This is a genomic window from Oceanobacillus profundus, from assembly GCF_003515705.1.
Lineage (GTDB): Bacteria > Bacillota > Bacilli > Bacillales > Amphibacillaceae > Oceanobacillus > Oceanobacillus profundus.
Genome location: NZ_QWEH01000009.1, coordinates 1 through 167,441, shown reverse-complemented (window position 1 = coordinate 167,441; position 167,441 = coordinate 1). Strand labels below are relative to the sequence as shown.

The window sequence follows — 167,441 nt, the reverse complement described above, 5'->3', positions numbered from 1 at the left end:
AGTCTCAGACGAAGAATTAGAACATGCACTGTCACTAATCAACAATAGACCCAGAAAATGTTTGAATTGGAAAACTACTCACGAAGCGTTTCAAGAAGAACTGTTGCACTTAATTTGACAAACGGTCTTTTATAATGCAATATGCCGAGTGATTTATCCATAAAAAAATACCAACAGATAAAAATCCATTGGTATTTTTGAATTTAGAACAAAATGATTCCTTATTCCTTACTTCTTAACTTAGCTTTTTGTTTTAACTTTTCCAATCGGAGTGACTTCATAAGCGCAAACACCATCAACAGCAGAATAATCGAAAATGGAAAAGCAGCAATAATCATCATATTTTGTACTCCTTGCAGTCCACCACTGTATAATAGTGTAATTGCAGTTAATGAAAGTACAATTCCCCAAACGAATTTAATTCGATTTTTCGGATTTAACGATCCATTGGTAGAATGCATACTCAAAACAAATGTCGCTGAATCAGCAGAAGTTATAAAGAATACCCCTATTAGAAGGATTGTTAAAACAGATGCAATCGTGCTAAACGGCATTGTACTTAAGATACTAAATAACATTTCTTCTTCTGCAAGCGACGCAACATTAATAATTTCTTGTGCTTCAAGTAAAATTCCAGTTCCACCTAGCAATGAGAACCATATAAATCCAACTAAAGAAGGAACGATTAAAACTGCAATCGTAAATTCTCTAATTGTACGTCCTCTTGACACTCTTGCAATAAAAGTACCCACAAACGGAGACCAAGCTATCCACCATGCCCAATAGAACAATGTCCAATTCGTAATCCATTCCCTATCTACAGGACTACCTGGGGCACTACGAAAGCTCAGTTCAGGAAGGGTCTGTATATATGTTCCAATTGTGTTTGTGAAAAGGTCTAACGAATATAGCGTAGCACCGCCAAATATCGCGATAAATAAAAACAAAACTAAAGCTAACATCATATTAAAATTACTAAGTAGACGAATCCCTTTATCTAGGCCTGTCATAGCAGAAGTTAAGAATAGCATACTTACGATAATGATAATAATTACTTGAATAAAAAATGAAATTGGTAAGTTAGTTAAGTATGAGAGTCCGCCATTCATCTGTACTGCTCCAAGACCAAGGCTAGTTACAATACCTGTAACCGTTGCAACCAAAGCAAACGTATCGATTACCTTACCTGCTATTCCATCTGTTTTCATAATTGGTGAAAGAGTAGCACTGATTAAACCGGATTTTCCCTTTCTAAAGTTAAAGTATGCAATACAAAGTGCAATCACAGCATAAATACCCCAAGCATGTACACCATAATGAAAAAAAACAAACCGCATGGCTTCTCTTGCTGCTTCAGTTGTTCCTTCATCAACCGTAGGTGACTGAATTGCAAAATGTGAAAGTGGTTCTGCTGCACCAAAAAAGACTAAACCAATTCCCATACCAGCACTAAATAGCATTGCGAACCATGTCAAATAGCCATACTCGGGCTTCTCATCTGGTTTTCCAAGCTTAATATTCCCATAAGTACTTAAAATCAAATACAAGGATACAATCACAAAAAATGTCACGACTATTAAATAATACCAACCAAAAGTAGCCGAAATAAACCCCTTGATACTTTCCGTTATGCTTTCAAGTGTGTTTGGAAATATGACACCAGAAAAAATAATCACAGCCAGTATCCCGATTGCCCAGTAAAAAACAGGTTGTACTTTGTTTGTTGACTTCATTCATAAAAACTCCTTTTAGTACGCTTTACATCATCTAAGTATCGATACAATTTTCAAGATATGTATAATTCAATAGTTGATGTTGACATTGATAAAGTTACAGTATACCTAGAAAAAGTATTGATTACAATCTATAGGCCCTCTTAGATGACAAAGAAGCTACATAGGTATTTAAACCATGGATCTATTGACTATGAACGGTTTTATTGAATGTGGAATGATATTATCATTAAGTACTTTTAATCAGATTGTCTTTTTATTATTTCTAAATAGCACTATTTCATACTTTTTTTATGAATAGGTCCTAATCTATTACGTAGCAGTGAATTATTTAGTAAACCTTTTTTATTTTAATGATCCACAAATATATTGATGGCAAAAGGACGGTAGAAATTGGTATGATATAATTAGAATTAGTTACCTTTGAAGTTTTCGAATTTATTGGAGAATCGAAACAGATTACGAGCATGATAAAGTATAAAGTATTGAAAACGCTTTTAAAAATTAGTCATGATAAGGGGAGATATGTATGAGTGAAGTTTTATTTTCAATTACTGAAAATGGGGTTGCGACCATCACCTTAAATCGGCCGAAAGCAATCAATTCATTAAACTATCAGATGATCGTCTCGATAAAGAGCAAACTTATCCAGTGGGAAGATGATCCTGCAATTCGGATTGTTATCCTTCAAGGAGCAGGAGAGAAAGGATTTTGTGCAGGAGGAGATATTAAAACCTTATATCAATCGAAGGAAAGCGAAGCAGCATTCAAGCAGTCGATTCAGTTCTTTCAAGAGGAGTATAAAACAGATCAGCTTGTTGCCAACTTCCCAAAACCAATCCTTGCATGCCTTGATGGAATCGTAATGGGGGGCGGTATCGGGCTTTCTCAAGGAGCTAGCCACCGAATTGTAACAGAGCGGACAAAGTGGGCCATGCCAGAAATGAATATTGGTTTTTTTCCGGATGTCGGTGCAGCCTATTTTCTAAATAAGGCTCCTGGACAGATTGGACGGTACTTAGCCCTTACTGCAAAGGTGTTAAAAGCTTCTGATGTTATCTATGCAAATAGTGCTGATGCTTTTATTCCAAGTGAGAGCTTAAACTCATTGTTTGAACTAATTAATAAAACGGATTGGCATCAAGATGAGAACCCGGCTGCTGCACTTGATAAAATTATTCATAACTTCAAAAGAGAGCCAGAACATACAGGAAAACTTGCTTCCATACAGTTGGAGATTGATAAACATTTTGCTCATTCTACAGTAGAAGAAATTATTGAATCTTTAGAGACAGATAAAAGTGATTTTTCCTTACAAACAATGAAAACACTACAATCCAAATCACCCGTATCGCTGAAGGTTACCTTAAGGCAACTAATAGAAGGAGAAATGAAGTCTCTGCGAGATTGTCTAGATACAGATTTAACTTTAGCAGCGAATTTCCTTCGTTCAGAAGACTTTTACGAAGGGGTGCGGTCAGTAGTTATTGACAAAGATCAGAATCCGCAATACAACTACAAACAATTATCTGAGGTATCCTCATTGATGGTTGATTCCTTTTTTCAGCACTCATTCTGATTTATAACATACAATAAAAACCCGATTCTTAAGGTGAAAGGAATCGGGTTTTCTGCGTTCTAATTCTAATGCTGTTGTACATAACATATTTAGCTGAACAGTCACATCTACAAAGCCCTAAAGTTGGACTTCACGACCGTATATTGCCGCAACTGCAACACCCTAAAGAGTTTTTCAAAAACCTTACATTTGAAGAAATCATTGTGTTGCTTCCTTCTTATTGGATTGTTTTTTTACTTGTTCATAGAGTACCGCCATGTCTTGATCACCGTAACCTTCACGTTCAACTGTTCGATATAAAGCGAGCAACGATTTGCTAATTGGCAAGTCAAGCTGATTCTCGTCCGCTAGCTCCATTGCAAATTCGAGATCCTTTCGTAGCAGCTTTAAAGAAAACCCTGGGTTATAGTTTTCTTTAGCAATAAAGCTGTTATAATTTCGTTCATATATACGGCTCTGCCCATAGCTCACATTCAGCATGGAGAATAACTCATCCAAATCAAGTTTCTTTTTGTTTGCTAGTTGTAACGCTTCACTAACTCCAGCTGTGTAGAATCCAATTAGTAGATTATTAATCAATTTCACCGTCGTTCCACTATCGATTTGTTCATCAACATGGAATATATTTTCTCCAAGAACTTGAAACACTGGAAGCACTTGTTCATAAAGCTGCTTCGGTCCTCCAACCATGACAGTTAATGTTTGATTCACTGCGCCAATGACTCCCCCACTTACAGGCGCTGCCAAGAAATCAAGGCTGTTTTCTCTACAGACCTTTGCAATTACCACATTCAAATCAGGTGAAACTGTACTCGTGTCTATTAACGGCTGTTCTGGTTTGACATTATTAACTAACCCTTCTTCCCCTAAGAAGACTTCTTCCACTGCTTTTACCGATGGAAGACTTGTCAGGATGAGCTCGCTTTTCTCTGCGACTTGTGCAATGGATGCAGCAATTTCCCCACCTGCTTTCTTGAATGAACGTGCTGCTTCTTCATTTAAGTCGTACCCAACAACATGATAACCTGCATTGATTAACCCAGTTGACATTGGAAGCCCCATATTCCCTAAACCAATAAAACCGACTTTCTTCATGTTCACCCTCATTTCTTATACCCATTATTTGAGATAACTTCCATTGCTATCTTACGCTTCTTAGCAACTAAATTAGAATACATTGGCAAGGTAAAACTGTTTATTTCATCAAGAAAGGCTTGCTTTTTATCATCATTTGAAATGATCGAGGATATAATCACAACGGCATTCCTTTCAATTCCGAAATATCCCTCTTCACAAAGTACTTCTGCCATCGTTTCTTTTAAATCCTGATTTGACCTTGTTGCTTGAGCAGTTAACTGTACAGATTCCATCACATAAATTTCCTTAATAACATCTGCAAGCATTCTTTGAATCTCTTGGTCCTGTTTAAGGACTACATTATCACCATCAGAAAACGCTTTCATAATTATGTTTAATAGTTCTTTAGAATAGTGGATATATAGATTCTGAGAATGGATTTGTGTTTCATCCTGTTCGATTATCGATTTATCTTTATGATATAATTTTAGAAAAGACCTCACAATTGTAAGGCGATTAATTTCACTTGTTCCTTCAAATAATCGATTGATTCTTGCATCTCGGTATAAACGCTCAACCTCATATTCCTGCATGTATCCATAACCACCATGAATTTGTAACGCTTCATCAACAATAAAGTCTAAAGCCTCTGATGCATATACTTTATTAATCGAACAATCAACTGCATAATTAGAAAGCTTACCTAGTATATCATCTTCGTTGGAAGAATTTACATGTAGTTCATCCAATCGATTCGCGGCCACGTAGGCAGCACTTTCAGATGCAAAAATAGCTAAAGCCATGTTAGCCAGTTTCTCTTGAATCATCGTAAACCGGGTAAGCTCTTGTTTAAATTGTTTGCGTGCTTTCCCATAATTCACTGCCAGAGACAGTGCTTGTTTTGCCGTACCAACATTAGCAAAGGCAAGTTTTAAACGAGCTAGGTTTAAAATATTGAGTGCAATGTAATGTCCTTTCCCAATCTGACCGAGCACTTGATCAGTTGACAGCCTGACATTTTCCAGAATAAGAGTTGCTGTCGATGACCCTTTAATGCCCATTTTTTTCTCTTCTAAACCGATTGAAACACCAAACATTGATCGCTCTACAATAAATGCCGTAATACCACTTTCCGTTTTTGCGAAAACAACGAAGACACTAGCAATATGGGCATTCGTTATCCATTGCTTTTCCCCATTTAACACCCATTCCCCACTTTTTTCATCTATTACAGCACTTGTCTCGGATGCCAATGCATCTGATCCGGCATTTGGTTCTGTTAATGCATAAGCTCCTACCCATTCTCCCGATACAAGCTTTGGCAAATATCGTTCTTTTTGCTCTGGAGTACCAAAATAGACATATGGCAATGTTCCTACTCCTGTATGAATGTTAAAGGATACACTAAAAGACGCTCCATATCCCATTCGTTCTGCAACTAAACCTGCTGTCTTTTTACCGAGTTCCATTCCATCGTATAATTCGGGAACATCTGCACCCAGTAATCCAAGGTCACCCGCATCGCGAAACAGCTTTTTCGCAAGCTCGTAATCATACGCTTCAAGATTTTTTATAGATGGATTTACGTGTTCTTGAATGAATTTATCAATTGTCCTCGCAATTAGCTTTTCCTCTTCTTGAAAATCTAACGATATGACTGATTGCTCGTTCGGGAATAACGTATACTTATTAGTTGATTCAACCTTTTCCATATGCTTTCCTCCTTTATTAATGAGTATGTTTCAGTTGTGTTGAAAGCACTTACAAAAAATCAAAAAATGCACACTAACAATCCAAATGGAAGTTGTCAGCATGCATGATAAAATACAAGCAAAACTTGTTTTAAAAATAACAAGGCTTCATTATACACGTAACACCTCCTATCCTCGTAGGATTAAATGCCGTTTGATATAGGCAGGTCTCCTGGCTATATGATCATCACAATTCGAACCTTCCCATTTACAGCAATAAACAGTGGTATCCATCGAATTGCTCCCAATTACAGTTGCGGGACAGCGTCGGATTTTCACCGAACTTCCCTTTTAAGCAATAAAAGTAAATATTATTGCACCTATATCTTTAAAACTATTCAGTTATTTTAAAATTATAGCACTGTTCGTTCATATAAACAATACATTTTTTTGATTTGGGATTTCTCCAAATGCATTACTACAAATATGAAAATTTGAATTGATTGAGCCATAAACTCACTAATTACATATTTATAGTTGATCATCTGTCCTTTTATATTTCTTCGAACGATAATTTTTTCAATCGATGCATAGGATCTTCTAATTATTTCCACACTACAATATAACACAACTAAAGGAGGGTACACATGAATGAAGAATGGATTTTTGCTTGTTTTATTTCTCGCATTTAGTATCCTAACAGGCTTTGAACATCAAGATAAGCTTGAAATTACTGATACAGAGATAACTGTTATTCAATCAGAAGGTTTATTGCGTTATGATTTTAAAATCAAAAATAATGGTGAAATACCAATTGAAAGTGATTTTGATTATCCTGGACAGCATCCATTTGGAATTGAATTCGTCATACGGCCAAATGAGAAATTATCTGAAGTTATGGTAATGGAGAAACGTACAAACTATAATAAAATGTTGTCTTTAGGGAGTGGCCATTCCGGATATTTCGAACCGAATACTGAAATGTCTGTTCACTTAGAATATAAAATGAAGGACGATGTTAATCCTGAAAAGGTAAAAAAACTTGCATATGATTCGACATTACTTATTTTAGATGGCGTTGATATCGCAATTGAATTTCCATTACAAGAAATAAAGGAAAAACTCTCCAATTAAATAAATGATACCTCCCTCTCCTATGTCTAATAGTTGAGGAAGGTATCATTTATAGCTGTTCTATTAGAGTTGTTTTCTCAGTTTGTGTGGCAGAAAGCTCTATTTCTTTTTCATTCAAGGTCATTTCTAATTTTCGAATAACCGATACAACGCTTGCATGTTGGTCCCTTGCTTGTTGTAAAGAGTCTTGAATTCTCCCTTGAACCATCCAATCTACAATTAAACCATCAAAGAAAAAGTCCGCAAATTTCAACATTCCTGAAATATCAATTTGCAGGTTTGTCACTTCATCGATATCTAATAATTCTTTCTGAAAGTTTCGCATCCTTGTTTGTGCTTGGTGGATATGGTTTGTCGCTTTATCAATATGATCATGCTTAACCATACTAGAAATCATCCCTCCACCAAACATATCAAATGTCCCCCAACCTTCTGCACTTTCAAGGGAACTCATTGCATTATTTAATGCATCTTTTACATTATATCCTGCTTCAATCGCTTCATTTAACTCTGTGATGTATGCTCTTATATCACCTTCACGCTCATTTAATTCAAATAAGCGATTTCCGAATGCAGCATCTCTTTCCTTAATAATTTGTTCCTTCGTCGACAAAAGAAATTCGTAATCTTGATCTGCATCCACAACGCTTTGCAATTTATGATGCAATTCATTCATCGAATTACTAATTTCTTGCTTCGTTTTTTCAGCCTCTTCAAGCTGCAGCTGTACTGCAATAACTTCTTGCTTTTCCTGTCTCAGCTTTTCATGCTTTGATCCAAAAAGTGTTTGTATTAAATTTGTTATTCCAATTCGTTCCAGTTTCTGAACGTCTTTTTTCTCAGCAAACAGCTGCTCTTCTAACCTGCTAATCTCTTTTTCAACATCTATTAATTCTGTCTCATAATCAGCAAGCTGTTTTTCCCATTTCTGTTTCTTGCTCATTGCACTTCTAACTCGAATGAGCTGATCATTTATTTCTTCATACATAAAGAGGCCCCCTAGAATTGATATGCATCACTTCTATTTACGTAAAAGAAGCGCAATAGGTTTCATTTTATCAGATTTCAAATCGAAGTATTTACCAAGTCTTTCTTTGGCTATATTCTATTATTATACTTTTTTATTTTAATTCCATTCTATGTCAGCTTCAACCTTCTGTATCATTTTTTAAGAATGAGTACTTTTTAAATGTTAACAATGTAAAATCTAAAAAACCAGCATTCAATCATGGATGCATCAATACCATCCTGATTTGATAAAATATTCATTAATCTCTTCCTTTAACCATCCATGTGTTAAAGGTATATTCTCACATCCAATTTTTCATAAGAGTCATTTATTTCTTTTCAAACAATTACTGTTTGTAACAGACCTTCAGTATGGTTGCTGTTCATGCAAGGGGATGATTTTTTTCGCAAAAAAATAACCGTCCGTTAATCGGGCGGTTATTTATATATCGTTTATTCAACGATGGTAACTTTTACTGTACGAACTCCCCAATTATAAGCTTCCTTTTGAGTTGGTACGAAAACATCAATTTTCTTCCCTTTTATCGCACTGCCGATATCCCCAGCAATAGCATGCCCATAGCCTTCAACATCAACAATACTGCCTAATGGAATTACACTTGGATCAACTGCAATTACTTTTGCATTTGGATTTTTACTGAGATTAATTCCGGTTGATGTAACACCAGAACCTCCCGCACTTTTAACCGTATATGCAGTAGCAGTCACCGTAAAAGTTTTGCCATTAGAAGCGGATTCCTTCTTATCCGATTCCTTTTTTGGTTCTTTTTTCGACTCTTTCTTCTCTTCTTTAGCCAGCTGTACTACTTTACCTTCATCGACCGAATTATCTTGAGCTGAAGCAACTTGCGTTTTAGCAGGTTTTGCGACTTCCTGTTCCTTCGCTTTTGCCGCTTCCTTTGCTTTTTCTGCTTGTGCTAATTCAATTTCGCGCTGTTCTTTTTCCTTTGCGATTTGCTGTTTTACTTCACCTTCCAATGAAGCAAGTGTACTATCTTCGATTTGTAATTCATCTGCCAACGTGGCTAATTGGTTTTGCTTTAGTTCCAATGATGATTTTTGCTCTTTATTTTGCTCTAATTGCTGAGCAATCAATGATTGTGTTTCTTCTTGTTCTGCTTTTAGTTCATTTAATTGATCGAGTTTATCGAATACAGTTGCTTGTTTTTCCGCTACTAATTGGATATCAGCCTCTTGCTGCTCGATTAATGCTGCATCCGAGTTCGTAATTGTGTTAACTGCTGACACGCGTGAGATAAAATCACTAAAGCTTTGGGAACCGAAGATAACTTCTAAATAGCTGATCTTACCGCCTGACTGTTGTGTAGAGACGATTCGACCTTTTAAAATTTCATATCTTTCTTCAATCTTCTTTTCTAATTCTTTCATTTCTTCTTCTAAGATCGAAATTTCTTCTAATGTACCGTCAACCTTATTTTCTGTTTCACTCAACAATTTCTGATTTTCTTGTAAAGCTGTATCAACACGTTCTATTTCTTTTGATAATGTCTCTAATTCTATGATAACATCTGCGATTTCACTTTCAGCTTCTGTCAGATTTTCCTTAATGTTTGAGCGTTGCTCACGAATTGTTTCTAATTCGTTTGTACTGTCTGCAAAGGTCGGGATACTAAAAAACGAACTACTTAAACCAACAATCATCACTACTGCGATTAGTTTTGCTAAGGTTCTATTCAAATTGACTCCCCCGTTTTCCAATTCACGACTACGTCTCTATTTATAGACAAGATAATAGAATCTGATTGTCTGCAGCTATGTGAATTATGTATTTTATACTAATTTTTACCTGTTCTAGGCTTGTTGTAGTATACCATTATCAAATGTCATAGATATTATGATAATATTACAATTGTATTTCACAGAGGGGTATAAGTTTATTTCCCCTAATAATGTTAACTTATTAAATTACAACAATCTTACGGAAGTCAATTTTAATAGAATTGAATAATAATAATCACAGTTGTTTTATATCTCCATTAGAAATTATTGTCGATTATACTCTAAGCCAAAATAAAGCAACCTCCAAGGACACGTACTTGGAGGTTGCTTTATTTATCTATTAAACACAACATCTTTGAAAAATGATTATTTTGCTTTTGCTTGGATTCGCTTTTCATTTTCAGAAATAATATAGGCACAAGCCGCATCCCCAGTAATATTAAGGGACGTGCGCAGCATATCCAGTAAGCGGTCGATACCGATAATGAGAGCAATGCCTTCAACAGGCAGGCCAACCTGTTGCAATACCATGGCAAGCATGATTAATCCAACTCCTGGCACCCCGGCAGTTCCAACACTAGCCAAGGTTGCAGTTAAAATAATCATGATGATAGCAGTAAAATCCAAATCTATTGCATATACTTGGGCAATAAAAACTGCAGCTACTGCTTGCATAATTGCAGTTCCATCCATATTAATCGTTGCCCCTAATGGCTGTACGAAACTGCTGATTTCTTTACTTACTCCAAGATTTTCCTGTGCAGCTCTCATGGAAACTGGCAGAGTTGCATTTGAACTGGACGTACTAAACGCAACAGACATTGCTGGAAAAAATCCTTTATAAAAATTGATTGGATTTCCTTTTCCAACCAGCCAGATGGCTAAGCTATAAATGACTATTGCATGAATAAACAATCCTAATATAACCGTTCCCATATACGCTCCCATTGAACCAACAGCATCTAAACCAGCACCTCCAATTGCAGAGGCAATTAAAGCAAAGGCACCATATGGGGCCGCTTTCATAATAAGAGTTACTAGAAACATTAATATTTCATTTGCTTGTTCAAATAAACGATTGATGCCTTGAGTTTTCTCACCTAAGAAGGCAAGAGCAGTCCCAATGAAAATTGCAAATGCGATAATTTGCAGCATATCTCCTGCAGCCATTGAACTAATGGGATTATCAGGAATGATATTAATAATCGTGTCCATCACAGGGGGTGCGTCATTTGCTTCATAGCTAGCATTGCCTATATCAAATACACCTTCTGCACCTGGTTTTATTAAAAATGCTAATGCAAGGCCGATACAAATAGCAATTGCAGTAGTAACGAGGAAAAAAGAAATGGTTTGAATGCCTATTTTTCCTAGTTTAGCTGGCTCTCCAAGACCAGCGGTTCCAAGAACAATTGATACGAATACAATTGGTACAACAATCATCATAATTAAGTTAATAAAGATTTGACCTACAGGCGTTAACACATAGGTATCTATATTCGAAAATATACTTTCCGGTACAAATGTGAACCCTATCCCTACAACGACACCGAATACCAGAGCTATTAAAATCTTTTTCGTTAAGCTCATATAGCTCCACCCTTCTTAATTATAAGTTAAGAATCAAATGGTTCTTTTTAAATCAACTGTATGGCTAACGAATGCTTTATCTCAATTGACTATATTGTACTTTAGCTAAATTATATCTCCTCCTTTCACTTGTTTCTAATACAATTATTACTTAAGGACCATTACAATCAGTTCCATCTTCATTTTACAAACTTACTGTCTCATTACTTCTCATGAAAAGACCTCATTAGACTTCCCTGCTCAATCTAGATTACAAGCAGATAAACTAGCCCATACAGTTTTTTATTTTTATGCATGTTCTAATATTTTAAGAACCAACTTGCCAACAAAAGTCTGTGCACTTGTTGGGTTAGCCCTATTTAAAATACTTTGTATTTTACAAGTTATGCGTTCCAAAAACTCCCCTGTAAGTTTCTTCTGTTAACTTTCAGGGGAGCATTATTATACCTTTTCAAATTTATTCACCTGTATCTGCAAATCGTTTAATTCGCTCTTCTATTTCATCACGAACTCGCTGGAATACTTTCCATTTCTCCTCTTCGGTACCTTTTGCTTTTGCTGGGTCATCAAAGCCCCAATGCTCTCGTCTAACATGTGACGGGGTTACTGGGCATTTATCTGCCGCATCTCCGCAAAGCGTAACAGCCAATGTTGCATTGTTCAAGAATTCGGTATCAATTATTTCAGAGTTTTGTTTGGATATATCAATATCCACTTCTTTCATTGCTTTTACTGCATTCGGATTTAATCCATGTGCTTCAATTCCGGCACTTTTGACTTCCCAACCATCACCGAGATATTTCTTCGCCCATCCTTCTGCCATTTGGCTTCGGCAGGAATTTCCTGTACATAAAAAGTAGATTGTTTTATTAGACATCATCAAGCTCCATTTCTTTTATTATTTCACTAATTCATGTTAAAAAAGTAAAAGTGTAAAATATAAACCGAGTAAAGTTATGAACAGTATAGGCATTGTGAGGACAATACCGGTTTTAAAATAAGTTCCCCATGATATTTTCACGCCTTTTTTTGACAACACATGCAGCCAAAGTAAGGTGGCAAGTGAACCAATCGGTGTAATTTTCGGACCTAGATCCGATCCAATTACGTTCGCATATATTAATGCTTCCCGGATGACACCTGTTGTATTTGTTTCAGAAATTGCAATAGCATCAATCATAACAGTCGGCATATTATTCATAACGGATGATAGAACAGCTGCGATGAATCCCATTGCTATTGTTGTCACAAACAATCCCTGTTCTGCAGCTGCTTGAATAAGATCAGCCAATAGATTTGTTAGTCCGGCATTACGCAGACCAAAAACGACCACGTACATTCCAATTGAGAAAAAGACGATATTCCATGGTGCATCTTTTATAACAGCCGTTGTGTTGACCACTTTACTTTTTCTTGCCATTTGAATAAAGAAGATGGCGATGACTCCTGCAACTAACGAAACAGGGACCTGAATAAACTCGCTCGTAAAGTAACCAATAAGTAGGATTCCAAGTACATACCAGGATAAATTGAACATTTTCGCATCCTGAATTGCATCATTCGGCTCTTTTAATTTTGACAAATCATACGTTTTAGGGATACTTTTTCTAAAGTAGATTAATAACACAATAATCGTCGCAGCCAATGAGAACAGATTTGGAATAATCATCCGTGATGCATATTCCACAAAACCAATATTAAAAAAGTCTGCTGAAACGATATTAACTAGATTACTAATGATAAAAGGCAGTGAGGTTGTATCGGCAATAAACCCACTAGCCATTATAAAGGGAAAGACCATTTTTTCCGTGAAATTCAAATTTCGTACCATTGCAAGCACAATCGGAGTTAGAATTAATGCCGCTCCATCATTTGCAAAGAATGCTGCCACAACTGCACCAAGCAAACTAATATAAACAAACATTTTTATACCGTTTCCTTTTGCAATTCTCGCCATATGTAAGGAAGCCCATTCGAAGAACCCAATTTCATCTAATATTAAAGAAATAAGTATGATTGCTACAAATGTTAAGGTTGCATTCCATACAATACCCGTCACTTCAATTACATCTTCAAAATTAACGACACCAACAATAAGCGCGAATATTGCACCACCCATTGCTGACCAGCCAATTGATAACCCTTTAGGCTGCCAAATAACTAAAATTAGCGTACCTAAAAAGATTAAAATTGATAAAATAACCATCACTGACAAAACCTTACCCTCCAATTAACAACACGTCATTCGTGTACCATTTTCTTCTAAGACTTTTAATTTTTCGTCTTGATCTGGCAATTGTTTAAGAATCTCTGCAACGAATGAATAATACGCATTGTTCTTATTTACCGAGTAAAAGATCCATTGCCCCCTTCGTTCTTCCTTTACCAATCCAACATCCTTCAATTTACGTAAATGCTGACTAATCGCTGGCTGACTCATTTTAAAAATCTCCACAAATTCGCATACACAGCAATCATGAGAATCTAGTATTTTAACCATCGTTAGACGGGTTTTATCACCTAATAATTTTAAAATCATTGCTGCTTTTTCCATTTCAACAGCCGTTTTGAACATGGATTATCCCTCCTACTATTTTCACATATCATTATATAATTATTTGCTTATATATACAATGACTTTTTCGATTAGATTGATTTTTAGGTACTAAAACAAACATATAGATGGAATTGGAATTATTGAAGTTAATATGTACTATAAAGCACATTTACAATAAAAGCCCCGTCTCTCTCATGATTTGAGAAAAACTGGGCTTTGTTTTATGGAATCTCCCTGTTTTGTTTAACCTGCTTTAAAATTATATTGCTATGGGGAATACTTGGTATACTCACCATGCTGTAACTTAAATCCTGGTTTGGTACTTCATAATTCATCTGATTAACCAAATAATCAAGACTTACTTTCATTACCTCAATGGTGACCCACTCTCCAGCACAGCGATGCCCCATAAAATGGTCACCGCCACCTTGCGGAATAAAGTTAAAAGGACTTCCATCCCATTTAGCAAACCGATTTGGATCGAAAATATCAGGATTCTCCCAAATTTCAGGATCATGATTTGTACCATAAAGATCAAGCAATGTTAATGTACCTTCTTCAAATTTATAGTTGTTCCAAGTGAAATCTTTTTTTACCAACGCTGCTACAAATGGAAAAAATGGATAAAAACGACGGACTTCCTGTACGAACATCTGAGCATATCTTTCATCAGACGTTTTAAGCTTCTCCCTTTCTTTCGGATAATGGTGCAATGCCAGTACAGTGAAATTGATGAATATAGCAATTGCCACAATTGGTCTCAAGATATTAATGACTTCCACAGAAACCGTATCGGTATTCAAAAGATTTCCTTTTAAGTCCCGGTGCCAGCTAAATATATATAAAGCGGTATCCTCTTGTGGATTTAATTCCCCTCTGCGCACCTTATCAACCAATTCACTCAACCATTTTTCTACTTTATTTCGTGCATGTCTTCCTGACCAATGGTTTGGACCCACAGCAGCTGGTGACTCAAACATCGCTGCTAAGTCTTTTGTCACTTCCTTCACATCCTCTTCTTCCAAAGGAACACCTGCCCAATGGCAAGCTGTACTGCAAAGGATCTCTTTTACTTCCTCATAAAGAACAAGCTCATCCATCTGTTCCCATTTAACAAGCGCTTGATTCCATTGTTTTTGCGCAATTTCTCTTAATCTTTGGAGCCCCTCAGGAGACATAATGGACATAAACATTCCCTTCCGTTGTTTATGTTCACGACCATCCAAAGCCTGAACACCATTCTTCCCAAACAATGTTTGAACTACACGATTTGGTGCTGCATCTTCTCTTTTGAATTTCTCCGTATCATAGAAGACTTCCGCAGCGGCTCTTCCTCCCATGCAGATCGCTTTCTTTCCAAGCAATCGAGTTTCAAAAATTTCAGAACTAAAACTGTGTCGCCTGTTCAAAATATACATATATCCTTCTCTCATAAGGCTTAAGCTATGATCTATCCCTTCCTCACGAGGCATTTGATTTGTATCAGACATAGTGCCATCTCCATTCTGTGATATTCTCCTTTTTTTAACATTTCCCTATTTACGCTTTAAAAAACTTGAATCGCCAGGAAGGTTCACATGGAAATTTGGGAGAAATAATAAGAGTTGGGATATAACGACAGTGTTTCATGTTAAAGACGAACGATGCTCAAACTTAGTGAAGGAAAAATACGTAGACTCCTGCGGCAGGAAAGGCATAGGTGAAACACCGTAGTGCGATAGCAAAAAGGGGGCTCACCAGCTGCCATTGGATGCGCGGAGTATATTTCCTTAGCGAATTATTTTGCAACAATTATACTCGGTTTTTATTCCCTAAAAATACTTTTGTCCTAGCCTTTGTTCGTTAAAAGTTAACTTGATTCAAAGCTTGAATCCGTTAGAATAAAAGTCAACACTGTTCCCCATACGAAAACGATACCGTAAAATAGTCTTTGCAGTAATCCTGCTGGGAGTGGTACAAAGAATAGAAGAATAATTAGGACAAAAATTACAATGAGGGCAAATAAGCAAATATAAGTCCAACGTTTACCATTATTTAACATATTCGCATAAATCCATAGTCCAGGCAAAACAGTAATCATACCAATTTGCGCTGCGATTGAATGCCAGAAAAAATCGACATCAGCAGGTATAAATCCAGACACAATATTCCCCAAAGCTAGGATAATCATGAAAATGGTTGCCAATTTGGTTCTTACTTTTTTCTCTAAGTATTGCGCCAAGTACAAAACACCAACCGTCATTGTGATTCCATTTATGATAAATAACACATTCATCCATAAATGATATGGTGAACAAATTTCATGTGGTGCAATCGCGTACGTAAAATGTCCACAAGATGTAACGCCAAGATCACTCATTGCGTGCTGCATTAGACTATATGGAGCTGTTGATGTCATCATAAAAAATGGCTCTATAACAAAATAAAAGCAAGTAGCTAACCAGCTGATTATTCCGACTTTTCTAGGTATCGTTAACAATAGAATTCCCCCTTTTTCTTATCTTTCCATGGTAATAGATATCTTAGTTCCTAATTAATAGATCACACAAGAACGTTATATACTATATTTATGTATACTTTATTTATGATAATACTTACCCGTATCTCAAAGTTCAATTACATTTCTTAAAAAATTCAGGTCTGCCACAATAAGATTAAAAATCCCTTGCTTATAATACAAGGGATTTTTTAATTCTTTCATATTTTACACGATGCAGTATTCTTCCTTAATTCTCTCAATCTATTGAACGTTTTATCATTCATTGGCTGCCAATCACCAATTTACTTCCAGCCTCGTTCATATTGCTTTGGAGCTTCCAAATCATATCCAAGTTCATTGGCTGCTTCTCTGGCCCAATATGGATTTCTGAGTAAGGCCCTGCCAATGAACACAAGATCTGCACGCTCATTTTGTACAATCTCTTCAGCCTGAATGCCATTAGTAATTAAACCAACTGCCCCAGTAGCTATTTCTGAATTACGTCGAATTACTTCACTATGCTTCACTTGGTATCCAGGGTATGGTTTGATACGTGCTGGCACCACTCCGCCAGTACTGCAATCAATTAAGTCAACACCCTGTGCTTTCATCTCTGTTGTAAAATAGATGAAATCTCTCTCCGCATTTCCTTGTTCGTTGTATTCATCAGCAGAAATACGTACGAAAAGCGGACCATCCCATTCTTTTTTCACTGCCTCGATAACCTCACCTAGAAAACGATAGCGATTTTCCCTGCTTCCACCATAGTCATCCTTACGCTTATTTGTAAGTGGTGATAAAAATTGATTGATTAGATAACCATGTGCCGCGTGAATTTCGATCATATCAAAGCCTGCTTCTTTTGCACGTCTAGCTCCATGTTTAAAAGCTTCAATTGTCGCTTTGATAACTTCCACTGTCATTTCAACAGGTTTTATTGACTTCTCATCAAATGGCAAGGCAGTAGGTGCATATATAGGGTGCTTCAATTCAGCTTTTCTTCCGGCATGTGCCAATTGAATCGCTGATTTCGCACCATAGCTATGAATTTCTTTGTTTAAATTTTTCAATCCCAGAATATGCTTGTCATTCCATATTCCTAAATCCTGATCTGAAATTCGCCCTTCAGGTTGAACAGCTGTTGCTTCCACCATAATTAATCCAACTTGGCCAACAGCACGAGAAATATAGTGTGATAAATGAAAAGGAGTAACTAGTCCGTCCTTATCCACTGAAGAATACATACACATTGGAGACATAACGATACGATTTTTCAATGTAATTCCCTTAATATCAATTGGTGAAAAAAGTTTTGCCATTCTATTCTTCCTCCCTGTTCCAATATACTTCTATATCTTTATTATATAAAAAGACAACATTTAATCTAAACATGTGCATTTTGGCATATACACCATAAAAGGAAATTTAAACTTCAAACACCTTAATTTTTGCGTTGGGCATTAACACTTCTTCAGGTTTAAACGTTGCTAAGGCTTTTCCGTTTTTGACCTTGTTAACCCAATCATGATTAGCCAAGGCACCTTTACCTAAAGTGACTAAACCAGCTTCTCCATTCTCGATGATTTCGCTAGCTTTTTTTGGATCCTCTAAATGACCGTTGGCGATTACAGGAATTTTCCCGTATTTTTCGGCAAGAGAAACAAGCGATGGTCCGTTTGTATCGAACGCAGGCTTCCATGCTTCGTATTCGGTAACATGGATAAAATCAAGTCCTGCTTCTCCCAAGCTTCCAAATATGATTTCAGCATCTCGCTCTTTCCCGGACCACTTATGTGCATAATCATTAACTTTCGCTTGAGAAATCCGAATGCCAACAGTGAACTCCTCTCCAACCGCTTTCCGAATCGCCTTAGATACTTCTACCAATAAACGTACCCGATTTTCCGTCGAGCCTCCGTATTCATCTGTGCGCTGATTTGTATAATCAGTCAGAAATTCATCAAGCAAGTAGCCATTGGCTCCATGAATTTCAATCCCATCAAATCCAACTGATTTCGCACGCTTAGCAGTTTCAACAAACCCGCATATCACTTCTTCAATCTCTTCCTTTGTTGCTTCTCTTGGCATTGCGTATTTTCCAATTCCTTCATATATTTCACTTTTTTCTCCTTTGGGCTGAACGGCAGAAGGAGCAATTGAATCTTGACCAAAAGGATTTCCATGAACGAGAGCACCTGAATGCATAAGCTGTGCAATAATTTTCGAACCTGCTTGGTGAACTGCATCAACGACTTGCCTCCATGCTTGTTCTTGTTCATTATTCACCATACCTGGCTGATCCATATAACCTGGACTATGCTTATCATCGGTATAAATGCCTTCGGTGATGATTAGCCCAAATCCTCCCATAGCAAATGATGTATAATAAGATGCCATCTGATCTGTAGCCAAACCATTAGGTGTTGCACTAATGCGCGTCATTGGTGCAACACCTACCCGATTATATAATGTTGTATTACCTAATGTAACGATGTCAAATAACGATTCTGTATCTTGCATTATGAACACTCCTTTTTTGACTTCAAGATATATTTTTAACAAAAGCAATATGTTTATTTAAGGTCGTCTTCTTTAAGATCGAAACCATTATCACATATTGTGGGTACTATTTTATTGTAATTCACCATCTGAGTTTAGTAAAATAAATATTATCGAACGATTAGTTCACTAAAACCGAACTATAAAGGAGAGAGTTGTATATGGAGCTTCGTCACCTTATTACATTTAAAACAATTGTTGAAAGAGGGGGGTTCAAAAAGGCTGCTGAACACCTTGGATATGCTCAATCTTCTGTTACAACGCATATTCAGGAATTAGAAGAGGAGGTAGGCAAGCCTTTATTTGATCGGTTAGGCAAGAAAGTTATTATGACTCATTATGGTGAACGACTTCTTTCTTATGCAATTAAAATCATTGACTTACACGCTCAAGCTTTAAGTACGGACGAGGAACCAACTGGTGACCTTATAATTGGTATATCGGAGTCACTGACAATTGATCGTGTTCCACCCATTCTTTTAGAATATAAAAAGACTTACCCGAAAGTAAACCTTACACTAAAATCGGTCGAGAATAATATTGTTTCCTCACAACTTCAAAATGGAGATATCGATTTAGTATTGGTATTAGAAGAGGAAGATTGGTCTCTTTCTGAGATTCATTATGAAAAACTAATAAGAGAAAAAATGGTTTTGATTAGTCCCCCAGTGATAGAAGAAGACAATAGGACAGTTCTTTATACGGAGCGATCATGCAGTTACAAGTCTGTGTTTGATGCTTATTTAAGGTATAAAAAGATGGATGTTAAGGAAAGTTTAGATTTTCAAAGTATTGAGGCGATTAAACAATGTGTTCGAAGTGGATTAGGAATTTCTATGGTGCCATACTTTTCCGTGAAAGAAGAAATAGAAAGTAATAAACTAAGAGGAGAAATAGTAGCACCCGAACATCCAGCGATCGCTACATTTCTTGCTTATCATAAAGATAAATGGCTTTCACCGTCTATGAATAGTATGATTTCTATAATACGAAATCATGCTGAGAATTGGATTTGATGGGTTTAGTCACACTATCCTTAGTCCAATTAAAAAAGCTGGTCCCTAATTTTTCAGGAAACCAGCTTTTTTTTGTGTATTTTTATGCTACATCATAACCTTGATCCTCAACAGCTTCTTTCATATTATCCAATGAAATTTTAGTTTCATCATACGTAACCTCAACTTTACCAGAGCCCAAATCAACTTCTGCGGCAGTTACGCCGTCTAATTTATTTAGTGCTCCTTCCACTGACATTTTGCAATGACCACAAGTCATTCCTTTAACATCTAATGATTTTGTTTGCATCTAATTTCACCTCCTTTAAAGGATTCCTTTTATAATTTCACTCGTTTTAAGCGAAGTGCATTTGAAACAACACTCACTGAACTTAATGCCATTGCCGCACCAGCAACCCATGGTGCAAGTAATCCAACTGCTGCAACTGGGATTCCTGCTGTATTATAGCCGAAAGCCCAGAAAAGGTTTTGACGGATATTTTTAATCGTCGCATGGCTGATTTTGATCGCTTTTGGAATAAGCAGTAATTCACCACCGAGAATTGTTACGTCAGCAGCTTCAATTGCTACTTCTGTTCCTGTACCAATCGCAATTCCGATATCGGCAATTGCGAGTGCTGGAGCATCATTTACCCCGTCACCAACCATTGCGACCTTCTTACCCTGCAACTGAATTTCTTTCACCTTATCAGCTTTTTCCTCAGGCAAAACTTGAGCGATTACTTGGTCAATACCAACCTGTTTTGCAATGGCTTGTGCAGTTCGTTCGTTATCCCCAGTTAGCATGATAACTTCTAAGCCTTGCGCTTTTAATTCCTGAATAGCTTGAGGTGCTGTTTCTTTAATTGTATCTGCAACAGCAACAATTCCACGATACTCACCATTAATAGCAATCAGCATAGCGGTTTTACCTTCTACTTCGTAATTTACCAATTCTTGTTCCGCACCACCAACTTCGATTTGGTGGTCTTGCATTAATTTTCGATTTCCAACAAGAATGTTATTGCCTAATAGAGCAGCTTCGATACCATGTCCAGGTATAGCACTGAAATTATCTACTTCTACTAAATCAATTTCTTTTTCTGTTGCATATGCGACAATCGCTTCTGCAAGTGGATGCTCTGAACCTTTTTCCGCACTTGCGAGTAATTGTAATGTTTCCTCGTCACCTGTAAAGTTTGTTACTTCTGGTTTTCCTTTCGTAATGGTACCTGTTTTATCAAGAACAATTGCTTCTAACTGATGCGTTCTTTCTAGGTGTTCTCCACCTTTAAAAAGAATCCCACTCTCTGCAGCCTTCCCTGTACCAACCATAATAGAAGTTGGAGTTGCAAGCCCTAACGCACATGGACACGCAATAACTAGTACAGCAATTGCTGCGACTAAAGCAGGTTCAAACTGGCCAGGTTCAACAAGTACAATCCAAGCGGTAAATGTTAAAATGGCAATTACGACAACGATTGGTACAAAATAACCTGAAATGACATCGGCTAATCGTTGGATTGGTGCTTTGGAACCTTGTGCATCTTCCACTATTTTTACAATCGATGCAAGGGCAGTATCTTTCCCTACTTTTGTCGCTTCCATTTCAATCGAGCCATTTTTGTTGATTGTCGAGCCAATGACAGTTGCGTCCACGTCTTTTTCAATTGGTATGGATTCACCAGTAATCATTGATTCATCGACAGAGGTTCTTCCTTTTACAACGATACCGTCTACAGGTATTTTCTCTCCTGGTTTCACAACCAAACGATCTCCAACAATAACTTCCTCCACTGGGATCATCATTTCCTCATTATCTCTCATAACACGAGCTTCTTTTGCCTGTAAATTGAGCAATGAGGATAATGCATTCGTTGTCTGACTTTTCGCTCGTACTTCCAAATACTTACCAAATAAAATCAATGTGATTAATACAGCACTTGTTTCAAAGTATAGATGTGGCATATATGCTGGATTGCCAATCGTCTTCAATGCTTCGTATAAACTATAGAAATAAGCAGCACTTGTACCCAATGCTACAAGCACATCCATATTGGCTCCGCCATTTTTCAAGTTCTTATAGGCACCAACATAAAATTGCCAACCAATAATAAATTGAACAGGTGTTGCTAAAACAAATTGGAACCACGGATTCATGAATATATGTGGTATTGTCATATTAAATAAATGAACCAGCATGGTTACTAATAGCGGTGCAGATAATACGGCCGAAATAATTAATTTTGTCTTCATCATTTTAATTTCTTTTTCTTTATGTGTTTGCTTATCTGCTGATTCAGCTTTCGGTTTTGCATCATAACCTACATTTTTGATTTTTTCAATTAACGCCTTCGTATCAACTAATCCAGGGTTAAATTCTATCGATGCCGTTTCGGTTGTTAAGTTTACAGTTGCCTGCTTTACACCCTCTTGTTTATTCAATACCTTTTCAATCCGAGTAGAACACGCAGCACAGGTCATTCCAAAAACATCTAGTTCTGTTTTTTCCATTAAAACACCGTAGCCGACATTCTCAATTTTCTTCGTAATATCTTCCAAACTTGTTTTTTCTGAATCGTAGTCTACGGTTGCCTTTTCCGTTGTTAAATTGACTTGGGCTTCGACACCGTCCATCTTATTTAATACTTTTTCAACTCGAGTAGAACATGCAGCACAAGTCATTCCAGTTATTCCAAGCGTTGCATGATTTGTTTCACTCATCTTAGTCCCTCCTATTTCGAGAACTGCTTCAATACACTCATTAATTCCTCGATGGATTCTTTCCCTTCGCCTTGTTTAATCGCATCACTGACACAATGATTGATATGGCGTTCTGTGACAGAGAAACCTACTTGCTTTAGTGCCGATTGAATGGCACTGATTTGTACTAGAATATCGACACAATATCGATCCTCTTCCACCATTTTCTGTATTCCTCGCACTTGACCTTCTATACGTTTTAAACGATTAATGACTTTTTGAATTTCAGCTTGTGTTCTTGGTTTACTTGGGTGATCATGTAAGAATTTATCCAAATAAATCACTTCCTTTCCTTTTATAATTATACTATACCCCCTCATAGTATTATTGTCAATAAAAAATATAATATGTATGATATCATGGATATTTTTGTTTGCGATAATGAAAATAAAACCTTTCTTGCTAATGTTGTACAAGCTTCTTTTATATTGGATATTGTATCCCTGTTCTTCAATTGCCAAATCTACCTTTTCTTCATTAAATTCACATCAACTTTTCCACACCGTTCAGTTTTCCGACGCTATCCTCTATAGAGTTTTTCACACAATGTCCGCAAGACATGCCCTGTACGTTAAGTATGTGTTTTATTTGTCATTTCAATTACCACCTAATTTTTAATTCTCTTACACTCCATACCCTTGTTGGGTATGATAAAGTTTCAAAAATTAAAGTTCATTAGGTACGTGTAATATGATATTTTATATGAATAAAAACCATGTCATAATAACATGGTTTTTAACGGATTTATTAATGACTATGCCCATGATGGTGAAGATGTGTCGGTTCGTTTTTTATTTTACAAAGAATTGAATTGTCATGTTTATGTGCCGCTGTTTCCAGTTGTATTGTTATATGCATAATCCCTTTATGTTCTAAATCGTGTTCAATTTTGCGTAACATACGCTCACTTTCTGCAATCGTTAGCTCAGCATCGACAACAACATGGCAAGAAAGTGCATTTAGCCCACTCGTAATTGTCCAGATGTGTAGATCATGAATGCTTTGAATGCCTTTTACTTTTTCGATTGTTTGTATAACATCATTAACATTAACATTTTGTGGCGTTCCTTCCATTAGAACATGAATAGCTGCTTTCGTTACATAGTAGCCACTTCTTAATACAAGAAACGCGACAATAACACTCGCAAGTGGATCTGCCCAGCCCCAGCCAAAGAACATGATAAGCAGTGCAGCAACAATCGCACCTACAGAACCAAGCATATCGCTTAGTACATGTAAATAAGCTCCACGCATATTTAAATTTCCCTCTACATCCGCACCACGCATCATAATCCAAGCAACAAGAATATTAATAGCTAAGCCAATGATGCTGATAATCAACATCCCTGTTGTTGCGACTTCTGGTGGGTTCGCAAAACGTTCTATTGCTTCATAGAAAATAAACAAAGCAATTATAATTAACGTCACACCATTTAATACAGCAGCTAGGATCTCAAATCGTTTGTAGCCAAATGTCTTACTTTTACTCGCTACCTTTTCTCCTAATTTAAATGCAATTAATGCAATCGCTAATGAAATAGCGTCGCTCAGCATATGGCCAGCATCTGCTAGAAGAGCAAGACTATTTGTTAAGTATCCCCCTATCACTTCTACTATCATATAAGTTGTAATGATGAAAAGTGATATCAATAAAATCTTTTTATTTGCACCATGTGTATGGTCATGTCCATGTCCCATGTTAAAACCTCCTACACTTTATATTGTACTGATATATACGAAAAGCATTTCAAAAAGAGATTTATTATATTTTTACATACGTGTTATTATATTCCAAAGCAACCCACCATATGCTTATATTACTATATATGCATATAATGATATAAAAACATCATCTACTACCTATTTAAAATAGTAAATGTTAGTTATGACAAGCGTGGTCTATCATTTGCTTCAAGATTAACATAACATGCTCATCATCATGTGAATAATAAAGTGTCGTCCCCTCACGACGGAATTTCACAAGCCTTAAATTCTTCAGAAAACGTAATTGATGAGATACAGTCGATTGTCGGATATCCAACGTCTCTACAATTTCGTTAACAGAACACTCTTTATTAAAAAGTAAATTAAGAATTCGAATTCTTGTCGGATCACCTAATGCTTTAAATGTTTGTGATACGATAAATAGTGTTTCGCTATCTAAATCTTGAGTAAAGCCATTTTCATATTCAAAGTCCTCCAATTTCTTCCCTAACCTCCTTGTGTCATTCCGTATTATGATACCTGGATTAGAAGCTCACAATCATTATATGAACATATTAGCATATAACAATTTATGTTGCAATCATCATTACATAACTCAATAAAAATGCATTCTTGTTTAAGTGCATAACAAAGGCAAATTCTTTATCATTTCATCTTAATTAGATTAACACCGAACCTTCCTTTAATCAAAAACGATACAATTCCATCTTGTTAATTGAATTTCCACATTATACTTCCCTGCGGTAAAGATATTTAGTAATTGTTTCTGGACAATTTTTCTATGCAGTTTTGAAAATCAGTTTAATTGAAATAACTATGGGAATACATATAGTGAAAAGATTCTAAATCAGGAGGTTTTCAAAAGATGTCACATGAACAACATCAAGAACTAATCAAGAAGCTGCATGAGTGTGCCGTAGCATGTAACCATTGTTATGACGCTTGCTTAAAAGAGGAAGATATGAAGATGATGGCTGATTGTATACGGTTGGACAGAGAGTGTGCAGATATCTGCTCTTATTTAGAACACGCTTTATCAAGAAACACACCATTTGTTTCTGAACTAGCTTCAGTTTGCGCTAAAATTTGCGAGGCGTGTGGAAATGAATGCAAGAAGCATGATCATGAGCACTGTCAAGAATGTGCAGATGCTTGCTTTAAATGCGCAGAAGCATGTAAAACTGTTGCATAAAAAAGAGATTTATTAAAAAGTCGTTTTTACCATAAATGGTCAACGACTTTTTTTAGTTTATAAAGGTCATTGAATCAATTATCGATGAAGTTATATCTTCTAATATTTTATTGCCAAACGACGGAGAGTCTTACACTTTTTAAGAAAACTTTTCTAAACAGGTAATCATTAAGGGGCTCTCCTTCTCTTAAGGGAGATCGTTTGCTTTTAAGTACGATAATTCATACCTTTAATACAAGTAACTTGCCAAACTTCAGTTACAACTCTAGCTATGTCCCTCGCAATCCAATTTTCAACAGAATTACAGAGCATCTACGATAACTTCCACATAGGTTTCAACTTCTACTCCTTTTTGAGACTTTCACAATATTGTTGGTCTCCAGTAGTTAATCTAGTAGGTATTTACTGTAAAGTAAATATAAGATTTAAAAATTTAGTATTTTATTATTTTTTATGCTCCTATTGTATATTTAGAAATCCTCTGATAAACTTCTAAAATCAACTTCATTTGATCCTTATATATCTATGGAAATATGGTCCATACGTTTCTACCTGGCAGCCGTAAAATGCCGGACTATAAGGAAAGTTAGAATACCACATGTATATGTGCATTCTCTTCTTTCTTTATAGATTGAGAGGATGCACTTTTTTATTTTCGTTTATAAGGTCAGACTTCCGACGACAATAAGGATAGATGAAATTGAAACGTTTATCAGGAGGTTATCATGGATATTATATTTGGTTTATTCTCCCTTGTGGGATTACTATTTATAGCTTGGTTGCTAAGTAAAAATAAAAAGGCAATCAAATGGCGTACGATTCTAATAGGTGTAATATTAGAAGGAATATTCGTTTACTTTATGCTTAATGTTCCCCTTGGCCGTTGGCTCCTTACAAGTGCTGCTGGGGGCGTGCAACACGTTTTGAACTATAGCCAGGAGGGCATCGAATTTCTATTCGGTGGTTTTTTTGTAGAAGGAACAAATGTAGGATTTGTTTTTGCAATCCAGGTATTATCCGTCATTATTTTTATCTCTGCATTAGTCTCAGCACTGTATTATTTACGAATCATCCCATTCGTTGTACGTATACTCGGTTGGATTGTTGGTAAAGTATTTGGTACCACTCGTGTTGAATCGTTTAATACAGTTGCCAATACGATGTTAGGTGTTGTAGAATCCCCATTACTCATTAAGCCTTATCTGGCAAAACTAACACGTTCGGAGCTTTTCACCGTGATGGTTGGGGGAACAGCTTCAGCAAGTGGGGCAATTCTATTGTCTTATGCACAAATGGGGATTGATATTAAGTATTTACTTATATCCGTTTTCTCCGTACCTTTTGTTGCAATTGTAATGTCTAAAATCATGGAACCTGAAACAGAAGAATCTGCGACAAATGAAACTATCGAAATGGAAGATGCAGGACATACGAACATCTTTGAAGCCATTTCCGAAGGCGCCGTGAGCGGCGTAAAGCTTGCTGCTAATATTGGTGGCTTACTTATTGCGTTTATCAGTTTATTAGCTCTCGTAAACGGTTTGCTAGGGGTTATCGGAATGAATCTTGCTACCATATTTGGTTATATTTTCTTTCCATTTGCTTTACTAGTTGGGATTCCCTTTGAAGATGCTTTTCGTGCTGCATCCATTATTGGAACAAAGCTTGCAGCCAACGAATTAATTGCATTCCAGGAAGTACTCAAGCTTCAAGAGGTTCTAAAGCCAGAAACTGTTGCAATCTTAACAGTTGCATTATGTAATTTTGCAAACCTGTCTTCTATTGGACAATTAATTGTAGGTCTTGGTTCCTTGGCACCTTCAAAGAAAAAACAAATTGCATCGATGAGCTTTAAAGCAATTATCGCTGGGACGATGGCAAGCTTTATTACAGCGATTTTTGTAAGTATGTTTGTGTAAACAACCTACCTTTATTTTGTAGCAATTTTATTAGTAACTATGAGTAAATATCCACCAAAAAATTGGACGGATATTTACTCATATTATCGAAATCACGAACAACAAATGCTTATTTAAACGAGACAAACTTATACCCCATACCTCTAACAGTCTCAATGCGTTTTGGTTTCGATGGATACGCTTCAATTTTTTCACGAAGTTTTTTTATATGCGCATCGATAGTGCGATCCATCACGTCGCTCTCCATATTAGGATGGATCTGCCTCATAAGTTGCTCACGTGATAACACGACTTCAGGATTTTGCATAAAGTAATACAATAGACTAAATTCATATTTCGTTAATTTTATATCCATTCCGTCAAGTAAAACTTTCCCTTTTCTAGGCATAATACATAACCCATCACAGACTATTTTTTGACAGAATTGCTCCGTTCGACGTAATACAGCCTCAATTTGAGCGATAAGTTCATTTGGATCAAAAGGTTTTGTTAGATAGGCGTCTGCTCCTAATCTTAAACCAGAAATTTTATCGGCAATTCTTACTTTTGCTGATACCATTATAATCGAAACCTCATGATGCTTTTGCTCACGAACCCAAATGCAAAACTCTTCCCCACTGACCCTGGGCAACATTCGATCCAAAATGATTAAACAAGGAAGATGTTCTTGGTAGACTACTTTAGCTTCTTCTCCATCACATGCTGCCACAACCTCATATCCATATTTCTTTAAATAGGTGAGGATGAGAATTCGAATCAATTTATCATCTTCCACAACCATAATCTTTTGTTTCATCAGATCTACCTCTTTTCTTCTATTATACAATTGCAGAGGTCTATTGCATCATTTCAAACTGTTGTACCATGAAATCATAGTTCATTGCACCCATCATGACAAATTGAATGCGCCCATTCGAGTCAATCATATAGGTTGTTGGATAGGCCATAACCTCATATTCGTCTGAAACCAAGGCTTCGTTATCCAAAGGAATTGTCAGCGAAAGGTTCAATTCGTCTACAAACTTTTGAATGTTGTCTGGATTCGATTCTGTTTCGGATAAATTAACAGCTAATACTTGTACATCCTTATTATTTTGGAACTTTTGCATATCTGGCATTTCGGCACGGCATGGCGGACACCACGTTGCCCAGAAATTCAGCATAACACGTTGTCCTTTATAATCTGACAACTTCACTTTCTCACCATCCAATGTATACAACTCAAAATCCGGAGCGAGTTCTCCTTTTTGAATTCCTACTTCATTAGATTCTTCATCACTTACCTGCTGCACGCTTGTTTTATCCACTTCTTGAGTTGCTTTTTCATTTGAAACGAATACAAACTCATAAACTGCCCAACCGAACATCCCAATTACGATTAAAACAAGAATCGCCTTTTTCATTGCTTATTACCTCCTTCATCCTAACTTTTCGAACCATGTATCTTGTACTAATTTCAGTAAAAATTCAGTGATACGTGGCATTTGGCCAGTAAATAAGATTAATCCCATAATGATCATCACAACAGCGCCTGTTTTCATAATTACTTGACTATGTCGACTAATCCACTTCGTTGATCCGAGGAAAAACGTTAAGAGAAGGAATGGTAATGCGAATCCCAATATATACATCACCGTGTATATGATTCCTTGGCCTGGATTACTGGCTGCCAAGAATAAAATGGAACCGAAAATAGGCCCAATACACGGGGTCCAGCCAGCAGCAAAACCCATGCCCACAAAAAAAGTACCTAAATAGCCTACTGGTCTTTTCGTCGATTGAAAACGCCTTTCTTTCAATAACGCGGTAATGTTAATCCAACTACCAACGAAAAGACCCATAAAGATAATGAACACTCCAGCTAAACGTTGAATTAGAAGCCCAGTATCACCCGCTAACAACCCTTGTATAAACCGCCCCAAATATGACGCTCCAATTCCTAGACTAATAAATACAAGAGATACCCCTAATAAAAAGAAAACGGAATGACTTAATAATTTACTTCGTATTTTAATATCATGACTTCCCTGTAATTCCTTCACAGTGATCCCAGTAATATAGGATAAGTACGCAGGGAAAATCGGCAGCACACAAGGCGAAAAAAACGATAATGCCCCTGCTCCTAATGCTAAAAACATTCCTACTACTAACATCGTATCTGTCTCAATTCCCCCCACTTATAGCACCCTCTTTCTTTTTCCAAAAAATAATTTGCAGCAAGCATATTAGAAAAATCAAAGCGAAAAACCATGGTGCAATTGTGAAACCAAACACCATCATAATTGGCAACCTTACTGACAATGCAAAACTCCCTATCGTCCATAAAAGAATAATCAATAGATTCAACCAGTAAAGGGATATAAAATCACGTATAATCACAATTACAATCATCAATAAAGTAATTAATCCCATATATCCAATAGAATACATATTTCCATTCCATGTAATTTGGATAAATTCATACATAAACGAAGCAGATAAAAATATATGTATAAAGGCATTTAGAAATAGAAGTACATCAATTCTTCCAAGTTTCCATTGGAACACAATAGTTACCAGGCTAAATAGAACAGCTAAATAAAATGCATGTGAATTACTTGGATATGACAATATAGCGATCGGATCTACTATAAAGGTTGTAATATTCAATAGAATTTTTCCAATCCAAATAAAAATAACAAAATTTATTAATTGGCCCAAAACTTTATCCATATGGTTTTTCTTTTCTTCTTTAGTTAAATCAGTTATGAAGTAGTAAATGAGGAATCCCATACTAAAACTAATAACCATTATACCGATTGAAAAGTGGATAGAAGAAATTGTCATAGGCATCCCCCTCCTGATACAGATTGCTTGCTAACCATCATACGAGAAGTTTATGAAAATTTGATGAAAATAGAGATTAATTCTAACTATAGCAATAAAAACGGCTCCATTTTAGAGCCGTTTTTATTAAATTAAGTTAACCAAATATGCTCACTGTTGTTCTTCCGGTTTTTTCCCAGCAAATTGAATAACATGGGCAAGCCCATTATGGAGTTCTCCCTCATGACGGGCAACCTCTCCCATGAAAAAGTGAATGATTCGCCAATCAACAAAGGTTTCTAAAAACTCTTCTGGCTTATATAAGAAATCTTGTTCTTTCGGCCCACCACTTTTATAAGGAATCTGATATGGTGAATAAACTTCACTCAGAAAATAGCCTCCTGGCTTTACAGCTTTTTTTACACCTTGAAGTGTTCTTTGTCTGAGCTCTGTTGGAAAATGACCGAAGACACAAATAATTTCATTCCATTTTGATTCTCTCCAGCTGACATGGTTTAAATCTACTAATTCAGTCGTGACGGTTACCCCACGTTCTTCTGCAAGCTTATTTGTTTTCACAAGTCCTGATTCTGCATAATCCCATACCGTTACTTTCATTCCTTGCTCTGCTAAGTAGACCGCATTACGTCCTTCCCCTTCAGCAATAGCCAAAGCATCGCCAGAAATATAAATTTCCTTCTGAAGTTCTGTCAAGAAGACATTTGGCTCTTTTCCATACACATAATTCTCTGTCTGAAAACGTTTATTCCAGTGGTTCATCTTTACCACCCTTTCTGAGTAGTTTTAAACCATATTGAATATTAATTGCTAGAAACGAATATATCTATCCAAATTTTCACTGCAGTCGTTACGATTAGTATAGCTAAAATCAGCTGTAATAGTTTCGTATTTACTCTTTTTCCAGCCAAAACCCCAAGTGGTGATGCAATTAAGCTAGCAACCACCATGATAAATGATGGTAAGATTTCCACTTGCCCAGAGGATACTTTTCCAATGATAGCACCTATTGATGAAATAAGTGTTATGGCTAAGGAGGAAGCAATCGTAACTCTAGTAGGTATTTTTAAAACCGTGAGCATAATCGGTACTAACAGGAATGCCCCTCCTGCACCAACAATACCTGCTCCAATCCCAACAACTAATGCAAGTGATGCGGCGAGCCATTTATTAAACTTTATTTGCTCAAGAGGAATATCATCAAGTCCTTTTTTCGGGATTAACATCATGACAGCCGCAGTTATCGCTAAAATTCCATAGACTACATTGATCACACTTTCGGGCATGCGTGTAGAGCCCAATCCACCAACAAAACTGCCGATTAATATGCTAATCCCCATGTAACCAATTAATTTTTTATTTAAGAATCCACCTTTTCGATAGGCGAAGACCCCACCAAGTGTTGCAAAAAATACTTGAATTGCAGTTATGCCTGACACTTCATATGCTGTAAATTCAGCAATGCCGAGTGCAGCTGGGATATATAACAGCATTGGGAAATTAATAATGGCGCCACCTATTCCTATCATTCCTGAAATAAAGGATCCTATCAAGCCGATTAGGAAAATGGCAACGACAAAGCCTAGATCCATTTTTTCCTCCTTCTTAAAAGAGAATCGCAGCAGATGGGTCCCCTTTTTATTATCTTAAATTTCTTCGAAGAGCTTTCGTTGCATTCCGTTATTTTATCGAACCGAACAACGATTTGGCCCAATCTCCATTTCTTGTTGTTTCACTAAATCTCTCTCGATTTTACCCATATTTATTTCCCGAATCTCTTGATATGCATTTGGCTGAGGTGGTAGATTCTCGGTCACTAGTTTTTTAAATTCATTTTCGTCCTCAATATTTAATCCATGATTTGTTTCGTATAGCGTGCTTAATGTTTCAGATACACTACCATCCGCGTTTAATTCATCAATGATCATAAAGTGCGCTGGTAAAACGACTAGTTCCCCAGGTAATTCTCTGTATCTTGTGTATAGACTTTCTCTTAAATCTGCAACCCAGTCTTCTGCTAACCCCGCAAGGTCCGGTCTTCCAATAGAATCAATAAATAAAATATCTCCCGACAATAAATATTTCTCGTCTACAACAAAGGATGTTGATCCAATTGTGTGACCAGGAGAATATAACGCATGAATTGCTATGGCAGTACTACCAATCACTACTTCATTTCCATCGTTTAATGGTTGGTAATCAAATGTTACCTCTGTCGCATCTTTTGGTGGAAGCCAGTACGTTGCGTTTGCTTCTTCAGCAAGTTTTCTTCCTCCAGAAATATGATCGGCATGCAGGTGTGTATCCAATACATGGGTAATTTTTGCTCCAATACGAGCTGCAAATTCAAGATAGGCTTCCGTCATTCTTGCTGAATCGATTATAGCAGCCTCGCCGTTCGAAACTATCATGTAAGACAAGCATCCCTTACCAATTCGTACAAATTGATAAATTTCTCCCCTATCCTTTAAATCTCCAATTTTAACAGGTTCTAAATGTTCACTCCATGCTGTCATCCCACCTTCTAGGGAAGAAACAGAAAGTCCTGCATCTGAAAGCATCTCTGCAACTACTATAGATGAACGTCCTTTGGCACAAACAACAAGTATATCTTTATCAGAAGGGATTTTATCCAAAATTCCCTCAACACCGTCTAGTAAATCAAAGTAAGCAACATTTAGGTAATCAAAATGCTCTCCTTCAATTTTCCAATCTGCGAAATCACTTGCATTACGAACATCTAGAATAAATAGATCTTCTTTATTAAATACTTTTTTTGTTACTTCTTTCACAGTCATTGAATTTACTTTCATACCAATACCTCCTACGGTATATTTAAACTTAAAAAAATATGCTTACATCAGTATCTTTTGTAAAGTTCTATAAATGTTATAGATTCAAGAAAACTTGGTTTAACAACTTTTCTGCGTTATTTCAATGACACATTCCCTTTCGTTTCAATAATCACACCTGCTTTTTTTAGTAAATTCCCAACTTCGCAAGCTCGATCTGCTCCCACTATTGCTCGTTCTGCAGATTGAATTTGTGCTTTTGTTGCCTCATTAGATAAAACGATTTGTGGATTGTGCGTAATTGTAAATACATTATCAGTTATCGTTGCTTCAGAATTTATTGTATGTTCTACGATAGGTAATTTTCTATTTTCAAGTATGGAAGTAAGTGTTGCGATATAACAAGTTGTCGCTGAAGAGACTAGTAGCTCTTTCGGATCAGTCCCGTTTCCACTTCCTTTTAAATCCGTTGGGATAGCAATTTTTGTATCCAAATACGCTGCTTTAAGAATTCCATTTCCTGTTGTTCCACCATTCCAAACCGCATTCACATTTGTTTTTAATTCAGCCATCGTTACATTCCTCCATTAAAATTAATAAAAGGCAAACTATAAAATTTTCTCACCTAGAACTACGGAAATCGAAAAACTTCTGTTAAAGCAAGTTAAAATGTCAATGTTACATCAGCGTCTTTTGCAAACTCTAAAAATGTTACAGCACCGCCCACTTCAACTCCATCAATAAATGTCTCTTTTTCTAATCCCATAACATCCATTGTCATTTGACAGCCAATAAATGTAACGCCCATTTCTTTCGCCATTTTAATCAACTCTGGAATGGATGGAGCATTTGCTTTTGCAAATCCCTCTGCAAAGTGTTCTTTCCCTTCTGGCATAGGGAGTTGCTGATGTGCTTCTTTGTGAATTAAGTTTAATCCTTCAAATGTAAAGAAGATGGCTACTTTTTGATCTGTTGCAGCCGCTGCAGTTGCAATATTAAACACTTTGTATGCATCAAATAATCCACCGTTACTTGCAATAATTGCTACTTTTTTATTCAATGTTTTTTCCTCCTAGTTTTTTAATGCTTTCTTAATATTATTTGGATCAAATCCTACAATCCATTGACCATTAACCTCCGTTTGCGGTACTCCCATTTGCCCTGTTGTATTAACCAACATTTGCATCATATCGGGGTTTGTTTCAACATTCACTTCCTGAAAAGAGATATTTTGCTCCGCTAAAAAATTTTTTAACATGACACAGTACGGACATTGGGTTGTTGTATATACTATTACTTTATTCATATTTAAACCTCTCCTTAATCCATTAAAAATAGTATTTAGTTCTCTTAAATCCATTTATAATAATCTATTTATACCATTATGGGTATTGGAATTACCAACATCATTCCACATCTGCTTCCCATGCGAGCATTCCACCTTGCATGTTTATGGCATGATAACCTTGGCTTTCAAGAAATTCGGTAGCACTGCCACTTCTGGCTCCAGAACGACAAACCATAATGTATTCCTTTGACTTGTCTAGTTCATGGATTCGAGACTCCACTGCTCCAATTGGGATGTTCACGGCATTTGGTATTTTCCCTTCAGCTACTTCATCTACTTCACGCACATCAATAATATTTAATGCATTTCTTTCTTTTATTAACGATTCAACTTCCTTTGCTGTAATTTCTTTCATCATAATTTCTCCTTTTCATGAAATCCAATTGTTCATACCACCTTTTACATTTGTTACTTTTGTAAAACCTAATTTTTTTAGTTCCTTTCCGGCCTTTAAACTTCTCATTCCACTTTGACAAATGACAATAACTTCTCTTTCCTTCGAAAGCTCTTTATCCGCTTTTCGAGAAAGTTGGTGAAGTGGTATATTTTTAAATCCGCTGATGTGATTTCTTTTAAATTCTCCTGGTGTTCGGACATCGATATACTGCTTTTCTTTCTTATTTAGTTCCCTTTTTAAATCAGTTGCTGCTATATGATTCATACCTTTTGCAGGTAGAACTCGCTGCAAGATAAAAAACAAGAAAGCTGCAATAATAATATACATTACAAAGTCCATACCTTCTATCTCTCCCTTCCACCCAATATATACCTACATGGGTATTTATTAATGTAAAAAATTACCTTTTTCTTATCCAAAACTTTAACACATCATTTTCCTCTTCATGTTTCAGAAGTTCATGTCCGCCTGATTTAGCCCATGCTGGAATATCGTTTCTAGCTCCCTTATCAGTCGTATGAACCTCTAATACTTGACCTTCTTCTAGTTCGCTTATAGCGACTTTTGTTTTTACAATTGGCATTGGACAAGACAGTCCCTTTGCATCTAATACTTTATCTACATTCATTTTAAATCCTCCAATCAATTATTTTACCTCTACCCCTATGGGTATATTATAAGATAAAAAAAAGAATGTCAACTCCTAAATATTATCTGCTCTTTACAAGCAAGTTGACAGCTTCTTTTATTAACTCATCCGTATTCTCTCCATTTTCTTCAGCTTCAAGAACACATTCAACTAAATTCGAACTTACAATTACACCTACTGTTCTATCTACTGCCGAACGGACGGCTGACAACTGTGTAATAACTTCTTTACAATCTTTGTTGTCTTCCATCATTTTTAAAATTCCTCGAAGTTGCCCTTCCATACGCTTTACTCTATTTTTGATTTGATCATTGTATTCCATCGGTATGCTCCTTTTTTGTTATTCGATACATAGCAGGCAAGCACTATATTATACCCTTCCAGGTATAATGTCAATAGTGACACCTTTATCTGAATACAGTGCCGATGATACCTCCGCCATAATATATGAGCATGCCTCGACGTTTTTCTTCATATATCGTCACCATTTGTTGGTATACATAGATGTACTTGATAAAATCCATGTTCACCTAAAGCAAAAACGAAACCCGAAAAATAATTAATCTACGCAGTTATTGTCAAATTTTTGTCTTTGCTTGTCCCACTTTGTATTATTTTTGGTAGATTCTACTTCCGATTATTCAGATTCAAAGGTATTAAAAAATGCAAACATGGGAGGTAAAGATCATTGAACAGTCTAAAACATTTGTCAGATGAACTATTAGAGGAATCCTTGAGAAAGGCAATCAAACTAAAGTTGGATCAAGATTTTTGCACAACATTAAAAAATGAAATAAAGGAACGGGCAGAAAGGGGAGAAAAATTTACGCATACTAAAGACGCGAAAAATATTTATAAAAAGTAACCTGGACAGTCTAAGTTTCATCGCCCTGTAGCCCTGTAACCTACAAGATGCTGAAATCGGAAGTAGAATCCTATTGGCCTTAAGTTTAGGCTGAAAAAAGGTAGCGTTTCGCGCTTGATTGTGCGCAACGCTACCACAAATGATAAGCTGCATTAGTTTATAGATACAACAAGCATACTTTGATTCTTTTATGCTTACCCTAGTCTTTTATTATGAACTAGTCTATCTTTAACAACTGGGCATTAATTGCACAAATAATGGTACTTAATGACATCACCACTGCTCCAATTGCTGGAGTTATCACAATCCCTATACTATACAAAACACCTGCTGCCAGTGGAATTGCAACAATATTATATCCAGCAGCCCAACCTAAGTTTTGCATCATTTTTCGACTACTCGCTTTTGACAATTTAAAGATATTTAAAATATCTACTGGATTACTATTCACTAATATTACATCAGCAGTTTCAATTGCAACATCTGTCCCCGCACCGATAGCTATCCCTAAATTTGCTTCTGCCAAGGCAGGGGCATCATTAATACCATCACCAATCATCGCTACTATTTTGCCGCCTTGTTTTAAATCTTTAACATTGCTTGATTTATCATGTGGTAATACTTCTGCAATGACTTTTGCCATTCTAAGCTGTTCACCGACATAATTTGCTACCTTACTATTATCACCAGTCATCATGATCGTTTCGATACCACGATTATTTAATTCCTTGATTACTTTAAATGAAGATTCTCGAATAATGTCAGCTAAAGCAATCATCCCTTGCAGCACATTATCTTTTAGAACGAAAACAACAGTTTTCCCTTGTGCTGCAAGTTTTTCATAGGTCTTCTCATCAAATGAGATGTTATTTGATCTCATTGCACCTGGACTGATAACAGCTATTTCTTCATCCTTTATTTTCGCAACAAGACCTTTACCAGTTAGATTTTGATAATCTTTTACCTCATATACTTCTAAATTACGTTCTTTTCCTTCTTTTACGATTCCTTTTGCTATTGGATGATCCGACTGTACTTCAACGGAGTATGCTAACCTCAATAAATCTTCTTTAGTTATTCCTTCACTTGGATGTACGTCAGTTACTCCAAAATTACCTTCTGTTAGCGTACCAGTTTTATCAAATACAATTCGGTCTACTTTCCAAGCACTTTCAAATTGTGTACGGTTACGTATTAACAACCCTTTCCTAGCAGCAATGGAAGTTGATCTTGAAGTAACTAATGGTCCTGCTAAACCTAGTGCATGCGGGCAAGCGATTATCAAGACGGTAACCATTCTCTCTAATGCGAATTCAAAATCACCTGTCGTTATCCAATAAGCTAACGTAATAATCCCTACAACTACAGCAACATAGAATAACCATTTCGCAGCAACATCGGCAAATCCTTGCGCTTTTGATTTGGTCTTTTCAGCATCACTGACTAATTGAATTACTTGAGATAGATATGTTTCACTACCTGTTTTATTTACTTGAATTTTTAATATACCTTCACCATTCACTGCTCCACCAATTGCTTCCATCCCAGGATGCTTTTCAACAGGAACTGATTCACCTGTTAGCATCGATTCATCAACAGTGGATTCTCCTTCGAAAATCTCTCCGTCAAGGGGGATTTTCTCTCCAGATTTAACTAAAATTTGATCGCCTGGTACGAGTTCTTCAACAGAAACTTCTACAATATTTCCAGACTCATTAATTTTATGTGCTTCCTTTGGCATAAGTTTGATTAACTCTTCTAATGCTTTTGAAGCGCCCATAATGGATCTCATTTCGATCCAATGTCCTACGAGCATGATGACAACTAACGTCGCTAATTCAAAGAAAAAATCGCTTCCTTTTATAAAAAAGGCTGTCAATGTACTATAAACATATGCCGTTACAATAGCTAAAGAAATGAGCATCATCATACCAGGCGCCTTCGTTTTTAATTCATCCCAAGCACCTAATAAAAAAGGTTTACCACCATAGAAAAAAACAATCGTGGATAGCAGGAATAATAACAATGTATGGCCAGTAAAGTTAACTTCATATCCAAAAAGCATTTGAATCATTTCTGATAAGTAAGAAATTGGTATTGTCAGCACTAAAGATACCCAGAAGCGTTTCTTAAAATCTTCAATCATATGTTCATGATGTCCTGAATGACCACCCCCATGTTCTCCGTGATGGTTGTGTTCGTTATCATTATGGTTCTCATGCCCTTCATGTAAATGGTGTTCATGATCAGCATGTACATGTTGATTATGATCCATATTTCCACCATTATAGTGATCATGTTTGACATGATTTTGTGTCTCATGACCTTTATCATATCTGCCATAATGATGGTGTGAATGACTTTGTTCGTGGTGTCCTTCTTGGTCATCATCGCGTTTGTTCTTTCCGTTACTTTGCTTTTCCATTGTTTTCACTCCTTATTCACCCTAGTTTAAGGAGACTTTAGATATCTTATTCTATCTCCTTGCAATACTATACTTTACCCCCCTTAGGTATGATATAAACCTGTATAAACCTGTTGATTTATTAAGTTTCTATGCAAATTCTGTGCACTTTTCGAGAATCTGTTTATTTGCGTAACTTTGGGAAATATATAGTTCGTTTTTAAAAATTACTTATATATGGGTTTCAAGAAAAGAATTTCAAGGAATTTTAAACACTTGAAGTTGTACAAGCCTTCAGTTTTTAATACCACTCCGTATTTGACCTCACTTTCATCCCACATCTAAAGACAGTGGGCTTTCTCGTTCGGAAAATCTGAAAAAAATTGCTCAATGCACGTAATCTACTCATTGAGCAACTTTTGTAGTATCATTTATGAACCCATTTGTACCCAACACCCCAAACAGTTTTAAAATACACATCGATTGGAAAACCAGCCTGACGAATTTTTTCTCTTACATTTCTAACATGTGAGTCCACAGTTCTTCCTTCTGTTTCAGAAGTAAATCCCCAAATCAAGTCAATTAGCTGGTCCCTAGTGAAAACACGATTCGGATTTTTCATTAAGTGGCCAACCATAAAAAATTCTTTTGGTGTTAATTTTATAGGGTTATTTTTATAGGTCAGTTCAAACCGGTCTTCATTCCATATAAGACCCTGTACGTTAATATGACTAGATGGCTTTATTCTTCGTAACAATGCGTCCATTCTTGCTAATAATTCCTCTTCATTAATAGGTTTCGTAATATAATCATCTGCACCGAGTTTCAATCCTTTCACAATATCCTCCTTTTGATCTCGTGCAGTCACCATAATAATTGGCACCCCTGAAAAACGTCTTAACTCTTTACAAAGCTTCCACCCATTCATTTCCGGCATCATAATATCAAGCAGAATGATGTCAAATGTTTCTACTCTTATAGCTGATAGAGCTTCTTTTGCCCCATACGCTTTATAACATAAATAATGATGTGGCTTTAAGTACAATGCTAATAAATCTACCATTCTTTTTTCATCATCAATTAGTAAGACCTTATTCAACTATGTCACCTCTTTGCAGCGATATCATAAAGCTAGTGCCAACACCTTGTTTACTTTTCACCTCAATGTTACCACCATGGGATTCCACAATTTCTTTTGCAATGGCTAATCCCAATCCTGTTCCACCACTACGTCTAGATCTAGATTTCTCCACACGGTATAAACGCTCAAATATATAAGGTAAGTCTTCTTCTGGAATCCCTTCTCCTTCATCTGAAATAATCGTTATAATCTCATATTGATTTTGAGATATATTTACTGAAATTCGGTTTCCTTGTGAACTATGTTTTTTTGCATTGTCCAATATATTCAAGAGCACCTGTTGGATTCTATCTGGGTCAACATATGCGATAATCTGGCTTGGACAATTGACTGATAATATAAGGCATTTTTCCTCGAATGCAGGTCGTATGCGTTCTGTAACCGTATGAATTAGTGGTTCAAAATTTATATTCCTTCTTTTGATTATGAATTTATTCTGATCCATTTTTGCCAGATCAAATAAGCTTTTAACTAGTACCGTTAACTGTTCAGTTTCTTCCCGAATAATTTCAATATACTCTTTCTTTTCTTCAACCGACGCATCATCACGACTAATTATATCAGCATAACCTTTTATGTAAGTTAAGGGAGTTCGTAGTTCATGGGAGATACTAGCCAAGAATTCATTTCTATATTTTTTTAAGTGTTCTAGATCGTTTGAAAGTCTTGTAATTGAATTAGCCAGGTCTCCTAGTTCGTCGCTGCGATCCGTATGTAACTCCACCCTGTGCCTACCTCTGCTCAACTGTTCGGTTGCTTCTTTCATTTTAATTAATGGGTTTGTAATCAGCCTCGAAAGTATAAAAACCGTTACGACTGTCAGAAGGAGTGTTAGCAGTCCAATAATTAAGAATTGATGGCTTAAATGATCAACAATTTTTCTGATATGATCTGTATCAGAAAACATAAATACATGTCCTTGGTGTTCCCTATTTATCGTAATAGGACTGTCCGTTGCAATATATTTTTTCTCTGTCCACCCTTCTACTAATATGCTTCCCTCTAAGGGTATTTGATTTAGATCCGTATGTTGAATAACATCTAGCATTTCCCCGTCAATTGGATCCGATTCAGTGATTACATTACCAGATGCATCTGTTATTACCACAGCAAAGTTGGATTCGGATTCCATGATAGCAACGTGTTCTAATGTCGATTGATTATAATTTTCTTCTAAAACATCGCGATGTGTATTTCCACGAGACAAAAGATTATCCATCACTTCTTCAATCCGTTCATTTACCAGGTTCGTATACAAAATGAAATACAGGAAAATTTCAACAATCAAGATAAAAACAAAAAACAATAATCCAATTTTTAAGGATAGTTTATTTAACATTCAAGACTCCTTTATTACATATGGGTTAATGCATCTAGTATACCAATTAGGAAAAGAAAAGCTCCTTCGATTTTTTGGGATATGGCAAATACATCAACCACATTTTATTTAACTGATTTCTGTATAAGCACTGTCTATCTTTAAATGATAATGATGGTCTATGTATTTTATTTAAAAAGTGTCCATTTTTTGTGCAGATCGTAATTATCCCGACAAAATCAATACTTTAGACCTATTTCAAACGCTCAGTTTCTTATTTATCTCTTTCGCCTCTTGCAAATCTTCCTTTTAAGATTATTTTAGATTTAATTTCTCCACAAAAATAGTTTCTGATTAAATATATCTTAAACCTAACTAAGCTATTATGATACATACCATTGGCCAAATGGAACGATAACGATGCATCAAGTTCATTTTTTATTATTAAAATAAGTATATAGAAAATTAGTCAAGAAAGTTTGCAGAATGAAATTCTCATTTTATTATATCTGTGCCTTTTAGCTTATTCTTCTCTCTAGCTGTGAATCTGCAAATAAAATGCAAATTTACAGGGTAGATTAAATAGTAACTAGAATATTGGAGGGATATTTAAAATGAAAAGAAATAAACTTATAATCGGTATTGTTTCTATGATTGCCGTACTGTTATTGTCAGCATGTGCAAATGAAACAGAAGAAAACACAGGTACAGAAACAGAATCAAATACGGAGGAGAAAAATGATATGGAATCGGAGTCTGATTCACATGAAGGTATGGATCATTCTGAAATGAATATGTCCAGTACAGGAGAAGTCCCTGAGGGTTTAGAAGAAGCTGAAAATCCAACATATGAAGTTGGAAGTCAAGCAATGATAGAGACAGATCATATGGAAGGTATGAAAGGTGCTGAAGCGACTATTGTGGGTGCATATGATACAACAGTCTATACTGTTTCGTATACCCCAACAACTGGCGGAGAGGAAGTTACTGACCATAAATGGGTCATTCATGAAGAGTTAGAAAATCCAGACGATGCTCCATTAGAAGAAGGTACTGAAGTAACAATGAATGCCGACCATATGAAAGGTATGGATGGGGCAGTAGCTAAAATTGACTCTGCTGAAGAAACTACGGTATATATGGTTGATTTCGTTCCGACCACAGGTGGAGAAGAAGTAACGAACCATAAATGGGTAACAGAAAGTGAATTATCACCTGTAGAATGAGTTCTTATAAGTACATTAGAAAAACAGGACACAAAAATGGTTGCAATCATCATAAATCAATGATTGCAACCATTTTTTGTTGGAGTATATTTTTTGTTTGGTTTTTATTAAGGAAGTTAAATTTACCTATAATCAACAAAAATTAATCGGAGATACTATAGAAAATAAAATGATATTAAACGATAGAGGATCAATAAGGATACCAGTAGAGATTAGAAATCTATTATTTTTCAATAAAAGGAGATATATTTAACTTTTACTTGACTAGCAGTAATCAATGCATTCTTTCAAGGGAAAACGAACAGAACAAGAAAAAGCTGCGGGGAACACTGCACTCTCAATAATTCTCCTATCAAAAATAACCCAAAAGTTAGATTTTCTGCTCTAACTTTCGGGGACGGTCGCTTCCAATGGAGAGCTTCCCTGTCTTTAATCCTTCACTTTCATAAGTCGTAAACCATTTAACGTTACTAGGATGGTCGCGCCCATATCTGAAAGGATGGCAATCCAAAGCGTTAACCAGCCAGGCACAACCAATAATAAGGCAATAAACTTAATCGCAATTGCAAAAGTAATGTTAGCTTTAATTATATTTAGCGCTTTTCGGCTGAGTTTTACAGTGAATGGAAGCTTTCTTAAGTCGTCTCCCATAAGAGCAACATCTGCCGTTTCTAGAGCTGTGTCAGTACCAGCTCCTCCCATTGCAATACCAACGGTTGATGCTGCCAATGCAGGTGCGTCATTAACACCATCTCCTACCATAGCCACCTTACCAAACTCTGACCTCAATTGTTTCATATAATCCAATTTATCCTGCGGCAACAATTCTGACTGAATATCAGATACGCCTACGTGTGCACCAATTGCATCCGCAGTACCTTTATTATCGCCAGTCAACATAATTGTCTTTTTGATGCCTAACTGATTTAACTTTTGAATCACTTCTTTACTTATTTCACGTACTTCATCAGCAACTGCAATAATGCCAAGAATATTTTGTTCCGTCCCAATAATCATGACCGTTTTCCCTTGATTCTGAAGATAATTAACCTTGTCTTCGAATGCTTGAGTAAAATCAGAAACAAATAACTCGCTGAAAAGTTGTGGACTTCCTATATAATAAGTCGTTCCATTTACAGAGCCTTCAATACCTCGACCTGTAATCGAAGAAAAGTCTTCTACCATTATTTCTGAGTAAGGGATATTTTCTTGGTCTGCTTTTTTCATAATTGCTGAAGCAAGCGGATGTTGCGAACGGTTTTCCAATGCTGTAATAATAGAAAGCAGTTCCTTTTCTTCAATTTGTTGATACAGCACTTCAAAATCTGTTACAATTGGAACTCCTTTTGTTAGAGTTCCTGTTTTATCAAATGCAATTGCCTTTAAGGTACCCATTTCTTCTAAATATACTCCACCTTTTACAAGAACACCTTTCTTGGCAGCATTTCCAATCGCTGAGACAATAGAAATCGGAGTCGATATAACAAGTGCACATGGACAACCAACAACAAGAACGGCTAATCCTTGATATACCCATGTTTCCCAGCTACCATTAGAGAGTAGAGGCGGTACTATCGCAACTAATGCTGCGACGATCATGATGATCGGGGTGTAATATTTCGCAAATTTATCGATAAAAGCTTGTGCTGGTGCCCGTTCTCCTTGCGCTTCCTCTACCAGATGAATAATTTTAGCAATGGTTGTATCTTCAACAAGCTTTGTAATTTTTACTTCAAGTATTCCTTCTTCATTTAATGTACCTGCAAATACGTTATCATCAACTGATTTTTCAACAGGAACTGATTCACCTGTAATAGCTGCTTGATTGACAGCAGAATAGCCATTTACGACTATACCGTCCATTGCAATTTTCTGTCCAGGCTTTACAAGCATAATATCCCCTACAACAATATCATCTACATGAACTTTTAATTCTTGCCCATTACGTCTAACGAAAGCCTCTTTGGGAGCGATATCCATTAAGGAATGAATCGACTGTCTTGCTCTTTCCATTGAAAATCGCTCCAGTGCTTCACTGATTGCAAAGAGAATAACAACAACAGCAACCTCTGCCCATTCGCCAATAATAGCTCCGCCAATAACAGCTACTGTCATAAGGGTCTTCATGTTAAATTCAAAGCGAATTAAGTTTTGTAAACCGACTCTAAAAAGGGATAAACCTCCAATCAGCATCGATGCTAAAAATAATAATGTCGTCACAATGTTTCCTTCACCATTCATATATAGAGATAGGTATCCAAAAACAAGAAACAATACCGACGTAAGTAATGTACTATGCTTTTTATAAAAGGGGATTTTCTCTTCTTTGTTCTCCCTTTCAACCGCATGTGAAGTATGTGTTCCAAGCTTTTCAGGAACTACTTTAAGATTTTCAAAAGCACCTGCTTTTTCCAGCTCTTCGACAGTTGTATTTCCAAAAACATTAATTTTGGAAGCTCCAAAATTGACTTTCGCATCCTCTACGCCTGGAAGCTGTTTTACATTCTTTTCGAACTTTCCTGCACAATTCGCACAGGAGAACCCCTCAACGCGATAAACATGTTTATGTTCCGTTACGGATTTTACTGGATCATTCAACTTTAATAGCCTCCTTCTGATGCTGAAAGGCTATTTCTATAAGTTGTTTAACATGTTCGTCGTCTAATGAATAAAAGACTAGCTTTCCTTTTTTTCGATATGTTGCGAGGCCTAAGTTTTTTAGTAATCTTAAATGATGGGATGCCGTGGCCATTGAAGAACCTATAATATTTGCCACATCACAAACACATAACTCACCTTCTAACGATAAAGCATAAGCAATCTTGATTCTAGTATCATCAGCCAAAGCCTTGAAAATTTTAGCTACTTCCATCGGATTTTGTTCCGTAAGATGCTGTTTAGCTCTTGACACTTTATCTTCGTTAATACACGTAACTTCACAAATATCTTTCACCATGATATCTTACCCCCTTGTTCAAACATATATTTGAATATAGATTCACTATTAATATATGCAACTTTATTCAAATAGTCAAATGATTATTTGAATAATAAACATAAGAATACAGTTTGTTTATTTTATAAGAATGAAACTTAACGGATGGTCTTAGTATTATTTACTTGGGGAATGGTACTTTATATGTGTTCTCAAGTATTGTTAATTGATTAATAATTGTTTAGATACATAACACCTTTTCGTATTAAATTCTCAAATATAATCAGAATTTGCTCTGCATGATATGTGTTTTAATTTTAAAGCAAGCAGAATCACTGCTTCCTTGTTTCTAATACCTTAAAGATCTTTCAATTTGGCAATATCTTCATCTGTACGATTTCCGTGAATCTCAAGATTTGCAAGTTCTTCCTCTATTTGAAGATACTCATCCCCCGTGAGCTCTAATTCAAGATGAGTCATTTCAGGGACTGATGAAGATCCATGCCAATGCTAAATAAATATGATTCCGTAACTCCGAGAAACGGTAAATATAATGAATCTATGTTAAGAAGTAAACTATTATTTGAAGAACATTTTTTTAATCTATAGAATAACCAAACTTCTTGAAAAGGCAAAAAACCACCAACATTATGTATTGGTGGAGACGGTGGGACATGCTCTTCCATGCTTTCGTCATGGCACTGACTATATCTTAAACCTAATTTTTAAGGTTTCTCGGCGTATTATACGAAATGTAAATTTACCACGCTTGGTAGAATTTCGTATCCTAGTACTACCATATTGGCAGCCTATAAGTCGATAGATGGCTGTTGGATTGCTCCACATACCACTCGGTATTGCCTTATTGCATCAAATACAACTTAGGTTTCACCGATAAAGCCGAGTTATCACTTTTGTGTTACCACAAAAGGCGACTAAATTACTAATCGAACCCACGTCCAGAGATATCGGCACTCAGGCTTCTACACGCGTAGTTGATATATTATCATTCGCTAATCCTGCAGCCTATCAACAGGCTTTCAGATAGCTAGTCTGATTCAGTTCACCTGGAGATCCTCAGACGGAGGATACCAGCATAGCCCGCTTCAGTTGAGACCCTTCAATCTGCACCACGGGCGAGTGACAGGAAGGATCCTTTAGTGCTACTTACGCAGCTGCTAAAGAGTAATTGTTTTCTTTGCCAGTTATATTTAGGCGAATAACGGTTTACGAGTCGTAACCTCGACGTGCGACCTGAGCTCAAACTACCCCTGTCGAATCCGTAACGTCCCCATTTAAGAGAAACGCTCTAGGATAATTGAGCATTATTAAATTGTGATACATTGTCTATTATAGCAGAATCTGAGCAAATTTCAAGGGCTGGTAGAATTTACAGGCTCTACTACGATTTATCTCATATGATCTTTTATTGCACGGTCTACATCACGTTTCATTTGCTTCTGCTTCAAATCTTCACGCTTGTCGTATTTCTTTTTCCCTTTTCCTAATCCGATTAAAATCTTAGCATAGCCATTTTTAATATAGATTTTTAAGGGAACAAGCGCATAGCCTTGTTGCTGTGTCAGACCAATTAATTTATCGATTTCTTTCCGATGCAAAAGTAATTTACGTGTCCGTGTCGGATCGTGATTGAATCGATTTCCTTGCTCATATTCTGCAATATGAAGGTTAATCAATTTGACCTCACCGCGATCAATTCTTGCGTGGGAATCTTTTATATTTACTCGGCCATTACGTAGTGATTTGATTTCTGTGCCTTGTAATACAATTCCTGCTTCATACGTATCTTCAATAAAATAATCATGGGATGCTTTTCGATTTTGCGCGATTGTTTTTCCTTGTCCTTTTGGCATACGAGTGTTCCTCCTACTACTTACATAGAACTTTATTTTATCAGAAATCTGCTGCGATTCCAATAAGAACACCTAACTATAACGAAACAAGCCCAAACATTAAGCCATCAGAACTAAACTCACCGCCATAATTGCCATCCCAGTCATCACACCATAAATGGATAGATGCGCCTCATCATATCGTTTCGCTGCAGGCAACAATTCATCTAAGGAAATAAACACCATAATTCCTGCTACCATGGAAAAAATAATTCCAAATAGAATATCACTTAAGAAAGGCATTAATATCAGAATTGCTACAAGTGCTCCGATTGGCTCTGCAAGTCCTGATAAAAAGGAAAGCTTAAAAGCTTTTTTCCGATCACCAGTTGCGTAATAAATTGGTACAGATACAGCAATTCCCTCTGGTATATTGTGAATGGCAACAGCTACTGCAATAGCAATCCCAATCGTTGGGTCCTGTAGTGTAGAAACAAATGTTGCAATTCCCTCTGGAAAGTTATGAATAGCTAAAGCCAACGCTGTAAACATTCCCATCTTCATTAAGGCTGGATCATTCAGAGCTGCCCCTGGTTTTTCCATATCTTCTACCTTTTTTACTTCATGGGGGTTGCTATGGTTAGGTATAAATTTATCAATTAGACCGATGAAAAGCATCCCAGCGAAAAATCCAATAATCGTAAACCAATATCCTTCTGTTTCGCCCAAGGATGCTGTTAAGGCGTCCTTTGCTTTAAAAAATATCTCAACCATCGATACATAAATCATAACCCCGGCTGATAATCCTAAAGCAAATGATAGAAATTTTGTATTTGTCGTTTTAGCAAAGAAAGCAAGTACACTTCCTACTCCAGTTGCAAGTCCCGCGAATAATGTTAACAGGAAAGCAAGAAGTACATCATTCATCCAAAATCCTCCAAACTTCAATTAGAAAAACTTAGCACTTGCTATCACATTGAGGCAAATGCATGCGTTGTAATTTTATGCAGAAAAATAATATTGCATTCATATAAAATTGCGACAGTTTTATAAGTAGTGTACAAAACGACCTGTAAGGTGTCAATAACATATTTTTGTAAGCCTACTTCTGCTTTGTCCAATTCAGAAGAAGAAATGAGCCTAACTTGTAAAGGCTCATTTCTTCTTTTTCTTCTTCTTTGGTTTTGTTTTACTTGATTGGAGCACCTTTTTGGGTGGTCTTGATTTTCTATTTTGCTTCTTATGAGAGCCTGCTCCTGCCAATTCAAAATCAACTGTATGCTCATCTGTATTGACACTGACCACTTTTACTTCAACCTCATCGCCAATCCGATATATGTTTGCAGTTCGTTCTCCAATTAATGCATGACTGCGCTCATCAAAATGGTAATAATCGTCCGTTAGATAGCTAACATGAACAAGACCTTCAATGGTGTTTTCAAGCTCGACAAACATTCCAAAATTCATAACCGAACTAATGACACCAGTGAATTCCTCACCAATTTTGTCCTTCATGAACTCTGCTTTTTTCAAGTCATCTGTATCACGCTCTGCATCAACCGCTCTTCGTTCTCGTTCAGATGTATGTCGCGCAATTTCAGGTAGGTTTTCCTTCCAGTGCTTCTGAGTATCCTTGTCCATCTGCTGATTAATCAAATACGTGCGGATTAAACGATGGACAATCAAATCTGGATACCTCCGAATTGGAGATGTGAAATGGGTGTAAAATTCAGTCGCTAGTCCAAAGTGGCCGATTCCTTGTGGATCATATTTTGCTTGTTTCATGGAACGAAGCATTAATTTGGAAACAATCATTTCCTCTGGCTCACCTTCGATGGACTCCAGCACCTTCTGTAATGCTTGTGGGTGCACTTCATTTGCAGTTCCCTTAACAGAAATGCCAAGCCCTGCGAGAAATTCAAAAAACTTCTCCAATTTCCCTTCATCTGGATCCTCATGGATTCGGTGAATAAATGGAACATCCAACCAATGGAAATGTTCCGCAACAGTTTCATTTGCAGCCAGCATAAATTCTTCAATTAAACGTTCTGCTACAGAGCGTTCACGAATAGCTACATCAGTCGGTTTTCCACTTTCATCAACAAGTACCTTTGCTTCTTTAAAGTCGAAATCAATTGCACCGCGTCCCATACGTTTCGAACGTAATATTGATGCTAGCTTTTCCATGTCTTCAAACATCGGTACAAGAGACTCATATTTAGCACGAAGCTCTGGATTTTTGTCTACTAAGATTTGATTCACATCATAATACGTCATTCGCTCCGTTGTATTAATCACACTTTGGAAAATTTCATGGTTAACTACTTGTCCACTAGCGTTAATTTCCATCTCACAACCAAGCGTAAGTCTGTCTACTTGCGGATTCAATGAACATATCCCATTCGATAGTCGGTGTGGAATCATTGGAATAACTCGATCAACCAAATAGACACTTGTACCACGTTCATATGCTTCCGTATCCATTGCCGAATCTTCTTTTATATAATAGCTTACATCTGCAATGTATACGCCAAGCTTGTAGTTACCATTCTCCAATTGCTTAACAGTTACTGCATCATCCAAGTCTTTCGCATCTGCACCATCAATGGTCACAATCATTTCATCACGCAAATCTCGTCTGCCCTCTAATTCTTCAGGTGCAATGGTGTCTGGCGTATTCGTTGCTTGCTCTAATACTTCTTCTGGAAAATCAATTGCAATCCCATGTTTATATATAATGGAAATGATATCAATCCCAGGATCATTCTTGTGCCCTAGAATATGAATAATTTCCCCTTCTGCACTCATTCTTCCTTCTGGATATTTCGTTATACGCGCAATAACCTTATGCCCACTAACTGCTCCGTGTGAACTGCTCTTTGGTATAAAAATATCATTAGGAATCCTTTTATCATCGGCAATAACAAAACCAAATGCACGATTGTCTTCAAAGGTTCCGACAACTTGAATAACCGCACGTTCCAATATTCGGATTACCTTTCCTTCAGGACGATTTCCCTCAGTACCTGTTTTTTCCAAACGCACGAGGACTTTATCATTATTCATTGCTGAGCCAAGATCATTCGCATGGATATAGACATCCTTTGCGTCTTCATCCTCAGGAATTAAAAAAGCGAATCCCTTTGCATGCATTTGGATTTTCCCTTTAACGAGGTTCATTTTATCTGGCAGGCCGAAACGATTCTTACGTGTTCGAACGAGATCACCGTTCTCTTCGAGCGCATTTAGCGCTTTTACAAGCTCCTTAAAATCAACAGCGTCCTCAATCCCAAGTTCTTGCTCAATTTCCTCTACTGCTAATGGCTTCCTATCATTTTCTTTAAAAAATTCAAGTATTCTTTCTTTCATCTGCTCACCCTCTTTCCTTCTATTGTTCCACTTTTTAGTCCTATTTAATCATCGTTTCCAATCCAAGCTTTCTAGGAATTGATAGATATCCTCATGTAATTGTTCTTTCTCTTTGTCCAACGTAATAACATGCCCAGAATCTTCATACCATGTCAGCTCTTTGACATCTGATTCAACATTTTCATAAATGTATGTTGCACTTTCCGTATTAATCATCTTATCTTGTCTTGCCTGCACGACAAATACCGGTGTGTAAATGGTGTCAATATTATCTTTCACTTCTGAAATGGTTTTACCTAATCCTTCAAAAAGTTCCTTCGAATTCTCAACAAGTCTTTCCACTTCTTGTTCAATCGTAGCTTCATCTTTTCCTTCTAATTGCTTAAATTCCTTAGAAAAGGCTTTAAATCCTTGCGATAGCTGTGTTTCATTATCGAAGAACATCGGAGCACACATTGGTATCATTGCTTTTATGCTCGTTGAATAAGCAAGCTTCAACCCTAAGACACCACCAAGTGAAAGACCTGCTACAGCAATCTCTTCATAGCCAAGATCCTTTAAGTGCTGTAATGCTTGGTTAACATCCTCCCACCACTGGTCTGGATTGGATTTTATCAATTCCTCCGGCGGTAGACCATGCCCTCTATAAATTGGTGCGTGACTCGTATAGCCTTTCTTTTCTAAAAACCTGCCGAGCATCCTTACATCTGCGGTATGTCCTGTAAACCCGTGCAATAATAGAACAGCACGGGGTCCTGCTTCAAACGTAAATGGTTGTGGTAATTTGATTTTCATTTTTCTGCGACATCTCCTTGCACGGTCTTCTTATTACTTTTCCCTTTATGTATAACTATACAACATCTATAATTAAAAAACCCTTATCACTAACTCGTGACAAGGGGTTACTTTCTATTGTAATACATATGCACTTAGAAAAGCTAATAGAAAGAACAATACGCCAGTAACAATCGTTCCACGATGGAGAATTAAATCAATCCCACGTGCCTTTTGCTTACCGAATAATTGCTCTGCACCACCAGATATAGCTCCGGATAGTCCTGCGCTTTTTCCCGACTGTAATAGTACTAAAACGATCATCACAATTGCATCAATTACTAATAATATAGTCACAACACTTGCCATGTTTCACGACCTCCTCCTGCACCGACAATACCTACATGTTACTTTATCATATTTCTCTTAAAACTAGCAAGATAAATCGTGTTAAATTTGCTTTAAATTTAGACGAAATGATAAATTCCTTCTAATATAAATATAAATAGTAGAAAAACGTGGGGGGGATTTTGAATGGAACACACTTGTTGGCTATCAATGGAAGACAATACTGCTATTTATGTAAAGAAATGGTATACCACAGATACAACACCAAAAGCAGTGATTCAGTTAGCACATGGAATGGTGGAGCATATTGAACGATATCATGAATTTGCCAATTATTTAGTTGAGAAAGGATTTTTTGTGTATGGTAATGACCATAGAGGACATGGAAAAACAGGTGAAAAACAAGGATTACAAGGTTATTTTGCAGATCAGGACGGTTTTTCAAAAGCAACTAATGACCTTTATGAAATAACGAAGCATATTAAGCACGATCATCCAAACACGCCAATTTTTCTCTTTGGTCACAGTATGGGATCATTTTTAGCAAGAAACTATCTTCAAATCCATAGTCACCTAATTGATGGTGTCGTGTTATCTGGTACCGGGTATTTCTCGACTGTCACATCCACCCTAGGTAAAGCACTTTCAAAAACCTTACCACCTAAAGGACAATCTAACCTCATGAATTACCTTTCCTTTAGCAGCAATAATAAGAAAATCAAAGATAAAAAGAATGGGTTTGAATGGCTTTCGAGAGATGAAGCAATTGTTCAGGATTATGTAAACGATCCATTTTCAGGTTTTATTCCAACGGGAAGATTCTTCTATGATTTACTTTCCGGTATACTTTCCATGCAAAACAAGAAACAGAATCAATTGATACGCAAAAATCTTCCAATGCTAATCATTAGTGGTGATGCTGACCCTGTTGGCGATTATGCAAAAGGCGTTTGGAAAACTGCTAACATATACGAAAAGGCAGGGCTAGAAAACATTACAGTCATGCTCTATCCTGATGGGCGACATGAGATATTAAATGAAATTAATCGCATGGAAATATTTGCTGATATTAACAAATGGATTGTGCTACATCTGTAACAATCATTTACTTGCATGTGCATTTACATGAAGGTAAAATGTATATGGAGCGTTTTTGGGCAAATAAGACATCCACTCAGGAAACCTGGCCAAACGCCACGTTTTCTAATACTCTTTTAATTTGAAAGGATGGACTCTAGCATCATGAAGAAAGTAATGGGAATAGCTGCATCATCCGGCATTGCAATTGCAAAAGCTTATGAATTGAAAGCGCCGGATTTATCGTTTGAAAAGGTAACAATTGAAGATACAGAACAAGAGGTAGAACGACTAGACCAAGCTTTGGCAATTTCAAAACAAGAGTTAGAAAGAATTAAAGAGCATACAAGAAAAGAGATTGATGAAGAACATGCTGAGATCTTCTCTGCACATCTATTAGTTCTTAGTGATCCTGAGCTTGTCAATCCGATGAAGGACAAGATTACAACTGAAAAAGTAAATGCTGAAGCTGCATTAGATGAAGTTGCAACGATGTTCATTGATATGTTTAAAGCAATGGATAATGAATATATGCGCGAACGCGCTGCTGACATCGGGGACGTGACAAAACGCGTACTTGCACATCTATTAGGGGCAAGCTTCCCTGATCCAGCTCTAATAAACGAGCAAGTAATCGTCATTGCAAATGACCTTACACCATCAGACACTGCTCAATTAAATCGTGAGTTCGTGAAAGGGTTTGCTACCGATATCGGTGGTCGTACTTCTCACTCTGCGATTATGGCAAGATCACTTGAAATTCCTGCCGTGGTAGGTACAAAGGATATTACTTCTACTGTAGCAAAAGACGACATCATTATTGTAGACGGACTTGAAGGTAATGTTATTATTAACCCTACTGAAGAAGAAATAGAGACGTATCGCAATAAACAAGAAGCTTATGCAAAACAACAAGAAGTATGGGCGAAGCTTAAAGACGAGCCTACTTTCTCTAGCGACGGCGAACAAGTTGAGCTAGCAGGTAATATCGGTACGCCTGATGATGTACATGGAGTATTAAATAATGGTGGAGAAGGTGTCGGACTTTACCGAACAGAATTCCTGTACATGGGTAAATCTGAGCTACCGTCTGAGGACGAGCAGTACGAAGCATATAAATCTGTACTTGAGCAAATGGGTGATAAGCCCGTTGTTGTAAGAACATTGGATGTTGGTGGAGATAAAGAGCTCAGCTATTTAGACTTACCAAAAGAAATGAACCCATTTTTAGGGTACCGTGCAATTCGATTCTGCTTAGATAACGAGCAAGTTTTCCGTCCACAGTTACGTGCTCTACTGCGTGCAAGTGCGTTTGGAAACTTAAAAATTATGTTCCCGATGATTGCAACATTAGAAGAATTCCGTCAAGCAAAAGCAATTCTTCTTGATGAAAAAGAAGCTTTAGTAGCAGACGGTGTGAAGGTCTCCGATGATATCGAAGTTGGAATCATGGTAGAAATCCCTTCAACTGCTGTAATTGCTAAACAATTTGCCAAAGAAGTAGATTTCTTTAGTATTGGAACAAACGATTTAATTCAATATACAATGGCTGCAGACCGAATGAATGAACAGGTTTCTTACCTATATCAGCCATACCACCCTGCAATCCTTAACCTAGTAAACACGGTTATCGAAGCAGCGCACAAAGAAGGTAAATGGGTTGGTATGTGTGGAGAAATGGCTGGAGATTCCATTGCAATTCCAATTTTACTTGGGCTTGGATTGGACGAGTTCAGTATGAGTGCTACATCCATTTTACCTGCACGTACGCAAATTCGTAACCTTTCTAAAGAGAAAATGGTTTCCTATAAAGAAGAGATACTAGCTATGGGAACTGCTGAAGAAGTTGTAGAATTTATTAAAGAAAAAACAGAGTAAGATTTTGATGAAGTGCTCAGACTTTTAGTCTGAGCACTTTTTTAATTGATTACATTAGGATGGGAAAGCATTTTTGAGCTGTGGGATCGCTTTTTATGGTGAAGCAAGCACGTTTTCGGATTGGACAAGAGCTTTGTTTGGAAAAATGTCGAACCCATGTCTCAATTGATTATTATTTTTCAATAAAAGTCAGCTTTTCTTCAATCGGGGTCCTCTCTTTAACATGCGGTATTTTTTTCGGGTAGCCAATTTGCATTACTGCAGCAATTTTTGTTTTCATATAATCGAGTTCAATATCCTTCAAAAATTCCTTGTCGTGCATATAGGGAGTTATTGTCCAGAGCATGCCTACACCAAATTCCCATGCCGCAAGTTGTGTATTCTGAATAAATGCACATACTGCTGCATATTCTTCTTCATAACGAATGGGATCATCCTCTATTTCAAAATAAATAAGCGCATGATGTGGAATATTCAAAAGAAATTTTGTCATGGAGGCTATCAGTTTCGCCGTTTTCGGATCATTATCCTTTTTGATTATTCCTATCCGCTGGTAGCTTTGAATAATTGCCTTCACAAAATCCTGTTTTCCTTTTCCTTGATAGATTTTAACTCTCCATGGCTCCTTCATATAATGCGTAGGGGCATAAGTTCCATACATAAATATTTTTTTCAATAGTGCTTGATCAACTTCTTGCTGTTTAAATGTATGAATGGTTCTGCGTTCTTTAATTGTTTTTAAAATATCGATTGTAATCACCCTCTTATTCTTTTAGGTTAGCATAAAAAAACATAAAAGCGATATTAAAATTCATATCACTTTTATGCATCACATTTAGTCGAATCGCTGACCTGACATAACGGTCATAAAACGCGTGTAGAACTTTGGATAATCGAGTCCGAAAGCGATACGATGGGTTCGAATCTCCTCTTCTGCTTCCTCCTCCATATTACTGTATGGTCGAATGTCAGCTATGCTTTGACCTCGCTCTGTGCCTTCTCGTGCCTGAACAATCTGCACAGGTAAATGTTGAAATGTAAACATATCTTCTTGATTAATCGCCATTAATGTGAGGACATCGTGAAGGGGACTACCTTGTATATTAGGATCCCTCTCCTTGTAATAATCGTAGTAGTAATCCAATAACGTTTTTACCATTGGTAGCTCGCCTACCTGATCAATATAATCCACCATTTCTGGTGTAGCGATTGCTTGTTGGGTTACATTCAATGGAATAATTGTAACGTTATTATTTGTGTTTGATAATACCAACTGAGCAGCAACAGGATCACCATGAAAATTCGCCTCTGAAACAGCAGTTACATTTCCTGGCACCCAAAATGCGCCTCCCATTATATAATAGCTTTTTATCTTTCTCATTAAATCCGGATACAATAAAAACATTGTAGCAAGTGATGTCAAACGACCGATGTTAACAATGACTAATTCATCCTGATATTGTTCTATTATTTCAACAATATCGTGGAAATTTTCACTGACCCCGTCTTGGCCATCCGTCTCAGGTATAATTGGTCCGAGTCCATATTCTCCGTGAATTTCCGGAACATATTCAGGCAGTTCACCTGTCATTGGTATTTCAGCACCTACAATGATTTTGACATTTTCAATTTCCTCGGAGTCGAACAGGCTTCGTACATATTGGATATTTGCTAAAGCATTTTCCCTCGATATATTTCCATAGTCAGCAACCATCCCAACAATATCAATTTCATCATTCATGTATGCATAAAGTATAGCAATTGTATCGTCAATACCAATATCACCGAAAAGCAATACTTTTTTAGCCATGTAAGCCCCCCTCTCTGTATAATAATTACATTTAGTTAACTGTATTACAGGGGACACTTATCTATGCTTGGATTTTGTAAACATTTACAAGCGGGAATTAATTAAAAAGCTTATCACTTGTCAAGTTTCTAATCGAAACTTTCCGCAAAAAAATAAGAGACAGATTTCTCCGTCTCTTATCAATACTTTTTTATTTTTTCAAGTTATAGAATGCACTTAGACCAGCATATTCACCCATACCAGCCAATTCATCTTCAATGCGAAGTAATTGGTTGTATTTCGCTACACGGTCTGTACGTGACGGTGCACCTGTCTTAATTTGCCCTGCATTTGTAGCAACGGCAATATCAGCGATTGTAGCATCTTCTGTTTCACCAGAACGGTGAGAAATAACTGCTGTATATCCTGCACGTTTGGCCATTTCAATAGCTTCAAATGTTTCAGTTAGTGTACCAATTTGGTTCACTTTAATCAGGATTGAGTTACCGATACCTTTTTCAATTCCTTGAGAAAGCTTCTCCGTGTTTGTTACAAATAGGTCATCTCCAACTAATTGAACACGGTCACCGATACGATCTGTCAATAATTTGAAACCATCCCAGTCATTTTCATCAAGACCATCTTCAATGGAAACAATTGGGTATTTGTTAATCATTTCTTCATACCAGTCAACCATTTCTTCAGAGGAACGAACAACACCTTCACCTTTTAAGTTGTATTTTCCATCTTCATAGATTTCAGATGCAGCAACGTCCATCGCTAGCTTGATTTCTTCACCTGGTTTATAGCCAGCTGCTTCAATTGCTTCCATGATTGTTTGTAATGCTTCTTCGTTGGAACCAAGGTTTGGTGCGAAACCACCTTCATCACCAACTGCAGTATTCAAACCTTTTTCGCTTAGTACTTTTTTCAATGCATGGAAAATTTCTGCACCAGTACGTAATGCTTCTTTAAATGTAGGAGCTCCTACAGGCATAATCATAAATTCTTGAATATCTACGTTATTATCAGCATGCTCTCCACCATTTACAATGTTCATCATTGGAGTTGGTAGAACTTTTGCATTGAATCCACCTAGGTAGTTATATAAAGGAACTTCAAGGTAGCTTGCTGCTGCATGAGCTGCTGCCATCGAAACACCTAAGATTGCATTAGCACCCAATTTCCCTTTGTTTTCAGTACCATCAAGGTCAATCAATAAAGCATCGATAATGTTTTGACGTGTTACATCAAGACCAATTAGCTCTGGTGCAATAATGTCATTTACATTTTCAACTGCTTTCAAGACACCTTTTCCTAAGTAACGGTCTTTATCACCATCACGTAATTCAACTGCTTCATATTCCCCAGTCGATGCTCCACTTGGAACTAACGCAGAACCGAATGCTCCGGATTCTGTAAAAATTTCTACTTCAACCGTTGGGTTTCCACGTGAATCTAATACTTCTCTAGCGTATACGTCTGTAATGTATGGCATGTAAATCTCTCCTTTTTTTATGGGTTGTAAAAAAGTCCGGTGAAAATGACACGTCGAATTTCTTCGTTGGCGATAATGGAACTTCTACTAAGAACGTCCACGTCCTGTGGGCAACGTAGAAGTAAGCACATCCTGTGCAAGCCTGTTCCTCACGTATTAATTGCATACGTTCCGGTACGGGGAGCTACGCCGCCTCGAACTTCTCGGTCCTTTTCATCCTCTTTTTTTACTTTTAATTTTTATTTTTATTTAATAATTAATGATTCTCCAGTCATTTCTTCTGGTTTGGCAACATCAAGTAAATCCAATAATGTTGGTGATAGATCAGCTAACTTGCCACCATCACGTAATTGAATATTATCTTTTGTAACGATAACTGGTACTGGATTGGTAGTGTGCGCAGTCATTGGGTTACCTTCCAATGTAACAACCTCATCGGAGTTACCATGGTCGGCAGTAATAATTGCATGTCCACCAAGTTCCACGATTTTGTCAACAATTTTTCCTAAGCATTGATCAACTGCTTGAATAGCATCAATTGTTGGTTGTAGCTTACCTGAATGACCAACCATATCTGGATTGGCAAAGTTTAGAATGATGGCATTCTGTTCACCTTTATCTAGTTCTTCAAGAAGCGCATCCGTTACTTCATAGGCACTCATTTCAGGTTTTAAATCGTAAGTTGCAACTTTTGGCGAATCAATCAGAATGCGTTTCTCACCCGGAAATTCCTGTTCACGTCCCCCACTCATGAAAAAGGTTACATGCGGATATTTTTCCGTTTCAGCAATACGCAGTTGCTTTAGATTATTCTGAGCAAGTACTTCACCAACGGTATTATCCAAGTTAATCGGTTCATAGGCAACAAAACCATCTACTGTTTCACTGAAATTCGTTAGCATTACAAAATCCAAGTCTTTTGGAACATTCTCGCCTCGATCAAAATCACGAAAATCTGCATTTGCAAATGTACGTGAAATTTGAATTGCTCTGTCAGGGCGGAAGTTATAGAAAATAATTGAGTCATTATCCTGAATTCGTCCAACAGGCTCATCATTCTCATCGACAATAACGGAAGGTATAACGAATTCGTCATAAATTCCATTTTCATAATTATCCTGAATAACTTCCATTGCGTTTTTATACTTTGGACCTTTGCCATGAACCATTGCTTCGTAGGACTTTTGAACACGATCCCAGCGTTTATCACGGTCCATCGAATAGTACCTTCCAGAAACGGTTGCAATTTCACCAATTCCTAGCTCACGGATTTTATCCTCGGTTTCTACAATATATTCACCTGCAGTTTGTGGGCCGACGTCTCGACCATCTAGGAATGCATGTATATATACTTTTTCTAAACCATTATCCTTTGCTAGCTTTAACAATGCAAATAAATGACTGATATGGCTATGCACACCGCCATCAGATAACAATCCAAATAAGTGAAGCGCCTTATCGTTCGTTTTCGCATGGTGAATCGATCTTAGAAAAGCTTCGACCTTGAAAAAGTCACCTTCCTCAATGGACATATTCACTCGAGTCAAGCTTTGATAAACAACGCGACCAGCACCAATATTCAAATGCCCTACTTCAGAATTCCCCATTTGGCCATCAGGTAATCCTACGGCGTTTCCACTTGCGATCAATTGATTATGGGCGTATTTGTCCCAATATCGATCAAAGTTAGGTGTACTTGCTTGTTTTACTGCATTTCCCATTACTTCATCACGGATCGCAAATCCATCCAAAATGATTAATGCAGCTAATTTATTTTGAGTCATTTTGTACCTGCCTCCACAAGCTGTAGAAATGATTCAGCTTCTAGACTTGCCCCACCGACTAATGCACCATCAATATCGGAAGTTGCAAGTAATTCATCAATATTCGAAGGTTTTACACTACCACCATATTGAATAACAACTTTTTCTGCCGTATCTTCAGTTGTCACTTCTTTAATTACCTGGCGGATTTGCGCACATACTTCATTGGCATCTTCACTAGATGCCGTCTTTCCTGTTCCAATCGCCCAAATTGGCTCATAAGCTATAATTGTGTTAGCTACTTGCTCATCGGAAAGACCCTCAAGTGCTTTTTTAACTTGAGTTGCAACATGGTCCATTGTTTGATTCGCTTCACGTTGCTCTAACGTTTCACCAACACAAACGATTGGAGTAAGGTCATGCTTAAATGCCGCATGTGTCTTTTTGTTTACTGTTTCATCTGTCTCTGCAAAATATTCACGACGCTCTGAATGACCAAGTACAACATGTGTTACACCAAGGTCTTGCAACATTGCAGGACTTACTTCTCCAGTAAATGCACCATTTTCTTCAAAATGCATATTTTGTGCAGCTACACGAAGTTTTGTTCCATTTGTTTTTTCCACTAAGGAAGATAGATATGGAAACGGCGCACATACAATAGCTTCTACTTGATCACTATTGGGTACTTTTCCAACTACATCATCAACAAATGCTGTTGCTTCCGATAAAACTTTATTCATTTTCCAATTTCCAGCAATCACTTTTTTACGCATTTTATCACCCCACAAGTTAATTTGTATCACTGCCTGCTATTACTTATCATTTAAAGCAGCGACACCTGGTAAAATTTTACCCTCCATGAATTCCAAGGAAGCCCCTCCACCAGTGGATACATGATCCATTTCATCTGCAAAGTCGAATTTCTCCACAGCTGCAGCGGAATCTCCACCACCAATAATGGAGTAACCCGCGGTTTCAGCTAGAGCCTCTGCAACTGCTCTCGTTCCACCAGCAAATGGGTTTAGTTCGAACACACCCATTGGACCATTCCAAAGAATTAATTTTGATTCCGCGACAAGCTGACTGTATATCTCTCTTGTCTTTGGACCAATATCTAAAGCTTCCCAATCGGCAGGAATTTCATCAATGCCAACAATTTTTGTATTTGCTGATTCAGAGAAATCATCAGCTACTACTACATCAACAGGAAGCACAAAGTTAACTCCTTTTTCTTCAGCTTTCTTGATAAACTCAAGAGCAAGGTCAATTTTGTCTTCTTCTAATAAGGACTTACCGATTTCATGTCCTTGTGCTTTAATAAATGTATAAGCAAGTCCGCCACCAATGATTAGATTATCTACTTTATCTAATAGATTATCGATTACATTGATCTTATCCTTCACCTTTGCACCGCCAATAATTGCGGTGAACGGCCGTTCTGGCGTTTCAAGCGCTTTTCCTAGTACATCTATTTCTTTTTCCAATAGGTAACCAGCTGCTGCTGGAAGTTTTTCTGCAACTCCAGTTGTCGATGCATGCGCACGATGAGCTGCACCAAAAGCATCGTTTACATAGAGATCTGCCATATCAGTAAGTGCTTGCACTAGCTGGGGATCATTTTTCTCCTCTCCAGCTTCAAATCGAACATTTTCGATTAGGAGTACATTGCCAGGTTGTAAGGAAGCAATTGCTTCGTTCACTTCTTCACCGTAAACAGAATCTGTTTTCACTACTTGTTTTCCAATTAAATCACTTAAATGCTTGGCAACAGGGTCCAAACGTAAATCTTCCACTACTTTGCCTTTTGGTCGTCCAAGGTGACTTGCCAAAATAACAATAGCGCCTTGCTCTGTTAAATAGTTAATTGTCGGCAATGCCGCTCTAATTCTCGTATCATCCGTAATCTCTCCATCTTTCAATGGAACATTAAAATCGACACGGCAAAATACTTTTTTTCCTTTTACGTCAAGGTCTTGAAGTGTTTTTTTATTCATGAATAAACCCCTCCTTATTTCTGCCTATGTAATCTATTCATGGAGTAAGTAACCCCTGAACATAGACTTCCATGATTACATGATTCGTAATCATTATATACTAACAAGTACGTACGCGCTTGTTAAAGTATTTTTTAAAACTTGGCATTCGTTAAAGGGATTCTTATGAAAGTGTTCTTCACCTTCTCAGAAGTCCTTTTGCCAAGTAAGTTATGCGAAAAAACGGAGGAGGAATGGAATCCTCCTCCGTCTCACTTTTTCTTATAGTCCTTGTTTTTTCATGAATGCAGCTAAGTCTACACAACGTGAAGAATAGCCCATTTCATTATCGTACCATGATACAACTTTAACGAAGTTATCTTCCATAACCATTGTAGAAAGCCCATCAACAACTGAAGAGTGTGGGTTACCAATGATATCTGTAGATACTAATGGAGCCTCACTGTACTCAAGCACACCTTTTAATGGACCTTCAGCTGCTTCTCTTAATGCATTATTAATGTCTTCAGCAGTTACCGTTTTGTCTAGCTCTGCAACTAAGTCAACTAATGAACCGTCTGGAGTTGGAACACGAACAGCCATACCGTTTAGTTTACCCTTTAATTCAGGTAATACTAAGCTAACCGCTTTTGCAGCACCAGTAGTTGTAGGGATGATGTTTTCTGCTGCTGCACGTGCACGACGGTAATCTTTATGTGGCAAATCAAGGATTTGCTGATCGTTTGTGTATGAATGAATTGTTGTCATTAATCCACGTTTGATTCCGAATGTATCGTTTAATACTTTAGCAAATGGCGCTAAACAGTTTGTTGTACAAGATGCATTTGAAATGATGTGATGCTTCTCTGGATCGTATTGATCATCGTTTACACCCATAACAATTGTTAAATCTTCATTGTTTGCAGGTGCAGAAATGATTACTTTTTTCGCTCCAGCATCAATATGTTTCTGTGCATCTTCTGCATTTGTGAAACGTCCTGTAGATTCAATAACAACTTCTACACCTAAGTCTCCCCAACCTAATTGTGCAGGATCACGTTCAGATAGTACTTTAATTTCTCTACCGTCAACAACAATGTTGGAACCATTAACAGAGATTTCTTCTTTTAGTGAACCGTGTACAGAGTCATATTTTAATAGATGTGCAAGCATATTTGCATCTGTTAAATCATTTACTGCAACTACCTCTACCTCATCATTTAATAATGATTGACGAAATACGTTACGTCCAATTCTTCCAAATCCATTAATACCTACTTTAACTGCCATGTATTATTCCTCCTAGAATTCTTTTTTATTGATATATTTAAAGAGGAGAACCTCTCAATATCTGTTCTGCTGCTCCTTGATCTGTTACCAGCAAGTCACCTCTGCCTCGCTTGAAGTAAGACGCAATTGCTACTCCCTTCGATCTGCCTCCAGCCACTGTAATGACATTATCTACGTTGTCCAAATCCTCCAACTGTATTCCTACCGTTTTCACTTTATGGACAACATTACCTGTTTGGTCAAAATAGTAACCAAATGCTTCACTTGCAGCATTCTTTTCCTTTAATAAGGTGATGACATCATCTGGCGTTCTCCTGCGTTCTGCCATTTTCAATGCATCCCCCACCCCGTGAATAACAATGTCAGCACCTTTGATGCGCTGGATTACTTCCATAATAGATGGTTCATTGATAATGGTTTCGTAGGTCGTATCACTGATTGGATCCGGAACATATAATTGCCGGTATTCTCCACCGACCTTTTTTGCCATCTCCTCAACAATTCTGCTAGCTTGGTTTTCAGCCTTTTCACCAATACCACCACGAGCAGGAACAAACAGAAATTCACTTTCCTTATTCAAGGAAGTCATTGATTCAGCTACAGCTGCCATTGTAGTACCGCCAGTTACAGCAATCGTATTTTGTTTTCCAACAAGTTTCTTGAGCGAAGCGATACAAGCCTTTCCCATTTCTTTTTGGACCCATGTATTGTCATCACTATCACCAGGTACAACAACTACACGGTCTACTTGTAATATTTCCTTAATTTGTTCTTCTAAAACATGTAACCCAGTTAGATCGCCGATAAATTTTGTAAGCTGCTCTAGTATTACTTTTCCCTCATTTGTGATATACATTCCTCTAGCTGTTACCTCGACTAAACCTTGTTCATGAAGAAAGTCAATCTCGCCACGAACGTGTCTTTCCGTGAGGTTTGTGTTTTCTGTCAGACCTCTTCTGCCAATAGGCTGGAATAGATCTATACTATGTAACAATGCATATCGTTGTTGCATGACTTCTAAAAGATCAGGAACAAGCTTTTGCTGCAGACTAATTAAAGCTTTCATTTTAAAGGCTCTCCTTCTTTGGGTCATAAATTGTCCCGGAAGGATATATTATGTCCCAGTTACAATTTTTATTATACCATAATCAGAAAGTTATACAAATGAAAACACATAAATTTTACATTTATCTTTGAAAAGACTACACATTCTACATTTCCCAAAGGTTACAATTATAAACGAAAAAAAGTGGTTTCTTTGTTAAATGATCACCTATTTTAAGTGTAAAAAATACCGTGCCACTATGTGGACGGTATGTCTTTACTTCTATTGACTTGGAATAACTTTTTTATCGATTCATAATTTATTCCTTCACCATATAACTGCTTGCCACCCATTTCAATTACCGGAATTTCCAAATGATATTTTTCAAACCACTCATCATTTGTATTGATATCTCTTCTTTCCAATTCAAATGGATGCGTTTCCATAAAAAAAGATAATAATAATTCTGCTTCATCACATAAGGTACAAGCTTCCTTTGTGTATAAAATAACATGCCGCATATTAGTTCCTCCTGTTTTCCCTTCGCTTAATCGATGATGGGATTCGTAGCTGGTCACGGTATTTCATTACAGTCCGTCTCGCTACTTCAATTTGAAATTCGTTCATCAGTTTTCGTTTTATTGCTTCATCTGACAGTGGGCTTTGTTTATCCTCATGGAGGATCATCTCCTTCATTAGCTGTTTAATAGCAAATGAAGCAGTGGTGCCATTCTCGTTTTTAACTCCCCGTTGCAGAAAAAATTTTAATGGCAATACCCCATGTATTGTTTGCACATATTTCTGACTGATTGCTCTACTTATTGTTGAGATGTGAAGTCCCAGTTCTTCTGCAATCTCCCTTAAGGTAAGTGATTGGATCATATATGTCCCATGTTCGAAGAATAGATACTGCTTTTCCATGATTTTTCGAATGACAAGTTCGATTGTATTTCCTCGATAGCCAATTGCTTGCTGTAATTGTTCGATTTCTTTTTGCTTCTCTCTCAAATAATCAGTTGCTTCATGCATAGGATCATTTAAACGTTGGTAAGTCGGATTTAGTGTTATTTTTGGTGTAGACCATCGATAAAAAGACAGCTTCCATTCACCATTTTCTTTAAAGATTGAAGCTTCCGGAATAATATAGTCTGGTTCAGGTGGTTCTAGTAATTTCCCTGGCTTTGGATGACATAGTTTAATACTTTCAATGATAAAACCTGCTCTTTCTGCAGCTATTCCACCTATTTCACTTATGGCTTCCAAATCTGCATTCGCAATTAGTTCTAAATGATTTTCAAGTAACTCTTCTACAAAAGGTTCGAAGTTATTCGCCTGCTTTAACTGTAATAGAATACATTCCTGAAGATTTCTCGCCCCAATTCCCGCTGGTTCCAATGATTGGATTTTTTCCAATGCGTATGCCGCATTTTCAATTGTTGTATCGCATTTATCTGCCCACTCTCTCAAATCGATTTCAAGATAACCATCTTCATTGAGGGAATCTATCCCAAATTCAATAATTGGTTTTAAACTTTCCGGGTATGAAATAGTAAATAACTGCGATTTCAATTGATCATACAAAGACATTTCTGCTGTATTAATTTCTCCAATAGAAAACGTTTCTGGGGAAGCTGGGCGATATTGAACCCAATCCATATCGGAATTCACTTCTTCAATTAACGGATTTTCTTTTGCTATCTCTTTTATATACTCCAACAGCTCTCCACTTGAGAATTGCAGAATATTAATGGACTGTACAAGCGACTGATTCATTTTCCACTGTAAAGACTGATTTAAGTTAAGCTTTTGTTTCATGCATAACACCCCTTTGTTGATGCATCTATCTCTATTTTGCCACGAAAAGTTCGTAATGTCATCTCCATGATATACATCAAATCATGCAAAATTGGTAAAAATAGCTATATTGACAGCGTTATTTATGGGAAGTCTAAAAAACGTTATTTCGATTCAATGTCAAAAGGATGTTTTATATAATGAGTGGAACAAAAAAAAGGAAAGCTTAGCACATCTTATTCGCCGTTATTTTATGTTGGTTGTCGGCGCCGCCATTGCAGCAGTAGCTCTGGACCTCTTTCTTGTGCCAAATGCAATCATTGATGGAGGGGTTATCGGTATTTCTTTGCTACTGAATTACCTCACTGGAGTCAGCTTTGGCATATTGGTCTTAATAATCAATATTCCATTTCTTCTGTCTGGCTATCACAGACTAGGAAAAGGCTTTTTAATCGCTTCGCTATTTAGTATTGTCGTATTAGCAATTGCTGAAGGATTCTTGCACCATTTTCAGCCGATTACGGATGAACCACTACTAGCAACCGTATTTGGCGGCTTGATTTTGGGAGCGGGGGTAGGTATTGTTATCCGAAATGCCGGTGCATTAGATGGAACAGAAATACTTGGAATTATTATAAGCAAAAGTTTTCCCTTTTCCGTTGGCGAGTTTGTCATGTTCATTAACATTTTTATTTTTGTCTGGGCAGGATTTATCCTTGGCTGGGAGCAAGCAATGCTATCCATTCTTACCTATTATATTGCCTCGAAAACCATTGATATTGTAGGGCAAGGTATTCTCAACGAAACAAAAGCAGCACTGATTGTATCCGATGTATCAGGCGAAATTGCCAATCAAATTGAGAAGTCTCTAAAGCGCAAGGTAACGAAATTATACGGACAGCATAATCATCAGGAAACAGATACCCAAGTTCTCTACGTTATTATTACTCGACTTGAAGTTGCTAAACTAAAACAAATTGTATTTGACTCCGATTCAAGAGCCTTTACGACCATTATGGATACACAGGAGGTTCATGGTGGACGCTTTAAGACAACAGCGCATTAGCCGGCACTCTTAATAGAGGGTTGGTTCAGGTTGATTGGCCAGCCTGTTACACATTATATTTAATCTAAACAAAAAGAGAGCCGATCACTAGACACAAGCAACCCACTCTCTCTTTCAATCCTATAGCTCCTTATAAATTGAAATGTACACACTTCTCAATTTTAGCATATTAATCGAACCGTGATTTCCCTTCGTTAAGCGGCCCTTCGGTCAATCGCATTCAAACGCTTGTTATTTGTCGCGATAATGTAAATAGCAATTGTCCAAATAATGACAGCGATAATCGATCCGATGTTGAAAATACCTCTTTCAGCTGTCCACATAATTGAATAGCCGACGGAACCTAATAATAGTGCATAATAGATAAACGGAAGAAGTGTTTTACGAATGACATGCCCCTCTTTCCCTACAAGTCCAACAACTGCAGATGCCGCGACAACGTTATGCACACAGATCATGTTGCCAGCTGCACCACCAACCGCTTGAAGTGCAACCATCCATGATGGATCACCACCAATTCGCTCACCAACCCCGTATTGGAAAAGGGAGAACATCATATTACTTACCGTATTGCTTCCGGCTACAAATGCGCCAAGTCCTCCAACAAATGTTGCAAAGATTGGATACAACGTTCCCGCAAGACCTGCAACACCTTCCGCTAAAGCTATTGGCATCTCTGGATAACCCGCAGCTCCCCCGCCAGAGTTAAGAAACACTTGTACCATAGGCACTGTAAACACAAGAGCCGAACCTGCAGCTATAATTGTTTGACCAGAGTTTTTCCAAGCCCTGGCAAACTCCTTCCCCTTCATCCCATGCATATAAAAAGTGATTACTGCAACTACGATAAATATAAAACCTGGCGAAAATAGAATTTCCCAGCTGGAAGAAATATCAGTACCAAAAATATTTGGTACTCTTATCGTTGCCGATTTAAGCCAATCTCCAACGACAGTCATCCTTGAAATTAATAAGAATGCAGCTATTAAAACGTATGGGGCCCATGCACGCCACATGCTTATTTTACCTGCATATATTTCGCTCTGTTTCAGTTCAACACGCCCTGTCCACGTTGGATCCCAGCGGTCTTTTGCTTCGAAGTCCCAAATTTCATTTACTTTCGGCATCAGAAAGCCCTTTTGGGCCGCAGGTATGACAATCGCCAATCCAATTAGGCCACCAAGCATTGCAGGAAATTCGGGTCCCAATAGATTTGCAACGATTAAATATGGTATGGTCATTGCCAACGACGCAAATAATGCGAATTTCCAAACCTTTAATCCTTCACTGAATGATTTGTTTTTTCCGAAAAATCGTGTCATGATACCAACTAAAAATAATGGAATTAACAGACCTCCAATAGTATGGAGAATGGCTACTTGTACAGAAACATTGGACACAAAAGTGGAAACTTCACTGATTTGGCTAAGTGGTTCAATTCCTGTACCTACACCTACAATCATGGGTGTACCAACTGCTCCAAATGAAACCGGTGTACTTTGAATAACCAGACCAGAGACAACAGCCGCCATCGCCGGAAAACCAAGACCAACCAACAATGGAACCGCAACGGCTGCTGGTGTACCAAACCCTGCTGAACCTTCAATAAACGAACCGAAAAGCCATGCGATGATAATTACTTGAATACGGCGGTCAGGTGTAATATCCGTAAAACCACGACGAATCGTGTGGAGTCCCCCACTTTCCTGTAGCGTGTTCAGCAGTAATATTGCACCGAAAATAATGAATAAGAGAGTGACAGCAACGATAAGACCATGAACAGTTGCAGCGGCAACTTGCGGAAATGCTACATCCCAAACAAAAAGAGCCAGTAATACAGCGGTGATGTACGAAAGCGGCATCGCTTTACTTGCCGGCCATTTAAGCCCAACAAGAAAAACAGCAACAACAATAATTGGAAGGAACGCCAAAACAGCTAATATTCCACTCTCCAATTTAAATTCCCCCTTGAAAGGTTTTAATATATGAATAACAATATTAATGATTGGAAAATAATAATGTTCGATAAAGATGCCCTTATTACAATTACCAGCTATTTCTTGCTTCTGTTTCAGCAAATAGAATTTTCAATTATTTAAATCCCCTTATCCCACTCCTATTATTACCATTTTTTGCTCTTAATTAGAATCGGGCAATTACACAGTTTAATACCATCATTGAATGACACACTCCCCCCTCTTATCTTTGTTTTACAACCAAATCTTTTCACTAAAAATCGTACTTCCAATTACGTGTTAGATAAAATTAGGCTTGTTCTACAGAATTTCGAAGCTTTCCAATTCCAGCAATTTGACATACTATTTCATCACCCGACCGCATCATTTCCGCCCCAATTGGACTGCCTGTTAGAATTACATCACCTGGTTCTAGTGTCATCACATTGGATAAATAGGCAATCATTTTTCTCATTGAAATGATCATAAGCGATACTGCACTAGCCTGCTTTCTATCGCCATTCAAGTAGGACTCAACAGTGACTTGATCAGGGTCAAGTTCTGTTTCTATATAAGGACCCAGTGGAGTAAACGTGTCAAATGACTTTCCTACTGTCCAATATCCAGATTCATGGAAATACTGTGGTGCCGTCACATCATTGGCAACCGTATAACCAAAAATATGGTCTGTCACTTCTTCTTCTGAAATGTTACGTGTATGTTTACCAATAACAACGGCAAGTTCAGATTCGAATTTTACTTCATTTATTTTGTTTGGGATTTTAATCGGTTTTCCACTGCCAATAACGGATGAAACCGGCTTATAAAAAAACACAGGCAAGTTCGGCAGATCGGATGGCAGATCATCTGTCTTAGCAACATAATTAGCGCCGATTCCAATTATATGTCGTGGAACGAGCGGTTCCAAAATCGTAACTTCATCCACAGGATGCATTGAATCTGTATACTCCCATTCAGAAAAAATGTCCCCTTTAATTTCCTTAATGCCGCCATCTGTTATAATTCCTTGTAATATTGTTTCATCATTTTCTCTTCTAAATCTGGCAAACTTCATTGTTTCCTCTCCTTATTTCTGATTGATTGAAGGTGTTTACGCTTACTTTAATAGTGAATTGGCTGTTCGCTTATACAAGGATGCAATGCTTTATTAGGAGGAAAGCGGCTAAGTGATTTTAATTCCTCCTCTCACTAAAGGCTTAAACTTACCGATCTATTAAATTAGGATACTACTACTTTTGTAATTTCCCGCTTAATTTCTACACAACGGCCTGGTTGTGGAAATAACTTCCCAGGGTTCAATAAATCTTCCGGATTAAACACAGCGCGTATATTCGTTTGGGCAGTCATTTCTTCATCAGTGAATATAAAGCGCATTTCTGCTGATTTTTCAATACCAACACCGTGTTCACCAGTAATAGAACCTCCAACATCTGCACAAACCTTCAAACATTCCGAACCAGCCTTGGATGCACGTTCACTTTCTCCGGGTATGCTGGCATCAAACAATATCAGCGGATGCAGATTTCCGTCTCCCGCATGGAAAATATTCGCAATACGAAGCTCATACTTTTTACTGATTTCACTGATTTTAGCAAGAACTTCAGGCAATCGCGTTCTCGGAATAACCCCATCCTGAACAAGGTAATCCGGGGAGATTGCCCCCATTGCACCAAATCCCATTTTCCGGTTGGCCCACCAAAGTCCACGCTCTTCCTCATCTTTCGCCACTTTTATTTCGCGAACATTGTTATTTTTGCATACAGTAAGAATTTCGTCGATTTGGTCCTCAATCCCAGCATCAATCCCATCAACTTCGATAAGTAGAAATGCAGCAATATCCCTCGGGTGCCCAACCGGGTAGGCAGCTGATTCTACCCCTTCAATGGCTATGGAATCCATCATTTCAAGCGCAGCTGGAATGATACCTGCAGCTATAATATCTGAAACAGCCTGACTTGCATCACCAATATCATCATAATAGGCAAGAACGGTTTTCTTCCCTTCAGGATTTTTTAATATCTTCACTGTAATTTTAGTTACAATCCCTAGTGTTCCCTCTGAACCGGTCAAGAGACCGAGCAAATCATAGCCGGGACGATCCGGAATTCCTTCTTCTCCGAGCTCTATAACATCACCACTAGGAAGCACAAACTCAAGCCCTAGAATATGATTTGTCGTTACCCCATATTTCAAACAGTGAGCACCACCGGAATTTTCGTTAACATTCCCACCTATCGTGCATGCATATTGGCTCGAAGGATCTGGTGCATAATAATAACCTTTATCTGAAATCGATTGTGTCAGCTTTAAATTAATATAGCCCGGTTCTACAACCGCTTTTCTATTTTTCAAGTCAAGATGAAGCATTCTCTTCATTCGGACCAAACTAATAATCACTTCACCACCGAGTGGTGTCGCTCCACCACTTAATCCCGTACCGGCTCCTCGCGCAATATAAGGTATTCCTACTGTATTTAAGTATTTCACCACGTCAGAAACCTGTTTTGTACTTTTCACAAAAATAACTGCTTTTGGCATTCCTTTTGAGAGTGTGTAACCGTCACATTCATATGCTATCAGATCTTCTTTCAAATAAAGAACTTCACTATCACCTACAATTTGCATTAATTGCTGTATAACAGCATCATCTGGCTTCTGTTTTTGTCGCTTTTTTCCAAACATATAGCTCACATCCTTTCCAGCTAAGATTTCACAGGTATGTTTTCTTTAACTTGGGCTTTATCTTTTTCATAAGCCCAATCAAGCAATTGGACGGTATGGACAACCTTTTCACTTCTGCCATGCTTTTTCACACCCATAGCTATTTGGAGCATGCAACCTGGATTCCCCATGGAGATCATTTCAATATTTTCCGGGACATCATCAATCTTTCGGTCAAGCAGTTTACCTGCCATCTCTGGGTGTGTCAGGTTATAGATTCCAGCACTGCCACAGCAACGGTCTGCATTTGGCAGCTCAACCATTTCCACCCCTGGAATTTCATTTAATAGTTGACGAGGCTCAAAACGAACCCCCTGTCCATGAGCAAGATGACATGCATCATGGTACGTAATTTTTGTTTTCATTTCTGTGGTAGGACGTTTAAAATCATGATCATACAAAAACTTGGAAACATCTTCAACCTTCTCCGAAAACTCCTTTGCCAAAGGTTGCATGTTCGGATCATTTCTGAAAAGTTCATCATACTCTTGAAGTGCACAGCCACAGCCCGCTGCATTTACGAGTACTTTATCATAATCTTTGAAAGCCTCGATATTTTGTTTTGCTAGCATTTTTCCTGTTTCTCTTTCTCCAGCATGTACATGGAGTGCACCGCAGCATCCCTGTTGTTTCGGCAGACCGACTTCAAATCCATTATGCGTCAGAACTCGAATGGTCGCTTCATTAACATCGCTGAACATAACATCCATTATGCAGCCTGTCAGCATTCCAACCCGCTTTTTCGTCATTCCTTCAGCTGGAACGATTTCTGGATACCTGCCAAGCACTGGTTTTCCAACCTCTGGAAGAATCGATTCCATCTCTTGTAAGGGATTTGGCAATATATTTAATAAGCCAGTTTTCCTAGCTATCGTTTGTATCCCGCTCTTTTGATAGAATCGCATAAGGCCACCGAGCATATTCATCCGGTTTTGCTTTGGGAAGAGCTCTTTTAAAGCAGTATTACTAAGTTTTCCTTGAAGACCTGTCAGAGGCATCGCCTGACGAATTTGGCCACGAGCTTCTTCAATCAAACCACCGACCTGAACATCGGCGGGGCATGCCGTTTCGCACGCACGGCAATCCAGGCAATCAAATACAGGCTTGGAAAAAGCTTCATTTACATCAATTTTCCCTTCTGCAACAGCTTTAATTAAATAAACGCGTCCCCTTGGTGAATGCTGTTCTTCACCTGTTTCCTGATATGTCGGACAGGCTTCCAGACACATACCACAGTGTACACAGTCCGCCCATTTATCCTGATCTGGTAAATCGTCCCAAAGATAGTTTCCTAGCGTCGCTGTTTGACAGGCTGGACCATTTTCCAGGAGATTCACTAGATTAGCAGATTCTTTCTGACCTACACTCATTTATATACCTCCTACAAAACGCTGTCGGTTAAGAATTCTGTTCGGATCATTCGTATGTTTAATACCTTCCAGCAAAGCAAAGTATGGTGGTATTTCACCCCAAACACAAACCAACTTTCTTAACTTAAACGGTAAATGTGTACAAACTACATACCCATGTCTTCTTTCTACCTCTGATCTAAGTGCTTTAATGTAAGAAACAATATTTTCGGGAAGCCCCTCTATAAACACTCTTGAAATACCATGTCCTACCCCACCATGCGCTTCTGTTGTCACTTGATGTTCCTTTGAAAGCCGTTCAGACACCTCTAAAATAATGAGGACATCGAAATTATTGCTTCCAATTTTCAATGCAGCCTGTGTATTTGAATCATTATATTCTTCATCATTATGGCCATTGGGTCCGAAATGCCTGAATTTCTCCCACCATCGTCTTGCCTGTTCCTCATGCATCACACAATGTTTAGCATCAATCGGAACATGATTTTTCACCCATTTTTCCTGTTCTTGAACAGCTTTTTTCCGATCTTCAAAAGCAATGGCCAACGTATAATCTCTGTTACCGGTCATTTTTTCAGCAAAAGAAGGGTTCAAGATCTCCAATGAAACTGGTTCCATCATTGAGTCAAGGATCTGCATGGAAAATTCACGAATTGCTTGCTGACCACCCTGTGGGAATTGCAAAAGGGACAACCCTTCAAAACTTGGAAGCGGACGTAATTTTAATGTGATTTCACTAACGACACCAAGCGTTCCCATCGATCCGATGAAAAGCTTATTCATATCATAACCTGCTACGTTTTTGACTACTTTTCCACCTGTTCGGATTATTCTTCCATCGGAATAGACGATCCTCGTGCCGATAACTAAATCCCTTGCAGATCCATAAAGCAATCGCTTTGGTCCACTGTCATTTGCTGCTATAATGCCGCCAATTGTTGCCAGCTCCGGCCAAGGTGTGTCTATTGCGACTTGCTGCCCATGTTTAGCCAATTCTTCTGTTATTTCTCTTAAAGTCGTCCCAGGTTTCACAGTCAGTGTAAGGTCACCAACTGAATGCTCCACGATCCCTTTGTAGTTACCCAGTGACAATAAAATATCTGCCTGCTCCAGTTCGCCACCATAACCACGCTTCGTACCCCCAGAAATAATATTAACCGTTTTGGATTGTTGGTATGCAAAGGAAAGAACCTTCGATATATCTTCCTCAGAATAGGCTTCCATGATTTGATTTCCATCATTACCCAGCGAATGACATTTAGCATTGTGCTTTATTTGTTCGGCTGGCAAAACCCCTTCTATATCTGAATAAATCATATTGTTCAAACCCCCTTTTTAGTTGAACCTGCAAAAGTTTAAAAGCAGTTCTTTTTTAGCTCACTCTTTTTCAATTTCAATGATCATTCTCTATTAGGAAAGATATGATTCCATCATTCCTTTTATCACCATAGTAAACGCTTCCAATAGTTCGTTACACAGACTGTTCCTTCATGATTCTGAAATTCCTTTGCGTAATTGTTTATCCGATTCGAATAATATCATCAGGAAACATACGTAGTGAGTTGAGTAAAAAAGATCAGAAAAACACCGTAAGAACAAAGATAAATAGAGAGGACCTACTTCTAGTTATCGGCCCTCTCAACTCTATATCAACTTCTTACATGTGGTTTATCTTTTGCCTCCAGACGGCTGCGATGAAGAATTGGCTCCGTATAACCGCTTGGCTGCTCTTTCCCTTTGAAAACAAGGTCACATGCTGCATGGAAAGCAATTGATTCATCAAAGTTGGGTGCCATTGGATTGTATAATGGATCTCCTGCATTTTGCTTGTCAACAATTTGTGCCATGCGTTTCAACGTATCCAGCATTTGTTCTTTGGTACAAATACCATGGTGAAGCCAGTTTGACAACATTTGGCTTGAGATTCGCAATGTTGCACGGTCTTCCATAAGTGCTACATTATTAATGTCCGGGACTTTTGAACAGCCGACACCTTGTTCCACCCAGCGAACAACATAACCAAGCAATGTTTGTGCGCTGTTATCAAGCTCTTCCTGGATTTCTGCAGTTGACCAATTCTGTTTTCCTGCAATCGGAATTTGTAAAATATCCTCGCGGTAATTTTTCACTTCATTTTGCAGTTCTTCCTGCACTTTCCGGACATCAATAGCATGGTAATGAAGCGCATGCAATGTAGCTGCTGTTGGAGATGGAACCCAAGCCGTATTTCCACCTGCTTGTAGATGGCCTGATTTTTGCTTCAGCATCTCAGCCATTAGATCAGGCATTGCCCACATTCCCTTTCCAATTTGCGCTTTTCCTTTAAACCCAGTATCCAGACCAATACGTACATTATTTTTTTCATAGCTGTTCAGCCATGGCGAGACTTTCATTTCACCTTTTCGAATCATGGCTCCTGCTTCCATTGATGTATGAATCTCGTCACCTGTACGATCTAAAAACCCTGTGTTAATGAAAGCAATTCTCTCCCTTACCTCATAAATGCAATTTTTCAAGTTTAGGCTTGTACGTCGCTCTTCATCCATTACGCCAATTTTAAGTGTATGACGTTTCAAATCAAGCATATCTTCTATACGATTAAACAATTCATTCGCAAAAGCAACTTCCTTTGAACCGTGCATTTTAGGCTTAACAATATAGACGGAACCTTTTTGAGAATTTTGGTATTGGCCATTTCCTAATAGCCCATGTTTAGCCATCAAGCTTGTTAAGACACCATCCATTATTCCCTCAGGTACTTCCTGACCCGATTCATCAAGAATGGCGTTATTCGTCATCAAGTGCCCAACATTGCGGACAAACATAAGAACCCGCCCTGATAGCGTTATTTCTTCGCCGTTCAGGCCTGTATAGGTACGATCAGGATTTAAGCTACGTGTAATTTTCTTTTCGCCTTTAGAAAAAACAGAAGTTAAATCTCCTCTGTTCAAACCAAGCCAATTGCGGTACACGAGCGTTTTATCCTCAGCATCAACGGCTGCAACAGAATCTTCACAGTCCATAATAGTGGAGGTTGCAGACTCCAGGTATATATCTTTCACTCCCGCTGCATCCGTTTTTCCAATAGGATGATTGCGGTCGATTTGCATTTCAACATGCAAGCCGTTATTTTTTAATAGAATAGCTTTAGGTTCTTCCGCCGTACCTTGGTATCCAACAAATTTAAAACTATCCTTCAGTCCAGTTGTCTCACCGCTTTTCAGAGTCACGTCCAATCTCCCGCTAACAACAGCATAGGTTGTTGCTTCTTGATGCGAGGAAGTCTGTAGAGGGAAATTTTCATCAAGAAAGTTTTTCGCAAAAGCAATTACTTTTCCGCCTCGAACAGGGTTGTAGGATCCTTCTTTAGCAGCTCCACCTTCTTCACTTATTACATCAGTTCCGTATAATGCATCATAGAGGGAGCCCCAACGTGCGTTAGCTGCATTAATGGCATAGCGCGCATTGTCAATTGGCACTACGAGCTGCGGACCAGCTTGATGTGTAATAGCATCATCAATATTCGTGGTCGTAATCGTAAATTCTCCCACTTCAGGTTCCAAGTAGCCGATATTTTCTAAAAAAGATTTGTAACTATTAAATTCAAATGCATCGTTCTCTCTGTGCCACGCATCTATTTTCTTTTGTAATTCTTCACGCTCTATTAACAACGCTTTATTCTTCGGAGCCAAATCTGAGACAAGCTTCCCGAAATCGTCCCAAAACTTTTCATTGTCAAGACCTGTTTCCCGAAGTGCTTCCGAATTAACGAAATCATAAAGCACTTTTGCCACTTGAAGATTTCCTATTTTCACATAACCACACATCCAAATTCCCTCCTCTTACTCACTATATTACTATTTTAATAGGAACAGATTAGAAACAACAATATAAGTTTTGCATGAATGTTATTCCTTTTGGTTATAACTTGACGTATAATTAAGAAAAATCAATTATTGTCAGGGAGGTTGTTTATCATGGACATAAGGCAAATAGAATATTTTGCAGAAGTTGCGAAACAGCTGAACTTTACAAAAGCAGCATCCACTCTTCACATATCACAGCCCTCACTAAGCAAAACAATTAAAAGCCTTGAAGCCGAGCTTGGTGCCGCCCTATTTTATAGAAAGGCCAAACAATTGGAATTAACGGATGCTGGACAAGCATTCTTAATCAATGCGAAACATGTTATGGATGCTTTTGAAAACTTAACATCTGAACTAATTGATGTTATTAACTTAAAAAAAGGGGAAATAAAAATCGGAATTCCTCCAATTATCGGTGCTGCATTTTTTTCCACATTAATTAGCAAATACAAGGACACTTATCCCTCCATTGATTTACTATTGACGGAGGTCGGCAGCAATAAAATTAAACATGGCGTCCGTGAAGGTGAACTGGATATCGGTTTGATTTGCAATCTACCCATACAAACAGAAAACTTTGAAACAATCAAACTACTAAACGATCCGCTAATGCTCGTTGTACAAAAGGACAATCCATTAGCGGACAGAGAAGCAATCAACTTTTCCCATATCAAAAAGGAACACTTTATCATGTATCGGCATGATTTCTCTCTCCATGACAGGATTATAGAAGCTTGTGAAGAACATGGATTCTATCCTAATGTTGTATGTGAGAGCTCACAAAAGGACTTTATGATTGAGATGGTCGGAGCAAAATTAGGTGTTGCTCTATTACCGAGTAAAATATGTGCCCAAATAACCAATGATGAAATTAAAGCAATTCCTTTTAAAAAAACGGTTGTCAATTTAGACTTGGCCATGATTTGGAAAAAGGATAAATACATACCGTATGCAGTTCGTGAATTTATTGCCATGTCAGAATCGATTACTATCTAAACGAAAGCTATCATGTTGGGCACTGTTCTTAAGTACATTGTTCTACTATATTACACTCCAAAACACATGGACTTGGTTAATGATGAACACTTTAAGTTCAACTGCACACTAGCACCTTTTAGTGGGAAGGTTTACAATTGCCGTTCTTTGCCCTCAGCTCACGATGACTCTTTTTTATAATTCCTATATTGTCATCTCCAAAATCAAACGAACATACTATTTATAGAGAGAAGCATAGTTTGTTACCAAAATGGTGTGCAGGAGGGATTATTATTCCGCATTTACAAGTGGATTCTGAAACAATTTTGTTCTATGAGGAAAAAGGAGAGGGCCAGACCGTTATTTTTATCCACGGCGTAATGATGAGCAGTAAATTTTTTTATAAACAGCTAGCACAACTAAGCTCGGACTATCACACGATTGCTTTAGACCTTCGGGGGCATGGAAAATCATCAAAAGTAGAACGAGGTCATACCGTAGCACAGTATGCAAGGGATTTAAAAGCTTTCATGGAGAAATTAAGTTTAACAGATGTTATTTTAGTAGGCTGGTCAATGGGAGCTTTTGTTGTTTGGGATTATATCAATCAATTCGGAACAGACAATATAAAGGGCATTACCATTGTTGATCAATCGGCATCTGATTATACCTGGCCTGACTGGGAATTTGGCGCTTTTGATTTTCAAGCAATCAGCAATGTTGTGCAAGCCATTCAAGAAGATCAAGCGACATTTAACAGTAATTTCATCTATGGAATGTATAAAGAAAAACCAGACCCCGATGAATTCACTTGGATTTTACAGGAAATGAATAAGCTACCTGCATCCATTGCGAGTACAATTGTATTTAATCAGACAGCTGTCGATTATCGTGAGACGCTTTCCAATGTGACAGTCCCTTCATTAATTTGCTTTGGTACTGTCGGATTTTTTCCGATTGAAGCAGGAAACTATATTAAAGAAAGAACTCCAAATGCAACACTGATTCCATTTGAGGATAGCAGTCATTTGTTATTCCTTGAAGAAACGGAAAAATTTAACCATGAACTCGAAAAATTTATTCGCAGCTTATAATCTATGGAATAGCACAAAGGGAACAGCATCCTTCACGATGTGCTCCCTCTTTTTTTCAACATTACACTGTTGCTTTGTTCTTAAATTTTAAGGAAATCTCTTCTTCCACCAATTGGTTGATGTTATTTTAATTCTTCCACAATAGACTTCCCTTCACTTTGGTCTGACCATCTCCAGCTTTCATGCAGCCTAATCCGACCGTCAATTAGAATTTCAGGAACGGAAAAACACTCCCCACCTTTTATCATGCCTTTTTTATTTACATGATTATATCTAAACTGTAAGCTGCCATCTTCATTTACTATTCCAATCAGTGTTCCTTTTACAATTTCTCCACCACTATATGTTGCTGAAAGTATATTACCTTCTTGTTTATATTCAAAAAAAGTTTTGGAGGATACTTCTCCGTTCGCGGTATTTTCGACTGATACAAATTTACGGTCATCATAATTTATCACAAATAGTACTCCCATCAAATCCATCTAAACTTCAGAGAAAATTACTGTTCATTATTGCTTGTGATCATTACCTGATTTTCAATTTTTTTGTATTGTATACTTTTATCCATATTAATAGCTTTCCATGTTCTCACTAAACCATCAACAATCGGGGTAATCACCTCAGTATCACGATCATAGTATAGATGCGACAACGGATTCCAGCTTGTTAACACCCCTCCAGCATTCACCGCAACATCCTCGGTAACCGCTTGTTGATATGCTTCATTTACTCCTTTTAGCGGAAAAGCTAATACATCATCTTTATCATAGAAGTTCAACCACTCACCTTGAATAGTTGGATAAAACCGCGATATCATTGGGGAGGGAACGGTAATTGGAGATCCAAAATCAATGTAGCGCAATGACCATAACGCCATTGGACTCCCCATTGTATAAAATAGGGTTAGCGTTTCACATTGCTCTATTGGTGAATTACTTGTACACTTCACTGTTTCGATCCCCATGTTTTCTCGCTTAAATTGCAAATCATAAAAATAATTGCTTGCAATAATAGAACCCAGACTATGACTAATAATACACAAGGGCGCATTTGCTCCAGCCTTTTCCCTCAGTTTATTGATAGATGCTGCAACAAGGGAATGAACTTTATCATAATTCTGATTCCCTAAAGTTGTTGGCTGGTATGCTATTGCATCTGCTAAAAACTCAATTACAAACCGTCTTAATCTAGAATAATTTAAGTTCCTGTTTTCCTGTAACCTTTTCCATAATTCTGTTTGCTCCGATTCGAAAACAGATGACCAGAAAATCGGTTCAAATACTAATTCCTGCTCTGCATTGTTAATGGAAAGCTTTTTTGCAAAACCGTTAGAGATATGTGAAATAATTTCATCTGCAAAATCTTTCTTTGGAGTACCCGCTCCATGAATTACTGCAATAGCAATTTTTTGAGTCATCGGAAATCCTCCTCTGAAAACGTTATATTAATCGTACTTGAAATAAATCTTAACGTTAAGATGAAAATTACCTATTTATACGCTTTCCTCACACGTACATGCATGTGCATATCTTACTAGAAACAGAGAAAAAGAAGACCTTCTATGAGTCCAATGAACGAAAAGTCTTCTTTAAAAGTACTTATAAAAATCAATCAGCTGCAAACACTTTATTTTCCATTCGACCAATCTTTTCGATTTCTAATGTAACAATATCCCCATCTCTTAAAAATTGAGGTGGATCCATTGCAAAGCCAACCCCATCAGGTGTGCCAGTCATAATGATATCTCCAGGATTTAATGTAATTAAGTTCGAGATGAATTCAATAAGAAATGGAATGGTGAATATCAAATTACTTGTATTGGAGACCTGTCTCACTTCTCCATTTACATAGGACTTAATCATTAAGTTTGATGGATCACCGATTTCTTCTGCTGGAACTATCCAAGGTCCAATTGGGGTCGTGCGATCTAATGATTTTCCCTGCAGCCACTGAGGCGTCCTTTTCTGCAAGTCTCGAGCGCTGGTATCGTTTCCAATAGTATAACCAGCAATATAATCAAGTGCATCCTCCTGACTTATTTTTGAAGCTTCTTTTCCGATAACTACCGTGAGCTCTACCTCATAATCAAGCTTTTCCGTTGCGTCTGACTTTTCAATCGCATCTTCTGGTCCAATGAGAGCATTTGTAAACTTAGCAAATAAAACCGGGTTTTCTGGCAAATCGCCTTTCATTTCGGCAACATGCTCTGCATAGTTTCTACCTACACAAATAATCTTTGATGGATTTGGTACCGGTGGTCCAAGAATAACCTCTTCTCGTTGGAAAGATATTTTGCCAGTTGTATGCGACAATGCGTAATGAAAAGCTTCCTTTGCTTGATTGATAATGCCGTTTCCAATCGAATAGAATTGATTTGGATCTGCTGGAAAAATAGACTCCATCGCCACATTTTCCTTCTCACCTTTCGAAATAAGTAAATTACGATAAGCATCTTGTAAATCAATTACAATATCTTCATTTAAACCACCAATTCTCCATGAATGGTTCGAACCTTTTGGTTTATAACTAATTAACTTCAAATTTAGCACCTCTTCCAATTGCGTCATTATTTAGATAATATCACTTCTATCTTAAACACTCAAAAATTTGTATCGAAATGTTAAAAAGTTATGAAAAAAACTAGAAAGCGTTTTTCTCCCTTTCTAGTTTCGCTAGCTTTTAAAATGCTCCTGCCCCACCGCCACCAGTTGAAGAAGGGGACGATGAAGTACTCGCGCTTGTCGTACTATGCAGGACAGCCGTATACAGTATAAGGCTGCTTGGGCTAAATGAAGTTGTTGCATATACAGGATTATGAAGCAGTGGATAATCAGCATTCCATTTTATAGCCTGCTCAGCTTTTCCACATTTCTCTCCATATTTTTCACCCGCACCCAAGATGATTGCATATTCTAATCTTCTTTCTAATTTACCCGGCTCAGAGCCAACAGGATAACGATTTCGAATAAACAACCAATATCCTTTAAAAGTCGCATAATTTATTTCTTTAATCCCCTTTTTCCAATAATAATTTGGGATAATCAGCAAGGATACAAAGGTAATGAAATAGAATACGCTAGCTAAAATGACAGCCGGGGTAATGCTAAATCCAATTAGCGTCATCAGCAAAACGATAAAATAATATGCAATATTTACCCACTTATTACGATTAAACACTAACGTAACTACTGTTAATAAACCAACAATCAGAGGCAACACCCATTGCTCTGTCTGACTAATTGTATCAATCGTAACGAAATAGTTATATAGAACAAACGAAATAATCAGCAGTGGGATTGATAGAAAGGAATAGCCCTTCCATTTCCTGCGCAATCCTTGGTAATCCTCTCTTCCTTTCACCAAACCAGCCCACCTATTAAAATCCGCTTCAAATTGCTCTGCCTTTTTCTTTTTGACTTCATCCGTTTCTTCTTTATTATCAAGTAAATCTTCTAATAAAAAGTAATCTCCTAAATGATCACGTTTTGTAAATAGCCAGGATCGCAAAAACGAATCAGCCATGTCGCCCATTTCATTTCCACTAACCCATGTAAAGCGGAAAGTATGCTCACCTTTCTTTATAAGAGAAGGTACCTCTTTTAAACTGACAATTCCACGTTGCTTTAATGAGAATAATCCAGCAATAAAGCTGTCATACGGCAAATGTAAACTGTTTCGCAAATATTTTACAAACAATGGATCTGTTTGTTCGAGAATTTGTATGAATGCATCTTCGCTTTTATTTCCTCGGTAACGATAGGGGTGAACATAATAGACGAGAATCGTCGTTAGAATAACTACCCCAAATAATCCCCAAATAATTGGTTCAGCTTTACTCATGTTAGCATCGAGATGCTCCAATCGCTCAGTATAATCTTGTTCTTCTGATATAATTTCATCTAACATCGGAGAATCTTTTGTAAGCTCCATACCAGCTAACTGGCTAGACGGAAAGATAAATCGAAGCATTGATGTTTCACCAGCTTCTAGCATTGAATTTGTATACACTAAACCACTATCGGAACTATTCAAGCTTCCTGATTCATCTTCATGTAAAAAGTAATGCGTATCTTCCATCCTTTGATTTGGGGGGTGAATCATGATTTGTACATTATTTAAATCCGTTTCATTGGAATCGTCAAAAAATGCATATTTCAACTCAGCAACATCTGTATACTTGTTTACAGATCCTTCTATTGTATAGGTATACAGCACAGTCTTGGCCTCATTCATTGATTCTGTAAAAATCCGGTACGTATCATCATCTTCTTCAACTTTTAATGAATTTGATTCATTTGTGTTCTCAGGAAAATCGCCCTCTTCTACTATAAATGCCTGAAAATGCTGACTGTCCGACTGTATGGATCTTGTGACCCCTTCAAAGGAACCGTTAAATGTATACGTAAATTGTTCACGCACATCAATCGTCCCATCTTCCTGAATTTGGGCATCAATGATTACTTCGTCGATTGAAAAAGAACGCTCTCCATCTGAATAACCTGCTAAAACGAAAATAAAAAGTGCCAATATTCCTATATAAATGAATCGCTTCATATTACTTACCCTCCTTATCGTTCTTATTTTACTAATACGATTAAGGAAAAGTAAAGGTTTCAGACAAGGACGCTTCATCACAGTGTTTCAGTTCTTCATCTTTGGATCAAGCGCATCTCGCAGTCCATCACCAATTAAGTTAAACCCGAGCACAACGAGCATAATAGAAATACCAGGAGCGAGTAATGTCCACGGAGCAAGCTGGATAAAGTCACGAGCATCTGCAAGCATCTGTCCCCATTCTGGTACCGGCGGCTGAACTCCCAGACCAAGAAATCCAAGTGCAGCAGCCTCAAGAATTGCGGTTCCGAATCCCAATGTTGCTTGGACAATTATAGGTGCAACACTATTAGGCAGTATATGATGCAAAATAATTCGACCGTTTTTCATCCCCTGTGCTTTAGCGGCCATAATATATTCTTCTTCTCGTAAGCTAATAACACGTGAACGAACAAGTCTACCAAATATCGGGATATTAATGATCGCAATCGCTATTAATGCGTTTTGCAAGGAAGCACCAAGAATGGCCACGATCGCAATCGCTAGTAAGATACTTGGGAAAGCTAGTAGAATATCAAATATTCTTGATATAACCATATCGACCCAACGACCGAAATAACCAGCAATAATCCCGAGAAGTGTTCCAAAAAATAAAGCTCCGGTTACTGCGAAAAAACCAACTTGAAGTGATACCCTAGCTCCATATGCAATTCGGGTAAAAATATCTCTTCCTAAATGATCCGTACCAAGCCAGTGCTCCTCTGAAGGAGGATGTAATCGATTGACCAATTGCTGTTCTTCTACCGAGTAGGAAGTTACTAATGGCGCAGCCAATCCAAGTACGATAAAAAATAAGATAATGACAAAACCGATAATTGCAAAGCGATTTTTACGTAATTGCTTTGCTGTATCCTTCCATGGTGAGATTGCCTCTATCTCTTCTGAATCAATATGCTGTCCGACCTTTGCAGGATTTGGGATTTGCTGCTCTGAATATTTCTTTTTTTCTTCTATCCTCATCATCTGCAGCCCCCTTTAATATTTAATCCGCGGATCGATTTTTTTATATAAGATATCCACAGCTAAGTTGATTAATACGAATATAAATGCGATAACGAGTATCCCTGATTGGATAACTGGATAATCTCGATAGCTTATCGCTTCATATACATATCTGCCAATCCCTGGCCAACTAAAAATGGTTTCCGTCAAAATTGCTCCACCAAGTAATACTCCCGTTTGTAGACCAATTACTGTTAATACAGGAATGATTGCATTTTTTAGTGCATGCTTATAAATCACAAGAAATTGACCAGATCCTTTAGCACGTACCGTACGAATATAATCGGACTTCATCACTTCTAGCATACTTGAACGTGTCATCCTTGCAATAATAGCCATTGGTATTGTCCCAAGTGCAATGCTTGGTAAAATTAAGTGCTTCAAAATCGTTAAGGCACGGCTAAAATCCAAATGAATTAATGAGTCCAACACATAAAAATGCGTTATTGAGGCAATTGGGTCTCTGCTATCCTGTCTTCCATATGCAGGAAGCCAGCCAAGTTCTTGGGCGAATATCCATTGCTCCATTAAAGCAAGCCAAAAAATCGGCATCGATACGCCAATTAATGCAACCATCATAGCCAAAAAATCAAACCAAGAGTTCTGTTTCCACGCACTTATGATTCCTGCATTTACTCCAACGACAACAGCAAAAATCATCGCAAATAGGGTCAACTCAAAGGTGGCTGCTATGTATGGCCAAATTTCTTTTGAAATTTCAGCTTTCGATCGTAAAGAAGTCCCTAAATCGCCTTGTGTTAGATCCATTAAATAATGACCATATTGAACAAAATAAGGCTCATTTAATCCCATACTTTCCTCTAGCTCTGTGATTGCATTTGCAGTAGCTGTTTCCCCTAAAATTACTTGTGCTGGATTTCCCGGAATTAAATGAACAATCGAAAAGGTAATCAATGTCATACCGATCAATACGGGAATAAGCATTAATAAACGTCGTAGAATATAGGAAAACATTTTTTCACCCCTATTCTAATCATGTACAAATGATTGCTAAAAAAGAGGCAGCAGCATCATACTGCTACCTCTTTTTTTGAAAGTAAGTTATAGAATATCTAAGATTGTATATAACCTGAATAGCCACGGTCAGCTCCAGCGATTACGTGGTAGCGAGAATTCCTTCACCTCCATACGTCGCTGTCGCTAACCGGGCGCTTCCGCTTTGGTTTTAGTTACTTAATTCAACCTCTTTCAACGACTCACTTGTTGATGGATGTGGAACATAGTTCACTACTTTCGTCGTTGTTGCCATAACTGGTGTAGAGTGTACTAATGTAACCATTGGTGAGTCCTCAGAAATCAAAGCTTGTGCCTGTGCATAAAGATCCGCGCGTTCATCTTGATCAATAGCACGTTTGGCACTATCCAGCAGCTCATCTACTTCATCATTTTGGTAAAAGTTACGGTTGCTACTTCCAACATTGGATCCGTGCAACAAACTACTCAAGAAGTAATCCGGATCCCCATTGGTACCAGACCAACCAAGAATAAACAATTGATGTTCACCTTGTAATGTTTTTTCTAAATACGGTGCCCATTCTTCTCGTACAATTGTCGCATTTACGCCAACCTCTGCTAAGTTATTCTGAACAATTTGCGACACCGTTTCGGGATCTGGCATATACGGTCTCGCTACAGGCATCGTCCATAGTTCAATATCCAACCCATCCTCAAACCCTGCTTCAGCCAATAACTCTCTCGCCCGATCCGGGTCATACGCGTATTCCTCTACTTCGTCGTTATAACCTAAATATCCAGGTGGCAGAGGATTTTTAGCAGTTGTCGCATAGCCAGCATATAAAGCATCCGCGATTGCTTGCTTGTCAATTGCATGATTAATTGCTTGTCGAACCTCGACTTGATCAAATGGCTCCTTTTGCGTATTGAAGCCAACATAACCGAAGTTATTTTCTGAACGTGTCAACAGCTCTAAACCTTCATCAGCGTCTACACCAGCCGCATCATCTGGATTTAAGCCATCCATAATGTCAATCTCACCAGACTTTAATGCAATTAATCGTGCTGCATTATCAGGAATGACTTCGAAAATAACGCGATCCAGCTTCGGTAATCCATCCATTCGATAATCTTCAAATTTATCTAATACGATGGAGTCATCCTTGCTCCAACTGACAAATTTAAACGGTCCTGTACCTACCGGATTTTCATTAATCGCTGCCCCATGCTCCTCTAATGCGGCTGGAGAAGTAATCGCAAAATAGCTCATCCCCAGATTCTGTAAGAAAAATCCTAATGGTTGATTTAAAACAAATTCAATCTCATGATCATTGACCACATTAATTTCCTCAATCACATGCCCATCATCACCGGCAAATCCACCAAACATGGTTCCATACATCGAATAAACATAGCCGTCATCCGTAAATGCATATTCATGCTCTGGATCTGCCCAACGCTCAAAGTTAACTTTTACAGCTTCCGCATTAAAGTCTGTACCATCGTGGAAGGTAACTCCTTCTTCCAGGAAAAATGTGTAGGTTAAACCATCTTCGGAAACTTCCCAATCATGTGCTAAACCTGGCGTAAGATCAAAGGATTCTTTATCAAATTCTAATAAACCTTCTAATACTTGCTGTGTCACACGAGATGACTCCCCATCTGTGGTGCTTCCTGGATCAAGGCTTTCCGAATCACCACCACGAGCAAAAACTAACACCTGATCTCCAGCCGCTTCTGCATCAGTGGCTGGATCATCATCACTTGCTTCTTCATTTCCTGCATCACCGTCATTATCCGATGTATCCGTATTTGCACCACCATCTCCACTACATGCTGCAATGATCAAAAGAAATGCTAGTAGCAGAAACAAAAGTGCGCCGCCTTTTAATCTCATACCTATTCCCCCTCTTTGTTTAGTAGATATTGTAGTAAAGTGAAACTTCATTCGATGGGTGTTCCTTTCTACCCCATTGAATGTTAGATGAACAGAATCTGGAATTTACAGGCTGTTTATCCCCACCCTTCACGTTTTTAGTTTTCTCACGCTATGAAGTGGGGATATTACAGCCCGTTAATGCGTGATAGATTTTGCTGCTGTCCATCATAAAGGTGACAAGCAACAAAATGATTATCTTCAACAGGTATAAATGCCGGACGTACAGATTTACAAATATCCATCGCCATCGGACATCTCGTATGGAATGCACATCCTGCTGGTGGATCAGCTGGACTTGGGACGTCCCCTTTTAAAATAACCCGTTCTTTTTCTATATCAGGATCTGGGTCCGGAACTGCAGATAAGAGTGCTTGTGTATACGGATGCTTGGCATCATCATACAATTTGTCTTTACTTGTCAGTTCTACCATTCTTCCTAAATACATCACACCGACACGATCACTAATATGCTTTACTACACTTAAATCATGGGCGATAAAAATATACGTAAGATTAAATTCATCACGTAAAGCTTCCATTAGATTAAGAATTTGTGCTTGAACGGAAACATCCAACGCCGAGACAGGCTCATCGCAAATAATAAGTTTCGGATTATTCGCAAGTGCCCGTGCTATTCCAATTCGTTGCCGTTGCCCACCACTGAATTGATGCGGGTATCTTGATGCATGATAAGCACTTAAACCAACAACTTCAAGAAGCTCTTTTACACGGCTTGTCCGCTCCTTGGCATTTTTCACCCCATGAATCAATAACGGTTCACCGATTATCTTTTCTACGGTATGCCTTGGATTCAGAGATGCATACGGATCTTGAAAAATAATCTGCATATCTCGCCGTAACCTGCGCATTTCCTCTGCATTGATATGTGTAATATCCTGGTCTTCAAACTTTACTTCCCCAGCAGTTGGTTCGATTAAGCGAAGAATCGCTTTACCGGTTGTTGACTTTCCACAGCCCGATTCTCCAACAATGCCTAATATCTCCCCTTCAAAAACGGTGAAGCTAACATCGTCAACTGCCTTCACCTCACCAACCGTTCGACCAAGTACACCACCTTTAATCGGGAAATACTTCTTCAATCCATTAATCTCCAATAACGGCTTCTGTAATTGTTGACGCATCGTTTATCGACTCTCCTTCCTGTTTGTCATAAAGGAAGCAACGACTCCGCCTACCTTCACCTGTAACGTACAATTCAGGATTCTCCTTAAAGCAACGATCAAATGCAAACTCGCACCTAGGAGCAAAACGGCAGCCTACACGTCCTAGTTTTGGCTTTGGTACTGTTCCGGGAATGGAGTATAGCTTCTGCTCACGCTCATGAATTCTTGGTAAAGAACGGATTAGTCCTTGTGAATATGGGTGCTTTGAATCTTTTAGAATCTCACGTTTCGAACCTTCTTCAACAACTTGTCCAGCATACATCACTACGACTCGGTCACAAATATCTGCTACAACACCCAAATCATGCGTGATTAACAGTATGGCAGTATCTTTTTCCTCGTTTAACTTTCGCATTAAGTCTAATATTTGTGCTTGAATCGTTACATCGAGAGCTGTCGTTGGCTCATCTGCAATAAGAAGCTCTGGATCACAAGACATCGCCATGGCAATCATGACTCGTTGTCTCATTCCACCTGAAAGCTGATGGGGATAATCATCAATAATTGATTCAGCTCTTGGAATGCCGACTAGCTTTAACATAGAAATTGATTTTTCCCTTGCTTCTTTTTTACTTATTTTCTGATGAAATCGAAAGGCTTCTCTCATTTGATTTCCAATCGTAAACAGTGGATTTAGTGAGGTCATTGGTTCTTGAAATATCATGGATATTTCATTGCCTCGCAATTTCTTCATTCGTTTTTCGGAAGCAAATGCAAGGTTTTCTCCTTTATAATTAATTTCCCCACCCACTATTTTTCCAGGCGGGTTGGGAACAAGCTGCATAATGGATAATGATGTAACACTTTTTCCGCATCCTGATTCCCCTACAACCCCAACTACTTCCCCTTTATGTACATGTAAACTTACTTGATCAACTGCTGGTACTTCCCCGCTATCTGTGAAAAAGTGGGTGCTTAAGCTCTTTATCTCTAATACGGTATGAGACAATTGATACTCCCCTTTCAGCTCGACGTGGAATATATTTCTTTTATGTTTCTATAATATACTGAAAATTACCTAATATTGCAAGAAAAAAATAATATTTACTATTTATACTTTTTAAAACAAAATAAAAACATAATTATAATTCACATAAATTGTGAGTTGCTTTATACTAAATAGAATAAGTTCTCGTCTGGGAGTGTTAGATAGGTGATCGAAGTATATACAGATGGTGCAGCAAGTGGAAATCCTGGACTGAGTGGTGCGGGCATATATATCAAATCTGGCAAAAACGCTTACGAATATACCATTCCATTAGGATATCTATCAAATCACGAAGCTGAATTCTACGCAATTATTAAAGCGCTTGAGATTTGTCGGCAATCATTTCCGAATGAAATTATATCCTTTCGCTCTGATTCGAAGGTTGTCGTGGATGTAATCGAAAAAGATTTCACAAAGAATCAACTCTTTCTTCCTTTACTTGAATGCATTAGAGAAGAATCAAAGAATTTTCCGCACTTTTTTATCAAGTGGATTCCAGAAAAGAAAAATGGTCATGCAGATCGTTTGGCAAGAAAAGCGATCCATATGAATGATCAAGCTTAATTCAACTTTCTAATTAACTTACATTTCTTCATTTCGTAAAAAATAAATTCTTAACAGATACTAGTCTTAGCAAATTAGGGGGATACCGATGAATGATGTGTCGCTACGGGAACAAAGTATTGTACTCATTGGTTTTATGGGGGTAGGAAAAACTACAATTGGCAAAGCAGTTGCGAAGAAATTATATCGTGATTTTATCGATATTGATGAAGAAATTGAAAAGAAATATAATATGCCAACTTCAGAGATTTTTAATCTATATGGCGAGCGAATATTTCGGCAAACCGAAAAAGACATGATTATCGATTCCTGTAAACAAAAATTAAAAATTATCTCTGTCGGCGGTGGCGCATTCTTACAGGATGAAGTTCGTGAGGCATGCATGTCACATTGTATTATCTTTTTCTTAGATTTATCTTGGGATTCTTGGAAAGAACGTATTAGCCTGCTCATTGATAGCCGCCCTGTCCTGCAAGGGAAAAATATCGATCAAATCAAACAATTATTTTATAATAGACAACCGATTTATGAGGAACATCATTCAAGAGTCGTGACGGATAATTTACCAGTGGATGAAGTTGCAGATTACATTACAGAGTCCCTGAAAACCGCTTGGGATATCTATGAACCGAATTAAAAAACCAAAGGGCTAAAGAGAATAGTTAGATACCAAGCTAAAAACACAAAATAACCCTTCAAGGGTTATTTTGTGTTTCATCTTCATCCTAATAAGGTCGCAAACTAAGCAAGCCTCTCAGCAGCTTCCCGAATAGCCACCACTAAATCTTCACCATATTTTTCTTTTGAGTTTTTGCCTAGATAATCAGCAATATCCACATCGCCTAAATGAACCGCCCTAATGAAGGATCGAACTTTAATATCCTTAGGTTCAGTAAAAAGATTCTCCGTGATCATATATTCCAGTTCATCAGCAATTCTATTTAACTCAGTCATTTATTCGCCTACCTTCTAAAAACATTAAGGACTAATTCAGTAATTCAGTAAGCTATTTTTTCCAATACGATTACTCTTTATACTTTCTAATTTATTAAATAAATTAATTTTTTAAAGTTTCACGTTAAGTTCTAAATAACAAGCTGCCCCATCACTAAATTATTAATCTGTACCTACTGGATGCAGTCCAACTTCAATGAAATAGACACCAAACTGGACAGCATACGATCAATTTCGAAAAAACACAAGCCAAATGAATATTGTTCATGTGCATCCGAAGTGAAAGAAAGATACTATTAATTATCCTTAAGTATCGAGTAAACATATGTATCATGTGCAGTTCCATTTTGATACATATAATCCCTCAAAACACCTTCTTGCTGAAAACCAACCTTGCTTAACAAATTGTTAGATGCTTCGTTATGTACAAAAACAACAGCTCCTATACGAATAAGACCCAATTCATCAAACCCATATTGAATTACCTTGGATACTGCTTCGGAAGTAAAACCCTTTCTCCATTGTGTAGGATGTATTTCATAACCAATTTCAGCTCGTTTATGTTTAGGGGACCAAGCATTAAATCCAATGGTTCCAATTATTCCTCGATTACCTTTTATTTCGATTCCCCAGCGTATTCCCCTTTTCTCTTTGAAATTTTCAGCAAAAAAATCAACAAATGCCGCTGCTTGCGCTAAATTTTGCAATGTCTCTTGACCGTAATATCGAGTTACATTTTCATTAGAAAAACAAGCAAATAGGGCTTCTGCATCATCCTTGGAGATTTCTCTTAAACATAGTCTTTCAGTCTCTAATGTTGGAAACATCAATTTCTCTCCCCCTCTCGTTTTTACCTTTAACACAATGCATAATTATTAAAAGCCCGGCTTAATTTCTCTACACCCCTATACTAGTATAAAATTCCAAATTTAATTTTGAAATTTACCTGAATAGGTATAAATGATACTTCCCCATCTTCATGGTCAAAAATCAAATTACTGGACTCCTTCGTCTGCTAAAAAAACACTGACTCTTTTACATGTATAGAATCAGTGTTTCTTCGTTTTTAATTATTATTTACGCAGTATCTTCTCCATCGCTTTTCCTTTTGCTAATTCATCGATCAGCTTATCCAAATAGCGAATTTCCTGCATAAGCGGTTCTTCGATGTCTTCCACTCGGACACCGCAGATCACACCTTTAATCAAATTCCGGGAAGGATTCATATGAGGAGCTTCCGCAAAGAATGTCTCAATGTCTGTCTTTTTTTCCAGTTGTTCTTCTAACTCTTCCTGACTATAGCCTGTTAACCAATGTATGATTTCATCGACTTCTGATTTCGTACGTCCTTTTTTCTCAGCCTTGGTAATATAATGGGGATACACTCCTGAGAAACTCATTGTGTAAATCCGATGTTTGGTCATGATACATACTCCCTACTACTATTTTCTTTATTGTAGTACAAATAATAGTCGGGTTCAAATATGGAAAACATAAAAAAGTACCGTATATCCAAAACAGAAAATCGGTACTTTTTAACGTTATTCTAGCTTGTTATTCTTTATAAAAAAATATTTAATAAATCCCAACAGACGCTAATAAAATAGCCGCAACAATTGATATAATCGGGATAACAACAGCTACGACAAAAATGTCTTTGTAGCTATCTTTATGTGTCATGCCTGTAATCGTAAGCAAAGTCAATACAGCTCCATTGTGCGGCATGGCATCGAGTCCTCCAGATGATAAAGACGCAATTCGGTGAAAAGCCTCTGGATCAATACCTGTGCTTAACGCTAATTCATAATATCTTTCTCCCAATGCTTCTAGAGCAATTCCCATTCCTCCAGAAGCCGAACCTGTAGCACCAGCAAGTATATTAACAGCAACTGCTTCTGAAATAAGCGGATTTCCTTTAATCCCCATCAATAGTGCTGTAAGACGATCAAATCCTGGTACCGCCTGCACAACAGTACCAAATCCAACAGCTGCACTCGTGTTAATGATGGCGGTTACGGAACCAACTGCACCATTATTAATTGCTTTAACAAACCCTTTGAACTTGGTAATATTTAAAATCATCAACAGGATAATCCCAGACAATAGGGCAACTACAATATCCCACTCCAAAACATTCAACGTAACAACTACGGTTATTAATGGCAAAATCGATAATATAAAATGTGGGGTATCTCCCTCTACCTTCACAATCTTATTATCCTTTGGCTCTGTATAAAATTCCCCTTTTGCAGATAATTGTTTTTCTCTCCATCGCATATAGTAATAACCACCGACACCCATAATAATCGCAGCGACTATCCCCATAATTGGCGCTGCCATTGCGGTTGTACCAAAGTAAGGCGTTGGGATTAAGTTTTGAATTTGTGGTGTCCCAGGAATTGCTGTCATCGTAAATGTGAATGACCCTAATGCAACTGTGCCTGGTATTAGACGCCTGCTAATGTTTGCTTCACGGAACAGTGTTAGTGCAAGTGGATAAACAGCGAAAACAACGACAAACAAACTAACCCCACCATATGTTAAAACTGCACAGGATACAAGCACCCCTAGTATTGCTCGCTTAGTTCCGATAACTTTTGTTAATGCGATGGCGACCGACTTTGCCATCCCTGTGTCTTCCATCAGCTTTCCAAAAATTGCCCCAAGCATGAATACAGGGAACCATTGCTTTGCAAAGTTAACAAAGCCGCTCATATACGTATTTGTATATGCATCTAGCAAGTCCAGCCCACCAGTTAGTGCAACAACACCAGCAGCAATTGGCGCAATCCAAATGATTGACCACCCTAAATAAGCAAGTGCCATTAAGACAATAAGCCCTAAAATTATCCCAAACATGATACCCCTCCGTCTCTTTATTTATCTAACTTCAATAACCATTGCAATTCCCTGGCCGCCACCAATACAAAGTGAGGCAATACCATATCTCTGCCCTCTTCTTTTCAACTCTTTTACCACAGCGTAAAGCACTCTCGCACCACTTGCTCCAATCGGATGCCCTAATGCAATCGCTCCCCCGTTCACATTTACTTTCTCACGATCTAAACCTAAAGCTTTTTCGACAGCTAAATACTGGGCAGCAAATGCTTCATTTACTTCAATCAAATCGATATCTTCAAGTGTGAGCCCAGCCCTTTTTAAAGCTTGTTGAATCGCTGGAACTGGGCCGATTCCCATATATTCTGGCTCAACCCCAGCAATGCCGTAAGATACGATTCTTGCTAGCGGCTGCAATTGATGCTCTGTTACATAGTTTTCCCCCGCTACAATAACCGCTCCAGCTCCATCATTAATTCCACTCGCATTCCCACCAGTCACCGTTCCACCCTGTTTAAAGGACGGCTTTAAACCTGCAAGTTTCTCAACCGTTGTATCCTCTCGTATATGTTCATCTGTGTTTACGAAGGTTGTGCCATTTCGATGTTTTATTTCAACAGGCACAATTTCCTCATTAAGCTTTCCTTCGTTTCGTGCAGTCGCTGCACGCTTATGACTTAAATAAGCGAATTCATCTTGTTCCTCGCGCGTAATACCATACTTTTCTGCTAGATTTTCTGCCGTCATCCCCATTCCCGAACCGATATATTCATCTGTCAAGGCTGCCCAGAGCATGTCATCCACTTGTGGTGTCTTCAATTTCGTACCAAATCTGCTCCCTCTTAATGCATAAGGAGATAGACTCATATTTTCAATCCCTCCAGCTAGTGCCACTTCTGCCTCACCTAGCATAATCGATTGGGTTGCTGAAATAACTGACTGCAATCCTGAACCACATAAACGATTTACTGTTAGTGCGGGACTGGATATTGGAATACCAGTTTGCAGTGCAATATGCCTTGATAAATAGGGCGCGTTTTTTCCGGAATGGATGACATTCCCTAACACAGTCAAATTAATATCTTCTGCAGGGATGCCACTTCGGCGAATTGCTTCCTTACTAGCGATAACTCCTAGTTCCGTTGGATCTATCCCCTTCAAGCTCCCTCCAAATGTACCAAATGGTGTTCTTGCCCCCTCAACGATATAAACATTTGTCATTTTCCCACTCTCCTATTTTGTTATTACTGTGCCGTGTACCCGCCATCTAATACAATGGCTTGACCTGTAACCCCTTTGGCCTTATCACTTGATAAGAACAACGCATAATCCGCTATTTCCTGCACAGCTAACAAGCGTTTCTGTGGTACCAATGGATAAAGCACCTCTTCTAATACTTTTTCAACCGGGATATTACGATTTTTCGCTAAGTCCTCAAACTGTCCTCGAACAAGCGGCGTATCCACATAACCTGGGCACATAGCATTCACTGTAACTCCATTGGCAGCTCCTTCTAATGCCGCTACCTTCGTTAAACCTATAAGCCCGTGCTTAGCACTGTTATATGCTGCCTTGCCCGCAAAGCCAATTAGTCCGTTAATCGAAGCCATATTAATAATCCGTCCAAATCCTTGTTCTTTCATTAACGGAAAAACATGTTTCGTTGCCATAAATGGCGCAACTAGCATTACCTTCGTCATGAATTCAAACTTTTCAGTCGGGAAATCTTCAATGGATGCAACATGCTGTAAGCCAGCATTATTAATTAGCACATCCAATCTTCCATATTTTTCTACCGTCTCATCTAAAGCTTGTTGTAGTTCTTTTTCGTTCGTAACATCACATTTCAATCCAATACAATCATAACCATCTTTTCTTAAGTTTTCGGAAACCGCCTGAACCTTTTCAGTGTTAATGTCTGACAAAGCAACCTTGGCACCGTTTTTGGCAAACTCCTTACCCATCTCATATCCGATTCCACTTGCTGCTCCAGTTATAAATACCACTTTGTTGTCTACCATGAATAAATCCTCCTTTTTTAATACGTTCCTATTCGTAAATGCTCACTAATTTTTAGCTCTGCCTCTGTCGATTCCACAATTTCTTCAACTGTCCAGCCTTCTGCTATTTCTATAAGTACAAGACCACTTTCCTCAACATCCATAACCGCACGGTCTGTAATTACTCGGTTTACAACCTGCTTCCCAGTTAGTGGTAAGCTGCATTTCTTTAAAATTTTTGATGTCCCATGCTTATTGACATGATCCATAATAATAACGATTTTTTTTGCTCCGTGCACGATATCCATCGCACCCCCCATACCTTTAATCATTTTTCCTGGAATCATCCAATTTGCTAAATCACCTGTTTCAGATACTTCCATTCCACCGAGAATAGCCAAATCCAAATGTGCTCCACGAATCATCGCAAACGATTCCGCATTACTGAAATAAGAAGCCCCCTCTTGAGCAGTTACCGTTTCTTTACCAGCGTTAATTAAATCAGGATCAACTTCTTCTTTTAGTGGTGATTTCCCTATTCCAAGCAATCCATTTTCTGACTGAAGGACTACCTGTTTTCCACCCTGAATATAATTGGCAACCATTGTTGGCATCCCAATCCCTAGATTAACGTAGGAACCGCTTACAATTTCCCTTTCAGCTCTTCTTGCTATTCGCTCGCGCACCAATGCCTTATCCAATTGGTTTAACATCCGCCATTACCTCCTAAAATTGTGCTATGCTTCTTGTCTTATGGTTAATCGTTCAATTCGCTTCTCTTGTGCCCCTTCAATTAGAGCTTGTACATAGATTCCTGGTGTATGAACATGATCAGGATCAATTGTTCCGGGTTCAACTAATTGTTCTACTTCTGCAATTGTTACTTTTCCTGCCGCTGCCATCATCGGATTAAAATTTCGTGCCGTTTTGTTATAAACCAAGTTCCCCGCATGATCACCAACAGCAGCTCGAATCAAACTGAAATCTGCCTTTAAAGCTGTTTGCAGCAAATATTCTTTGTTATTAAATACACGTACTTCTTCTCCTTCTGCAATCAGAGTTCCCACTCCAGCAGGCGTATAGAATGCTGGGATTCCTGCTCCACCCGCACGAATTCTTTCTGCAAGTGTACCTTGTGGTGTCAACTCTACCTCCAGCTCACCTGCTAATACTTGTCTCTCAAATTCTTTATTTTCGCCAACATAGGAGCCAATCATCTTATCAATTTGTTTATTTTTTAGTAGTAAACCGAGGCCCCAATCATCCACCCCACAATTATTCGAGATCACGGTTAAATGCTTTACCTGTGAATCAACAAGAGCTAGAATAAGATTTTCAGGAATTCCAACAAGTCCAAAACCCCCAACCATAATCGTTGAACCATCTTGAATCTCTGCTACTGCTTCTGCAAAGGATGTATAAATTGTTTTCATCTATGCTACTCCCCTTTCCTTCCTTTACTTGCAAAAATCGTGCCAATAAAGATATCTCAAAAAATAGAAAGCTAGCAGTATAATTGAAGTCAACTAAAAACCTTCCTTCCAGTTTCGTGGAAAGAAGGTTCTTCATTATCATTTTTACGAATGTAAGCCCTTTCTTTCCGTGCTTTTCATACTTTCCAAAATTGCGGAATAGATTCCGTATTTGTGGAATTTTATAATTGATGTTTTTTCATTTTTTCATAAAAACTAGATTTTCCGACACCTAGTAAGCTAGCCGCTCTTAATTTATCTCCACCTGCCCTTTCAATCGCATTTTCGATTGCTTGCCTCTCTGCCCTAGCTAAAACTTCTTTTAAATTCATACTTTGCTTCGTTGTATAATGATTTGACTGCATTTGATCTGGCAAATCTTCTAGTTTAATAATTTCCGTGTTTGTAAGATGTACAGCGGATTCAATTACATTTTCCAGCTCTCTGACATTGCCCGGCCATTCATGATGCATGAAAAAATCCATTACTGCCGCTTCAAAGCTGATCACTCGTTTACCTGTACGTTTTGTAATTTTAGCTAGTAAAAATTTTGCAAGCACCCGAATATCCTCTACCCGTTCGCGTAGAGGAGGAATTTTTATCGGAATGACATTGATCCGGTAATAAAGATCCTCCCTGAAACGATTTTCCTTAATTAATGTTTCTAATGATTGGTTCGTTGCTGCAATAATTCGCACATCAATTTTTTGTGTTTTTTCCGAGCCGATTGCTTCAACTTCTCCCTCCTGTAGAACACGGAGAATTTTCACTTGGGCATCTAATGGCATATCCCCAATCTCATCCAAAAAAAGTGTGCCACCATCTGCCAATTGGAATTTCCCTAGCTTGCCTCCTTTTTTGGCACCTGTAAACGCACCGCCTTCATAACCAAACAATTCGGACTCAAGCAAATCTACTGGAATTGCTGCACAATTTACTTTTACAAACGGCTTCATACTTCGTTCGCTTAATTGATGAATACTATGAGCAAACAATTCTTTTCCTGTACCACTTTCTCCCATTAATAAAATAGAAACATCTCCAGAGGAAATCTTCATAACTTTTTCTTTAATTTTATTTATTTGTATGGAACTGCCAACAATATCTTGCAGGGAGTAAGTTGCTCCATTTTGATTGCCTAACTTCTTTTTATATTGTTCAATCTCCAATAATAGATCCTTAATATGCGAATTCATTTTCATCCATTCTTTTGTATCCCGATATAGTACCGTACCGACTGCACCGACTATTTTCCCTTTTGAACAAAGCGGAACTCGATTAGCAATCATATGATTCCCTCTAATGAATTGAATATCTGCAATTTCCTCCTTACCTGTTTGAGCGACAATATGCATTCTTGTATTTTCAATGACATCTTGTACATGTTTGCCGATAGCATCCTCTAATTTAACACCTATAAACTTACAATAATTATCATTAAGATACGTAACTAAACCTTGACCATCTACAACAACAAAGCAAAAATTCGACTTTTCGAAAATAGTTTCAATGATTTCTTCTTTATATTCATTATTTAACAGCATATTCTCTCTCCCAACACTAAACATTTGCTAATCAGTTATTGTTTTTAATTCGTTATATGCTTTCTATTATATACATACAAAAACAGAAGCACACTAATTTACATGCGCTTTCATAATGTCTTAGTCAATTAACTTTCATTCACTTGAATACCAAACATTTTAAATGCTGGCCCCCAATAAGTATATCCGTATCACATGTTATAAGCGTGAAATCTTTTCCATCATTAAATTTTTAAAATAACATATATTCTAATGTACTTCCTTTATAAAAATAGGAGGGGTTGGATGAAAAATGACTCTAATACCGACAGCCAGGATACATCCTTAGATAATAGTCTTCAACTCGCATTAATTGCTTCAGCACTTACTACGTTAGCTGATTTAATTGCCACCTTTGCAGCATTAGAAGCTATTGATGAAGCACGTATCCAAAATGAAGCAGATAAACAAGCTCAAGAATCATTAGAAGCAAGGTTTAAAACCATAGAGGATCAACTTAAAAATCTGGAAGGCGAAATACAAAGCTTAAAATCAGGCAGCTAACTATACCTATTAACCTATGAAAACAATCGTGCTTCTATTTCGAATCCATCCTCCTAGTGATTATATAGTACGAAAAACAAGGATAAATAAACCCCCATAACAGCATGAGGGCTTATTCCTTCTAAATGTTTCCTTCTAGAAATGTCGCTTACAACAATGACAGAATTTCTTCTTACATTTATGACAATCTGTCTGAAAATCACCAATGTAGTTATTTTTTGGATAACCATAATAATGGTGCTCTTCCTTCTTGTTGAACCAGTGTTGTTGACACCAATCTTCGTGCTTCCTTTTACATGGATCTTTCTTGTGGAAGTAATCGTATTGACACCAATCTTCGTGCTTCTTTTTACATGGATCGTAACAATACATAATTTATCTCTCCTTTCTCTTTCAATATACGCACTTAAGAAAAAAGGGATTAGACAAATCTAATAGTATATAACACATTTTTAGTTTTACAGTATCCATCATCAATAGATCTATTTGTTCAGGCATCAGAAACTCTATAGCACAAGGAAATTGGACTACTTTTTGATCATGTTCGTAAAAAGAAAAAAGGCAAAGGAATGAGAACCACTCAAACCTTTGCCTTCATTGACTTATATAGCGCGCCCAGAGGGATTCGAACCCCCGACAAACCTGGTACCGGAAACCAAGCGAACGTATTTCGGTAAGTTCCGACTGTGATACTGCGTACTATTGCGAATGCGTTGTCTATCTAATTGTATGGTTATGTCTATTAGTTGTTTGCGGATTCGTTAGCAAAAAAATTTGCAAGGTATTTAGAATAAAACCATTAATGCGCCATAAATAGAGACTGATACAACATTCAACCTAGCATAATTTAAACCGCATTTATTGCGGTTTTTTGTTTACATAAAAAATAACCCCTAAATGGAGTTACTCAAAATACTATGGCTTTCTATAACTAAAGCACCAGTTTGTTGAATAAAAAATTATTCAACTTCAATAACAAAATTATAAAAAGCATCGCCATTAGATACGTTTTCTTCCTGTTCATCCATCCACCATACGCCATAAGAATAGTAATAAATTCCTTCATGTAAAGGGGCTGTGAAACTATTATCTTTAACAATTACTTCAACTTCATCACTTTCACTTATCTGTAATACGTGGAACTCGTTTGGTTTCGGTTCATAGTTCATCACAAAATTTATTTTTTTTCCAGATTTTACTTTGATTGGTTCTCTCCCTTTCAAAAGTTCTTTTGGTCCAGCCGTATCGACACATATTGATTGACCATTTCCATCCCAGCAATAAGAACCCAATGTCGTTTCATATGATTTATTCCCTACTTCAACCACAGCTTCTGGAGGCTCTTCCCCTGTAATTCCATTATTCATATCTGAACAACCAAAAAGTGTAAACCCAACAATTAACCACGATGCAACTAACCATTTTTTCATTGGTTTTCCTCCACTTCTTTGTAAACACTCTAATTCATATTCAATTCTTCTGCTCTTTATTTTATAATTCCATAAAACGTGCTTTTCCTTCTTTTTGCATAGCACCCTTTACTTTAGTGAATTATTCCTATTTTTCTTCAAAGAATGTATGATTCCGTATAAATGAAAAGCAGTAATTACAATCACTGTGATCCAAATTATTGGACCACCTACAATATTGTCACTAAACAATATAAAAAATACAACTATCCAAAACCCAACCAATGATATTATTCTATTTACTACCTCAGATTTAAACATTGTATTTCTTCCCCTTTGTTAAATAATTCGATCCCTTAGCACAACAAGCGATAGGAGTTACAACTCCTTCTTTCGTTAAAGCACCAGATAGTTGATAAAGGATGAATCATTTCCCTTCTTTTAGCAATACACCTAATAGTGCAATCAGCCTCCTATTAGGTGTATTTCAGCAACGTATAAATAAAATTAATAGCCATCACTCACGCTTTTATAATATAGAACACAGGAAAGTTACTACTTATCTTTTTTATCTAGTCTAAATAATATAAATAAAAAAGATAAGACAAATATTAATGAAAACCATATTACTCGTGAGGTTGTAATCACTTCACCAAATTGTTCACCGTTGAAGTAATAGTATAAAAAATTTGCTGTGGTACTTCCACCAACTGTAATCATTGAAACTAGAACCGCAGAAACAATTGAGATAAATATCTTTTTAACAGTTATATTAATCACTACCTCTCATATAGCGTAATGACGCTTTGACATATAGCTTAATTACGAAATACTATGAGATAAGTTTCAATTTTTCTTCTTCAACTAAACTGACCCGTTACTTTATCAAGAGAAGCTAATCAAAATATTTATTTACTATGTAACCAAACTAACCTCTATCCAGTACATATTCTTTTACTAAATGAAAATACCTAACGTGGGCAACCGTATAAAAATCACTTATGATTACTGCCTCATTAAATTTAATGATTTGTTGACAACCTCCACAGTGAAGCTTACCAATTACAGTCATGCTATCCCTCCTGATTAATTTGATTCGACAAAAATATTAATTATCCTTTTTTAAAAATTAGCCCCCCTCTTTGCAACTCATTACGATTGTTACTGTGAGGAGTTTTTTAAAATGGAAAAAATAATGGAAGGTCATTTAGTTGGATTTTGGTCTGTGAATGATCTATGGAGAGATGATGATTATGATTTTACAGATGCTGGTATGAAGTTGCGGTTTAAGGATGAGTTAAGTGTTGCAGAGTGTGATCTGATTTGCGAAGAGAACTCTGGCCATGTTGTGGTTAAAAAGAAAAAGCCCTCGTAATGAGGGTTTCTGTAAAATTAGGTTACTTATTCTCTCTAATAACAGAAAGAAAATTGTCATTTACTAAGTATCGCAATATAGTCTTTCTCCTATGGAATGCTGAATCTATAAGTTGTATATGGGAATGTGCCATTACTTTAAAAAGCTCATCAATTAACTTAATGCTTTGTTGCAGCATTATATTCATCTTCGGCATTTTATTTTTTTCGCCGAAACAATCTTCGAAACTTTGAGCTAACGGCATTCTGGCAGTTATGTTACCATGTACAAAGTCACAAGCCTTTGAGTATTCACTTTCGATAACATTAAAATTAACGTTGGAAATATTTTTAGCATGAATAAACTGTTTTGTTAAATCAATTAACTCCTGTGTACTAATTGTGTTAGAAGAGTTATATCCATTAATAAATCTCAATGAATTTTCTATAATTGATCGAACATTTAAATAGTAGTAACGTATATTTTTGTTTATTAGGCATTCTATTAAATAAATGTAGTCTGATAAAAGGGCTTGAATTAAATAATTTGAAGTAGACTCCCTTAATAAATATTTTAAAAATACTATTCTTTAATAAAAAAGTTAATAGAGTTTTGTTCATTTTCACTAAGATTACTAAAGTATTTCCTATTAAAGCTTAATATTTCAGCTTTAACAGACTTTAACTCATTATATGTTGGGTCATTAATCATTTAGTATACCTTTTGTGGATAATCTGCTCATTTATATTATTTTCTACCATATCATTTCACCCTCTTCATCTCTTCATCTAACACTTTCGACGAAAAAGGACTATTTTCCTACTTTTTTTACAAAATAATATAAAATTCACCAATATTACCCATTTATCGTGGAAAAGAGTTTGATAATAAGATTATTTCAAAAGCACTTGAAACATTCGGCATCCAAAGATCACTGAGCATGAAAGGATGTCCTTATGATAACGCCGTGGCTGAAGCGATGTTTAAGGTGTTTAAAACAGAATTCGCTAACGGTGCTCATTTCTCTTCTCTTTAACAGCTCACACTTTAACTGGATGATTATGTTCACTGGTTTAACAACATACGAATTCACGGAACACTAGGCTATTTAACACCAGTGGAATTCAAGCAACAGACTTTATAATTTTTGTCCAGTTTAGTGTTGACATACCAGTTAAGTAAAAGCTAACGCTTGGGATGAGTACTCCTCTCACTCCTTTCATAATGTGTATCAAGTCCTTTTAATACATCCCATCTTCTGTCCATTCTTTCGTATGGGCCTGCTTTATCTCCATTTAAACATCTATCCATTACATCACTGGTCATCTGTTTTAGTTGCTCTGGCGTATATTCACTTACCTCATTCTTATCTCTGCTTTTAACAATGTATTTAGTTTCATCCAGCTGTCTGATATCAATATGGTGTACAGCGTACATATCTCTCTTCAAATTATTAAAATCCTCATACAACCTATCGATAACCGCGTCAGTTACATCTAAATAAACCATTCCCATTTTGAAATCATTAAACAGCTTTTGGTCGTACTTAAAAACTTTAATTGCTAATGACGTAGCAATAAATTGATTCACAGTATCCAAAATAATCACCTCAACATAAGATTATTAATCAAATTCTAAATGAATTTTAATAGTTTATCAATAAAAGCCGAATATTTGTTCTGATTTTGTGTTAAAATAAAAATAATCATTTTTTATAGAGGTGTTAATATGATAAATAATCGCGGAACTAAACAATGGACAGCCTCATGATGCCTTAACATATCGAGATGCTAAAACAGGTACAAAAGGAACTTGAATATAAAGAAAAACCTATCCTTGATGACAGAAAATTGAAGAGAATGCAATGAAACTGCAACTGGCTATACATGGTAATTTGACTGTAGAGGTTAAATATTTTAAGGGTCATGATTTTCATGAGGTAAGAGGGAAGTTATTGAGTGTAAATAATGATAGATTGATGTTTGATAATGAGGATCGTACGAGGGTTAGGTTTAGCGATGTGATGATGTGTTTGTAGAATAGTTTTAAAAGAACTTGGACTCGTATCGAACTATACAGTAGTTCATTAAACGACCAATCCGACGACGCGATACGTGTTTTGCCTTTGGTAATTTACTCAGTTCTTTCTTGATTTTTCGCGTGCCATAATTGCTTCGGCTTTCATTGAAAATCCTGGCAATCTCTTTGGAAATCTCTTTATCTTCCGTTTTAAGCACATGTTTGCCATACAAATTGGCATGATAGTAATACGTACTTTTTGGAATATGGAGGACGTCACACATTGCTGATACTGAATATTTGTGAGCATTATTTCGGATCACATCTATTTTCGTCCCATGATCAGCGCTGCTTGCTTTAAAATATCATTCTCCATCATTAAACGTTGATTTTCCTTACGCAGTCGAGCCAGTTCATTTTCCTCTTCAGAACGGTTATCTTTGGCGGCGAATGAACCTGTTTCCTTATGATTTTTAATCCAACGATCTAAAGCAGAAGGCGTAATATCATATTCCCTAGCAATGTCTGCACGAGATTTGCCATTTTCATAAAGCTTCACTAATTGCAGTTTAAATTCGGGTGTAAAAGTTCGACGTTGACGTGTCATAATAGATGCTCCCTTTAATTAATAGTCTAAGTTTACAAGCCCTTATTTTATCTGTCCAATTTAGTGTAGCCTATCCACTGAAGAATATTTTTATTCCAAAATTAAAGGACCTGTTCAAACCAACAAGTCCTTTAATTATAATTAGTTTTCCTTTGAAGAATAATGTAGAGGTGGAGGGATGAGCCAACCCTTTTCTTTAGTCAACTTTAATAATTTACCTCCAAATGCAACTTTACTCATATGAAATTGTCCAAACATCATTGCAATATCCTCACGAATAGATTGCCCTATTATTTGACTACAAGTAACTAAACTCGATGCTGTTATTGCAGATACTGAGGCTGCTACATCTGCATCCTGAAATCGTGCACCCGTAGGAATATCATTAAGCTCTACATGCGGTGGCTCAGGAGCTGCAGGTGGTAGAGCAACACCGTTTTGTTTTAATACTTCTTCAACTTGTTTTACCTCTTGTTGACATCCTTCTACAGACTCTTTAATTAATTTCTTTAAATCCTCATCTCCTACATGGTTTAAAAAAATTCGCTGGTCAAGTATCATTTTATTACCTGCTAAAACAAAGTTCCATAAACTAAATACTTCTCCGTAATGCATTGGCTCGTCTTGTGGATTTCCACTTAATATGCCCATTGATATCCTCCTTAGTAAATTCACTTATGTGCCACCTTTCTTTTACGCACACTAATTCTGTTGTATTATGTGTAATTTTTACAAAATAATACTGAATAAGGAGACTATAGCAAACGCCGCATGAAGAAAAACATAGTATAAATTAAATTTTACAGTAAATAATACTTAACGCGAAGGCTTTAAAGCCGTCCTAACCCTTAAATGCCCCCACAATCGTGAGGGCTTTTTTCTTATAAAAGTTCTTATTAGTAATATCTGTTACAACAATGACAGAATTTCTTCTTACAATTATTAAAGTGGTGGTGGCAATGACACCAATCATCGTGCTTCTTTTTACATGGATCAAAACAGTCATGCTTCTTTTTACATGGATCAAAAAAGTCATGCTTCTCTTTACATGGATCAAAAAAGTCATGCTTCTTTTTACATGGATCAAAACAGACATACTTCTTTTTACATGGATCAAAACAGACATACTTCTTTTTACATGGATCAAAAAAGCTCATAACTTCCACCTCCTTCATTATAAATTATGCAACTAAGAATTAAAGGGGGTGGACAAAGTTAATAGTAGAAAACACATTTTTACAATTACAAGAAATACTATTTTTTGTTAGAAAAATAATAGACTAATTTACTTAACTCTTAGTCTCTGACCTGGCTGGATTACGTCACTAGTCAGCCCATTCAAACTCTTTATGGCATTAACAGTAGTATTATACTGCTGTGCAATACCCCACAACGTCTCACCAGACTTCACAGTATGGTAAACTGCTCCGCCACCACTGACAATTAAAACTTGTCCAGGGTAAATATCGTCACCAGTTAATCCATTTAGATTTTTAAGCTGCTGCACAGTTAATCCATATGCTTGAGCAATGCTCCATAGCGTGTCACCAGATTTAACGGTGTACGTATTGCCTCCACCGCCAGATTTTCGACTTAGACCTAGTGCTTGCGCTATACCATTCGCGTGTCCTAAAGCAATGCGATCTAAATATGCATTAGATTTAAGTTTATTTGCGTCGGCCACAGTATCAATAAATCCATTTTCCGTTAGTACGGCTGGCATGTTCGATTCACGTAAAACATGGAAGTTAGCACGTTTTTTACCGCGATTTCTAAAATCGACTTGCTTCATAATTTCAGCGTGTAATTTATCACGATATGTCACTGTATTACTGGATACACTACCATTATAAATAAAGTCCTCGTATCCAGTACCGCCCCCAGCGTTAATATGAATTGATACGAAATAGTCAGCACCCCAACTGTTAGCACCGTTAGTACGTTGGGCGAGGCTTCTGGTGACATCAGTAGTACGACTCATACGAATTGTATGACCTTCAAAATCTCTATTAAGAATGTCCCGAGTTTTCAATGCAAGAGTTAATGTTACGTTTTTCTCTTGCAACCCATTACCAATTGCACCTGGATCTGTTCCACCATGACCTGGATCTAAATAAATTTTTGACATAATAAATTCCTCCTAATATTTTTGTATTAAAAAAGTGGCTTGCTCAGACCGTTTAACATTGCACGAGATTGCTGAAACATACTGTATACCTAAAGAAGTCAGTCATTTAAAATAATTTTAATATCACTATGGGTAAAATGATTCAAGAACTGACATTCGTTTATATATTAAAGAAAGGTGATGAAGAATTAAATTGAAAAAATATCTATTTTTTGCATTTATAACTTTAATATTATTCTTGGCAGCATGTAATGAAAGTGATACCCCAACTGTTGAAGAAACAGAAGGTAATAGAAGTTCAGCTGAAAAACAAGCCGAATGGAAGGAAGAACAAGACAGCGAACAGGAACCACAAGAAATAGAGGATGGCTTCTGGGAATTTGAAACTAATGTCGGTAAATTTTATATGCTTGGTATGTACCTGAATGATGAGATTAATGAAGAAACCGGTATGTACGAAGTAGACTTCGACGGTTTTAGGGTTGATCTTGCTATTGCACTAGTAGATATCGATGTGAATGAAGAATATCAATATATGTATGATGAGCAAGAAAGCATCCGAGCCATTCAGATAACAACAGATGTTGAGAATACTAATGACTTCGATGTTAGTTACAACGGTAATATAATAGTGATTACTAGTGATGGTGAACAATTAAATAGTGATTCCGGTATCCTATCCGAAAATCCAGTTGTTCAAAAGTATTACGGAAAAGTAAAAGAGACAGGAGCGTTCACCATCGTAATGGAGGAAGACGAGTCTGTACCTGAAAGCATCGAATTAATTATGGACGGACCTTATAAGGTAGAAGACGGCGCTGTTGATCCTATTAATGGAGCAATGGGAGAAGAACAACGTTTAGAATTTGAATTTATATCTAAAGAAGGACTGGAAGAATAAAACTTAAAATTGATGGTGTACAAACTTATGTACACCATCTCTTACAAAATAAAACAGAACAGAACATACATTCCATAAAGCCATCATGTGGAATCATTTATGGATGAAATTAACGACAAGAAACTTTCGCAACGAAGCAAGAAGCATATCTATAGGATATTATCTAGCGCCCTTTCAAAAGGAAAGCGATACGGTATTAAAGAAGATATTATGGAGGACATTGAAGCACCAAAAGTCGGTAAGCAAGAAATTGAATATTGGACAAATCATGAAGTTGAATTATTTATGCAGAATTTAAATAGTAAGAATCACGCATTACCCATACTCTTATCATTAGCAACAGGTATGCGCCGTGGTGAGGTTCTTGGTCTAAGATGGTCTAAAATCGACTTTGATAATAAAGTAATATCTGTAACCCATCAGTTGAAAAAGGATAATGAAGGAATTTGGGAACTATCACCCCAATTAAAAACATCATCTAGCTACCGCACAATGGACATTGATGACGAGACAATAAAGATACTCGAAACCATAAACGACAACAGGATAAAGATAAATTGAAATGTGGTCCAGATTATGAGGAAATGGACTTGGTATGTGCTACGTCAACCGGAGGTTTTATTAAACCAACATATCTTAGGACTGTTTTTAATCGTATCATCGAAAGAAGTAAAATTAAAAAAATTAGCTTTCACGGATTAAGACACACGCATGCTACCCTTTTATTGCAAGCTGGGGTGCATCCAAAAGTAGTGCAGGAAAGATTAGGACACAGATCCATACAGACAACATTGGATATTTATTCACATATCATTCCTGGCATACAAGAAATTGCAGCAACAAGTATCCAACGATCACTTTATGGAAAGAAAGAAAAGAAACCAGAAAATGTTGTTTCAATGACTAAAAAATAGAGATGAAAATATATTTCGAGACTCGAAGGTTTGCAATTGGTTTGCAAAAGGTATTTTTAAAAGAAAAAAGACAAGGGAAGAATATCACTCTAACCCTTGTCATCATTGACTTTACCAAGCGCGCCCAGAGGGATTCGAACCCCCGACAAACCTGGTACCGGAAACCAGTGCTCTATCCAACTGAGCTATGGGCGCATAGATTTTATAAATTTGACACATATTCTATTATAACCGGATTTTGATAGGGAAACAAGCCTTTTTTACAAATGAATGCTTACAAAGATACTTTCTACCTTGATTAAATAGAAAGCAAGTTATCGAAAATCGATAACCCGCTTTCAGGATAACCTTATTCTAACCCTTTAGTCCATTCAGCTACTTTATCTGGATTTGCTTCCACCCATTCAGCTGCTGCATCTTCTGGACTTGTACCTTCCTGAATTGCTACCATTACTTCTTCCATATCTTCTAATTCCCAGTAGAAATTATCGAGAACTTGATAGGCTTCCGGAAGATCTTCTTCTAACCCTTCACGTACCATTGTTTTCAAAACTTCCGCTTCTCCAAATGTACCTTCAGGGTCTTCTAAATATTTTAAATCATACGTTTGGAATTTCCAGTGCGGGGACCAGCCCGTAACAATAATCTCTTCTTCATTATTGTAAGCCTCACCTAAAGCCGTTGCCATCGCACCACCAGAAGAAGTTTGGACTTCCCAGCCATCAAGATTATCATAGTCTTCTACTGCTTGCTCTGCAGCAGCAACAACTCCAGCACCAGCATCGATACCTGTAATTGTCATACCTGCTTCATCTGTTAAATCTGCAATGGAATCAACATCCATATAAGATGGCACAACTAAACCAATTGCCGCTCCTTCAAGGTTTTCACCAAGATCAACAACTTGGTCGCCATACGTCTCAAATTGAGCAGAATGAGTACCTGGCATCCATGCTGAAACCATTCCATCTGCTTCACCGCTTGCAACAGCTTCCCACATTACTGCATTATCAAGTGGGGTTAAGCTAACGTCATATCCTAAATCCTCTAACACTTTACCAACAACATGCGTAGAAGCTATTTCTGTATCCCACTCTACGTATGCTAACTCAATCGCGTCCCCATCAACAATAGCATCCTCCGAACCATTACCAGACTCATCAGATCCACCACATGCAGCAAGTAACGCTAATAAAAGTACAGCAACTAGACTTAATAATTTCTTGTTACGTTTTAACATCGCTATTGATCTCCCCTTTTTTAAAATTTATATATGGAAACTTTTCACATTGAAAAGATGCCAACATGTATTAATCTTTTTTCTTATTCATATTTTGTGTAATTCGATCAATAATAATCGCTAAAATTACAATACCGATACCAGCAACAAATCCCGGTCCGACTTGCGCACGTTGTAAGGAGGAAAGAACCTCTCTTCCTAATCCTGGTGCTCCAATCATCGATGCAATAACAACCATCGATAAAGCAAGCATAACAGTCTGGTTAATCCCTGCCATAATTGTCGCTTTTGCCATAGGCAGTTCCACTTTAAACAATTTTTGCGCTCCAGTACTGCCAAATGCATCCGCAGCTTCCACTAAATCTTTCGAAACTTGACGAATACCTAGGTTTGTAAATCTCACCGTAGGAGGAGTTGCAAATATTAAAGATGCAAACACACCTGGTACCATTCCAATACCGAAAAATGCAACGGCTGGAATTAAATAAACAAATGCTGGCATAGTTTGCATGAAATCTAATATCGGTGTAAAAATTGCATTTGCCGTTTTACTTTTTGACATAAGAATACCGATTGGGACACCGATAATAACAGATAAAATACTAGCCAATAACACAAGTGTCACAGTGTTCATCAGGTTATCCCAATGTCCTTGATTATAAATCAACCAAAGACCAACAATAGAGAAGACAGCTAACCCAAACTTCTTACCAGAAATAAAGAATGCTAGAATAGCAATTACGATAATAAATATTATCGGCGGAATATTCATTAGCACGTCTTCTGACATGAATTCCATAAAGGTTCCAAAATGTTCCTTGATTGGATTAAATAAAAATGAAAATTTATCCGTTATAAAGTCCGTTACGGCAGTTGCTGCATCTGATAACGGTATTTCTGGTATAAAATCTAATGCATTATTAAGCATTTAAGTTCACCTCACTATCGCTTGCTAGTGCGGCTATTACAGCTCCGCGCACAATGATTCCTTCTAACTTCTCATCTTTCATGACTGCTACTGGTGTTTGAGAGTCATAAATGATATTGAAGATATCCTGCATCGCTGTGTCACGATTTACTTTCGGTATATCTGTTCGAATTATTTCTTTTAAATCCTTAATATCTTTTTTGCGGGCTTCTGAAGCATCTTCAGCTGTAACATAACCTTTTAAATTCCGTTTGCTGTCGATGACTAAAATACTTGATATTCCTTCTTCACGCATCCGCTCTAGTGCAACTCTAGGACCATGCTTTTCAATATTTACTGTTTCAGGACGCTTCATAATATGCTGTGCAGTCAAGATTTTAGAGATATCTACGTCTTCAACGAATTTTTCAACATAATCGTTAGCAGGGCTTACTAGTATTTCTTCAGGTGTACCAATCTGAACGATAACACCATCCTTCATTAAAGCAATCCGATCGCCAAGACGAAGCGCTTCATCTAGATCATGGGTAATAAAAATAATTGTCTTTTGCATCGTAGACTGTAAATCTATCAATTCATCCTGCATTTCTTTACGAATAAGTGGATCCAATGCAGAGAATGCTTCATCCATTAACAATACCTTCGGATCGTTAGCAAGTGCCCTTGCAAGACCAACCCGCTGCTGCATTCCGCCTGATAATTGACTAGGCTTTTGATGGATATAGTCTCCCAATCCAACCAATTCCAAAGCTTTTTTTGCTCTTTCTTCCCTTTCTTCTTTCGGCACATTTTGAATTTCAAGCCCATACTCCGTATTTTTCAAAATGGTTCGATGCGGAAATAGAGCAAACTGTTGGAAAACCATACTTAGCTTCTCTCTACGAACCCGGCGTAACGAAGACTTATCCATTTTCGATAAGTCTTCTCCATCAATTAAAATATTACCTTCAGTAGGTTCAATTAATCGGTTAAGCAAGCGAACTAAAGTAGATTTACCACTTCCGGATAATCCCATAATGACAAAAATTTCACCGGCCTCAACAGAAAACGAAGCCCGGTTTACCCCAACGGTACTTCCTGTTTCCTTTAAAATCTCTTCCTTTGTTAAACCTTCATCCAATAATTTTAATGCCTGTTTTTTGTTTTTACCAAAAACCTTCGATAAGTTTTTCGCCTCAATTACTGGCATGCCTCTCACCTCTCTTTTAGTCTTGCAGTGTGTACGAATGACATATGTTAATAGTCTTACTACTTTTCTACCAGACATAAGCCATTAGAAAATTGGCTAGACGCCAAAGCTTTCACTACGTAAAGTGTGCAATATCTTATTGAATTTCTAAAACATTATTTGTAATTCAAAAGAAAAATTTCTCAATAAAAGCAAAGCCACTTATACCCGAACAGCAATTAGTCACTTTACAACTATAAACCTTTCCGATTTTAACTACAAACTTTAAATTCGGTTGTTTTTGTATGTTTTATACGTACAGTTTAAATTGCACGAACTTCACCTCTGTTATTCGCTTATTTCCGTTTATTTGCTCCAAAATACTGCTTAACAGCATATTTTTAATACCTACCATTTTCATGTATGCTTTTATTGGGACAGTATAGGAGGATGCTATGGGCAAGCTTCAAACGAACGATATAATAGTGAATATCATGATTGAATTCTCAAAGACAATTGAATTGTTTGGACTAACAACTGTAGAAGCACGATTGTTTGCATATCTTTATTTATCAGAAGAGGATCTAACATTAGATGAGATGGCAGACGCATTAGGAAAAAGCAAAACATCTATTAGCACGAACATTCGAAGTCTGGCTGAATTAAACCTTGTTACACGCGTGTGGAAAAAAGGGGTAAGAAAAGATTTATATCAAGCAAATTCCCAACTTTTTAAAACATTTATGACTTCCTTTCAGAGGAAATGGATTGACATAGCACGTCGTCAAAAAATCTCCTTAGAGGAAATAAACAACCACTATAAAGATAAAAGCAGCAACGAGTTAACTTTAGAAGAGCAAACAATCCTAACAGAGCGATTGAATGAAATCATCATCTTTCATGCGCAGATCGAAACACTTTTTAAGAACATGAAACCAAATTAAGCAGCTGCAATTCCATTAGTTAGCTAGTTGTTATCCGTGATATAATAAGAGCCAAGTAAGAAATGAAGGTATAATTACTTACTTGGCTCTAATTCATATAGTCTTCCGCACATTGATGCTTAACTCAAGAAAAAGGTTTATAATGCAAAAATAAGGGAATCATGGAGTATAGATTTTTTAACAAATATATTTCTTTTTGTTTGACCTTTATTGACCATTAAGCTATTATGAAATTATATCCATAAAATGTACAATCAAATGGGTGTACGAAGTTACAGACTAAAGGAGGATTTAAAATGAATTTAGTACCTACAGTTATTGAACAAACCAACCGTGGAGAGCGCGCATATGATATTTACTCACGTTTACTTAAAGACCGCATTATTTTACTAGGCAGTGGAATCGATGACAATGTGGCCAACTCAATCGTAGCCCAATTGCTTTTCCTAGAAGCTGAAGATCCAGACAAAGATATTTCATTATACATCAACTCACCGGGTGGATCCATTACAGCTGGAATGGCTATTTACGATACAATGAATTTCATCAAGCCAGATGTATCTACAATTTGTATCGGTATGGCGGCATCAATGGGTGCATTCTTACTTACCGCCGGTGAAAAAGGAAAACGCTATGCATTACCAAATAGTGAAATTATGATTCACCAACCTTTAGGTGGAACTCAAGGGCAAGCAACAGATATTGAAATTCATGCGAAGCGTATTATTGAAATTAAGCGCAGAATGAACGAAATTATGGCTGAAAAAACTGGTCAACCACTAGAAGTTATCGAACGTGATACAGAACGTGATAACTTTATGACTGCTCAGGCATCCGTAGAATATGGTTTGATTGACAAAATTTTAGAGCGTAAAGAAGAAAAATAAACCCATCAATAACTCGAGCCTGCAGGAACATTATAATGTTCCTGCAGGCTCTTTACATAGCTTTTATAAAAACGTTATATCAAAAAACGTAATTTTAGACAGAGATGCATCACCTAATGAGTCAAATTTCCTCTTAAGGCTTTGCAACAAACGAAACAAGGTGATCAACGGCCATCTCTTCATCAGCCCCATCACCAATTAATACAATATCTTCACCCTTTGTAATCGCGAGACTCATCAACCCCATAATACTTTTGGCATTTACTTTCTTACCATCTTTCTCCAGAAATATATTTGCAGAATAGCGATTCGCTTCCTGTACAAATTGCGCTGCAGGTCTAGCCTGTAACCCTGTCTCTAATTCAACCTTAACCGACCTTTCAATCAAATCATCCATCCTCCTCATTTTTAGAAAACGCTATCATCTACATACACTACTGAAATTCTCTTTGATTTAGAAGCAGATAGGAAGGCTTTCATCTTTTCTATCTGCCTCTAAAGATTTTACTTTAATTAAACGGTAATCCTTTGAATTATCAGTATTATAACATGAATAGCAAAACGAATGTAGTAATTTACTTACTAATTCTTTAACATCGTTTCCCCACGCCGTATTTTGTCTGCGAAATCATCAATTTTTTTCAACCGGTGATTCACTCCAGATTTGGAGATTTTACCACTTGTTACCAATTCCCCTAACTCCTTTAAGGAAACATCCTCATGCTGTACACGAAGCTTGGCAATTTCCTGCAATTTTTCAGGCAGTTGATCTAAACCAACTGTTTTCTCGATTAGTTTTATATTTTCAATCTGCCTAAATGCTGCTCCTATGGTTTTATTTAAGTTTGCTGTTTCACAATTCACTAATCGATTGACAGAGTTCCGCATATCTCTTACGATTCGGACATCCTCAAATTTAAAAAGTGCATTATGCGCTCCAATGATGCTTAAAAACTCTGTTATTTTCTCAGCTTCCTTAATATATACAATATATCCATTCTTTCTTTCTAATGTGCGAGCACGTAAATCAAAAGCATTCAATAATTCACATAATGCATCATTATGCTCTTGATAGAAGTTAGAGATTTCAAGATGATAGGATGAGGTTTCTGGATTGTTAATCGAGCCACCTGCAAGAAATGCACCACGCAAATAAGATCTTCGACAGCATTCGCTTTCCAAATATTTCTTTGAAATTGTACGTACGACCTTATAAGGTTCATGGATAATATCTAAGTCTTCCAAAAAAGGTTCGACATCATTTTTCATTCGTACGATGTATACATTATTTTTTTTCAATTTCATTTTTTTACGAACCAGCAGTTCAACTGGCAGTGAGTAATTCTGCTTAATTAAAGTATATATTCTCCTTGCAATAGCTGCATTCTCTGTTTGTACATCAAGTGAATAACCATACCTTGATAATGAAACCGCTCCATTCATTCGAATTAAAGCCGCTAGCTCTGCAACTTGGCAACATTCTTCAACTTCTATCGTTGTCAATTCCTTTTTAATTTCCGAAGCAAAGGACATGATAGCCCCCCTTACCATTCCTCATATATATGAGTTATTCTTTTTGTAGTGGTGTTGTTCAAAAAGCACGGTTCTCCTTTTTGAACAAGTACTTATAAGATTGAATATAATAGCTTTGCAATTTTCGTATTATCATGCCTCACAGTAGCTTGTGAATGATCAATGATATCTCCTTCAATAATTTCAAGTCCCATATCGATCAATCGTTCCGTGTCATAAATAACTGGTACTGCATTTTCTTCTGCATAAACTGCCTGAATCGACTTTTCAATTGGTTCATTATGTACGACTATTGCATCAATACACCCTTCTCCAATATGATCGGTAATTGCTCGCACATGATCAGAAGCAGCATATCCAGTTGTTTCACCGAATTGAGTCATGACATTACAAACATATACAACTTTTGCTTTCGTAGTCTTGAGAGATTCTTTTACCTGGGGAATGATCAAGTTAGGCATAATACTTGTATATAGACTCCCTGGTGAGATGACGACTAAATCCGCCGCGTCAATCGCTCTAACTGCATTCGGGAGTGGCTTAATTGGTTGTGGGCTTAAAAAAACACGTTTGATTCGTTTATTCAAAAGCGGAATATTTGATTCCCCAGAGACTATTGTTCCATCCACCATTTCTGCATGTAATGACATGTTGTCATTAGATATTGGATAAATCTTTCCTTTCACATTTAAAACGCGTGATATTTCTTTTATCCCTGTATTAAAATTACCTGTCACAGATGTCATTGCTGCAAGCAGAAGATTGCCTAATGAATGACCAGACAGACCATTCCCCTCTGCGAATCGATGTTGAAATAGTTCGAGAAGCATTGGTTCTGCGTCTGATAATGCGGCAATTACATTTCGAATATCACCTGGTGCTGGCATTGCCATTTCATTTCTTAACCGGCCACTACTGCCCCCATCATCAGCAACTGTTACGAGTGCAGTAAGCTCTATTGGCAAATCTTTTAGTCCTCTTAACAATACTGGCATGCCTGTTCCACCACCAATAGCAACAACTCGAGGGAATTTTTGATTATTCATTTTAATGTCCCTTTCTTTTATCAATATCCCGGTGGCTGACATGCGTAATATAGCCGGTTGAGAGCTCTTTTGCAAAAAACTCAGCTAATGCTACAGAACGATGCTGCCCTCCAGTACAACCAATTGCTACAACAAGCTGGGATTTCCCCTCTTTTTTGTATTGCGGAAGCATGAATTTTAACAGGTCTAGTACTTTATCATTAAATTTCTGTGTGTCCGACCATTTGAACACATATGAAGCTACATCTTGGTTCAATCCTGTTAGTGGTTGCAGGTTAGCAACATAATGAGGATTTGGTAAAAACCGTACATCAAACACTAAGTCCGCATCAATTGGAAGACCATACTTAAACCCAAAAGATAGGAAATGAACAGAAAAAATTTCTTGCTTTTCTTCCGAGTAGACTTTTAGAATTTTCTCACGAAGATTTCTTGGCTTTAAATTCGTTGTATCTATAATCCGCTGTGCCCGGCCCCGAAGCTCATCCAAAATTTCACGTTCTTTTGTTATACCATTTAACGGAAGTCCTCCTGTGGCTAGTGGGTGTGATCGTCTCGTTTCCTTATATCGTGAAACAAGCGCTTCATCCTTTGCATCCAAAAATAGGATATGCTCATTTAGCCATTCCTCTTGTCCAAGAACATCTAATGCTTCAAATAACGAATCGAAAAATTCACGGCCTCTTAAATCCATTACTAATGCTACTTTACGAATATTGTTCGTGGAATCCTTCATGAGATCTAAAAACTTAGGCAACAATGCTGGTGGAAGGTTATCTACACAATAGTATCCTAAGTCTTCAAAACTTTGTATTGCTACTGTTTTACCAGCTCCAGACATACCTGTAATAATAACCATGTTTGTTTCCTGGTCGATATTCATTAAGTATCTCTCCTTCTTATACATAAAAGGATGTTTGGGTCTGCTAATTCCTTTTGTATTCCATCTATAACTAAGATATGCTGAGGCCAATATCTTACATTCATGATTAACTAACTATTATTTAAGTACTTACTTTCATTATACTATGAACGAAACCTTTCCAACAAGGATAGAAAAAAAGAGTATTTTTGACAAATATGGACAAACTTACACTCAAAAAAAAACACAGGTGATATACACCTGTGCAATAAACTAATTTATCTATTAAAAGGGGGTCAATTAGTTATTTATAGTGTACCCCATTTATGTTGCGAACGTATTACAACACCATTAAGAAGCAGTTACTAATAGTAAATTTTTTTACACATATATTATTTATTTGCTGTTTTCAACTTTTCTGCAAGGTCTTCAACATATTTAATCGCGGCTTCTGCTGCAATACTTCCATCACCAGTAGCTGTCACAATTTGTCGAAGTGTTTTTTCACGAATATCCCCCGCCGCAAAAATTCCCGGAAGCTTTGTTTCCATATTTTCATTCGTTGGAATATAGCCTTCACCATTTGTAATACCAAGTGATTTAAACGGCTCACTAAGTGGAACCATCCCAATATATACAAACACGCCGTCAGCCGCAAATTCCGATACTTCACCAGTGTTTTTATTTTCCAAGGTTACACTGCTTACTTTCCCTTCAGGACCATTAATTGTATTCACAACAGTATCCCAAATGAAATCAATTTTGTCATTATCGAATGCGCGTTCTTGAATAATTCTTTGAGCACGAAGCTCATCACGACGGTGTATAATCGTTACTTTATCAGCAAATCGAGTCAAGTAAATTCCTTCTTCAACTGCTGAGTCTCCTCCGCCAATTACGGCAAGATTTTTCTGTTTAAAGAAAGCCCCATCACATACAGCACAATAAGACACACCGCGTCCTCCAAGTTCTTCTTCACCTTGGATACCTAATTTCTTGTATTGTGCTCCAGTTGCAATAATAATAGCTCGCGTTTGAAACTCTTTGTTACTAGTGACAATTGTTTTATAATCGCCATGGTCAATGACCTCTTTAATATCGCCATAAGCATATTCAGCACCGAATTTTTTGGCGTGCTCAAACATCTTATTCGATAAATCTGGCCCTAAAATATGATCATAACCGGGATAGTTTTCCACATCTTCTGTGTTCGCCATTTGTCCACCAGGGATACCACGCTCTAGCATTAACGTATCTAAATTTGCACGAGAAGCATAAACGGCAGCAGTCATTCCCGCTGGTCCAGCTCCTGCGATAATCACATCATACATTCGTTCTTCGGACATTAAAATCGCCCCTTCAATTCATATATATTTTTATCATATTCAGTGTATAAAATCCTGCAACGTCCGTCTATCTTTCTGCTCAAGGAGTCACTACTTAACTCCATGGTCCGTCTTCTTTTGAAAGCGTGGGATGCTTTTTGCAGCCTTCTTCCCACAGTGCTAGTGCTTTACTTGGGTCTCCAGTTTGATATGCGGATACACTGTACCATTTATAATAAGACAGATGGTTTTTCACCTTTTCTTTCGTTAACGTACGAAAACGAGAGAAAGCTTCTTCATGATTTCCAGTTCTTGAAAATGTTACTGCGATTCGCAGCTTCTGCTGTTCATGAATGGGATATATATTTTTTAATACATGTATATGTTTTTCATAATTCTGTTTCTCATTCATTTCATAATAAAATAAAGCTAGATTAATGTGACTGTACAATGCATTCGGATCCTCATTTAGCATATCTAGCTCCAGCTGTACGGCTTCCTGTTGCTTACCAGTAAAAAACAATGCATGTGTATAATCATGCTGTGCCATTGTGTATTCTGGAAAAAGGATTTTCATCTCTTCAAGAAGAGGCATTGCTTTATCCCATTCCTTATTTTCCATATGATAAAACACTGTTTCCTGTAAAATTAACAGTTCATCTTCATCCTCAAAAAACCAGTCTTCATCTTCTTCATCGTCGTCGATATCAAGCACTTCAATTAAACTTTTTGCTTCCTCGCTAAAATCTCCATCTGGTTCTTTTTCCAAATAAGAGTTAGCATACTTTTTGGCATCATTTAAAAGTCCGAGATGTGCATAATTGTTCGCTATTAAATAATAACAATCAATATAGTCGCTGGATTGTAATACATTGGTAAGTAGTTGGTTCGCTGTATGATAAGCACCAGTTTCCGTATATATAATCGACATTTGACATTTATATAATGGTTCATTAGGATTTTGCTCAATCGCTTTATTCAGCCATTTTATCGCTACATCAAACTTTCTTTTTTGAAAAGCTTCTACACCTTTCGTAAAATAAAATTCACTTTCAGGGATAAAAGGGATGATCTTATTTGATTTCATTTCCTTATTCTTCTTCACGTGCATAGGTCTCCCCCTAAATTCGCAACATCCGACAAAATTATACCATAGATTGAGGGCTATTCCTATAAGATTGGAAGAAATCTGGAACTATATTCTCCGTTTTAAGAAAAATGTCGAATAAAACGTTGTTCTACTAACTAAAATGTCTAGGCATCAAGAAGAAAATCGCAAACTTTCTGTTAGTGACGTACGAAGCTGAGGGAAGTCCCGCTCCGGCTTTAGTGCTTTGTGAACGTGACTGTTAGCGTACCTTAAGTTATCCACAGCATTTAAATTTTATCATTTCCTGTAATAAAAAAAGCCAACCAAGGTTGACTTTTTAATGATTATTGTACTGCTGTCACAGCTTCCATGATCGCATCATCCAATTCTTTCGTATAGTCCGATTTTTGCTCTGCATTCCATGTAAAAGCTTTCGCCATATAGTCAATTACTGGTTGCTTGTGTAATTTAGCCCAATCGATATCAAAAAATAATGCCCCTGTACGTCTTACAAAAAAGTCTATCGGTTTGTAGGTCATTTCGTAATCCATTGCATAGATCAATTCCGCAAACACGATTGGATCGATACCCTCTTGCTCTGCCACTTCAATGTTGTTTTGATAGGTTTGAAAAAGAATATCTACATTGGATCCGTACCTCGCTATCAGCTTTTCAACTGCTTCCTTTTCAATTTCCAATTCCAATCCTTCCTCTAACTTATTCTTTTTAAATTGTTGGAATCCGCTTGATCCCCCTACATCTCCACCGGATATCGGAAGATGTTTCGTTTCACAAGCAGAGTAAAGCACATCATTTTCATTTTTAAATTGATCCGCAAGCAAATCCACAGCTTCTTTTGCCATTTTTCGATAACCTGTCAGTTTACCGCCCGCCATTGAAATTAATCCAGTTTCAGAAATAAATATTTCGTCCTTACGTGATATTTCACTTGGACTGTTCGCCCCTTCTTCTGCAATAAGCGGTCTGAGTCCTGCCCAGCTCGATTCAATTTGATCAGCCTTTATTTTCATAGATGGGAACATATATTCAATTGCATCTAGCAAATATTCCCGATCCGCTACTGTTACAAGCGGATGAGCAATTGTTCCACTGTATGTCGTATCAGTTGTACCAACATATGTCTTCTTATCACGTGGGATTGCAAAAATCATTCGACCGTCTGGAGCATCAAAATAAATAGCATTTTGCAGCGGAAAGTCCTGCTGCGAAAAGACGAGATGGACTCCTTTTGTTAAATGTAATGACTTTCCTTGCTTTGATCCATCCATTTCTCGAACTTCATCGACCCATGGACCCGCAGCACTAATTATTTTTTTAGCGAAAATTTTATACATTTTTCGATTTAATTGATCTTCCACTACAACTCCAACTACTTTTGATTGCTCATAAATAAAATCAGTGACCTTTGCATAGTTTACTGCCTGTGCTCCGTGTTCAACTGCCTTTTTCATTACTTCCATCGTCAGTCTTGCGTCATCTGTTTTATACTCCACATAATAGCCGGCCCCTTTTAATCCTTCCTTTTTTAAAAGAGGTTCTTTCTGTAATGCCTGCTCTTGGTTTAACATTTTTCTTCGTTCCGTTTTTTTAACACTTGCTAGAAAATCATACACTCTTAATCCTATATTACTTGTGAACGGACCAAGCGTACTCCCTTTATGGAATGGGAGAAGCATCCACTCTGGTGTTGTCACATGCGGGCCATTTTCATACACTATTGCACGCTCTTTCCCTACATCTGCAACCATTTTTATTTCAAACTGCTGCAAATAGCGCAATCCACCATGGACAAGTTTCGTTGATCGGCTTGAAGTTCCAGCAGCAAAGTCCTGCATTTCCACTAAACCGGTTTTCATTCCCCTAGTAACTGCATCGAGAGCAATTCCAGCGCCCGTAATACCACCACCAATTACAAGAACATCTAACGCTTCATTTTCTAATTTATTCAACGTAGCATCTCTTTTAAAACTTGAAAATAATGTCATGTTTACACGCTCCCTTAAAACTTCTGTTATTCTAGCTAGCTATACCCGTTTAACTCATCAATCATGTGATAAAGTGAAACTTCATTTAGTGGAATTCCTTCCACCCCTACTAAATGTTAGCACCATAATAGAGACCAGCAGGCCCTTGAACGGAATCATGAATTTACGAGCAGTTTATAACACCTACACAATCTTTTGTTCTGTCACGCATAGATGTGGGGTACTTCAGCCCGTTAATGTGTGAAAAAAATAAAAAAACCGCAAACATACTAATGCATCCATGCACTAGTCGTCTGCGGTTCTCCATTTCTCCGTCCAATACGTATTAACTTAATTACATCATAGCATATTCAAGCTGCCATGTACAGTAATTAGCTGTCTTTCTTAAAAAAAGTTAAAACGCTTTCTCGACAGCATCATAAACCTCTTTCAAACTTTTCCCCATTCCCGATTCCACAGCTCCCACATAGGATCCTTCTACCAATGGAGCTTCTGATAGTATTATCTCAATAGATTCTGCCATTTCAATCGCTATTTCAGCATTCATTTTTGCACTTCCGATATCATAAAAAAGCAATACACCCTTTCCATAATCAGCACGATGGATAGATTCCATAATCTTTTCAATGCTTGTTCCAATTTCATTTTCTTCTGTACCACCAGCAGTTTCAATTGGAACATCTGTGATCACTTGGGAAATAAGCTCCTTCAAGCCTTCAGCTATTTTGGAACTATGAGAGATTAACACAATACCAACACGTTCCATCTTAACCTTCCCCCTTGATTACTTCTGACAATGCTTCAAATATATAAAACGAAGATGCCGCACCAGGATCAATATGTCCAATCGATTTCTCTTTGAAATAAGACGCTCTTCCTTTCGTAGCCGTTATTTCTTTTGTTTGCTCCATTGCCTTTTTAGCGGTTTGAGCAACCTCGTCTGCTTGAACAATAGTCGTACCTTTAAAATAATCCACTACCGGAGACCATACATCAACCATTGTCTTTTCCCCTGTTGCTGCTTTACCACGCTGTATAATGCCAGCAAGTGCGTCTTCCATTCCCTTTGTAAATGCATCCTGACTAATTGGATCTATTCCTTTCACTCTCATTGAAAAGCGTAGGAAAGCAGTACCAAACAACGGTCCGGAAGCCCCGCCGACTTTTGACATTAACGTCATTGCTGTATCCTTTAATACATCAGAAACTGTATCATACTGTTTCGATTTCACTTGATTTACTACTTCTTGGAATCCTCGTGACATATTAATGCCATGGTCGCTATCTCCGATTGCTTGGTCTAAAGCTGTTAAATAATCTTTATTTTGCTGTATTTTTTCATTTGATTTTTCGAGCCACTGAATTGTATCCTCTACTTGAAGTTCCACCATATACCTCCTAATTACGAAATGCTGGTGCTTCTGATTTTGCATTTAGCAGTTCTTTTAATTCATCATCCAATTTCAATAACGTAACAGAGCAACCTGTCATCTCGAGTGCTGTCATATATTCACCAACAAAGGTTTTATAAATCTGTATACCCTTTTCAGTCAAAAGCTGGTTAACTTTTTTATTAATAATGTATAATTCCATTTCTGGAGTAGCTCCCAACCCATTAACCATAATTGCTACTTCCTCATTATTATTTAAATTCATATCCGCTAAAATCTTTTCTGTTAATTCCGAGGCGATTTCATCCGCTGTCGTTATCGGTTTTCTTTCAATTCCAGCTTCACCGTGAATTCCAATTCCAATTTCCATTTCATCTTCTGCAAGTTGGAAGCTCGGTTTACCCGCTGCCGGCACAGTACATGGTGTTAAAGCCATTCCAATCGAACGGATATTGCCTGCTGCTTTCTCAGCTACGGTTTTGACTTCTTCCAGTGTTGCACCATGCTCTGCCTTAGCGCCGACAATTTTATGAACTAAAACAGTTCCAGCAATCCCCCTTCTCCCTATAGTAAATGAACTATCTTCCACTGCCACATCATCATTGACAATGACCTTGTCCACTTGAATCCCATCAGCTTCAGCTAATTCCATTGCCATTTCAAAATTAAGTACATCTCCTGTGTAGTTCTTAATAATTAGGAATACACCGTTTCCACCATCAACAGCTTTTATAGCTTCATATATTTGATCCGGTGTAGGCGATGTAAATACTTCGCCAAGTACAGCAGCATCTAGCATTCCTTTTCCTACATAACCAGCATGGGCTGGTTCATGCCCACTGCCTCCTCCACTAACTAAACCTACTTTACCTTGTACTGGAGCTTCACTCCTCGTAATGGCAGTAGTTCCCGAAATTTGTTTTAATTCATTTGGATAAGCGGCAATCATCCCCTCTATCATGTCTTGCACTACCTGGTTCGGATCATTTATAATTTTTTTCATGTTTTCCTTACCTCCTCGTCCATGCATCTTAATTAATGGAGTATAAAGAGACCAGATTCCATGATAAGAACTGATCTCTTTATTCACTACCCTACCTATTATTTAAACGATCTCGTTGCTTCTACTGCCTTTTTCCAGCCAATGTACAGATCTTCTCTTCTTTCTTCATCCATGTTATTTTCAAACGTGCGATCATTTAACCATTGCTCTTTGATTTCATCCTTGTCTTTCCAGTATCCAACAGCCAGACCTGCAAGATAAGCCGCTCCTAAAGCCGTTGTTTCTTGGACAACAGGACGCTCTACAGAAACACCGAGCATATCACTTTGAAATTGCATTAAGAAATCATTTTTGACTGCCCCGCCATCAACCCGTAATGTTTTTAAATCAATATCAGAATCTGCAATCATAGCATCAAGCACATCCTTTGTTTGATATGCAAGTGATTCCAATGTTGCTCGAATAAAATGTTCTTTTGTCGTACCACGTGTAAGACCAAAAACTGCACCTCTCGCATCGCTGTCCCAATAAGGTGTGCCTAGTCCTACAAACGCTGGAACCATATAAACACCGTCTGTTGAGTCAACTCTTGTTGCAAATGCTTCACTATCCGGGCTTGATTCAATCAACTTCAGCCCGTCGCGAAGCCATTGAATAGCAGAACCAGCAACAAAAATACTACCTTCTAAGGCATACTCTACTTTACCATCAACACCCCAGGCTAAGGTTGTCAACAATCCATGCTCAGATTTTACAGCTTTTTCTCCAGTATTCATTAACATAAAACAACCAGTTCCATACGTATTTTTCGCCATTCCTTTATCAAAGCATGCCTGACCGAATAGCGCTGCCTGCTGATCACCAGCAATACCTGCAATTGGCACCTCCTGTCCAAAGAAATGATACCCAACCGTTGTAGCATAAACTTCTGATGACTCGTGGACTTCAGGAAGCATTGATTTAGGTACTGTCAAAATCTCCAGTAATTCATCATCCCATTTGAGATCATAAATATTGAATAATAATGTTCTGGATGCATTGGAGTAATCTGTAATATGCGCTTTACCACCTGAAAGCTTATACACTAGCCAACTATCAATTGTTCCAAATAATAGATTGCCAGCTTCTGCTTGTTCTCTTGCTCCTTCCACATTATCCAAAATCCATTTCACCTTAGTTCCAGAAAAATAAGGATCAATTAATAATCCTGTTTTATCTCGAATTAATTCCTCATGCCCTTGTTCTTTCAATTCTCTGCAGATAGCCTCTGTTTGACGTGATTGCCACACAATCGCCTTATAGATAGGTTTACCTGTCGTTTTGTCCCATACCACCGCTGTTTCCCGTTGGTTCGTAATCCCAATACCTGCAACTTGTTCTGGATTGATATCGGCTTTTCGCAATACATCAGCTATACATGCAAGCACTGATGTCCAAATCTCATTTGCATCATGTTCAACCCAGCCAGGCTTTGGAAAGAACTGCTCAAATTCCCTTTGAGCAGTTTCCACAATTTCTCCTTTTTGATTAAATAGAATCGCCCGCGAACTTGTTGTACCTTGATCTAATGATAAAATAAATTCTCCAGTCATTTTATATCCCCCTATACTATTTTTTTATTTAATTCATCTTCAGCTGAGTCATTTTTCTTCAATTCTATATTAGTTGCCCCAATTATAAGTATGACAACAAAACCACTCATTATCCAGAATAGTGCTGAAAAATTTCCAAGAAATATCGCTTGATAAAATACTGCACCATACACACCGCCAAGAATTGGTCCTGCTACAGGAATCCATGCATATCCCCAGTCTGAACTACCTTTTCCAGGTATCGGAAGAAGTGCATGTGCAATTCTCGGTCCAAGGTCACGAGCTGGATTAATCGCATAACCAGTTGCTCCACCTAAAGACATCCCAATCGCGACAATCAATGCTCCAACAATCAATGGATTTAATCCTTCCGTAAATTCATTGGCACCGATAAACATAAGACCAAGTAATAAAACAAACGTACCAATCATCTCACTTAGTAAATTGGAAAAAGGACTTCTGACTGCTGGATCTGTTGCAAATACAGCTAGCTTTGCACCTTGGTCTTTTGTTTCTCTCCAATGTGGCAGGTAATTCAGAAATACGATTACTCCGCCAATAAAGGCGCCAATCATTTGAGCGCTTACATACATCGGAACCTTTGCCCAAGGAAATTCCCCAGCAGCAGCAAAGCCAATCGTCACTGCAGGATTTATATGTGCACCTGTAAAGTTTCCAACTGCATATACCCCCATTGCAACAGCTAGCCCCCAACCAATAGTGATGAGTACCCACCCAGTTCCTTCAGCTTTTGATTTTTTTAAAACAACTCCTCCTACAACTCCGCCACCAAAGATAATCAGGATCATGGTACCAATCAGTTCAGCGACAAACTCAGACATAAGAACACCCCTTTTTATGTTTTTAATCTCATAGACAGGTTAATTCAGCGCACTAAAAAAACCCACACTTCAATAAACATACTTTTCTTTTAGAAAGGTACGATTGAAATGTAGGTCTCCTAGTCTCCACCACATCATTAACTTGTCTTCTTATATTAACCGATATTGGAAGCGTTGTCAACAGGGTTATTTATTTTTATAACAGTTAAGCTTAACTGTTATAAAAATAAATAAGCTCATACCATTCGTTAATTCAACATTACTAGTTGAAATAAACTGTTAACTAATCTGCAATTATGGTTTGTGCGTGTAGAATGATGACTCCCGCGGGAACAACACTGTTTGAAGATCCCGGAAAGTGGTTTACTCGAGGAGGGCTGACGCCGTGCCCCGAGGTGTGCAACCGCACGAAGCGCTCCCGGACGGTAAGATTTATTCATACCACAATAGGTAGTCCGTAGGTTATATCTTGTATAATGGTTCTAATAAAAACCAGCTTTATTTTTTAAAATGTCAAGCGAACATTTTAACTATGACCTCAAATCGATTTATAAACACTGCTATTTGTACCAGAGGCTTGTTTTCGAAGTTGATACCGCAATTGCCCCCGCATCGAAAGCCGCTTGGACTTCCTCTTTTGTTGTAATCAAGCCTCCAGCAATAACTGGTAGCTTTGTTTGTTCATATATCTGATGAATGACACTTGGCATCAATCCTGGTAATACTTCAATACAATCTGGCTGAAACCGGCTGATAAGCTTTAAGTTTTGATCCAGAGCCAAACTATCCAACAAAAACATGCGCTGAATCGCTAACAGCTTCTGTTTCTTTGCAAGCTGAATAATATTGCCCCTCGTCGATAGAACACCATCTGGCTTCACTTCTCGAATTAAGAACTCCATGCCATACTCATCCGATTTTAAGCCTTGTATCAAATCAAAATGAACCAATACCTGTTTATTTGCTCGCTTTGCGTAAGCAACAAGGCTCTTTAATTGAGCAAGTCGCGACTCGAGAATAACGATGAAATCTTGGTTCGTTTCTAGCGCTTTATCAAAATCTTTCATTTTTCGAACTGCGGGTAATATTCCCGTTGGTACATTCAAATTGTCACCTGCTTTACCATTCATCTTGATTTCGGTTTTCCAATTCTTCTTTGGTATAAATTAACCGCATCGGATTTCCACCAACAAACGCTCCAGCAGGAACATCCTTATGCACAAGTGTCCCTGCCGAAATGATTGCATGATCACCAATCGCGACCCCTGGAAGAATCGTCGAATTGGCGCCGATCATTACTTCATCACCAATTTTCACGTCACCAATTCGATATTCTTTTATTAGATATTCATGTGCTAAAATCGTTGTATTATAGCCAATGATACTATTACGACCAACTGAAATTCTCTCTGGAAACATAATATCAGGCATAACCATTAACGCGAAGGAGGTCTGTTTCCCAACCTCCATTTTTAAAAACGTACGATAAAGCCAATTCTTCATGCTTAAAAATGGCGTGTATCTTGCAAGCTGAATAATAATGAAATTTTTAACAACCTTCCAAAATGGAACTGTCTTGTAGATTTGCCATAATGAATTTGAACTTTCTACTTTAAATCGTTCCGTTTTACGCATCGCTTACACTCCTACAATTTTTAGCAAATCGGTCATCTCGTCTAGCATATAGGTTGGTTCATATGTTATAAGCCTTTCTTTACCCTTAGCAGACCAAGCCACACCTGCTGTCATAACTCCCGCATTTTTTCCCGATTCAATATCATGATGATTATCTCCTACCATCAATGTTGTGTTTGCACTAGCTCCTAATGCTTCCATTGCTTTAAGCACTGGTTCTGGATGTGGCTTCGGGTTTGTAACATCGTCGAAAGTAATTACCGTTTTAAAAAAGCGATCTAAACCAGTCAATTTTAATCCCATATGCACGCCTTTGGACATTTTCGTCGATACAACACCAAGTTGGATCTTCTGCTTGTGTAATTGCTCTATTGTCTCCAACACTTGTGGAAATGCTGTTACATAATTATCATGTTCGGCCAAATTATGCTTTCTATAGGTTGTCAGCATACTGTCTGCTTTTATTGGATCGATCATTTGGAACGTTTCAATTAAAGGTGGACCGTTAAATTCCAGTATCTCCTCATGCGTAAATGTTAAATTATATTGCTCAAAAGTATGTAGGAAGGATGCATTAATTAACGCATTTGTATCAATTAATGTACCATCCAGATCAAAGAGTATTGTATGAATGTTCATGTGGTGTTTCCTTTCTATTCTTACTTTCTTTACTGTTCCAAATATAAGCGACAATCATTGTAAGAACAATTGCAGTTGTTAAGCGTATAACTAGGAGTGGCCAAACGGGTATGCCAAGAGGGATAAATACAAGCGTGTCCTCTACAACCGCATGACAAGAAACAAGGAAAATGAGCGCCAAATACATATCTTTTTTTGATACTCCATCCTCTTTTACTGCTTGAATCATTAACCCAGCACCAAAAGCTAATCCAACTGTAAGACCAGCAATCATTGTCATGGATGTGTTTTTGTTCATCCCTAGCAATTTCATAAATGGAGCAAGCATGTTAGACATTGCTGTAAGCAAGCCTTTCTCACGCATCACTTGGATAATAATCATTAATGGAATCACAATCAATGCTAACTGAAGTATAGCTAATAGTGCTGTTTGCATTCCATGCAACGCAATTTCAACCCAACCATTCAATACAACCTCAGATGATGAGACAAACCCATATTGCGCTAATTCTGCTCCACCATTCCATACAAGATTAATAACAAATGCTGAAGCGAGTGCAAGACCTAGTCGCAGCCCTACTATTAACCACCAATTAACACCGACCTTCGTCGCCACAGCAGATTCGACAAATAAATTATGAGAAAAGGAAAGCATCATAGCCATTATAAATACTTCTTTTACTGTAAAATCAAATGAAATAATCGCTGCTATCCCAGCATATAAATTTAATGTGTTTCCAAGCACTAAAGGAACTGCAGCTTCTCCTGGGAGACCAATCATTCCCATTGCCGGGGTTAATAATTGGATAACCCACGGCAAAACAGGTGTAAACTGCAGAATTGTAACTATTAATGTAATTGGAAATATCACCTTTCCCAGGGTCCACGTTGTTTTCAAGCCTTGTTGTAAACCCCGGTTTAACATTCCGGTCATTCCGTAACCCTCTCTTTCAAAATGGTGGAACTGTGTTATTTTTTCTTCTTTTTACGCGGCTTTTTCTTATGGGTATTCTTTTTGTCTGCAATTGGAACATCAAGATATCGAACCGTTGTTGTCTTGCGACGATAAATAATTAAAATAATCGATGCAACGATAATTACGATCGATATTGCCTGAGCTGTACGAAGTTCCCCGAAAACATATAAACTGTCTGTTCGCAGTCCTTCGATAAAGAACCTGCCGATCGAATAAAGAATTGCATAACTCAAGAAAATTTCACCACGTAATGGATTATATTTTCGCATTAAAATTAGAATCGTAAACACAACTATATTCCAAAATGATTCATATAGAAATGTCGGATGATACATAACTCCATTAATCGTCATCTGATTCATAATAAAGTCAGGTAAGTATTGGTGAAAGCTTTCATATGTAGCTTGGGAAATTGGTCCTCCATGTGCTTCCTGATTCATAAAGTTTCCCCAGCGGCCAATTGCCTGAGCAAGAATTAAGCTTGGAGCGATAATATCAGCTAACTGCCAAAAAGATATATTCCTTACTCTTGAGAATACAATTGCTGTTAACACGCCACCAATAATCGCACCATGGATAGCAATGCCACCTTCCCAAATGGCAAACACCTTCCACCATGGACCATTTACATAGTTCTCCCACTCAAATGTAACATAGTAGATTCTTGCAAAAATAATTGCGATTGGGACGGCAAACACGATGAAATCAATTATTAAATCCTTCTGTAATCCAAGACGGTTTGCTTCTTTGGTTGCCAAATAAACTCCTAATATTGCACCAAAAGCGATAATAATTCCATACCAATAGATCGTAAATGGGCCTAATTCAAGAAATACCCTATCTAAGGGAACTGCTGTCAAAATCAACTCAATTCACTCCTATTCACCGAGATTTTTTTCGTTTTCAATCATCATCGTTAACCGCTCTGAAAATTCCTCAGCAGCATTTACGCCCATCCGCTTCAAACGAAAATTCATTGCTGCTACCTCGATAATTACAGCAAGATTTCGTCCTGGTCGAACAGGTATTGTTGCCTTCGGTAAATGGACATCCATGATTTTCATTGTATCCTCATCGAGACCGAGACGATCATATTGCTTCTTTTCATCCCAGTTTTCTAGGTTAATTACCATCGAGATCCTTTTATTGCTACGTACAGAACCAGCTCCGAAAAGGGTCATCACATTAATAATCCCTAATCCACGAATCTCAAGTAAGTGCTCAATAAGTGGTGGTGCGTTTCCAACTAAGCTCTCATAGTCTTCCTGGTGAATTTCTACATTATCATCTGCTACAAGACGATGTCCCCGCTTAATAAGCTCTAATGCGGTTTCACTTTTCCCTACCCCACTCTGTCCAATAATGAGAACACCGACACCATAAATATCGATTAACACACCATGGATTGCTGTTGAAGGGGCAAATTTTTCTTCTAAATAATTCGTAAGTCTGCTTATAACTCGAGTTGTTTTTCGCGGCGAGTGTAAAATCGGCACGCCTGCTTTATTTGCTTCTTCCATTAACACTTGCGGGACAGTCATCCCTCTTGTAACAACAATTCCAGGAGTAATATCCGTGCATAGATTTTCTGCTCGGCTCCTTTTCTCATCATCCGATAATTCCAGAAAATACGTCATTTCAGTTTTTCCTATCAATTGTAGACGTTCCTTCGGATAGTATCTGAAATAACCTGTCATCTCTATACCAGGTCGAGATATATCACTTGTAATAATCTCTCTATTAATTCCATCCTCACCTGCTACAAGTGTTAGGTTAAAGTTGTCTAATAAGTCACTTGTACGAACAATCGCTGCCATAATCTAATGCTCCTCCAATCATTTGGACGCTAACTGATATACATTTTAGCATATGAAACGAAAAAAACGTAGGCTGAGACCTACGTTTTTATCTATTTAACGAATCTTTTACTAAACTATTTAATAGCATATTTAGCAATGAAATAATAATTGATGCTATCATTGCTGTTCCGAATCCTTCAATTACAAAAGAAGCCCCCATTAATGACTGCGTGATCATTAAGGTAATTGCATTTATGACAACCAAGAACAATCCAAATGTAATGATCGTGATTGGCAATGTTAAAATGATTAATAACGGCTTTATGAACACATTTAATATAGATAAAATGAAACTTGCAATTAACGCTGTTCCAAAACCATCTAATTGAAACGATTGAAATAACTCGGCAACAGCAATTAAAGCAACAGCATTAAGTATAAGAGATATAATCCAGCGTTTAAACATTAATAAATCTCCACATCTTTCGGTACAATCATCATAGCAACAAGATATGCCACTGCAAATGTCATAAAGCTTGGAATTAGTAACAATATAAAGGCTAACCTCAGAATTGTTGCATCAACATTAAAGTAGTCACCAATTCCACCAAGTACACCGCCAACCATGCGATTAGAAGTGGAGCGATATAATTTCTTCATAAATTATCATCCTTCCATATATAATCTTTACCCATTCCCATTCACCATCTAACATATATACGGTGCAGAAAGGAAAAAGGTTTCTTTTCTGCAGTTTAAACGCAATATTACCATTTATTTGTTGTTCATTTTGAAAACACCCTGCTATATATATATGCAAGGGTGTTTGTCTTCACGTTATTATTATTTACTTCGTTCCATCACTTTAAACGAAACCATCATTTCATATGTGCTGTAAATCTCTAATTAGTGAAATCCCAGCGATAAAAATGCTCTTTACTAAATCTTTTTTTAATATCTTCTTGTACTTCACTTTCTAAACTATCTACATGTTTAAACTGACCAAGAACTCCTGCTGCTTGCGAATCATGGCAAAAAATAGCTTCCATTTTTTTATCAAAGTAATTCGTAATATCATTGATTATATCGGGATTTCCAAGTACGTCCATATAGTTATTCGAGATTGCCTGAGCCCAGACTTCTGGTCGTTCAGACGGATCCATTAACTGTACAGCTTCAATTGCTGCAGCACCTAGTGCGTTATGATCTGGATGTACTGCATAATCAGGATAATGGGTAATCACGAGTGTTGGCTTGAGTTCCTCAAGAAGCTGTTTTAAATGTAATGCTACTTCTCTTCTATCCTCAAATTCCAGAGTTTTATCACGGTAACCAAGCATTTTGACTTCCATATCCAATACGCGGCAAGCATTAAGCAGCTCAACTTTTCGTATTTCGGGCAATGTTTCGCGATTCGCAAATGGTGGATTGCCCATGTTCCTTCCCATTTCTCCTAATGTACCACAGAGATAGGTTACTGGTACTCCCTGTTCTCGAAATTTTAAAATCGTTCCAGCCGCTCCAAACGATTCATCATCTGGATGCGGATAAATGACTACCACATGCTTTTCCATATTTATTCACCTGATTCCAATTATTATTTTTCATGCGTTAGTGTTGTTGATACTTGATCAAAAGATATAGGCTGCGAACTAACTTCTCTCCATTTTTCTTCAAGAGTGTGCAATAATCGCCGCCCGGGATCGCTTCGGGCGGATGCGCACCTTAGGGCACGGCCTCAGCCTCTCCGGAAGAAAACCACTCCCTACGAGTCTTCAGACACGTGCTGTTCCCGCAGGAGTCACCGCCCTCCGCTCACCCGGACTGGTCTGAGCAACGTTACTGTTTGATGAACTATTTTAGCAATAGACAGTGAGCCAAATCTAGTGGAGGAAATACACGTAGGTTCCTCTGGCCACGGAAAGCGAAGTGTATTTCCGGAGCGGGTTTACGCTCTTACCATAATTGCCCATTACATCGCAGTTTCCTTCAACTACGAAGTTTAATAGCTAAAAGGCGTTTCACTGATTTGTAAGGAAACCATTAATCTACCTTCACGATCATGGCCGGCAAGTAATAGTTTCGTATCTTCATGCATGGCCCAATCAGTTAAACCTTCTGCATAAATCCAACCCGTATCCATTTTTAACCCGGCACGATACACACTTCCATCTCCAACAATCTTCGCTTGCTCAAATGTTACTTGCGCATTACGCATATATACACCTACATTATAGGCTGCTTTATTTATATGGTTTGCATACGCTCCATTCGTTGTCTCCAAATGAACATAAACTTTTTTATTTATAAACTGAGTTAGAATATGCTGTACATTATCAATCTCTATCGGCTTCATTATACAATCCTCCAATTCTCTATTACTACTGTACCGAAACCTTGATAACGCGTCAAATAGGGAGCCTGAAAGTCCGGATTTCAAGTAAAAAAATCACCCTATAGGGTAGACATTTTTTATGTATCTACTCTATTGGGTGCAGTTTTTTATTTCGTGCTTATTTTTTCTTTTTCCTCAAGCATGGCTTCCATTCGATTTCGATCACGTTCAAGGACCGTCTTCAAATATTTCCCTGTATAGGATATGTCCGCTTTGTCAGCAATTTCCTCTGGAGTCCCAGTTGCAATAACCTGGCCTCCGCGTGCTCCTCCCTCTGGACCAAGGTCAATTATATGGTCGGCAGTTTTTATGACATCCAGGTTATGCTCGATAATTAAAACAGAATCGCCATTTTCCACTAACCGTTGTAATACTACTAGGAGCCGCTTAATATCATCAGCATGTAACCCTGTTGTCGGTTCGTCCAGAATGTACATTGACTTTCCGTTTGAACGTTTATGAAGCTCACTTGCCAATTTGACTCGTTGCGCCTCTCCGCCTGACAGTGTTGTTGCCGGTTGTCCTAATGTAACATACCCTAAACCAACATCATAAATTGTTTCGAGCTTCCGCTTAATTTTTGGTATCGGGGCAAAAAATTCCACTGCTTCTTCGACCCGCATTTCAAGCACATCTGCTATACTTTTTCCTTTATATTTCACTTCCAACGTTTCACGGTTATATCGCTTTCCATGACACACCTCACATGGGACATAGACATCAGGAAGGAAGTGCATCTCAATTTTAATAATTCCATCACCGCGACATGCCTCACAGCGCCCGCCCTTCACATTAAAACTAAAACGGCCTTTTTTATAACCGCGAACCTTTGCCTCATTCGTTTGCGCATAAACATCCCGGATATCATCAAATACACCCGTATATGTTGCCGGATTTGAACGTGGCGTCCGTCCAATTGGCGATTGATCAATATCGATCACTTTATCAATATGCTCGATTCCTTTTATTTTACGATGTTTTCCAGGCTTATGTTTTGCTGCTTTATAAAGTGACTTTGATAGTGACTTATAGATAATTTCGTTAACAAGTGTACTTTTCCCCGATCCAGATACTCCTGTAACAACCGTCATTAATCCAATTGGTACACTGGCAGAAACATTCTTTAAGTTATTTTCTGTTGCTCCGATCACTTCAATCTTCCGCTTATCGGCTTTTCGACGTTCCATTGGTAATGGAATAAAATCTTTTCCGGATAAGTACCTGCCAGTTAGAGAATCTGGGTTTTTCATGACATTTTCTGGTGTGTTGCTTGCAACAATTTCACCACCATGCTCACCAGCACCCGGGCCAATATCAATCAGCCAATCTGCTGCAAGCATTGTATCCTCATCATGCTCAACAACTATCAGTGTATTATCCAAATCTCGCATTCTTTGCAACGTTTCAATTAAGCGATCATTATCTCGTTGATGCAGCCCAATCGATGGTTCGTCCAGGACATAGAGCACACCAGTAAGTGCTGAGCCAATCTGTGTTGCAAGTCGAATTCGTTGTGCTTCTCCACCAGAAAGTGTTCCAGCAGTACGAGAAAGAGTTAAATAATCCAAACCAACATTATTTAAAAACTCCAGTCTGTTATCAATCTCTTTTAAAATCATTTTTGCTATTTGCTGTTCCTTTTCAGTAAGGTCAATTTTTTTAAAGAATTTCATCGCTTCTACAATAGAAAACTTCGTAACTTCACTCACATGTAAACCATTAATCAAAACAGCTAACGCTTCTTGCTTAAGTCGGTGTCCTTTACATGTTGGACAGTTTTTTTGAGTCATGTATTTTTCGAGTGTTTCTCGAATAAAGTCAGAAGAAGTTTCTTTATAACGGCGCGCTACATTTTTCAACACTCCTTCAAAAAGAATATCCGTATCACGAATATTACCAAACTCATTTTTATAATAAAAATGGATTTTTTCTTTTCCACTACCATTTAAAATCTTATCCATTTTATCTTCTGGAATATCTTTAACCGGTATATCCATGTCAATATCGTAATGCGTACATACACTCTTCAATAGCTGCGGATAGTACTGTGAACTAATTGGCTCCCATGGTGCAATTGCGTTTTCATTTAACGTTTTATCCCAATCAGGTATGACTAAATCCAGATCAACCTCTAATTTTGTTCCTAATCCGTCACAGCTTGTACATGCACCAAACGGACTGTTAAAAGAAAACAGACGCGGCTCTAATTCTCCAATAGAAAAACCGCATATCGGGCATGCATGAAGCTCACTGAAAACAAGCTCCTCCCCATCGATAATATCAACAATAATTCTTCCTTCACCTAATCGAAGTGCAGCTTCAATGGAATCACTTAATCGTCCAGCTATACCTTCTTTTACCACAACCCGATCAATAACGACCTCAATCGAATGCTTTTTGTTTTTTTCAAGTTTGATTTCGTCTGTTACTTCTCGCATCTCTTTATCAACGCGAATTCGGACGTAACCTTCCTGCTTTAGCTTCTCTAATAATTTAACATGCTCCCCTTTTCGTCCAGAAACGACTGGAGCAAGGATTTGCAGCTTTGTTCGTTCTGGATATTCCAAAATCCGATCGACCATTTGCTGGACGGTTTGGGAACTAATTTCAATCCCATGCTTTGGACAGGTTGGTCTTCCAATTCTTGCATATAACAACCGCAAATAATCATATATTTCTGTGACCGTTCCTACGGTTGACCTTGGATTATTGCTCGTTGTTTTCTGATCAATGGAAATAGCTGGCGATAGTCCTTCAATCGAATCCACATCCGGTTTGTCCATCTGACCAAGAAATTGTCTAGCATATGCAGAAAGTGATTCCACATATCGTCTCTGTCCTTCTGCATAAATGGTGTCAAATGCTAAGGAAGACTTACCCGAACCAGATAAACCCGTTAAGACAACGAGCTTATTTTTGGGGATTTCGATATCAACGTTTTTTAAATTATGTGCACGAGCACCTTGAATTTTAATAGTTTTATTAAGCATGAACTGCTCATCCTTCCGCTTTAAGTTCAAAAATCACATCACGAAGCTCGGCTGCTTTTTCGAAATCGAGTGCCTTGGCAGCTTCTCTCATTTCTTTTTCCATTTGCTCGAGTACCTTCGATTTCTCTTTCTTCGTTAATTTCGTTAAGCCTTTTGTCGTTGATTCGTATTTTTCTTGGTCTTCTGCGGCAATTGTCGCTTTGATGACATCACGCACTTCTTTACGAATCGTTTTCGGTACGATGTTATGTTCTTTATTATATGCAATTTGTATGGTCCGCCTACGATTCGTTTCATCCATTGCAACTTGCATCGAATTTGTTATTTTGTCAGCATACATGATTACATGACCATTTTCATTACGTGCAGCCCTGCCCATTGTTTGAATTAGGGAGCGTTCTGATCTTAAGAAACCTTCTTTATCAGCATCAAGGATTGCCACAAGTGAAACCTCTGGAATATCCAACCCTTCACGTAATAAGTTGATCCCTATAAGTACATCATACTTTCCTACACGAAGATCTCGAATAACTTCAATACGTTCTAGCGTTTTAATCTCTGAATGTAAGTATGCCACTTTCATCCCAATCTCTTTCAGATAATCGGTAAGATCCTCTGACATTTTCTTTGTCAGTGTTGTTACGAGAACACGTTCGTTTCGCTCTGTACGTTTGTTAATCTCTTCGATTAAATCATCAATTTGACCTTCAATAGGCTTCACTTCAATTTCTGGGTCAAGCAAACCAGTTGGTCGAATAATTTGTTCCGTCATCACTGGATTATGCTCCAATTCATATGGACCAGGTGTTGCCGATACATAAACAAGTTGTTTTGTTTTCCCTTCAAACTCTTCAAATTTCAGTGGGCGGTTATCCAAAGCAGATGGAAGTCTGAATCCATGATCAACAAGGACTTGTTTTCTTGCTTGGTCACCATTATACATTCCCCGGATTTGCGGCAACGTTACGTGGGACTCATCGATGATGACAAGAAAGTCTTCTGGAAAGAAATCGAGCAATGTATATGGCGTTGCTCCGGCTTCACGTAATGTTAAATGACGCGAGTAATTTTCAATTCCAGAACAAAATCCCATTTCTCGCATCATTTCTAAATCATAATTTGTTCGTTGCTCTAAACGTTGTGCTTCAAGAAGTTTATTATTGTCACGCAACTCTTTTAGACGATCTTCTAATTCTTTTTCAATATTTTTAATCGCAATCTTCATTTTTTCTTCACCAGTTACGAAGTGGGAAGCCGGGAAGATTGCTACATGCTCTCGATCACCGATAATTTCACCCGTGAGCGCATCAACCTCACGAATCCGGTCAATTTCATCTCCGAAAAATTCTACTCGAATACAATGCTCTTCTCTGGAAGCTGGGATAATCTCAACCGAATCTCCTCGCACTCGGAATGTTCCACGTTGAAAGTCTATATCGTTACGTGCATATTGAATATCTACTAAATCACGAAGCAACTGGTCACGATCCTTCTCCATTCCCATTCGCAATGAAAGTACCTGGTTACGATATTCTTCCGGATTACCTAATCCATATATACAGGACACACTTGCAACAACTAGCACATCATTTCTTTCAAATAGAGCAGAGGTTGCAGAGTGACGTAATTTATCGATCTCATCATTAATACTTGCATCTTTTTCAATGAACGTATCTGTCGAGGGCACATATGCTTCTGGCTGGTAATAGTCATAATAGCTAACAAAATACTCGACCGCATTGTTTGGAAAAAACTCTTTAAATTCACTGTATAATTGTCCAGCTAATGTTTTATTATGTGCAATTACAAGTGTCGGGCGATTGATTTCTGTGACAACATTGGACATCGTAAATGTTTTTCCCGTTCCTGTTGCTCCAAGTAATGTTTGATGTCGTTGTCCGGAAAGAACCTTCTCCGTAATCTCATTAATTGCATTCGGCTGATCCCCAGCCGGTTTATAGCTCGATACAAGTTCAAATTTATCATCCACGGCTATTTCCTCCGATCCGTTCTATAACTCATTCTATCATATCTAATTATATATTTTAACACAAAAACGAACAAGTATTCGACTTTTTAGCTTTTTCATTAATAGTATACTACCCATTCATTGATCTAGAAAATCATTTGTCTTGTTTTTATTATGGCTTGAAAGGAAAACGCGATGTAATTTAAGTAGACTTGGTGCGATTGCTGCTGGATTTTCGTAATAAACGGAGACAAAATTTAAAGCCGATATTCCCTATACCACTATAACGTGGTCATAAGAAATTTCGGCTCTTTACATAAATACATTTTTCCTATGGTCTGCGTATCGAAATCTTCAAGCCTTTCCGTTACTTGAAAATTACGAGCTTATTCGAGACTTCTTTTGTCTGTATGGCGCAGAAGCAAACAACAGCCCAAGTTCATGGTGATCTCCTTCATAAAACGCACCTTGAACAAAACGATTTTCTCCTCGATCATCAAGTATTTCCAGCTTAAAGAACGCTCCAGTGGATTGTAATGCTTTATAAAATTGTTCCTCTGTTGCGACTCTTTTGCCATTTACTTTTACAATGGTCTCACCTATGAATATATCTAATCGTGCTGCAGGTGTTGCTGGAATAATTCCGACAATCGTTAAACCATCTTGCAATTGTCCAAAAAATGGTCGTCGCAATCGATCACCTACACGGTATTTGTAATTCAAAAATTCCTTCCCTATTATAGCGAGAATCACTGCGACAATAGATAAGAATGGCAGAAATATACTACCTGCAGCAATCGCTAATATTCCAATTCCCAATAATGTATTGAATTTGGATATCTTTTGAACTGCATGTACCGGAAAATGGCCTTTCGCCAAATAATCAAAACCTATTAGAAAAGGGATAAGAATTACACTGTAGGTTTCTTCACCAATCGAAAAATATGGCCACCAAGGGGCAAACGGTGCAATTAATCCATTTGGGATCATGGCAAAAAACGGAATCAAACTTAATTTCTTAATCCGATGTTGACCAACCCACGCTCCACGATCACTTAACGCAATGCTTGGGAATGTTGCATTTCGTTTCACGTTATGAATTAAAATTGATTCCACCAAAATCATGATTCCCAAAAGCAATGCAATACTTGTAAAATCTATAGCTGAAAGCAACAATTCTGTATCCGTAATAATTGTTTGATTTTCTAATACTAGTGGTAAAATAAACAGGATTACAAATGTAAGTCCAATGGTATAACTTGGCGATAGCAATGAAAAGCGCATTGTAATCGATAAAATAATCGTTACAATAGCTAATAACAAAATCATTTCATAACTGAACACCATCCCCGTACCAATTGTAATAACAGATATAACGAGTCCGCTTATGAGTGATGTTCCCAGCGTGTTTTTCCACTCTGAAAACACATCAAATATTTTAACTCCATAGTCCATTCTCTCTTGCTTAATCCGTCTATGCCCTGCGATAAATAATAATAAAATAGTCCAGTATACCAGTGGATTGATAAAAAACCTACCGATTCCTTTTAATAACTCAATCAGCCATGCTTCTGCCAAATCTTCTCACCTTCTTCTATGTATTACCTTTCTTTACCTATTCGATAAATATCGACCAATCTCCTGCTTTTCTTGTTAATTGGTAGAGAACAATAGAGTGCATTGCCAGTAAAGGGAACACACTATCCTGCTATGATTGTACTAACTACCTTTAATATGAAAATCCACGAGCAACACTCGTGGACTTTTCATGCACTGTTATTAATATAATGCTTTCAACGCTTCCTCCATTTGGTTATCATCGTCACGATCCCTTATCTTCTCAATAACCTGCGCTTCGATTAGTCCAGCTGTATCTTGATCAACTTCACCAGTATCGGTTAAATCATTATCAGACTGGAATGAGGAGACTGCTTCTTCTGTTTCTTCACTATAATAACCATCTGTTCGTCCTGTATCATAGCCTAATCCAGATAACATCACTTGCAGATTGGCAATTGCTTCATCGGTCTGATCAACCTTCAACGCATCTTCTTCTATTTGCACTGGATGTGTGTAATAATATTCAGGTTGTTTCACCTCAATTGTTGGCTCAACCCCTTTTTCATTAATCCACTCTCCATGTGGTGATAACCATTTAAATGTCGTTAATTTAATCGAGCTTCCATCTCCTAATGGCACTGCCTGTTGAACAGTTCCTTTTCCATAACTCGTTTCTCCAACGACATCATAGTCTAATTCTTTTAATGCAACAGCTAATATCTCAGAAGCTGACGCACTGCCCTCATTTATCAAAATGCTTATTGGGTAACCTTTTTTCTCCGTTAATTGTGAATGATAGCCTTCTCGTTCACCATCACCGTTTTCAATTTGAATATACGGAATATCTTTAGGGACAAAGAGTGATAGAATGTCCTCCGCTACATCAAGAAGACCTCCTGGATTTCCTCTAACATCTATAACTAGCCCTTCAATATTTTCCTTCTCCAAAGCTGCTAATTGTTCTTCGAATTCCTTAGCAGTATTCTCCGAGAAATTTGTTATTTCGATGATGCCAGTTAATTTTCCATCCACCATTTCTGAACTGCTATATACCGTTTCGACCGGAATCTCATCACGAACAATTGTAACCGGGAATGGATCGGAAACACCTGCACGCTGAATTTCTAATTCAACCTCTGAACCCTTTTCACCACGAATCTTAGCAACCGCTTCATTCAAGTTTAATCCTTCTAGACTTTCTCCATCTACGGTTAATACTTGATCATTCGGTCGCAAGCCCGCCTTTTCAGCTGGTGAATCCTTGATTGGCGCTACAATGGTAACAAGTCCGTTAACCATACTCACTTCTGCACCAATTCCCTCAAAAGAGGATTCAATTTGATCGGTAAATTGATTTACTGTTTCAATATCCATATAAGATGTATGCGGATCTTCTAAGGTGGAAAGCATTCCTTCGATCGCACCTTCAATTAACTGTGTATCTTCTACTTCTTCCAGGTAATTTTGTTTGATCAACGAATAGGCCTGGTTAATTTTATTTAAATCGGCAGAAGAATCTGGTGCTTCCGTATCCTCATTTGTAGAACCGTTATTCGTAATTTGATTCGCACCTTGTTCCATTCCTGAATCTTTAGATTGTGCAAACTCCACACCTGCATAAGCACCTGCGAATCCAAGAAATAAGGCAGCGACGAAAATCAATATAATTTGAGACTTTTTCAATTTCATTTTTCCACCTCTAATTTAAAATTGATGCTGTATATTAGTATATGGATCTGCCGAAAGATATACGAATAGTAATAGCATAACATTTTATTTTATGATTGACTATGGATTTAACCATCACCCAAATATGCAAACGTTCCATGGATAGTAAAAAAGCATACCTGACTTGGTATGCTTTTAAAAAGTTAATTAAGGTAATTCATTGGATTCACTGGATTTTTGTATCCGCCTGGGTGAACTTCAAAGTGAAGATGTACACCAGTAGATCCACCAGTTGTTCCCATAACACCAATCTGCTGTCCTTGACTAACCGTTTGTCCAGAGGAAACTGAGATACTATTTAAATGCGCATATACTGTTGTATATGTTTGACCATTAATAACATGAGTTATCATAACCGTGTTCCCAAAGCTCCCCAATGCTCCAGCAGTTGAAACAACACCATCTGCAGCTGCTACAATCCGAGCATCCGCTGAACTTCTCTTACCAAAATCAGTCCCGTTATGCGGTCTTATCTCGTTGTGAATCGGGTGCATTCGATTTGGATTAAATGAAGAAGTTACTGGACCGCTTGTCGGTCTGATAAACATTCCATTTCCACTAGGTGTCGGAGCTGGTGTGGAAGCAACTGTATTTGAACTTCCTGATGAACGTGAACTACTTTGTGAAGCTTTTTCTTGAGCAGCTTGTCGAGCTGCTTCCTCTTTAGCAAGCTGTTCCAATTTTCCTTTTTCTTGCTCATATTGTTGTTTTGCTAGTTTAATAGCTTTTTCTTGATCATTCAGGACTTGCTGCTCGTCTTCAATGCTCAATTTGTATTCTTCTAAATCTTGATGCTCTTCTTCAAGTTGTGCCATCAGCGTTTCTTTTTCTTGCATTTGATCTTTTAGTTGACCTTCTAACGCTACTAGCTCTTCTTTTTGGTTTTCAAGTGATTTTTTCTTATCTTCAACTGCTACTTTCTTCACTTCTACTTCTTCTTTATTCGCTTCTACTTCTTTTTTATTTTCCTGAAGTACTTTTTTATCTGCAGCCTGTGCTTCCATAATCGTTTTATCAGAATCCATAATTGTATTCACTGCCGATGTTCTGCTAATAAAGTCTCCAAAACTGCTTGCACCGAAAATAACTTCCATATATTTCATATCCCCACCATTTTGCTGAATGGTACGAAGACGTTCCTTCAATAGTGCGTCGCGTTTTTCGATTCGATCTTCTAATATCTTAATCTCTTCTTTTAATTCTTCAATTCTCTCTGTCAATTCATTAATTTTAGATGTTAATGTTTCGATTTCATTATTTGTTTCAGTTATCTCATTTTCTTTATTGCTAATATTATTTTGTGTAGAGGTTAACTCTTCATCAATTGAATTAATGTCCTGTTCGACAGTGCTCTGCTTTGATTTATTTTTATTTAATTTTTCTTCCGTATCTCTTTTATTACCTTCTAGATTATTTTTTTCATCATTCAATCCAGACTGTTCTTTGTCTAAATCGTTAATTTTCTTTTCTAAATCACCAACCGATTCTGCAGAAACATGAAACCCACTAGTTGGTATAGTCATTAAAATCAGCCCTGCGATAAGTATACTTGAAGCTACTTTTTTCACTCGTATTTCTCCTTCACCTAATATATTGCAAGTTCCTTCTTGCTTTTTCTGTTCACTCTTGTTGTCTAGGCATGCTTCATAGACGATGTTATGTTGCTTGTTATGTAAAAGCTCGCTCCGGCTGGATGTACCTCAAGAGCCGTTACGAGCAAGTCGGCTTAGACTTTTAGGAATTTACGTACACTCATGACACTTCCCCATACACCAATAATTGCACCAATTGCAAGTATCATTAATGATAGCTGCCAAGCAAATGGACTAAATGGTAGCATTTCTACAAAACTAAATGTAATTTGGTCATTGAAGTTGGTGTACAAGTAGTAGTAGCCTCCTAATATTACTGCGATCGGAACGATGGAGCCTAGAACTCCAAGTAGTAACCCTTCAACAAAGAATGGCCAGCGAATAAATCCGTTTGTCGCTCCTACAAGTTTCTGAATACTAATTTCTGTGCTTCGTGCCATGATCGTAATTTTAATGGTGTTAGAAATCAGGAAAATTGCTGTGAATACTAGAGCGATAATTAAAGCAAGTCCAATTGTCCTTGCATATTTATTAAACTCAAATAATTGTTCAACAACATCTCTACCGTAGTTTACTTGGTCAACATAATTGAACGAAGCAATTTCAGAAGCAATGCGATCTGTATCTTCAGGAACTAGCGCTCTTACGATATAAACATGGTTTAAAGGGTTGTCCTGTTCAAATAAATGCCAAGCTTCACCCTCTTCGCCCATACTTTGAATTAGTTTTTGGAGTTCATCATCATTGGAAGAGAATGATACTGTGTCCACACCTTCAATCTGTTCAATCTCCTCACCTAATTCGATAATCTCATCCTCTGTTGCTGTCAGATCTATCATCGTGTTAATTTGTACATCATCTTCAATACTCTTTGCCATCTCATTTAAGTTAAGTACTAATGCTAAGAAAACTGCCACTAAAATTAATGTTGTTGTAACGGCACCTACAGAAGCAATAGTCATCCAACCATTACGAAAAATATTTTTAAAGCCTTCACGTACATGCCGCATAAAAGTTCTAAATCTCATAGCCATATTCCCCTCTTTGCTCATCTCTAACGATCATACCGCCTTCGATAGCAATTACTCGTTTTTTAATTGTGTTTACAATTTCCTTGCTGTGAGTGGCCATGATAATTGTTGTTCCTCTAGCATTAATTTCTTCAAATGTTTTCATAATCCCCCATGATGTATCAGGGTCCAGGTTTCCAGTTGGCTCATCAGCAATTACAATCTTAGGATGATTAACAATAGCTCGAGCTATGGAAACACGCTGCTGCTCTCCCCCGGATAACTCACTCGGCAGGGAGCGGGCTTTATTCTTCAATCCCACTACTTCCAGTACTTCCATTACTTGCTTACGAATACTTTTTGGTGATTCCTCAATTACTTCAAGCGCAAATGCCACATTTTCATAAACGGACATTTTGGGTAAAAGCTTGAAATCTTGGAATACGACACCAATGTCCCGGCGTATGTAAGGAACTTTTCGCTCTTTAATGTCACCTAAATCTGTATCTCCAATAATAATCGAACCTTTAGTTGGTTTCTCTTCTCTATATATTAATTTAATAAATGTCGATTTTCCTGCACCGCTCGGGCCAACAATATATACGAACTCACCTTGCTCTATATCTACGTTGACACCATTTAATGCGGTGACACCATTGTCATATGTCTTATATACATCTTTCATTAATATCATCTAAATATCACCTTTTTTTTATAATTGTTGTTCCTAGTTGTCAATCTATGAATCTATATTTATTTCCGAATAAACCTCGAACATTTCCTACCTATTATAACATCTTTCTACAGCATTTTTAGACATAAAATTATTACAATTATATTTCAATGCGTAAATAATGTAATGTTTTTCTAAAAAACAAAAAAGCCCAATATAGGCGACTATTTCTACCTATATAGGGCTCGTTCTGTTTTAAAATAAAGTTATTGTTTTTCAGATAGCCAGCTCGTTAAAGCATCAAGATCCTCACCAGCTACATTAAGTGCTGGCATACTGCCTTTACCATTTTTCACAATATCAGCAATTTCATCTGCCGAGTATTTAGATCCTACTTGCGCTAACGATGGACCTGCACCACCAGAGAGGTCGGCACCATGACATGAAGCACAATTTGATTGGTAAACTTCTTCACCTGCGGAGGTTTCTACTGCACCATCGTTGGAATCATCCGTACCCGCATCATCTGATGCATTGTCATCACCAGCTCCACAGGCACCTAGTGCAAGCACTGCTAAAAACAAAACTGCTACTAACCATTTTTTCATTTTAAAAATCCCCTTTACACTTTATATAAAGATCACACCCCTATTATAACCCTTTTCATTTAGATTAAAACCGCTGTTACAACCGTTTACATCTCTAACTTCACTCATAACATTGCTAAATCAATAACTTTAGCGGTTTATGGCAAATTTATGAAACAATAGCAATATATTCTGCTCCACATCAAAAGGGGGCTCATTCTTATAGAATGAGCCCCCTTTTGATGTATTAGTTTATTTGTGATCTTAAGTAAGCATCAATGAAAATGCCAAGATCTCCATCCATTACAGCTTGTGTGTTCCCTGTTTCCATATTTGTTCGATGATCCTTTACCATGGAATAAGGATGAAAAACATAAGAACGAATTTGACTTCCCCAGCCAATCTCCTTCTGTTCTCCACGAATATCATCTAGCTCTTGTTGTTGACGTTCTATTTCTAATTGGTAAAGCTTTGATTTTAACATTTTCATTGCTGCTTCACGGTTTTTAATTTGAGAGCGCTCATTTTGACATGTAACAATTGTATTTGTCGGCAGGTGCGTTATACGAACAGCTGAGTCAGTTGTATTAACATGCTGCCCACCAGCTCCACTTGCTCGGTACGTATCAACCTTAATATCTTCTGATCGGATTTCAATATCTACATCATCTGTCATTTCTGGTGTCACATCACATGAAACGAATGAAGTATGACGGCGACCAGATGAATCAAATGGAGAGATACGTACAAGACGGTGGACACCTTTTTCTGCTTTCAAGTAACCATACGCATTATGACCTTTTATCAGCAGGGTTACACTTTTAACACCAGCTTCCTCACCGGGCTGATAATCCAATGTCTCAACCTTGAAGTCTTTATCCTCTGCAAAGCGTTGATACATTCGTAACAACATACTAGCCCAATCCTGTGATTCCGTACCACCAGCACCAGGGTGCAGCTCAAGAATTGCGTTATTTGCATCATAAGGTTCACTCAATAGCATTTGCAGCTCAAACTCATTGACATCCGAAATAAATCCTGCTAATTCTTCCTGCAGATCGTCAAATAACTCTTGATCATTCTCTTCTTTTACAAGCTCATAGGAAACCTCCATGTTTTCCCATCGCTCTTCAATTTCTTCAAAGCTATTCACATAACTCTTGAGGCCATTCGCTTCATTAATTGTTTTTTGGGCATTATCTTGATCATTCCAAAAATTAGGATCTGCCATTTGCATTTCTAATTCTGCTATCCGAGCTTTCTTAGCCTCTAAGTCAAAGAGACCCCCTAAAATCTTCAATTCGTGAAGCTATTTTGTCTAACTCGTGTTTAATTTCTACTAATTCCATACTTCCACCTCTTATTCAAAATTCATGTAAAGAGACTGGGACAAAAGTATTTTTATGAAGTGAAACCGAACATGATTGATGCAAATAACTCGCTCTGGAAATATACTCCGCTAAGTTTGTACATCGTTCGTCTTTAACATTAAGTACTTTAGTTATGTTCCAGCCTCTTTGTTAGCAGATATTATTTTCTGTCTGCATCAAAACAATTCCAAACCTTCTAACTGCTAATTCCCCAGATACAGTCTCCGCCAGTAAAATTCAGCTGTCTGTGCATAGAGAAGTATTATTACTGACCGTGACAGTTTTTATACTTTTTACCACTCCCGCATGGACATGGATCATTTCGACCAACGGTTTGTTTTTTCACAATCGGTTTACGTACTTTCTTTTTCTCATCCTGTCCACCAGCTACTGCTTGTGTGTTTTTCACTACTTCTTGACGTTGTAGGTTCTCTCGAATTTGAGCTTTCATAATATATTTTGAAACCTCTTCTTCGATACTCGCAACCATTGCTTCAAACATTGCGAAACCTTCCATCTGATATTCCCTTAATGGATCGTTTTGTCCATACGCACGTAAATGAATCCCTTGTCGGAGTTGATCCATTTGATCAATATGATCCATCCATTTCGAATCGACTGCTCGAAGAACAATAACCTTCTCGAATTCGCGGAACTGTTCAGGTGTAAGCTCCTCTTCTTTTTGATCGTAACGTTTGCGCACTTTTTCCATAATTAGTGCAGAAATTTCTTCAGCTTCTTTTTCCTTCAAATCTGCTTCGGAAAGATCTTCAGGATCCAGCAGATTACCATGCACATACTCAACAATGGCTTTTAGATCCCAATTTTCTTCATCATTATCCTGTGTATGGGTACCTACAACTCGATCAATCGATGATTGCAGCATGTTTTCAATAATTTCTCGAATGTTTGCATCTGCATCAATAACCTCGAAACGTTGTTTATAAATAATTTCACGTTGTTCACGAAGTACATCATCATAGGATAAAACTGTTTTACGAGCATCAAAGTTATTTCCTTCCACTCGTTTCTGAGCAGATTCAACAGCTTTGGATACCATTTTACTTTCGATTGGCTGCGTATCATCCATGCCAAGTCTTTCCATCATGTTTCTTAGGTTGTCTGAACCAAAACGGCGCATCAATTCATCTTCCATCGATAAGTAAAATTGCGTTATACCAGGATCTCCTTGACGTCCGGAACGTCCTCGAAGCTGGTTGTCAATTCGGCGTGATTCATGACGCTCTGTACCAACAACTGCGAGTCCTCCCAGATCTTTTACTCCTTCACCAAGCTTAATATCAGTACCACGACCGGCCATATTTGTCGCAATTGTAACAGAACCCTTTTGTCCGGCCGTTTCGATAATTTCAGCTTCCCGATAATGGTTTTTCGCATTTAGCACTTCATGCTTAATGCCAGCCTTTTTCAATAACTTGGAAATAAGCTCTGAAGTTTCTACCGCAACTGTACCAACTAGTACAGGCTGTCCAGCTGCATGTCTTTCCTTGATGTTCTCCACAACAGCGCGGAATTTCCCTTCCATTGATTTATAAATTAAATCTGCACGATCATCACGAGCAATTGGCATATTCGTAGGGATTGCAATAACATCCATATTATAGATATTTCTGAACTCTTCTTCTTCCGTTTTCGCAGTACCTGTCATACCCGATAGCTTATTGTACATCCGGAAGAAATTCTGGAATGTAATGGAAGCAAGTGTCATGCTTTCGTTTTGAATTTGCAGACCTTCCTTTGCTTCAATCGCCTGATGGAGACCGTCACTATACCGACGACCTTTCATTTTCCGTCCGGTAAACTGGTCAATAATAACGACTTCTCCATCTTCCACCATATAATCATCATCACGATGCATAGAGGCGTGTGCTTTCAATGCTTGGTTAATATGATGGGTTAAGGATACATTATTTAAATCAAATAAATTCTCAATGGAGAAATATTTTTCCGCCTTATTAATTCCCTCTTCAGTTAATTGAACACCTTTTGTTTTTTCATCGTACGTATAGTCTGTTTCCTTGGAGAGGGTAGCTACAAACCCATCTGCTTGTTGGTAAAGTGTAGCTGATTTCTTTGCAGACCCGGAAATAATTAGCGGCGTTCTCGCCTCATCAATTAAAATTGAGTCAACCTCATCAATAATAGAAAAATTCAAAGGACGCTGTACCATTTGATTTTTATATAGAACCATATTGTCCCGGAGATAATCGAAACCAAATTCATTATTCGTTCCATAAGTTATATCGCTTGCATAAGCTTCCCTTTTTTCTTCCTTCGATAAACCATTTCCATTTAAACCAACGGTCAATCCAAGAAAATTATAAAGTTTCCCCATCTCGGTTGCATCACGTTCCGCCAAATATTCATTGACAGTAATGATGTGAACACCTTTATCAGACAATGCATTTAAGTATGCTGGCATCGTGGAAGCGAGCGTTTTACCCTCACCTGTTTTCATTTCAGCAATATTACCTTCATGCAGGGCCACTGCCCCAATGAGCTGAGAAGCAAAAGGCCGCATACCAAGCACACGTTTAGAAGCCTCACGGACAACTGCATATGCCTCCACTAGTAAATCATCAAGTGTCTCCCCATTTGCAATCCGTTCTTTAAATACCTTCGTTTTATTTTGTAAATCTGTATCAGAGAGTTTTTCAATCTCTGCTTCCATTGCTTCTATTTGATCTACTTTTTTTTGTATTCGATTCAATTGCTTTTGATTACCGTCACCAAAAATCTTCGTTAAAAAACCAGCCATATGTTAAACGCTCCTTTAGAAAACTCGACATTCGTTAAAGGGATTCGTACGAAAGCGTTCTTTGCTTTCTTAGAAACCCTTATACTTTGGAGTGCTTTGCCTCCTAAGCGAATGTCTTAGTTGCACTTATGCAAATAGGAAAGTTTAATACTTTCCTATTTGACAAAAATCAATACTATAATCCACTACTTATCATAACACTTTCCAATAATGTATGACAACTGACTAGGCATTATATAGCCCTATATTCTAAAAAAGAAAGCAGACTGGGGATAGTCTGCTTTCTTTAAGGAAGGAAAAAATCGGGGAGAGTATTGCTCAGGATTCATTGCCTATTTTTCTTGACCTGAGAAAAACTCGGTAACTTTTCGGTTCGTAGCTGCAAGAATTTCAAGCAGCTGGGTAATTGTAGCTTCATGTTGTTGTACTTGTGTTACCAATGCAAGAAATCTTCGTTCATCCTCTTCATTCACACAAATACCTCCTAGTTCGTTTGATTCATTTATAACATCTATATGAGTCAAAAGACTAATCGCCATTTTTAAATTTCAGACTTGTATTCGACAAAAAACAGTGACAAAAAGAGAGTTTTAGCATAATAAATAAATTCTTTTCCCTTATTTTCAGACAAAAATTAACACTAAAATACAAAATCAGCATTTCGTTCTACATTTTTCGACATTGTATCATATAGGTTAGCTAAAAGCCTGCATAACCGGGATTATTTCAGAAATAAAAACGACCCCAAATTTGGAGTCGTCTTTATTTCTCTAACTTTATTTAAAATACATTTGGTTCAATTAATCCATACTTGCCATCTCTACGTCGATATACAACGTTTGTATCACCAGATTGGTCATTTGTAAAAACAAAGAACTCATGACCAAGCATATCCATTTGAAGAATTGCTTCTTCTGAATCCATTGGTTTTAAATTAAATCGTTTTGTTCTTACGATTTCGATTTCATCACTTTCTTCTTCAACAGCATTTGCACTTTTTTCCATTTCAGCAAAAGCATATTTAGGTGCACCATTCTGTCTGGTTTTTCGATTTATTTTAGTTTTATATTTACGAATCTGTCTTTCTAGTTTATCAACTACAAGATCTACAGCAGCGTATAAATCTATGTGTTGAACTTCACCGCGTAATAATAGATTTGTCATTGGGATTGTAACTTCAATTCGTTGTTCATCATTATAGACACTTAAATTTACATGTACATCGGACGTTGGAGCATCATCGAAGTATCTTTCTAGCTTGCTGATCTTTTTTTCAACGTATTCTTTAATTGCTCCAGTCACCTCGAGATTTTCACCACGAATGTTAAATTTCATAAAAGTGTCCTCCTTTATTCTTTATAGTTTTATTATACTACGTTACCACCAACTTTTCCTGTTTAAACCTTCCGGAAAATTTGCTGTTTTTTGTAAAATCATCTGTAAACCGCATGATATCAAGCATTAGGAGATTTACATTTTATTAATATAATTTACAAAAAAATATTAAAGTTAATATATAAATAAAAAATGACGTGTACATTGTACACGCCATCACCCATTATTTTTTGCTATCCATAAACATTCCGTCCATTGTTTGGACATTTTTATAAGGATTCGTATAGGACTGGTTTGATTTTTTCTGCATTTTGACCTGCTTCATTTCTTTTTTTAAATCCAAAAATAGCATCTGCATTTTCGATTGAATTTCCTCATTAACTTGCATAAGTTCTTTACCAAGTTGCTTTTCTGCTTCAGTATATGGTGGATTTAATGCTTTCATAGCAATTCCGCGTTGTGTAATTAATGCTGTCAACTGTTCAATTATCGACTCTCTCGTTTTACCTGTAATCTCCTGATTTAAGAGTTGTTTCATTTGCATTGTCAACTCATAAACTGGCTCCGCTCTGTTCATTATACCGGTTCGCCTTTGGCAAATTGCTGCTGACGATTTTTTAGAATAACTTGTTTCCATGTGTCACGGAATTCTGTTACAAATTCCAAAACTTCTTCCAACTTCTTCACGTCATTTTTAATATTTGCTTCTTTCAACTGAAATTGCATGAACTCGTACAGAGGCATGATTTGCTTTGATATTTCCATTTTCGGATCTAGTGTAATCATTAGTTCCTGAATAATGTTTTGTGCCTTCTGGATATTTTTATTTTTTGCTTCATAGTTGTTGTCATTCACGTCTTTCATTGCCTGTTTAATGAATTTCATGCATCCATTATAGAGCATTAAGGTTAGCTCTCCACCAGATGCCGTATTTACAGCGTTATTTTGATAGGCTTGATACGCTTTATTTGCTCCCATTAGCCGTTCACTCCTTCCTTAATGAGCTACATCGTTCCTCCGCCAAAAGCATTCATGAGCATTGCGGATTGATTATTCATCCTGGAAATCGCTTGCTCCATTGCTGAAAACTGTCTCCAGTATCGGTCTTCAATTCTTGTAAGTTTGTCTTCAAATGCAGAGATTCGACCATCGAGATCATCCATACGTCTACCGATTGTATACATTTCAGATGTATAGGAACCTTTACCAGCATGCTTTTCAATTCGGCCGATTGTATTTTCAAGAGAATCCTCAAGGCGATTTAATAGTCCACGACCTTCGCCTTCTACATTATTTAACAGTAGCTTTTGGACACTTTCCGGATCATTTGTAAGTGCGGTTCTCAAATCCCCTTCATTGATCTCGAGTTTACCACCATCTAAATAATCCTTCGTTGTTGACAGACCAATATCTGTTAATAGTTTAAATTGACTACCATTTTCAACCGTTTGATACCAACCTTGGCGTACATCAAATAAAGAAGATGTAATAATAGATTCTCCCTTAAGAAGTCCACTTTTTGCCTTTTCTTCCCAAAGTTCAATTTCATTTTCAGACATTTCTTCGCGCTGTGCATTTGTTAATGGTGGGAAATCCCGATATCTCTGCTCTTGCTGTGAAGAGTTTAACGATTCCACTAATTCATTATATTTTGTAACGAGTTTTGTTATATTCTCGACAGCAGTGTCCACGTCATTTGAAACTGTAAGTTTGGCGCTTTGAGGATTATCTACTGTTCCTGTTGTATCTTTGAATTCAAAGGTAATACCGTTTAATGTGTATCTGTTTTCTTTTGATTCCAACTCCAAGACACCATTATATGTGAATTTGGCGTTTGTACCGCCTTGTTCTTCTCCTAGATCCATTTTTAATACATTAGTAAAGAAGGAATCGTCATCAAATCCGATTTCCTTACCGCCATATTTATTAGAATCTGTATTATAATCCCCGGACCTCTTCGTTTCCAATACAACTTGCTGTGTCTGCTCATCATAAAAAGCACGTACATTTTTATCTGCACTTTCTATTTTTTTTAACACATCTTTTAATGTATCACCTTCATTAATTGTAAAGGTTCGCGCTTGCATTCCCTCAGCTACCTCAGTACCATCTTCTGTTGTATATGCTTCACCATACGTATAGAATGTTATTTCCTCATCAACATAATTAGATAGATCAACATCTTTCCCCACTTTACCAGTACCCACATTAATCGCATTCTTAGCCAACTGAGTTACTGCAATCTCATACGAACCATTGGTAGCAGACGAAGAACCTGTAGCAGTTACTGCATTTCCCATTGTAGAACTGATTGTTTTGGCATTAATCATACTACTATTTAATCTCATGTCGGTAATCATTTTTTCAATTTCAGCTACTTGCTTATTAATATCTCGAAAAGCATCTCGCTTCCATTCAAATTTTATTTTATCCTGTTCCATTTTATCCAAAGGCATTCGTTCAGCTTTCATCAGATCTTTAATAATCGTATCTGTATCAATACCACTGGCTAATCCACCAATTCGCATACTCTTGATCCTCTCCCTTAAATCTTCCTATCAATTAAAATCCCCATAAAATCTGCCATTTCTGCATACATATCAAGCATTTTTTTCGGCGGGATTTCTTTAATCACTTCATTCGTATTCGAGTCAACGACTGTAACGTAGTACTTATCCAATTTGTCATGCAGTTCAAATTTAAGGTTCCTTCTAATAGGCTCCATAAATTCATTTAGCTTTTGAACGACCATGTCAACTTCATTTTTATCTATCTTGTCTTCAACCTTATAATGCGTGTCTGCCCCTATTCCCTTACTCCCAATTTCTGTTATTAATTTCGTGTTGTATTCGTTATTTAGCAGAGATTGAGGTGCTGACATTACTTTATCTAACGCCATGTCAATGCACTCCTAAACTTTTTCTTTTTATATCGGTTACACCCTATACTTTCTAAAGCTTTAAATAAAAATACTTCATTATTCTTTTGTTTCTTTAAGCATCTCAAATAGGTCTAGAGATACACCTGCTGCTTCATTATTTTGCTGTTTGATGTCCAAGTATATTTCTTTACGATAAATATCAACAGATTGTGGTGCAGCTATACCAAGTTTAATTTGATCCCCTTCAATTGCTAGTACCTTAATCTCAATATCTTCGCCAATTTGAATTGCTTCATTTCGTTTTCTTGTTAAAACCAACATTTTTTTTACCCCTCTCTCTCAACTGACTGAGGTGTAATTGGTGCTTTTGAAGAATATGCTTCTGTATTTAAAATATATTGTTTCCCTTGTCCTAGACTTGTGTTGATAACAATCGGTGCCTTAAGGTTTAATGTACTTATATGAAAAGGTTGTTTCAACGTTACAATAGCTACAACTGCAACTTCCTTTTCCTCCTTGATTTGCAGGCTCTCGATAAGATTATCATCCAGTTCAATTGAATAATCTGGGTATATTTGATATGGATTTGAAACGATAAATGCTACTGTTGGCGTTTTAATAGACTGTAAAACCTGAAAAATTGGTGTGTCAGGCAAGTCCATTAATACAAACTCCTTTTCGTTAGGAAACCCAGGAATACCAGTTAAAAAATGAATTATTTTACGTTCATCTATTGCAATTTCCCCTAGATATTTTGTTTGTATATTCATTTCGAGTCGTCCTTTCCTATACATATAAATTAGTATAACTGATTTTTAGATACTGCCTTTGTTTCAAACTTGTTGTGACATTACCAGCCTCATAGGTAAATTCCGGACTTCGAGGTGTTGCATTTATAATTGGTTTCTTGATTTGAACATCGATATGTACTTCAGCTGGCTGATAGCTTGTTTTCACTGAAAAATGAGAAGGTATGAACTTAATTCCAAGAGACTTCATTGGATCTGAACTATTTTGAATCGCTTGATTAATTAATGGATCTCCACCATTTTCAATTTTCATCAACTCATCACCTTGTCGAGCACGTCTCGCAATCCCATGCATGAGTGAATTTTTTCCTTCTCTTGCAAAACGTTCATTTCGCTCGGTGATATGCATTAAGTTTAAGTCTGCCCATGCTTGGGTTTGATCAATACGAAGCTTCCCTGGAGTAGTTCGTATCGATAATTCTGCTTGTGGCTGTTGGATGTTTAGTTCTGCTTGCGGTTGAGAAATTTCTAGTTTTGCATCTGTATTTTGAATTTCAATTTGTGCCTGTTGTGATTGCATCCGTATTTGTGGAATTTGCATATGCAGCGCACTCCTTCTATCTAAGACCATATTTTACTGAAAATAGTTTAAACGCAACATAAACCCTGAACCCTATAACGGGCCAGGGCTTATGTTTTACGTCCGTACAGCTTAGCATCCAACGACACACAGGACATTGCGTACTGAGCCTGCAAGGACAATTATGCTTTTGTTATCATCTTAAGAAATCTACTAAAGACGGCTGGATAATTCTTGCTCCTGCTGATAACGCTGCACGGTGCAGGCTTTCTTGGGTAATTAATTCTGTAATTGCTTTTGCGTAATCAATGTCTTCATTTTGTGACATGGTCTGTGTTGCAATAACTTCCTGTTCGCTTAAACGATTTTCGACCAGCTCCAAGCGATTCATGCGTGCTCCAAGCTCTGCACGGGCATTGACGATGTTATTTATACCAATATCCAATTCAGCGATACTAGCATCAATAGCCTCATTATCTAAATCACTATCACCAGTCGCTTCAAGCTTTTCAATAAAAGTATCAATCGCATCAAAAATACTTGGTTCACCACCAAAAACTTCATTTCCGTCAACATTTGCTTTTAATGCTGTTCCACTGGAAACTTCAATTAATACAGGGGAATTGTCAAAATCAACTCCACCAGTTTCTTGATTTATTGGAGCTGTATCCGTTTTTGTACCATTAAAGATATATTTATCATTTACATTTGTATTTGCAATCTCAATCATATGTTCTTTTAATTGCTTTACTTCTTCACTGATATTAACAAGCTCTTCTTTATCGTATGTCCCGTTACTTGCCTGTACAGCGAGCTCTCGTATACGCTGCATTGCAGAAGTAGCTTTATCAAGTGCTGCATCGGTATTATCCATCCAATTATGCACTTCATTTGTATTCCGAATATATTGTTCTACTCTTACAAGCTCTGTGCGGTAGCCCATGCCTTTCATCGCAATAACTGGGTCATCAGAAGGACGGTTAATCTTTTTACCGGTGCTCAACTGGTACAAATACGTATCCATTTTCCCATAACTATTCGTTAAGTTACGGAGCATATTATTCGAAATCATTCCCTGTGTCACACGCATTCAAATCTCCTACCTTCCTACTAATCCCATACTATTTATAATTCGATCCAGCATTTCATCCATTGCTGTCATGCTTCTTGCAGCAGCACTATATGCATGTTGAAATTTAATCATATTCGACATTTCTTCATCCAACGAAACTGAGCTTACAGCCAGACGCTGGTTCTGCACTTGTCCTAACAGTGTGTTTGTATTTTCTGTCATTCTGTTTGCATGCTCAGCTGTTACGCCAAGGTCTCCAATCAAAGATTCATAGTACTTTTTAATACTCGCACCATCTAATGTAGCATCACTCTTGTTGAAAACATCTGCTAACATCGATGCGTTATCCCCATTACCAGAATCACCGGTTGTACTCGTTGCTATTTGACTTCCATCTTCAAGCAATACCGAAATTGCCCCAGCTGCACCAATATAAGCATCTTCTTCCGTGCCAAATTCAGTAAAGAATGCAGCTCCATTTTCATCACCAATTTTACCTGCCTGATGCTGTGCATTAAATGCAGTTGCAAACGCATATGCCATTTTATCCAGGTTGCGCAGCATCTCAGGATAATCCCCAACAACTTCACCAGATTCATCCACATAGCCAAATGCATCTACCAGACCTTTGAGTGAACCTTCTGTAGCCAAAATATCAACTTTTGTACCACCAATTGTAAGATTAGTAACAGCAAGTAATCCTTCTGCTGTTTCATAGTTAGGTTCGTCAAATGCTTGAGCAACTCCAGATACTCCGTCAATTAACGGCGTATCCATAATTGACGTTCCTGCTTCATTTACAAGATTAATCGTTGCAACACCATCACCTTGTTTATTCGGCGGAAGATGACTTTTATCGTATGAAACATCAATGCTTACGATTTCAGAAAGATTGTCTATTAACATATCTCTGCGGTCATATAAATCATTGGCACTATAGCCGTGTGTTTCCAAATGCTTAATCTGTTTATTTAACTCGTTGATTCCATCAATCAATGTGTTCGCATCTTTCACGGTTACATCAATCTGCTTTTGCAAATCCGTGCGTATATTGGTCAGCGACTCTGACATATAATTAAATGTATCTGCTACTGCATGGGCACGCTCGAGCACGACAGATCTTGCACCTGAATTTTCCGGGTTAACTGCAAGATCTTGTAAGGATTGCCAAAACTGATCCATTGTTTTAGATAGACCAGCATCGGAAGGTTCGTTTAATAAAGACTCCATACGGCTTAATGCCTCTGCTCTTGTTGACCAGTATCCCGAAGTACTATTTTCACCACGGAATTGATTATCTAAAAACTGATTGCGAATACGCTGAACCGATCCAGCTTCTACTCCAGTTCCCATTTGCCCTGGTATTTGCGGACGATTACGTGATGCAGCTGGGAAAGCTGATAGTGTTTCAAAATTAACGCGTTGTCTTGAGTAGCCTTCTGTATTTGCATTCGCTATATTATGACCCGTTGTATATAGTGCTGCTTGTTGTGTGGCAAGGGCTTGCCTTGCCATCTCCAAGCCATGAAATGTGCTCATTAGCTTTACTCCTTTATGCCTTCGAGTCAAAAACGGACCGATTCGATACATCGGTTTCATTTTTGACTCCGTAATTCATGCTTTTTAATGTTGGACTCATCAAATCAAGTGACACTTGGACAAACTGCATTGACTGACTAATTAAAACTTGGTTCAACTGCTCTTGCTGTTTTAGTTTCGTAATCAGTTCTGTAAGCTTTGTTGCTGCATTTTCAAGTTTGACTTGCTCCTTTTCAAGCGTGATGTGCTTTAAAATATTTGTAATCGTAGCATCCTCTGCTTGAATATGATTCAATGCACACCAGTTACTTACAGCTTGCTGCCTCTTATTCTCTGCTTGTTCCAATAGTCGTAATTGTTTTCGTTCTTCCACTAGAAGCTTTTGCAGATTTTCAATGGCGCCTTCCTTTACGATACGTGTCTTGTCTTCAGAAACAGCTAATAAATCTGTATGAATTTGAACTAACTTTTCCAATGACTCTCTTATTGTGTCTGCGGACAATCTCCAGTCCTCCTTACGCTATTATTTCGACCAGAATTGCAGCATCTTTTGCGCTGCTTTCTCCGGGTTCACTTTATATTCTCCAGAATCAACTGCCTGTTTAATTTCTTGAACGTAAGCTGCTCGTTTTTCATTCGTTTTTCCACTTTCTTGCAGCTGCTTTGCTTCGTTGGAAATTTCGATGCGATCTTTTTGCTTCGCCCCTTTTGTTAGTTCAGATTGTTTTTGTATTTGCTGCTTATAAGGATTAAAATTTGTTTGATTTGGACCATTTATCTTCATCCTGAACTTCACCCCGTTTTGTTCTAAATATTTATTTCAACGATCATCTTTTCTCTCTATTTATTTATCGGCAGCTTAGTCAACTTATTAAATACTTTTAGTTTGATTTATCGCCAGTACTGAAACAGCAAAATCATATTTATTTTTTATGCTTATCAATTGCATAATACGTATCAATATTAGATGAACTTTTTTTACGTGCTTCTTCCATAACCTTTTCTGTTTTTTCATATGCCGTTAAATCATTTTTTAATTCTTCCGTGCATGAAATGCATAGCTTTCCAGAAGTAATTTCATTTCCACATTTTTCACATGGATAAGCAAGCTTTGGAAAATCAGACGGGAGAAGTCGTTTTTCCTTTATAAATTTGATAATCAACGATTCTTCTACTCCAGTAGCTTCGATGATTTCAATTAATGTTGCCTCTCTGTTTTTTCTTTCTCTTAAAAAACGATAGACTGTTTGAAATGCTTCCTCTTCTTTTCTATAACAGTTCTGGCAAATATCACGCAACCCTTTTACAAAAACCGTATTACACCGGACACAATTAGCTAACTCAGCCATATTTATTCCCACTTTCCATAATTATAGCACACCTAAAAGCTATCCTCGAATCAGTGTAAATGCATACACAGTCGGACATCCATGCTGCTTTAATAATTGAGCTGCATGACGTAAAGTTGTACCTGTTGTATATATATCATCGACAAGTACGACAGCTTTGTTAATAGGTTGTTTTATAAAAAATGGGTTTTCTGAAGTAATTCGTTCGTGTCTCGTTTTCTTTGACTGCTTTTCTCCATGAATGCGCGAGAGGATGCCTGCGTGCTCAATTGGTAAGAACTCGCACAATTGGAGTGCTTGATTAAACCCCCGCTCCAAAATTCGTTCTCCACTTAATGGAATTGGGACTGCTAGGGACTCTTTTCCCAAAAAAGAAAACCTTTCTCGAAAAGCTTTGGAGACATAATCTCGGAATATTTCTCCTAGCACATAATCTCCCCGATACTTCCAGGTTGCAACAATTGCCTTCATTTTTTCATTGTAGGAAAATATGGAGTGATTAAATTCAATAGTGTTCATTTCTTCTTGCTGCTCCCACCACAGACAATCTGAACAAATTTTCTCTATCGACGGACGACTACACTTTTTACATTGCTTTCCTCCTAACAGCTTTAAACCTGCTGCACATTCATCACAAATAGGGCGAGGCAGAGACAACTGAAATAAATTAGCCCAGGTAATCTGCATAATTATCTCACTTTGACAAACTATACAATCCATTCTTAAAATCCTCCTCTCTTATTCATTTCTTTTATAGAAGTAATGGCTTCATGTATAGCTTCTGTCTTCCCTTGATGGAATAAGATTACTTCCCCCGTCGGATCATCCGGGCTCCTTCCTGCTCTTCCAGCAATTTGTACAAGTGCCGCTTCATCAAAGACATCATGCCCCGCATCCAATATAACAACATCGACAGAAGGGAATGTTACCCCACGTTCCAAAATGGTTGTCGTAATCAAAGCAACTATTTCCTTTTCTCTGAAAGCTTGAACTTTTATTCCCCTATCAGGATCTTGGGCATGGACAGATTGCAGCTGCTTAGCTGAATGTAGTAATCCAGTTTGCAGCAGGAGAATTTCAAATGGTTTTTGCAATTTTTCAGCAAGCATAATTGTTGGAGTGAATATCAATAGCTGTCTGCCTGGGTTTTTCCGGTTTTTCAACCAGTTTATAATTGTTTTTGGAATTGTTAAGTTTTGGAGATCACGTTTTAAACTAAAGCACATTTTAGCTTTGGGGACAGGTAAAGGTTTGCCGTGAAAGCGAAGTGGGACGAATATGTGTGGTAATTGTTTACGTTGGATTCGTTTGCGCTGTTTACTGCGTGGCGTTGCCGTTAAATAAACCGTAGTACTTTCGGACTTTTTGGCTCGATTTGCAGCATATGGCAAGGACGGGTCTGCGTGAAATGGAAACGCATCGATTTCATCAATGATTATGACGTCAAATGCTTCCTGATAACGAAGTAATTGATGTGTTGTAGTGACAATCAGCTGAGCTGTTCCAGCTTTATCTAAACTACCACCATACAATGCTTGGATCGTTACTGCTCGAAATGCCTGTTGCAGTCTGGGGTATAATTCTTTCACCACATCAGCTCGTGGTGTGGCTAAGCAAACGCGCTTCCCGCATATTAATGCCTCTGTAATGCCTGGAAATAGCATCTCTGTTTTACCAGCCCCACATACAGCCCAAATAAGCGTTTCCTTTTCATTTATACGGATAGCACTAACAATACGATCAGCAGCTTTTTGTTGCGCAGCTGTAAGACTTCCCTCCCATGTACAAGGACTTTCATGCCGCGGCCAAATCGGCTTTTCGCCTGTCCACAAATAAAGTTTTTCACATTCACTAACTCTCCCCATCTCAATACATTTACGACAGTAAACATGGGTAGATTCACATTGAGTACACGGAAACTTTCCAAAAAGAGAGGACTTTTCATTGCCACATCGCTCGCAATGAAGATGGAAGTTTTTTTCTTTGATGGGTTTTAGCGGAGTAAATTGTTTCGTTGCAAGTAACTGTTTGAAGGCTGTATCATCTAGAGGTATTTCTCTTCTTAATAATAATTTTCCAGCGAAATGCAAGTGGTATTCATCCTGTTTTATCGTAATTTTGTTTGCCATGAATTCACTCTCTTTCTCATGATTTCGTCATTCCCAGACTCACGGCTGGAAATGACGATTATTTTTTATATTGGTCAGCTGACTATTTCACATACCAACCAACACCGATAGCCCCTTCGCCTAGGTGGGTGCCAATAACAGGTCCAAAATAGCTAATTGTCGCTTCCATCGAAGGATACTTTTGTAAAAATGCATCTCGTAGTTCCAGTGCAGATGCTTCATCATTACCATGGATGAAAACAACAGAAAGGTCTTTTCCTTTATTGGCATCTTCCTCAAGCATCCCAATAATTCGGTTGATCGCCTTTTTACGTGTACGAATTTTTTCAAATGGTACGATAAGTTTTTCAGAGAAATGGAGGATTGGCTTTACTTGCAAGAGACTTCCAACCAATGCCTGGGCACCTGAAAGACGGCCACCACGTTGCAAGTTAGTTAGATCGTCTACCATAAAATAAGCTTTCATGGTTTCTTTCATCTCATCTAATCGTTGAATAATCTCCCCAACTGCCTTCCCTTGTTCAGCCATTTTTGCTGCTTCCAATGCATAGAAACCCTGTACCATACAACTCATTTCGGAATCATATGCATAAACATCAATCCCATCTATCATTTCTCCAGCACTAATAACTGTTTGATACGTCCCGCTGATGCCACTGGATAGATGGACGGACACAACTGCATCATAATCTTTTTTTAGCTCTTCTAATTTGGTCGTTACATATCCGATGGAAGGTTGTGAGGTTTTTGGTAATTGCTTTGTTTCTCTTACTTTTTGATAGAATTCCTCTGTTGTAATATCTATTTCTTCCTCATAGGATTTATCTCCAAAGACAACGCTAAGCGGAACCATATGAACATTGGCTATTTCTCTTATTTCAGCAGGTATATATGCTGTGCTATCTGTCATTACAGCAACTTTCATAACCTATCTTCACCTCTAATACGATTTATGTCATTTTTTATTTTACCTCAACTTTTTCTAAAAAGCACTTGTTATTCAGTTTCTTCTCATGTATGTTTTGAGATTGGTAGAAAACCTATCTAGGAGCGCAATTTTGTTGATGATGCATGCAAAGAGGTATTTCTTTTTATCGAAAATTCGCGGATTAGTCGTTCAATCATAATTACCCTATAGATACACACGAAAAAATACCCTGATGATCAGTACCATCAGGGTATTTTAAGAACAATGCAGCTAGATGACCTCAACCCAACCTTTACGGATAGCCGAAACTACTGCCTGTGTACGATCGTTTACATTCATTTTTTGTAAAATATTACTTACATGGTTCTTTACTGTCTTTTCACTGATGTATAAGGTTTCAGCTACTGCACGGTTACTTTTGCCATCGGCCAGTAACTGCAATACCTGACATTCACGCTTTGTAAGCAAGTGTAATGGTTTGCGGTATTCAATACCTTTATCAGCGATACTTGAACTGTTTTCTCTAGCGAGACGTCGATATTCTTTCACTAGATTATGTGTAATTTTCGGATGTAAGTAAGAACCGCCATCACTGACCACTTTAATCGCTTCAATTAATGAATCGGAATCCATTTCTTTCAATAAGTAGCCTTGTGCTCCAGTTTTCAATGCATGTGTCACATAGCTTTCATCATCATGAATAGATAGAATAATTACTTTCGTATTTGGAAAGTATCTTACTAAATCAGCAGTCGCCTGCACTCCATTTATTTCCGGCATATTTATATCCATTAAGACAACATCCGGATTGTTCTCTTTAACCAGTTTAGACGCTACTGCACCATTATCACCTTCAGCTACTACTTCAAAAGATGGCTCAAAATCTAGTATTCTTTTTACACCTTCACGAAATAATTTGTGATCATCTATTAATACAATGCTAATTTTTTTCTCTGTATTCATTGCCTTTATTCCTCCCACATACTAAATACTAGTTCTTTTACGCCCTATTATGATTATGACAGATCATTTTTCTTTCTCTATATATGAATTTTCTTTTATGAGATTAATGATGCATGTTTCATTCATTTTATTTGCATCAATAATTCTATATAACCTATTATATACGTAACCTGATTAATAGGGAACTTTTATGATAATCGCTGTCCCCTTACCTGGGGAGGACTGAATATGTAACTCTCCTTCTAACATTTCCACCCTTTCTCGCATCCCAATTAAACCGAAAGATTTATCCTTTTTCAAGCTAACATCAAAGCCTTTTCCATTATCTTTAATAACCATTGTTAAGCTGTTTCTACGTATTTCTAACTTCACTTGAATTTGACTAGCTTCACTATGTTTTATTGCATTTTGAATGGATTCTTGCATTAATCTAAAAAATGCAACCTCATATTTTGAATTAAGTCGCTTTTCTTCTCCAAAGACTGAAAACTCTATCGGTACTTTGCTGTAATCTGAAATACTGTCAACGTATTTTTTCATGGTAGGCACAAGTCCAAGATCGTCTAATGCCATTGGTCTAAGGTCGTAAATGATTCTTCTTACCTCATACAATGAGGAACGTACCATTTTTCGAACACTTTTAATTTCTTCTATCGCATCGTCCATCGAACCATTACGAATAGTTCGTTCAACAATCTCAGACCGAAGTAAAATGTTCGCAAGCATTTGTGCTGGTCCATCATGAATTTCTCTGGATATTTTTCGTCGTTCATCTTCTTGCGCTTCAATTATCTTAAGACCAAATTCCTGTTTTTCCTTAGCATTTTCAATCATTTCATTTACTTGTCTAAAATCATCCTGCAAATAATTAAGAATAACAGAAATTTTCCCAGCCAAACCCTCTGCTCGATTGATCGTATGAGTTAACGTAATTAACCTTCTTTCTAATTCGTCTCGTTTATCACGTAAAGCTTTTTCTTCCTGACGTAAAATAGCCAAATTGGTTTGCATGAGATGGGTATTTTCATACACTTCGCGAATATCTTCCTCAGAATAGCGCTCGAAGTATTTACTAACCTCTGCTAACCGCTTCCTTGAAAATCGTACGCGTTCTTCTAACTTATCCCCATTTTCAATATGCTGCAGCACTTTTTCTTTCGTTTCTTTCAGTTCCAAAACAAGGTGGTCGTGCTCCTTGCGTGCTTCTTCACTAATATTAAAAATCTCATCTTTACTATTTTCCACAACTTCGACCATATCATCAATAACATGATCCAAAGCCTTCTCAGTTATTTTTACACTCATCATTCCCCACCAACCTGTGTTATAATTATACGTACATCGTTTTATTTTTTAAAGGGTCTTTTCCCTTTTAACCGTAAATTTCATCTGGTAATTGATATTTTTTTATTTTTTTAACGTTTAGAAAGACGATACATCTACTATCATGTTCGTTTGAGGTGAGAAAATCAAGATGCTAAAAAGCTATTTAACTGTTAAAAAGAATGGAAATGATGAATTAATCATTCAAAAATCGCGGTTTATTGGTTATGTGCGTAGAGTAGAAACTGAAGAGGCTGCCCATGAATTTATACAAGAAATTAAGAAAAAGCATGCAGATGCTACACATAACTGTTCAGCATATATTATCGGCGAGCATGACCAAATTCAAAAGGCAAATGACGATGGGGAGCCAAGCGGAACAGCTGGAGTGCCGATGTTAGAGGTTCTGAAGAAACAACAGTTGAAGGATACTGCTGTTGTCGTCACAAGATACTTCGGTGGCATTAAGCTAGGAGCAGGCGGATTAATTCGTGCATATGGTGGTACAACCTCTCAGGCGATTAAAGCAACCGGCATTGTAAGAAGAAAACTGATGCAAGGTTTTTCTATTACAGTCGATTATACTTTACTTGGCAAAACAGAAAATGAACTCCGAAATTCCGAGCATCTTCTTGAAACAATAAATTATGTGGAAAATGTTGAATTTATTGTGTACGTGAAACAAGATGAGGCAGAAGCATTTCAAAATTGGATGATTGATTTAACAAACGGGCAAGCAGAATTAAAAACAATCGATCAAAAATACATTGAAATTGATGTTACATCGAACGAAACAGAAGCTGAATAAAAAAACTGCGTTCTCAAGCATGAGGATGCAGTTTTTTTATTTTGCTATAACTTGGGAATGTGTATATTTTGATAAACGCTCACTACGAGAAAGCTCACTAATTAGCTTTTTAATTAAATCTTCTGAACTAATTATTTTTTTCTTCTCTGTTTCATCGATCATCTTGCTTAGCATTTCTTTATACTTTTCTTGCTCTTTCATCAAATTCCCGCCTTTTACTTGTTTTCTAGGTTATGTTTTTACATTTAATGAGAACTGTAGCATAATTTTACATAGAACGGTGTCGAAGTGTGTCGAAAATAAAAAATAAAATTCCGTTCATCATATCTTTCGTCAAAATTTAACATTTCTGTCTGTTCTTCTGTTTTTCCTCCAACACAATGCAATTACAAGTACTGCAAGCAACGCACCTAAACTATCTAATCCAACATCGCCAATATAAGCGGTACGATTCGGCGTCAACCCCTGATGCATCTCATCTGATACAGCGTATAAAACTGTCAGCAGATAAGAGTAAACGAGACAATGCCAACGCTTTGTATTCTCAATAGTTTTTCGAAAAGCAAGGTAAAAAAACAAAACTAATAAAAAGTATACCGTCACATGAGTACCCTTACGTATAAAGAACTCGACAAAGCCATTTATACCAAGTGTATCCACACTTATAACCGATTTATTAAACGTAAAAGATATCCAACCCACTATACTTTCTAAAAAACTTAAATCTACCATATTATTCAGGAATGGTTTAATGTCCTGCTTCTCATATGGAGTTGCTGAAGAAAAAAATATAATACACATCCAACTGATTGGGAGAACCCAATAGTAGTACTTTGTCATCATTAATCTACCAAACCTCCCAAAAAAATACAATCCCCGCGAAAATTTATTATAAGGTAATTATAATGAAATCCGCACAATTTATATAGTTTTTTTAACAATAACGCTTTATATAGCTTTTTTTTTATGACCGTTTGTCAAATTAAGTGCAACAGTTCTTCTTGAAACGCTTCGTGAGTAGTTTTCCAATTCAAACATTTTCTGGGTCTATTGTTGATTAGTGACAGTGCATGTTCTAATTCTTCGTCTGAGACT

General features: G+C 37.5%; 159 protein-coding genes, 1 tRNA gene, 1 other RNA gene, 5 pseudogenes and 2 riboswitches. Of the genes and pseudogenes, 24 read left to right on the top strand and 142 right to left on the bottom strand.

Annotated features, from left to right (window positions below; translation table 11 throughout):
• Nucleotides 1-118 (top strand): annotated as a pseudogene (locus tag D1B32_RS24285) (IS30 family transposase); the annotation flags it as partial.
• 103 nt (nucleotides 119-221) lie between these two features.
• On the opposite strand, the gene D1B32_RS14255 reads toward D1B32_RS24285, so the two are convergent.
• A complete protein-coding gene (locus D1B32_RS14255) occupies nucleotides 222-1,733 on the bottom strand; it encodes a BCCT family transporter (protein ID WP_095311407.1) in 1,512 nt (503 codons plus the stop codon).
• A gap of 529 nt (nucleotides 1,734-2,262) precedes the next feature.
• Here D1B32_RS14255 and D1B32_RS14250 point away from each other — a divergent pair.
• Complete coding sequence (locus tag D1B32_RS14250) at nucleotides 2,263-3,312, top strand: enoyl-CoA hydratase/isomerase family protein (protein ID WP_118889721.1); 1,050 nt, start codon at nucleotides 2,263-2,265, stop codon at nucleotides 3,310-3,312.
• Between the two features lie 198 nt (nucleotides 3,313-3,510).
• Here the strand turns inward: D1B32_RS14250 and D1B32_RS14245 are convergent, their stop codons facing one another.
• On the bottom strand, nucleotides 3,511-4,407 hold the full coding sequence (locus D1B32_RS14245; protein WP_118889720.1) for an NAD(P)-dependent oxidoreductase: 897 nt from the start codon (nucleotides 4,405-4,407) through the stop codon (nucleotides 3,511-3,513).
• An 8-nt stretch (nucleotides 4,408-4,415) separates the two neighbouring features.
• Entirely contained in the window at nucleotides 4,416-6,101 is a 1,686-nt protein-coding gene (locus D1B32_RS14240) for an acyl-CoA dehydrogenase family protein (protein ID WP_118889719.1), read from the bottom strand.
• A 184-nt stretch (nucleotides 6,102-6,285) separates the two neighbouring features.
• A riboswitch (cobalamin riboswitch) is annotated at nucleotides 6,286-6,479 on the bottom strand.
• A 252-nt stretch (nucleotides 6,480-6,731) separates the two neighbouring features.
• On the opposite strand from D1B32_RS14240, the gene D1B32_RS14235 reads away from it, so the two are divergent.
• Nucleotides 6,732-7,214, top strand: a complete 483-nt coding sequence (locus tag D1B32_RS14235; protein WP_118889718.1) for a hypothetical protein — start codon at nucleotides 6,732-6,734, stop codon at nucleotides 7,212-7,214.
• Nucleotides 7,215-7,263: 49 nt separating this feature from the next.
• On the opposite strand, the gene D1B32_RS14230 is transcribed toward D1B32_RS14235, so the two are convergent.
• The 10 genes from D1B32_RS14230 to D1B32_RS14185 all read right to left on the bottom strand — a co-directional run bounded on the left by D1B32_RS14230 (nucleotide 7,264) and on the right by D1B32_RS14185 (nucleotide 19,129).
• Entirely contained in the window at nucleotides 7,264-8,202 is a 939-nt protein-coding gene (locus D1B32_RS14230; RefSeq protein ID WP_095311398.1) for a hypothetical protein, read from the bottom strand.
• 473 nt (nucleotides 8,203-8,675) lie between these two features.
• Entirely contained in the window at nucleotides 8,676-9,941 is a 1,266-nt protein-coding gene (locus D1B32_RS24445; RefSeq protein WP_095311395.1) for a 3D domain-containing protein, read from the bottom strand.
• Nucleotides 9,942-10,349: 408 nt separating this feature from the next.
• Nucleotides 10,350-11,573 (bottom strand): dicarboxylate/amino acid:cation symporter, encoded by a 1,224-nt coding sequence (locus D1B32_RS14220; protein ID WP_118889717.1) that lies wholly within the window; start codon nucleotides 11,571-11,573, stop codon nucleotides 10,350-10,352.
• Between the two features lie 457 nt (nucleotides 11,574-12,030).
• Complete coding sequence (gene arsC, locus D1B32_RS14215) at nucleotides 12,031-12,450, bottom strand: arsenate reductase (thioredoxin) (RefSeq protein ID WP_095311392.1); 420 nt, start codon at nucleotides 12,448-12,450, stop codon at nucleotides 12,031-12,033.
• 39 nt (nucleotides 12,451-12,489) lie between these two features.
• On the bottom strand, nucleotides 12,490-13,779 hold the full coding sequence (locus tag D1B32_RS14210; RefSeq protein WP_118889728.1) for an arsenic transporter: 1,290 nt from the start codon (nucleotides 13,777-13,779) through the stop codon (nucleotides 12,490-12,492).
• A 24-nt stretch (nucleotides 13,780-13,803) separates the two neighbouring features.
• Nucleotides 13,804-14,148, bottom strand: coding sequence for an ArsR/SmtB family transcription factor (locus tag D1B32_RS14205; RefSeq protein ID WP_095311390.1), 345 nt, complete (start codon nucleotides 14,146-14,148; stop codon nucleotides 13,804-13,806).
• Nucleotides 14,149-14,351: 203 nt separating this feature from the next.
• The gene (locus D1B32_RS14200) at nucleotides 14,352-15,620 is read right to left on the bottom strand and encodes a CYP152 family fatty-acid peroxygenase CypC (protein ID WP_118889716.1); all 1,269 of its coding nucleotides are present in this window, start codon (nucleotides 15,618-15,620) and stop codon (nucleotides 14,352-14,354) included.
• A 359-nt stretch (nucleotides 15,621-15,979) separates the two neighbouring features.
• Nucleotides 15,980-16,615, bottom strand: a complete 636-nt coding sequence (locus D1B32_RS14195) for a DUF998 domain-containing protein (RefSeq protein ID WP_118889715.1) — start codon at nucleotides 16,613-16,615, stop codon at nucleotides 15,980-15,982.
• Nucleotides 16,616-16,911: 296 nt separating this feature from the next.
• The gene (gene namA, locus D1B32_RS14190; RefSeq protein WP_095311386.1) at nucleotides 16,912-17,928 is read right to left on the bottom strand and encodes an NADPH dehydrogenase NamA; all 1,017 of its coding nucleotides are present in this window, start codon (nucleotides 17,926-17,928) and stop codon (nucleotides 16,912-16,914) included.
• Nucleotides 17,929-18,034: 106 nt separating this feature from the next.
• Complete coding sequence (locus D1B32_RS14185) at nucleotides 18,035-19,129, bottom strand: oxidoreductase (protein WP_118889714.1); 1,095 nt, start codon at nucleotides 19,127-19,129, stop codon at nucleotides 18,035-18,037.
• Between the two features lie 200 nt (nucleotides 19,130-19,329).
• On the opposite strand from D1B32_RS14185, the gene D1B32_RS14180 reads away from it, so the two are divergent.
• Nucleotides 19,330-20,184: a LysR family transcriptional regulator gene (locus D1B32_RS14180; RefSeq protein ID WP_118889713.1), complete on the top strand. Its 855-nt coding sequence runs from the start codon at nucleotides 19,330-19,332 to the stop codon at nucleotides 20,182-20,184.
• 82 nt (nucleotides 20,185-20,266) lie between these two features.
• Here D1B32_RS14180 and copZ read toward each other — a convergent pair whose 3' ends face one another.
• The 6 genes and pseudogenes from copZ to D1B32_RS14150 all read right to left on the bottom strand — a co-directional run bounded on the left by copZ (nucleotide 20,267) and on the right by D1B32_RS14150 (nucleotide 25,129).
• A complete protein-coding gene (copZ, locus tag D1B32_RS14175) occupies nucleotides 20,267-20,473 on the bottom strand; it encodes a copper chaperone CopZ (protein WP_118889712.1) in 207 nt (68 codons plus the stop codon).
• Between the two features lie 29 nt (nucleotides 20,474-20,502).
• Nucleotides 20,503-22,887 (bottom strand): heavy metal translocating P-type ATPase, encoded by a 2,385-nt coding sequence (locus tag D1B32_RS14170; RefSeq protein ID WP_118889711.1) that lies wholly within the window; start codon nucleotides 22,885-22,887, stop codon nucleotides 20,503-20,505.
• Between the two features lie 11 nt (nucleotides 22,888-22,898).
• The gene (locus tag D1B32_RS14165; RefSeq protein ID WP_095311480.1) at nucleotides 22,899-23,201 is read right to left on the bottom strand and encodes a metal-sensing transcriptional repressor; all 303 of its coding nucleotides are present in this window, start codon (nucleotides 23,199-23,201) and stop codon (nucleotides 22,899-22,901) included.
• Nucleotides 23,202-23,415: 214 nt separating this feature from the next.
• Nucleotides 23,416-23,487 (bottom strand): annotated as a pseudogene (locus D1B32_RS14160) (copper resistance protein CopZ); the annotation flags it as partial.
• Between the two features lie 186 nt (nucleotides 23,488-23,673).
• Entirely contained in the window at nucleotides 23,674-24,624 is a 951-nt protein-coding gene (locus tag D1B32_RS14155; RefSeq protein ID WP_118889710.1) for a cation diffusion facilitator family transporter, read from the bottom strand.
• 181 nt (nucleotides 24,625-24,805) lie between these two features.
• On the bottom strand, nucleotides 24,806-25,129 hold the full coding sequence (locus tag D1B32_RS14150; protein WP_095311375.1) for an ArsR/SmtB family transcription factor: 324 nt from the start codon (nucleotides 25,127-25,129) through the stop codon (nucleotides 24,806-24,808).
• A gap of 387 nt (nucleotides 25,130-25,516) precedes the next feature.
• On the opposite strand from D1B32_RS14150, the gene D1B32_RS14145 reads away from it, so the two are divergent.
• A complete protein-coding gene (locus tag D1B32_RS14145; protein WP_095311373.1) occupies nucleotides 25,517-25,843 on the top strand; it encodes a four-helix bundle copper-binding protein in 327 nt (108 codons plus the stop codon).
• A gap of 495 nt (nucleotides 25,844-26,338) precedes the next feature.
• Nucleotides 26,339-26,440, top strand: a riboswitch (purine riboswitch).
• Between the two features lie 128 nt (nucleotides 26,441-26,568).
• Nucleotides 26,569-27,762, top strand: coding sequence for a NupC/NupG family nucleoside CNT transporter (locus tag D1B32_RS14140; protein WP_118889709.1), 1,194 nt, complete (start codon nucleotides 26,569-26,571; stop codon nucleotides 27,760-27,762).
• Between the two features lie 109 nt (nucleotides 27,763-27,871).
• On the opposite strand, the gene D1B32_RS14135 is transcribed toward D1B32_RS14140, so the two are convergent.
• The 14 genes from D1B32_RS14135 to D1B32_RS14070 form a co-directional block, all read right to left on the bottom strand.
• Nucleotides 27,872-28,558, bottom strand: a complete 687-nt coding sequence (locus D1B32_RS14135) for a response regulator transcription factor (protein ID WP_118889708.1) — start codon at nucleotides 28,556-28,558, stop codon at nucleotides 27,872-27,874.
• Nucleotides 28,559-28,598: 40 nt separating this feature from the next.
• On the bottom strand, nucleotides 28,599-29,165 hold the full coding sequence (locus D1B32_RS14130; protein WP_118889707.1) for a TlpA disulfide reductase family protein: 567 nt from the start codon (nucleotides 29,163-29,165) through the stop codon (nucleotides 28,599-28,601).
• 15 nt (nucleotides 29,166-29,180) lie between these two features.
• The gene (locus tag D1B32_RS14125) at nucleotides 29,181-29,939 is read right to left on the bottom strand and encodes a cytochrome c biogenesis CcdA family protein (protein WP_118889706.1); all 759 of its coding nucleotides are present in this window, start codon (nucleotides 29,937-29,939) and stop codon (nucleotides 29,181-29,183) included.
• Nucleotides 29,926-30,588: a hypothetical protein gene (locus D1B32_RS14120; RefSeq protein ID WP_118889705.1), complete on the bottom strand. Its 663-nt coding sequence runs from the start codon at nucleotides 30,586-30,588 to the stop codon at nucleotides 29,926-29,928. The genes D1B32_RS14125 and D1B32_RS14120 overlap by 14 nt, the downstream gene beginning before the upstream one ends.
• Before the next feature lie 150 nt (nucleotides 30,589-30,738).
• The gene (locus D1B32_RS14115) at nucleotides 30,739-31,347 is read right to left on the bottom strand and encodes an SAM-dependent methyltransferase (RefSeq protein WP_095311359.1); all 609 of its coding nucleotides are present in this window, start codon (nucleotides 31,345-31,347) and stop codon (nucleotides 30,739-30,741) included.
• Nucleotides 31,348-31,388: 41 nt separating this feature from the next.
• On the bottom strand, nucleotides 31,389-32,177 hold the full coding sequence (locus D1B32_RS14110) for a sulfite exporter TauE/SafE family protein (RefSeq protein ID WP_095311357.1): 789 nt from the start codon (nucleotides 32,175-32,177) through the stop codon (nucleotides 31,389-31,391).
• Nucleotides 32,178-32,270: 93 nt separating this feature from the next.
• Nucleotides 32,271-33,398, bottom strand: a complete 1,128-nt coding sequence (locus D1B32_RS14105) for an MBL fold metallo-hydrolase (RefSeq protein WP_095311355.1) — start codon at nucleotides 33,396-33,398, stop codon at nucleotides 32,271-32,273.
• A 116-nt stretch (nucleotides 33,399-33,514) separates the two neighbouring features.
• Nucleotides 33,515-33,949, bottom strand: coding sequence for an OsmC family protein (locus tag D1B32_RS14100; protein WP_095311353.1), 435 nt, complete (start codon nucleotides 33,947-33,949; stop codon nucleotides 33,515-33,517).
• 92 nt (nucleotides 33,950-34,041) lie between these two features.
• Nucleotides 34,042-34,437, bottom strand: a complete 396-nt coding sequence (locus tag D1B32_RS14095; RefSeq protein ID WP_095311351.1) for a DsrE/DsrF/DrsH-like family protein — start codon at nucleotides 34,435-34,437, stop codon at nucleotides 34,042-34,044.
• A gap of 12 nt (nucleotides 34,438-34,449) precedes the next feature.
• Nucleotides 34,450-34,683 carry a glutaredoxin family protein gene (locus tag D1B32_RS14090; RefSeq protein ID WP_095311349.1) on the bottom strand — a complete coding sequence of 78 codons (234 nt, stop codon included), beginning with the start codon at nucleotides 34,681-34,683 and terminating at the stop codon, nucleotides 34,450-34,452.
• A gap of 100 nt (nucleotides 34,684-34,783) precedes the next feature.
• Nucleotides 34,784-35,080, bottom strand: coding sequence for a rhodanese-like domain-containing protein (locus D1B32_RS14085; protein ID WP_095311347.1), 297 nt, complete (start codon nucleotides 35,078-35,080; stop codon nucleotides 34,784-34,786).
• A 15-nt stretch (nucleotides 35,081-35,095) separates the two neighbouring features.
• On the bottom strand, nucleotides 35,096-35,461 hold the full coding sequence (locus tag D1B32_RS14080; protein ID WP_095311345.1) for a rhodanese-like domain-containing protein: 366 nt from the start codon (nucleotides 35,459-35,461) through the stop codon (nucleotides 35,096-35,098).
• Between the two features lie 61 nt (nucleotides 35,462-35,522).
• Complete coding sequence (locus D1B32_RS14075) at nucleotides 35,523-35,750, bottom strand: sulfurtransferase TusA family protein (RefSeq protein WP_095311342.1); 228 nt, start codon at nucleotides 35,748-35,750, stop codon at nucleotides 35,523-35,525.
• Between the two features lie 82 nt (nucleotides 35,751-35,832).
• On the bottom strand, nucleotides 35,833-36,093 hold the full coding sequence (locus tag D1B32_RS14070) for a metal-sensitive transcriptional regulator (RefSeq protein ID WP_095311340.1): 261 nt from the start codon (nucleotides 36,091-36,093) through the stop codon (nucleotides 35,833-35,835).
• Between the two features lie 366 nt (nucleotides 36,094-36,459).
• Between D1B32_RS14070 and sda the strand changes: the two genes are divergently transcribed.
• Nucleotides 36,460-36,636 (top strand): sporulation histidine kinase inhibitor Sda, encoded by a 177-nt coding sequence (gene sda / locus D1B32_RS14065; protein ID WP_095311339.1) that lies wholly within the window; start codon nucleotides 36,460-36,462, stop codon nucleotides 36,634-36,636.
• A 217-nt stretch (nucleotides 36,637-36,853) separates the two neighbouring features.
• On the opposite strand, the gene D1B32_RS14060 is transcribed toward sda, so the two are convergent.
• The 3 genes from D1B32_RS14060 to D1B32_RS14050 form a co-directional block, all read right to left on the bottom strand.
• Nucleotides 36,854-39,061: a copper-translocating P-type ATPase gene (locus D1B32_RS14060; protein WP_095311337.1), complete on the bottom strand. Its 2,208-nt coding sequence runs from the start codon at nucleotides 39,059-39,061 to the stop codon at nucleotides 36,854-36,856.
• Between the two features lie 406 nt (nucleotides 39,062-39,467).
• Nucleotides 39,468-40,139: a response regulator transcription factor gene (locus D1B32_RS14055; RefSeq protein WP_095311335.1), complete on the bottom strand. Its 672-nt coding sequence runs from the start codon at nucleotides 40,137-40,139 to the stop codon at nucleotides 39,468-39,470.
• Nucleotides 40,132-41,520: a sensor histidine kinase gene (locus D1B32_RS14050; protein ID WP_118889704.1), complete on the bottom strand. Its 1,389-nt coding sequence runs from the start codon at nucleotides 41,518-41,520 to the stop codon at nucleotides 40,132-40,134. The genes D1B32_RS14055 and D1B32_RS14050 overlap by 8 nt, the downstream gene beginning before the upstream one ends.
• A gap of 593 nt (nucleotides 41,521-42,113) precedes the next feature.
• Here D1B32_RS14050 and D1B32_RS14045 point away from each other — a divergent pair.
• Entirely contained in the window at nucleotides 42,114-42,725 is a 612-nt protein-coding gene (locus D1B32_RS14045; protein WP_095311333.1) for a YdhK family protein, read from the top strand.
• Nucleotides 42,726-43,154: 429 nt separating this feature from the next.
• Here the strand turns inward: D1B32_RS14045 and D1B32_RS14040 are convergent, their stop codons facing one another.
• From D1B32_RS14040 to secG, 8 genes are all read right to left on the bottom strand, one after another.
• Nucleotides 43,155-45,323 (bottom strand): heavy metal translocating P-type ATPase, encoded by a 2,169-nt coding sequence (locus D1B32_RS14040; RefSeq protein WP_095311331.1) that lies wholly within the window; start codon nucleotides 45,321-45,323, stop codon nucleotides 43,155-43,157.
• A complete protein-coding gene (locus D1B32_RS14035; RefSeq protein ID WP_095311329.1) occupies nucleotides 45,316-45,681 on the bottom strand; it encodes an ArsR/SmtB family transcription factor in 366 nt (121 codons plus the stop codon). Before D1B32_RS14035 ends, D1B32_RS14040 begins: the two co-directional genes overlap by 8 nt.
• A 923-nt stretch (nucleotides 45,682-46,604) precedes the next feature.
• Nucleotides 46,605-46,945: a transfer-messenger RNA gene (ssrA, locus tag D1B32_RS14025) on the bottom strand.
• Between the two features lie 124 nt (nucleotides 46,946-47,069).
• Nucleotides 47,070-47,534 (bottom strand): SsrA-binding protein SmpB, encoded by a 465-nt coding sequence (smpB, locus tag D1B32_RS14020; protein WP_095311327.1) that lies wholly within the window; start codon nucleotides 47,532-47,534, stop codon nucleotides 47,070-47,072.
• A gap of 99 nt (nucleotides 47,535-47,633) precedes the next feature.
• Nucleotides 47,634-48,440 carry a zinc transporter ZupT gene (gene zupT, locus D1B32_RS14015; RefSeq protein ID WP_095311325.1) on the bottom strand — a complete coding sequence of 269 codons (807 nt, stop codon included), beginning with the start codon at nucleotides 48,438-48,440 and terminating at the stop codon, nucleotides 47,634-47,636.
• Between the two features lie 228 nt (nucleotides 48,441-48,668).
• Nucleotides 48,669-50,882 (bottom strand): ribonuclease R, encoded by a 2,214-nt coding sequence (gene rnr, locus D1B32_RS14010; protein ID WP_095311323.1) that lies wholly within the window; start codon nucleotides 50,880-50,882, stop codon nucleotides 48,669-48,671.
• Nucleotides 50,883-50,930: 48 nt separating this feature from the next.
• Nucleotides 50,931-51,677 (bottom strand): alpha/beta hydrolase, encoded by a 747-nt coding sequence (locus D1B32_RS14005; RefSeq protein WP_095311322.1) that lies wholly within the window; start codon nucleotides 51,675-51,677, stop codon nucleotides 50,931-50,933.
• Nucleotides 51,678-51,791: 114 nt separating this feature from the next.
• On the bottom strand, nucleotides 51,792-52,025 hold the full coding sequence (secG, locus tag D1B32_RS14000) for a preprotein translocase subunit SecG (RefSeq protein ID WP_095311320.1): 234 nt from the start codon (nucleotides 52,023-52,025) through the stop codon (nucleotides 51,792-51,794).
• A gap of 165 nt (nucleotides 52,026-52,190) precedes the next feature.
• Here secG and D1B32_RS13995 point away from each other — a divergent pair, with 165 nt between their 5' ends.
• Nucleotides 52,191-53,102: an alpha/beta hydrolase gene (locus tag D1B32_RS13995; RefSeq protein WP_095311318.1), complete on the top strand. Its 912-nt coding sequence runs from the start codon at nucleotides 52,191-52,193 to the stop codon at nucleotides 53,100-53,102.
• A gap of 144 nt (nucleotides 53,103-53,246) precedes the next feature.
• The gene (ptsP, locus tag D1B32_RS13990; protein WP_118889703.1) at nucleotides 53,247-54,959 is read left to right on the top strand and encodes a phosphoenolpyruvate--protein phosphotransferase; all 1,713 of its coding nucleotides are present in this window, start codon (nucleotides 53,247-53,249) and stop codon (nucleotides 54,957-54,959) included.
• Nucleotides 54,960-55,131: 172 nt separating this feature from the next.
• Here ptsP and D1B32_RS13985 read toward each other — a convergent pair whose 3' ends face one another.
• The 10 genes from D1B32_RS13985 to rpoN all read right to left on the bottom strand — a co-directional run bounded on the left by D1B32_RS13985 (nucleotide 55,132) and on the right by rpoN (nucleotide 66,135).
• Nucleotides 55,132-55,719, bottom strand: coding sequence for a nitroreductase family protein (locus D1B32_RS13985; protein WP_240033793.1), 588 nt, complete (start codon nucleotides 55,717-55,719; stop codon nucleotides 55,132-55,134).
• 75 nt (nucleotides 55,720-55,794) lie between these two features.
• Entirely contained in the window at nucleotides 55,795-56,769 is a 975-nt protein-coding gene (locus D1B32_RS13980; RefSeq protein WP_118889702.1) for a nucleoside hydrolase, read from the bottom strand.
• Between the two features lie 190 nt (nucleotides 56,770-56,959).
• Entirely contained in the window at nucleotides 56,960-58,246 is a 1,287-nt protein-coding gene (eno, locus tag D1B32_RS13975) for a phosphopyruvate hydratase (protein WP_095311309.1), read from the bottom strand.
• A 245-nt stretch (nucleotides 58,247-58,491) separates the two neighbouring features.
• Nucleotides 58,492-60,030 carry a 2,3-bisphosphoglycerate-independent phosphoglycerate mutase gene (gene gpmI, locus D1B32_RS13970; protein ID WP_095311307.1) on the bottom strand — a complete coding sequence of 513 codons (1,539 nt, stop codon included), beginning with the start codon at nucleotides 60,028-60,030 and terminating at the stop codon, nucleotides 58,492-58,494.
• Nucleotides 60,027-60,785 carry a triose-phosphate isomerase gene (gene tpiA / locus D1B32_RS13965; protein ID WP_095311305.1) on the bottom strand — a complete coding sequence of 253 codons (759 nt, stop codon included), beginning with the start codon at nucleotides 60,783-60,785 and terminating at the stop codon, nucleotides 60,027-60,029. Before tpiA ends, gpmI begins: the two co-directional genes overlap by 4 nt.
• Nucleotides 60,786-60,824: 39 nt before the next feature.
• Nucleotides 60,825-62,006 carry a phosphoglycerate kinase gene (locus tag D1B32_RS13960; protein ID WP_118889701.1) on the bottom strand — a complete coding sequence of 394 codons (1,182 nt, stop codon included), beginning with the start codon at nucleotides 62,004-62,006 and terminating at the stop codon, nucleotides 60,825-60,827.
• 261 nt (nucleotides 62,007-62,267) lie between these two features.
• Nucleotides 62,268-63,275 (bottom strand): type I glyceraldehyde-3-phosphate dehydrogenase, encoded by a 1,008-nt coding sequence (gene gap / locus D1B32_RS13955; protein WP_095311300.1) that lies wholly within the window; start codon nucleotides 63,273-63,275, stop codon nucleotides 62,268-62,270.
• A gap of 37 nt (nucleotides 63,276-63,312) precedes the next feature.
• On the bottom strand, nucleotides 63,313-64,341 hold the full coding sequence (locus D1B32_RS13950; protein ID WP_095311298.1) for a sugar-binding transcriptional regulator: 1,029 nt from the start codon (nucleotides 64,339-64,341) through the stop codon (nucleotides 63,313-63,315).
• A gap of 236 nt (nucleotides 64,342-64,577) precedes the next feature.
• Entirely contained in the window at nucleotides 64,578-64,841 is a 264-nt protein-coding gene (locus tag D1B32_RS13945) for a glutaredoxin family protein (protein WP_095311296.1), read from the bottom strand.
• Between the two features lies 1 nt (nucleotide 64,842).
• Entirely contained in the window at nucleotides 64,843-66,135 is a 1,293-nt protein-coding gene (gene rpoN / locus D1B32_RS13940; RefSeq protein WP_118889700.1) for an RNA polymerase factor sigma-54, read from the bottom strand.
• Between the two features lie 232 nt (nucleotides 66,136-66,367).
• On the opposite strand from rpoN, the gene D1B32_RS13935 reads away from it, so the two are divergent.
• Nucleotides 66,368-67,180: a YitT family protein gene (locus D1B32_RS13935; protein ID WP_240033794.1), complete on the top strand. Its 813-nt coding sequence runs from the start codon at nucleotides 66,368-66,370 to the stop codon at nucleotides 67,178-67,180.
• 194 nt (nucleotides 67,181-67,374) lie between these two features.
• Here the strand turns inward: D1B32_RS13935 and D1B32_RS13930 are convergent, their stop codons facing one another.
• The 6 genes from D1B32_RS13930 to D1B32_RS13905 all read right to left on the bottom strand — a co-directional run bounded on the left by D1B32_RS13930 (nucleotide 67,375) and on the right by D1B32_RS13905 (nucleotide 77,074).
• Nucleotides 67,375-69,135 carry an L-lactate permease gene (locus D1B32_RS13930; RefSeq protein WP_118889724.1) on the bottom strand — a complete coding sequence of 587 codons (1,761 nt, stop codon included), beginning with the start codon at nucleotides 69,133-69,135 and terminating at the stop codon, nucleotides 67,375-67,377.
• 310 nt (nucleotides 69,136-69,445) lie between these two features.
• A complete protein-coding gene (locus D1B32_RS13925; protein WP_118889699.1) occupies nucleotides 69,446-70,210 on the bottom strand; it encodes a fumarylacetoacetate hydrolase family protein in 765 nt (254 codons plus the stop codon).
• A 164-nt stretch (nucleotides 70,211-70,374) separates the two neighbouring features.
• A complete protein-coding gene (locus D1B32_RS13920) occupies nucleotides 70,375-71,838 on the bottom strand; it encodes an FAD-linked oxidase C-terminal domain-containing protein (RefSeq protein ID WP_118889698.1) in 1,464 nt (487 codons plus the stop codon).
• 20 nt (nucleotides 71,839-71,858) lie between these two features.
• The gene (locus D1B32_RS13915; RefSeq protein WP_095311286.1) at nucleotides 71,859-73,247 is read right to left on the bottom strand and encodes a (Fe-S)-binding protein; all 1,389 of its coding nucleotides are present in this window, start codon (nucleotides 73,245-73,247) and stop codon (nucleotides 71,859-71,861) included.
• Complete coding sequence (locus tag D1B32_RS13910; RefSeq protein ID WP_118889697.1) at nucleotides 73,248-74,564, bottom strand: FAD-binding oxidoreductase; 1,317 nt, start codon at nucleotides 74,562-74,564, stop codon at nucleotides 73,248-73,250. It lies immediately after the preceding gene.
• A 332-nt stretch (nucleotides 74,565-74,896) separates the two neighbouring features.
• Nucleotides 74,897-77,074: a malate synthase G gene (locus D1B32_RS13905; RefSeq protein ID WP_118889696.1), complete on the bottom strand. Its 2,178-nt coding sequence runs from the start codon at nucleotides 77,072-77,074 to the stop codon at nucleotides 74,897-74,899.
• Between the two features lie 150 nt (nucleotides 77,075-77,224).
• Here D1B32_RS13905 and D1B32_RS13900 point away from each other — a divergent pair, with 150 nt between their 5' ends.
• A complete protein-coding gene (locus D1B32_RS13900) occupies nucleotides 77,225-78,109 on the top strand; it encodes a LysR family transcriptional regulator (protein ID WP_118889695.1) in 885 nt (294 codons plus the stop codon).
• A gap of 272 nt (nucleotides 78,110-78,381) precedes the next feature.
• A complete protein-coding gene (locus D1B32_RS13895) occupies nucleotides 78,382-79,182 on the top strand; it encodes an alpha/beta fold hydrolase (protein ID WP_118889723.1) in 801 nt (266 codons plus the stop codon).
• A gap of 122 nt (nucleotides 79,183-79,304) precedes the next feature.
• Here D1B32_RS13895 and D1B32_RS13890 read toward each other — a convergent pair whose 3' ends face one another.
• From D1B32_RS13890 to D1B32_RS13850, 9 genes are all read right to left on the bottom strand, one after another.
• On the bottom strand, nucleotides 79,305-79,640 hold the full coding sequence (locus tag D1B32_RS13890; RefSeq protein WP_187393162.1) for an avidin-fold protein: 336 nt from the start codon (nucleotides 79,638-79,640) through the stop codon (nucleotides 79,305-79,307).
• Nucleotides 79,641-79,681: 41 nt separating this feature from the next.
• Entirely contained in the window at nucleotides 79,682-80,599 is a 918-nt protein-coding gene (locus D1B32_RS13885) for a chemotaxis protein (RefSeq protein ID WP_240033792.1), read from the bottom strand.
• Nucleotides 80,600-80,789: 190 nt separating this feature from the next.
• Nucleotides 80,790-81,722 carry a fumarylacetoacetate hydrolase family protein gene (locus tag D1B32_RS13880; RefSeq protein WP_118889694.1) on the bottom strand — a complete coding sequence of 311 codons (933 nt, stop codon included), beginning with the start codon at nucleotides 81,720-81,722 and terminating at the stop codon, nucleotides 80,790-80,792.
• Nucleotides 81,723-81,861: 139 nt separating this feature from the next.
• Nucleotides 81,862-83,736: a DUF2207 domain-containing protein gene (locus D1B32_RS13875; protein ID WP_158586272.1), complete on the bottom strand. Its 1,875-nt coding sequence runs from the start codon at nucleotides 83,734-83,736 to the stop codon at nucleotides 81,862-81,864.
• An 87-nt stretch (nucleotides 83,737-83,823) separates the two neighbouring features.
• Nucleotides 83,824-84,759: an ABC transporter permease gene (locus D1B32_RS13870; RefSeq protein ID WP_240033791.1), complete on the bottom strand. Its 936-nt coding sequence runs from the start codon at nucleotides 84,757-84,759 to the stop codon at nucleotides 83,824-83,826.
• A gap of 12 nt (nucleotides 84,760-84,771) precedes the next feature.
• On the bottom strand, nucleotides 84,772-85,773 hold the full coding sequence (locus tag D1B32_RS13865) for an ABC transporter permease (RefSeq protein ID WP_095311273.1): 1,002 nt from the start codon (nucleotides 85,771-85,773) through the stop codon (nucleotides 84,772-84,774).
• Between the two features lie 211 nt (nucleotides 85,774-85,984).
• Entirely contained in the window at nucleotides 85,985-87,670 is a 1,686-nt protein-coding gene (locus D1B32_RS13860) for an ABC transporter substrate-binding protein (RefSeq protein ID WP_118889691.1), read from the bottom strand.
• Between the two features lie 167 nt (nucleotides 87,671-87,837).
• On the bottom strand, nucleotides 87,838-88,854 hold the full coding sequence (locus D1B32_RS13855; protein WP_118889690.1) for an ABC transporter ATP-binding protein: 1,017 nt from the start codon (nucleotides 88,852-88,854) through the stop codon (nucleotides 87,838-87,840).
• Nucleotides 88,817-89,845: an ABC transporter ATP-binding protein gene (locus tag D1B32_RS13850; protein ID WP_118889689.1), complete on the bottom strand. Its 1,029-nt coding sequence runs from the start codon at nucleotides 89,843-89,845 to the stop codon at nucleotides 88,817-88,819. Before D1B32_RS13850 ends, D1B32_RS13855 begins: the two co-directional genes overlap by 38 nt.
• A 204-nt stretch (nucleotides 89,846-90,049) precedes the next feature.
• On the opposite strand from D1B32_RS13850, the gene D1B32_RS13845 reads away from it, so the two are divergent.
• A complete protein-coding gene (locus D1B32_RS13845) occupies nucleotides 90,050-90,448 on the top strand; it encodes an RNase H family protein (protein ID WP_095311267.1) in 399 nt (132 codons plus the stop codon).
• Between the two features lie 88 nt (nucleotides 90,449-90,536).
• The gene (locus D1B32_RS13840) at nucleotides 90,537-91,085 is read left to right on the top strand and encodes a shikimate kinase (RefSeq protein ID WP_095311265.1); all 549 of its coding nucleotides are present in this window, start codon (nucleotides 90,537-90,539) and stop codon (nucleotides 91,083-91,085) included.
• Between the two features lie 104 nt (nucleotides 91,086-91,189).
• On the opposite strand, the gene D1B32_RS13835 is transcribed toward D1B32_RS13840, so the two are convergent.
• The 9 genes from D1B32_RS13835 to D1B32_RS13795 all read right to left on the bottom strand — a co-directional run bounded on the left by D1B32_RS13835 (nucleotide 91,190) and on the right by D1B32_RS13795 (nucleotide 99,256).
• Nucleotides 91,190-91,402 (bottom strand): hypothetical protein, encoded by a 213-nt coding sequence (locus tag D1B32_RS13835; protein WP_095311264.1) that lies wholly within the window; start codon nucleotides 91,400-91,402, stop codon nucleotides 91,190-91,192.
• A 296-nt stretch (nucleotides 91,403-91,698) separates the two neighbouring features.
• Nucleotides 91,699-92,229 (bottom strand): GNAT family N-acetyltransferase, encoded by a 531-nt coding sequence (locus D1B32_RS13830; RefSeq protein ID WP_118889688.1) that lies wholly within the window; start codon nucleotides 92,227-92,229, stop codon nucleotides 91,699-91,701.
• Nucleotides 92,230-92,475: 246 nt separating this feature from the next.
• Nucleotides 92,476-92,826 carry a DUF2200 domain-containing protein gene (locus tag D1B32_RS13825; RefSeq protein WP_095311261.1) on the bottom strand — a complete coding sequence of 117 codons (351 nt, stop codon included), beginning with the start codon at nucleotides 92,824-92,826 and terminating at the stop codon, nucleotides 92,476-92,478.
• 151 nt (nucleotides 92,827-92,977) lie between these two features.
• Nucleotides 92,978-94,261 (bottom strand): GntP family permease, encoded by a 1,284-nt coding sequence (locus D1B32_RS13820; RefSeq protein WP_118889687.1) that lies wholly within the window; start codon nucleotides 94,259-94,261, stop codon nucleotides 92,978-92,980.
• Nucleotides 94,262-94,282: 21 nt separating this feature from the next.
• Nucleotides 94,283-95,461 carry a thiolase family protein gene (locus D1B32_RS13815; RefSeq protein ID WP_118889686.1) on the bottom strand — a complete coding sequence of 393 codons (1,179 nt, stop codon included), beginning with the start codon at nucleotides 95,459-95,461 and terminating at the stop codon, nucleotides 94,283-94,285.
• Between the two features lie 23 nt (nucleotides 95,462-95,484).
• A complete protein-coding gene (locus tag D1B32_RS13810; protein ID WP_118889685.1) occupies nucleotides 95,485-96,261 on the bottom strand; it encodes a 3-hydroxybutyrate dehydrogenase in 777 nt (258 codons plus the stop codon).
• Between the two features lie 17 nt (nucleotides 96,262-96,278).
• Nucleotides 96,279-96,953: a 3-oxoacid CoA-transferase subunit B gene (locus tag D1B32_RS13805; RefSeq protein WP_118889684.1), complete on the bottom strand. Its 675-nt coding sequence runs from the start codon at nucleotides 96,951-96,953 to the stop codon at nucleotides 96,279-96,281.
• Nucleotides 96,954-96,977: 24 nt separating this feature from the next.
• The gene (locus D1B32_RS13800; protein ID WP_118889683.1) at nucleotides 96,978-97,673 is read right to left on the bottom strand and encodes a CoA transferase subunit A; all 696 of its coding nucleotides are present in this window, start codon (nucleotides 97,671-97,673) and stop codon (nucleotides 96,978-96,980) included.
• A gap of 221 nt (nucleotides 97,674-97,894) precedes the next feature.
• Nucleotides 97,895-99,256 carry a sigma-54 interaction domain-containing protein gene (locus D1B32_RS13795; protein WP_118889682.1) on the bottom strand — a complete coding sequence of 454 codons (1,362 nt, stop codon included), beginning with the start codon at nucleotides 99,254-99,256 and terminating at the stop codon, nucleotides 97,895-97,897.
• 285 nt (nucleotides 99,257-99,541) lie between these two features.
• On the opposite strand from D1B32_RS13795, the gene D1B32_RS13790 reads away from it, so the two are divergent.
• The gene (locus D1B32_RS13790; protein ID WP_118889681.1) at nucleotides 99,542-99,799 is read left to right on the top strand and encodes a hypothetical protein; all 258 of its coding nucleotides are present in this window, start codon (nucleotides 99,542-99,544) and stop codon (nucleotides 99,797-99,799) included.
• Nucleotides 99,800-100,758: 959 nt separating this feature from the next.
• Here D1B32_RS13790 and D1B32_RS13780 read toward each other — a convergent pair.
• Both D1B32_RS13780 and D1B32_RS23820 read right to left on the bottom strand, forming a co-directional pair.
• Complete coding sequence (locus tag D1B32_RS13780; RefSeq protein WP_118889680.1) at nucleotides 100,759-101,229, bottom strand: hypothetical protein; 471 nt, start codon at nucleotides 101,227-101,229, stop codon at nucleotides 100,759-100,761.
• Between the two features lie 907 nt (nucleotides 101,230-102,136).
• Nucleotides 102,137-102,280: a hypothetical protein gene (locus D1B32_RS23820; protein WP_158586271.1), complete on the bottom strand. Its 144-nt coding sequence runs from the start codon at nucleotides 102,278-102,280 to the stop codon at nucleotides 102,137-102,139.
• Nucleotides 102,281-102,391: 111 nt separating this feature from the next.
• Here D1B32_RS23820 and D1B32_RS13770 point away from each other — a divergent pair, with 111 nt between their 5' ends.
• Nucleotides 102,392-102,583: a hypothetical protein gene (locus D1B32_RS13770; RefSeq protein WP_118889678.1), complete on the top strand. Its 192-nt coding sequence runs from the start codon at nucleotides 102,392-102,394 to the stop codon at nucleotides 102,581-102,583.
• 832 nt (nucleotides 102,584-103,415) lie between these two features.
• Nucleotides 103,416-103,706 (top strand): annotated as a pseudogene (locus D1B32_RS24275) (IS3 family transposase); the annotation flags it as partial.
• 41 nt (nucleotides 103,707-103,747) lie between these two features.
• On the opposite strand, the gene D1B32_RS13755 reads toward D1B32_RS24275, so the two are convergent.
• The 4 genes and pseudogenes from D1B32_RS13755 to D1B32_RS13730 form a co-directional block, all read right to left on the bottom strand.
• Nucleotides 103,748-104,152, bottom strand: coding sequence for a YhjD family protein (locus tag D1B32_RS13755; protein ID WP_476703865.1), 405 nt, complete (start codon nucleotides 104,150-104,152; stop codon nucleotides 103,748-103,750).
• Between the two features lie 494 nt (nucleotides 104,153-104,646).
• Nucleotides 104,647-105,191: pseudogene (locus tag D1B32_RS24270) on the bottom strand (transposase); the annotation flags it as partial.
• Nucleotides 105,192-105,329: 138 nt separating this feature from the next.
• Nucleotides 105,330-105,839 carry a DUF3231 family protein gene (locus D1B32_RS13740; RefSeq protein ID WP_095311229.1) on the bottom strand — a complete coding sequence of 170 codons (510 nt, stop codon included), beginning with the start codon at nucleotides 105,837-105,839 and terminating at the stop codon, nucleotides 105,330-105,332.
• A gap of 634 nt (nucleotides 105,840-106,473) precedes the next feature.
• Nucleotides 106,474-107,316, bottom strand: a complete 843-nt coding sequence (locus D1B32_RS13730; protein ID WP_095311225.1) for an N-acetylmuramoyl-L-alanine amidase — start codon at nucleotides 107,314-107,316, stop codon at nucleotides 106,474-106,476.
• Nucleotides 107,317-107,509: 193 nt separating this feature from the next.
• Between D1B32_RS13730 and D1B32_RS13725 the strand changes: the two genes are divergently transcribed.
• The 3 genes from D1B32_RS13725 (at nucleotide 107,510) to D1B32_RS13715 (ending at nucleotide 109,131) form a co-directional block, all read left to right on the top strand.
• Nucleotides 107,510-108,217: a hypothetical protein gene (locus tag D1B32_RS13725; RefSeq protein ID WP_095311223.1), complete on the top strand. Its 708-nt coding sequence runs from the start codon at nucleotides 107,510-107,512 to the stop codon at nucleotides 108,215-108,217.
• Nucleotides 108,218-108,316: 99 nt separating this feature from the next.
• The gene (locus D1B32_RS13720; RefSeq protein WP_095311221.1) at nucleotides 108,317-108,778 is read left to right on the top strand and encodes a site-specific integrase; all 462 of its coding nucleotides are present in this window, start codon (nucleotides 108,317-108,319) and stop codon (nucleotides 108,776-108,778) included.
• Entirely contained in the window at nucleotides 108,775-109,131 is a 357-nt protein-coding gene (locus D1B32_RS13715; protein ID WP_095311219.1) for a site-specific integrase, read from the top strand. Before D1B32_RS13720 ends, D1B32_RS13715 begins: the two co-directional genes overlap by 4 nt.
• Nucleotides 109,132-109,250: 119 nt before the next feature.
• On the opposite strand, the gene D1B32_RS13710 is transcribed toward D1B32_RS13715, so the two are convergent.
• From D1B32_RS13710 to D1B32_RS13695, 4 genes are all read right to left on the bottom strand, one after another.
• A tRNA-Arg gene (locus D1B32_RS13710) sits at nucleotides 109,251-109,326 on the bottom strand.
• A gap of 154 nt (nucleotides 109,327-109,480) precedes the next feature.
• Nucleotides 109,481-110,371, bottom strand: a complete 891-nt coding sequence (locus tag D1B32_RS13705; RefSeq protein WP_095311217.1) for a glycine betaine ABC transporter substrate-binding protein — start codon at nucleotides 110,369-110,371, stop codon at nucleotides 109,481-109,483.
• Nucleotides 110,372-110,441: 70 nt separating this feature from the next.
• On the bottom strand, nucleotides 110,442-111,299 hold the full coding sequence (locus D1B32_RS13700; protein ID WP_095311215.1) for an ABC transporter permease: 858 nt from the start codon (nucleotides 111,297-111,299) through the stop codon (nucleotides 110,442-110,444).
• Nucleotides 111,292-112,488: a quaternary amine ABC transporter ATP-binding protein gene (locus D1B32_RS13695; RefSeq protein WP_095311213.1), complete on the bottom strand. Its 1,197-nt coding sequence runs from the start codon at nucleotides 112,486-112,488 to the stop codon at nucleotides 111,292-111,294. Before D1B32_RS13695 ends, D1B32_RS13700 begins: the two co-directional genes overlap by 8 nt.
• Before the next feature lie 434 nt (nucleotides 112,489-112,922).
• Between D1B32_RS13695 and D1B32_RS13690 the strand changes: the two genes are divergently transcribed.
• Both D1B32_RS13690 and clpP read left to right on the top strand, forming a co-directional pair.
• A complete protein-coding gene (locus tag D1B32_RS13690; protein WP_118889675.1) occupies nucleotides 112,923-113,411 on the top strand; it encodes a GbsR/MarR family transcriptional regulator in 489 nt (162 codons plus the stop codon).
• 296 nt (nucleotides 113,412-113,707) lie between these two features.
• Nucleotides 113,708-114,298, top strand: coding sequence for an ATP-dependent Clp endopeptidase proteolytic subunit ClpP (gene clpP, locus D1B32_RS13685; protein WP_095311210.1), 591 nt, complete (start codon nucleotides 113,708-113,710; stop codon nucleotides 114,296-114,298).
• A 133-nt stretch (nucleotides 114,299-114,431) separates the two neighbouring features.
• On the opposite strand, the gene D1B32_RS13680 is transcribed toward clpP, so the two are convergent.
• The 51 genes from D1B32_RS13680 to D1B32_RS13435 all read right to left on the bottom strand — a co-directional run bounded on the left by D1B32_RS13680 (nucleotide 114,432) and on the right by D1B32_RS13435 (nucleotide 165,520).
• Complete coding sequence (locus tag D1B32_RS13680) at nucleotides 114,432-114,686, bottom strand: HPr family phosphocarrier protein (protein ID WP_095311468.1); 255 nt, start codon at nucleotides 114,684-114,686, stop codon at nucleotides 114,432-114,434.
• 194 nt (nucleotides 114,687-114,880) lie between these two features.
• Complete coding sequence (gene whiA, locus D1B32_RS13675) at nucleotides 114,881-115,831, bottom strand: DNA-binding protein WhiA (RefSeq protein WP_095311209.1); 951 nt, start codon at nucleotides 115,829-115,831, stop codon at nucleotides 114,881-114,883.
• Between the two features lie 92 nt (nucleotides 115,832-115,923).
• Complete coding sequence (locus D1B32_RS13670) at nucleotides 115,924-116,877, bottom strand: gluconeogenesis morphogenetic factor MgfK (protein ID WP_095311207.1); 954 nt, start codon at nucleotides 116,875-116,877, stop codon at nucleotides 115,924-115,926.
• Nucleotide 116,878: 1 nt separating this feature from the next.
• Nucleotides 116,879-117,760 (bottom strand): RNase adapter RapZ, encoded by an 882-nt coding sequence (gene rapZ, locus D1B32_RS13665; RefSeq protein ID WP_118889674.1) that lies wholly within the window; start codon nucleotides 117,758-117,760, stop codon nucleotides 116,879-116,881.
• Nucleotides 117,761-118,131: 371 nt separating this feature from the next.
• Nucleotides 118,132-119,085 carry a thioredoxin-disulfide reductase gene (gene trxB / locus D1B32_RS13660; RefSeq protein ID WP_118889673.1) on the bottom strand — a complete coding sequence of 318 codons (954 nt, stop codon included), beginning with the start codon at nucleotides 119,083-119,085 and terminating at the stop codon, nucleotides 118,132-118,134.
• 94 nt (nucleotides 119,086-119,179) lie between these two features.
• Complete coding sequence (locus D1B32_RS13655; protein ID WP_118889672.1) at nucleotides 119,180-120,175, bottom strand: tetratricopeptide repeat protein; 996 nt, start codon at nucleotides 120,173-120,175, stop codon at nucleotides 119,180-119,182.
• Nucleotides 120,176-120,498: 323 nt separating this feature from the next.
• Entirely contained in the window at nucleotides 120,499-122,160 is a 1,662-nt protein-coding gene (locus D1B32_RS13650; RefSeq protein ID WP_118889671.1) for a glycerol-3-phosphate dehydrogenase/oxidase, read from the bottom strand.
• Between the two features lie 394 nt (nucleotides 122,161-122,554).
• Complete coding sequence (gene dhaM / locus D1B32_RS13645; protein WP_095311198.1) at nucleotides 122,555-122,926, bottom strand: dihydroxyacetone kinase phosphoryl donor subunit DhaM; 372 nt, start codon at nucleotides 122,924-122,926, stop codon at nucleotides 122,555-122,557.
• Between the two features lies 1 nt (nucleotide 122,927).
• A complete protein-coding gene (gene dhaL / locus D1B32_RS13640) occupies nucleotides 122,928-123,548 on the bottom strand; it encodes a dihydroxyacetone kinase subunit DhaL (RefSeq protein ID WP_118889670.1) in 621 nt (206 codons plus the stop codon).
• 10 nt (nucleotides 123,549-123,558) lie between these two features.
• The gene (gene dhaK / locus D1B32_RS13635) at nucleotides 123,559-124,554 is read right to left on the bottom strand and encodes a dihydroxyacetone kinase subunit DhaK (RefSeq protein ID WP_095311195.1); all 996 of its coding nucleotides are present in this window, start codon (nucleotides 124,552-124,554) and stop codon (nucleotides 123,559-123,561) included.
• Nucleotides 124,555-124,652: 98 nt separating this feature from the next.
• Nucleotides 124,653-126,146, bottom strand: a complete 1,494-nt coding sequence (glpK, locus tag D1B32_RS13630) for a glycerol kinase GlpK (RefSeq protein WP_095311193.1) — start codon at nucleotides 126,144-126,146, stop codon at nucleotides 124,653-124,655.
• An 11-nt stretch (nucleotides 126,147-126,157) separates the two neighbouring features.
• The gene (locus tag D1B32_RS13625) at nucleotides 126,158-126,988 is read right to left on the bottom strand and encodes an MIP/aquaporin family protein (protein WP_095311191.1); all 831 of its coding nucleotides are present in this window, start codon (nucleotides 126,986-126,988) and stop codon (nucleotides 126,158-126,160) included.
• A gap of 560 nt (nucleotides 126,989-127,548) precedes the next feature.
• Nucleotides 127,549-128,118 carry a glycerol-3-phosphate responsive antiterminator gene (locus D1B32_RS13620; protein ID WP_419776322.1) on the bottom strand — a complete coding sequence of 190 codons (570 nt, stop codon included), beginning with the start codon at nucleotides 128,116-128,118 and terminating at the stop codon, nucleotides 127,549-127,551.
• Nucleotides 128,108-128,623: an acyltransferase gene (locus D1B32_RS13615; protein ID WP_095311190.1), complete on the bottom strand. Its 516-nt coding sequence runs from the start codon at nucleotides 128,621-128,623 to the stop codon at nucleotides 128,108-128,110. The genes D1B32_RS13620 and D1B32_RS13615 overlap by 11 nt, the downstream gene beginning before the upstream one ends.
• A gap of 3 nt (nucleotides 128,624-128,626) precedes the next feature.
• Complete coding sequence (gene ppaX / locus D1B32_RS13610) at nucleotides 128,627-129,262, bottom strand: pyrophosphatase PpaX (protein ID WP_095311188.1); 636 nt, start codon at nucleotides 129,260-129,262, stop codon at nucleotides 128,627-128,629.
• Nucleotides 129,237-130,196 (bottom strand): nucleoside recognition domain-containing protein, encoded by a 960-nt coding sequence (locus D1B32_RS13605; RefSeq protein WP_095311186.1) that lies wholly within the window; start codon nucleotides 130,194-130,196, stop codon nucleotides 129,237-129,239. Before D1B32_RS13605 ends, ppaX begins: the two co-directional genes overlap by 26 nt.
• A 35-nt stretch (nucleotides 130,197-130,231) precedes the next feature.
• Nucleotides 130,232-131,104 carry a prolipoprotein diacylglyceryl transferase gene (lgt, locus tag D1B32_RS13600; protein WP_118889669.1) on the bottom strand — a complete coding sequence of 291 codons (873 nt, stop codon included), beginning with the start codon at nucleotides 131,102-131,104 and terminating at the stop codon, nucleotides 130,232-130,234.
• A 12-nt stretch (nucleotides 131,105-131,116) separates the two neighbouring features.
• Nucleotides 131,117-132,055 (bottom strand): HPr(Ser) kinase/phosphatase, encoded by a 939-nt coding sequence (gene hprK, locus D1B32_RS13595; RefSeq protein WP_095311182.1) that lies wholly within the window; start codon nucleotides 132,053-132,055, stop codon nucleotides 131,117-131,119.
• 88 nt (nucleotides 132,056-132,143) lie between these two features.
• A complete protein-coding gene (locus D1B32_RS13590) occupies nucleotides 132,144-132,503 on the bottom strand; it encodes a phage holin family protein (RefSeq protein ID WP_095311180.1) in 360 nt (119 codons plus the stop codon).
• Nucleotides 132,503-132,697, bottom strand: coding sequence for a PspC domain-containing protein (locus D1B32_RS13585; RefSeq protein ID WP_095311178.1), 195 nt, complete (start codon nucleotides 132,695-132,697; stop codon nucleotides 132,503-132,505). Before D1B32_RS13585 ends, D1B32_RS13590 begins: the two co-directional genes overlap by 1 nt.
• A 242-nt stretch (nucleotides 132,698-132,939) precedes the next feature.
• Nucleotides 132,940-133,611, bottom strand: coding sequence for a bacillithiol biosynthesis deacetylase BshB2 (gene bshB2 / locus D1B32_RS13580; protein WP_095311176.1), 672 nt, complete (start codon nucleotides 133,609-133,611; stop codon nucleotides 132,940-132,942).
• A 428-nt stretch (nucleotides 133,612-134,039) separates the two neighbouring features.
• Nucleotides 134,040-134,393: a YojF family protein gene (locus D1B32_RS13575; protein WP_118889668.1), complete on the bottom strand. Its 354-nt coding sequence runs from the start codon at nucleotides 134,391-134,393 to the stop codon at nucleotides 134,040-134,042.
• Nucleotides 134,394-134,539: 146 nt separating this feature from the next.
• Nucleotides 134,540-137,422 carry an excinuclease ABC subunit UvrA gene (gene uvrA, locus D1B32_RS13570; RefSeq protein ID WP_095311172.1) on the bottom strand — a complete coding sequence of 961 codons (2,883 nt, stop codon included), beginning with the start codon at nucleotides 137,420-137,422 and terminating at the stop codon, nucleotides 134,540-134,542.
• Between the two features lie 7 nt (nucleotides 137,423-137,429).
• Nucleotides 137,430-139,412, bottom strand: coding sequence for an excinuclease ABC subunit UvrB (uvrB, locus tag D1B32_RS13565; RefSeq protein ID WP_095311170.1), 1,983 nt, complete (start codon nucleotides 139,410-139,412; stop codon nucleotides 137,430-137,432).
• A 357-nt stretch (nucleotides 139,413-139,769) separates the two neighbouring features.
• Entirely contained in the window at nucleotides 139,770-140,969 is a 1,200-nt protein-coding gene (locus D1B32_RS13560) for a PDZ domain-containing protein (RefSeq protein ID WP_118889667.1), read from the bottom strand.
• Between the two features lie 201 nt (nucleotides 140,970-141,170).
• A complete protein-coding gene (locus tag D1B32_RS13555; RefSeq protein ID WP_095311167.1) occupies nucleotides 141,171-142,640 on the bottom strand; it encodes a S41 family peptidase in 1,470 nt (489 codons plus the stop codon).
• 182 nt (nucleotides 142,641-142,822) lie between these two features.
• Nucleotides 142,823-144,247: a murein hydrolase activator EnvC family protein gene (locus tag D1B32_RS13550; protein WP_118889666.1), complete on the bottom strand. Its 1,425-nt coding sequence runs from the start codon at nucleotides 144,245-144,247 to the stop codon at nucleotides 142,823-142,825.
• A 158-nt stretch (nucleotides 144,248-144,405) separates the two neighbouring features.
• The gene (gene ftsX, locus D1B32_RS13545; RefSeq protein ID WP_095311163.1) at nucleotides 144,406-145,299 is read right to left on the bottom strand and encodes a permease-like cell division protein FtsX; all 894 of its coding nucleotides are present in this window, start codon (nucleotides 145,297-145,299) and stop codon (nucleotides 144,406-144,408) included.
• Complete coding sequence (ftsE, locus tag D1B32_RS13540) at nucleotides 145,289-145,975, bottom strand: cell division ATP-binding protein FtsE (protein ID WP_095311162.1); 687 nt, start codon at nucleotides 145,973-145,975, stop codon at nucleotides 145,289-145,291. Before ftsE ends, ftsX begins: the two co-directional genes overlap by 11 nt.
• A gap of 245 nt (nucleotides 145,976-146,220) precedes the next feature.
• Nucleotides 146,221-146,562: a cytochrome c551 gene (gene cccB, locus D1B32_RS13535; RefSeq protein ID WP_095311160.1), complete on the bottom strand. Its 342-nt coding sequence runs from the start codon at nucleotides 146,560-146,562 to the stop codon at nucleotides 146,221-146,223.
• Between the two features lie 226 nt (nucleotides 146,563-146,788).
• Nucleotides 146,789-147,890 (bottom strand): peptide chain release factor 2 gene (gene prfB, locus D1B32_RS13530; RefSeq protein WP_118889665.1). Its coding sequence is split into 2 segments (ribosomal slippage): nucleotides 146,789-147,817 and nucleotides 147,819-147,890, totalling 1,101 coding nucleotides; the frame shifts between segments, so codons are not numbered across the junction.
• A gap of 286 nt (nucleotides 147,891-148,176) precedes the next feature.
• Nucleotides 148,177-150,690 (bottom strand): preprotein translocase subunit SecA, encoded by a 2,514-nt coding sequence (secA, locus tag D1B32_RS13525; RefSeq protein WP_095311158.1) that lies wholly within the window; start codon nucleotides 150,688-150,690, stop codon nucleotides 148,177-148,179.
• Nucleotides 150,691-151,022: 332 nt separating this feature from the next.
• Nucleotides 151,023-151,163 carry a hypothetical protein gene (locus D1B32_RS23810; protein ID WP_158586268.1) on the bottom strand — a complete coding sequence of 47 codons (141 nt, stop codon included), beginning with the start codon at nucleotides 151,161-151,163 and terminating at the stop codon, nucleotides 151,023-151,025.
• A 307-nt stretch (nucleotides 151,164-151,470) separates the two neighbouring features.
• Nucleotides 151,471-152,025, bottom strand: a complete 555-nt coding sequence (gene hpf / locus D1B32_RS13520) for a ribosome hibernation-promoting factor, HPF/YfiA family (RefSeq protein ID WP_095311157.1) — start codon at nucleotides 152,023-152,025, stop codon at nucleotides 151,471-151,473.
• Nucleotides 152,026-152,248: 223 nt separating this feature from the next.
• Nucleotides 152,249-152,602, bottom strand: a complete 354-nt coding sequence (gene fliT / locus D1B32_RS13515; protein ID WP_095311155.1) for a flagellar protein FliT — start codon at nucleotides 152,600-152,602, stop codon at nucleotides 152,249-152,251.
• The gene (gene fliS, locus D1B32_RS13510) at nucleotides 152,602-153,003 is read right to left on the bottom strand and encodes a flagellar export chaperone FliS (protein WP_095311153.1); all 402 of its coding nucleotides are present in this window, start codon (nucleotides 153,001-153,003) and stop codon (nucleotides 152,602-152,604) included. Before fliS ends, fliT begins: the two co-directional genes overlap by 1 nt.
• Nucleotides 153,004-153,029: 26 nt before the next feature.
• Nucleotides 153,030-154,553 (bottom strand): flagellar hook-associated protein 2, encoded by a 1,524-nt coding sequence (locus D1B32_RS13505; protein ID WP_118889664.1) that lies wholly within the window; start codon nucleotides 154,551-154,553, stop codon nucleotides 153,030-153,032.
• 17 nt (nucleotides 154,554-154,570) lie between these two features.
• A complete protein-coding gene (flaG, locus tag D1B32_RS13500; protein WP_095311150.1) occupies nucleotides 154,571-154,924 on the bottom strand; it encodes a flagellar protein FlaG in 354 nt (117 codons plus the stop codon).
• 78 nt (nucleotides 154,925-155,002) lie between these two features.
• Nucleotides 155,003-155,227, bottom strand: a complete 225-nt coding sequence (csrA, locus tag D1B32_RS13495) for a carbon storage regulator CsrA (protein WP_095311148.1) — start codon at nucleotides 155,225-155,227, stop codon at nucleotides 155,003-155,005.
• A 5-nt stretch (nucleotides 155,228-155,232) separates the two neighbouring features.
• Entirely contained in the window at nucleotides 155,233-155,676 is a 444-nt protein-coding gene (fliW, locus tag D1B32_RS13490; protein ID WP_118889663.1) for a flagellar assembly protein FliW, read from the bottom strand.
• 16 nt (nucleotides 155,677-155,692) lie between these two features.
• On the bottom strand, nucleotides 155,693-156,256 hold the full coding sequence (locus D1B32_RS13485; RefSeq protein WP_118889662.1) for a DUF6470 family protein: 564 nt from the start codon (nucleotides 156,254-156,256) through the stop codon (nucleotides 155,693-155,695).
• Nucleotides 156,257-156,431: 175 nt separating this feature from the next.
• Nucleotides 156,432-157,325 (bottom strand): flagellar hook-associated protein FlgL, encoded by an 894-nt coding sequence (gene flgL, locus D1B32_RS13480; protein ID WP_118889661.1) that lies wholly within the window; start codon nucleotides 157,323-157,325, stop codon nucleotides 156,432-156,434.
• Nucleotides 157,326-157,334: 9 nt separating this feature from the next.
• The gene (gene flgK, locus D1B32_RS13475) at nucleotides 157,335-158,846 is read right to left on the bottom strand and encodes a flagellar hook-associated protein FlgK (protein ID WP_118889660.1); all 1,512 of its coding nucleotides are present in this window, start codon (nucleotides 158,844-158,846) and stop codon (nucleotides 157,335-157,337) included.
• Between the two features lie 13 nt (nucleotides 158,847-158,859).
• Entirely contained in the window at nucleotides 158,860-159,348 is a 489-nt protein-coding gene (locus D1B32_RS13470) for a flagellar protein FlgN (RefSeq protein WP_095311140.1), read from the bottom strand.
• 21 nt (nucleotides 159,349-159,369) lie between these two features.
• Nucleotides 159,370-159,630, bottom strand: a complete 261-nt coding sequence (gene flgM / locus D1B32_RS13465) for a flagellar biosynthesis anti-sigma factor FlgM (protein ID WP_118889659.1) — start codon at nucleotides 159,628-159,630, stop codon at nucleotides 159,370-159,372.
• 139 nt (nucleotides 159,631-159,769) lie between these two features.
• Nucleotides 159,770-160,195 carry a TIGR03826 family flagellar region protein gene (locus D1B32_RS13460; protein ID WP_095311136.1) on the bottom strand — a complete coding sequence of 142 codons (426 nt, stop codon included), beginning with the start codon at nucleotides 160,193-160,195 and terminating at the stop codon, nucleotides 159,770-159,772.
• Nucleotides 160,196-160,234: 39 nt separating this feature from the next.
• Nucleotides 160,235-160,915: a ComFC family protein gene (locus tag D1B32_RS13455; RefSeq protein ID WP_118889658.1), complete on the bottom strand. Its 681-nt coding sequence runs from the start codon at nucleotides 160,913-160,915 to the stop codon at nucleotides 160,235-160,237.
• A 2-nt stretch (nucleotides 160,916-160,917) separates the two neighbouring features.
• Complete coding sequence (locus tag D1B32_RS13450) at nucleotides 160,918-162,324, bottom strand: ATP-dependent helicase ComFA (RefSeq protein WP_118889657.1); 1,407 nt, start codon at nucleotides 162,322-162,324, stop codon at nucleotides 160,918-160,920.
• Between the two features lie 82 nt (nucleotides 162,325-162,406).
• Nucleotides 162,407-163,249, bottom strand: coding sequence for a fatty acid kinase binding subunit FakB (locus D1B32_RS13445; RefSeq protein ID WP_118889656.1), 843 nt, complete (start codon nucleotides 163,247-163,249; stop codon nucleotides 162,407-162,409).
• A gap of 273 nt (nucleotides 163,250-163,522) precedes the next feature.
• A complete protein-coding gene (locus D1B32_RS13440) occupies nucleotides 163,523-164,215 on the bottom strand; it encodes a response regulator (protein WP_095311127.1) in 693 nt (230 codons plus the stop codon).
• A 174-nt stretch (nucleotides 164,216-164,389) separates the two neighbouring features.
• Nucleotides 164,390-165,520, bottom strand: a complete 1,131-nt coding sequence (locus D1B32_RS13435; RefSeq protein ID WP_095311125.1) for a sensor histidine kinase — start codon at nucleotides 165,518-165,520, stop codon at nucleotides 164,390-164,392.
• A 169-nt stretch (nucleotides 165,521-165,689) separates the two neighbouring features.
• On the opposite strand from D1B32_RS13435, the gene D1B32_RS13430 reads away from it, so the two are divergent.
• Nucleotides 165,690-166,346, top strand: coding sequence for a YigZ family protein (locus D1B32_RS13430; protein ID WP_118889655.1), 657 nt, complete (start codon nucleotides 165,690-165,692; stop codon nucleotides 166,344-166,346).
• Nucleotides 166,347-166,382: 36 nt separating this feature from the next.
• Here D1B32_RS13430 and D1B32_RS23805 read toward each other — a convergent pair whose 3' ends face one another.
• From D1B32_RS23805 to D1B32_RS24265, 3 genes and pseudogenes are all read right to left on the bottom strand, one after another.
• Nucleotides 166,383-166,547, bottom strand: a complete 165-nt coding sequence (locus tag D1B32_RS23805; RefSeq protein WP_158586267.1) for a hypothetical protein — start codon at nucleotides 166,545-166,547, stop codon at nucleotides 166,383-166,385.
• 132 nt (nucleotides 166,548-166,679) lie between these two features.
• A complete protein-coding gene (locus D1B32_RS13425; protein ID WP_316246659.1) occupies nucleotides 166,680-167,189 on the bottom strand; it encodes a VanZ family protein in 510 nt (169 codons plus the stop codon).
• 134 nt (nucleotides 167,190-167,323) lie between these two features.
• Nucleotides 167,324-167,441 (bottom strand): annotated as a pseudogene (locus D1B32_RS24265) (IS30 family transposase); the annotation flags it as partial.

Bases quoted from the DNA above. Each gene is read 5' to 3' on its own strand.
- D1B32_RS14035 (WP_095311329.1), bottom strand. From the start codon at position 45,681: ATGGTGAAAGATATTTGTGAAGTTACGTGTATTAACGAAGATAAAGTG.
- D1B32_RS23820 (WP_158586271.1), bottom strand. From the start codon at position 102,280: ATGACTGTAATTGGTAAGCTTCACTGTGGAGGTTGTCAACAAATCATT.
- fliT (WP_095311155.1), bottom strand. From the start codon at position 152,602: ATGAACAGAGCGGAGCCAGTTTATGAGTTGACAATGCAAATGAAACAA.
- D1B32_RS13780 (WP_118889680.1), bottom strand. From the start codon at position 101,229: ATGAAAAAATGGTTAGTTGCATCGTGGTTAATTGTTGGGTTTACACTT.
- D1B32_RS13460 (WP_095311136.1), bottom strand. From the start codon at position 160,195: ATGGCTGAGTTAGCTAATTGTGTCCGGTGTAATACGGTTTTTGTAAAA.
- D1B32_RS13505 (WP_118889664.1), bottom strand. From the start codon at position 154,553: ATGCGAATTGGTGGATTAGCCAGTGGTATTGATACAGATACGATTATT.
- D1B32_RS13945 (WP_095311296.1), bottom strand. From the start codon at position 64,841: ATGCGGCATGTTATTTTATACACAAAGGAAGCTTGTACCTTATGTGAT.
- flaG (WP_095311150.1), bottom strand. From the start codon at position 154,924: ATGGCGTTAGATAAAGTAATGTCAGCACCTCAATCTCTGCTAAATAAC.
- D1B32_RS13910 (WP_118889697.1), bottom strand. From the start codon at position 74,564: ATGATTTATTCAGATATAGAAGGGGTTTTGCCAGCCGAACAAATAAAG.
- D1B32_RS13860 (WP_118889691.1), bottom strand. From the start codon at position 87,670: ATGAGATTAAAAGGCGGCGCACTTTTGTTTCTGCTACTAGCATTTCTT.
- uvrA (WP_095311172.1), bottom strand. From the start codon at position 137,422: ATGCTTAATAAAACTATTAAAATTCAAGGTGCTCGTGCACATAATTTA.
- D1B32_RS13905 (WP_118889696.1), bottom strand. From the start codon at position 77,074: ATGTGTGGTTATGTGAAAATAGGAAATCTTCAAGTGGCAAAAGTGCTT.
- D1B32_RS14185 (WP_118889714.1), bottom strand. From the start codon at position 19,129: ATGCAAGATACAGAATCGTTATTTGACATCGTTACATTAGGTAATACA.
- D1B32_RS13705 (WP_095311217.1), bottom strand. From the start codon at position 110,371: ATGTTAAAACGTAACAAGAAATTATTAAGTCTAGTTGCTGTACTTTTA.
- D1B32_RS13425 (WP_316246659.1), bottom strand. From the start codon at position 167,189: ATGATGACAAAGTACTACTATTGGGTTCTCCCAATCAGTTGGATGTGT.
- D1B32_RS14250 (WP_118889721.1), top strand. From the start codon at position 2,263: ATGAGTGAAGTTTTATTTTCAATTACTGAAAATGGGGTTGCGACCATC.
- namA (WP_095311386.1), bottom strand. From the start codon at position 17,928: ATGGCAAAACTTTTTTCACCAATTGATATTAAGGGAATTACATTGAAA.
- D1B32_RS14230 (WP_095311398.1), bottom strand. From the start codon at position 8,202: ATGTATGAAGAAATAAATGATCAGCTCATTCGAGTTAGAAGTGCAATG.
- D1B32_RS13820 (WP_118889687.1), bottom strand. From the start codon at position 94,261: ATGTTTGGGATAATTTTAGGGCTTATTGTCTTAATGGCACTTGCTTAT.
- D1B32_RS13790 (WP_118889681.1), top strand. From the start codon at position 99,542: ATGAAAAATGACTCTAATACCGACAGCCAGGATACATCCTTAGATAAT.
- D1B32_RS13730 (WP_095311225.1), bottom strand. From the start codon at position 107,316: ATGTCAAAAATTTATTTAGATCCAGGTCATGGTGGAACAGATCCAGGT.
- D1B32_RS13960 (WP_118889701.1), bottom strand. From the start codon at position 62,006: ATGAATAAAAAAACACTTCAAGACCTTGACGTAAAAGGAAAAAAAGTA.
- D1B32_RS13670 (WP_095311207.1), bottom strand. From the start codon at position 116,877: ATGAATAATCAAAAATTCCCTCGAGTTGTTGCTATTGGTGGTGGAACA.
- hprK (WP_095311182.1), bottom strand. From the start codon at position 132,055: ATGGCAGCGATTGTTCGTACAAGTGACTTATTAGACAACTTTAACCTA.
- D1B32_RS13925 (WP_118889699.1), bottom strand. From the start codon at position 70,210: ATGAAGTTTGCCAGATTTAGAAGAGAAAATGATGAAACAATATTACAA.
- D1B32_RS13455 (WP_118889658.1), bottom strand. From the start codon at position 160,915: ATGGATTGTATAGTTTGTCAAAGTGAGATAATTATGCAGATTACCTGG.
- D1B32_RS13700 (WP_095311215.1), bottom strand. From the start codon at position 111,299: ATGCTTAATAATGCATTAGATTTTATACCAGAAATACCGTTATCAGAT.
- D1B32_RS14135 (WP_118889708.1), bottom strand. From the start codon at position 28,558: ATGAAACAAAAGATTATGGTTGTGGAAGATGATAAATTGATTCGAATT.
- D1B32_RS14245 (WP_118889720.1), bottom strand. From the start codon at position 4,407: ATGAAGAAAGTCGGTTTTATTGGTTTAGGGAATATGGGGCTTCCAATG.
- D1B32_RS13555 (WP_095311167.1), bottom strand. From the start codon at position 142,640: ATGAAATTGAAAAAGTCTCAAATTATATTGATTTTCGTCGCTGCCTTA.
- D1B32_RS13815 (WP_118889686.1), bottom strand. From the start codon at position 95,461: ATGACAAATGTTTATATCGTTGAGGGGGCAAGAACACCATTTGGTACA.
- D1B32_RS14140 (WP_118889709.1), top strand. From the start codon at position 26,569: ATGGATATTATATTTGGTTTATTCTCCCTTGTGGGATTACTATTTATA.
- dhaK (WP_095311195.1), bottom strand. From the start codon at position 124,554: ATGAAAAAAATTATAAATGATCCGAACCAGGTAGTGCAAGACATGATA.
- glpK (WP_095311193.1), bottom strand. From the start codon at position 126,146: ATGACTGGAGAATTTATTTTATCATTAGATCAAGGTACAACAAGTTCG.
- D1B32_RS13920 (WP_118889698.1), bottom strand. From the start codon at position 71,838: ATGTTTGGAAAAAAGCGACAAAAACAGAAGCCAGATGATGCTGTTATA.
- D1B32_RS13825 (WP_095311261.1), bottom strand. From the start codon at position 92,826: ATGACCAAACATCGGATTTACACAATGAGTTTCTCAGGAGTGTATCCC.
- D1B32_RS14110 (WP_095311357.1), bottom strand. From the start codon at position 32,177: ATGGATCTAGGCTTTGTCGTTGCCATTTTCCTAATCGGCTTGATAGGA.
- D1B32_RS13915 (WP_095311286.1), bottom strand. From the start codon at position 73,247: ATGAGTGTAGGTCAGAAAGAATCTGCTAATCTAGTGAATCTCCTGGAA.
- D1B32_RS13445 (WP_118889656.1), bottom strand. From the start codon at position 163,249: ATGAAAGTTGCTGTAATGACAGATAGCACAGCATATATACCTGCTGAA.
- D1B32_RS13585 (WP_095311178.1), bottom strand. From the start codon at position 132,697: ATGAAGAAATTATATCGCTCCACTTCTAATCGCATGGTTGGCGGTGTA.
- fliS (WP_095311153.1), bottom strand. From the start codon at position 153,003: ATGGGAGCAAATAAAGCGTATCAAGCCTATCAAAATAACGCTGTAAAT.
- D1B32_RS13440 (WP_095311127.1), bottom strand. From the start codon at position 164,215: ATGAATACAGAGAAAAAAATTAGCATTGTATTAATAGATGATCACAAA.
- D1B32_RS14060 (WP_095311337.1), bottom strand. From the start codon at position 39,061: ATGGAAAAGCAAAGTAACGGAAAGAACAAACGCGATGATGACCAAGAA.
- flgK (WP_118889660.1), bottom strand. From the start codon at position 158,846: ATGAGCACATTTCATGGCTTGGAGATGGCAAGGCAAGCCCTTGCCACA.
- D1B32_RS13575 (WP_118889668.1), bottom strand. From the start codon at position 134,393: ATGAAGCCGATAGAGATTGATAATGTACAGCATATTCTAACTCAGTTT.
- D1B32_RS14105 (WP_095311355.1), bottom strand. From the start codon at position 33,398: ATGAAAGTAAATTCAATGACTGTGAAAGAAGTAACAAAAAAAGTATTT.
- D1B32_RS14080 (WP_095311345.1), bottom strand. From the start codon at position 35,461: ATGGACTTTGTAATGTATATTATTATTGCAGCTTTCTTGTTTTTTATC.
- hpf (WP_095311157.1), bottom strand. From the start codon at position 152,025: ATGAAATTTAACATTCGTGGTGAAAATCTCGAGGTGACTGGAGCAATT.
- arsC (WP_095311392.1), bottom strand. From the start codon at position 12,450: ATGTCTAATAAAACAATCTACTTTTTATGTACAGGAAATTCCTGCCGA.
- D1B32_RS13620 (WP_419776322.1), bottom strand. From the start codon at position 128,118: ATGAATGGTAAAGCAGGTGACAATTTGAATGTACCAACGGGAATATTA.
- D1B32_RS14120 (WP_118889705.1), bottom strand. From the start codon at position 30,588: ATGACAATTTCTTCTATCCACTTTTCAATCGGTATAATGGTTATTAGT.
- ptsP (WP_118889703.1), top strand. From the start codon at position 53,247: ATGAAGAAAGTAATGGGAATAGCTGCATCATCCGGCATTGCAATTGCA.
- D1B32_RS13875 (WP_158586272.1), bottom strand. From the start codon at position 83,736: ATGAAGCGATTCATTTATATAGGAATATTGGCACTTTTTATTTTCGTT.
- D1B32_RS13805 (WP_118889684.1), bottom strand. From the start codon at position 96,953: ATGTTAAACCAATTGGATAAGGCATTGGTGCGCGAGCGAATAGCAAGA.
- D1B32_RS14005 (WP_095311322.1), bottom strand. From the start codon at position 51,677: ATGAAAATCAAATTACCACAACCATTTACGTTTGAAGCAGGACCCCGT.
- D1B32_RS13435 (WP_095311125.1), bottom strand. From the start codon at position 165,520: ATGAGTGTAAAAATAACTGAGAAGGCTTTGGATCATGTTATTGATGAT.
- D1B32_RS13855 (WP_118889690.1), bottom strand. From the start codon at position 88,854: ATGCGTCAACAATTACAGAAGCCGTTATTGGAGATTAATGGATTGAAG.
- D1B32_RS23805 (WP_158586267.1), bottom strand. From the start codon at position 166,547: ATGAAAGAGCAAGAAAAGTATAAAGAAATGCTAAGCAAGATGATCGAT.
- D1B32_RS14220 (WP_118889717.1), bottom strand. From the start codon at position 11,573: ATGAGCTTAACGAAAAAGATTTTAATAGCTCTGGTATTCGGTGTCGTT.
- D1B32_RS14090 (WP_095311349.1), bottom strand. From the start codon at position 34,683: ATGAATAAAGTAATAGTATATACAACAACCCAATGTCCGTACTGTGTC.
- D1B32_RS14050 (WP_118889704.1), bottom strand. From the start codon at position 41,520: ATGTTAAATAAACTATCCTTAAAAATTGGATTATTGTTTTTTGTTTTT.
- D1B32_RS14235 (WP_118889718.1), top strand. From the start codon at position 6,732: ATGAAGAATGGATTTTTGCTTGTTTTATTTCTCGCATTTAGTATCCTA.
- cccB (WP_095311160.1), bottom strand. From the start codon at position 146,562: ATGAAAAAATGGTTAGTAGCAGTTTTGTTTTTAGCAGTGCTTGCACTA.
- dhaM (WP_095311198.1), bottom strand. From the start codon at position 122,926: ATGGAACGTGTTGGTATTGTGTTAATCTCTCATAGTTCCAAAATAGCT.
- ppaX (WP_095311188.1), bottom strand. From the start codon at position 129,262: ATGAACATTCATACAATACTCTTTGATCTGGATGGTACATTAATTGAT.
- trxB (WP_118889673.1), bottom strand. From the start codon at position 119,085: ATGTCCGAAGAACGAATGTATGATGTGATTATCGCAGGAGCTGGACCA.
- D1B32_RS13950 (WP_095311298.1), bottom strand. From the start codon at position 64,341: ATGAAAGCTTTAATTAGTCTGCAGCAAAAGCTTGTTCCTGATCTTTTA.
- secA (WP_095311158.1), bottom strand. From the start codon at position 150,690: ATGGCTGGTTTTTTAACGAAGATTTTTGGTGACGGTAATCAAAAGCAA.
- fliW (WP_118889663.1), bottom strand. From the start codon at position 155,676: ATGAATATACAAACAAAATATCTAGGGGAAATTGCAATAGATGAACGT.
- D1B32_RS13995 (WP_095311318.1), top strand. From the start codon at position 52,191: ATGGAACACACTTGTTGGCTATCAATGGAAGACAATACTGCTATTTAT.
- D1B32_RS13740 (WP_095311229.1), bottom strand. From the start codon at position 105,839: ATGGGCATATTAAGTGGAAATCCACAAGACGAGCCAATGCATTACGGA.
- D1B32_RS13690 (WP_118889675.1), top strand. From the start codon at position 112,923: ATGGGCAAGCTTCAAACGAACGATATAATAGTGAATATCATGATTGAA.
- D1B32_RS13770 (WP_118889678.1), top strand. From the start codon at position 102,392: ATGGAAAAAATAATGGAAGGTCATTTAGTTGGATTTTGGTCTGTGAAT.
- D1B32_RS13430 (WP_118889655.1), top strand. From the start codon at position 165,690: ATGCTAAAAAGCTATTTAACTGTTAAAAAGAATGGAAATGATGAATTA.
- secG (WP_095311320.1), bottom strand. From the start codon at position 52,025: ATGGCAAGTGTTGTGACTATATTATTAGTAATTGATGCAATTGTGATG.
- D1B32_RS13900 (WP_118889695.1), top strand. From the start codon at position 77,225: ATGGACATAAGGCAAATAGAATATTTTGCAGAAGTTGCGAAACAGCTG.
- D1B32_RS14045 (WP_095311333.1), top strand. From the start codon at position 42,114: ATGAAAAGAAATAAACTTATAATCGGTATTGTTTCTATGATTGCCGTA.
- clpP (WP_095311210.1), top strand. From the start codon at position 113,708: ATGAATTTAGTACCTACAGTTATTGAACAAACCAACCGTGGAGAGCGC.
- D1B32_RS13605 (WP_095311186.1), bottom strand. From the start codon at position 130,196: ATGACCGGAATGTTAAACCGGGGTTTACAACAAGGCTTGAAAACAACG.
- D1B32_RS14100 (WP_095311353.1), bottom strand. From the start codon at position 33,949: ATGGCTGAATTAAAAACAAATGTGAATGCGGTTTGGAATGGTGGAACA.
- tpiA (WP_095311305.1), bottom strand. From the start codon at position 60,785: ATGCGTAAAAAAGTGATTGCTGGAAATTGGAAAATGAATAAAGTTTTA.
- D1B32_RS14205 (WP_095311390.1), bottom strand. From the start codon at position 14,148: ATGTTCAAAACGGCTGTTGAAATGGAAAAAGCAGCAATGATTTTAAAA.
- D1B32_RS13625 (WP_095311191.1), bottom strand. From the start codon at position 126,988: ATGTCTGAGTTTGTCGCTGAACTGATTGGTACCATGATCCTGATTATC.
- copZ (WP_118889712.1), bottom strand. From the start codon at position 20,473: ATGCAAACAAAATCATTAGATGTTAAAGGAATGACTTGTGGTCATTGC.
- D1B32_RS14115 (WP_095311359.1), bottom strand. From the start codon at position 31,347: ATGAACCACTGGAATAAACGTTTTCAGACAGAGAATTATGTGTATGGA.
- D1B32_RS13695 (WP_095311213.1), bottom strand. From the start codon at position 112,488: ATGCCAGTAATTGAGGCGAAAAACTTATCGAAGGTTTTTGGTAAAAAC.
- D1B32_RS13450 (WP_118889657.1), bottom strand. From the start codon at position 162,324: ATGGCAAACAAAATTACGATAAAACAGGATGAATACCACTTGCATTTC.
- D1B32_RS13935 (WP_240033794.1), top strand. From the start codon at position 66,368: ATGTTGGTTGTCGGCGCCGCCATTGCAGCAGTAGCTCTGGACCTCTTT.
- D1B32_RS13835 (WP_095311264.1), bottom strand. From the start codon at position 91,402: ATGACTGAGTTAAATAGAATTGCTGATGAACTGGAATATATGATCACG.
- D1B32_RS14180 (WP_118889713.1), top strand. From the start codon at position 19,330: ATGGAGCTTCGTCACCTTATTACATTTAAAACAATTGTTGAAAGAGGG.
- D1B32_RS13980 (WP_118889702.1), bottom strand. From the start codon at position 56,769: ATGGCTAAAAAAGTATTGCTTTTCGGTGATATTGGTATTGACGATACA.
- D1B32_RS13655 (WP_118889672.1), bottom strand. From the start codon at position 120,175: ATGCACGTGAAGAAGAATAAGGAAATGAAATCAAATAAGATCATCCCT.
- D1B32_RS13615 (WP_095311190.1), bottom strand. From the start codon at position 128,623: ATGCGTAAAACGGAACGATTTAAAGTAGAAAGTTCAAATTCATTATGG.
- D1B32_RS13870 (WP_240033791.1), bottom strand. From the start codon at position 84,759: ATGATGAGGATAGAAGAAAAAAAGAAATATTCAGAGCAGCAAATCCCA.
- D1B32_RS13840 (WP_095311265.1), top strand. From the start codon at position 90,537: ATGAATGATGTGTCGCTACGGGAACAAAGTATTGTACTCATTGGTTTT.
- D1B32_RS14130 (WP_118889707.1), bottom strand. From the start codon at position 29,165: ATGAAAAAGGCGATTCTTGTTTTAATCGTAATTGGGATGTTCGGTTGG.
- gap (WP_095311300.1), bottom strand. From the start codon at position 63,275: ATGGCAGTTAAAGTAGGTATTAATGGATTTGGAAGAATTGGACGTAAC.
- flgL (WP_118889661.1), bottom strand. From the start codon at position 157,325: ATGCGTGTGACACAGGGAATGATTTCGAATAATATGCTCCGTAACTTA.
- D1B32_RS14240 (WP_118889719.1), bottom strand. From the start codon at position 6,101: ATGGAAAAGGTTGAATCAACTAATAAGTATACGTTATTCCCGAACGAG.
- D1B32_RS13865 (WP_095311273.1), bottom strand. From the start codon at position 85,773: ATGTTTTCCTATATTCTACGACGTTTATTAATGCTTATTCCCGTATTG.
- flgM (WP_118889659.1), bottom strand. From the start codon at position 159,630: ATGAAGATAAATGGTCCAAATCAAACAAATTTTAATCCTTATAAGCAG.
- D1B32_RS13830 (WP_118889688.1), bottom strand. From the start codon at position 92,229: ATGTTTCCAACATTAGAGACTGAAAGACTATGTTTAAGAGAAATCTCC.
- D1B32_RS13795 (WP_118889682.1), bottom strand. From the start codon at position 99,256: ATGCTGTTAAATAATGAATATAAAGAAGAAATCATTGAAACTATTTTC.
- ftsE (WP_095311162.1), bottom strand. From the start codon at position 145,975: ATGATATTAATGAAAGATGTATATAAGACATATGACAATGGTGTCACC.
- D1B32_RS14075 (WP_095311342.1), bottom strand. From the start codon at position 35,750: ATGAATGTAGATAAAGTATTAGATGCAAAGGGACTGTCTTGTCCAATG.
- D1B32_RS14155 (WP_118889710.1), bottom strand. From the start codon at position 24,624: ATGGGACATGGACATGACCATACACATGGTGCAAATAAAAAGATTTTA.
- D1B32_RS14170 (WP_118889711.1), bottom strand. From the start codon at position 22,887: ATGAGTGAAACAAATCATGCAACGCTTGGAATAACTGGAATGACTTGT.
- D1B32_RS13885 (WP_240033792.1), bottom strand. From the start codon at position 80,599: ATGACTCAAAAAATTGCTATTGCAGTAATTCATGGAGCGGGTACTCCA.
- bshB2 (WP_095311176.1), bottom strand. From the start codon at position 133,611: ATGGAAAAGCATGTGGTAGTCATTTATCCGCATCCAGATGATGAATCG.
- D1B32_RS14070 (WP_095311340.1), bottom strand. From the start codon at position 36,093: ATGGAATACAATGATCAAATCAAAAATAGAGTAAAGCGTATGGAAGGG.
- D1B32_RS14210 (WP_118889728.1), bottom strand. From the start codon at position 13,779: ATGGTTATTTTATCAATTTTAATCTTTTTAGGTACGCTAATTTTAGTT.
- whiA (WP_095311209.1), bottom strand. From the start codon at position 115,831: ATGTCCTTTGCTTCGGAAATTAAAAAGGAATTGACAACGATAGAAGTT.
- gpmI (WP_095311307.1), bottom strand. From the start codon at position 60,030: ATGACTCAAAATAAATTAGCTGCATTAATCATTTTGGATGGATTTGCG.
- eno (WP_095311309.1), bottom strand. From the start codon at position 58,246: ATGCCATACATTACAGACGTATACGCTAGAGAAGTATTAGATTCACGT.
- D1B32_RS14085 (WP_095311347.1), bottom strand. From the start codon at position 35,080: ATGAAAGAAATTACAGCAAAGGAAGTTGAATCGTTAATAAAAGAAAGA.
- ftsX (WP_095311163.1), bottom strand. From the start codon at position 145,299: ATGAGATTTAGAACTTTTATGCGGCATGTACGTGAAGGCTTTAAAAAT.
- rapZ (WP_118889674.1), bottom strand. From the start codon at position 117,760: ATGAATATCGACCAGGAAACAAACATGGTTATTATTACAGGTATGTCT.
- zupT (WP_095311325.1), bottom strand. From the start codon at position 48,440: ATGAATGATGTACTTCTTGCTTTCCTGTTAACATTATTCGCGGGACTT.
- D1B32_RS13810 (WP_118889685.1), bottom strand. From the start codon at position 96,261: ATGGTAGACAACAAAGTGGTATTTATAACTGGAGCAGCAAGTGGAATC.
- csrA (WP_095311148.1), bottom strand. From the start codon at position 155,227: ATGTTGGTTTTAACAAGAAAACGAAATGAAGCAATTCAAATTGGCGAA.
- D1B32_RS13650 (WP_118889671.1), bottom strand. From the start codon at position 122,160: ATGACATTATTTTCAAGTTTTAAAAGAGATGCTACGTTGAATAAATTA.
- D1B32_RS13800 (WP_118889683.1), bottom strand. From the start codon at position 97,673: ATGAAAACAATTTATACATCCTTTGCAGAAGCAGTAGCAGAGATTCAA.
- D1B32_RS14145 (WP_095311373.1), top strand. From the start codon at position 25,517: ATGTCACATGAACAACATCAAGAACTAATCAAGAAGCTGCATGAGTGT.
- D1B32_RS13485 (WP_118889662.1), bottom strand. From the start codon at position 156,256: ATGCAAATTCCACAAATACGGATGCAATCACAACAGGCACAAATTGAA.
- smpB (WP_095311327.1), bottom strand. From the start codon at position 47,534: ATGCCAAAAGGACAAGGAAAAACAATCGCGCAAAATCGAAAAGCATCC.
- rpoN (WP_118889700.1), bottom strand. From the start codon at position 66,135: ATGAAACAAAAGCTTAACTTAAATCAGTCTTTACAGTGGAAAATGAAT.
- D1B32_RS13590 (WP_095311180.1), bottom strand. From the start codon at position 132,503: ATGTTTAAACGCTGGATTATATCTCTTATACTTAATGCTGTTGCTTTA.
- rnr (WP_095311323.1), bottom strand. From the start codon at position 50,882: ATGAAAGAAAGAATACTTGAATTTTTTAAAGAAAATGATAGGAAGCCA.
- D1B32_RS14200 (WP_118889716.1), bottom strand. From the start codon at position 15,620: ATGTCTGATACAAATCAAATGCCTCGTGAGGAAGGGATAGATCATAGC.
- D1B32_RS14255 (WP_095311407.1), bottom strand. From the start codon at position 1,733: ATGAAGTCAACAAACAAAGTACAACCTGTTTTTTACTGGGCAATCGGG.
- D1B32_RS13720 (WP_095311221.1), top strand. From the start codon at position 108,317: ATGGATGAAATTAACGACAAGAAACTTTCGCAACGAAGCAAGAAGCAT.